The 230686-nt window shown below is 51.4% G+C and carries 198 protein-coding genes, 2 tRNA genes and 1 other RNA gene (2 of these 201 running past the window's edge); 129 read left to right on the top strand and 72 right to left on the bottom strand.

What is annotated here, in order from left to right; translation table 11 throughout:
• The 10 genes from OH144_RS05975 to OH144_RS05930 form a co-directional block, all read right to left on the bottom strand.
• Positions 1-1052, bottom strand: the 5' portion of a protein-coding gene (locus OH144_RS05975) for an iron-containing alcohol dehydrogenase (RefSeq protein ID WP_266205389.1). 106 nt of this gene lie to the left of the window's left edge; only the first 1052 of its 1158 coding nucleotides appear in the window; it begins with the start codon at positions 1050-1052; its stop codon lies off the left edge, out of view.
• Positions 1053-1164: 112 nt separating this feature from the next.
• The gene (locus tag OH144_RS05970) at positions 1165-2178 is read right to left on the bottom strand and encodes an NADP-dependent oxidoreductase (RefSeq protein WP_266205388.1); all 1014 of its coding nucleotides are present in this window, start codon (positions 2176-2178) and stop codon (positions 1165-1167) included.
• 175 nt (positions 2179-2353) lie between these two features.
• A complete protein-coding gene (bshB1, locus tag OH144_RS05965) occupies positions 2354-3073 on the bottom strand; it encodes a bacillithiol biosynthesis deacetylase BshB1 (RefSeq protein ID WP_266205387.1) in 720 nt (239 codons plus the stop codon).
• A 12-nt stretch (positions 3074-3085) separates the two neighbouring features.
• A complete protein-coding gene (locus tag OH144_RS05960) occupies positions 3086-4252 on the bottom strand; it encodes a M23 family metallopeptidase (RefSeq protein ID WP_266205386.1) in 1167 nt (388 codons plus the stop codon).
• Positions 4253-4275: 23 nt separating this feature from the next.
• On the bottom strand, positions 4276-5214 hold the full coding sequence (gene trxB, locus OH144_RS05955; protein WP_266205385.1) for a thioredoxin-disulfide reductase: 939 nt from the start codon (positions 5212-5214) through the stop codon (positions 4276-4278).
• Between the two features lie 149 nt (positions 5215-5363).
• On the bottom strand, positions 5364-6194 hold the full coding sequence (locus OH144_RS05950; protein ID WP_266205384.1) for a sigma-70 family RNA polymerase sigma factor: 831 nt from the start codon (positions 6192-6194) through the stop codon (positions 5364-5366).
• Between the two features lie 191 nt (positions 6195-6385).
• Complete coding sequence (gene pnp, locus OH144_RS05945; RefSeq protein WP_266205383.1) at positions 6386-8524, bottom strand: polyribonucleotide nucleotidyltransferase; 2139 nt, start codon at positions 8522-8524, stop codon at positions 6386-6388.
• 139 nt (positions 8525-8663) lie between these two features.
• Positions 8664-8939, bottom strand: a complete 276-nt coding sequence (rpsO, locus tag OH144_RS05940) for a 30S ribosomal protein S15 (protein WP_266205382.1) — start codon at positions 8937-8939, stop codon at positions 8664-8666.
• A gap of 109 nt (positions 8940-9048) precedes the next feature.
• Positions 9049-10461 carry an LptF/LptG family permease gene (locus OH144_RS05935; RefSeq protein ID WP_266205381.1) on the bottom strand — a complete coding sequence of 471 codons (1413 nt, stop codon included), beginning with the start codon at positions 10459-10461 and terminating at the stop codon, positions 9049-9051.
• A gap of 97 nt (positions 10462-10558) precedes the next feature.
• Complete coding sequence (locus OH144_RS05930) at positions 10559-10963, bottom strand: START-like domain-containing protein (protein WP_266205380.1); 405 nt, start codon at positions 10961-10963, stop codon at positions 10559-10561.
• Positions 10964-11096: 133 nt separating this feature from the next.
• On the opposite strand from OH144_RS05930, the gene OH144_RS05925 reads away from it, so the two are divergent.
• A tRNA-Met gene (locus tag OH144_RS05925) sits at positions 11097-11170 on the top strand.
• A gap of 529 nt (positions 11171-11699) precedes the next feature.
• Here the strand turns inward: OH144_RS05925 and OH144_RS05920 are convergent.
• Entirely contained in the window at positions 11700-11855 is a 156-nt protein-coding gene (locus OH144_RS05920) for a hypothetical protein (RefSeq protein WP_266205379.1), read from the bottom strand.
• Positions 11856-12273: 418 nt separating this feature from the next.
• On the opposite strand from OH144_RS05920, the gene OH144_RS05915 reads away from it, so the two are divergent.
• A complete protein-coding gene (locus tag OH144_RS05915) occupies positions 12274-13875 on the top strand; it encodes an alpha-amylase family glycosyl hydrolase (RefSeq protein WP_266205378.1) in 1602 nt (533 codons plus the stop codon).
• Between the two features lie 37 nt (positions 13876-13912).
• Positions 13913-15751: a malto-oligosyltrehalose trehalohydrolase gene (gene treZ, locus OH144_RS05910; protein ID WP_266205377.1), complete on the top strand. Its 1839-nt coding sequence runs from the start codon at positions 13913-13915 to the stop codon at positions 15749-15751.
• Between the two features lie 167 nt (positions 15752-15918).
• Here treZ and OH144_RS05905 read toward each other — a convergent pair whose 3' ends face one another.
• Both OH144_RS05905 and OH144_RS05900 read right to left on the bottom strand, forming a co-directional pair.
• Entirely contained in the window at positions 15919-16752 is an 834-nt protein-coding gene (locus tag OH144_RS05905) for a hypothetical protein (protein WP_266205376.1), read from the bottom strand.
• 181 nt (positions 16753-16933) lie between these two features.
• Positions 16934-18862, bottom strand: a complete 1929-nt coding sequence (locus tag OH144_RS05900; protein ID WP_266205375.1) for an ABC-F family ATP-binding cassette domain-containing protein — start codon at positions 18860-18862, stop codon at positions 16934-16936.
• A gap of 379 nt (positions 18863-19241) precedes the next feature.
• On the opposite strand from OH144_RS05900, the gene OH144_RS05895 reads away from it, so the two are divergent.
• Positions 19242-19793 carry a 2'-5' RNA ligase family protein gene (locus tag OH144_RS05895; protein WP_266205374.1) on the top strand — a complete coding sequence of 184 codons (552 nt, stop codon included), beginning with the start codon at positions 19242-19244 and terminating at the stop codon, positions 19791-19793.
• A 458-nt stretch (positions 19794-20251) separates the two neighbouring features.
• Positions 20252-22465: a catalase gene (locus OH144_RS05890; RefSeq protein ID WP_266205373.1), complete on the top strand. Its 2214-nt coding sequence runs from the start codon at positions 20252-20254 to the stop codon at positions 22463-22465.
• A 73-nt stretch (positions 22466-22538) separates the two neighbouring features.
• Here OH144_RS05890 and OH144_RS05885 read toward each other — a convergent pair whose 3' ends face one another.
• The 3 genes from OH144_RS05885 to OH144_RS05875 all read right to left on the bottom strand — a co-directional run bounded on the left by OH144_RS05885 (position 22539) and on the right by OH144_RS05875 (position 26293).
• Positions 22539-23510: a deoxyhypusine synthase family protein gene (locus OH144_RS05885; protein ID WP_266205372.1), complete on the bottom strand. Its 972-nt coding sequence runs from the start codon at positions 23508-23510 to the stop codon at positions 22539-22541.
• Between the two features lie 170 nt (positions 23511-23680).
• Positions 23681-24223, bottom strand: coding sequence for an ATP-dependent protease subunit HslV (gene hslV / locus OH144_RS05880; protein ID WP_266205371.1), 543 nt, complete (start codon positions 24221-24223; stop codon positions 23681-23683).
• 231 nt (positions 24224-24454) lie between these two features.
• The gene (locus OH144_RS05875) at positions 24455-26293 is read right to left on the bottom strand and encodes a glycoside hydrolase family 15 protein (RefSeq protein WP_266205370.1); all 1839 of its coding nucleotides are present in this window, start codon (positions 26291-26293) and stop codon (positions 24455-24457) included.
• A gap of 425 nt (positions 26294-26718) precedes the next feature.
• Between OH144_RS05875 and OH144_RS05870 the strand changes: the two genes are divergently transcribed.
• The 14 genes from OH144_RS05870 (at position 26719) to OH144_RS05805 (ending at position 39973) form a co-directional block, all read left to right on the top strand.
• A complete protein-coding gene (locus OH144_RS05870; RefSeq protein ID WP_266205369.1) occupies positions 26719-28332 on the top strand; it encodes a CTP synthase in 1614 nt (537 codons plus the stop codon).
• Positions 28333-28360: 28 nt separating this feature from the next.
• On the top strand, positions 28361-30196 hold the full coding sequence (gene yidC / locus OH144_RS05865) for a membrane protein insertase YidC (RefSeq protein WP_266205368.1): 1836 nt from the start codon (positions 28361-28363) through the stop codon (positions 30194-30196).
• 155 nt (positions 30197-30351) lie between these two features.
• Positions 30352-30948 carry a hypothetical protein gene (locus OH144_RS05860; protein WP_266205367.1) on the top strand — a complete coding sequence of 199 codons (597 nt, stop codon included), beginning with the start codon at positions 30352-30354 and terminating at the stop codon, positions 30946-30948.
• Positions 30949-30962: 14 nt separating this feature from the next.
• The gene (locus OH144_RS05855; protein WP_266205366.1) at positions 30963-31445 is read left to right on the top strand and encodes a DUF6438 domain-containing protein; all 483 of its coding nucleotides are present in this window, start codon (positions 30963-30965) and stop codon (positions 31443-31445) included.
• A 259-nt stretch (positions 31446-31704) separates the two neighbouring features.
• Positions 31705-32208 (top strand): YsnF/AvaK domain-containing protein, encoded by a 504-nt coding sequence (locus OH144_RS05850; RefSeq protein ID WP_266205365.1) that lies wholly within the window; start codon positions 31705-31707, stop codon positions 32206-32208.
• Between the two features lie 48 nt (positions 32209-32256).
• Positions 32257-33114 carry a YsnF/AvaK domain-containing protein gene (locus OH144_RS05845; protein ID WP_266205364.1) on the top strand — a complete coding sequence of 286 codons (858 nt, stop codon included), beginning with the start codon at positions 32257-32259 and terminating at the stop codon, positions 33112-33114.
• Between the two features lie 691 nt (positions 33115-33805).
• Positions 33806-34486, top strand: coding sequence for a metal-dependent hydrolase (locus OH144_RS05840; protein WP_266205363.1), 681 nt, complete (start codon positions 33806-33808; stop codon positions 34484-34486).
• Positions 34487-34493: 7 nt separating this feature from the next.
• Positions 34494-35276, top strand: a complete 783-nt coding sequence (locus OH144_RS05835; protein WP_266205362.1) for a ParA family protein — start codon at positions 34494-34496, stop codon at positions 35274-35276.
• Positions 35277-35291: 15 nt separating this feature from the next.
• Entirely contained in the window at positions 35292-36206 is a 915-nt protein-coding gene (locus tag OH144_RS05830) for a ParB/RepB/Spo0J family partition protein (RefSeq protein WP_266205361.1), read from the top strand.
• A 5-nt stretch (positions 36207-36211) separates the two neighbouring features.
• The gene (locus tag OH144_RS05825; RefSeq protein ID WP_266205360.1) at positions 36212-36874 is read left to right on the top strand and encodes a DUF5683 domain-containing protein; all 663 of its coding nucleotides are present in this window, start codon (positions 36212-36214) and stop codon (positions 36872-36874) included.
• Positions 36871-37587, top strand: a complete 717-nt coding sequence (dapB, locus tag OH144_RS05820; RefSeq protein ID WP_266205359.1) for a 4-hydroxy-tetrahydrodipicolinate reductase — start codon at positions 36871-36873, stop codon at positions 37585-37587. The genes OH144_RS05825 and dapB overlap by 4 nt, the downstream gene beginning before the upstream one ends.
• A 14-nt stretch (positions 37588-37601) precedes the next feature.
• The gene (gene lepB, locus OH144_RS05815; protein ID WP_266205358.1) at positions 37602-38708 is read left to right on the top strand and encodes a signal peptidase I; all 1107 of its coding nucleotides are present in this window, start codon (positions 37602-37604) and stop codon (positions 38706-38708) included.
• A 250-nt stretch (positions 38709-38958) separates the two neighbouring features.
• A complete protein-coding gene (locus OH144_RS05810; protein ID WP_266205357.1) occupies positions 38959-39402 on the top strand; it encodes a hypothetical protein in 444 nt (147 codons plus the stop codon).
• 157 nt (positions 39403-39559) lie between these two features.
• Positions 39560-39973: a hypothetical protein gene (locus OH144_RS05805; RefSeq protein ID WP_266205356.1), complete on the top strand. Its 414-nt coding sequence runs from the start codon at positions 39560-39562 to the stop codon at positions 39971-39973.
• A 167-nt stretch (positions 39974-40140) separates the two neighbouring features.
• Here the strand turns inward: OH144_RS05805 and OH144_RS05800 are convergent, their stop codons facing one another.
• Complete coding sequence (locus tag OH144_RS05800) at positions 40141-40956, bottom strand: alpha/beta fold hydrolase (RefSeq protein WP_266205355.1); 816 nt, start codon at positions 40954-40956, stop codon at positions 40141-40143.
• 97 nt (positions 40957-41053) lie between these two features.
• Positions 41054-43216, bottom strand: coding sequence for a sensor histidine kinase (locus tag OH144_RS05795; RefSeq protein WP_266205354.1), 2163 nt, complete (start codon positions 43214-43216; stop codon positions 41054-41056).
• A gap of 128 nt (positions 43217-43344) precedes the next feature.
• Here OH144_RS05795 and OH144_RS05790 point away from each other — a divergent pair, with 128 nt between their 5' ends.
• From OH144_RS05790 to OH144_RS05770, 5 genes are all read left to right on the top strand, one after another.
• Positions 43345-44106 (top strand): LytR/AlgR family response regulator transcription factor, encoded by a 762-nt coding sequence (locus OH144_RS05790; RefSeq protein WP_266205353.1) that lies wholly within the window; start codon positions 43345-43347, stop codon positions 44104-44106.
• 1173 nt (positions 44107-45279) lie between these two features.
• Complete coding sequence (locus OH144_RS05785) at positions 45280-46818, top strand: sodium:solute symporter family transporter (protein ID WP_266205352.1); 1539 nt, start codon at positions 45280-45282, stop codon at positions 46816-46818.
• Positions 46808-47785 (top strand): alpha/beta fold hydrolase, encoded by a 978-nt coding sequence (locus tag OH144_RS05780; protein WP_266205351.1) that lies wholly within the window; start codon positions 46808-46810, stop codon positions 47783-47785. Before OH144_RS05785 ends, OH144_RS05780 begins: the two co-directional genes overlap by 11 nt.
• A gap of 75 nt (positions 47786-47860) precedes the next feature.
• Positions 47861-50377 (top strand): TonB-dependent receptor, encoded by a 2517-nt coding sequence (locus OH144_RS05775; RefSeq protein WP_266205350.1) that lies wholly within the window; start codon positions 47861-47863, stop codon positions 50375-50377.
• A gap of 102 nt (positions 50378-50479) precedes the next feature.
• Positions 50480-51247, top strand: a complete 768-nt coding sequence (locus OH144_RS05770) for a 3-hydroxybutyrate dehydrogenase (protein WP_266205349.1) — start codon at positions 50480-50482, stop codon at positions 51245-51247.
• Positions 51248-51344: 97 nt separating this feature from the next.
• Here the strand turns inward: OH144_RS05770 and OH144_RS05765 are convergent, their stop codons facing one another.
• Complete coding sequence (locus tag OH144_RS05765; protein ID WP_266205348.1) at positions 51345-53741, bottom strand: endonuclease MutS2; 2397 nt, start codon at positions 53739-53741, stop codon at positions 51345-51347.
• A 177-nt stretch (positions 53742-53918) separates the two neighbouring features.
• On the opposite strand from OH144_RS05765, the gene OH144_RS05760 reads away from it, so the two are divergent.
• From OH144_RS05760 to OH144_RS05735, 6 genes are all read left to right on the top strand, one after another.
• On the top strand, positions 53919-54371 hold the full coding sequence (locus tag OH144_RS05760) for a YhcH/YjgK/YiaL family protein (RefSeq protein ID WP_266205347.1): 453 nt from the start codon (positions 53919-53921) through the stop codon (positions 54369-54371).
• A 159-nt stretch (positions 54372-54530) separates the two neighbouring features.
• Positions 54531-55571, top strand: a complete 1041-nt coding sequence (locus OH144_RS05755) for a hypothetical protein (RefSeq protein WP_266205346.1) — start codon at positions 54531-54533, stop codon at positions 55569-55571.
• Between the two features lie 36 nt (positions 55572-55607).
• Positions 55608-57002 carry an MATE family efflux transporter gene (locus OH144_RS05750; RefSeq protein WP_266205345.1) on the top strand — a complete coding sequence of 465 codons (1395 nt, stop codon included), beginning with the start codon at positions 55608-55610 and terminating at the stop codon, positions 57000-57002.
• Positions 57003-57103: 101 nt separating this feature from the next.
• Entirely contained in the window at positions 57104-57565 is a 462-nt protein-coding gene (locus tag OH144_RS05745) for a GNAT family N-acetyltransferase (protein ID WP_266205344.1), read from the top strand.
• 89 nt (positions 57566-57654) lie between these two features.
• Entirely contained in the window at positions 57655-58455 is an 801-nt protein-coding gene (locus OH144_RS05740) for a HipA family kinase (RefSeq protein WP_266205343.1), read from the top strand.
• A complete protein-coding gene (locus OH144_RS05735; RefSeq protein ID WP_266205342.1) occupies positions 58433-58816 on the top strand; it encodes a DUF3037 domain-containing protein in 384 nt (127 codons plus the stop codon). The genes OH144_RS05740 and OH144_RS05735 overlap by 23 nt, the downstream gene beginning before the upstream one ends.
• 111 nt (positions 58817-58927) lie before the next feature.
• Here OH144_RS05735 and OH144_RS05730 read toward each other — a convergent pair whose 3' ends face one another.
• Positions 58928-59116 (bottom strand): hypothetical protein, encoded by a 189-nt coding sequence (locus OH144_RS05730; protein ID WP_266205341.1) that lies wholly within the window; start codon positions 59114-59116, stop codon positions 58928-58930.
• Between the two features lie 109 nt (positions 59117-59225).
• On the opposite strand from OH144_RS05730, the gene OH144_RS05725 reads away from it, so the two are divergent.
• Together OH144_RS05725 and OH144_RS05720 are read left to right on the top strand one after the other, a co-directional pair.
• Complete coding sequence (locus OH144_RS05725; RefSeq protein WP_266205340.1) at positions 59226-59552, top strand: DinB family protein; 327 nt, start codon at positions 59226-59228, stop codon at positions 59550-59552.
• A 3-nt stretch (positions 59553-59555) separates the two neighbouring features.
• Positions 59556-59732 carry a DinB family protein gene (locus OH144_RS05720; RefSeq protein WP_266206310.1) on the top strand — a complete coding sequence of 59 codons (177 nt, stop codon included), beginning with the start codon at positions 59556-59558 and terminating at the stop codon, positions 59730-59732.
• 22 nt (positions 59733-59754) lie between these two features.
• Here OH144_RS05720 and OH144_RS05715 read toward each other — a convergent pair whose 3' ends face one another.
• Entirely contained in the window at positions 59755-61812 is a 2058-nt protein-coding gene (locus OH144_RS05715; protein ID WP_266205339.1) for a S9 family peptidase, read from the bottom strand.
• A gap of 389 nt (positions 61813-62201) precedes the next feature.
• Here OH144_RS05715 and OH144_RS05710 point away from each other — a divergent pair, with 389 nt between their 5' ends.
• Together OH144_RS05710 and OH144_RS05705 are read left to right on the top strand one after the other, a co-directional pair.
• Positions 62202-65321, top strand: a complete 3120-nt coding sequence (locus OH144_RS05710; protein WP_266205338.1) for a SusC/RagA family TonB-linked outer membrane protein — start codon at positions 62202-62204, stop codon at positions 65319-65321.
• Positions 65322-65332: 11 nt separating this feature from the next.
• On the top strand, positions 65333-66751 hold the full coding sequence (locus tag OH144_RS05705; RefSeq protein ID WP_266205337.1) for a SusD/RagB family nutrient-binding outer membrane lipoprotein: 1419 nt from the start codon (positions 65333-65335) through the stop codon (positions 66749-66751).
• Between the two features lie 78 nt (positions 66752-66829).
• Here OH144_RS05705 and OH144_RS05700 read toward each other — a convergent pair whose 3' ends face one another.
• The 4 genes from OH144_RS05700 to OH144_RS05685 all read right to left on the bottom strand — a co-directional run bounded on the left by OH144_RS05700 (position 66830) and on the right by OH144_RS05685 (position 71409).
• Entirely contained in the window at positions 66830-68077 is a 1248-nt protein-coding gene (locus OH144_RS05700) for a glutamate-5-semialdehyde dehydrogenase (protein ID WP_266205336.1), read from the bottom strand.
• A gap of 4 nt (positions 68078-68081) precedes the next feature.
• On the bottom strand, positions 68082-69173 hold the full coding sequence (proB, locus tag OH144_RS05695; RefSeq protein ID WP_266205335.1) for a glutamate 5-kinase: 1092 nt from the start codon (positions 69171-69173) through the stop codon (positions 68082-68084).
• Positions 69174-69436: 263 nt separating this feature from the next.
• The gene (proC, locus tag OH144_RS05690; RefSeq protein ID WP_266205334.1) at positions 69437-70267 is read right to left on the bottom strand and encodes a pyrroline-5-carboxylate reductase; all 831 of its coding nucleotides are present in this window, start codon (positions 70265-70267) and stop codon (positions 69437-69439) included.
• 362 nt (positions 70268-70629) lie between these two features.
• Positions 70630-71409 carry a TIGR02757 family protein gene (locus tag OH144_RS05685; protein WP_323134779.1) on the bottom strand — a complete coding sequence of 260 codons (780 nt, stop codon included), beginning with the start codon at positions 71407-71409 and terminating at the stop codon, positions 70630-70632.
• Positions 71410-71644: 235 nt separating this feature from the next.
• On the opposite strand from OH144_RS05685, the gene OH144_RS05680 reads away from it, so the two are divergent.
• From OH144_RS05680 to OH144_RS05660, 5 genes are all read left to right on the top strand, one after another.
• Positions 71645-72898 carry a glycosyltransferase family 87 protein gene (locus tag OH144_RS05680; RefSeq protein ID WP_266205333.1) on the top strand — a complete coding sequence of 418 codons (1254 nt, stop codon included), beginning with the start codon at positions 71645-71647 and terminating at the stop codon, positions 72896-72898.
• 139 nt (positions 72899-73037) lie between these two features.
• The gene (gene efp, locus OH144_RS05675) at positions 73038-73601 is read left to right on the top strand and encodes an elongation factor P (protein ID WP_266205332.1); all 564 of its coding nucleotides are present in this window, start codon (positions 73038-73040) and stop codon (positions 73599-73601) included.
• A 3-nt stretch (positions 73602-73604) separates the two neighbouring features.
• A complete protein-coding gene (gene accB, locus OH144_RS05670; RefSeq protein WP_266205331.1) occupies positions 73605-74090 on the top strand; it encodes an acetyl-CoA carboxylase biotin carboxyl carrier protein in 486 nt (161 codons plus the stop codon).
• 124 nt (positions 74091-74214) lie between these two features.
• Entirely contained in the window at positions 74215-75561 is a 1347-nt protein-coding gene (gene accC / locus OH144_RS05665) for an acetyl-CoA carboxylase biotin carboxylase subunit (RefSeq protein WP_266205330.1), read from the top strand.
• A gap of 102 nt (positions 75562-75663) precedes the next feature.
• The gene (locus OH144_RS05660; RefSeq protein WP_266205329.1) at positions 75664-76608 is read left to right on the top strand and encodes a DUF6340 family protein; all 945 of its coding nucleotides are present in this window, start codon (positions 75664-75666) and stop codon (positions 76606-76608) included.
• A 143-nt stretch (positions 76609-76751) separates the two neighbouring features.
• Here the strand turns inward: OH144_RS05660 and OH144_RS05655 are convergent, their stop codons facing one another.
• Positions 76752-77330, bottom strand: a complete 579-nt coding sequence (locus OH144_RS05655; RefSeq protein ID WP_266205328.1) for a DUF3109 family protein — start codon at positions 77328-77330, stop codon at positions 76752-76754.
• Between the two features lie 190 nt (positions 77331-77520).
• The gene (locus OH144_RS05650; protein WP_266205327.1) at positions 77521-79200 is read right to left on the bottom strand and encodes an ankyrin repeat domain-containing protein; all 1680 of its coding nucleotides are present in this window, start codon (positions 79198-79200) and stop codon (positions 77521-77523) included.
• Between the two features lie 264 nt (positions 79201-79464).
• Between OH144_RS05650 and OH144_RS05645 the strand changes: the two genes are divergently transcribed.
• The 3 genes from OH144_RS05645 (at position 79465) to murA (ending at position 83892) form a co-directional block, all read left to right on the top strand.
• Complete coding sequence (locus OH144_RS05645) at positions 79465-81714, top strand: ATP-dependent helicase (protein WP_266205326.1); 2250 nt, start codon at positions 79465-79467, stop codon at positions 81712-81714.
• Positions 81715-81924: 210 nt separating this feature from the next.
• A complete protein-coding gene (locus OH144_RS05640) occupies positions 81925-82584 on the top strand; it encodes a DUF4290 domain-containing protein (protein WP_266205325.1) in 660 nt (219 codons plus the stop codon).
• Positions 82585-82587: 3 nt separating this feature from the next.
• Positions 82588-83892, top strand: a complete 1305-nt coding sequence (gene murA, locus OH144_RS05635) for a UDP-N-acetylglucosamine 1-carboxyvinyltransferase (protein ID WP_266205324.1) — start codon at positions 82588-82590, stop codon at positions 83890-83892.
• 76 nt (positions 83893-83968) lie between these two features.
• Here murA and arsC read toward each other — a convergent pair whose 3' ends face one another.
• A complete protein-coding gene (gene arsC / locus OH144_RS05630) occupies positions 83969-84310 on the bottom strand; it encodes an arsenate reductase (glutaredoxin) (protein WP_266205323.1) in 342 nt (113 codons plus the stop codon).
• 121 nt (positions 84311-84431) lie between these two features.
• Here arsC and OH144_RS05625 point away from each other — a divergent pair, with 121 nt between their 5' ends.
• From OH144_RS05625 to OH144_RS05615, 3 genes are all read left to right on the top strand, one after another.
• A complete protein-coding gene (locus tag OH144_RS05625; RefSeq protein ID WP_266205322.1) occupies positions 84432-85202 on the top strand; it encodes a LolA-like protein in 771 nt (256 codons plus the stop codon).
• A gap of 402 nt (positions 85203-85604) precedes the next feature.
• Positions 85605-87149 carry a hypothetical protein gene (locus OH144_RS05620; protein WP_266205321.1) on the top strand — a complete coding sequence of 515 codons (1545 nt, stop codon included), beginning with the start codon at positions 85605-85607 and terminating at the stop codon, positions 87147-87149.
• Between the two features lie 744 nt (positions 87150-87893).
• Entirely contained in the window at positions 87894-88049 is a 156-nt protein-coding gene (locus tag OH144_RS05615; RefSeq protein WP_266205320.1) for a hypothetical protein, read from the top strand.
• 85 nt (positions 88050-88134) lie between these two features.
• On the opposite strand, the gene ung is transcribed toward OH144_RS05615, so the two are convergent.
• Positions 88135-88797 carry a uracil-DNA glycosylase gene (ung, locus tag OH144_RS05610; RefSeq protein WP_266205319.1) on the bottom strand — a complete coding sequence of 221 codons (663 nt, stop codon included), beginning with the start codon at positions 88795-88797 and terminating at the stop codon, positions 88135-88137.
• A gap of 91 nt (positions 88798-88888) precedes the next feature.
• Between ung and apaG the strand changes: the two genes are divergently transcribed.
• The gene (apaG, locus tag OH144_RS05605) at positions 88889-89275 is read left to right on the top strand and encodes a Co2+/Mg2+ efflux protein ApaG (RefSeq protein ID WP_266205318.1); all 387 of its coding nucleotides are present in this window, start codon (positions 88889-88891) and stop codon (positions 89273-89275) included.
• 83 nt (positions 89276-89358) lie between these two features.
• Entirely contained in the window at positions 89359-90144 is a 786-nt protein-coding gene (locus OH144_RS05600) for an O-methyltransferase (RefSeq protein WP_266205317.1), read from the top strand.
• 111 nt (positions 90145-90255) lie between these two features.
• Here the strand turns inward: OH144_RS05600 and kdsA are convergent, their stop codons facing one another.
• Both kdsA and OH144_RS05590 read right to left on the bottom strand, forming a co-directional pair.
• Complete coding sequence (kdsA, locus tag OH144_RS05595) at positions 90256-91065, bottom strand: 3-deoxy-8-phosphooctulonate synthase (RefSeq protein ID WP_266205316.1); 810 nt, start codon at positions 91063-91065, stop codon at positions 90256-90258.
• Positions 91066-91353: 288 nt separating this feature from the next.
• Positions 91354-91953, bottom strand: coding sequence for a methyltransferase domain-containing protein (locus OH144_RS05590; protein ID WP_266205315.1), 600 nt, complete (start codon positions 91951-91953; stop codon positions 91354-91356).
• 110 nt (positions 91954-92063) lie between these two features.
• Here OH144_RS05590 and OH144_RS05585 point away from each other — a divergent pair, with 110 nt between their 5' ends.
• On the top strand, positions 92064-93005 hold the full coding sequence (locus tag OH144_RS05585; protein ID WP_266205314.1) for a hypothetical protein: 942 nt from the start codon (positions 92064-92066) through the stop codon (positions 93003-93005).
• Between the two features lie 11 nt (positions 93006-93016).
• Here OH144_RS05585 and OH144_RS05580 read toward each other — a convergent pair whose 3' ends face one another.
• The 7 genes from OH144_RS05580 to OH144_RS05550 form a co-directional block, all read right to left on the bottom strand.
• Positions 93017-93169: a hypothetical protein gene (locus OH144_RS05580; RefSeq protein WP_266205313.1), complete on the bottom strand. Its 153-nt coding sequence runs from the start codon at positions 93167-93169 to the stop codon at positions 93017-93019.
• Between the two features lie 98 nt (positions 93170-93267).
• The gene (gene cphA, locus OH144_RS05575) at positions 93268-95895 is read right to left on the bottom strand and encodes a cyanophycin synthetase (RefSeq protein WP_266205312.1); all 2628 of its coding nucleotides are present in this window, start codon (positions 95893-95895) and stop codon (positions 93268-93270) included.
• 382 nt (positions 95896-96277) lie between these two features.
• Positions 96278-96348 (bottom strand) — tRNA-Cys (locus OH144_RS05570).
• 200 nt (positions 96349-96548) lie between these two features.
• The gene (locus tag OH144_RS05565; RefSeq protein ID WP_266205311.1) at positions 96549-97112 is read right to left on the bottom strand and encodes a GNAT family N-acetyltransferase; all 564 of its coding nucleotides are present in this window, start codon (positions 97110-97112) and stop codon (positions 96549-96551) included.
• A 30-nt stretch (positions 97113-97142) separates the two neighbouring features.
• Positions 97143-97811, bottom strand: coding sequence for a hypothetical protein (locus tag OH144_RS05560; RefSeq protein WP_266205310.1), 669 nt, complete (start codon positions 97809-97811; stop codon positions 97143-97145).
• An 81-nt stretch (positions 97812-97892) separates the two neighbouring features.
• Positions 97893-98279: a hypothetical protein gene (locus OH144_RS05555; RefSeq protein ID WP_266205309.1), complete on the bottom strand. Its 387-nt coding sequence runs from the start codon at positions 98277-98279 to the stop codon at positions 97893-97895.
• Positions 98280-98385: 106 nt separating this feature from the next.
• Positions 98386-99084 (bottom strand): hypothetical protein, encoded by a 699-nt coding sequence (locus tag OH144_RS05550; protein ID WP_266205308.1) that lies wholly within the window; start codon positions 99082-99084, stop codon positions 98386-98388.
• 342 nt (positions 99085-99426) lie between these two features.
• On the opposite strand from OH144_RS05550, the gene OH144_RS05540 reads away from it, so the two are divergent.
• The gene (locus tag OH144_RS05540) at positions 99427-99570 is read left to right on the top strand and encodes a hypothetical protein (RefSeq protein ID WP_266205307.1); all 144 of its coding nucleotides are present in this window, start codon (positions 99427-99429) and stop codon (positions 99568-99570) included.
• 77 nt (positions 99571-99647) lie between these two features.
• Here OH144_RS05540 and rpsA read toward each other — a convergent pair whose 3' ends face one another.
• From rpsA to tsaD, 6 genes are all read right to left on the bottom strand, one after another.
• Complete coding sequence (rpsA, locus tag OH144_RS05535) at positions 99648-101540, bottom strand: 30S ribosomal protein S1 (RefSeq protein ID WP_266205306.1); 1893 nt, start codon at positions 101538-101540, stop codon at positions 99648-99650.
• A 508-nt stretch (positions 101541-102048) separates the two neighbouring features.
• Positions 102049-102552 carry an HNH endonuclease gene (locus tag OH144_RS05530; RefSeq protein ID WP_266205305.1) on the bottom strand — a complete coding sequence of 168 codons (504 nt, stop codon included), beginning with the start codon at positions 102550-102552 and terminating at the stop codon, positions 102049-102051.
• A gap of 81 nt (positions 102553-102633) precedes the next feature.
• A complete protein-coding gene (locus OH144_RS05525) occupies positions 102634-103410 on the bottom strand; it encodes a C40 family peptidase (RefSeq protein ID WP_266205304.1) in 777 nt (258 codons plus the stop codon).
• 173 nt (positions 103411-103583) lie between these two features.
• Positions 103584-104051 (bottom strand): SsrA-binding protein SmpB, encoded by a 468-nt coding sequence (gene smpB, locus OH144_RS05520; protein WP_266205303.1) that lies wholly within the window; start codon positions 104049-104051, stop codon positions 103584-103586.
• Positions 104052-104438, bottom strand: coding sequence for a thioesterase family protein (locus OH144_RS05515; protein WP_266205302.1), 387 nt, complete (start codon positions 104436-104438; stop codon positions 104052-104054).
• A gap of 98 nt (positions 104439-104536) precedes the next feature.
• A complete protein-coding gene (tsaD, locus tag OH144_RS05510; protein ID WP_266205301.1) occupies positions 104537-105544 on the bottom strand; it encodes a tRNA (adenosine(37)-N6)-threonylcarbamoyltransferase complex transferase subunit TsaD in 1008 nt (335 codons plus the stop codon).
• 2 nt (positions 105545-105546) lie between these two features.
• Between tsaD and OH144_RS05505 the strand changes: the two genes are divergently transcribed.
• The 9 genes from OH144_RS05505 (at position 105547) to OH144_RS05465 (ending at position 117131) form a co-directional block, all read left to right on the top strand.
• Positions 105547-110088 (top strand): translocation/assembly module TamB domain-containing protein, encoded by a 4542-nt coding sequence (locus OH144_RS05505; protein ID WP_456107242.1) that lies wholly within the window; start codon positions 105547-105549, stop codon positions 110086-110088.
• Positions 110089-110177: 89 nt separating this feature from the next.
• Positions 110178-111074 carry a cell division protein FtsX gene (locus tag OH144_RS05500; RefSeq protein ID WP_266205299.1) on the top strand — a complete coding sequence of 299 codons (897 nt, stop codon included), beginning with the start codon at positions 110178-110180 and terminating at the stop codon, positions 111072-111074.
• Between the two features lie 4 nt (positions 111075-111078).
• On the top strand, positions 111079-111297 hold the full coding sequence (locus OH144_RS05495) for a DUF3098 domain-containing protein (RefSeq protein WP_266205298.1): 219 nt from the start codon (positions 111079-111081) through the stop codon (positions 111295-111297).
• Positions 111298-112131, top strand: coding sequence for an undecaprenyl-diphosphate phosphatase (locus OH144_RS05490; protein WP_266205297.1), 834 nt, complete (start codon positions 111298-111300; stop codon positions 112129-112131).
• A 2-nt stretch (positions 112132-112133) separates the two neighbouring features.
• Positions 112134-112832 carry a tRNA pseudouridine(55) synthase TruB gene (gene truB, locus OH144_RS05485; RefSeq protein WP_266205296.1) on the top strand — a complete coding sequence of 233 codons (699 nt, stop codon included), beginning with the start codon at positions 112134-112136 and terminating at the stop codon, positions 112830-112832.
• Positions 112816-113748 carry a bifunctional riboflavin kinase/FAD synthetase gene (locus OH144_RS05480; protein WP_266205295.1) on the top strand — a complete coding sequence of 311 codons (933 nt, stop codon included), beginning with the start codon at positions 112816-112818 and terminating at the stop codon, positions 113746-113748. Before truB ends, OH144_RS05480 begins: the two co-directional genes overlap by 17 nt.
• 298 nt (positions 113749-114046) lie before the next feature.
• Positions 114047-114745, top strand: a complete 699-nt coding sequence (locus OH144_RS05475; protein ID WP_266205294.1) for a CoA transferase subunit A — start codon at positions 114047-114049, stop codon at positions 114743-114745.
• Between the two features lie 12 nt (positions 114746-114757).
• On the top strand, positions 114758-115414 hold the full coding sequence (locus OH144_RS05470; RefSeq protein WP_266205293.1) for a CoA transferase subunit B: 657 nt from the start codon (positions 114758-114760) through the stop codon (positions 115412-115414).
• Positions 115415-115580: 166 nt separating this feature from the next.
• The gene (locus OH144_RS05465; RefSeq protein WP_266205292.1) at positions 115581-117131 is read left to right on the top strand and encodes a carbon-nitrogen hydrolase family protein; all 1551 of its coding nucleotides are present in this window, start codon (positions 115581-115583) and stop codon (positions 117129-117131) included.
• A gap of 72 nt (positions 117132-117203) precedes the next feature.
• Here the strand turns inward: OH144_RS05465 and OH144_RS05460 are convergent, their stop codons facing one another.
• Positions 117204-118082 carry a chain length determinant protein gene (locus tag OH144_RS05460; RefSeq protein WP_266205291.1) on the bottom strand — a complete coding sequence of 293 codons (879 nt, stop codon included), beginning with the start codon at positions 118080-118082 and terminating at the stop codon, positions 117204-117206.
• 113 nt (positions 118083-118195) lie between these two features.
• Between OH144_RS05460 and OH144_RS05455 the strand changes: the two genes are divergently transcribed.
• From OH144_RS05455 to OH144_RS05365, 19 genes are all read left to right on the top strand, one after another.
• Positions 118196-119374, top strand: coding sequence for a DegT/DnrJ/EryC1/StrS family aminotransferase (locus OH144_RS05455; protein ID WP_266205290.1), 1179 nt, complete (start codon positions 118196-118198; stop codon positions 119372-119374).
• Positions 119374-119946, top strand: coding sequence for an acyltransferase (locus tag OH144_RS05450; protein ID WP_266205289.1), 573 nt, complete (start codon positions 119374-119376; stop codon positions 119944-119946). Before OH144_RS05455 ends, OH144_RS05450 begins: the two co-directional genes overlap by 1 nt.
• Entirely contained in the window at positions 119943-120908 is a 966-nt protein-coding gene (locus OH144_RS05445; RefSeq protein ID WP_266205288.1) for a Gfo/Idh/MocA family protein, read from the top strand. The genes OH144_RS05450 and OH144_RS05445 overlap by 4 nt, the downstream gene beginning before the upstream one ends.
• Before the next feature lie 80 nt (positions 120909-120988).
• A complete protein-coding gene (locus OH144_RS05440; RefSeq protein WP_266205287.1) occupies positions 120989-122290 on the top strand; it encodes an oligosaccharide flippase family protein in 1302 nt (433 codons plus the stop codon).
• An 83-nt stretch (positions 122291-122373) separates the two neighbouring features.
• Entirely contained in the window at positions 122374-123582 is a 1209-nt protein-coding gene (locus OH144_RS05435; RefSeq protein WP_266205286.1) for a glycosyltransferase, read from the top strand.
• 45 nt (positions 123583-123627) lie between these two features.
• Positions 123628-125538 (top strand): asparagine synthase (glutamine-hydrolyzing), encoded by a 1911-nt coding sequence (asnB, locus tag OH144_RS05430; protein WP_266205285.1) that lies wholly within the window; start codon positions 123628-123630, stop codon positions 125536-125538.
• Positions 125539-125540: 2 nt separating this feature from the next.
• Positions 125541-126680, top strand: a complete 1140-nt coding sequence (locus tag OH144_RS05425) for a glycosyltransferase (protein ID WP_266205284.1) — start codon at positions 125541-125543, stop codon at positions 126678-126680.
• Positions 126681-126696: 16 nt separating this feature from the next.
• On the top strand, positions 126697-127344 hold the full coding sequence (gene hisH / locus OH144_RS05420) for an imidazole glycerol phosphate synthase subunit HisH (protein WP_266205283.1): 648 nt from the start codon (positions 126697-126699) through the stop codon (positions 127342-127344).
• The gene (locus tag OH144_RS05415; RefSeq protein ID WP_266205282.1) at positions 127331-128095 is read left to right on the top strand and encodes an AglZ/HisF2 family acetamidino modification protein; all 765 of its coding nucleotides are present in this window, start codon (positions 127331-127333) and stop codon (positions 128093-128095) included. The genes hisH and OH144_RS05415 overlap by 14 nt, the downstream gene beginning before the upstream one ends.
• A gap of 1 nt (position 128096) precedes the next feature.
• On the top strand, positions 128097-129203 hold the full coding sequence (locus OH144_RS05410; RefSeq protein WP_266205281.1) for an N-acetyl sugar amidotransferase: 1107 nt from the start codon (positions 128097-128099) through the stop codon (positions 129201-129203).
• Between the two features lie 100 nt (positions 129204-129303).
• Positions 129304-130422: a GumK N-terminal domain-containing glycosyltransferase gene (locus OH144_RS05405; RefSeq protein ID WP_266205280.1), complete on the top strand. Its 1119-nt coding sequence runs from the start codon at positions 129304-129306 to the stop codon at positions 130420-130422.
• 6 nt (positions 130423-130428) lie between these two features.
• Positions 130429-131631 carry an O-antigen polymerase gene (locus OH144_RS05400; RefSeq protein ID WP_266205279.1) on the top strand — a complete coding sequence of 401 codons (1203 nt, stop codon included), beginning with the start codon at positions 130429-130431 and terminating at the stop codon, positions 131629-131631.
• Positions 131624-132688, top strand: a complete 1065-nt coding sequence (locus OH144_RS05395; protein ID WP_266205278.1) for a glycosyltransferase family 4 protein — start codon at positions 131624-131626, stop codon at positions 132686-132688. Before OH144_RS05400 ends, OH144_RS05395 begins: the two co-directional genes overlap by 8 nt.
• Complete coding sequence (locus OH144_RS05390) at positions 132669-133925, top strand: O-antigen ligase family protein (RefSeq protein ID WP_266205277.1); 1257 nt, start codon at positions 132669-132671, stop codon at positions 133923-133925. The genes OH144_RS05395 and OH144_RS05390 overlap by 20 nt, the downstream gene beginning before the upstream one ends.
• A 106-nt stretch (positions 133926-134031) precedes the next feature.
• A complete protein-coding gene (locus OH144_RS05385) occupies positions 134032-135129 on the top strand; it encodes a glycosyltransferase family 4 protein (protein WP_266205276.1) in 1098 nt (365 codons plus the stop codon).
• A 157-nt stretch (positions 135130-135286) separates the two neighbouring features.
• Positions 135287-136660 (top strand): undecaprenyl-phosphate glucose phosphotransferase, encoded by a 1374-nt coding sequence (locus OH144_RS05380; RefSeq protein ID WP_266205275.1) that lies wholly within the window; start codon positions 135287-135289, stop codon positions 136658-136660.
• Positions 136661-136761: 101 nt separating this feature from the next.
• Positions 136762-138156, top strand: coding sequence for a histidine--tRNA ligase (hisS, locus tag OH144_RS05375; RefSeq protein ID WP_266205274.1), 1395 nt, complete (start codon positions 136762-136764; stop codon positions 138154-138156).
• A gap of 5 nt (positions 138157-138161) precedes the next feature.
• Positions 138162-139652, top strand: a complete 1491-nt coding sequence (hutH, locus tag OH144_RS05370; RefSeq protein ID WP_266205273.1) for a histidine ammonia-lyase — start codon at positions 138162-138164, stop codon at positions 139650-139652.
• Positions 139653-139777: 125 nt separating this feature from the next.
• Positions 139778-141712 carry a gliding motility-associated C-terminal domain-containing protein gene (locus tag OH144_RS05365; protein WP_266205272.1) on the top strand — a complete coding sequence of 645 codons (1935 nt, stop codon included), beginning with the start codon at positions 139778-139780 and terminating at the stop codon, positions 141710-141712.
• 54 nt (positions 141713-141766) lie between these two features.
• On the opposite strand, the gene OH144_RS05360 is transcribed toward OH144_RS05365, so the two are convergent.
• Positions 141767-145531, bottom strand: coding sequence for an SBBP repeat-containing protein (locus tag OH144_RS05360; RefSeq protein WP_266205271.1), 3765 nt, complete (start codon positions 145529-145531; stop codon positions 141767-141769).
• A gap of 399 nt (positions 145532-145930) precedes the next feature.
• Here OH144_RS05360 and OH144_RS05355 point away from each other — a divergent pair, with 399 nt between their 5' ends.
• Both OH144_RS05355 and OH144_RS05350 read left to right on the top strand, forming a co-directional pair.
• Entirely contained in the window at positions 145931-146266 is a 336-nt protein-coding gene (locus OH144_RS05355; protein WP_266205270.1) for a YbaB/EbfC family nucleoid-associated protein, read from the top strand.
• Positions 146256-147278 (top strand): glycosyltransferase family 2 protein, encoded by a 1023-nt coding sequence (locus tag OH144_RS05350; protein ID WP_266205269.1) that lies wholly within the window; start codon positions 146256-146258, stop codon positions 147276-147278. Before OH144_RS05355 ends, OH144_RS05350 begins: the two co-directional genes overlap by 11 nt.
• On the opposite strand, the gene OH144_RS05345 is transcribed toward OH144_RS05350, so the two are convergent.
• On the bottom strand, positions 147273-147491 hold the full coding sequence (locus tag OH144_RS05345) for a PspC domain-containing protein (protein ID WP_266205268.1): 219 nt from the start codon (positions 147489-147491) through the stop codon (positions 147273-147275). The genes OH144_RS05350 and OH144_RS05345 overlap by 6 nt on opposite strands.
• 136 nt (positions 147492-147627) lie before the next feature.
• Between OH144_RS05345 and OH144_RS05340 the strand changes: the two genes are divergently transcribed.
• The 6 genes from OH144_RS05340 to ligA all read left to right on the top strand — a co-directional run bounded on the left by OH144_RS05340 (position 147628) and on the right by ligA (position 156873).
• Positions 147628-149409, top strand: coding sequence for a tetratricopeptide repeat protein (locus OH144_RS05340; protein ID WP_266205267.1), 1782 nt, complete (start codon positions 147628-147630; stop codon positions 149407-149409).
• An 86-nt stretch (positions 149410-149495) separates the two neighbouring features.
• Positions 149496-150479, top strand: coding sequence for a pyruvate dehydrogenase complex E1 component subunit beta (locus OH144_RS05335; RefSeq protein ID WP_073852952.1), 984 nt, complete (start codon positions 149496-149498; stop codon positions 150477-150479).
• 938 nt (positions 150480-151417) lie between these two features.
• A complete protein-coding gene (locus tag OH144_RS05330) occupies positions 151418-152257 on the top strand; it encodes a DUF2279 domain-containing protein (RefSeq protein ID WP_266205266.1) in 840 nt (279 codons plus the stop codon).
• Positions 152258-152356: 99 nt separating this feature from the next.
• Positions 152357-153310 (top strand): Smr/MutS family protein, encoded by a 954-nt coding sequence (locus OH144_RS05325; protein WP_266205265.1) that lies wholly within the window; start codon positions 152357-152359, stop codon positions 153308-153310.
• A gap of 140 nt (positions 153311-153450) precedes the next feature.
• An RNA gene (gene rnpB, locus OH144_RS05320) (RNase P RNA component class A) lies at positions 153451-153842 on the top strand.
• Positions 153843-154863: 1021 nt separating this feature from the next.
• A complete protein-coding gene (ligA, locus tag OH144_RS05315) occupies positions 154864-156873 on the top strand; it encodes an NAD-dependent DNA ligase LigA (RefSeq protein WP_266206308.1) in 2010 nt (669 codons plus the stop codon).
• 270 nt (positions 156874-157143) lie between these two features.
• On the opposite strand, the gene OH144_RS05310 is transcribed toward ligA, so the two are convergent.
• Positions 157144-157923 carry an ABC transporter permease gene (locus OH144_RS05310; protein ID WP_266205264.1) on the bottom strand — a complete coding sequence of 260 codons (780 nt, stop codon included), beginning with the start codon at positions 157921-157923 and terminating at the stop codon, positions 157144-157146.
• Positions 157920-158879: an ABC transporter ATP-binding protein gene (locus tag OH144_RS05305; RefSeq protein ID WP_266205263.1), complete on the bottom strand. Its 960-nt coding sequence runs from the start codon at positions 158877-158879 to the stop codon at positions 157920-157922. The genes OH144_RS05310 and OH144_RS05305 overlap by 4 nt, the downstream gene beginning before the upstream one ends.
• A gap of 283 nt (positions 158880-159162) precedes the next feature.
• On the opposite strand from OH144_RS05305, the gene OH144_RS05300 reads away from it, so the two are divergent.
• From OH144_RS05300 to dapA, 3 genes are all read left to right on the top strand, one after another.
• A complete protein-coding gene (locus tag OH144_RS05300; RefSeq protein WP_266205262.1) occupies positions 159163-160233 on the top strand; it encodes a sensor histidine kinase in 1071 nt (356 codons plus the stop codon).
• Between the two features lie 4 nt (positions 160234-160237).
• Entirely contained in the window at positions 160238-160969 is a 732-nt protein-coding gene (locus OH144_RS05295; protein ID WP_266205261.1) for a LytR/AlgR family response regulator transcription factor, read from the top strand.
• A 371-nt stretch (positions 160970-161340) separates the two neighbouring features.
• Positions 161341-162210 carry a 4-hydroxy-tetrahydrodipicolinate synthase gene (gene dapA, locus OH144_RS05290; RefSeq protein ID WP_266205260.1) on the top strand — a complete coding sequence of 290 codons (870 nt, stop codon included), beginning with the start codon at positions 161341-161343 and terminating at the stop codon, positions 162208-162210.
• A gap of 1057 nt (positions 162211-163267) precedes the next feature.
• Here dapA and OH144_RS05285 read toward each other — a convergent pair.
• On the bottom strand, positions 163268-164122 hold the full coding sequence (locus OH144_RS05285; RefSeq protein ID WP_266205259.1) for a hypothetical protein: 855 nt from the start codon (positions 164120-164122) through the stop codon (positions 163268-163270).
• Between the two features lie 245 nt (positions 164123-164367).
• Here OH144_RS05285 and OH144_RS05280 point away from each other — a divergent pair, with 245 nt between their 5' ends.
• The gene (locus tag OH144_RS05280) at positions 164368-164559 is read left to right on the top strand and encodes a cold-shock protein (RefSeq protein WP_073852945.1); all 192 of its coding nucleotides are present in this window, start codon (positions 164368-164370) and stop codon (positions 164557-164559) included.
• A gap of 79 nt (positions 164560-164638) precedes the next feature.
• Here the strand turns inward: OH144_RS05280 and OH144_RS05275 are convergent, their stop codons facing one another.
• Both OH144_RS05275 and OH144_RS05270 read right to left on the bottom strand, forming a co-directional pair.
• Complete coding sequence (locus tag OH144_RS05275; RefSeq protein ID WP_266205258.1) at positions 164639-165403, bottom strand: creatininase family protein; 765 nt, start codon at positions 165401-165403, stop codon at positions 164639-164641.
• A gap of 37 nt (positions 165404-165440) precedes the next feature.
• Positions 165441-165854, bottom strand: coding sequence for a hypothetical protein (locus OH144_RS05270; RefSeq protein WP_266205257.1), 414 nt, complete (start codon positions 165852-165854; stop codon positions 165441-165443).
• A 267-nt stretch (positions 165855-166121) separates the two neighbouring features.
• Between OH144_RS05270 and OH144_RS05265 the strand changes: the two genes are divergently transcribed.
• From OH144_RS05265 to OH144_RS05250, 4 genes are all read left to right on the top strand, one after another.
• Complete coding sequence (locus OH144_RS05265) at positions 166122-167144, top strand: COX15/CtaA family protein (protein ID WP_266205256.1); 1023 nt, start codon at positions 166122-166124, stop codon at positions 167142-167144.
• A gap of 213 nt (positions 167145-167357) precedes the next feature.
• Entirely contained in the window at positions 167358-167624 is a 267-nt protein-coding gene (locus OH144_RS05260; protein ID WP_266205255.1) for a hypothetical protein, read from the top strand.
• 152 nt (positions 167625-167776) lie between these two features.
• Entirely contained in the window at positions 167777-168253 is a 477-nt protein-coding gene (locus tag OH144_RS05255; protein WP_266205254.1) for a DinB family protein, read from the top strand.
• A gap of 262 nt (positions 168254-168515) precedes the next feature.
• Entirely contained in the window at positions 168516-168755 is a 240-nt protein-coding gene (locus OH144_RS05250; protein ID WP_266205253.1) for a hypothetical protein, read from the top strand.
• A gap of 572 nt (positions 168756-169327) precedes the next feature.
• On the opposite strand, the gene mscL is transcribed toward OH144_RS05250, so the two are convergent.
• Complete coding sequence (gene mscL, locus OH144_RS05245; protein ID WP_266205252.1) at positions 169328-169762, bottom strand: large conductance mechanosensitive channel protein MscL; 435 nt, start codon at positions 169760-169762, stop codon at positions 169328-169330.
• A 1016-nt stretch (positions 169763-170778) separates the two neighbouring features.
• On the opposite strand from mscL, the gene OH144_RS05240 reads away from it, so the two are divergent.
• The gene (locus OH144_RS05240; protein WP_266205251.1) at positions 170779-171033 is read left to right on the top strand and encodes a hypothetical protein; all 255 of its coding nucleotides are present in this window, start codon (positions 170779-170781) and stop codon (positions 171031-171033) included.
• Between the two features lie 91 nt (positions 171034-171124).
• Here the strand turns inward: OH144_RS05240 and OH144_RS05235 are convergent, their stop codons facing one another.
• From OH144_RS05235 to OH144_RS05225, 3 genes are all read right to left on the bottom strand, one after another.
• Positions 171125-171565, bottom strand: a complete 441-nt coding sequence (locus OH144_RS05235) for a hypothetical protein (protein WP_266205250.1) — start codon at positions 171563-171565, stop codon at positions 171125-171127.
• A gap of 444 nt (positions 171566-172009) precedes the next feature.
• Complete coding sequence (locus OH144_RS05230; RefSeq protein ID WP_266205249.1) at positions 172010-172441, bottom strand: hypothetical protein; 432 nt, start codon at positions 172439-172441, stop codon at positions 172010-172012.
• A gap of 93 nt (positions 172442-172534) precedes the next feature.
• Positions 172535-176455, bottom strand: a complete 3921-nt coding sequence (locus OH144_RS05225) for a DUF7149 domain-containing protein (protein ID WP_266205248.1) — start codon at positions 176453-176455, stop codon at positions 172535-172537.
• Positions 176456-176830: 375 nt separating this feature from the next.
• On the opposite strand from OH144_RS05225, the gene OH144_RS05220 reads away from it, so the two are divergent.
• Positions 176831-177214 carry an endonuclease domain-containing protein gene (locus OH144_RS05220; RefSeq protein WP_266205247.1) on the top strand — a complete coding sequence of 128 codons (384 nt, stop codon included), beginning with the start codon at positions 176831-176833 and terminating at the stop codon, positions 177212-177214.
• 206 nt (positions 177215-177420) lie between these two features.
• Here the strand turns inward: OH144_RS05220 and OH144_RS05215 are convergent, their stop codons facing one another.
• Together OH144_RS05215 and OH144_RS05210 are read right to left on the bottom strand one after the other, a co-directional pair.
• Positions 177421-177714 (bottom strand): hypothetical protein, encoded by a 294-nt coding sequence (locus tag OH144_RS05215; protein WP_266205246.1) that lies wholly within the window; start codon positions 177712-177714, stop codon positions 177421-177423.
• 328 nt (positions 177715-178042) lie between these two features.
• Positions 178043-178270 carry a hypothetical protein gene (locus tag OH144_RS05210; protein WP_266205245.1) on the bottom strand — a complete coding sequence of 76 codons (228 nt, stop codon included), beginning with the start codon at positions 178268-178270 and terminating at the stop codon, positions 178043-178045.
• A 951-nt stretch (positions 178271-179221) separates the two neighbouring features.
• On the opposite strand from OH144_RS05210, the gene OH144_RS05205 reads away from it, so the two are divergent.
• On the top strand, positions 179222-179722 hold the full coding sequence (locus OH144_RS05205) for a metallophosphoesterase family protein (RefSeq protein WP_266205244.1): 501 nt from the start codon (positions 179222-179224) through the stop codon (positions 179720-179722).
• A 112-nt stretch (positions 179723-179834) separates the two neighbouring features.
• Here OH144_RS05205 and OH144_RS05200 read toward each other — a convergent pair whose 3' ends face one another.
• Entirely contained in the window at positions 179835-180026 is a 192-nt protein-coding gene (locus tag OH144_RS05200; RefSeq protein ID WP_266205243.1) for a hypothetical protein, read from the bottom strand.
• A 78-nt stretch (positions 180027-180104) separates the two neighbouring features.
• Here OH144_RS05200 and OH144_RS05195 point away from each other — a divergent pair, with 78 nt between their 5' ends.
• The 3 genes from OH144_RS05195 to OH144_RS05185 all read left to right on the top strand — a co-directional run bounded on the left by OH144_RS05195 (position 180105) and on the right by OH144_RS05185 (position 182777).
• Positions 180105-181151: a threonine aldolase family protein gene (locus tag OH144_RS05195; protein WP_266205242.1), complete on the top strand. Its 1047-nt coding sequence runs from the start codon at positions 180105-180107 to the stop codon at positions 181149-181151.
• A gap of 210 nt (positions 181152-181361) precedes the next feature.
• Positions 181362-182009 carry a DNA-3-methyladenine glycosylase family protein gene (locus OH144_RS05190; RefSeq protein WP_266205241.1) on the top strand — a complete coding sequence of 216 codons (648 nt, stop codon included), beginning with the start codon at positions 181362-181364 and terminating at the stop codon, positions 182007-182009.
• Between the two features lie 81 nt (positions 182010-182090).
• Positions 182091-182777 (top strand): hypothetical protein, encoded by a 687-nt coding sequence (locus OH144_RS05185; protein ID WP_266205240.1) that lies wholly within the window; start codon positions 182091-182093, stop codon positions 182775-182777.
• 446 nt (positions 182778-183223) lie between these two features.
• Here OH144_RS05185 and OH144_RS05180 read toward each other — a convergent pair whose 3' ends face one another.
• Positions 183224-184306, bottom strand: coding sequence for a DNA topoisomerase IB (locus tag OH144_RS05180; protein WP_266205239.1), 1083 nt, complete (start codon positions 184304-184306; stop codon positions 183224-183226).
• Between the two features lie 1097 nt (positions 184307-185403).
• On the opposite strand from OH144_RS05180, the gene OH144_RS05175 reads away from it, so the two are divergent.
• The 6 genes from OH144_RS05175 (at position 185404) to OH144_RS05150 (ending at position 193405) form a co-directional block, all read left to right on the top strand.
• The gene (locus tag OH144_RS05175) at positions 185404-185808 is read left to right on the top strand and encodes a hypothetical protein (RefSeq protein WP_266205238.1); all 405 of its coding nucleotides are present in this window, start codon (positions 185404-185406) and stop codon (positions 185806-185808) included.
• A gap of 80 nt (positions 185809-185888) precedes the next feature.
• A complete protein-coding gene (locus OH144_RS05170) occupies positions 185889-188738 on the top strand; it encodes a M16 family metallopeptidase (RefSeq protein WP_266205237.1) in 2850 nt (949 codons plus the stop codon).
• Between the two features lie 218 nt (positions 188739-188956).
• Positions 188957-189790, top strand: a complete 834-nt coding sequence (locus OH144_RS05165; RefSeq protein WP_266205236.1) for a M48 family metalloprotease — start codon at positions 188957-188959, stop codon at positions 189788-189790.
• Positions 189791-189851: 61 nt separating this feature from the next.
• Positions 189852-190997: an App1 family protein gene (locus OH144_RS05160; protein ID WP_266205235.1), complete on the top strand. Its 1146-nt coding sequence runs from the start codon at positions 189852-189854 to the stop codon at positions 190995-190997.
• A 175-nt stretch (positions 190998-191172) separates the two neighbouring features.
• Positions 191173-192822 (top strand): alpha-amylase family protein, encoded by a 1650-nt coding sequence (locus tag OH144_RS05155; RefSeq protein ID WP_266205234.1) that lies wholly within the window; start codon positions 191173-191175, stop codon positions 192820-192822.
• A gap of 67 nt (positions 192823-192889) precedes the next feature.
• Positions 192890-193405 (top strand): GreA/GreB family elongation factor, encoded by a 516-nt coding sequence (locus tag OH144_RS05150; RefSeq protein WP_266205233.1) that lies wholly within the window; start codon positions 192890-192892, stop codon positions 193403-193405.
• A 1107-nt stretch (positions 193406-194512) separates the two neighbouring features.
• On the opposite strand, the gene OH144_RS05145 is transcribed toward OH144_RS05150, so the two are convergent.
• Together OH144_RS05145 and mtgA are read right to left on the bottom strand one after the other, a co-directional pair.
• A complete protein-coding gene (locus tag OH144_RS05145; RefSeq protein WP_266205232.1) occupies positions 194513-194968 on the bottom strand; it encodes a YybH family protein in 456 nt (151 codons plus the stop codon).
• A complete protein-coding gene (mtgA, locus tag OH144_RS05140) occupies positions 194958-195692 on the bottom strand; it encodes a monofunctional biosynthetic peptidoglycan transglycosylase (protein WP_266205231.1) in 735 nt (244 codons plus the stop codon). The genes OH144_RS05145 and mtgA overlap by 11 nt, the downstream gene beginning before the upstream one ends.
• A gap of 160 nt (positions 195693-195852) precedes the next feature.
• Here mtgA and OH144_RS05135 point away from each other — a divergent pair, with 160 nt between their 5' ends.
• Both OH144_RS05135 and OH144_RS05130 read left to right on the top strand, forming a co-directional pair.
• On the top strand, positions 195853-196494 hold the full coding sequence (locus OH144_RS05135) for an LON peptidase substrate-binding domain-containing protein (RefSeq protein WP_266205230.1): 642 nt from the start codon (positions 195853-195855) through the stop codon (positions 196492-196494).
• 21 nt (positions 196495-196515) lie between these two features.
• Positions 196516-197697, top strand: coding sequence for a metallophosphoesterase (locus tag OH144_RS05130; protein ID WP_266205229.1), 1182 nt, complete (start codon positions 196516-196518; stop codon positions 197695-197697).
• Between the two features lie 5 nt (positions 197698-197702).
• On the opposite strand, the gene OH144_RS05125 is transcribed toward OH144_RS05130, so the two are convergent.
• Positions 197703-198599 carry a diacylglycerol/lipid kinase family protein gene (locus tag OH144_RS05125; protein ID WP_266205228.1) on the bottom strand — a complete coding sequence of 299 codons (897 nt, stop codon included), beginning with the start codon at positions 198597-198599 and terminating at the stop codon, positions 197703-197705.
• 89 nt (positions 198600-198688) lie between these two features.
• Positions 198689-199501, bottom strand: coding sequence for a M48 family metalloprotease (locus OH144_RS05120; RefSeq protein ID WP_266205227.1), 813 nt, complete (start codon positions 199499-199501; stop codon positions 198689-198691).
• 255 nt (positions 199502-199756) lie between these two features.
• Between OH144_RS05120 and OH144_RS05115 the strand changes: the two genes are divergently transcribed.
• Entirely contained in the window at positions 199757-199954 is a 198-nt protein-coding gene (locus tag OH144_RS05115) for a hypothetical protein (RefSeq protein ID WP_266205226.1), read from the top strand.
• A 76-nt stretch (positions 199955-200030) separates the two neighbouring features.
• Here OH144_RS05115 and OH144_RS05110 read toward each other — a convergent pair whose 3' ends face one another.
• Positions 200031-200843 (bottom strand): murein L,D-transpeptidase catalytic domain family protein, encoded by an 813-nt coding sequence (locus OH144_RS05110; RefSeq protein ID WP_266205225.1) that lies wholly within the window; start codon positions 200841-200843, stop codon positions 200031-200033.
• A 266-nt stretch (positions 200844-201109) separates the two neighbouring features.
• Here OH144_RS05110 and OH144_RS05105 point away from each other — a divergent pair, with 266 nt between their 5' ends.
• Positions 201110-201526, top strand: a complete 417-nt coding sequence (locus tag OH144_RS05105; protein WP_266205224.1) for a hypothetical protein — start codon at positions 201110-201112, stop codon at positions 201524-201526.
• Between the two features lie 43 nt (positions 201527-201569).
• Here OH144_RS05105 and OH144_RS05100 read toward each other — a convergent pair whose 3' ends face one another.
• Entirely contained in the window at positions 201570-201965 is a 396-nt protein-coding gene (locus OH144_RS05100) for a hypothetical protein (RefSeq protein WP_266205223.1), read from the bottom strand.
• Positions 201966-202276: 311 nt separating this feature from the next.
• Here OH144_RS05100 and OH144_RS05095 point away from each other — a divergent pair, with 311 nt between their 5' ends.
• The gene (locus OH144_RS05095; protein ID WP_266205222.1) at positions 202277-202510 is read left to right on the top strand and encodes a hypothetical protein; all 234 of its coding nucleotides are present in this window, start codon (positions 202277-202279) and stop codon (positions 202508-202510) included.
• A gap of 98 nt (positions 202511-202608) precedes the next feature.
• On the opposite strand, the gene OH144_RS05090 is transcribed toward OH144_RS05095, so the two are convergent.
• Positions 202609-203067, bottom strand: a complete 459-nt coding sequence (locus OH144_RS05090; protein ID WP_266205221.1) for a DUF4199 domain-containing protein — start codon at positions 203065-203067, stop codon at positions 202609-202611.
• Between the two features lie 51 nt (positions 203068-203118).
• Complete coding sequence (locus OH144_RS05085) at positions 203119-203589, bottom strand: DUF4199 domain-containing protein (RefSeq protein WP_266205220.1); 471 nt, start codon at positions 203587-203589, stop codon at positions 203119-203121.
• A gap of 337 nt (positions 203590-203926) precedes the next feature.
• Between OH144_RS05085 and OH144_RS05080 the strand changes: the two genes are divergently transcribed.
• Both OH144_RS05080 and OH144_RS05075 read left to right on the top strand, forming a co-directional pair.
• The gene (locus tag OH144_RS05080) at positions 203927-205552 is read left to right on the top strand and encodes an ABC-F family ATP-binding cassette domain-containing protein (protein WP_266205219.1); all 1626 of its coding nucleotides are present in this window, start codon (positions 203927-203929) and stop codon (positions 205550-205552) included.
• A 33-nt stretch (positions 205553-205585) separates the two neighbouring features.
• Positions 205586-206302 (top strand): hypothetical protein, encoded by a 717-nt coding sequence (locus OH144_RS05075; RefSeq protein WP_266205218.1) that lies wholly within the window; start codon positions 205586-205588, stop codon positions 206300-206302.
• 124 nt (positions 206303-206426) lie between these two features.
• On the opposite strand, the gene OH144_RS05070 is transcribed toward OH144_RS05075, so the two are convergent.
• On the bottom strand, positions 206427-206576 hold the full coding sequence (locus OH144_RS05070) for a lmo0937 family membrane protein (RefSeq protein ID WP_115566706.1): 150 nt from the start codon (positions 206574-206576) through the stop codon (positions 206427-206429).
• 64 nt (positions 206577-206640) lie between these two features.
• Complete coding sequence (locus OH144_RS05065) at positions 206641-206793, bottom strand: lmo0937 family membrane protein (RefSeq protein WP_139237079.1); 153 nt, start codon at positions 206791-206793, stop codon at positions 206641-206643.
• 395 nt (positions 206794-207188) lie between these two features.
• Here OH144_RS05065 and OH144_RS05060 point away from each other — a divergent pair, with 395 nt between their 5' ends.
• From OH144_RS05060 to wecB, 17 genes are all read left to right on the top strand, one after another.
• Positions 207189-208082 (top strand): 3-hydroxyacyl-CoA dehydrogenase family protein, encoded by an 894-nt coding sequence (locus OH144_RS05060; protein WP_266205217.1) that lies wholly within the window; start codon positions 207189-207191, stop codon positions 208080-208082.
• A 65-nt stretch (positions 208083-208147) separates the two neighbouring features.
• A complete protein-coding gene (locus tag OH144_RS05055) occupies positions 208148-208297 on the top strand; it encodes a hypothetical protein (RefSeq protein WP_266205216.1) in 150 nt (49 codons plus the stop codon).
• Between the two features lie 701 nt (positions 208298-208998).
• A complete protein-coding gene (locus OH144_RS05050; protein ID WP_266205215.1) occupies positions 208999-209787 on the top strand; it encodes a polysaccharide biosynthesis/export family protein in 789 nt (262 codons plus the stop codon).
• An 11-nt stretch (positions 209788-209798) separates the two neighbouring features.
• Entirely contained in the window at positions 209799-212120 is a 2322-nt protein-coding gene (locus OH144_RS05045; RefSeq protein ID WP_266205214.1) for a GumC family protein, read from the top strand.
• Positions 212121-212297: 177 nt separating this feature from the next.
• Positions 212298-212807, top strand: coding sequence for a UpxY family transcription antiterminator (locus OH144_RS05040; RefSeq protein WP_266205213.1), 510 nt, complete (start codon positions 212298-212300; stop codon positions 212805-212807).
• A gap of 44 nt (positions 212808-212851) precedes the next feature.
• Positions 212852-213937 (top strand): NAD-dependent epimerase, encoded by a 1086-nt coding sequence (locus OH144_RS05035; RefSeq protein ID WP_266205212.1) that lies wholly within the window; start codon positions 212852-212854, stop codon positions 213935-213937.
• A gap of 75 nt (positions 213938-214012) precedes the next feature.
• Positions 214013-215569, top strand: a complete 1557-nt coding sequence (locus OH144_RS05030) for a lipopolysaccharide biosynthesis protein (protein WP_266205211.1) — start codon at positions 214013-214015, stop codon at positions 215567-215569.
• 6 nt (positions 215570-215575) lie between these two features.
• Positions 215576-216736: a glycosyltransferase family 4 protein gene (locus OH144_RS05025; protein WP_266205210.1), complete on the top strand. Its 1161-nt coding sequence runs from the start codon at positions 215576-215578 to the stop codon at positions 216734-216736.
• A gap of 35 nt (positions 216737-216771) precedes the next feature.
• Positions 216772-218034: a hypothetical protein gene (locus OH144_RS05020; RefSeq protein WP_266205209.1), complete on the top strand. Its 1263-nt coding sequence runs from the start codon at positions 216772-216774 to the stop codon at positions 218032-218034.
• A 57-nt stretch (positions 218035-218091) separates the two neighbouring features.
• The gene (locus OH144_RS05015) at positions 218092-219534 is read left to right on the top strand and encodes a nucleoside/nucleotide kinase family protein (RefSeq protein ID WP_266205208.1); all 1443 of its coding nucleotides are present in this window, start codon (positions 218092-218094) and stop codon (positions 219532-219534) included.
• Between the two features lie 154 nt (positions 219535-219688).
• Complete coding sequence (locus tag OH144_RS05010) at positions 219689-220456, top strand: hypothetical protein (RefSeq protein WP_266205207.1); 768 nt, start codon at positions 219689-219691, stop codon at positions 220454-220456.
• 97 nt (positions 220457-220553) lie between these two features.
• Positions 220554-221510, top strand: coding sequence for a glycosyltransferase family 2 protein (locus tag OH144_RS05005; protein ID WP_266205206.1), 957 nt, complete (start codon positions 220554-220556; stop codon positions 221508-221510).
• Between the two features lie 79 nt (positions 221511-221589).
• On the top strand, positions 221590-222702 hold the full coding sequence (locus OH144_RS05000; protein ID WP_266205205.1) for a glycosyltransferase family 4 protein: 1113 nt from the start codon (positions 221590-221592) through the stop codon (positions 222700-222702).
• Between the two features lie 92 nt (positions 222703-222794).
• Positions 222795-223961: a glycosyltransferase gene (locus OH144_RS04995; protein ID WP_266205204.1), complete on the top strand. Its 1167-nt coding sequence runs from the start codon at positions 222795-222797 to the stop codon at positions 223959-223961.
• 11 nt (positions 223962-223972) lie between these two features.
• Positions 223973-224923 (top strand): glycosyltransferase family 4 protein, encoded by a 951-nt coding sequence (locus OH144_RS04990; protein ID WP_266205203.1) that lies wholly within the window; start codon positions 223973-223975, stop codon positions 224921-224923.
• A 183-nt stretch (positions 224924-225106) separates the two neighbouring features.
• A complete protein-coding gene (locus OH144_RS04985; RefSeq protein WP_266205202.1) occupies positions 225107-225853 on the top strand; it encodes a WecB/TagA/CpsF family glycosyltransferase in 747 nt (248 codons plus the stop codon).
• 63 nt (positions 225854-225916) lie between these two features.
• On the top strand, positions 225917-227011 hold the full coding sequence (gene wecB / locus OH144_RS04980) for a non-hydrolyzing UDP-N-acetylglucosamine 2-epimerase (protein WP_266205201.1): 1095 nt from the start codon (positions 225917-225919) through the stop codon (positions 227009-227011).
• Between the two features lie 302 nt (positions 227012-227313).
• Here the strand turns inward: wecB and OH144_RS04975 are convergent, their stop codons facing one another.
• Together OH144_RS04975 and OH144_RS04970 are read right to left on the bottom strand one after the other, a co-directional pair.
• On the bottom strand, positions 227314-228699 hold the full coding sequence (locus OH144_RS04975) for an exopolysaccharide biosynthesis polyprenyl glycosylphosphotransferase (RefSeq protein ID WP_266205200.1): 1386 nt from the start codon (positions 228697-228699) through the stop codon (positions 227314-227316).
• Between the two features lie 712 nt (positions 228700-229411).
• Positions 229412-230686: the 3' portion of a GNAT family N-acetyltransferase gene (locus OH144_RS04970; RefSeq protein ID WP_266205199.1), read on the bottom strand. 348 nt of this gene lie beyond the right edge of the window; only the last 1275 of its 1623 coding nucleotides appear in the window; the start codon falls outside the window, past its right edge — the gene reads right to left on this strand; its stop codon occupies positions 229412-229414.

The following is a 230686-nucleotide window of genomic DNA, read 5'->3' as shown; positions in this document are numbered from 1 at the left end:
ATCGTGTCCTCCCCTACCTCATAATCAGACAGGCGCGTTTTAACATCCAGCGATTCGAAGAAGGCAATCGTAGCCTGAATGGTTGCTTCCAGGCGCTCGTCATCGGTGCCGCTGTTCACTCCCCAGACACGTTCCCCATACTGCAGCAGCTTCTCCTTTTTGGTTTCACTCTTATACCGTAGCAAAGCCGGGAACACAATGGCCAGGGTGCGGGCGTGGTCGATGCCGTGCAGGGCCGTCAGCTCGTGGGCAATGTAATGGGTCGCCCAGTCGGTCGGTACCCCCACCCTGATCACGCCATTCAGCGCCATGGTAGCGGCCCACATAAAGTTCGCCATGGTTTCGTAATCCTGCGGGTTTTGTAGCGCCTTTGGCCCCTCTTCCTTCAGGGTCAGCAGGATAGCCTCCGCAAAGCGGTCCTGCAGCGGCGCGTTTACCGGGTAAGTCAGGTACTGCTCCAGCACATGCGAGAAGGCATCTACCACCCCGTTGCAGATCTGGCGAACCGGCAGTGTGAAAGTAGTTTCAGGGTCTAGCACCGAGAACTTCGGGAAAGTATGGGGGCTGCCAAACGATAGTTTCTCCTTGAGGGAAACACGGTTGATAACGGCGCCAGAGTTCATCTCAGAGCCTGTGGCCGGCAGGGTGAGCACTGCACCGAACGGAGCAGCCTTGGTAACAGGCTCGCGTTTGGCCATGATATTCCAGGGATCCTCCCCCTCATACTCCATGGCCGCCACAATAAACTTGGTCCCGTCAATCACAGAGCCTCCACCCACTGCCAGGAAGAAGTCAACCTTTTTCTCTTTGGCTAACTCCACGGCCTTCATCAGTGTCTCATAGTGAGGGTTCGGCTCAATACCTCCGAACTCCGTCACCTCGTAGCCTTGGAGCGCCTCCATGACCTGTCCATACACGCCGTTCTTTTTGATGCTTCCTCCGCCATAGGTCACCATCACATGGGCCCCGGCCGGTATCTCCTTGCTAATGGCACTGATCTGCCCCTTGCCGAACAGTATTTTCACAGGGTTATAAAAAGTGAAATTATTCATAGTTGTTATAATTGAATTTTCTGTACTCCGTTCTAAGTTGCCGCCTTACTTCCACATTCTTTAAACGAAAAGGAAGCTGCGGCAACCATACGTAACTGCAGGCCACAGCGGTTTATACTTCCCGCTCAGCTACTTTTACTAATTGCTTGCCCGTGTTTTGCCCGGTAAACAGGCCCAGGAAAGCTTCCGGTATTTTGTCGAAGCCCTCAGTGATGGTCTCCTGGTACTGCAACTTGCCTTCCTGCACCCAGTCCGCCAGCTCCTTTGCAGCTACCGGGAAGTCTTTGGCATAATCCCCCACAATAAAGCCTTTCATCAGGGCACTTTTCTTCAGTAGGATAGGCTCCACGCGCATGCCGCTGGGCAATGTCGTATGGTTATAGTAGGCAATCTGGCCGCAGATGGCGATCCGTGCAAATTTATTCAACGCCAGGTAAACCGCATCCGATATCTCACCGCCCACGTTATCAAAGTACACATCCACCCCATTCGGACAAGCCTTCGTCATGGCCTGGTTCATGTTTTGGGTGGTTTTGTAGTTGATGGCCTCATCAAAACCCAGTTCATCCTTCAGGTAAGCGATTTTCTCATCCGACCCGGCCACGCCTACCACCCGGCAGCCCTTCAGCTTCGCGATCTGGCCTACTACTGTTCCCACAGCGCCTGCCGCACCCGATACGACCACCGTTTCGCCCGGCTTCGGCTCACCGATATGCAGCAGGCCAAAGTAAGCGGTGAGGCCTGGCATCCCTAATATGCCTAAATAATAACTTAAAGGAGCGATGTCCGGGTTGATGTGACTCAGGCCCTTGCCGCTGTGGACAATGTACTGCTGCCAAGGCAGGTTGCCAAGTACCACGGTTCCTTTCGGAAGTTGCTCGTTCAGGCTTTTCACTACTTCAGCCACCACGCCCCCAGAAATCGGCTCGCCAACGGCATACGGTGCCACATAGGATTTTGCATCGCTCATGCGGCCGCGCATGTACGGGTCCACCGACACGTACAGCGACTTGAGCAGCACCTGCCCCTCCTGCAACTCCGGCACTTCGCGCTCCTCAAACTTAAAATTTTCCTGAGCAGGCACACCCGTCGGGCGACTGGCCAGCAGTATAGTCTTATTTCTCATAGTGGAATTGCTATCATTCATTATAATTAAACTCAAACCAGCCACCAACTTAATTGTTCGATGCACGACTGATAAAGTATAAAGGGGGAGGGCCGCAACTATAAACTGCGGCCCTCCCCCTTTATACTTTAAAAATGATAGTTGTTGTTATGTCCAGGACGCAATGCCCATACTTTTAAAGCAGATCAAACATATTTCTCACGCCCAGGTGGCGCTCCTTTGTGAAACCCTCCCCATAAGTCACCCCTATGGCATGGCCCAGTTCCTTCGCTCTTGCGGTGATGAACTCCAGGAACTCCGGGGAAGAGATGTACGTGTTTGGCGAGGTGTCGTCCGGATTATGGAACTGGGATTTAAAAGCGCGGACAGCTTCCATTTTCTTCTCCCAATAAGGCGTTACGTCCACCACAAAATCCGGCGTGATCAGGCGGTCCTGGATGTAGTGGTAAACAGCTTTCGGCCGCCAGGCTTCCTGCTTGGTCCCGTCCGCCTCCTGGGTATCGATCATTTTTAAGCCGGATTTAAAACAGGCTTCCGATACCAGCTCTGCCCCCCTGCCGTGGTCGGGGTGGCGGTCATGGATGGCGTTGGCAATCACGATCTCAGGCCTGTACTTGCGCAGCATTTCGATCACCTTCAGCTGATGCTGGCGGTCGTTCTGGAAAAAGCCGTCGGCAAATCCGAGGTTCTCGCGCACGCTTACCCCCATTATGCTGGCTGCGTCCTCCCCTTCCTTTAACCGTGTTTCCGGCGTGCCGCGTGTGCCCAGTTCCCCCACCGTCAGGTCCACGATCCCCACCTTACGGCCGGCTTCTACGTGCGCTATCAGCGTGCCGGCACACCCTAGCTCAATGTCATCAGGGTGCGAGGCAAAGGCAAGTATATCTAATTTCATGTGTTCCAATATTTATCGTATACGCAGGGATCTCCCTACGCGTAGGGTAGTACGTGTACTAATGCCATTTAGTCGCGTTAGCTGGCTGACAGACACACCGTAGCGCTTGGCAATTCCGGAGAGCGTATCGCCGCTGCGCACTTTATGGTATGCTGCCCGGCGACCGCTGCTACTGCTACTCTTGGCACGGTTCGCATAGTTGAACACGGCCGAGGTGATCTGGTAGCTTTCGCCCTTCAGCAGGTAATCCGGGAAATCGTAGATATTCTCCGGGTCCAGCGGGTTGCCCTGGTAGCGTACTTCGTAGTGCAGGTGCGGCCCTGAGCTGCGGCCGGTGCTTCCGCCCAAACCGATCACCTCGCCAGCCTTCACATAATCGCCGGTTTTGGAGATGGTCCTGCTCATATGGCCGTATAGGGTTTCCAGGCCATTGTAGTGACGCAACACGATGTAATTTCCATAGCCGCCGCCATCCCACTTGTTTATCCGCACCACGCCATCGAAGGCCGCGTAGATAGAGTCGCCGGTATTCAGGTCGATGTCCGTGCCATAGTGCCAGCGGCCGCTGCGAGGCCCGAACCTGCTCGTGATCGGGGTTTTCTCCAGGGGCATTTTATATTCACGGTTATTCTCCGGGTCGTACAGCTTGATGTCCACCGTATCCTTCAGCTGGCGGCTATCCATGCGGTATGGGTTAATGTTGCGGGTATCCCAAATCGCATAGTAGCCGGCAATCCGAATCCAGGTGGAATCGACTAATACCTCTTCCGACATCTCCACAATGTGCTGCTCGCCCAGGTCAAGCTCCGAGGTATCCTCGCTTACAATGGAGAGCTCTTTCTTCGGGTTGAAGTAAATAGACTGATCGGCATCGGAGTCATCATCCGGAAAATCCTCATACTTGATCAGGATCGTTGTATCGGGGCGTACATACTGTATCTTAGGTGTCTTTACCTTAAACAGGTCTTTCACCTTGTTCTGGGCCATGGCGCCTGAGGCGCTGCACAGCAGGCAGAAACAAAACAGTACAAAAGTTAAGAGGGCTTTGTTCTTTGACATTTGCATCAAAAGGTTGGCTGTGCTGCCTTCCCGCAGCACGTCTTTCGCTAAATAAAACTGCAGCACAGCCATTTTATTGTAATACACCTTCAGGCCTGATTTATTCTTTAAATCCGCCATTAGCGTGCTAATGCATTATAAGATTAGTGCAACCCCTTGGAAGCCAGGTAACGCTCCGCATCCAGCGCAGCCATACATCCTGAGCCAGCCGCCGTTACGGCCTGGCGGTACGTGAAGTCCTGCACATCACCGCAGGCAAACACGCCGTCGATGTTGGTTTTGCTTGTTCCTGGAATCGTGCGGATGTAGCCGTTCTCATCCAGGTTGAGGTATTCTGCGAAAATGCCGGAGTTCGGCTGGTGCCCGATCGCCACGAAGAACCCTTTCACAGGGATCTCGCGCAACTCCCCCGTAAGGGCGTTCTTCACGCGAACCGCTTCCACCGTGTTGTCCCCCAGAATCTCATCCGTTACCGTATTCCAGAGCACCTCGATATTTTTCGTGTTCTTCACGCGCTCCTGCATGATGGTGGAGGCGCGCATCTCGTCGCGGCGAATCAGCATGTATACTTTGCTGCACAGGTTGGAAAGGTAAGTAGCCTCCTCTGCCGCGGTGTCTCCTGCCCCCACAATGGCCACATCCTGGCCACGGTAGAAGAAACCGTCGCACACGGCGCAGGCAGAAACACCATTGCCATTCAGCCTCGACTCCGACTCCATGCCCAGCCATTTGGCAGAGGCACCTGTAGAAATGATCACCGCATCTGCCTCTATCGTCTTCTGATCGTCAATGATCACCTTGTGCGGCTGCGAGGAAAAGTCCACGGCAGTGGCAATACCATAACGTACATCGGTGCCAAAACGCTCTGCCTGTTTTTTAAAGTCCTCCATCATCTGCGGCCCGTTCACCCCGTCCGGGTAGCCGGGATAGTTCTCCACGTCGTTGGTGATGGTGAGTTGGCCGCCGGGCTGCAAGCCTTGGTATAGCACAGGGTTAAGACCGGCTCTGGAGGCATAAATTGCCGCTGTGTAACCAGCCGGGCCAGATCCGATGATAAGGCATTTTACTTTTTCTATTTCCATTACTAATTCTGGGTCTGAAAGAAATTTGGTTGCAAGTATACAAAATTTCTATGCCTTTGCCTGCATTTGCGCTGGCAAAAGCCGCGGTATAAAATACAAAAAGCCCGGGCTGCTGGCCCGGGCTTTGTAGCTTTTGCTCTGCGATTAGCCTAAGTATGGCGAAGCCTACGGATGGCTTTCTCCTTGATCTGTCGCACACGCTCGCGCGTCAGGTTAAACTTCTCTCCTATTTCCTCCAGCGTCAGGGAGTGCTCTCCGTTCAGCCCGAAGTATAAAGTGATCACATCGGCCTCCCGCTTGGTAAGCGTAGAAAGGGCGCGCTGTACTTCCTTGCGGAGCGAGTCGTTCATCAGGCCCATGTCCGGAGACTCCTCGTCTTCGTTCTCCAGCACGTCCAGCAAACGGTTCTCCTCCCCCTGTACGAAGGGCGCATCCACAGAAACGTGGCGACCGGAAATCTTTAGGGTGTCTACCACCTCGGCAGTGGTCAGTTCCAATACCTCGGCAATTTCTTCAGGCGATGGCTCCCGCTCGAACTTCTGCTCAAGCTCTGAGAATGATTTAGAGATTTTGTTGAGTGACCCGACACGGTTCAGCGGCAAACGCACAATACGCGACTGCTCTGCCAGTGCCTGCAGAATGGACTGACGGATCCACCAAACGGCATATGAAATAAACTTAAACCCTCTTGTTTCGTCAAATCGCTTGGCCGCTTTAATCAAACCGAGGTTACCCTCGTTAATCAGGTCGCCTAATGAAAGGCCCTGGTTCTGATACTGCTTGGCCACCGATACCACAAAGCGCAGGTTGGCTTTTGTTAATTTCTCAAGTGCAAACTGATCTCCCTCTTTAATTCGCTGCGCCAGCGACACCTCTTCGTCCGGAGTAAGCAAATCAACTTTGCCGATCTCCTGAAGGTATTTATCCAGTGACTGGCTCTCGCGGTTCGTTATCTGTTTGCTTATCTTGAGTTGTCTCATCAGAGTATGTGTTATTCAAAAATTGTGAAAACTATGGTTTTGGCCCGGTGAAGTAACATCAGAAAATCGCGCAAAGTTCTGACATCTTCAGAATAAAATCAAGATGCAGCCCTCTGGCGACCAAAAAATAAAACTCTTGGTGCCCAGTAAGCCACTACAGCCAGGCACCAAGAGTTATACTATGTCAGGTGTTATTGGTTGTCCGCAGCACCCGGCTTCGGCAGAAGCGCCTTGCGGGAAAGCTTGAACTTACCTGTTTTCTTATCAACATCGATCAGCTTCACCTTTACTTCTTCGCCGATCTCCAGCACGCCTTCCATGGCCTCCAGGCGCTCGTGCTTGATCTCAGAGATGTGCAGCAGGCCGTCTTTACCAGCCATGAACTCGACAAAGGCACCGTAAGGCTGGATAGACTTCACCTTACCGATGTATACCTCGCCGATCTCAGGCTGCGCGGTAATGGCACGGATCTTCCCGATGGCAGAGTTCATGGAATCCTGGTCGGTGGCGAAGATGTTCACATGGCCTTTCTCGTTCTTCTCCTCAATGATGATAGTGGCTCCCGTGTCTTTCTGGATCTGCTGGATAACCTTTCCACCTGGTCCGATCACGGCACCGATAAACTCTTTATCGATCACCATGTTGAAAGAACGAGGTGTATGCGGCTTGTAATCCGGGTTTGGTGAAGAAAGCGTCTTCGACATCTCGTTCAGGATGTGCAGACGGCCGGCATTTGCCTGCTGCAGCGCCTGTGTCATCACCTCATGAGAAAGTCCCTGGATCTTAATGTCCATCTGGCAGGCTGTGATGCCAGTTTTCGTTCCGGCTACTTTAAAGTCCATATCACCCAGATGGTCTTCATCACCCAGGATATCAGACAATACAGCGAATTTGCCAGTCTTTGCGTCGGTGATCAGTCCCATCGCAATACCGGAAACTGCAGCCTTAACAGGCACACCGGCATCCATCAGGGCTAAACTGCCGGCACAAACCGTAGCCATAGAAGAAGATCCGTTCGACTCCAGGATATCGGAAACGATACGGATTGTGTAAGGGTTCTCAGCCTCTGCCGGAAGCACTTTCTTCAGGGCACGCAGGGCTAGGTTGCCATGTCCGATCTCGCGGCGGCCCGGACCTCTGTTTGGTCTTACCTCACCGGTAGAAAACGCCGGGAAGTTGTAGTGCAGCAGGAATTTATTTGTGCCTGATACCATAGCGCTGTCGATCATCTGCTCGTCCAGCTTGGTGCCCAGAGTAACTGTGGTCAGGGATTGTGTCTCACCACGTGTAAAGACAGCTGAGCCGTGGGTAGCAGGCAGGTAATTCACCTCCGACCAGATCGGGCGGATCTCATCCAGCTGACGGCCGTCCAGGCGCACGCGCTCGTCCAGGATCATGTTACGAACCGCCTCTTTCTCCACATCGTGGTAGTATACTTTGATCAGGTTCTCGTCGTAGCCATGCTCCTCGCCAAGCGAAGCGATGAACTCATCACGCACCGCTTTGAAGCCCTCTGAACGTTCCTGCTTGTTGGCGCTGCCACGTCTGGCAACGGCGTAGGCCTTATCGTAGGTAGCTTCCCATACTTTTTTGCGAAGGTCCTCGTCGTGCGTCTCGTGCACGTACTCGCGCTTCACCGTTTTGCCTACCATCTCGGCAAGCTCCAGTTGGGCCTGGCAGTGGGTCTTGATCGCTTCGTGGGCGAACTGAATGGCCTCCAGCATCTCTGCCTCAGAAACCTCGTTCATCTCCCCCTCTACCATCACTACGCTGTCGATAGACGCGCCTACCATCATGTCGATGTCGGCACGCTGCAAGTCGCTTACGCTTGGGTTAATTACTAGTTGGCCGTCAATGCGTGCTACGCGCACCTCAGAGATCGGGCCATTGAAAGGTATATCGGATACGGCCAGGGCGGCAGAGGCAGCAAGTGCAGCCAGCGCATCCGGCATGATCTCCGTGTCAGCAGAGATCAGGTGAATCGTCATTTGGGTTTCGGCGTGGTAATCACCGGGGAACAGCGGGCGCAGCACGCGGTCCACCAGGCGCGAAACCAATACTTCATAGTCAGAAAGTCTGGCCTCTCTTCTCAGGAAGCCACCCGGGATCTTGCCTGAAGAGGCGAATTTCTCCTGGTAGTCCACAGAGAGTGGCAGGAAGTCAACCCCTTCACGGGCTTCTTTGTTTGAAACAACAGCCGCCAGCAGCATGGTGTTACCCATTTTCACTACTACAGAACCATCGGCCTGCTTGGCCAGCTTACCAGTTTCAATTGTTATCTCCCGGCCGTCCGGAAGAAAAATGGTTTTACTAATTGCGTTGTAGGACATCTTCAATTATCGTTATCATCAAAAAGACAGCGCCACCCTTTGCGACACTGTCGGTACTGGCAATTCAGAGGAAGGAAGGGGGAAGGATGCTTATAAAAAGATTAGGGAATCCCTGTAGGAATTCCCTAACCCAATAAGCTTATTTACGGATACCCAGCTCGCTAATAATAGCTCTGTATCTTTCAATATCGTTTTTCTGGAGGTAATTCAGAAGTCTTCTTCTTTTACCAACCAGTTTCAAAAGACCCAGACGTGTGCTAAAGTCTTTCTTGTGCGTTTTCAGGTGCCCGGTTAGGTCCGCGATACGTGTCGTGAACAGCGCTATCTGAGCCTCAGGAGAACCTGTATCAGATTTTGACTTGTTGAAACCGTGCTTTTCGAAAATCTCTTGTTTCGCTTCAGTGGTTAATCTCATCGTAAAAATATCAATCTGTTTTTATCTTGCAAAGCTTGCTATACAAGCCACAAAGGTATATAATTTACTTTTACAAAAAAAACTTTTACCGAATCTTTATATAGTGGTTTTACAGTTTATTCCGGCGGAGGCGCGCCATGAGCTTGCGCCAGAAATCCAACTCGAGCAGGCTGGAGTCGTTGCGGGCCTGGTAGAGGAAGAAAAGTCCGACCGGTAAAAGGATGAGGTTAGCGGCCCACATGCCCGCTCCCACCGACACCATCCCCTCGCGCGCCCACTTCTCGCCAAGTATAGACATCACATACATGCTGATGAAGAAGACTATGGAAATCACGACAGGCACACCCAGGCCGCCCTTCTTGATGATGGCCCCCAGCGGGGCGCCGATCAGGAACATGATGATGATAGAGGCCGACTGCGTGTATTTGCGCCAGATCTCCACCTCGTAGTTGTTGGCCTCGCGCAGGGTGTTGCGCACGCGCTCCACGTAGCTGGCCGTAAAGCTCTTGATGTTGCGGGCCTTGTTGGTGGCCATCAGCCGGATCTCGGGCGTTAACTCGGGCAGCTCGCGCGCCACTTTCTTATCCAGTATGCGCAGGCCATTCTTTACCTGCCCCGTATCTGCCTTGAAGTACATGTAAAAAGGGTCCACGTTAGGAGCGTAGAGCTGCTGCTCCCGCCGGCTGTGGCGGCGCAGTGAGTCGGTCACCACGCTCAGCTCGCTGATGTTCTTCATCATTTTGTTGTCCGAGAAGAGCTCCTCACGGGTACGGTCGAAGTTAAAGGAGGCCATGCTCAGCATGAGCTTGCTTTTATCGAACTCCTGCCGCACGAATTGCTCATTGGAGTTGCGGTACGAAGAGGAGCTCTGGTCGACATAGGTGTTGCCACGGAAAAGCTCGAGCACCAGGTACGTGTCGTTGTAGTCCATGTACATCTCGCCCGAGTCGGCAAGTATAATGGTGGTGTTGGTGCCTCCTTTGGTATGGTCGTAGATCATCACGTCGCGCAGCGTCTGCCCGTCGTTCATCTTCTCATTCACCTTGATGCTATAGCCCGGTATCCCGTTATAGAACGCCCCCTCCTTAAAGTTCATGGCCGGTTTCTTCTGGCGGATGTCCCAGAGCAGGCTGTAGGCCTTCAGGTTAGCCTTGGGCACTACAAGGTTATTAAAAAAGAATGCCCCTACCGTGATCAGGCCCACCACGATGAGTACAGGGCGCAGAATACGGGTTAGGGCGATGCCGGATGTTTTGATAGCTGTTAGCTCGTGGTGTTCGCCCAGGGAGCCAAAGGTCATGAGCGAGGACAGCAGCACAGCCAGCGGCAGGGCCACCGGTGCCATGTTGATGCTAAAGTAGAAAAGGAGCTCGCCAAACACCTCCGCGCCCAGGTCCTTGCCTACCAGCTCGTCGAGGTACTTTAGCATGTACTGGGTGAGCAGGATAAACTCCACCACAGCAAAGGTTAACAGAAAAGGGCCGAAAAACTCCCGGAGTATTAGCTTATCAAGTTTCTTCATGCGCAAATTAGGGGCGGCAGCACCTGTGGCAAGCCGCTAAAACCATACTTCAGCTAGCAATTACCGTGCAAAGATACGCTTTACTCCTGCAAACGCGCTACCCTCCCACTAATTCCCGCAGATTTTGCAACAGATGATCCCATAGCTCCTCCAACTCTTCCTCGCTCTCCTCGTTGGAGTAGTCCACGATTTTGAGGAACTGCTCCTGCGTCAGCTCGCTACTCTCGATGTGAAAATCAATGTATGGCCCGTCGGGTCTATGCCTTTTATCGTCAGTCAGGAACAGGAAGCGCACAGACTTGTTAGTGCGGAGGCCGGTCATCTCGGCGTAGTGGTTTTTTCCGTCCCAGATAAAGTTAAACACGTTGTCCTCATCCTCCCTTGCGTCGTCGCAGAACCACTGCGAAAGGCCGCCCGGCGTGCTCAAGTACGGGTACAGCAGTTTGGCAGATGCGTTGATCGGATACTCGCGCACAAATTTCAGCTTCGTGTCTTTCGTCATAAGGATATTGTAAGTGTCTGAGTAAGTATAGTATTAATTCTTCAATTAATATATAGCCCTAAAATAAAATATTTTTTTCCGGAGAGATGCTTGTTTATTTAAAATCGAACCGGTTATATTTGCACCACAATTCGGCGGGGTAGCTCAGATGGTTAGAGCGCAGGATTCATAACCCTGAGGTCGGCAGTTCGATTCTGCTCCCCGCTACTACCTGAAAAGGCTCATAGGTTCATACCTGTGAGCCTTTTTCTTTTCCCCTCCCCCCTGCTCCTGCTCTATTGGTATACTTTTATATACGCATCCATCTTCCAAATCGTATGGTTTCCGGGAAACCTTTGCCTGGCCTCGCCCGGGAAGGCGCATTGGCCTGAGGTGCTCTGGGGCTGACATTGGGCTGTTTCTGCCTGCTGCGCCGTATGCGCAGCCCCGCGCTTGGGAAGTATGACGAGCCGGAAAACGAACTGCTTTGGTGCCAAGCTGTAACTGACGCAGGCACTCAGGAGGCGCCCCTACAGGCCACGGGGGTAACCTTACCAGCCCCCCGCTTCACGCATAGCTCCACCGGGTCTGCCGGGAGACCGCCCAGGGAGACGCTGCCGACTGACAAAGTATAAACAAGCCGGATCTTATGCCTTCCTCCCGGGCCTCTAAAAAGAAAAGCCATACCCGGAAGGTACGGCTTTTATGTGGTAGCTCCCTCTGGCGACTCCCCAAGTCACCGGGTCAAGAGTCCTTGTTATTTGCGTGCCGCCTGGTGGTCCTTCAGGAAGGTGGGCTTGTACAGGGGCTTGTCTTTATGGCTGGCATAGGCCGGGCAGTAAGACTGCTGGCAGGAAGAAAAAAAGGCAACCACAAAGATGAACAGAAGAAGCTTTGGTAAAAGTGTTTTCATAAAAGGTGATTTTGTTGGTTTATGTATTTAGTTGTTTGTTCTAAGCAACGGTATAGCTTCTTCCCTCACTGCTCGCTCCTGACTGCCATATATATTATAGTACAAATATATAGGGTTTTTAATCAATTAAAATAAGTATTATTAAATTTTTATACACCATAATACAAAGTACAATTATTATCACCCTCTTTTGCGGCCTCAGCAGCTTTGGTCTTGGATTTTCAATAGAAAATATTTCAAGCGCTATTATATACTTTTACAATTCAGAGAAAAACTATCCTAATATACACTTTGCCTACTAGTTAAGTATTGACCATACTTTAAGAAGCCAGCAGCTGCCGCCTGCGGCACATATCTTCAAAGGCCGAGCTGCGTAGATACCATACTATATCAGCAAGTGCGCATTAAATACAGAACTATGAAGCAAGATCAAAAGTACCTTTGGTGGCAGTCAGGCATAATTTACCAGATATACCCCCGCTCCTTTCAGGACACGGACAACGATGGCGTAGGAGACCTGCGCGGCATCATCAGCCGGCTGGATTACCTCAAGTGGCTGGGTGTCAACGCCATCTGGGTATCGCCTATCTTCCCCTCGCCCATGGCAGACTTCGGGTACGACATCTCCGATTACCAGGGCGTCCACCCGCTGTTTGGCACCATGAATGATTTTGACAGGCTGCTAGAGGAAGTGCACCAGCGCGACATGAAACTTATACTTGACCTGGTGCCAAACCATACTTCCAATGAGCACCCCTGGTTCCTGGAGTCCCGCTCCTCCCGCGACAACCCGAAACGCGACTGGTACCTCTGGCAGGATGCCAGGGAGGATGGCTCGGAGCCGAACAATTGGCTCAGCGTGTTTGGCGGCAGTGCCTGGGAGTGGGACGAGCACACGCAGCAGTACTATTACCACGCCTTTTTGAAGGAGCAGCCCGACCTGAACTGGCGCAACCCCGAGGTGCAGCAGGCCATGTTCGATGCCATGCGCTTCTGGCTGGATAAAGGTGTGGATGGTTTCCGGGTGGATGTGATGTGGCACATGATCAAAGACAAGAACCTGCGCGACAACCCAACTAACCCGGACTATAAAGCACACCAGGCTACCTACGAGCAGCTGATACCAGCCTTCTCTACCGACCAGCCCGAAGTGCACCACATTGTGGCGAAGATGCGCGAGGTAACCGATGCCTACGATGAGCGCGTGCTGATCGGCGAAATTTACCTGCCTGTGCACCGGCTCGTAACCTATTATGGCCACGAGAACAGCGGCACGCATCTTCCCTTTAACTTCACGCTGATAACCATGGATTGGGATGCCCGCAGCATCAGCTCCCATATAGACGAATATGAAGGTGCCTTGCCGGAGGGAGGTTGGCCCAACTGGGTGATCGGCAACCACGACCAGCCCCGCATTACCAGCCGCATCGGGCAGGCGCAGGCAAAAGTGGCCGCCATGCTGCTGCTCACACTGCGCGGCACTCCTACTTTATATTATGGGGATGAGTTGGGCATGCGCGACGTACCCATCCCCCCGGACAAGATCCAGGACCCGCAGGGCCTAAACATGCCCGACAAGGACCTGAGTCGCGACCCTGCCCGCACGCCCATGCAGTGGGATAACAGCAACAACGCCGGCTTTACGGATGGGGAGCCGTGGCTGCCGCTGGCCGAGAACTACACGCGCATCAACGTGAAGGCACAGCAGGATGATGCGTTCTCCATGCTCTCCTATTACCGTAGACTGATACGGCTGCGCCAGCAAGAGCCCGCACTTTGCGTCGGCGACTATGCCCCGGTGGTAACGAGCGGCCCGCTGGTGGCCTACCTCCGTAAGAGCGAGGGCAAAAAATTCCTGGTGGTGCTAAACCTGAGCCACAAACCCTGCACCCTGCGGCAGCAGCACCAGAACTACCGAGGTAACATCGTGATGTCCACCGACCCGGAGCGCGAAGGCCAGAAAGTGGGGGGCAATATCAGCCTGTATGGCGATGAGGGCATCCTGGTGGAACTGGAGTAGCGGCTACTTCTCATTCATACTTTAAATATGGTATCAGATGGAAACCGTTGGAGCTCAATACCTGGGCAATGGCCGCTGCCGCTTTAGCGTATGGGCGCCCGAAAAGCAGCACATGACGCTGCACGTGGTGCACCCGCAGGAGCGCAAACTGGAAATGCAGCAGGATGCATCGGGCTACTTTTCCGCAACGGTGGACGACGCTGCACCCGGCACCCGCTATTTTTTTAACCCCGACGGCGAAGGCGATTTCCCTGACCCGACCTCCTTTTCCCAACCCGAGGGCGTGCATGGCCCTTCAGAGATAGTAGATAATTCTTCCTTTCCCTGGACAGACGCCAGTTGGAAGAACCTGCCGCTGCAGGAGATGGTCCTCTACGAGCTGCATGTGGGCACCTTCACCCCCGAGGGTACCTTTGAGGCCATTGTCCCTCGGCTGAGGGAACTGCAGGAAACAGGCATCAACACACTGGAGATCATGCCGGTGGCGCAGTTCCCCGGGAGCCGCAACTGGGGGTATGATGGCGTGTTTCCTTATGCGGTGCAACACTCCTACGGCGGGCCCAAGGGCCTGAAGAAGCTGGTGAACGCCTGCCACGAACAGGGTTTGGCCGTGGTGTTGGATGTGGTGTACAACCACCTGGGGCCGGAGGGTAATTACCTGGGCAAGTTCGGGCCATACTTTACCGACAAGTATAAAACGCCCTGGGGCGCGGCCATAAATTACGATGGCGCCTACTCCGACGGCGTGCGATCCTATTTTTCCGGCAATCCGGAATACTGGCTACGGCACTTCCACATCGACGGCCTCCGGCTCGATGCTATCCATACCATCTTCGACCAGAGCGCCACCTCCATCTGGGAGCTGCTGAGCCACAGAATTGCGCAAGCCACGAAGGAAACGGGCCGGCCATTTTACCTGATTGCGGAGAGCGACCTGAATAGCCCGCGCGTGGTGCAACCGGCTGAAACGGGCGGGTACGGGTTTGACGCCCAGTGGCTGGATGACTTCCATCATGCGCTGTACGTGCTGCTCGACCAGAGGGGACAGCAACTTTATGAGGACTTCGGACAGATAGCGCAGCTGATAAAGGCCTATACCGACGGTTTCGTGCACAGCGGCGAGTACGTAAAATTCCGCAAGAAGACCTTTGGAGCCTCCTCTGCGCACCTGTCAGGCGACCGCTTCATCGCCTTTACCCAAAACCACGACCAGGTGGGCAACCGTGTGAACGGCGAGCGCATGAGTGTGCTTGTTGATTTCGAACGGCTCAAGCTCTCGGCTGCCGCCCTACTGCTTGCGCCCTATATTCCGATGCTGTTTATGGGCGAAGAGTACGGCGAGGACAACCCGTTTTTATACTTTGTCAGCCACTCCGACGAAAAGCTGATCAAGGCAGTGCAGCAGGGCCGGAAAGAAGAGTTTGCCGACTATAGATGGGATGGCGAGCCACCCAACCCGCAGGATGCCCAAACGTTTGAGAGGTCGAAACTGCAGTGGCAGAAGCGGGAAAAGGGTTGGCACCAGCTGCTACTCAAGTGGCACCAGCACCTGATAAGGCTAAGGAAGGAAATGCCCGCCCTCCAATGCTTCGACAAGGGCAGCGTGCAGGCAGAGGCACTGGGCCAGCAGGGATTTATACTTTCCCGGCAAAGTACGGAGCAAGGGCAGCAGCTGCTTTGCCTTTTCAACCTCTCGGAGCAGGAGGTGAAGTATGAGTGGCCTAACCCTGAGCGCACGTTTAAACTGGTACTCAACTCGAAGGCTGCGCAGTGGATGCAGCAAAAGAACGAGGCGGTGGCAACACCGGCGCTGACACCTACAGGCAACGGTATACACCTGCCCCCGCTATGCATGATGATGTTTGAGTGCGGGTAGTGCAGACGTTTTATACTTGCAAAAGTATAAAGCATGCTTCAAAACAGCCACTGAAACAATATTCTTTACACCCTACCAGCTGAATTGGCATCGAGGCTAACTCATACTTGCCGCGCGGCCGGTCAAGCTTTGGAACTGCGGGGAGCCGCGGCCGGCTCCCCGCAGGCTTAATTCAGCCTCTCCTCCTGTGGAACAGCTTTTAATTGCGGTAAGATATCCGTCAATTCTACCTCTGCCTCAGCCCGACGGAGGTTGAGGCGCAGGAAAGTAAGCTGTTTCTCCAGGTAGCTGTAGAGCGCGGTCAGCAAGAACAGGATACCAACTATTTCTAGGGTTTCCTCTACTGTCGTGATCATTGCGTAGGCAAGGTTGTCAAGTCCATAAGTGTCTGCATAATAACCGCCAAACAGCTCAACACCTAAAGCGCCGCTTACATAAATCGCTCCGGCAAGCATTAAGCCGTTCCTTAGCTTTGGCTCCAGCGAGAACAGGAAGCGCAGGTAGTAAACGCCAAGGCCAAGCACCAGCAGCCCCCCTACTATCACCCAGGAGAAATAAAAGATGCCGCCCATGTTAAAGTTATCGCGGAGCGGGTAAATGAGCATCTCATGGATACCCGCCGACTCGTCCACACTCATGTACAGAAACACGATTGCCAGCAGGCGCCAGTGCCAAGTATACTTGTCTTTGCGCCGTTGCTTGAGCGCCGCTATGGTAAAGAGCAAAACAGAGGCGAGCAACAGTATAAAAGAAGAGAAGTAGGTGGGGACATTTCGCTCGTTGTCCAACTCAAACTGCGGGATGATACCCCAAGCATTCGGGTGGTCGGTAAGGTACTTGCAGAGAATGGCGACGGTGTTTAGCACTACCAGTATGGCGGCGGCTCTGTAGAGCCAGCGCAGGTGCCTCTTTCCGTTAAACCGGAAGCTCAGGCCCCCTTTCTCCTTTATGTCAATCGCCTCGGTCGGGTTGTAGGATAATACATGTATATCTGGATTCATATGCTGCTAAATTCATTTATAAAACATTATATATAATATGCTTATATCCAGATCCAGCAGAAAGGTTACGATAATTTAATAATTCCTTAATATGTATTTGGCACTATACTTATTTAAAGTAAAACGGCCCCTACAATGAAATACATCGTAGGGGCCGCTGCAACAGGATTTTTTAGCAAAATCAGTTCGCCATTTTTGCCTCGATTTCCTCGGCCTCCAGCATGAGGCGCTCCCAATCATTCTGCTTTTTATCCAATTTGGTTTTGATATCGTCAAATGCCTGCGTAGCCTGCTGCAGCCTGTCCAGATCACCGTAAACCTGCGGGTCAGCTAGGAGCTTCTCCTGCGCGGCCAGCTCCTGCTCCAGCTGCTGCACCTCTTTCTCCACCTCGTTTACCTGCCTATTCACCTGCTTCAGCTGGCTTGAGAGCTGAGAGAAGTCGCTCTTCTCACGGGGCTGCTTCTCTGGCTTCACAGTAGCCGGAGCGTTGGCAGCATCTTTCTTCGCCTCCTTCTCGCGCTTCTCCTGCCAAGCCTCGTACTCATGGTAGGTGCCCGGGTATTCCTTCAGCTGGAAATCATCGATGTACCAGATCTTGGTCGCCACGTTCTCCACGAAATACCGGTCGTGGGAAATCACCACAAACGTGCCCTCATACTGCTCCAGCGCCTGGATCAGGATGTTCACCGACTGCATGTCGAGGTGGTTGGTGGGTTCATCGAGCATCAGGAAGTTAGCCTCCGAGATAAGCGTTTTGGCCAGGGCCACCCGGCTCTTCTCGCCTCCCGACAGCACTTTGATCTTCTTGAAAACCTCATCGCCCGTGAACAGGAAAGAACCCAGGAGCGTACGAAGCTCCATCTCAGTCTTTTTGGAGCCGGCCTGCTGCAGCTCCGTCAGCATGTCGTTCTCCACGTTCAACGACTCCAACTGGTGCTGCGCATAAAAGGATAGGATCACGTTATGTCCCAGCTCCCGCTTACCTTTTACCGGCTCGGTGCCGGCAATAATGCGCAGCAGCGTGGATTTACCTTTACCATTGGCACCAACCAGGGCTATTTTATCACCACGCTCAATGTGTACGTTCGTGTCCCGGAAAATCACCTTATCGCCGTAGGCCTTGCTCATGTGCTCAAGGCGCAGGATGTGGCGGCCCGGCTGGGTATTAAACTTAAAGCTGAAGTTCACTTTGGCCGCATCAGGAGCCACTTCATCAATGCGCTCCATGCGGTCCAGCATCTTCTGGCGGCTCTGCGCCTGCTTGGCTTTGGTGGCCTTGGCCTTAAAGCGCTCGATAAAACGCTCCGCCTGCCTGATCTGCGCCTGCTGGTTCTCAAAAGCCCCTTTCTGTATCTCGTTGCGCAGCTCCTTCTCCTCCACGTAAAAGCTGTAGTTACCGGCGTACACGTTCAGCTTTCCGCCCGACACCTCCACGGTCATGTTGGTGGTGCGGTCCAGGAACTCGCGGTCGTGCGAGACAATCACCACGGCCCCCTCGTAGCGCTCCAGGTAAGACTCCAGCCACTTGATGGAGGGTAAGTCCAGGTGGTTGGTAGGCTCATCGAGCAAGAGCAGCGAGGGCTTCTGGAGCAGGATCTTGGCCAGCATCACGCGCATGCGCCAACCTCCGGAGAAGGAAGCCAGCGGCTGCTGCAGCTCCTCGGTGGTAAAGCCAAGCCCTTCCAGGATAGCTTCGGCCTCGGCCTGCATGGTATAGCCGCCCAGCGCCTCAAAGCGTTCCTGCAGCGTTGCCAGCCGGTCCACCAGGTCATCATGGAAGTTATGTTCGAACTCCACCAGCACCTTGTCTATCTCCGCCTGCAGATGCAGCGCCTCGCCAAATGCCTGCATCGCCACCGAGAGAATGCTCTCGTGCGTTTCGTAGCTCAGCAGGTCCTGGTTCAGGAAACCGATGGTAGTCTCCTTGCTCATCTGTATGCTACCGCTGTCTGGCTTATACTCGCCCACGATCAGGCGCAGCAGCGTGGACTTGCCCGTGCCGTTGAGCCCAATCAGGCCAATCTTGTCTTTGGGCTTTATGTGCAGGCTGGCGTCCTCATACATGATGCGGCTGCCGAAATGGAAGTTCAGGTTGTTTATGGAAATCATGTGCTCCGGTATACTTGAAAGGGCAAAGGTACTTATTTTTACCCGTGAGATGAAAACATCAAACCCGCATAAATAGTGCGGCTGCAGCAGGCAGGAGCGAGACCTGCCATGGCGCGGCAAAACCGCCCTGCTAAATATTAAGCCGCTGTATATTGAAATAAAGTATAACAAACCATACATTTGCTGTTTCCTGCATTTATGTAAGCCGGTCAGGTTGGGTGGCGGCATAGGATGCGCGGTGGAAACAGCGCCATCGTTGCCTCAGGCCGCCCAGTACAAACTTCCGGCAGAACATAAACTAGCGGGGAATCGTTTAGATAATTTATGCAAAACGCTTTGCCTGAACAGGCAGCGGAACAGGGACTGTAAGCTTTACTATATGATTGCGATTGCCTCGCTTTTAGACAAGCAAACCTCGGAGCGCGTGTCGGAGCTGACCGAGCAACTTGAGAAGAAATTCGGGCTGAGCGGTGTTAAGATTACGCCCTACCCGCACCTGACGCTACTCACGGCTGAGATTCCGGATATGGAGGAGCTCAAGCAGTACCTGGAGCTGACCTGCATGGAGGCGCAGAACTTTACCGTGCGCACCACTGGCCTGGGTATATTCCCGGGTGAGAACCCTGTCATCTACATTCCTGTGCTGCGCACGCCCCCGCTCAACCAGTTTCACAGCCGCCTCCACCGCGATATTTCTGAGATGAGCACCGAGATGGGCGTGTACTACAACACCAACCTCTGGCTGCCACACATCACGCTTGCCCTCGGCGACACGACCCCGCAACTTCTCGGGCCCGTGCTCTCGTTCCTGTGTGAGTTTAACTTTAACTGGGAGATCACCCTGGATAACCTTACCATCCTGCAGAAATGCGGCGAATACTTCCTTAAGGACGAGGAATTCCGCTTTGGCAGGCGCGAATTGATCTTCTAATTCCTTTTCTCAAGCACCCGTAGTTAAGTGCTTATTGTGGCTTTTTCGGTTACTCCCCTATTCCTAAGTATACCCAGCGCGTTCTACTTAGAATGCAAACCATCCTCCTGCTTCTCTTGCTCCTTAAAAGTCCCTACTAAAGTATAGGGAACCTTCTTGTCTGTGAAATTATAAAACCAGGCTGATTTATACTTGCCAGCGCCGGCAGCTGCTGGTGCGCCAGGTATAAGCTGCCACTCCTGCCCTCTGTTTATACTTCTATTTTAATCTGATTTTAATGTAAGAGCAGATTAAAAATATCCAACACACTTCATTCTGAAACCGTACTTTCTGAAAGGCAGGCCTGGCACGGCACACCATGCCACAGGTTTTCTGCTCCCATGGATACCTTTTGGCTTCGCCATCTTACCTATTGATTACCCCACAACAGATTCACGTTAAATTTGAAGTAGAACACGATGAAAGGAAAAGACAGCTCCAACGAAAACAAACACCTTCCTAAGCCTACGGTAAAGGTAGACGAGAAAAGCAAAGACCACCAGCTGGAAGAGTTCAGAAGCGACCCTAGGAAAGACTACCTGACAACGGACCAGGGTGTTCCCGTAAACCATACCGACGACTCCCTGAAAGCCGGGTCGAGAGGGCCAACGCTGCTGGAGGACTTCCACTTCCGGGAGAAGATGACGCACTTTGACCATGAGCGCATGCCCGAGCGCGTGGTGCATGCCCGTGGTGCCGGCGCCCACGGCTACTTCCAGCCCTACCAGTCGATGGCGGAGTTTACCAAGGCTAAGTTCCTGAGCGACCCGAACGTGAAGACACCCGTGTTCGTGCGCTTCTCCACAGTGGTGGGCTCCCGCGGCTCTGCCGATACCGTGCGAGACGTAAGGGGCTTTGCCACTAAGTTCTACACCCAGGAAGGCAACTATGACCTGGTGGGCAACAATATGCCCCCGTTCTTCATCCAGGATGCCATTAAATTCCCGGACCTGGTGCACTCCATAAAGCCGGACCCGGACAATGACATGCCGCAGGCCTCCGCCGCACACGACACCTTCTGGGATTTTGCCTCCCTGATGCCCGAGACTACCCATATGCTCATGTGGGTACTGTCAGACAGGGCCATTCCACGCAGCTTCCGGATGATGGAGGGCTTTGGCGTGCATACGTTCCGGTTTATTAACGCAGCCGGCAAATCGCGTTTTGTTAAGTTCCACTGGCGCCCTATGCTGGGCACCCACTCCCTGGTTTGGGATGAGGCCCAGAAATTGGCCGGTAAAGACTCGGATTGGCTGCGCCGCGACCTCTGGGAAGCCATAGAAATGGGCGATTACCCTGAGTTTGAGCTTTCGGTGCAACTGGTGGAGGAAGAGGATGAGCTTAAGTTCGATTTCGACCTGCTGGATGCCACCAAGCTTATACCTGAGGAGCTGGTGCCGCTGAAACCGGTGGGCAAGATGGTGCTGAACCGTAACCCCGATAACTTTTTTGCCGAGACCGAGCAGGCAGCCTTCCATCCGGGCAACCTGGTGCCGGGCATCGATGTCACGAACGACCCGCTGCTGCAGGGCCGCCTGTTCTCGTATGTGGATACTCAATTGAACCGCTTCAACAGCGCTAACTTTACAGAGGTACCGATTAACCGCCCGCTGGCCCCGGTGCATAACTTCCAGCAAGACGGCTTTATGCGCCAGACCATCAACAAAGGCAAGGTAAATTACTGGCCAAACTCCTTAGGCGATGGCAACCCGATGCTGGCACCTGAAGAAGCCGGTGGCTACGTACACTACCAGGAGCGCGTGGATGGCCACAAGATAAGGGCCCGCAGCCAAAGCTTTAACGACCACTACAGCCAGGCCACCTTGTTCTGGAACTCCCTGACTGAGGCGGAGAAGAAGCACCTGGTAGAGGCTGCTCATTTTGAGCTGGGCAAAGTAAAGTCCGTGGAGGTGCGCAAGCGCCAGGTGGCTAATTTTACCCGTGTGGATGCGGATTTCGCCAGGCGTGTGGCGGCGGGCATCGGCATAGAAGTACCGGCAGACATCGACACATCCTCTACTGGCAACTATGAGGACAACGAAGCCTCTAAAAAGATGAAGAAAGGCAAGTCTGTGAAGGAGTCGCCGGCTATAAGTATGGAGCGCAATAAAATTGAGACGGTGAAGACACGCAAAGTAGCCATACTTGTAGAAGACGGCTTTGACTGCAATGAACTGACGCAGGTAAGGGCTGCCTTGAAAGCCGCCGGGGTGCAATCCAAGATTGTATCAAAATTTCTGGGCAAGCGCAAAGCTAGTACAGGTGAAGAGGTGAATGCCGATAAGAGCCATGTGACCACCGGCTCCATCATGTTCGACGCCATTTACATCCCTGACGGCGAGAAAAGTATAGAGGCGCTGCTAAAAGAGGGGGATGCGCTGCACTTTATAAGTGAGGCCTTTAAGCACTGCAAGCCCATTGCCACCTCGGGCCACGGCATAAAGCTGCTGGAGCGCGCCTTTGTGCTGGGGGTTGACTTTGCTGACAAAACCTCTGGGAAAGTAGTGAACCACAAGGGCGTGGTAACCGCCGGAAACGAGGCAGATGCCGATGCGTTTGCAGACCTGTTCCTGGACGCTATGAAAAAGCATCGCCACTGGGACCGTGAGGAAAAAGAGATGGTACCGGCTTAAGGCGCTTGGCTGCCAAACAAAAAGCGGCTGCAGGTCTATACTTGCAGCCGCTTTCATTTATACTTTCAAACAATTACATATCCAGCACCAGCGCAAAGATAAGCGGCGCCACAATGGTAGCATCCGACTCGATCATGTACTTTGGCGTGTCTTTACCCAATTTACCCCAGGTGATTTTCTCGTTTGGCACCGCGCCGGAGTAGGAGCCGTAGCTCGTTGTGGAGTCGGATATCTGCGCAAAGTAGCCCCAAAGCGGAATACCGTCGCGCTGCAGGTCCTGGTGCAGCATCGGTACCACACAGATCGGGAAGTCGCCGGCAATACCGCCGCCAACCTGGAAGAAGCCGATGGTAGACTCCTCCTTGGCAGTGTTTGTATACCAGTCAGCCAGTTCTATCATGTACTGAATGCCGGTTTTAACCGTGTGCACGTTCTTCACGTCGCCGCTGATTACGTGGCTGGCATAGATATTACCCAGCGTGGAATCTTCCCAGCCCGGGCAGATGATCGGCAGGTTCTTCTTGGCAGCCTCCAGCATCCAGCTGTTTTTCGGGTCGATCTGGTAATACTGCTCCAGGTCGCCGCTCAGCAGTATCTGGTAGAAGAACTCGTGCGGGAAGTAGGATTTGCCTTCCTTGTCAGCCTTCTCCCAATATTTTAGTACAGTGTGCTCCAGGCGGCGCATCGCCTCCTCCTCCGGGATGCAGGTATCGGTCACGCGGTTCAGGTGGCGGCTCAACAACTCTTCCTCATCAGCGGCGGAAAGCTCGCGGTAATGTGGCACCCGCTCATAAAAATCGTGGGCCACCAGGTTGAAGATGTCCTCTTCCAGGTTGGCACCCGTACAGGAGATGGCGTGGATCTTGTCCTGGCGGATCATCTCGGCCAGGATAATGCCTAGTTCCGCCGTAGACATGGCGCCTGCCAGCGTCACCAGCATTTTCCCACCGTTGTTCAGGTGCGTCTTGTATCCCTCAGCGGCATCAATCAGCGATGCGGCATTAAAATGCTTGTAGTGTTTCTTTAGGAATTCTGATACGTTCATAGTTTATCACTTAATGCCGGGCATAACCAGTAGTTGCCCAGGCGATGGCAAGTTAACAATTATTCTAATCTCGTTTACCGTTATTCGTTGTTAGCAGCTATAAGGTTAAGTACGAGTACTAAACCGAGCACAGTGACCTGCTCCATACTTCTCCCCGATCTAGCAACGAACTACATGGCCGGCTTCTCGATGATCAGGTTATGGTTGGTATAGATACAGATATCAGCTGCAATGTTGAGCGCCTCCCGTACCATTTCCTCTGCCGACAGGTGCGGCGCATGCTTTTTTAGTGCCAAAGCGGCAGCATGGGCATACATGCTGCCTGAGCCGATGGCAGCAATCTGGTTATCCGGCTCCAGCACATCGCCCGTGCCCGAGATGATCAGCAGTTCGTCTTTGTTAGCCACCACCATCATAGCCTCCAGCTTGCGCAGGTACTGGTCTTTGCGCCAGTCTTTCGCCAGTTCAATGGCCGCACGCTTCATGTTACTCTGGTAGGCATTTAGCTTCTCCTCAAAGCGTTCCAGCAAGGTAAAAGCATCGGCCGTGGAGCCGGCAAAGCCCGTTACAATCTTGCCATCCAGCAGCTTACGAATCTTCTTCACGTTGCTCTTGGCAATGTGCTTGTCCATAGTAGCCTGCCCGTCTGCGCCCAGCGCTACCTCGCCGTTATGGTAAATGCCACACACGGTGGTTGATCTTATTTTAGTCATGCTGTTATACTTGTTTAGGTTGAAATGGGCAACAGCCGGTTAATAGCTAGCCGCTGCACTAGGTAAAGCTACGGCAAAAGCAAACAAAAAGCCAAAGCCGTGCAGTGTGTCAGAATGGCGGAAAGAAAGAATGAATCAAGCTGAAGCCAACGTATACATCATACCTTCATAACGTCCCATACTTATACTTTCTCGCTACCAGACGTCGAATAACGATCAACGAACAACTACCTAGATCTTCCGCTTGTTCTCCTTCCCTTCCAGGATGTCGTTTATACTTAGGGCGGCAGAAATAAGGCCCAGGTGGGTAAACGCCTGCGGGAAGTTTCCGAGGTGATCACCCTTGAGGCCAAGCATTTCGGCATAAAGGCCCAGGTGATTGGCATAGCCGAGCATCTTCTCGAAGTATAGCCTTGCCTTGTCTACCTGCCCCGACTTAGCCAGGCACTCCACGTACCAGAAAGTGCACATGGAGAAAGTGCCCTCCCCCCCTGCCAATCCGTCAAAAGCCTCATTCGTGCGGTAGCGGAAAACCAGGGAATCGGATACCAGCCGCTCCTCTATGCGCTTCAGGGTAGAGAGCCAGCGCGGGTCCTTAGGGCTTATGAACCGGACCAGGGGCATCAGGAGGGTGGCCGCATCCACGGTGTCGGCCCCTTTGTACTGCACAAAGCATTGCAACTCCTCGTTCCAGAACTCGTGGTGTATGGAAAAAAAGATACTGTCCCGCTCCTCCACCCACCTGTTTGGGAGTGGAAAAGAGTGGTTTTGCGCTATTTTGACGGCCCTGTCGATGGCCACCCAGCACATCATCCGGGAGTACAGGAAATGCCTCTTGCCCCCGCGCACTTCCCATATCCCCTCATCCTGCCGATGCCAGTTATCGCAGACCCAATCTACCTGCCGCCGCAGGTCGTTCCAGAAATCAAAGGAAATGGGCGCGCCATACTTGTCGTAGAGGTAAACGGAGTCCAGCAGCTCTCCGTAAATGTCGAGTTGGATCTGGTCGTAGGCGCCGTTGCCAATACGTACGGGGCTGGAGCCCTTGTATCCCTCCAGGTGGTTCAACACGGTTTCCTCCAGCTCCAACTTCCCTTCCAGCGTATACATCAGCCGCAGATATCCGGCATCTTTGATGTCGTCGCACTGCCGGTCCACCCAGTCCACAAAGTTCTTGGCCTCCTGCTTATGGCCCAGCCGGAGCAGGGCGTATACGGTGAAGGAGGCATCCCGAATCCAGGTATAGCGGTAGTCCCAGTTGCGCACTCCACCTACCTCCTCGGGCAGCCCAAAGGTGGGCGCGGCAACCATAGAGCCATACTTGTGGGAGATCATCAGCTTCAGCACCAGCGCCGAGCGGTTCATGATCTCCATCCAGCGGCCCTTGTAACTGCTATTGGCCACCCAGTCTTTCCAGTAGTTAATGGTTTCGTAGAGATGGTGGGTCACAAACTCCTCCAGGTCAACAGCCGACGGCGTGTCGCAGGTTACGTACTCCAGTATAAAATCAGCCTTCTCCCCTGTCTTCAGGCGAAAAGTAGCCACCGCATCCGTATCCCCCTCCGCCAACTGCAGCGGCACGGTGCTTTTAAGCCTTAAACCGATCCCGTCCGGCCCCTCGCTGGTAAACTGCACCTCGTTTGCGTTAACCAGAATCGCCTTATGGGGCGACAGCCCATAATTGAACCGCGGGCTGCACTGCATCCGGAACTCCATGCTTCCGTACACGCAAGCCACTCTCCGGATCAGCTCATGTCCTTCCTTCAGCGCTTCCACAGGCATAAAGTCCGTTACCTCGCCTATACCTGCATCGGATAGAAACCGTGTCAGCAGCACATTGGTGTCAGGCAGGTAGAGCTGGCGGTGCTTCATGCCGTCATGGGTGGGATGGATGGAGAAGCTCCCTCCCTTCTCCGCATCAAGCAAAGAGGCAAAAATGGAGGGGGAGTCGAAATCGGGGAAGCACATAAAGTCGATGGTGCCGTTAAGGCCCACCAGCGCCACGGTGTTCAGGTCCCCGATCACGCCATGGTCTTCTATGGGCAAGTAAGCACTGCTGTCTTTGTTCATAGGTGTTAAGGCCTGCTGGTTGAGGTTCATTCCTACGGGCAGCGGGAATCATGGTTGATAAAGCCCGGTGGCACGGCGCAAGTATAGCAGTTGGCTATATAGGAACTGATAATTGTATTCTCAAACTATACTTTGGGCACTGCGCTTGTAGAAGATGCTCAAACTCCACCTCATTCCTTTCCACCTTGAACCGCTCGCAAAAGAGCAGAAGTACCTGATTCATACTAACCTATGTTATAGCAAATCTTTTAAATTCTTTCCTCCATTACCGTCCGTTCATACCTGCGTATCACGAAAACGCTCCTCCCGATTGCCGTATTATGATGCCGGAATCAAGCAGTTAAATGCAAAGTCTGTTCAGGCTTCTGTTTCGCGTATGGATTAATTTACATAACTTTGCAGCCCATAAGACTTAACCCCAACTTATGGCTACGAAATATATTTTTGTTACAGGTGGCGTAACATCATCATTAGGAAAAGGAATCATCTCCGCATCTCTTGCTAAACTACTGCAGGCCAGAGGCCATTCTGTCACTATTCAGAAATTCGACCCTTACATTAACATCGACCCAGGCACGCTTAACCCTTATGAGCACGGCGAGTGCTTCGTAACCGAGGATGGAGCTGAGACCGACCTGGACCTGGGCCACTACGAGCGTTTCCTGAACGTGCACACCTCGCAGGCAAATAATGTTACCACGGGCCGCATCTACCACCATGTCATCACGCAGGAGCGCGAAGGAGCTTATCTAGGCAAAACCGTGCAGGTGGTACCGCATATCACAGACGAGATCAAGCGCCGGATGCTGCTGCTGGGCCAGACCGGCGAGTTCGATATTGTGATTACCGAAATCGGTGGCTGTGTGGGTGATATTGAGTCGTTACCATTTGTAGAGGCGGTACGCCAGTTGCGTTGGGAGTTAGGTGTGCACGAATCGTGCGTGATTCACCTCACGCTGGTGCCTTACCTGAAAGCTGCCGGCGAACTGAAAACAAAACCGACCCAGCACTCCGTGCGCGATCTGTCTGAGGCAGGCGTACAGCCGGATATTCTGGTGTGCCGTTCTGAGCACCCTATCCCACAGGATGTGCGCAAGAAGATCGCCCTTTTCTGTAACGTAAAGCAGAACTCCGTTATTGAGTCTATCGACGCGGAAACAATCTATGACGTGCCCCTTCTGATGCGCAAGGAGAAGCTGGACGAGCGCGTGATCGCGAAGCTGAAGCTGCCGCACAAGGCGGACCCTAACCTGGATACCTGGAAGGAGTTTCTGGGCCGCCTGAAGAACCCAACCTCAGAGGTAAATATTGCTCTGGTGGGTAAGTATGTGGAGCTTCCGGATGCGTATAAGTCTATTATAGAGTCTTTTGTGCACGCTGGCTCTGCCAACGAGTGCAAAGTCAACATCAAGTGGTTCCAGTCAGAGAACATCACGGATGAGAATGTGGCCGGACTACTGCAAAGCATGGACGGCGTACTGGTGGCACCAGGCTTTGGTGAGCGCGGCTTCAAGGGCAAGCTCGAAGCGATCCGGTTTGTGCGGGAGAATAAAATTCCGTTCATGGGCATCTGCCTGGGCATGCAGTGCGCTGCCGTGGAGTTTGCGCGTAACGTACTGGGGCTGAGTGGAGCTGCCTCTACCGAAATGGACCCTGAGACGCCTCACCCGGTGATCGACATGATGGAGGATCAGAAACAAATTACACAAATGGGCGGCACTATGCGCCTGGGTTCTTATACTTGTGAACTAAAAAAGGGGACGAAGGCTTATTCTATTTATGGAAAGTCCAGGATTTCGGAGCGCCACCGCCACCGTTACGAGTTCAATAACAACTACTTACAGGCGTTTGAGAAGGCTGGCATGCATGCCACCGGCATCAACCCTGATACGGGCCTGGTCGAGGTGATAGAGCTGCAGGACCACCCATGGTTTGTAGCGGCGCAGTACCACCCCGAACTCAAGAGCACGGTGCTGAACCCTCACCCACTTTTCGTGAAGTTTGTGAAGGCAGCCATCAATCAAGCAAAATCTAAATAAGCGCAATACACACAACACAACAAAGTAGATGGATAGAAATCAAGCGATTGGCTTTGGACTGATTGCCGTGCTGCTGCTGGCTTACTCGTTCTTTTTCTCGAGTCCGGAGGAGCCGGCCAGGCAGGCAGTTCAGGAAACAGCCAAAGTAGAGCAGCTGCAAACCCCTGTTGCACCTGCAGCCGATGACTCGCTGGCCCAGGCCAACAGAGCTGCCGCTCTGGGTGCTTTTGGCGCTGCCGCAACCGGCCAGGCCAGTACCACCACCCTGGAGAACGCCAACATCCGTGTTACCTTTAACACAAAGGGCGGCCAGGTGGAGGAAGTGCTGCTGAAAAACTATAAGACGTACCAGGACGAGCCCCTCATACTTTTTGACAGCGAGAGCAGCAACACCGACGTTACCTTCAACACCAACGACGGGAAGGTGGTAAAGCTGTCCGATCTGTACTTTACAGCCTCTGAGGTGAGAGATGTAGCAGCGGAGGATAAGTCGGGCAAGACCATTACGTTCCGCGCCAGCCTGGGCAATGGCCAGCACATCGACCAGGTATACACGCTTTACAACGACAACTTCCTGCTGGGCTATAAACTCGATTTTGAAGGACTGGACCAGCAGGTGTCGGGAAACAACCTTGTCTTTACCTGGGACGACCGCCTGAAGCAGTTGGAGCGCGACCTGAAGCAGAACCGCGCCAAGTCTACCATCAACTTTGCCACGGTAGAAGATGGCTATGACTACCTCTCCATCTCGGAGGAGAAGGAGACCATGACGTTGGAAGAACCTGTGAAGTGGGTGGCCAACAAGCAGAACTTCTTCACGGCCGGTATTATCGCCGGCAGCCAGTTCTCCGGCGCCAGGCTAACCTCTACCGTAGATCCTTCCGACACAACTGTGGTGAAGACACTCTCTTCTGAGGTCCTTATACCGGCGCAGGAGGTGGTGAGCGGCAACGGCGGCGAGTTTGTGTACTACTTCGGCCCGAACGACTATAAGATCCTGAAGAACATCGGCAACGATTTTGATAAGAACCTGGATCTGGGCTGGGGTATATTCTCCTACGTGAACAAGTGGATCATCATCCCTGCGTTCGACTTCCTGGAGAACTATATCGGCAACTATGGCATCATCATTATTCTGCTGGTGCTCTACATCAAGACCATCCTCTTCCCGCTCACCTACAAGTCGTACTTGTCGATGGCGAAGATGAAGGTGCTTAAGCCAGAGATCGACGCGATTAAGGAGCGCAACGACAATGACATGCAGAAGACGCAGATGGAGACGATGAAGCTGTACCAGGAGATGGGCGTGAACCCACTGAGCGGCTGTATCCCGATGCTACTGCAGATTCCGATCCTGTTCGCGATGTTCAACTTCTTCCCGAACTCGATCGAACTGCGCCAGGAGGCTTTCCTGTGGGCGGACGACCTTTCCACTTACGACGTGTTCATGCGGCTGCCGTTCACCATACCGTTTTATGGCGATCACGTAAGTATGTTTACGCTGTTGATGACAGCTTCCACCATCCTGTATACGTGGTCTAACAACCAGATCAACTCCCAGATGCAGGGGCCGATGAAGTTCTACAGCTACCTGATGCCGGTGATCTTCATGTTCGTGCTGAACTCCTTCCCTGCCGGTCTGTCGTTCTATTACTTCGTTTCTAACATCGTCACCTTCGGTCAGCAGGCCGGTATCCGCTACTTTGTAGACGAGACCAAGATCAGAACCAAGCTGGAGGAGAACAAGGACAAGCGTAAAGAAAAGAAATCAAAAGGCGGCCCTTCCTTTACCGAGCGGATGCAGGAGGCCATGCGCCAGGCACAGGAGCGTGAGCAGCAGAAGCGCAACAAGGCGAAGAAATAAGCCTTCATACTTTAAATGTCACAAAAGCCTTTCCGGATTCGGAAAGGCTTTTTTTATGGCGGCACCCAAGTTTGGGCAGCCTTACAGGCTTTTTGCATAGCCAGTCCCAAAAGCATCTAGCCTCTTAGCTGTTAAAGCGCGTATGTATCCTATATATGAAGAAGCACATTATACATCTTTGCAAAACGTTTCTGGTCCTGCTGCCGCTGGCATGCTGGGGGTGTCAGGGCAATACTGAGCAGGACGAAGGACTAGCGGCCACTCATCCCGAACTTGCCAGGGACTTAGCCAAAGACTCGCTAACCGTTCCCTATAGCGACAGCACAAGCGAACAACTCTACAACCGCTACCGCATCACCACGGAAGAGTACAGGAGCAGTGGCAACTACAGCGTTGGCAACATGTACCGTGGCCGCCTGGCCCCTCTGGACGAGACCAGCCACACCGATGCCCGCAGTTTTCGCACCGCCATTCGGAAAGGTATGGAAGAGGGCGTGAACTTTGCCGGCAAGTATACGGTGGTAAGTATTGGCTGCGGCACCGGCTGCCAGCAGCATTACGTGGTGGACCGGGAAACGGGCAAGGTGCTCGACAAGGTGCAAAGCAGCATGGGGGCCAGCTACAGCGCCGACAGCCGCCTGCTGATAGTAAACCCGCCTGACTCAGCCGTGAATTACGAAGGATGTAACCAGTGCACCCCGGAGGCTTATGTCTTTGAGAACGATAAATTCCGTAAACTGCAGCAGCAATAACCCCTATCCGTAGCATGCGTCAATCCTGTGGAACATACTGGCTGCTCCTCCTACTGTGGCTCGGAGGCATACTTTTGGTCGGCTGCGCCAGCAGTACCGTACAGAGCACCCAGGCACAGGAACCGCCGCATAAACTGCTGCTGTTTCAGAAAACGCCCTGCTACGGCACCTGCCCTGCCTACAATGCCACCTTCTACTCCGATGGAAGTATACTGTTTGAGGGCTTCCGCTATGTGCCCGTGCTGGACACAGTACAGCTAGAACTCACGCAGGAGCAGCTGCAAAAGGTACAGGCCTCCCTTAGGGAGTTAGACTATACTTCGCTGGAGAGCAGTTACCTTTCCCCCTACACCGATGTACCCTCCACCTACCTCACCTTCTATGAACATGACAAGGAGGTAAAGCGGGTAAAGCACCAGCAGGGAGGCCCTGAACAGCTGCAGCAGACTATCAGCGAACTGCACGAACTGGTGATGCGCCTGCTGCAGGAGAAGTAAGCCGGTAGCAGGCGCAAGCGGATTTTTCTTCCGGCTCCTATACTTTGTGGTTATTTGGTTTTGCGCAGCCTTGCGGTAGCTACGATAGGATACACCAACTTATATCCCCCATTCGCCATAAATTATAAACAATCTACCCGTCCAAGTATTGCCCGGTCTTTCAGCAATTGCCAACTATAGCTCCGTAGCTCCGTAGAAAATAGAGGGCGTATTTCACATAATGCCTTAGAAAAACTATATTCTAATACGGTTGTGAACTATGAAAAAAACGAACAAAAGTGATAAAATACTAAAAACGGAATTTGAGGATCATTACCAGGCCGCTCACCATGAAAGCGAGGCAGGCTTAGCTCCGGAAGTTTCGCGCAGGTATGAGGAAGAAACCATACCCGTGGTGGAGGAACAAGTGCAGATAGGAAAAAGAGAGGTTGAGACCGCAAAAGTGCACATTTCAAAAAAGGTGCATGAAGAGTTGAAGGATGTTGATATCCCCTCGATGCACGAGGAAGTGGAGGTTGAGCGTGTGGCCATGAACAAATTCGTAGACGAAGCCCCTCCGCCCGTCCGCTATGAAGGAGATAAGATGATCATCTCGGTTCTGAAAGAAGAAGTTGTGTTGCAGAAGCGATTGGTACTGGTGGAAGAACTGCATGTAACCAAAAAGCAGGTAGAAACGCACCAGACGGAAAAAATGCCGCTCCGAAAGGAGGAGGTAACCATTGAACGGGTGAAAGCCCAGCCTCACAACCCTAGGCAAGCCTGAGTATCGGGCCTGCAAATTTTTTACACATAAATTTAATATAAACAGACTATGAAACGACAAACAGTAATTGGTATTTTCGATTATGGAGTAGACGCGCAGATGGCTGCGCAGCAGTTGGAAAAAGCTGGTATCCCAAGCAACAAGATTGATATTGCCGTACACGGAGCCAGGGATAAGTCCGCTGCCTCCAACACACCACAGCAACCACAAAACAGAGATAACGACAGCCGTGTAGGTAACTTTTTTAACTCCCTATTAGGTAATCGCGATGAGTCTGCCAAATACTCGCAGGTGGCCCAGAACGGCTCTATCGTAACCGTTCATACTTCGTCAGAAGAGGAGTCGCGCAAAGTTAGCCAGATACTGGACAAGGCTGGTGCCATTGACGTGAACGAAAGGGCAACCCAGCAGGGCGGCGGCATGGCCTCGTCTACTAAGGGAAACTGGACTGGCTCCAGCGCCTCGATTCCTGTCGTGGAAGAGAACCTGAACGTTGGCAAGCGCGAGGTAGAAACTGGCGGTGTAAGGCTAAGAAGCCGCATCATTGAGCGCCCGGTAGAGGAAAACCTGCGCCTGCGCGAGGAGCACGTGAATGTGGAGCGAAGACCAGTGAACCGCCCCGCCAGCGAGCGCGACCTGGATACGTTTAAGGAAGGTGAAAAAACCATGACAGAGCATGCCGAGATCCCGATGGTGAACAAAGAGGCCCGCGTAGTGGAAGAAGTTCGCCTGAACAAGGAGACAACGGAGCATACAGAGAAGATAAAGGACACAGTTCGCAAGCAGGACGTAGAGGTAGACAAGCTCAATCCAAGGAACGAGCAGAGAGACCCTAACCTGGACAGGGAGGCCGAACGCCGTAACCCGAAGTTAGATCGCGATAATGATAAAAAGAACCGTTCCTAACCCCATAAGGTGAAACACGGAAAGCGCTGACCATAAAGATGGTTAGCGCTTTCTTTTTTAATGCATACTTCAACTATGCTTTTGCTCCTCTCCCTAGACGAAGTATAAGCTAAGGGTAAATGTAGCGTTCTGGTATGTACCCTCTTGCTAAGGCCCAAGGTATAAACTAACCCTGCCAGAGAATATATGAAGCAGGGTTCGCACTTGCAGCATTAAATGGCAACGGCCGGCACAGGGAAACGTTACGGCACTCTCCCCATAAGGCAAAACGCAGCACCCGCCGCCTAAGGATGAGACAGTCTCCTGACACAGGAAGCATCTTGTCCGGCAAGTTACTACCCGGGAAGAATGGACCTGCCAAGAAAGTGTAACAACGGCAGGCGCCACGAGGGCGAGCAACAAGTATAGTTTATACTTTAATTACATAACAACAAAAAACTATAGGCCATGTAGTTATCAAAGCATAAACGGCAATATCAACCCAAAAAATGGCATGAGGAAATAAGGGGTTTTACATCCAGCCATTAACTCCGAAATCCATGCCAGGCAAATACAAGAATAGGGTGCTGAAATGTGGATAAATAACGGGGCTGTGTTCAAAACTGCGAGCGGGTATGTGGCTGAAAAAATGTATCTTTGTGAAAGATAAGTTAACTTGCGTAGGTATAGGTAAGCTAAATCTGATAAAATTATGAAAATAACGTACTACGGCCAGTCTTGCTTTTTATTCGAAATCGGAGGGAATCGGGTTTTGTTCGACCCTTTCATCTCCCCTAACGAGCTAGCGTCCAGCATCAACGTAGACGACATAAAGGCGGACTATATCCTGCTCTCGCACGGTCACCAGGACCACGTGCACGACGCAGAGCAGATCGCTAGAAACAACAACAGCACCATCATCGCTACATTTGAGATCGTGCAGTGGTACGGTGCCAAGGGACTTGAGAACCTGCACCCGATGAATACCGGCGGCAAGGTAACGCTGCCTTTCGGCACGGTGAAGATGGTGAACGCCATTCACTCCAGCTCTCTGCCAGACGGCACCTACGCCGGTAGCGCTGCAGGGTTTGTGGTGGAAACGGAGAGCCAGACGTTCTACTACGCCGGCGACACCGCCCTCACCTACGATATGAAGCTCATACCCGAGCAGTTTGACGTGGATTTTGCCCTGATGCCCATCGGCGACAACTTTACCATGGACATCCACGATGCCATGATAGCCGCCGACTTTGTACAGGTAGACAAGGTGATCGGGATGCACTATGACACGTTCCCTTACATTAAAATTGATAAGGAGGAGGTGATGGAAGTGGCCAAGATGGCTGATAAGGAACTCATATTAATGGAGATAGGTCAAACGATTGAACTATAAGTATAGCATGGGAAAAATTATTGCGGTTGCCAACCAGAAAGGAGGCGTAGGCAAAACTACTACGGCCATAAACCTTGCAGCAAGCCTGGCAGCCCTGGAGTATAAAACGCTTCTGGTGGATGCCGATCCACAGGCAAACGCCACCTCCGGCCTGGGCTTTGACCCGGCCACCATTACCAGCAGCATTTACGAGTGCATGGTGGAGGACGTGAAGGCAGAGGAGATTGTGCTGCAATCGCCCAACATTGAGTTCCTGGACCTGATCCCCTCGCACATCGATTTGGTGGGCGCCGAGGTGGAGATGATCAACATACCCAACCGTGAGGAGAAAATGCGCGTGGCGCTAAGTGAGATGAAGCAAAAGTATGACTACATCATCATCGACTGCTCCCCTTCGCTGGGCCTGATCACGGTAAATTCCCTGACCGCCGCCGACTCGGTGGTGATTCCGGTGCAGTGCGAATACTTTGCGCTGGAGGGGCTGGGCAAGCTCCTGAATACGATCAAGATCATCCAGTCGCGCCTGAATACAGAGCTGGCCATAGAGGGCATTCTGCTCACCATGTATGACGTGCGCCTGCGCTTGAGCAACCAGGTGGTGGAAGAGGTGAAAACGCACTTCCAGCAAATGGTGTTCGATACCATCATCCCCCGAAACGTGAAACTGAGCGAGTCGCCGAGCTTTGGACTGCCTGCCCTGCTGCACGACGCCGACAGTAAGGGGGCCCTGAGCTACCTGAACCTGGCCCGCGAGATTGCGGAGAAAAACAGCGTTGCGCTGGCGAAATAACATTTAGAAGAGTACATGTCTGATAACAAAAATTCTGCAGCGAAACGTAAAGGCGGCCTCGGCCGAGGCCTTGGCTCTCTTCTGGAGGGCAACAAGTATACCGGTAAAACTGAGTCATCCACTTTTAACGACGTTAACACCATCGCAGACATAGCCATTGAATACATACAGACCAACCCTTACCAGCCGCGGACGCACTTCGACCAGGCGGCGCTGGAAGAGTTGGCCGAGTCTATCAAAGTACAGGGCATCATCCAGCCCATCACGGTAAGACAGTTGGGCCCGAACAGCTACCAGCTTATTTCGGGCGAGCGCCGTTACCAAGCCTCCAAAATCGCCGGTCTCACGGTCATTCCGGCCTACATACGCAAGGCTGACGACCAGCAGATGCTGGAGATGGCCCTGATCGAGAACATTCAGCGCGAGAACCTGAATGCCATCGAGATAGCCCTCTCCTACCAGCGCCTGCTCACCGAGTGTAGCCTGAAGCAGGAAGAACTGGGAGACCGTGTGGGCAAGAAACGAACTACCGTTACTAATTACCTGCGCCTGCTCAAGCTTCCGCCGGATATCCAGATCGCCCTGCGCGATAACATCATAAGCATGGGCCACGCCCGCGCCCTGATCAACATCGACACCATTGAGCAGCAGCTGGATGTGTTTAAAGAGGTGGTGGCCAAAGAGCTGTCGGTGCGGAAGGTAGAGGAACTGGTGCGTAACCTGCAAAACGCCAAGAAAAAGCCGGACCCGCAACAAAAACTGCAGTTCAACAAGTATGAGGAAGAGCTGAAGACCGTGGAGAGCAAGCTGGCCTCCCAGTTCGGCACGAAAATACAGGTAAAGGCCAACAACGAAGGCAAAGGCGAGATCAAGATCCCTTTTGTGTCGGTGGATGAGCTGAACCGTATACTAGAGATACTAAACTACTAAGGCGAATGAGGCTGAACGTTGGCGCTGCAGTATGGCTGCTGGGCATGGTGTTATACTTTGCCCCGGCACAAACCCAGGGGCAGGTGATAACCGCCGGCCCCGACTCTGTACGCGTACCCATAGCGCCGGCCGATACCGCCGTTGAGGAGCAGCGGGGCTTTTTCCTGAGCAAGTGGGACAAACCCGCCAAGGCCGCTCTGTTCTCCGCCGTTATACCGGGCGCTGGCCAATTTTACAACAAGGCTTACTGGAAAGTCCCCATCGTATATGCCACCGGCGCTGTGCTGGTCTATTTCTTCATCGACAACAACAACCAATATCAGGACTACCGGGTAGCCTTGCTGCGCCGTAACGATGGGGACACCACCACCGTGGACCAGTTTGCGGATCATCCTTTTTTAGGTGAAGCGAAGGGCACCGACGCAATAAACAACCTGCGCTACCGCCGTGATTTCTGGCGCCGCAACCGCGACCTGACTATTATACTTTCGGTGGCTGCCTATAGTTTGCAGATAGCGGAGGCTTATGTGCACGCGCACCTGCGGGAGTTTGACGTAAGCGACGAGTTGGCGCTGCGCGTACAGCCGAACCTGCTGCCGCTCCGAGCGCAGCCTGGCAACTATACTCCCGGCCTTACCCTTACATTATACACCCGTACCAAAAAATGAGAATCCTTTTGATAGGCTACGGCAAGATGGGCAAAACCATTGAGCAGACAGCCCTGGCCAAAGGCCACCAGATCATCGGTAAGATTTCCCACAGCAACACACAGGAGCTACAGCATTATACTTCTGCCAACACCGACGTAGCCATAGAGTTCACGCATCCCGAATCCGCCTTCACCAACATCAGCTACTGCCTTTCCCACGGCATCCCGGTTGTTTCCGGCTCCACTGGCTGGCTCGACAAGTATGAAGACGCTAAGACCCTTTGTGCAGAAAACAACGGCGCTTTCTTTTACGCTTCCAACTTTAGTGTGGGCGTAAACCTGTTCTTCCATTTTAACGAATACATTGCCGGCAAAATGAAGGACTACAAGGAGTACGAGGTGGCCATACGCGAAGTGCACCACCTGCAGAAGGTAGACAAGCCGAGCGGCACCGGCATTACGACAGCCGAGGGCATACTGGCCAGCTACAAAGATTTAAGCGGATGGGTGAGTGATAATCCGGAAGAAAAAACTAAATTAAACATTGCCTCCGAGCGTGAGCCCGATGTGGTGGGCACGCATATTGTTACCTACAGCTCCGGGGTAGATAAGATCGAGTTAGGACATATCGCCCATACCCGTGCCGGTTTTGCCGAGGGCGCCGTAATGGCAGCCGCCTGGCTGCAGGGCCGCCAAGGCGTTTACGGCATGAAGGACATGCTGAACCTGTAATTATAGCTTAGCTGATGAACGTAAAATTTTGGGATAAGAAACCCGAAACAAAGGAACCCAAGAAAAAGAAAAGCTTTGCCCGCGAGTGGGGCGACGCCATACTTTTTGCCGTCGTTGCTGCCAGCCTTATCCGCTGGGCCACCTTCGAGGCCTACACCATCCCAACGCCCTCTATGGAGAAAACCCTGCTGGTGGGGGATTTCCTGTTTGTGAGCAAGCTGCATTACGGCCCCCGCACCCCCATGACGCCGCTGCAGGTACCGCTCACGCACCAGACCATCTGGGGCACCAACATCCCCTCCTACTCCGACGCCATTCAACTGAAATCGTACCGCCTGCCGGGCTTTTCGGAAGTAAAGCGCAATGATGTGGTCGTATTCAACTATCCGCCGGAGGAGGAGCACCCGGCCGACCTACGCACCAATTACATCAAGCGTGCCATCGGCTTGCCCGGAGACTCGCTGGAGGTCCGGGATATGCAGGTGCTGATAAACGGCGAGGCGATCGAGAACCCGGAAGGGATGCAGTATAAGTATGTGGTTATCCCCACGATGCAGCTATCGGACAAATTCTTCCAGGACCGCGACATCCGGCTTGGCGAAGTACAGATGTTCGATAACGGCTATGTGATTGATGTAACCCCTGAAATGGCTGAGGAGATATCTAAGCTGGACTTCATTAAAGAGGTGATCATATATAAAGGGACTTCCGGCGAGGCGGAAGCAGGCGTTTTCCCGCACGTGCCAAGCAAGTATAAGTGGAACAAGGACTTCTTTGGCCCACTCTACATCCCTGAGGAAGGCGCCACCGTGGCCATTACGCCGGAGTCGCTGCCGTTTTACGAGCGCGTGATCCTGGAATATGAGCACAACGACAATGCCCAGGTGCGCGACGGGAAGCTTTACATTGACGGGCAGGAAGTGACGCAGTATACCTTTAAGCAGGATTACTACTTCATGATGGGCGACAACCGTCACAACTCCCTCGACTCGCGTTACTGGGGCTATGTGCCGGCAGACCATATCGTGGGCAAGGCTGTGATGATCTGGATGTCTACCAATCCGGAAGGCAGCATGTTCAGTAAAATCCGCTGGGACCGTATCTTCAACATCATCGACTAAGTTATAGCAAAATGCAAAGGCAGCCTATAAAGGCTGCCTTTGTTGCTTTTTATACTTTAGCGGTTATTCTGGTAAAAACATATTTTTTTACCGAGTCAAGATGCCTTCTATAAAGTGCAACAGAATCTATACTTACCTGCTTTGCAACACCTATTTAACTATTTCGACAAAAAAATTTGTCCAAATTTACTCTAAAGCATATGTTATCTACTATATTTGAGCTTTATAAACATTTAAACAATTTTTATTTATGAACAAACTTAAGTTATTTACATTTTTCTTTGCCTCCCTGTTGATGCTGACACTTACTGGCTGCGACAAAGACGATGACAGCGACCTATCTAAAACCGAACTGCTGACTGGAGGTGAGTGGACCGGAGATCAGTTTTATGTAGGTGGAATGAACATTACTAAGACACTGGAAGAAGAGTTCGAATATGAGATAGCAAAGTCCAGGTTCAACTTTGGGAAAGATGGTTCTTATACTTTTAAATATGATGGTTCTGTTGTACGATCAGGAAAATGGGAGTTTGGGAGTGGCGAACAAACAATCATACTAGATAAAGGTACGGATGATGAAAATATTCTCAAGGTTAAAAAACTTACCTCTTCGGAGCTCAACCTGGATGGGGAGACCTCTATAGACGAAGAAGGCTTCATGAGCATAGAGGGCGAGATCCGATTGAAGCGCTAACGCTAACATAATATTAACGAATGAATAGCAAAGGCTCCCAAGTGTGGGAGCCTTTTTGCTTTGTACCTGCTCAATATTTCAAGCAACTTCTTCAACCACAAAACTTTTACGCCAAACGTACATATACTACAAAAAGAGAACACTAACCGATACTCCTATGCCAAGACTTAAACTCCTCTATTTTCTCTTCGCTGCTTTGTCTCTGGTGTCTCTTGCGAGCTGCGGCGATGACGACGACGATGATGTGTCTCCGAACGTGGCCCTGCTCACCCAGGGCGAATGGACTGGCAGTGCTGTTTTTGTCAATGGAACAGACCGAACAGGTGAGTTTGAGGCTCAATCCGGAATAGATATTAGCCTTTATACGTCACTCTTTGAAAGAGACGGCACTTATACCGACCGCTACAACGACACGGTGCTGGTAGATGGCACCTGGGAGTATGAGAACGCCGAACGGGTTATTCTCTTCGACAAGGGCACCTCTGATGAATATCGTGTGGTAATCTCGAAGCTGGATGAGGATGAGCTTTTCTATATTCAGGCAGGTATCGAGTTCAGGTTTATGCAGTAGAACTGACGGTCGTACGAAGTATAAAACAGTAAAGGCTCCAGGGTATTGGAGCCTTTACTGTTTTATACTTCGTTTTTACACAGCAAGGCTGGCAGTTGCGGATTGCAGCTTTAAGGCAAACGGCAATCCTTTAATGGCTTAAACCAGGCCACCAGCACAGACTGCAGCTATACTTCCTGCCTTGCTTTCGCAGCAAATTCATCCAGCAGCTGAACCAGCCTGGGGACACACTCCAGGTTAAGGGTGTGGCCAACGTTTGGCAGGGTTTTCAGCGACGCATGCGGCAGTGCCTGTTGCATCGCTTTCCCCATCTCCACCGTGCACAAAGGGTCTTCCTCGCCGTGCACCACCAGCACCGGCACTCCTACTTTTCTCAGCTCCTCCAGGTAATTCCCGCTTTCCTTGGTAGCCTGTGTCAGTTTCAGGATGTTGGCTGGGGCAGGGCTTTGGCTGGATTTACTATTTTTCAGATCTTCAATGCTGATGATCGGATTCAGGAAATAGCTTCGGCCAAGCACCGTAGGCAGCATCACATCCAGCATCAGCGGGTAGCCTCCTGCCTTCAGGGCCGCTTCCCAGCTATAGCCGATAGCATCAAAAAAAGCATCCTTGTACGGGAAAGTGGACAGGAGGGCTCCTGCCTGCGCCAGCTCCGGGTAGTTCACCAGAAAACGTTGCGCCACAGCGCCTCCGTACGAAATGCCCACCAGCACCGTCTCAGGCAGGTGCAACACTTGCAGCAGGTCAGCCAGATCGGCGGCATGTCCCTCAAAGCTTCTGTGCTCCGGCGCCGCATCCGACTGCCCCTGAAACAACAGGTCTACCAGCACCAGCCTGTAATCATGGGCTAGCGCCTGCACCACCCCGGCCCACGCTGCCGTGGATTGGGACAGGCCATTTAGAAAAACCAAAGCCTGAGTGGCATCCGGGTTACCGTGCAACTCATAGTATAGCTGTAGGCCATCGGGTAAAGTATGCTTCATGCGTTTCCTTATTTAGTGGTGATAACTTTTGTGAATCATAATCATTGGATCCGAAACCAGCTTCATTCCGGCTATGGTGCATTTACTTGCTAATTGATCAGAGTATCTTGCTCTCCAGCTCTCGCTTGGGGTCTACCACCGCTTCTTGCCGGTGCAGGGGCACCAGGAACCAGAACCGGCTCCCCTTGCTTGGTTCACTCGCTACATGTATACTACCTCCGCAGCGCTCTACGAACTGCCGGCACAGCAGCAAGCCAAGCCCTACCCCTTTTTCGTTGGCGGTACCTTTTGTAGTCCTGGCAGGGTGCTCCCGATGGAAAAGCGTTTGCATGATACCTGCTTCTATACCTATCCCATCATCTGCTACAGTTACTTCGGCAAAACCATTATGCAGCGCCTTTACCATGATTCTTACTTTCCCTCCCGTCTCGGAGAATTTAATGGCATTATGCAGCAGGTTACGAACCAGGAAGTCCAGCATGTTGGCATCGGCATATACCTTCAGTTCCCCCGGCACCTGCACCTGGCACTCAATCTGTTTGGCTGCGGCAGTATCCTGTAACAGCTCCAGGTTGCGCTGCACCACCTCCCCTATTTGCAAAGGCACTGGCTCAAAGCGCATGCTGTGGTCTGCGCCGGCCTGGGAGGAGGCCCACTGCAAGAGGTTCTCCAGGAGCGACTGCAGGTTGTGCACCGACAGCTGGGTATGGTTGGCCAGCTTCTGCATCTGCTCCGGCTGCATCCTTCCGGAAAAATTTAGCAGGATGTTTAGGAACGAGTCCAGGGTGGCCAACGGCGTTCGCAGGTCGTGCGAGATGATGGAGAAGAAGCGGTCTTTGAGCTGGTTGAGGCGCAGCAGCTTGTGCTTCGACTCCCTGAGCTGGTGCACTGTCTCTTTCAGCTCCTGCGTTTTGTGGCGTAGCGCGGCGGTGCGGTTAGCCACCGTTACCTCCAGCTCCCGCTTCTGCTGCTCCACCAGGCGCTTTCGCTCTGTCTCTTTCTCCCGCTCCAGGCGCTCCTTCTCCAGCACCTCGGCGGCCAGCTCACTAGTAACCGCGTTCAGCCTATAGGCCAAACCCAGCGAGAACAGCACCACCTGCGCTACCATGCCCACCTGCGCCGAGTAGACTGTAAGCGGCGTGTTGGGCAACAGGTGCGTTTCTTTCAGGATAAACAGCAAGGCCCCCACCACGAAAAATACATTGGCTATAAGAAAGTATAAAGCCGGGCGATACCCCTGCCGCAGCGCCGCCACACTTACCAGGAGCATCGCCACCAGCACGGCGCCGCCAATCACACCGATCAGGTCCACGCAGGCCTGCAGCAGGTCCAGCGGGGTGAGGTAAGAGAGCAGCCCCATGGCCACGGGCAACGCATAAAGCAGCGAGAGCAGCGTCAGGAGCTTGTCCCAACGAGGCATGGTTGCGCGGGTGTTCAGATAGCTTTTGGTGAATAGCAGCCGCAAGAGGCCATTGAAAGTTACCAGAAAGGCGAAGCTGTGGGCATTCCAGTAAGGCGCATTGGGCCAGAGCAGTTCCAGGGCAAAGCCGTGGTAAAACATAAAGTACAGGCCTGTGCCCAGCAGCGCCAGTACAAAGTATAAATAGCTGCGGTCGCGGACTGAAAAGAACAGCACCAGGTTGTAAAGCGCCATCACCACAATGATACCCATAAAAAAGCCCTGCACCAGCAGCCTGCGGTTGTTGGCCTGGACCACCTGCTCAGGCGTTTGCAGCTGCAGGCTCAGGCGCTGCGGCTTGTATAGGTTGATATCGCCCTGCAGGCGCAGGTAGAGCAAAGTAAGGCCATGTGGCGGCACCTGCACCCGCACCAGAGGCTTGCTCCGGGGCACATCACGCTCCTGTATGGGTAGCAGCTGCCCCGTCAGCCGCACTTCAGAGCTCCCGTCGGGGTGTAAAGTATAGAGCTGCAGCCGGCTCCAGTCGCCGGCATAGAGATAGCGCGTGGCTTCGTGGCGGGAGTTATTACTTAGCACCACCCGTACCCAGTGCACAGTTTTACCAGCCTGCAGCGAAGCTTGGGTGTCGAGGGGGGAGAAGGGCATTTGCTGTACCTGCTGCAGTTGCAGCTTGCCGCTCTGGTCGTGGTACACCTGCAACGGCACCTGCACCTCCTGCCCTGCTTCCGGCAACAGCAGCACGGTATCGGGCGCCTGCGCATAGGCTATACTCGCTATGGCCAGCAAAAAAAGCAGGCTGAGTGTCAGGGTGATTTTTATATGGCGTAGCGGCAACAGCATTCATCAATTTACAAATTCTTCCCTAAAAAACCATACTGCCCCGAAGCAGCTGTTTCATTATCAGCTTAAAGTATATATATTGATGTGAATTTAGTTGCACCAGCCGGTAAAAGTATAGCTCACAAAGTATGGCAAAGATGAAACTGCTGATAGCAGAGGATGACGTGGTGATTGCGCAGAACCTGGCTTTCTCGCTGGAGGAGCTGGGTTACGAGGTATGCGCCACAGTGAGTTCGGGCGAGGAACTGCTGCTGGAGGTGCACAAACACCTCCCCGATCTGGCCATACTTGATATCACGCTGGAAGGCAAACTCGACGGCATCGACACGGCCGCTATACTCTCCAAGGCAAGCCAGATTCCGTTCATCTTCATGACGGCCCTCTCGGATAAGGGAACGATTGATCGCGCCAAACAGACTAACCCGCACGCCTACCTGGTCAAGCCTTTCGACATCCGCACGCTGCAGAGCAGCATTGAGGTGGCCATACACAACGCCAGTGCGCGCCAGCAGCAGCCGGCAAGTATAGCCAGCGAGTCTACTGCTTCTGCCACTACAGAAAGCGATAATTACCTGCTCCACGATGCCCTGTTTGTGAAGGTGCGCAACCGTTTGGAGAAGGTGGCGCTACGGGATATCGTCTGGGCGGAGGCCCAGGATATCTACTGCAACATCAAAACGCCGCAGCACCTCTACCTCGTCAGCCAGAGCCTGAAGAACCTGGAGCAGCGCCTGCCTGGCAAGGATTTCATGCGCGTGCACCGCTCCTACATCGTCCGCCTCACGGCTATTGAGGCCATAGAAGATAACAACATTCTGATCGGCGGTAAGCAGATACCTATCGGCAACACGCACAAAGAGGCGCTGCTGAAGCGACTGCAAATCCTTTGAGTTGGGGAGGTGGAGAGTTTGGGAGTTAGAGGGTTGGAGAGTTTAGGAGTTAAACAGCTCCGGGTTCAACTGCCTCTCTTGGGGGTGCAGCCCCTCCTTTAGAAGCTAAGAAGGGGATCTCTGTAACTGCTTTAGCCAAAGTATAAGCTTTATAGCCTCTGTCTCTACAAGTATAACCCACCCCTGACCCCTCCGAGGAGGGGAATTGTCACCTCACCCCAACCCTCTCCTAATAACAGGAGAGGGAGTTATACTTACTCCTTTCCCTGTCATCTCGAGCAACGCGAGAGATCTAGGTGAGATTCTAAAGAGATCTCTCCCAAGGGTCGAGATGACAGTTAGGGCAGTGGCTATCGAACTGATCCCAGTCCTTGGGTTGAGCGCCTATGCGAGTTTTTCCGGTGGCGAGCGCAAGCGAGGTATTGCGACGTAGGAGCAAAGGAAAAGCTCCCAGCGCGATGCCCGAGGACGAGGCCTCCCGGCCATGAGGGAGCCAAAGCCAGAAATGAAGCGAGCAGGTAGTAAAGCCATGGAACAGCAGCAGCTAATAAGTATAGCTTGGTTCAAGTTAAGACAAGCAAGGGCTAGAGGAAGGCACAAGCGGACGCTGGCGCCAGAAAAGCATGAAGTATAGCTCAAGTATAAAGTATGGCTCTGCGAGCCAGTCGGGTTACAAACCCGACATCATAGAAGGCACGGGTTGCAAACCCGCGCCAGCAAAGGTTGAGGAGTTATAAAGTTAAAGAGTTAGAATGTCAGCTCTTATAGGCCCATGCCCGCGACCTATGCTAATCGATTGCCCCCTTCTGCCGCAAGTTTGCAACTTGCTTTCTGTGTAGCAGAAAAGTGTGCTTTCAAGAAGTATACTTTATGCTGCTGTAGCCAAAGTACGAAGCTTAGCCAAGGCCATTGCAGCCCTTGCTTCTCCGAAGCAAAGCAATTGAAAACTGCTGCCGTACCTAGCCACAAGTTACACTGCGCTAAACTTGCGGCAGATAATCTCACTCCTTTACCTCAAATAAATAAGCAACCACTCACTCATTACTAAAAACCTCACCTAACCCACTTCCGATTTCACCTTAATATTTTCTGAGTTGGCAAGTATAAGCATGTTGCTATATAAATAATTGCTTAAATTTTTAGGACAAAGCAACACTTATAACACCGACTCCCATGAACGACTTAGCCCCTTCTGAACTGGTAACGGCTGGTTGGATACTTGTCATCGCTTACGCTGCGCTTATACTGTTCTTCGTGGTGCGGGGGGCGCTGCGCATCCGCTCCATTTCTGATTACGCGCTGGGAAGCGTGGCCTTCTCGCCGGTGGCAGTGGGCCTGGCGCTAGCTGCCTCTATGACGAGCGCGGCCACGTTCATCATCAACCCGGGCTTTGTAGCGCTGTACGGCGTGAGTGGCTTTATCTCCATGGCCATTGCCTTGCCGGCTGCCGCACTGCTGTCGCTGGTTGTCCTTACCAAGGGCTTTCGGAGTATGGGCACGGCCGTGAAGGCGCAGACGATGGCGCAGTGGATGGGTTCGGTGTACAAAAGCCGGGGCTACGCGATGTTCTTTGCGTTTCTGTCGCTGCTGCTGATCACCTTTATCGTGCTCATCTGCGTGGGGCTGACGAAGGTACTGGCCAGCGTGCTGAACCTGAACGAGCTGCATGTGTGCGTGGGTATTGTGGTATTCGTGTTCGGTTATATGATGTTTGGCGGCGCCAACTCCATGGTGTATACCAACATGATCCAGGCGCTGCTCATGGTAGTGGTGGCGTTCATCCTGCTGGGCTCCGGCTACGAGCACTTCAGCAACGGCGTGAAAGGTTTCCTGGAAAAACTGGCGACCATAGACCCGCTGCTGGTACAGCCTACCAACCCACAGAGCTTCCTTTTCCGCGACTACTTCGAGATCATCTTCTGCCAGATCATCATTGGCATCGCCATTGTTTGCCAGCCGCATATCATTACCAAATCGCTGCTGCTCAAAAACGAGAAAGACGTGAATGTATACTTGTTGGTAGGCGTGCTCACTGAGGCCTTGTTCTTTTTGGTGGTGATCGCCGGCCTCTACGCCCGCATTACCTTCCCGGATTTAAGTATAAACGGCCAAGCCATTCCGCTGGACGGCATTATGTCGGCTTACGTGGTGAGCGAGTTTCCGGTATACATCGGGCTGCTGGTAGTGCTGGGGCTGATTTCGGCAGGCTTGTCTACCTTAGAGGGGCTGATCCAGTCGCTTTCGATCACGATAACCTCCGATATCCTGACGCCCGTATTCGGCCCCAGAGTAGAGGCCCGCAGCGTGGTGATCAACCGCCTGGTGATTGTGGCGCTGGCTATCGTTACTATTCTGTTAACTTTCGACCAGCTGCTTTACCCGAACCTGAGCGTGGGCATTTTCGCGCAGAACGGTGTGTATGCCTACTTCTCGGCGGCCTTTGTGCCGGTGCTGTTTGGCATGTTCCTGAAGCGCGTGCCGCTGGTGGCGCCGGTGGCGGCTTCGATCACCTCGGTGGCCGTGCACTTTGCGGTATACTACGGCGGCCTCACCTCTTACATGGATGCCCCGGTCCGCAACCCCGGCATTGCCGCCGCCCTGGCTATACTGGCCTCTGTCATCGTCGGATTCTCTTTATACTACACCTTCAGGAAGCCTGCCCCGGTGGAGGCCCCTGCCACACCTGTAACCCAATCCGTGTATGAGAACTAACGCCAAACTATACGTAACGCTCCTGCTGGGAGGCCTGCTGAGCCTGAACGCCCAGTGCCAGGCACCAGCCGCCAAATCTGAGACGATAGCCGCTGCCGATCCTGTTTTCGATGGCCTGAAGTATAACTTCCCGGTGCAGCAGGCAACACTCCCAAGCGGGCAGACCATCGCCTACGTCGACCAGGGCAAAGGGCCACAGACGGTCATCCTTATCCATGGTTTGGGCAGCTACCTGCCCGCCTGGAACAAGAACATACCCGAACTGAGCCAGCACTACCGCACCATTGCCCTGGACTTGCCGGGTTATGGGAAGTCGTCCAAAGATAACGCGCAGGTGGGCATGAAAGCCTACGCCGATGCCGTGCTGGCCCTGATGGACAAGCTGAAAATAGAGCAGGTGGTATTGGTGGGCCACTCCATGGGCGGACAGGTTGCCATAACCGCGGCCCTGCAGGCGCCGGAGCGCGTGCAAAAGCTGATACTGGCCGCCCCCGCCGGGCTGGAGACCTTCACCGAGCAGCAGAAGCAGCTGTTTAAGGCCACTGTTACGCCTGAAAGTATCGCCAAGACAACGCCCGAGCAGATCGCTGCCAACGTGAAGGTAAACTTCCACCAGATGCCTGCTGATGCGCAGTTCATGATTGAGGAACGGGTGGAGATGACGAAGGCGGCGCAGTTCCCGGATTACAGCAAAGCTGTGGCGCAAGGTGTAGCCGCCATGGTGGATGAGCCGGTGTACGACAAGCTGCCGCAGCTGCAAATGCCCACGCTCATCCTTTTTGGCGAGAACGATAACCTTATCCCGAACCGCTACCTGAACCCTAGCCTTACCACGCAGGCGGTGGCTGAAATCGGGAAAGAGCGGATACCGAACAGCCAGGTAGTAATGCTGCCGCAGGCCGGGCACATGCTGCAGTTCGAGCAGCCGGAGGCTTTCAACGAGGCGGTACGCGAGTTTCTGGATTGATTTATACTTATACCTATACTAATCAGAACTACTAATCAGAACACAAAAACATCATTTCATCTAACCTTACTAACCATGAAAAAGATTTACTTACTCCTGCTGTCGGTGTTCTGCGTAGCACAGGCAGCCATGGCCCAGAGCGGCGCTGTAAAGGGTAGCGTGGTGGGCGGAGACACCAAGGAAGCGCTGATCGGCGCCACGGTTCTCCTAAAAGGCACCAGCAGAGGCACCACCACCGACACCAACGGTGATTTCCTGATCCAGAACGTGCCGGCTGGCAATTACAGCCTCCGCATCTCCTATGTAGGCTACTCTTATCCCGATATACCGGTAAATGTGTCTGACGGTGCAACAACCGACATCGGCACCATTACTATGCAGGCCTCCGTCATGGTCGGCGAGGAAGTGGTGGTATCTGCCACGCGCCGCCCCGAAAAACTGACGGAGGCCCCTGCCGCCATCAGTGTCATCTCCTCCCGTGACCTGGAGGCGCTGCCATCCTTTAACGTGGGCGAGCTGCTGAACAAGGTGCAGGGCGTGGAGGTCGTGCGCTCCGGCGTGATTGGCGTGGGTATTAACGCCCGCGGATTTAACAACGCCTTTAACGTGAAGATGTACCAGATGACCGACGGCCGCAACTCCATGCTTCCGGGCGGTACCGGGCTGCCGGCAGGTTTCTACAATACGGTTATCAAGGAAGATATTGAGCGGGTGGAGGTGATTCTGGGTCCTTCGTCGGCCCTTTATGGCCCTAACGCGCACAACGGTGTTATCAACACCATTACCAAAGACCCGCGCCGCCACCCGGGCACAACGGTAACCATAGGGGCCGGTAACCAGGATGTGCTGAGCGCCCGCGCCCGCCACGCCGCCGTTATCAGCGACAAGTTTGCCTATAAGATCACCGGCGAGTATACCGAGGGGCAGGATTTCAAGTTCATCGATACCGTTTACAACGCTACACTGGGTGCCCTACCGGAGTATGACGTGGAATTTGGCTTCAAATCAAAGCGCTTCGGCTCGGCTTTATACTTTAGCCCGACCAGCACCACCGACATCATCCTGGACTATGGCTTTGGCCAGGGCGATAACATTGGGGTGACCAGCAACGGCCGCAACCAGATTAACGGCTGGACCTTCCAGTACCTGCAGGGCCGCTTTGTGTCGCCGCACGTGTTCGCCCAGCTCTACAGCACCTGGAACGATGCCGGTGACACGTACCAGATCAACGCCCGCACCACCAACTACTACACCCTGCGCGCCAGCGGTTACTCCGAGGCACAGGCCGCGCAGTACTCCAAAACAGGTGCCAAGCCAGGTGAGATCGGTGAAGGCTCCCCAGCCATTGCTTTCCCTGGTTTTATAGACAAGAGCCACCGCATCAACGGCGAGGTGCAGTATAACAACAACTTCGGCAAGCTGGACCTGATCACCGGCCTGAGCTACCAGCGCGATGTGGCCTACAGCCGCCAGACCTACCTGGACGACGCAGCTGGCGACATCATCCTGAGCCAGTATGGCGTGGTGGCGCAGCTGGAGTATGCTATCACAGAGAAGTTTAAAGCCCTGGGTGCTGCCCGTTACGACAACCACGAAAACTATGGCTCGCAGTTCAGCCCGAAGGCGGCCCTGACCTATAACGCCCTGAAAGGCACCTTCCGCGCCACCTGGGGCCGCGCCTACTCCGCGCCGTCCATCCAGTTCCAGGAGTTTTACCTGAACAATGGTGCTTTGGCCATACTAGGCAACGGCGCCGGCCTGACCATCCGCAACACCGAAACGGGCGCAGAGCGCATGATAGACAAACTGGAGCCAGAGCAGGTACAGACCTTTGAGTTCGGTTACAAAGGCACCCCTACCGATAAGCTGTTCATCGACCTGAGCACCTGGTACTCCAAGTCAGAGAACTTTATCTCGCCGCTAACCGGTGTTACGCCTATACTTGGTAAGGAGCGCGTGATCCGTAAAGGCGACAAAGATGTGACGGAAACCGCTGCCAACGCGCTGAACTACTACCTCACTTACCTGAACTATGGCAACGTGAACTCGTGGGGCACGGACCTGGGCATCAACTTTTACCTGAACAACTACTTCAGCATAGGGGCCAAGTACTCTTATTTCAACTCTGATATCACCGATAAGGACAACCTGGACAACGATGCGAACGGCGACGGCACGGTGTCTGTATCGGAGAGCAGCCTGAACGCGGCCCAACACCGCTACAACTTCAACTTCACCGCCCGCGACCTGTTCAACAAAAAGTTCTTCGGCTCTGTGAACGTGCGCATCCTACCCGAGTATGACTTCTATTCCGGTGTGCAGATCGCAGCTAGGGAGAACCAGAACCAGCGGGTAGCACCTTACAACTACAATTACGGCCCGCTAGGCGGTTTTACGTCGGTGGACCTGAGCGCCGGCTATAAGCTGAAGGAGTGGATGACGCTGGGTGCTAGCGTGAGCAATCTGTTTGACTCAGCGCAGCGCGAGTACGTGGGCTCGCCGGAGATCGGCCGCCTCTACTCCGTAGAGCTCCGCTTCGACCTGACCGAAAAGCTGCTGCCGAACCTGAGCGTGCTCAACGGCAAATACTAACATGAGAGTGGTAGGTTAGACAGGTTATATGACCGCCGAAGCGCTCTTACGGGGCGCTTCGGCATTTTTACGCTTTTCCCAACATCAACACAAAGTATAAACATGAAGAACGTACTGATAACTGGCGGCACCAGCGGCATCGGGCTCGGCCTGGCGAACGCCTTTGCCGCCCAGGGCTATAACCTGCTGGTAAACGGATTAGAAAAGAACGGAGAGGAGATCGCCCAGCAACTGGCGCAGGAGCACGGGGTACAAGTATACTTCTCGCCGGCCAACCTGCAGCAACCGGAGCAGATACGGCAAATGGTGCAACAGGCAGAGCAAGAGCTGGGGCAGGTGGACGTGCTGGTAAACAACGCGGGCATCCAACACGTGGCGCCGGTGGCGGCGTTTCCGGAAGAGAAGTGGAACGCCATACTTGCCGTGAATCTTTCCTCATCGTTCCATACGTCCAAAGCGGTTTGGAAGGGAATGCAGGAACGCCGCTTTGGCCGCATCATTAACATTGCCTCGGCCCATGCCCTGCGTGCCTCTGAGTTTAAGGCGGCGTACGTGGCCGCCAAGCATGGCATTGCCGGCCTCACCAAGGTGTTGGCGCTGGAAGGGGCTCCGTATAACATCACCTGCAACGCCATTTGCCCCGGCTATGTAAAAACCCCGCTCGTGGAGGCGCAAATCGCGGATCAAGCGCGGGCGCACGGGATGTCGGAGGATGAGGTGGTGGAGCAAGTGATGCTGAAAAAGCAGCCCGTGAAGCAGTTTGTGGATGTGGAGGCCATTGCCCAGCTGGCGCTGTTTCTGGCCTCCGAGGCCTCCTCCCAAATGACGGGTGCCTGCCTGCCCATAGACGGCGGCTGGAGCGCGCAGTAAGTATAAGCTGACAGCTCACCGGAAAAAGCGCAAGTGCTTCCCAAACAGAAAAGGCTCCCAATCGAGGGAGCCTTTTCTGTTGCTGTGATTTTATACTTTACTTCAGCACCGCCAGGGTAGCCCCGTCTCCGCCGCGTTCAGTAGCTTCATTCCCTACGCTTGCTACCTCCGGCACCGAGTGCAGGTAATCGCGCACCACCTGGCGCAGCACACCATTACCCCTGCCGTGGATGATCTTAATCTCCGGGATGCCCAGCATCAGGGCCTCGTCTGTAAAATTCATCACTTTGGTAAGCGCGTCTTCGGCATACTCGCCCCGGATGTCGAGGGTGCTGGCGAAGTCGGCCATGCGCTGCGTCATATTCATGCCGCGGCTATAACCGCTTCCGTCGCTCTCTGCCTTGGCTTTCTTCTGCTTGGCTACCTGCCCCTCTACCCGCTCCAGGTTATCTACCTTTACAATGGTTTTGAGGCCACCAAACAATACCTCCGCGGTTTTTCCTTTTATATTGACCACCTGACCCACAGAGTCCTGCCCGACCAGCGCCACGTTATCGCCCTCCTTTATACTTCCGTTAGCGATACGCTTGTGCGCCGGGCGCGGCTCCTCCTTGCGCACCTCCTGGGCAAAGGTCTCCAGCTCGCGCCGGGCCTCCTTGGTTTTCTCCTTCTCGGCCTGGCTCTGCTTTATCTGCTGAATAGTGGATTCGATCTTCTGGTTGGCGTCTTTCAACAGCAGCTTGGCTTTGCCCTTGGCCTCACGCATAATCTCCTGCTTGCTGTCTTCCAGGAAGTTCTTCAGGTCACTATAGTCCTTTACCTGGCGCTTGAGCTTCTCCTCGAGCTTGGCCGCCTCACGCGTCTTCTTCTCCAGCTCCTGCTTCTCCGTTTCCAGTTCCTCCAGCAGGCGGTCATAGCGTATCTTGTCCTTACCCACCAGCTTGCTGGCCTTGTCTACAATGTGCCTCGGCAGGCCGATCTTCTGCGCGATCTCAATGGCAAACGAAGAGCCCGGCTTCCCGATCTCCAGCTGGTAGAGCGGCTGCAGGTGCTTGTGGTCGTAACGCATGGCGCCGTTCACAATGCCCGGCATGCGCTCGGCATAGTTCTTCAGATTGGTGTAGTGCGTGGTGATGACACCGTATACTTTGCTCTCGTTCAGCGTCTGCAGTACCGCCTCGGCAATGGCGCCGCCCAGTATAGGCTCCGTGCCCGTACCGAACTCGTCGATCAGCACCAGGCTGCGTTTATCGGCCACCGTCACAAATTTCTTCATGTTGGTCAGGTGCGAGCTATAGGTACTCAGGTCATTCTCGATTGACTGCTCATCCCCGATATCGATGAAGATATCATGGAAGATGCCTGCCTCAGACCCATCTTCCGCCGGAATCAGCAGACCGCACTGCAGCATGTACTGCAGCAGGCCCACCGTTTTCAGGCTCACCGACTTACCGCCGGCGTTCGGGCCGGAAATAAGTAGTATGCGCTGCTCCTGGTTCAGCTCCAGGTCCATGGGCACGGTTGGTTTGCCCAGCTGCCGGTGGGCTAAGTATAAAAGCGGGTGAAACGCCTGTTTCCAGTTAATAAGCGGATACTTCTGCAGCGTGGGCTTGCTAGCCTCCACGCGCCGGGCAAAGGCAGCCTTGGCCCGGATAAAATCAAGCAGGCCGAGGTACTGGTACGCTTTGCGTAACTCCGGGATATGGTGGCGCAGGGTATTGGTCAACCCCATCAGGATACGGATCAGCTCGCGGTGGTAGGCGTTCTCCAGGTCCTTGATATCGTTGTTGAGCTCGAAGATTGACTCCGGCTCAATATATACCGTCTGGCCCGTGTTCGACTCATCGTGGATCAGGCCTTTGATGCGGCGTTTGTGCTCGGCAATAACGGGTATCACCAAACGGCCGCCGCGGATGGTGGGCTCCACGTCAGAGGGCGTCCAGCCTTCGTTTTTCGCGTGGCGAAGGATGGAGGAAATGGTCTTTCGCAACACGCCCTGCTGCGCGATCAGATCCCGCTTCAGGCGCTGCAGCTCCGGAGTAGCATCGTCGCGCACGGCACCGGCATCGTCTACCACCTTATCCAAAGCAGCCAGCAGCGAACGCTCCACGCTTACGTTGGCACCCAGGTCCTTCAGGGCTTCATACTTGCCTTCCTCTGCCTCCGAGATAAAGCGCAGCGAGTCGCGGATGGTGCGCAGCGACATTTTGATCTCGAAGAATTGCGACACATCCAGGTAGGTGCCTTCTATGGCGGCCCGGTCCAGGTATGCGGTCGCGTCGTAGTAGTGCTGCAGCGGGATCTCAGCGTCCGACTCCAGCAGTTGTTTAAATTCATCGGTTTGCTGCAACAACCTCTCCACCAGGTCGTGGCGGTTCAGGAAAGCCATGCGGTTCACAAAATGACGGCCCAGCGGACTCAGGCAGAGCTCCAACAGCATTTCGCGCACTTGTGCAAAGCCGATTTTTATTTCAAAGTTTTCTGGATAGATCAATGCTTATCTTTTAATTTACTGCAAAATTAACATTTTATAACAAGTATGATTGGGTGTTTCGTTCGTTTTGATACCCGTATCCTGTAGTAAGTTTTATGACAAATGACAAAAGACAAAGACGTAAAGTAAGTCATTCCAACTTTTTAACTTTCTAACTCTCTAACTCCAAAACTCAACATGGTTCTTGATAAACTTACCAACGCAGCCCGTTACTATACATTACACCCGCTTTTTGAGCAGGCTTTCCGCTACTTAGAAGAAACAGACCTGAAGGCGGCAGCAACCGGGGTACATGAGATCGTGGGGAAACAACTACTTGCCATTATCTCCGACGGACCGGGCGTAACGGAGCAGGCGTATAAGCTGGAGGTGCACCGTAGGTACATCGATATACAATATATCATCTCGGGCACTGACCGGATGGGCTGGAAAGATATGGCGCTATGCCAGGAGCCCAACGATCCTTACCAGGAGGAGCGCGACGCCGCCTTTTTCCCAGACAAGACTGACACCTGGTTTGATGTGCCGGCGGGTTCTTTCACTATTTTCTACCCCGATGACGCCCACGCCGCCATGGTGACCGGAGAGCGCACGGTGCGGAAGGTGGTACTGAAGATCGCGGTGCTGTAGCGTGTTGGCTTCTCAGTAGTTCAGAAGGGTTGGCAAAGATCAACCTAAGCTCTCCAGGCTACAAACCGCGTGTGCATTAAATCAAAAAAACACCTGAAAAATCATAAATTACTGCTTAGCTTCGCGCTCCAAATAAAAGACAAGTATAGTAGTTATTAGATGTTTAAGTCTGCAATCATTGCGCTGGGGCTTTGCTTAGCTGCACTACAAGGTTATGGCCAAACCGAAAGTATAGTTTCTGGTCCTGAGCCGATAGAGGGTATTGGTAAAGTTGCTTTACCATTCTACAAAATCAATTTCTCAAAAGAACAAAAGGAACTGCTTCAGGAGAAGGAAATTGAGCTTATATTTTTAATAAGTGCAGATGGTACTCCTGTACTGGAAGATGTGAATGGCATTGATGATGCTGCCATACTTGACAGTCTGCGGCATGCCGCTACCCAGGTAAGCATGTTCTACCCCCGCACCGTGGATGGCGTAAAGGAAAGTTCCCTATACTTTCTGCAGTTCCAGTTGCCGAAGTATGAAACGAAGGAGGCAAGCATGCAGCGCCAGGGCATCTTTCGCACAAAGTATAAGGAACCGGTCTACGAGGATTTTGAGTACATCCATAAGTCTGGCCAGAGACTTGATGTACTGATGGGAGCTACAGCGAATGCATTTTTAGGCAAGCCTGGAGCATACCTGCACCCTGGCGGCGGTATGAAGGTAGACTTGATGTATACCGGCAAAAAAGGCATTGGCGGCGGTATGGTCATGAGTTTCTATGGTAATGAGCTAAAACAGGACTATCCCATTAGCTCCAGCAGGGAGCAAAACAGCGCGCCTCCAACATTGCTCCTGGGCCTTGCCGCCAACAAGGCTTTTGCTGCCAAAGAGAGGACAGAATTTATGGCGCAGGTAGAGTTAGCCTACGCTGTACAGAACGTTACCCCTAAGCTGGAGCATGGAGATGAGGACTGGGTGCAGCTGGAGGGGTTTAGCCCAGGCATAGTGCTGAGCTACCTTGTTCAGTTAGGCAAAGACAAGCCGGGTATAAATTATGGCACCCCTTCAATCACGAATCATTACCTCAACATACATGCAGCAGTCAGGCCGGTTTTCTTTAACCTGAAAGAAGCCACCGGTTTTATGGTAGAGGTGGGCGTGTCGTACAGGCTCAGCAGCCATTTTGTGGATGAGTATCGCCTCAAACCGTAAAGCTCCGCGTTAGTTTCCTTACCTATAACCGCTCCTATGGCAAACTCCCAGAATTTCCTGCAGCTAGCGTGGTCTGCCATAAAGGGCAAGGAGCAGGATTACACGACCCTCGGCATCAAGCATAGCATCGTGCTACTGGCCATCCCCATGATCCTGGAGATGCTGATGGAGTCGTTGTTTGCCATCGTGGACATCTTCTTTGTGGGCAGGCTGGGCTCCAACGCCCTGGCCACCGTGGGGCTTACAGAGTCTGTGCTGATGATCATCTACGCGGTGGGCATGGGCATCAGTATTGCAGCCACGGCACTGGTATCACGCCGGGTTGGGGAGAAAAATTACCGGGAGGCCGGAAGCATAACGTTCCAGTTGATCGTGACCGGCCTGGGGCTATCGCTGCTAATGGGCGGGCTGGCCACGTTTTTCGCCGCCGAGACGCTGACGCTGATGGGTGCAACGCCTGAGGTCGTCGCCGAAGGCCTGGCCTATGCCCGGATTATTTTTGCGGGTAACGTAGCCATTATCCTGCTGTTCCTCATTAACGGGGCGTTTCGTGGGGCGGGCCAGCCGCACCTGGCCATGCGCGCGCTCTGGCTGGCTAACGGCGCCAACATCGTTCTGGACCCACTCCTGATCTTCGGCATCGGCAGTATCGACGGCTTGGGGCTGGCAGGGGCGGCCTGGGCCACCACCATTGGCAGAAGCCTGGGCGTAGTATATCAACTCTACCACCTGTTCAACGGCAGACACCTGCTAAAAATTACGGGCGACAACCTGGTGATCAGCTTTAAAGTGATGTACCGCATCCTGAGGCTATCCTCTGGCGGCGTGGGTCAGTACCTCATCGACTCTGCCAGCTGGATTCTCCTCACCAGGATCATCGCCGAATTCGGTAGCAATGCATTGGCCGCTTATACCATTGCTTTTCGGGTAATTATTTTTACGCTGCTGCCGGCTTGGGGCCTGTCTTCTGCGGCGGCTACGCTGGTCGGCCAGAACCTGGGTGCCCGCAAGGCCAAACGAGCCGAGCTGGCCGTTTGGCTGACGGCCCGTTACAACATGGTGTTCATGGCGGCCGTCACGCTGGTTTTCATACTTTTCGGGGAGCACCTTTCCAGCTTTTTCACCCATGATGCGGAAGTGGTTACCATTGCGACCGAGGCGCTGCAGATCATCACGCTGGGCTACATCTTTTTCGGGCTGGGCATGGTGATGGTGCAGGCATTTAACGGCGCCGGCGACACCCGTACCCCTGCCCTGATCAACATCGTGGTGCTGTGGCTCATCGAAATTCCGCTTGCCTATACGCTAGCTTTGTATTTAGATATGGCCTATACCGGTGTCTTCATAGCCATTGCCTGCTGCCACTCCCTTCATGCGTTGGTAAGTTGGTGGCTCTTCAGGCGTGGCACCTGGAAGCAGGTAAAAGTATGATTTGCTTGCATGCCTAACAGAAAAATACGGCATCTTATACTTTTCCGACTTATACTTGCTGTTATAAAGTATAACGACGCGCTTACAAAATTTTCCGCCAGATGACCAACATCGTACGAACCAACTCAGAAGATCCGGATTTTCGGGCGCTCGTGACATTACTCGACCAGGACCTGGCTGTGCGCGATGGAGCGGAACACACCTTCTATGCGCAGTATAACAAATTAGACAAGATACAGCAGGTGGTTGTGGCCTATCGGGAGGGCATGGCTGTGGGTTGCGGGGCGATTAAAGCATATGATGAGACAGGCATTGCGGAGGTGAAGCGCATGTATGTGCAGGAAGCGTCTCGTGGACAGGGAATTGCCATGCAGGTACTGCAGGAGCTGGAGAAGTGGGCAGCTGAACTGAAGTATACTTCCTGCATTCTGGAAACTGGTAAAAAACAGCCGGAGGCCATCAGGCTGTATCAGAAGTGCGGCTATACCTTGATTCCTAACTATGGACAGTATAAAGGCATCGAGAACAGCGTGTGCATGCAAAAACAGCTCACCCAGGTATAGCACGTAAACAATGCGTAGCCATTTTGAGTTACAACAGGCCAACCAAAAAGGAAGTATCTGCAGAGAGCTTCGTTACCGGAAACAATTACATGAAGTATACCCCACCTGAAATAAGAACCGTCGATGTGACGCGGTACATCACCCCGCTCCGTGAAGGTGGTTCGCTGCCTGCGATCGTGGAAGCCGACGATGACTTTTTATATGTGCTCAAGTTCCGCGGAGCCGGCCAAGGTATAAAAGTGCTGATCGCCGAACTGATTGTAGGAGAGATTGCCCGCACCCTTGGCTTCCGGGTACCAGAAATTGTGTTTGCCACGCTGGATGAAGCTTTCGGGCGCACAGAGCCGGACGAGGAGATACAGGACCTGCTGCGGGCCAGCGAGGGGCTTAACCTGGCCTTGCACTACCTCTCCGGCGCCATCACCTTCGACCCCGTGGTAACCACTCCCGACGCTGAACTGGCCTCTAAGGTAGTATGGCTGGACAGCCTGGTAACCAACGTGGACCGCACCGCCCGCAACACCAACCTGCTGATGTGGAAGAAGGAACTGTGGCTGATCGACCACGGCGCCGCGCTATACTTCCATCACTCCTGGGGCAACTGGGAGGAGCAGGCCAAACGGCCGTTCGCGCAGATAAAGGACCACGTGCTGCTGCCGCTTGCCACCGAGCTGGAGGCGGTGAACGGGGAGTTTAGCGCCATACTTACGCCGGAGCGAATCAAGGCTATACTTTCGGTGATTCCAGATAGCTGGCTTACGGGGGTGGAATCGCCTTTTGAGTCCGCAGACGAACACCGCCAGGCCTATGCCACCTTCTTAGAGACACGTCTCGCCCATTCCGAAACTTTTGTAAAAGGAGCGCAACATGCAAGAAAAGCACTTATTTGAGTACGCCGTGATACGCGCGGTACCGAGAGTGGAGCGTGAGGAGTTCCTGAATGTGGGCGTTATACTTTTCTGCTCTTCCAAGGGGTTCCTGCAAACGAAGTATGCGTTAAACGAAAACCGGCTCTGCGCCTTCTTCCCGGGCATAGACCTGCAGGAGCTGCGGGAAAGGCTCTGCGCGTTCGAGAAAGTATGCGCCGGACGCAAAGAGGGCGGGCCGATCGGCCAGTTGGGCACTGCCTCGCGTTTCCGCTGGCTTACCGCTAACCGCAGCACCATCGTCCAAACCTCGCAGGTGCACCCAGGCCTGTGCGACAACCCGCAGGAAACACTCGACAGGCTGTTTGAGCAACTGGTATTGTAAGCAAAAGGCAAGTGGGCACGGCAGCGCACGAGAAACCTGCGGCAGAAGTATGGGCCTTGTATAAAGGCCATACTTCTACCCCTTCCACTCGGCTGCCATGACAGCCCCACCTCACTCCACCACCTTATAGTTACAGGTGTTTCCGGCGTAGTATGTGATCTTTTCTTCAGCCATCAGCGCCTCAATAAGCTTGTCGGTATACTCTTTGGTAAAGCCCAGGCTTTTGCCCACATCAATTTCGTCTTCCTTGCCCTCGTTTTGGCGCAACGCCTCCAGGTACTTTTGTTTATCCTTTTCCATTTTCGATCGGAGTTTCTGTTTCGTTATACTTCCTTGTTCGGCAGAAGTTCAAGGTATAACCAAACAATATTTCTGTAGTAAATTGTAAAGACGGATCACCGCTAAGCAAATGGAAATCACAACGGTAAGCTCTTTTCTGGATTATTACACCCGCGTTAGGGAACGCACAAACCGTATCGTGCGGGTTATACCGCCCGAGCACATCAACTGGGCCTACAAACCCGGCAAATTCACCGTGGCAGATATGCTCCGGCACATTGCCGGCATAGAGCGCTATTTATATGCTGAGGTCGCGCAAGGCAGGCCCAGCCGCTACAAGGGCTGCGGCAAAGAGCTGGCAGATGGTTACCAGGAGGTGCTGCGTTATTTCGAGGAGCTGCACCTGCAGTCCATGGAGATTTTCAGCAGCCTGCAGGATCAGGACCTCAACAGGTGATGCATTACTCCTGCCGGCGGCGAGATTGCCCTGTGGAAATGGCTGCGCGCCATGGTGGAGCATGAGATTCACCACAGAGGGCAACTCTACATCTACCTCAACATGCTGGACGTGAAAACACCCCCCATCTTCGGCCTGACCTCAGAAGAAGTACAGGCAAAGTACCGGGAAGCCCCCTAAAGCCAATAGAAGAAGCTGGTAACTAATTTCCCATTTGGGCGCCCACTTCACCGGCGTCCAGCAATTTTCTTTTAAAGAAGTCTGCCGTGGCGGCGTTCACCTTTACGGCGTTGCGGAACAACATCCAATGGTGGGTGTCGTCCACGATGACCATGGTCTCATAGGGCACGCCTTTCTTCTCCAGGCGCCGCACCATGTCCATGCTATCCATAAAATCCACGTTCCTGTCATCATCGGCATGGATCAGGAGCACAGGCGAGGTCCAGGAATCAACGAAAGCGGCCGGCGAAGACTTCCACATGACTTCGGCAGCCTGCCGTGCATCTGGAGCCTGTTCGTAGCGGTTCGGGTAGAGCATCCGCTCCATGCCTCCATAGGTCAGATCACTCATACCGTGGATGTTTACGCCAGCGGCAAACAGCTCTGAATCCCGGCCCAGGGCGAGGCCTGTGAGGTAACCACCATAGGAGCCGCCGTACACGCCGATGCGCGCGGCATCCACCTGCGGCTGCTGGGCCAGCCACTTGCCCGCTGCACGTATATCCTTATACTCCGAGGCACCGGTCTCCCCGCTGCTATCGGGGTGCTGAAAATCGTACCCATACCCTATGCCCAGCCTGTAGTTGACCGAGAGCACCACAAACCCGAGGCTAGTGAGGTACTGGTTCATAGCATATACATTATTATAGTAGTCGGAGTAGTGCCAGCCCAGCAGCATCTGCCGCGAGGGGCCTCCGTGGATGTACACAATGGCAGGTTTCCTGGTGGGGCCGCCCTTGGGTTCGAACAGCTGGGCGTGCACCGTTAGCCCATCCGTTGATTTAAAGGTTACCTGCTTCGGCTTTACCAGTTTGTGCTGCGGATGATTGGAAGGGATAAGCTCTTTTGCCAGCAGCCTCACCTTCGACCTAGGCTTGAAATCCATGACGGCAGGCAGCGGCGGACGTTGCGCGGTGGCGCTCAGCATGGCCAGCGTCTGGCCATCCCCCGTTAGCACCGGCATCGACTCCAGCCCATCCCCCGGTGTCAGTAGTTCCATGGCTGCCCTATCCACAGGCACGCGCGCCACGTGCCTGCGGTCTATATCTTCTTTGTCGGGTCCGGTGTTGGCGCTGAACACCAGCCACTTCCTGTCAGGACTCAGCTTTACATGCTCCACCGCGAACTTACCAGGCGTCAGCAACACAGGCCTCCCCCCGGCTGCCGGCAGTGCGTACAGGTGCGGCCAGCCATCCTCGTACGAAGTATACACAATACGTTCATTTGCCGCCCAGTGCAGGTTAAAGCCACCGTTAGTCCTGGGCACCGATCCCTGCAAGGTTTCGGGTGCTTTCCATAGTTGCGCGGCTTTACCGGTGGCTACCTCGGCTGTCCAGATGGACCAGGGCTGATGCTGCCGCTGCAGGTAGGGCTCCGGCGCTCCGCCGGCACCCTGCGTACGCACGAATGCCAGTCGCTTTCCGTCCGGCGACCAGCGTGGCGAGCGATCACGCGCAAAAGCAGGCGCAACCCAGGTAATGGGGGTTTCAGGGTTGGTATAGACGCCAATAAAGGCATGTCCCTCACGATTAGCCACAAAGGCCAGCTGCGAACCATCCGGCGACCACTCCAGCGAGCCTACCGAGCCGCGCGTAACGAAGAGCGGCCGGGCCGGCGCTGTGCCATCCAACGAAGCGATCCAGACCTGGCCTTTGTAAGTATAAGCTACCTCCCTGTTGTTGGGAGAGATCACCGGCGACCCGCCCTCTCCTATCCGGATAGGTTCTCCACCGGCAAAAGGGACAGCCCATATTTCCACTTTGGGAGGCATGGGAAGCCCTTCGGGGTTTACCGTCTCGTGCTCATCCCATATGGAGCCATGCTCGCCGCCCCGTACATACACCGCCCACTGCCCGTCCGCAGACAAGGATAGGCTGGTGATCTCCTGCCCATCATCCTGTAGGTAGTCCGTGAGCCGCCGCGCCTTGAAATCCGGTCCTTCCGCCACATACACGTTCCTTTTCCCCTGTTCGTTCAGGGTCCAGGCCAGGCGTGCCCCCTGTGCGGCAGCAGTCAGTTCCGCAGGAAAAGGGTGGCTCATGACGGATTCAAGAGAGAACTTCTGGGCAGCAGCGGGCGCTGGCTTTAAGGTGAAGACCAACAGAAGGGACAGGCAAAAAAGCAGGCATCTTTTCATAGGCAGGTGCGCAGCCCCGAATTATTTGAGACTGAGGAGTTAAATATATCAATATCAGTGAAACATTATTCTATACTTCAACTATAATACCTTATAATATTTGAAGTATAAACTATACTTTGATGATTTAGCCTGCCGGAACAGCAGCTATGCCCATGAAATACTCTGCTCTCGCTCCATACGTAGCCTTTTCCTATGGCTAACACGCTTTCACCTGCGCCTGTAGCCGGCAAGGTTCTTTTGCCTTCGCGGCTCCTCAACACTGGATTTCTAAACATGTTAAGTATAAATCTATGAAAAACAGTTTTACCCTACTTGTTTTGCTACTGATGTGCTGCTGGGCACCCGCACTGGCCCAGGATAACATTGTGAGTGGCAGGGTTACAGGGGCTGATGAGGGCATGCCGCTGCCCGGCGTCAGCGTAACCGTAAAAGGCACCACTACCGGCACCTCCACCGATGCGGATGGCAAATTCTCCATACGGGTGCCCGGGAACGATGCCGTGCTGGAGTTCAGGTTTCTCGGCTACAGGATCCAGGAGGTACCTGTGGGGAACCAGCGTCAGCTAAACGTGGCCCTGGCCACCGACACCAAGCAGCTCGAAGAGGTGGTGGTCACGGCCCTTGGTATCACGCGGGAGAAAAAAGCCCTGGGATACGCCGCGCAGGATGTGCAGGCAGAGGAGCTGATACAAAACCGGCAACCCAACGTGCTCAATGCCTTGCAGGGCAAAGTGGCGGGCGTTACCATCACCAGCACCGGCGGTGCTCCGGGGCAGGGCGCCAACATCCAGATACGGGGTATCAACTCCATAGATCCAAACAGGCCTAACCAGCCGCTCTTCGTCATCGACGGGATACAGGTGAACAACTCCACCTCTACCTTTGGCGAGGGTGCCGAATTGCGCGGCATGAGCAACCGCCTCGCCGACCTTAACCCCGATGACATTGAAAGTATAAACATCCTGCGGGGCGGGGCCGCTACCGCGCTCTACGGCTTGCGGGGTGCCAACGGGGTGGTCGTCATCACGACCAAGTCGGGCCAGAAAGGGGAAATGCGCGTCAACTTCACCAGCACAGCAGGCTGGGAGGAGGTAAATAAATTCCCCGAGATACAGGATACCTATACCCAGGGCTACTCCGGCGAGTACGACCCTACCAGCTTCTGGCCATCTTGGGGGCCGACCTGGCAAGAAGCGCGGCAAATAGACCCGACCCACCCGGAAGGCATTTACAATCACTTTGAGGACGCCTACGAAACGGGCAACCAGTTCCGCAACACGCTGACCTTCACCGGAGGCGGCGAGGCCATTACCTTCTCCTCCTCGCTCTCTCATCTGAACCACGAGGGGGTGTTGCCTTTCACCGACTACCAAAACACTTCTGCCCGCCTGAACACAGATGTCAAGCTCAGCGAGAAGTTCAGCACGGGCGGTAACTTCAACTACATCCGCTCCGGGGGCAAGCGCTATAACGCCGACCGCTTTAACGAGATGCTGAGCTACTGGTCGCCGCGCTGGGATGTGCGGGACTATGTGAAGCCGGACGGCACCATGCAGTCCTATGGCAACGACAATCCGATCTATGCCGCCGCCACCAACCAGTTTGAGGACGACGTGAGCCGCTTTATCGGTGGCTTGAACTTTAGCTACAAGCCACTTACCTGGCTCGACCTCAGCTACCGCGTCGGCCTCGACACCTACTCAGACGACCGCACGCGTACCGCCCCAGGGCCCAGAAATGTACCCGACGAAAGAGTGCTGGAAGACAATGGCCAGGGCTTTGTGCATGAGTACACCACGAAGTTCAGGTCCATCAACTCCACCTTCATCGCCTCTGCAAACAAGTCCTTTGGCGACAAGTTTAACGCGACGCTACGCGTGGGGCACGAGCTGTACGACGAGCACATCAAGAGCTTTGGCGTGCAGGGAGAGGAACTGGCCGTATACGATTACTTCAAGCTCTCCAATGCCAGGTTCCTCTCTTCCTCCGAGAATGAGAGCGAGTACAGTCTGATGGGTATATTTGGGGAGGCCTCCGTTGATTATGGCGATTTCCTGTTCCTGACGCTGACAGGCAGGAACGACATTACCTCCTCGCTGGCCGAGTCCAACCGCTCCTTTTTTTACCCGTCGGCAAGTATAAGCTATATCCTCTCGGAGCACCTGGGCCTGCCGGATTTTATCAACCAGTCGAAGCTCAGGCTCTCCTATGCCCAGGTTGGCAAGGATGCCCCCGCCTATTCCACCTCTTCCGGCTTTGCCCCCTACACCGAGTTTCCGACAGGCTATACCGGGGTGAGACGCGCCCCTTTGCTGGGCAATCCGGAGCTGAAGCCAGAGTTCACCAACACCTATGAGGCTGGCCTGGAGATGTCGTTCCTGGATAACCGCATCGGCTTTGATTTTACGTATTATTACTCCCTGAGCAAAGACCAGATCCTGAACATTAACGTGGCCAGCACCACCGGCTTCGTGCGGGCGGCCATCAACGCCGGCGAGATGCGCAACAAAGGGATTGAGGTGATACTGAATGCCACGCCAGTGCTCACCGCCGACTTTAACTGGGACACCAAGCTTGTCTTCTCGGCCAACAGAAACAAGATCCTGAGCCTGCCGGAGGGGCTTGAGGAAGTGACCTACGCCTCGCAGTTTGGCTACGTGGGGTCAACCGTTACCATGAAGCTGATAGAGGGACAGCCTTACGGCAACATCTACGGCTCCCACTGGCTGCGTTACTATGGGCCGGGCGAAGAGGAAGACCCCCTCTTTATCGATGAGTCGCGGCCACTCGTGATCGGGGAGAACGGCTTTCCGGTAAGGGCGCCGCTATCGAGCCAAAAACTCCTGGGCAACTCACAGCCCGACTGGATAGGCGGCTTCACGAACACCTTTACCTACAAGGGGTTGAGCCTGACCGCCTTACTCGACGCCCGCCAAGGCCTGGAGAAGTATAACCAGATGGACAACTTCTTCGCTGCTTTCGGTATAGCCGAGTACACCGAAAACCGCAACCAGACACGCGTGTTCGAGGGGGTACTGGCCGACGGTACGCCAAACACGAAGGAAGTATGGCTGGGCCAGGGTGTAGGACCCGACGGCGTGGACTACGGCAACGGTTACTACAGAAACCATTACCGCGGCGTGTCGGAGAACTTTGTGGAGGATGCCTCCTGGGTGCGCCTGCGCTCCCTGACGCTGCGCTACAGCCTGCCGCAACCTTGGTTTGAGAACATCTTTATCCGAAACGCGGCGGTATCCTTTACCGGTAACAACCTGTGGCTGTCCACCGATTACAATGGCTTTGACCCGGAAACCAGCTTCTCCCCGAGCGGCAGCAACGTGGATGGCTTCTCCGGCTTTACGTACCCTGCCGTGCGCAGCTACCTGTTCACCCTAAATGTTGGATTTTAAATAAGACAGATATGAAAAAGATCTTCCGATACATGCTTGCCTTCACGATAATGGGGGCAGTAGCAGGCCTGCAGGGCTGCGAAGATTATTTTGATAAGGAGGATAACCCAAACCTGGTTCCCGATCCGCCCTTGCCCACGCTGCTTTCCACCACCACCCATAAAACGGGCATCAACAGCTACTTGGTCGGGAACATTACCTCCTACTTTGTGCAGTACCTGGCCAGCCCCTCACAAGGCGGCTCCTCAGATACCTACCAGATTACGGATTATACCGGCACCTGGGATGCGCTTTACTTGACCATGGCCGATATTTACGACATGCGCCAACTGGCCATTGAACAGGGGGCAACGGAGTATGTGGGCGTGGCAAACATCCTGATGGCCTACCACCTGGCCCTGGTAACGGACCTGTGGGGCGACGCTCCTTACTCGGAGGCCTTCGCGAACCTCACGCTCACGCCTGGCTTTGACGATGAGACGAGCCTCTATGACGTGACCACGCAGCTGCTGGACGAGGGCATCGTGGAGTTGCAGAAACCCGAATCCAGTGTGCAGCTAATTGCTACCAGCGACGTGATCCACGAGGGTAGTGTGGAAAATTGGATAAAGACTGCGTACGCCCTGAAGGCCAGACAGCTTAACAAGCTCAGCGGCACCTCTTCCTACAACCCGCAGGCGGTGCTGGAGGCAGTCGACAGCTCGTATACTTCTAATGCCGATAATGCGGAGATGGGTGTTTTCGAGACGCGCAACCCCTGGGCAGCCATCGCGCTGAGTAATGCCAGCCTGCTGTTGGGCGGCTGGCTCTCCGAACAGCTGATAGAGCACCTGAACGGAACCTCTTACGGGGTAGTTGACCCACGTTTGGCGAAAATCACAGACCCGACCATCCATGGAACCTATGTAGGGACCCCTAACGGCACCGGCAATATTGGCCCCGCCAACAACACCGTTCAGGATGAAAGTTATATCTCTCGCAACTCCCCGCTTACGGGGGATGAGTCGCCGCTGATCATCGTGTCCTATCCGGAAGTGAAGCTGATTGAGGCAGAAGCTGCCCTCAGAGCAGGCCAGCTCGACAGGGCCTTCGAGGCGTACCGTGAAGGTATCCGGGCAAGTATGGAGATGCTGGAGGTGGCAGAAGCCGACGAGAATGCGTACCTGAGCAGCACTGCTGTAGCCCAGAGCCCCTCCGAACTCACGCTGGACAGAATTTTTCAGGAGAAGTATGTTGTGACTTATCTGAACCCTGAGGCCTGGAACGACGCCCGCCGCTACGACTACCAGTATGCTAACTTTACCTTACCAGTGGGTGCTGCTTTGCCAACTTTTATCCGCAGGGTGGCCTACCCTTCCGGCGAGGCCTCCAAGAATCCCAATACCCCTGATATAACCGACCTTTCCGTTCCCCTCTGGTGGGACCAGTAACCATACTTTGCTATAGTATAAAAAGAGAAGCCGCTACGTTTGCAGCGGCTTCTCTTTTTATACTGATCAAGTTCTCTCCTACGCCCTCACCTGGCCAGAGCCTTTTACCACCCATTTGTAACTGGTCAGTTCATCCAGCGCCATCGGTCCGCGGGCGTGCAGCTTCTGCGTGCTGATGCCAATCTCTGCGCCCAGGCCAAACTGCGCCCCGTCGGTAAAGGCCGTAGAGGTGTTGGCATATACCGCAGCGGCATCCACGGCTCTTAAGAAATGCTCCACATGCAGCTCATTCTCCGAAATGATCGCCTCGCTGTGCTGCGAACTGTAGGTATTGATGTGCTCAATGGCCTCTTCCAGGCCTTTTACCGTTTTCACGGACATCCTCAGCGATAGGAACTCTGTGCCGAAATGCTCCTCCGTGGCCTGCTGCAGCTTATCAGCCGGGTAGCTGCCTTCCAAAGCGGCAAAGGCAGGGGCATCGGCAAACACCTCCACTCCTTTTGTAGCCAGCTCTTTGCCAATCTCAGCCAGGTCCGGCAGCCGGTCCTCGTGGATCACCAGGCAATCCAGGGCGTTGCACACGCTCACGCGGCGGGTCTTGGCATTCACCACGATAGCTTTCCCGCGCTGCAGGTCGGCAAACGCATCAAAATAAGTATGCACGATGCCTGCGCCCGTCTCGATCACAGGTACTTTGGAGTTCTCCCGCACATAATTGATCAGGCCCTGGCTCCCACGCGGGATGATGATGTCCACATACTCCACAGCGTGCAGCATCTGGTGCGTCGCCTCCCGGTCCGGTGGCAGCAGCTGCACAATGTTCCTGTCCACGCCATGCTGCTCCAGCACCTGATGGATCAGTTTTACAATGGCTGCATTGGAGTCTTTCGCGTCGCTGCCGCCCTTTAGCAACAGCGCATTGCCGGAGCGGAGGCACAGGCTGAACACGTCAAAGGTCACGTTGGGCCGGGCTTCGTAGATAATGCCGATCACGCCCAGCGGCACCGACACTTTCTTCATCTCCAGCCCGTTCTCCAGCGTCCGTTCCGACAGCACCTTACCCAGTGGCGAAGGCAGGCCCGCCACATTTCGAATATCAGCGGCTATACTTTGGATGCGCTCCCCGGTCAGCTTCAGGCGGTCATACTTCGGGTCACTGGGGTTCATGCGCCCGAGGTCCTGCTGGTTAGCGGCAAGTATACTTTCTGTTGCTTCTTCTGCCTTCGCTGCCAGGTCCTCGAGTATGTTCTTTATTTTATTCTCCGGGAGCAGGTTCAGCATACGGCTTGCCTGCTTTACGTTTTTAAATGTCTTTTGCAGTTCCATAGTTTTAGATAGTGTGATATTTGAACAAGTATAAATAGTCGTAGTGGATGATGGGCTTCTGCTTGCTCAGGCCGATCGTGGCCAGCGCTTTCCGGGAGCCATACTCCGCTTTCCCAAGGCCGAGCTTCTCTCCTTGCTCATCCTTTATCCGGATAACGTCGCCCTTCGAAAAATTACCCTGAATCCCCACCACGCCCACCGGAAGCAGGCTAGCAGCTTCGTCGGCATGCAGCGCCTCTCTGGCTCCGGCATTCACGATCACCTCTCCTTTGGTGTAGTTATCGCTGTGCGCCACCCATTTTTTCGGGTTGGCCTTGCACGACTCCGGCTCGAAGTAGGTGGCCTTGAGTTGGCCGTTGTAGAAGTCGTGCAGCACGTTGTCGCGGTTGCCGTTGGCAATGAAAACATGAATGCCCAGGTAGGCCGCTTTTTTGGCCATTTTCATTTTGCTACCCATGCCGCCGCGGCCAAAGCTGGACTTGGAAGAGGCAATGTAGCGGCTCACGCCGGACGTTTTGCTTCCCACCCGCTCAATCAGCTTCGCGTTCGGGTCGTCCGGGTGTCCTTTGTAAATGCCGTCCACGTTGGTGAGCAGGATCAGGGTGTCGGCATCGATCATGGCGGCGGTCATGCTGGCCAGTTCGTCGTTGTCGGTGAACATGAGCTCGGTCACGGCCACGGCATCATTTTCGTTAATGATCGGGATGATGTCGTGGTGGAGCAGGCCCAGCAGGCACTCTTTGATATTCAGGTAGTGGCGGCGCGACAGGAAATCCTGCGGCGTAACCACAATCTGGGCAATCTGGCTTCCCACTTCCTGAAACAGCTCCTTGTACGACTGCACAATGTCGATCTGCCCTACCGAAGCCAGTATCTGCTTCCGCACCACCGACTCGGTTTTCTCTTCTATTTTGATGTTGTTTCTCGCAAAGGCCACCGCCCCCGATGAAACCAGCACCACCTGGATGCCCTGCTTCCTCAGGAAATCGATTTGCTTGACGAGTGAAGCCATGCGTTGCCTGTCGGGTGACCCGTCCTCCTGCGTGAGCACGTTGGAGCCAACTTTTACGACAACTAGCTGTGGCTGATAATTCATAGTTAAATTGGTTTGTTAGACAATGGTTGAACTGCGACAACAGATTGCTCCGTTGCGCATGGGGTAAGCGTAAACTATTTCGATTTATATTTAGGGTGAGCCGTAGGAGAGCAGTCAGAAGGCATCCTGCCAAGTATAAGAGGCTATACTTTTCCTTTCCCAGGCATGAGGTTCACCCCTAAAAAAAAGCTGTTCTGCAGCGGTGTGAACGGAGCCGTCAGCTACCGCACCTGCCACAGAACAGCCTGTTTTCTCTTTAGGTATTAAACAGCAGCTGTCTCTTTCTCGCGCTGCTCCTTCAGGTCCAGAATGCGCTTGTGGGAGCCCACCAGCCCTTTGATCACGGCAGAGCTCAGGCCCTGGTGCTCCATCTCGTTCAGGCCCGTAATGGTGCAGCCCTCCGGTGTGGTCACCTTATCGATTTCCTGCTCCGGGTGTGATTTGTTGATAGTAAGCAGCGTAGAGGCGCCTTTGCTTACCTGAACCGCGATCTTCTGTGCGTCCTCCGCATCCAGGCCAAGCTGGATACCTCCCTGTGTCACCGCACGGATAAAGCGCATGTTAAAGGCAATGCCGCTGGAGCAAAGCACCGTGGCGCCTGCCATCAGCTCTTCCTCAATCACCAGGGTCTCTCCCACACAATTAAAGATCTCTTTTATCTCCTCTTCCACTGTGGCTGCTTTTTCATTAAAGGCCAGGCATGTCATCGACTGCTGCACGGCGATAGCGGTATTGGGCATGCTGCGCACAATGGCAAAATCGCCTACCAGGTCCCGGATGTAATCAATCGTGATGCCGGCAATAACGCTCAGCAGCACATGGCGCTCCGGGTCGAGGTGTGGCCGGATTTCGTTCAGCACGTTTTCCAGGTGCGCCGGCTGCACGCAAAGCAGAATAAAGCGGCTGTTCTTTACGGCAAACGTGTTGTCGCTGGTAACCTGTACGCCTTTGTCTTTTAAGAATTGTAATGATTTCGTGTTTCTCCTGGTTACGTAGATGTTCTCCGGCTGATACTGGCCGTTGCTCAAAAGCCCTTCTGCAATCGATTTACCGAGATTTCCTGTGCCCAGGATGGCTACGTTATCTGTGTGCATTCCGTGTGGTTTAGTTTGTTTATGGCAGGCGCTCAATGGCTTGGTGCTTGCGCTGATAATAAATGTCTCAGATGCAAAAGTACAATAACCATCCCAAAGACCCAAATCCACAAAAAGCCACCAAAACAATTTAAACGAAGCTAAATAGTATTATCCGCACATTTATCACATCGGAAAAATCATAAATAACAAGAGCATTCGCCTTAACTGTTAAAAGTAAAAGTATCGCTGATTTTGTACCCTAACAGCCACTGGAGCCTGATATTGACGAAGTATAAAAACCAAAAAGCTACACCTGATTTCTCTTTTCCGGGCTGTGACCGGACTTGGGATATCTGCAGATGGCACCGCAGGCAAAAAAATCAGAACTTTTCTTCTATCCCCAGGCCAAAAAGGGCATAATCATACTTTACCGGGTCCGCAGGATCGAATGCACGCAGGTGGGCCGTGAGTTCTTCGGCTGTGTCCCAATCCATGCCCTTTCTGGTAATAAGCCCCAGGCGGCGTGCCACGCGCTCCACATGCACATCGCAGGGGCAGATCAGGTCACTCATGGGTATGTTTTGCCAAATACCGAAATCCACGCCCCTATCATCCTGGCGCACCATCCAACGCAGGTACATGTTCAGCCGTTTGCAGGCCGACTTGCGGGCAGGCGTGGCAATATGCTTGCGCGTGCGCTGCGGAGCATCCTCCAGGCTAAACACCAGGTTGTGGAAATATACGAGCCGCTCCTGCTGCGTCTGCAGTTCCTGCTGCGCACCGGCAAAAGCGCTCTCCAGGCTCTCGTGCCGGCTATAGTACCACCTGAAGAAGTGCAGCAAGTATAAAAGGTCGGTGTCGTTGAAGGTGCGGTGCTTGAAGCCCAGGAATCGCTGCAGGTCCTGCTCCTGGTGATGAAGTATAAAATCGTGCGGGGCATTGTCCATCAAATCCATCAGCCTGATGCAGTTATTGATGATGGTCTTGCGCTGGCCCCAGGCAAGTATGGCCGCAAAAAAGCCGCTGATCTCGATGTCCTGCTTCCTGGAAAAGCGGTGCGGAATGGAAACCGGATCGTTCGGTATAAAGCTGGGGCGGTTATACTTTTCCACCCTGTCGTCAAGCAGGGCTTTTACAGAAGAAATTTCGGGGTGCATCATGCGGAACGTATACTTGATTTCTGATGGAAATGATGTATCCGGTTTAAACCTGCGTTAGCAGGAAGGCCTACGCAGCAAATTTACAAGAATCGGCAACAGGCAATATTCTAACAAAACGGGCATTTTCTTTGATTTTAAAGCAAAGCATTTGAACTATACTTTGTAACTTGGCCAACTTTAGATACCCGTATCTGAAGTTAAAGTATAAAACAAACACCCCCTTACAAACTTAATCATGCGATTGACAACGCTGTTCCAACCAAAGTACGCCTGGGCATTTGCTATACTGCTTGCAGGCCTGCTGCTGCTCATAGGTGAAATCATAAATGACCGGTTCTGGATGCATGACCTGGAAGTATACTACAAAACGGCCGAAAGAATGCTCCGCGGAAGCGAAATCTACCGCATTGCCTCGGATGGCCATTACGTGTACAAGTACTCACCTACGGCAGGGTTATACTTTATCCCCTTTACGTTAGTGCCCTTTGCAGCGGCCAAGATCGTTTACTGGCTGCTGCTGGTGCTGCTGGCCATCGTTGTCCTGCACTTCCTGTTTCAACTGGCAGCTCCGTCAGACCAGAAGTTTACCGTACGGCAGAAGAACACGGTACTGCTCCTGTCGTTTTTAGCGGTTGGTGCCCATGTGCACCGGGAGTGGCATTTGGGCCAGGTGAATTTCGTGCTTCTGGCGCTTTACGTAGTTGTGGTGCTGCTATGGAAAAACAACCGCCCTGTTGCTGCCGGCGTAGTGTTGGCGGCCAGCATCTTCATCAAACCCTTCGGCTTTATTCTGCTGCCCTACCTCCTGCTCAAAAAGCGCTTCGACATGCTCGCCTCTACGGCGACAGCCATCGTGCTCCTCGGTCTGCTGCCCTTCCTGTTCTACCCTTCTGCAGAGGCTTTCGCAGCGCTTTATAAAGGCTGGCTCCAGGAGCTTGTCCTCGAAATGAACGCAAAGCAGGAGCTACTAAAAAGCGGCAACCATACCATCTTTTCGGTGCTTGCCCGCTATACGCCGATACAATACCTGCTGCAAAGCGATGCAGCCATCAAAGTATACCAGGTAGTCGTCCTGGCCCTTATCGGTGGCTTTGTTTTATACTTTGTACGGGCCGGGGAAAAGCTAAAAAACAACTTCGTGTCTGATGTGGCGCTCCTGGTGGCACTGATCCCGCTGTTTGCCGTCACCAGCCTGAACGCTTTCCTGTTTGCACTGCCCTGCATGGTCGTGGTGCTGTCTAATTACGCTGAGTTAAACAAAGTTGCAAAAGTGCTTGCAGTGGCTGGCTGTGTCCTTGTCGGCATCAACATAAGGGACCTGATGGGCGGAGACCTGTACCGGTTGCTCGAGAGCCTTTCTATCTATACGTTGGGAACCGTGGCCCTGCTTGGTGCTTTAACCATCTTGCGCCTTCGCCGAAGCAGGCACCCACGTTTAGCAGAAATGCAGCCCCGGCGCAACAAGGATTTAGCAGGGCAGTTTAAATAGGTATTACCCGGCAGTTAAGTGTTCGAACAGACATCTTTTTTAGCGTTTATTTCAGTAGTTTGCGTAATTTTGTTTTGCAAGACAGCAAAAACAAACATAGTTTTACCTCCTTATTGAGAAGACAATAAAGTTAAATTGTATGGCAACCACAGCTGATATCAAAAACGGCATCGTGATTGAATTCAATAATGACCTGTACCAGGTTGTTGATTTTCAGCACGTAAAGCCAGGAAAAGGGCCCGCGTTCGTGAGAACGAAGCTCAGAAACGTTAGAACCGGCAAAATGCTTGACAACACGTTCTCTGCCGGACATAAAATTACGACCGCCCGCGTGGAGCAGCGCCCGCACCAGTTTATCTACAAGGATGACATGGGCTATAATTTTATGGACATGAACACCTTTGAGCAGGTAACCCTGAACGAGGCCATGGTGCCATTTGCCGACCTGATGAAAGAAGGCCAGGAGGTTACGATTCTCTTCCACGCTGAGACGGAAACACCGCTCACCTGCGAGATTCCTCCGTTTGTGGAACTGACCATTACCTACACCGAGCCAGGCTTAAAGGGCGACACCGCTACGAACGCTTCTAAGCCAGCCATCGTAGAAACAGGCGCAACGATCCAGGTGCCGTTGTTCATCGGTCAGGACGAAAAAATCAAAGTAGACACTCGTACGTACTCATACGCTGAAAGAGTTAAATAGAACATGAAAGCTAAAGAAATCCAGGACCTCATCGACTTTATCGCCAAATCCGGCCTGAATAAAGTTAACATTGAAACAGAAGAATTCAAGATCTCGGTAAAGCGCGATCCAGACCAGAAGGTAACATACGTGAAAGGTGCTGAGCCTGCCCCCCAGGCGGCCCCGGCCCCTCAGGCTGCTCCGGCCGCGGCTCCTGCTGCTACTGCCCCGGCACCTGTCGCTGCCCCTGCTGCCTCCGACGACAGCAAGTATGTAGCCATCAAGGCGCCGATGATCGGCACCTTCTACCGCGCCGCCAGCCCGGAGAATCCCGTGTTCGTGAACGTAGGCGATGAGGTGAAAAAAGGGCAGGTAATCTGCATCATCGAGGCCATGAAGCTGTTCAACGAGATCGAGTCTGAGGTATCAGGCAAGATTGTGAAGGTACTGGTAGACAACGCCTCGCCTGTGGAGTACGATCAGCCGCTGTTCCTGGTAGACCCAAGCTAATAATTCCAGTTTGACGATTTGAAAATGAGAGAATTTGAAAATGGAGATGGTGTGAAAAACGTCTCCATTTTCATTGTTTATAATTTTCAAATCGTCAGATCTTCAATTCTCCTAATCAGAACCTATGTTTAAAAAAATACTAATTGCCAACCGAGGCGAGATCGCGCTGCGCATTATTCGTACCTGTAAGGAAATGGGCGTTAAAACGGTGGCTGTATACTCTACGGCCGACAAGGAGAGCCTGCACGTGCGCTTTGCCGATGAGGCTGTCTGCATCGGCCCGCCCCCAAGCGCCCAATCTTACCTCAACATCCCGAACATTATATCAGCGGCAGAGATCACCAATGCCGACGCCATACATCCGGGGTACGGTTTCCTGTCAGAGAATGCCGAGTTCTCGCGCATCTGTGCCGAAAATGGCATCAAGTTTATCGGCGCCTCCCCGGAGATGATCAACCAGATGGGAGACAAGGCTTCGGCGAAGGACACCATGAAAAAGGCGGGCGTGCCGACGATACCGGGCTCCGACGGACTGCTCAAGAACGTAGAGGAAGGCCTGAAAATCGCCAATAAAATAAAGTACCCGATTATCCTGAAGGCCACGGCAGGTGGCGGTGGCCGCGGCATGCGCATCGTCAAAAACGACTCGGAGTTTGAGAAAGCCTGGAATGATGCCCGCACCGAGGCGAAAGCAGCCTTTGGCAACGATGGTATCTACCTGGAAAAATTCGTGGTGGAGCCCCGCCACATCGAGATTCAGCTTATCGGCGACCAACATGGCCAGGTGGCGCACCTCTCGGAGCGTGACTGCTCCATCCAGCGTCGCCATCAGAAACTGGTAGAGGAAACCCCTTCCCCGTTCATCACCGATGAGCTGCGGGATGCTATGGGCAAGGCGGCCATTGCCGGTGCCAAAGCCATTAACTACGAGGGCGTGGGCACGATCGAGTTCCTGGTAGACAAGAACCGCGACTTCTACTTTATGGAGATGAACACGCGCATCCAGGTAGAGCACCCAATCACGGAAGAGGTCATCGACTACGACCTGATCAAAGAGCAGATAAAGGTAGCTGCCGGTGAGCGTATCACGGGCAAGAACTACTACCCGAAGATGCACGCCATCGAGTGCCGCATCAACGCCGAAGATCCCAAGAACGGGTTCCGCCCTAGCCCCGGAAAAATCACGACCCTGCACATGCCGGGCGGCCACGGTGTGCGGGTGGACTCGCACGTATACTCGGGCTATACTATTCCGCCGAACTACGACTCCATGATCGCGAAGCTGATCGTGAGCGCGCAGACGCGCGAGGAGGCCCTGGTGAAGATGAAGCGCGCCCTGAGCGAGTTCGTGATCGAGGGCATCAAAACCACGATTCCTTTCCACCTCAAGCTGATGGACGACAAAGGCTTTAAGGAAGGCAACTTCACGACCAAGTATCTGGAGGACTTCGACTTCGGCGCGATTGAGTAGAAGCAGATGTAACAGCAAATTATTAAGGCCCCAGCTTATCGGTTGGGGCTTTTTTTATACCTTCATGCCCTGTAAAACCACAGCTTATCCCCTGATACAGGCATGTATAAGAAGATCATACTTTTTCTGTTCGGCACTCTGGCCATCACACAATTTAGCTGCACCTCCATACTATTTGTTGATACGACCAGGCCCGCAGCGGTGGCAGTGGCGAATGACCAATGGAAGGTAGCGGTTTTAAACAGGTATAACCCAAAGCTGCTGGACTTTAATCAGGAGAAAAAGGTCGGGGTGTTCGCGGGCGGGGCAAACCATGCCTTCCTGGGGGCCATAGACGCTATTCTTCAGGATGACACGTATGATCTTGTTTTTACTGACTCCATCAGCTACAGAACCCCCACTGTAAACAGCAGGCTGAACCCGGAGCAGGTACAGGATTTATACTTGCAGCAACCGCACCATCTGCTGCTGTCGCTGGAACACTTCGATACCTACTTTAAGCAGGAAACCGTGCGCGAAAAGGAGGAGGATGGCAGCATCTCCAAAACGGCTTATTATGATTTGGCTGTTGCCTCTACCTGGGTGCTTTATGACAGCACGGGGCAGGTGCTGGACAGATGTGTGCTCGCCGAGGAGGCTCCTTACCAGTCGAGGGGGGTGATAAGCGGCCTACTGGCCATAGGGCCCTCAATGGGCAATGCCAGCACCGCAGTAAATGATTTGGCCTGGTATACCGGCAACAGGTACTGGAGCAGACTGTCGCCGCAGCCGTTTTCCTTTGCCCGCCCCTATTACTCCAGCAAGAACTTTCAGGACCCTGCCGTTGCCATGGCAGCCGGAGACTGGCATAACGCCCTTGCCATGCTGGAGCCGCTCATCAAAAGCAGTAACCGGAAAGAAGCTGCGCGGGCTGCTTATAATACAGCCGTGGTGTATGAGGCTATGGGGGATCTGGAGCAGGCAAGGCACTGGGCAAAAGAGGCTATTGGTAGAGGAAATAAACTGGCTGCTGCCCTGTTACCGGAGTTGGAGAAGTACCAAAAGTAAAAACGTATTCTCTACTCAGGCTTGCTTAGCTCGCAACACCTCGTGCTGGTGACTTAAAATGCGGCTTCTAAATAAGAAGTGCCGTTGGCAAAACGGCACTTCTTTATACTTGCAGCAAGAATTCAGCAGCCAGGGAAAGGATACTACTTTTTAGCCGGCTCCTCGCTCTCCATCAGTTGCTCCAGTTCGCTGTACCAGCCTTCGCCATACTTGCGGATAAGCGGCTCCTTCAGGAACTGGTACACGCGCACGCCAAGGTCCTGGCCGAAGCTGCAGGCCGAGCTGCAAATGCCCCAACGGTCGTAGTTCAACGCCTCAAAGCCATCATACTTCGTGATACGGATCGGGTACAGGTGGCACGAAATCGGTTTTTTCCAGCTGATCTTGCCATCGTAGTATGCCTGCTCTATGGCGCATTTCAGCATGTTGTTCTCGTCATAGATGGCATAGGCGCACTCTCGGTTACCGATGGTCGGGGTAGAGTAATCCCCTTCCCAGTCTTTGATGTACAAACCCTGCTCCTCCACCGCTTTCAGTCCGGCGGCGGACATATAGGGCTTAACGTGCTCATAGCTGTCCTTCAGTATCTCCAGCTCGTCTTCCTCCAGCGGCGCGCCTAGGTCACCCTCCACACAGCAGGCGCCTTTGCATTTCTCAAGGTTACACACAAAGAACTGGTCGCGCACGTCGTCGCTGATCACGGTATTCTGAAGAACTATCATAGGAAGTGTAATATCAAAATTGGGTGCGGCACAGAGTATAGCTACAGACCGCCACACAAACTATAGAAAAGACAAAGGTAGGTATAAATTAGTTTAAAAGGTGCTGCTGCAGTTTTCCGGGCTCAGACGAAGCCAATAAAAAAGGCGCAGTTTGCTGCGCCTCTTCTGATTGTTTCACCTTTCCGCTCCCCTACTCCTGCTTTGGAGGAGAGCCGGCAGCCAGCAGAATGTTCTGCACGTTCTCGTGCTTTGTGTAGTCGATGGCGGCCTTGCCGGAATTGTCGGTGATGGTGACGTCGGCATTCGCCTGCAGCAGGGCAAGTATGATCTCAAAGTTGGCGTCTATCTCGCAGGCCAGCATCAGCGGCGTCTTGCCTTCGTTATTGGCTACGTTCGGGTTGGCCCCGGACTGCAGCAGCTTCTCCAGCTCCAGGATGCCAATGTGCTGGCCGATGGTGGCGTTCAGCGCCTGCGCCAGCACCGTATTTCCTTCCTTATCCTTGATGTCTGGGTTGGCGCCGTGCGCCAGCAGCGTGTCGAGCAGCTGCACCTGCTCGTTCTCGTAAAACTCGGTCTTGATGCGCGTGCTGCTCACCACGTAGTGCAGGGCCGTTTTGCCGTTGATGTCCTGTGCGTTTACGTCGGCCCCCTTCCGCAACAGCAGGCTGGCCGCTTTCAGGCGCGCCTCCGGCTCGTACTCTACCCCGTAATCCTCCAGCAGCATCGGCAGGTACAAAGCATGCATCAGCGGCGTGCGCCTCTGCAGGTTCGCTTCGTAGTCCTCCGGCTCGTCCTGGGTGTTTGGGTCCCCGCCAGCGGCCAGGGCGCGGTTCAGCATCTCCGGGTCGCGGTGGATGGCGGCTATCACCACCTTCTGGTTCGGCGTCTGGTTAATGTAAATCAACTGCTCGTACGCGTTTCGGCTGCCTTTCTCCACGGCTTCGCGGTACAGGTCCCTGGCCTCCTCCACCTTCACCTCACCCAACGTTCCTTCCTCCAGCAAAAGCGCCAGCGTATACATGGCCTCGCGCTCGCCGGCCTCCACGCCTTTCTGCAGCCAGTGCACTGCTTTCTGGTAATCCTTGCCCACGCCCTCTCCGTTCAGGTACAGGTTGGCCAGCGAGGTATACGCCACCACATCGCCAGCCTCCGCGGCGCGGCGCAAGTAATTGGCCGCCAGCGCGTGATTCTGCATCTCCCCGTAACCGGTATAGTACATGCTCCCCAGGATGCGGTTGGCGAAGCCATCCCCCTCCACCGCTTTCTCGCGGATGGTGATGGCGGCGGTGCGCATGCGCTGGATAAAGCGCTGCTCGTCATCCTTGCTGCGCAGGGTCATCAGCTCAGCCATACCCAGATTTGCCAGCACGCTGCCACTGTCCAGGGCAGTTTGGTAGTAATACTGGGCGGAGTCGCGGTTGGCGGCGAAGTACGTGCGGGCATCATCTATTTGCTGTACGGTGTCTATCTCCACTGAGTCATACTTGAGCTCGCGGTACTGGTGCATGCGCCCCAGGAAGTACAACGCGTCGTGCTCGCCCGCTGCCGCGGCGGTCCTGAACCTCTCCTGCGCCCGCTGAAAGTCCAGCGAAGTATAGTAGTGCATGGCCTCATCCATGGCAGGCGTGCGCCAGATGCGCCTGATAATCGGAGCCGGTGCTGCAGCGGCAGGCCTGGCACTGGTGGCCGCGGTGGCCTTTTTCGCGGCAGCCACGGCAGAATCCTTCGCCGCTGTGGTGGCCTTGTCTGCCCCGCCCGTACCTGCGCCTGTTTGCGCCACAGCCAGTTGGCTGAAGCCTGCCAGCAGGCCCAGCAACAGGAGTTTCCTGATGCGAAGTGGGCGGTGAGTTATAGTATGAGGATGTTTCAACGTATTCAGGTTTATGTTCCGGCCTTCCTGCAAAAGTAAGCGCTAGCGGGCTCTTATCAAAAATGACACCAAAACAGCTCGTAAACACCGCGTTAATGCAAATGGTATACTTGCCCAAATACTAAACGCTTTACACTCAGCAGGTGTTCATCTTATACCTGCTTTATACTTTATGCCCACGCAGGCATTAGTTATCGGAAGCGGTTCTGAAAAAGGATTAGTATTTGTAACTTGCATTGATTTATAGCACGCGGAAGAGAAGAAATGGATTATATCAGCTTACTGAACGAGTCGCAGCGCGCGGCGGTACTGCACACCGAGGGACCAGCCATGATCATTGCCGGCGCCGGCTCCGGCAAAACAAGGGTACTTACTTACCGGATCGCCCACCTCATCAGCCTGGGGGTGGACCCGTTTAATATACTGGCCCTTACCTTTACCAACAAGGCGGCCAAGGAAATGCGCCACCGTATCGAGAAGGTGATCGGCAACGAGGCCAAAAATATCTGGATGGGCACCTTCCACTCGGTGTTCTCGCGCATCCTGCGGGCGGAGGCCGAAAAGATCGGCTACCCGAAGAGCTTCACCATCTACGATACCGACGACTCCAAAACGCTCATTCGCAACATCGTGAAGGAGATGAACCTGGACGATAAGCTCTACAAGCCGAATGTGGTGCTGGGTCGCATCTCCTCAGCCAAGAACAAACTCATCTCGGTAAAGCAGTACGTTAACGACCCGGTTATTCAGGCCGACGACGAAGCGGCGATGCGCCCGAAGATCGGCAAGATTTACGAGATGTACCAGAGCCGCTGCTTCCGCGCCGGCGCCATGGACTTCGATGACCTGCTGTTCAACACCAACGTGCTGTTCAAAGACCATCCGGATGCGCTCAACAAGTACCAGAACATCTTCAACTTCGTGATGGTGGACGAGTACCAGGATACGAACTACTCCCAGTACCTGATCACACGCAAGCTGGCCGCCCAGAACCGCAACATTGTGGTGGTGGGTGATGATGCGCAGTCGATCTACGCCTTCCGCGGCGCCGATATCCAGAATATCCTCAACTTTGAGCGCGACTACCCGGAGCTGCAGGTATTCAAGCTGGAGCAGAACTACCGCTCTACCAAAAACATCGTGCACGCGGCCAACTCTGTTATCAAGAACAACCAGGCGCAACTGCGCAAAGATGTGTTCACCGATAACGAGGAAGGCCCCCTCATTGAGGTGATCAAGGCCAACTCCGATAACGAGGAAGGCAAACTGGTGGCCACCACCATCTTCGAAGAGAAGATGAGCAACCACCTCTCCTACGACGACTTTGCCATCCTGTACCGTACCAATGCGCAGTCGCGGGCCATGGAGGAAGCGCTGCGCCGCATGAACATCAAGTATAAAATCATCGGCGGCCTGTCGTTCTACCAGCGCAAGGAGATCAAGGACCTGATTGCCTACCTGCGCCTGACGGTGAACCCGAACGACGAGCAGGCGCTGCGCCGCGTCATCAACTACCCTAAGCGCGGCATTGGCGAAACGACGGAGCAGAAGCTCTTTGTGACGGCCAACGACACCAACCACAGCGTATGGGAAGTGGTGCAGAACGCCACCGAGTTCCTGGGCAACCGCGTCGGCACCGCCATCGAGAATTTCTCCATCATGATCCGCGACTTTTCCCGCATTGCCGAGCACAGCGACGCCTTCGAGATAGCCAAGCACATTGCCAAGCACTCCGGAATTGTGGATGAATTGTACCAGGATAAAACCGTAGAGGGCCTGGCACGTTATGAGAACATACAGGAGTTGCTGAACGGTATCAAGGAGTACGTGGATGACCCGGAGAAGGAAGATAAAAGCCTCTCGGCCTTCCTGCAGGACATTGCCCTGGTAACCGATGCCGATACCAAAGCCGATGATGGCGGGGAGTTCGTGACGCTGATGACCATTCACTCGGCCAAGGGCCTGGAGTTTAAGAACGTATTTATTGTGGGGATGGAAGAGAACCTCTTCCCGAGCCAGATGATGCTGAACTCCCGCGCCGACCTGGAGGAGGAACGCCGTTTGTTCTATGTGGCTATTACGCGTGCCGAGAAGAAACTATACTTAACTTATGCCACCAGCCGTTACCAGTGGGGCAACCTGCGGGCCTGCGAGAAGAGCCGCTTCCTCGACGAAATTGATCCGAAGTTCCTTAACTTTAAGTATGGCGAGCCACAGGCAAGCGGTGGCAACGTGTTCGACCGGGTGCTGCAGCGCAAGAGCAGCATCAGCAGCCTGGTACAGCCACCGGCACGCAAGCAGGCGGCAACGGCCTATACCGCCCCCGCCGATTTTAAGCCGAGCGATACCTCTAATTTGGCAGCCGGTATGCGGGTAGAGCACCCAAAATTCGGTTTCGGCGTAGTAGCCAAAATGGATACGCAAGGCAACAGCACCAAAGCTATCATCAACTTCGAGGAGGTAGGCGAGAAAACCCTGCTCCTGAGCTTTGCCAAGCTGCGGATACATGAGTAGTGAGAGTGCGTAGCACGATACACGTATCACGTAGCACGATTTTTTTGAACAAGGACATCCTGACATAAGACTTTCTGCTTACAGATATAAGCAAACTCAAAAAGTCATTTGCCTTTTGTCAGTTTTACTCTGAGTAAGTCGTGATTCTTGATACTTGCTACGAGATACGGAATAATATTACCTATTTTTGAGATTCATATAATGACATACATGGAAGCGAGTACCTCTTTTAAACAAGACCTATTGCTGCGGGAGTACGGCCGTAACGTGCAGGACCTGGTAAATTACATTACCAAGGTAGAAGACCGACAGGAGCGCACGCGCCTGTCGCAGTTGCTCATAAACCTGATGGCCAAGCTGAACCCGCAGTTGCGCGATACCCAGGACTATCAGCAAAAACTGTGGAACCACCTGTTCGTGATGTCCGGCTCTACTCTGGATGTGGATGCCCCCTACCCGCTGAGCGCTATGGAGTATCTCAACGATAAGCCGCAGCCAATGGAGTACCCGCTGAACACCCCGAAGTATAAACACTACGGCCAGAACGTGGAGCTGCTGGTGCAGCGCGCTACCGAACTGACAGACCCGCAGGAGCGGGAGGCGGCCATCGTTTCCATCGGCAAGCTCATGAAGACGCTCTACAAGTCTTATAACAAGGAGAACATCACCGACGATGTGATCCTGGGTGATATCCGGGAGATATCCAAAGGGCAACTGGACATGGACCTTGCTTACATCGAAAGCAACAACCTGTTTGAGTCTAACCCTGGCAACAGGCAGCAGCAGGACAACAGCTACCAGCAGCGCCCGCAGAACCAGAACCCCCGAAACAAGAAAAGTAACCGTTCCTCAAATCAAAGAAATAAGTAATACATGGCTTCTTTTGAAGTAATTGGCGGCAGCAAGCTGAAAGGCGATATATATCCGCAAGGTGCCAAAAACGAGGCGCTGCAGATTCTTTGCGCTGTGCTGCTAACCCCAGAACCCGTAACGATCTCCAATGTACCGGACATTCGGGACGTAAATAAACTTATTGAGCTCCTGCAGGACATGGGCGTGAAGGTGGAGCGCAACGCCCCCGACACCTATACGTTCCAGGCAGACGACATCAACCTGGATTACCTGAACTCCGAGCGGTTTGTGGAGCAGGGACGCGCCATCCGTGGCTCGGTGATGATCGTGGGGCCGCTGCTGGCCCGGTTCGGAGAGGCTAAAATGCCGAAGCCAGGCGGGGACAAGATCGGTCGCCGCAGGCTGGACACGCACTTTATCGGTCTGGAAAAGCTTGGCGCCAAGTTTAACTACGACACCCCGGATGTGTTCTACAGCGCCAAGGCTGGCCGGCTGAAGGGTGCTTACATGCTGTTGGACGAAGCCTCTGTAACCGGTACAGCCAACATCCTGATGGCCGCCGTTCTGGCCGAAGGCACTACTACCATTTACAACGCCGCCTGTGAGCCCTACGTGCAGCAGCTGAGCCGCATGCTCAACCGCATGGGTGCGAAGGTGAGCGGCATCGGCTCCAACCTGCTGGTAATTGAGGGCGTGGAGAAACTGGGTGGTACCGAGCACCGCATGCTGCCGGATATGATCGAGATTGGCTCCTTTATTGGCATGGCCGCCATGACCGGCTCTGAAATCACCATCAAGGACTGCCAGATTCCGGAGCTTGGCCTGATACCGGACACGTTCCAGCGCCTGGGCATTAAAATGGAGTTTCGGGGCGATGATATCTTTATACCGGAGCAGGACCGCTACGAAGTAGATACCTACATCGACGGAAGCATCCTCAACATCTCCGACCATACCTGGCCTGGCCTCACGCCGGACCTGCTGAGCGTGGCGCTGGTAGTGGCCACACAGGCCAAAGGCACCGTGCTGATTCATCAGAAGATGTTCGAGAGCCGTTTGTTCTTCGTGGACAAGCTCATAGACATGGGCGCGCAGATCATACTTTGCGACCCGCATCGCGCCACCGTTATCGGCCAGAACAAGCAGATCCCGCTACGTGGCATCCGCATGACTTCCCCTGACATCCGTGCCGGTGTGGCCCTGCTTATCGCGGCCCTTTCCGCCGAAGGCAAAAGCATCATCGACAACGTGGAGCAGATCGACCGCGGCTACCAGAACATCGACGGCCGCCTGCGCGCGCTGGGTGCGCAGATCAGAAGGCTTTAATCACCTTATAAGGTATAAAACAGGAAGAGCAGCCTTAAGGCTGCTCTTCCTGTTTTATACCTTCTGTAACTATCACTTACAGCAACTCCTGCACCTTCTCCGGCGGACGCCCCAGCACGGCTTTGTCTCCCTTCACCACGATCGGGCGTTCGATGAGCACCGGGTGCGCTACCATCGCTTGTATCCACTCCTCATCCGACAGCTCCTGGCCTTTGTACTTTTCCTTGTAGATGGCTTCGCCTTTGCGCAGCAATTGTTCAGGCTTCATGTGCAGCTTCTGCAGGATGTTGCGCAGTTCTTGGGCGGAGGGCGGTGTTTTGAGGTATTCCACTACCTCTACCTCCTGCCCTGCCTGGTTAATCAGCTCCAGCGTCTGGCGGCTTTTGCTGCAGCGGTTGTTATGGTAAATCTTCAGCATTTTACGATTAGATGATCAGCATGAAGATACGAAAACAAACATATAACGGCCACTAAAAGTATGACGCAGCATCCAGGCATTTTCGTAATTTAGCACCCTAAAATCATACCTCTCTAACACTATGAAAAAACACCTGATTACCGGCGGCGGTATACTGCTGCTTTGCCTGATGCTTTTCCCCAGCCTGGGCTTTGCCTTAGCGCCCAAGCCAAAGTATAAAAACGGCACTGAAGTTATTAAAGCCATGTACAAGCGCTGGCAGGGCAAATGGTACCCCAATTTCCAGTTCGAGCAGCGCGCCATCTTTTACGAGAACGGGCAGGTAAGCAAGGAGGAAGTATGGCAGGAGCTCTACAGCCAGCCGGGTCGCCTGCACATCCGCTTCAATGGCTTTGAGAGCGGCAATGGGGTCGTTTTCAAAAACGACTCTGTGTTCCATTTCAAGGATTTTGAGCTGGCTGCTAAAATGCCACAGGTGCACCCACTCGTGCTGCTCTCCTTTGATGTATACTTCCTGAAACCGGAGGAAAGCATTGCCAAGCTACAGCAGCTCAACATCGACCTGGGCAAAGTATATGAATCCAACTGGCAGGGCCGCAAAACCATCGTGGTGGGCACCACAAACCCGGAAGACGCAAACAGTCCACAGTTTTGGGTAGATAAGGAGCGCCTGTACGTGCTGCGCGTGATCACCAACAGCAAGGGCAGCGTGCGCGATGTGGAGATGAACAACTACCAGCTCCTGGAGGAAAAATGGGTCGCTACGGAGATCATCTTTAAAACCGACGGAGAAACCACACTGCGGGAGGAATATTATAACATGCGTTTCCCCAAAAGTACGGACCGCAGTTGGTTCGACCCGGAGAACTTTAGCAACTCCCGCTGGCAGTAAAAAAAGAAGCCGCTGAAACCCATATCAGCGGCTTTTTTAGTGTAACAGAGGTTACACATTGTCAGAAAACTACACCCCAGCAGCATGCAGCTTAATTAATCTGGAATTAAAAACTAATCAAAACTATTTCCTTTATCTTTCCGGTACAGGCGCTATAGCAACCTGCCCTAAAAACTGCTATTTAAGTGGTTCTGCCTCCCCCGCTCCTGCCAAGGAAGCGAATGGTCTGCATAAGATGCCTTTTAAATGTTTTCGGCTTATCTTTACCTCTGAACCTGTCGCTAAGTAGCACTTTTTACCTCGACCCTGAAAATTAAATATCTGAACCACTACTATTTCTAAATAGGAATAATTTACGCTCATTTATTTGATAGTCAGGACAATACACAAGCCACCATTACAATGTCTAGCATTCCGCAGGAAACTGTATTTCAATTAATAAAATCGCTGGCCCGCTCTGAGAAGCGACATTTCAGGCTGTTTGCCACCCGTCAGGGCTCCAGCGGCGACATCAAGTTCCTGCAGCTTTTCGATGCATTGGATGCCATGTCGGTGTATGATGAGGAGCGGGTGTTGCGGCAGGTGCCAGGTATAAAGAAGGTGCAACTGGCCAACCAGAAGGCCAACCTGTACAAGCAGCTGCTGGCCAGCCTGCGCCTCTACCACGCCAACCAAAACGCCGACATACAATTGCACGAGCAACTGGACTACGCCCGCGTGCTTTATAACAAAGGCTTGTACCAGCAAAGCCTGAGGATGCTGGAGAAGGTGAAGGCGGCAGCGCGGCAGAACGCCCACCTGCACATTGCCTTAACAGCACACACCTTTGAGAAGCAGATAGAACAGCAGTACATTACACATAGCCTGGAAGGGCGCGCTGAGGCCCTGACCGAAGAAACGCACGACCTGCTGGGGCACCTGGGCCGCATCCACCATAACTCCGACCTGGCGTTGCGCCTTTATGGGCTTTATATTAAGATGGGCCATACCCGCACCCCCGAGGAGAGCAGCCAGCTGAAGGCGCTTTTCAAAGCTAACGTGACGGCTTTGAACCCGAAAGTGGCCAGCTTTAACGAAAAGCTCAGCTATTATCAGTCGCATGTGTGGTATCATTACATTCTGCAGGACTTTAGGGCGTGCTACCGCTATGCACAGAAGTGGGTGGACTTGTTTGAAGAGGAGCCGCAGATGAAGCAACAGCAAACCACCAACTACATTAAGGGGCTGCACAACCTGCTGCTGGCGCTCTACAACACGCTTTATTACAGCAAGTTTATGGAGGCACTCCAAAAGCTGGAGGATTTTGCGTCCGACAGCAGCCGGCGCAGCAACCCAAATATCGAGATGCTGCTGTTCCTCTACATTTACACCAACCGCATTAACGCCTACTTTATGGAGGGCCGCTTTACCGAGGGGCTCAGGATCGTGCCGGAGATCAGACGCAACCTCAACGTGTTTCAGCAGCAACTCGACCCGCACCGCCAGCTGGTATTCTACTATAAAATTGCCTCCTTATACTTTGGCAGCGGCGACTACGCCAGCACCATTTTATACTTGCAGAAGATCATAAGGTACAAGGATGTGAGCCTTCGGGAGGATATCCAGTGCTTTGCCCGCATCCTGAACCTGATCGCTCACTACGAAGCCGGCAAGGATGAGCTGCTGGAGTACCAGATCAAATCGGTGTACCACTTCCTGGGGAAGATGAACGACCAGCAGCCGATGCAGGTGGCCATCTGCGAGTTCCTCCGCAGCCTGCCGGACATCAACCCGCTAGAGCTGAAACCTGCCTTTGTGGCCCTGAAGGAGAAGCTGCTGCAGATTTCGGACAATCCTTTGTACCGCCGCCCTTTTTTATACTTAGACATTATCTCCTGGCTCGACAGCAAGATCAAAAGCTTGTCGGTGCAGCAGGTGATGCAGCAGAAGTTCAAGACGTTGAAGTAACAATATCCGGCTCTCTTGAAAGCTGGGTCTGTAGTCCCGGGGCTAACTGCCCCGGCCCCCTCTCCCGAAGCGAGGCCGGGATCTGAAACTTTTCTAAGGGGGCCTGAAATTGCTTTAGCTAAAGTATAAGTTTCATGGTTATGGTATCGCGCGGACAGGTCGCGACCTGACCCTACAGGTATAAACCCACCCCTGGCCCCTCCGAGGAGGGGAATTCACTCTAGCCCAGCCTTCTCCTAAGATCAGGGGGAGTTGTACTTGCTCTATTCCCTGTCATCTCAAGCAGAGCGAGAGATCTATCGGGAATTTCGAACAAAAGACTATGTGACAAAGGACAAAAGAGACAAAGTATAAAATCACTTCCACTTATACTAGCTCTGTCGCTAAAGCCGTGGCTATCGAAATGATATCCAGTCTTCCCGTTGAGCGCCTTGTGAGATTCCGGTGCCGAAGGCATTGCGACCGAAGGGTAGCAAAGGAAGGGAACACAGCGCGATGCGGGAAGACGAGCCCTCCCGGGCTGGAGGGAGCCAAAGCCAGAGATGCAACGATAGGTATGTAAGTCTGGAGGATCAGCAGCGGCTAGCAAGTATAGCTTGATTCCAGTTGCAGCTAGCAGCAGCTATGCAAGTATAATTAGGAACTGTTGTTCTGCAAGCAACCTGAAAGCAGGAAGGATACGCTTGCAGCAGCTTGTCCACAAGATCCTTTCAGAATGACAAAAGAGGGACGGTGTCGCAGTAATTGACAAGTATAGCAGCAAGTATAAACAAAGTAGAAAGTATAGCTCCAGTAAAGAAGTATAGCCAAAGTATAAAGCACGGCTCTCCAAGCCAGTTGGGTTGCAAACCCGACACCATAGCAGGACACGAGTTGCAAACCCGCGCCAACAGAGACTAGGTTACAGAAGGCCATGGCAACTCTCTGGCACGGGCTACAAGCCCGGGCCAGAGAAATAACAGGTATTATCTCACAAGTATAACCTTTACCAATCAATAGGCTTTTTACCGTGCTGCTCCAGGTAAGCGTTGGCTTTGCTGAAGTGGCGGCTACCGAAGAAACCACGGTCGGCAGCGAAGGGCGACGGGTGCGCTGCCTTTAACACCAGGTGCTTGCGCTCGTCAATAAAAGCCCCCTTCTTTTGCGCATAGGCTCCCCAAAGCATAAATACCACATTCTCCTTCAGCTCATTCACCTTCTGCACCACCGCATTCGTAAACTCCTCCCAGCCCTTCTTCTGATGAGAGCCCGCATCTCCGGCGCGCACGGTAAGGGTAGCATTCAGCAGCAGTACCCCCTGCTCCGCCCAGCGCTCCAGGTTGCCGTTAGGTGGTAGATCTTTACCCAGGTCGCTCTTTATCTCCTTAAAAATATTGAGCAGCGAGGGTGGCGTGCGCACCTTATCACTTACAGAGAAAGCAAGGCCATTGGCCTGATTCGGCCCGTGGTACGGGTCTTGACCCAGGATCACAACCTCCACCTTATCAAAAGGACACATCTCGAAGGCATTAAATATCTGGTTGCCTGGCGGATAAACTTTTTGGCTCGTGTATTCGTCTTTTACAAATGAAACCAGTTCCTTAAAGTATGGTTTTTCAAATTCATCTTGTAATACATTTTGCCAGCTTTCTTCTATCTTTACATGCATGGGTTAGTTTGGCTTGTAGGGTTAGATTAACAGAAGCTACAGCATGCGCAGCAGCCGCAATGGTTTCTAAGTATACAAAAAACTCTGGAACATGGATACAAAAACAACGGAAGGTGTAAAAATCACGGTTACCACCAACTACTTGCCGGACTACTCGAGCCCGGTACAGCAGCACTTTGTTTTTGCCTATAGGATAAAGATAGAGAACAACAGCGAGTTTACCGTAAAACTGCTGCGCCGCCACTGGTACATCCACGATGCCACCGGCCAGATGCGCGAGGTGGAGGGCGAAGGCGTGGTAGGCCAGCAGCCTACCTTGGAGCCGGGCGAGACGCATGAATATGTATCAGGCTGCAACCTGAAGACCGGCATCGGCAAAATGCGCGGTACCTACCTGATGGAACGCATGGTAGACGGCCGGAAGTTCGACGTCACCATTCCTGAATTCACGCTTGTGGTACCTTACAAACTCAATTAAAAGCCACTGGCACTGATTTATACTTATTAAAAGTATAAGTTCACTAAAATTTACATTTCTGCCCTGCTCCCAAATTAGCCCTTGTGTCTTACCTAAGATTAGCTGCTGATTACCTGCTGTACCGGATGCGTGCCTACAAACTGCATGGCGTCCACTCTCCTTTCGTATTCGATCTGTACCACAACGTGCTGCACCACACCGGCCACTTCCTGGCTTACGACCATGTGGAGGCGCTGCGCGATGAGCTGCTGCACGACGAGCGCCAACTGCAGGTGACCGATTTCGGCGCAGGCTCCAGAAGTATAAACCAGAAGACCCGGAAAGTGAAGGACATTGCCCGCACCTCGGCCAAGCCAGCCAAGTATGGGCAGCTGCTGTTCCGGCTGGTCAACCACTTCCAACCCGCGACGATAGTAGAATTAGGCACCTCCCTCGGACTGACCACATCCTACCTGGCAGAGGCACGCAATAAAGGTAAGGTCTATACTTTTGAGGGATGCCCCAACATTGCCCGCACAGCCCGCGAGAACTTCAAGAAGCAAGGCTATGACAACATCAGCCTGGTGGAAGGAAACCTGGACGAGACGCTGGACAAACAGCTACAGGAGATGGAGCGCCTCGATTTTGCCTTCCTGGACGGTAACCACCGTTACGAGCCCACCCTGCGCTACTTTGAGAGCTGCCTGGAGAAAAGCCACGAAAACACCGTGCTGGTGCTGGATGATATTTACTGGTCTTTGGAGATGAAGCGGGCCTGGCAGGAGGTAAAACGCCACCCGCAGGTGCGCCAGACCGTGGATTTATACTTTGTAGGACTGGTATTCTTCCGGCCGCAGCAGCCGAAGGAGGATTTTACACTATATTTTTAGCGTATACACTATATTTTTAGCGTATCCCGTAGCACGTATCAAGTAGCAAGATTTTAGCTTTAAGTCAGCGTCGGAAATCGTGATACCTGATACGTGTTACGTGATACCTCCCTACCTCACCGCCTGGCGGATACGCACCAACTTTTGCAGCAGCGCCTCCAGTTGATCGAGCGGTAGCATGTTGGCTCCGTCGGATTTGGCTATACTTGGCTGCGGATGCGTTTCGATGAACAGGCCGTCGGCACCTACGGCAATGGCCGCCTTGGCGATGGTCTCTATCAGGGCCGGCTTGCCGCCCGTAACGCCGGAGCTTTGGTTGGGCTGCTGCAGCGAGTGCGTAATGTCCATTACCACTGGGGCACCGGTGGCCTGCATGGCCGGAATATTTCTGAAGTCCACCACCAGGTCGGAGTAGCCGAAGCTGTTGCCGCGGTCCGTCAGGATAACTTTGTCGTTGCCTGACTCGCGTACTTTATCCACGGCAAAGCGCATCGCCTCACCCGACAGGAACTGGCCCTTCTTGATGTTTACGACTTTGCCCGTATTAGCGGCGGCTACCAGCAGGTCGGTTTGGCGGCACAGGAAAGCCGGTATCTGCAGCACGTCCACATACTCGGCGGCCATGGCAGCCTCCCCACTCTCGTGGATATCGGTTACGGTGGGCACGTCAAACTCCTTCCCTACCTTCTCCAGGATGCGCAGCGCCTTCTCGTCGCCGATGCCACAGAAAGAGTCGAGGCGGGAGCGGTTGGCTTTGCGATAGGAACCTTTAAAGATCCACGGAATCTGCAGCTTGTCGGTAATGGTTTTCACGCGCTCGGCAATCTCCATTGCCATTTCCTCGCCCTCAATAGCGCAGGGGCCGGCCATCAGGAAGAAATTGCCGCTGTCTGTATACTTCAGTTTTGGTATCTCGAACATAAGAGTTATACTTTTATACTTGCCACAAAGGTAGCTAGAAAGTTAGAGAGTTTAGGAGTTAGAGAGTTGGGGAGTTTTGGAATTAGAAAGTTAGAGAGTTAGAAAGTTTTAGAATTGAGGAGTTTGTGTACTGATGGCGGAGGCGTCTGCTTGAGCCTCTGGTAGCAGCATCGAAGCTTTGCGTGAAGGCTGGCTATTAACTGGCACAAGTATAAATCGGCTCAAGAAAGCTGAAAGCTTGCCTCAAAGCCTACCATGAGCTGAAAGCCCGCAGTAGCACCTCCCCCCCTAACTCTCTAGCTTCCTAGCTTTCAACTCCACAAACAGCTCCTTTCCCTGCCGGGGCGGGATGGAATTAGTTGCCGTGTCGAACTGCAGGAAATCAAAGTATGGCGCAAAGTATGCCCTGTACTCCTCGCGGCTCCCGCCGAACGGCGGCCCTTCTTTCTCAAAGGTCGTATCGAACAAAAGGCCCATCAGTTTGCCTACTGGCTGCAGCAGCTCAGCGCATTTCCGAGCATAACCGGCACGCAGGCGCGGGTTCAGGGCACAAAAAAACGTTTGCTCCACGATCAGGTCAAAAGGCCCCTGCAACGAGAAGAAATCCTGGTGCAGCAGGTGGTGATGCGGGAAATCCGGGACGCGCGCCTGAAATTGCTGGAGCGGCGCCTCGGCCACATCAGCCACATACACATTCGTAAACCCGTTTTGGTGCAGGTACTCGGCCTCGTAGGCGTTTCCGCAACCCGGAATTAAAATTCGCAGCGCTTTGTTTTCTAACTGATCAAAATATTCTTTCAGCGGTGGCGTTATAGCCCCAACGTCCCAGCCCGTCTGGTTCTGCTGATAGCGCTGTTGCCAGTACGCTGCATTAAAATCTTGGTTCATCTTGCTTCACTTCTAGAATCAAATTTATATATTTGACTTTTGCACTAAGTATGGTTTTAGTGCCTGTTATAAAAATAATGTTTAACATCGGGTAATCAAACATTTAAAATATGTCGACAAACACTCCTGAGAATCGCAGTAACCGCAAACTTTTGATAGGAGGCCTTTTGGTGGTGCTCATCAGCATCAACGGCATTCTGATATACATGAACTATCAGAAAAAGGAGAAAACGGAGGAGCAGGCCGAGATCATTAAGGTGAAAGACAGCGAACTGGAGAACCAGATCAAGGTATACGAGGCACTCAAGGCCGACTTTGAGCGCCAGAGCCAGGAGCTAAGCACCATGGGCCTGGAAAATGACTCGCTGGAGGCACAGATAGCTACCATTACCGCTGACCTGGATGAACTGCGCGGTTTCAGGAAGAGAAGCTACAGCCTGGCCGACCAGCGCCGTTTCCGTGACAGAGCGAATGCCTTCGGGGAGCTGCTGCAGGAGAAAGACGAGGAGATCTCCCGCCTGAAGCAGGACAATGAGGTGCTGTTCACCGAGAACACTGACCTGAAGACGACACAGACGCGCATGACAGACAGCCTCACGACCATGCGCTCTACCAATGAGGAACTGAACCAGAAGGTACGCCTTGCTTCCAAGCTTGAGGCGCAGGCACTTAACGTGAACATCATCAACCAGCGGGGCAAGGAGAAAGAAGATTCCGACAACGAATACAGAGCCAAGCGCGTGGATAAGCTTCGCATCGACTTTAAGCTGGCCAAGAATGATGTAGCCAAGAAAGAGCCGAAAACGGTTTACATGCGCATGATCGAGCCAGACGGCGCCGCGCTCTACAACCTGTCTACCGGCTCCGGCACGTTCCAGATCGATGGCGAGGACATGTACTTCACAGCCAAGCGCGACTTCGTGTTCGACAACACGCAGCAGGCCCTAAGCTTTACCTATGATAAAAACGCCGAGTACAAGAAAGGCGAGCACACCGTGGAGCTTTATGCCGATGGCTTCCTGATCGGGAAAACCACTTTTGTGTTGAAATAAGCATTTATACTTTAGCCAAAGTATACAGCCCCTGCCGCTTCTGCGGCAGGGGCTTTTCTTTTACCTTCTATCAAAAGAGCGGAGGCGCAAAGTATAAAACTGCTATACGTATACCGTTGCCGCGACACTTCCTTACCTTCCTCGAAGTATACTTCCTTTCCCATCGGACAATAAAAAAAGCCCTTACCTGGGGCAGGGCTTTAGTCCATCGTTCACATTTATATCTATCTTTTAATAATTACTTAACGAAGGTGTTTAGACTTTATTCTACAAACTCCTTCCGGTCCTGAATTACCTTAAAACTCTCTACCATTTTCACCGATTCGTGCACATCCTCGGTAAAAATCGCTATCAGAGCCCCTGGCTCGGCTCTTTCCAGGGCAAAGGCAATGGCGCGCATCTCCTGCGGGATCTGGTGCACCTGCTTCTCCGGGGCAACATCTTCTATCCCTTTCAGCACCGGCCCTAGAATCTCGTCCGCTGTTCTGCCCCGCAGGTCAGCATCCAGGCGCACGATGATCTCGTCAAAGATCTCCCCGGATACACGTCCTATTTCATAGAAATCCTCCTGACGGCGGTCTCCTACCGCTGCTACGATGCCCACTTTCTTCGTGACATCCAGTGCATTCATATAATCGCCGATGGCTTTCAGGCCGCCCACGTTGTGTGCATAGTCCACCAACACGTCAAACGTAGGAAATTTAAAGAGGTTCATTCGGCCCGGTGTTTTGCTCGGGGAAGGTATAAAGGTGCGCAGCGAGGTCTTGATATCATGAATCTCGAAGTGCGAAATATACCCGGCCAAGGCTGCGGCCAGTATGTTCTCAATGTTAAACCGGGCTTTACCGCCAAAGGTCAGCGGCACGTCGGCCACGCGGTCTATCCGGATCTTATAGCTGTTCTTGAAAATGGAGATGTAGCCGTTCTCGAACACTGCCGCCAGCCCGCCTTTGGCAATGTGCTTCAGGATGCGCGGATTATTCTCATCCATACTAAAGAAGGCCACTTTACAGCTTACTTCCTCGGCCATGGCATACACCAGGTCATCATCGGCGTTCAGCACCGCATAGCCATCTTTGCTCACGCTCTTCGGCACAACCGCTTTCAGGCGCGCCAGCTCTTCCAGGGTATGAATATCACCCAGCCCCAGGTGGTCGGAACTTACGTTGGTTACGATGCCTATATCGCATTGCTCAAAGCCAAGGCCCGAGCGTAGCAGTCCGCCCCTGGCACACTCCAGCACGGCGAAATTTACGGTTGGGTCCTTTAGAACGAATTGGGCGCTGTAAGAACCGGTTGTGTCACCTTTCTCCAGTAGCTTGTCCTGTATGTAGATTCCTTCTGTGGTAGTATAGCCGACCTGGAAGCCCTTGTGCTTCACCATATGGGCGATAAGGCGCGTGGTGGTGGTTTTGCCATTGGTACCCGTTACCGCGATGATCGGAATACGGGCCGGCTTATCTCTCGGGAACAGCATGTCCACCACGGGCTCAGCCACGTTGCGTGGCAGGCCATACGTCGGGGAGATGTGCATCCTGAAGCCAGGGGCGGCGTTCACTTCCAGTACGGCGCCACGTGCCTCGTTTAAAGGTATGGCAATGTCGGTGGTCATCACGTCGATGCCACAGATGTCCAGCCCGATGAGACCGGCAATTCGCTCCGCCATCAGCACATTGTAGGGGTCCACCAGGTCGGATACATCGGTAGCCGTGCCACCCGTGCTGATGTTGGCCGTGCTTTTCAGGTAAAGCACCTCCCCTTCCGCCAGCACCGATTTGGTCGTCAGGTTCCGCTGCTTCAGGATATTCTGCGTGTGCTTGTCGATGGTAATCCGCGTGAGCACCTTCTCGTGTCCGATTCCTCGACGCGGATCCCGGTTTTCCTTATCAATAAGTTGCTTGATGGTGGAAATGCCATCGCCGGTAACCATGGCCGGCGTACGCATGGCGGCCGCCACAAACTTGCCGTTAATCACCAGCAGTCTGAAATCGAAGCCCTGTATATACTGCTCCACCATCACTCCCTGCGAATATTTCCTGGCTTCCGTAAAGCCTTTCTGCGCATCTTTCAGGTTGGTGATATTGATAGAGGCCCCTTTGCCGTGGTTGCTGTCCAGCGGCTTCAGCACAAGCGGGTATCCCAGCCAGTCAATCGCCTTCTTCAGCTCTTCGGGGGCATAGATGGTCCGGCCCTTTGGCACGGGGATGCCCGCCTCTTCCAAAATGTCTTTGGTGGCTTTTTTATCACCGGCAATCTCTACCGAGAAGCAGGCGGTGCCCGACGTCATGGTGGCTTGTATGCGCTGCTGGTTGACCCCGTAGCCCAGTTGTATGAGCGAGTGGCGGTTCAGGCGGATATAAGGTATCCCGCGGCTCACAGCCTCAGAGACTATGGAATAGGTGCTTGGCCCGAAGTACTCGTCCTCCCGGATGTCGTGGAGGCGTAGGATGTCTTCATCCAAGTTATATTTCTCGCCGTTTACCAGTGCCTTCGTAATGCGTACGGCGGCATAAGCGGCATATTCTCCGGCGCGCTCCTCCTGGTAAGAATATACTACCGTCATGTATTCTTCTTCAGGGGCCGGGTAGCAACGGCCGTAGCCGCTCTCCATTCCGGCCATCGTTTGCAACTCGAGCGCCACATGCTGCACCACATGCCCGAAGGTAGTGCCCTCCTCTACCGATTTAAAGAAGCCGCCCTCCACTCCCTCCGCAGCCCGGTGGCTATGCATACCGGGAAACATTTTTGTAAGGCGGGATATGAAATTGGGGATGTCGCTGGTTGTCTTCTGGCCGAGTTCTTCCAGCGCCAGCTTTACAACAATAAGCTTAGGGTGCTTTACTGACCAGTAATTTGGCCCGCGCATGATGCGCAAATCTATGATTTTCATTCGTTCTTTCGCTGAATAAGCTATGCTTTTACGCTTTCTGGGGATGCTGATCCCACATCATACCTGTTGCCTCGCACCTCTGGGGGAAGCGTTCCGGAACTACCTCTAAAAATCTGTGCAATTTCTTAATTTTCAGAATATGAATAAGTTGCTTGTTTCTATATTGAATAAAGCTAATTGATGGCTCACATGAGCGCCTGTCGGCCCCATTCTTAGTTAAGGACATTACGGATTTAGATGCTAAAAGATTAAGCCAACGGCTAGAAAATGCGGAGCTTGGTAGCACCGTTTGATATAAAGGTATAAGCTACAGGAGCGGCTATGTATAAACATGGGGAGGCAGAAAACAAAAATCCCGCTAAGTATACTTAGCGGGATTCAGAGGTAACGAGCGGATTCGAACCGCTGTAGCAGCTTTTGCAGAGCTGAGCCTAGCCACTCGGCCACGTTACCGTGTTGTTCGATTGGAGTGCAAATATACGCACAGAAGTATACTTGTCAAACTTTAGTGCCTTAATTTTTGCAAGGAAGCGGCACTATCCCCCGTTATACTTTGATCGTCAATTTGTTGGTAGGTTAAATTTACAGCAGCTTGTTGTGAGGTTGAGTGTTTTTTAAAGCAACGGGTTATGCTATGAGGTAGCGCAGCTGCCTTATAGGTGGTGTTGTAGCCTGGTTATTTTTTGATATTGCTCTTTAGTCAATTTCCACAGGTTAACTGCCTGCTCAAAGTTAGAGGCCCCAGGAATGGTTGTATGCTGCTTGACAAATGTAAATCCAAGTTTTTCTACCGTCTTGTTCGGAGCTGGATTCAAAGCATAAGGCTCGCAAAAGAGCTGCTTTAATTTCAAATTCTCGAAAAAGAACGAAAGCGATTGTTTCACAAGTTCACACCCCATTCCTTTCTGCCTGTTTTTTGAGTTCCAGAGGTGTAAGTGCATAAAAGCTTGCTCCCCCCATGCAATTTGATTTACATGAGCACTTCCGACAGGGTAGCCATTTTTTACCCAAGCCAGAAAGTATGCTTTCTTCTCCTCCATGGGCAAACAGATTTGAGATTTGACCAGCTGCTCAACCTGTTCTCTTGTCGGTCTCTTGCTTACATCCACGCCCATGCCTTCTAAATGTTCTGGTGATGCATCCACCCAGTAACGGATGAAATGTTCTATATCATCTTCCACCATTTCTCTAACAATTAATGAATTTGGTTCTTTCATCTGTATTGAACGTGCTTGGCTATGGTGCGTTCATGCACTATAGCTTTTGTTGGCATTCGTATTTCTTATTTTGTCTGTTCTTTCGAAAACGAAGCCTTGTATGTCATTATCAACAAAAGCATTTACAAGCCGCTGAGTTATGTACACGTTGTCATCAAAAGGCAGAAAAGTAAACAAGTCCAAGCTTTGGTCAAATTTATCAGAGAGAACAATCTCGTCAAGTTCTACACCAAATGCTGCAGTTTTGTCCTGGCTCTTTAGCTCCTGATAATGGTCAAATGAATCTAGCTTTATTTGCTCCTCCCTAAAAGTAAATTCGGTACGGAAGAAGACAGACTCTGCAAAGTTAATCTGGTGCGTCAGTTCCAGGTCACACAGGTGTAGCCAACTGTAATTGTGTGAGCCATCCTTTGTCTTAACCGGAGCAGAGAAGTATTGGTGTCTCATTAAACGAAAGTTATTCAATACCTTTTTTACTTTTGGACTAATGAGGAACCCTCGTGAGTTTATAGTAAAGTCTTGAAGCACATCTGTTAGGTTAGCACCATGCCTGAGCATAAAGCTAAGGTTTGGCGCAGGGTTGAACAGGTACCATGAGTTAATCGAGTGCGCTTCAAACATAGTTAAGCAGTCAACCTGTGGGCAGGCTTTACTTATTACCTCTTCATCAAGATTTTGCTTAAGTATGTAATAGCTCATTTAAGTTTAATTATGATTGCCAACGTACTTAGCCATAAGGCGGCGTAGCTGGCTTATGGGTTTTGTTGACTTCAGTTATGTTTATTTCTCAAGCTTTACTGGAATTTCTTGCCAGCCTTCTGATGGGGCTGCTATTATGCTGTCTGGTACAGGTATATCTTGAAGTATTTCACTTATACTTGGTCTTTCCGCACTAAATTTCACAAAGTACCTACCAGGGACTCGGCTTCTATCATTGTAGCGGTTTGAACGAAAGTAACTCTCTCCATTAACAACATATTCAAAACGAAGCTTCTTGCCCGATGCTACAGTCCAATATATTTCAGTAGCAACTCCTATTGTATATCGATGGTACTCATTCAAAAGGTTTTGCTCCCATTGGATATAAACTACAATTGCTGATAAGCTGCCGAAGAAAAGGATACCTGGTATAAGCTTATGTATTATCCAGTTCTTTTTCTTACTCATAGAGAAGTTCTATACTTTTAATTAAAGTCAACGGCTTGTATAGAAGGCGAACGAGGCGTAGCCGAAGTGTGACTTGTATACCTTGTTACCTGCTGGTTATTCTTATTTAGAAGACAGAATCTTCCAAGTGTATGTTCGTTTTCACTTCATCTTCTGTGACCGAATAATAAGCAAATACATTTGTGGACTTGGATTCATAACCGAAACTATCCTGGTCAATCCATTTACACTTTGCTGCAATTGCGTACGAGCTGTCTCCCCACCACCAATTCTTTTTATCGAACAAGACCGCTTCCCTAGTGGAGTCTCCTGTTGCTACACTTACTTTTAGGGTAGCGCTGCTTTCTGTCTTTGCCAGTATAGCTATACCTATGCTTTTCCTATCTCTCGACTTCTTTTCTTTATAGCGCTTCTCAAACACAAAGTCAGAGCCAAGAACAGTTTGGTAAGCTGATTCAAAAACTGATTTGTCCCAGCCTAACTTATCTGCAGCCTCCATTACAGTATTATGGATCAGGTCAAGAAGGTATCGGTACTGCTCTACTTTACAGAGTCGAAGATAAAGCTCTTCATCCATTGTAGTGTAGAGTGTGCAAATAGCTCCAAAGTAGGAAGGCTCCTGCGAAACGCTTTCTTTGTTTATCTGGATGCAGATTCTTCCTGTTTTTGGAGGCTTATACCCATCCAAAGAATTGTGGTAGTAGTCTGAGACAAAGTTTACCGCTTTTCGGAATTCCCAATCAAAAGGAGTGTCCTTTATTTTCGTACCGTTGTAGTAAACTGTGATGTCGTCTAAAGGCCACATTATTTATTGTTTTAAATGACAGGTAACTATAGTGTATAAGGTGTTGTTCCGGTTATTGGCCCTTTAGCTGGAGTGTCCGAAGCTTGCTTTTCATAATCTTCTGGCTTCAGGCAGGGTGGATTCAGCCTCATCCTCTATACATTATAAAGCTAATATAGTACATTCTTGCAGATTGTCAAGCGTGCTGACGATGCTTTCCAGCCCGTGGCTGGTGAAGTGCATGTAGATCTCAGAGGTTTTGCTGCTCCGGTGGCCGCAGGGTCTGGATGTAGCGCAGGTCAGTGCCCAGCTCGAGTAAATGCGTGGCATAGGAGTGCCTGAGCCTGTGGGCAGTTGCTCGAAATGGCCAGCTTCGATTTCCGCCACTTCACCTACCTCTACCGTACCGGCAACACCTACCACTTCTGCTACGACTATGGCTATCTGCTGCTGGAGGACGGAAAGCTACTCATTATGAATTGGCAGCCATACATGGGCAGCCAGTAAGTAACAGAAAGGGCATACAACAAAAAAGCCCCGGATTGCTCCGGGGCTTTCTGTTGTATAACAAGCTTAAGGATTGATTAAGCGTTGTTCTCTTCTTCAGAAGCTTCGTCTTCGTTAGAGTCTTTTGCCTTTTTAGCAGCAGCAGCCTCTAATTTCTTCACGCCAGCCTCTTTCTCATTCTCCAGCATCTGCTCTTTCAGGGCTGAAAGGGCATCCAGGTCGCCAAGTGTAGACTTGTTCTCTACTTCTTTCTGAACCTTTGGAGCTTTCTCCTTCTTCTCACCACCGCCAGCAGCAGGGGCAGCCTTCTTCGTAGCTCTTGCAGCTCTCGAAGACTCTACCTCAGAGTGAGTAGCAGTGTGCGAAAGGATGATCTTACGATCGTCTTTCGAGAATTCAGTTACTTTGAAGTCAAGCGTTTCGCCAGCCTCTACCTGAGAACCGTCTTCTTTTGTCAGACCTTTCGGGAAAGAGAAACCTTCGATGCCGTAAGGCAGCTCCAGCGTAGCGCCTCTGTCTGATTTCTCAAGTACAGTAGCCTTGTGTACTGAACCGATGTTGAATACAGACTCAAACGTATCCCAAGGGTTTTCCTCCAGTTGCTTGTGGCCCAGAGCAAGTCTTCTGTTCGGAACGTCCAGTTCCAGAACAACTACGTCCAGGTTCTCACCAACTTTCACAAACTCAGATGGGTGCTTGATCTTCTTCGTCCAGCTCAGGTCAGATACGTGTACTAGGCCGTCAACACCTTCTTCCAGCTCCAGGAACAGGCCGAAGTTTGTCAGGTTGCGAACGATACCGGTGTGCTTTGTACCGATAGCGTATTTCGTCAACACATCCTCCTTCGTCCATGGATCTTCGGTAAGCTGCTTAATGCCCAGAGACATCTTACGCTCTTCACGATCCAGTGTCAGCACTACTGCTTCCACCTCGTCGCCTTGCTTGATGAAGTCTTGCGGGTTACGCAGGTGCTGAGACCAGCTCATTTCTGAAACGTGGATAAGACCCTCTACGCCTGGCATCAGTTCCAGGAACGCGCCGTAATCAGCCACGTTAACGATTCTGCCTTTAACTTTTGAGCCAACCTCAATCTCAGCAGGAAGTGCGTCCCATGGGTGCGGCGTAAGCTGCTTCATGCCAAGAGAGATACGCTTCTTGTCGTCGTCGAAGTCGAGCACTACCACGTTCACCTTCTGGTCCAGGTTCAGAACTTCCTCTGGGTGGTTGATACGGCCCCATGAAATATCTGTAATGTGAAGCAGACCGTCTACGCCACCAAGGTCGATGAACACACCGAAGTTTGTCATGTTCTTGATAACGCCTTCCAGTACCTGACCACGCTCCAGGTTGTTCAGGATAGCGGCACGCTGCTGCTCCAGGTCTTTCTCGATAAGTACTTTGTGAGATACCACCACGTTGTCGAAAGCGGCGTTGATTTTCACAACTTTCACTTCCATTTTCTTGCCTACGAACACGTCGAAGTCGCGGATCGGCTTCACGTCGATCTGAGATCCTGGCAAGAAGGCCTCCACACCATGGATATCCATGATAAGACCACCTTTGGTTCTTCTCTTCACCACACCCTCCAGAACGTTGTCGTTCTCAAGCGCGTCGTAAATCTTAGCCCAGGCAGAAACGATTTTCGCCTTCTTGCGGGACAAGATAAGCTGACCGTTCGGGTCTTCCTGGTCTTCGATAAACACTTCTACCTGATCGCCTGGCTTCAGGTCCGGCATATCCCTGAACTCAGAGATAGACACAAGGCCATCAGATTTGAAACCGATGTTCAGGATTACGTCACGATCTGTAACGCCAACCACGGTTCCTGTAACAACCTCCTGCTCCTGTACGGTAGTCAGGGTGTCGTCATACATTTTTTCCATTTCGGCTTTCTCAGCTTTGCTGTAACCGCCACCGAAACCCTGGGACTCAAACTTGTCCCAGTCGAAATTTTCTGGAGAATTACTCATATTGTTTTACTGCTCTTGCGTAGCCACCGGCTTAGAGCAATGTAGCCGGTTTGGTTTAGTTATACATACCCAGGCACCTGCCCGGGCTCATCCAGTCGAATGAACCGCAAAAGTAAAGAAATAATTCATGAAATACTAGTTCCGGCAGATATTATAAAGAGCTTTTGGTGAGGGTATTAGGATAATGAGTTTAACCCCGAAAGAAGTTAGTGAGGCAACGGAAGAGCTGCATTTATACTTTGGCAGACAAATTTATACTTAAAGAGAAGCCAGGTGGCGGGGTTTTTAACAACTACACGTCTAAGTATAAATACCAGACGGTATCCTCCCTGCTTTCCAAAGTATGGCTGGTTTATGCTTTTAAGCAAAGGAAACAGGTACAGCCTGGGCCGAGCAGATGTTTCAATTTTATACTTTAATCCAACAGTTTACCCCAAACACCTATACTTGCTGATCAACAAGCATATACATAAAGTCAACTAAATATATTAGCAGCCCTATAATCCAGCTATTTCTCTACTCCGAGGTATACTTTCCAATCGGTGTTGCGGTGGTTCAGGTGCAGTTGCAGGAAGGTTTGGAGGGTTGGGCGCGTGGGCTTGCGAAGCAGTTTCAGGCCTGCCTCCTCAGGGGTGCGGTCGCCTTTGCGGGTATTGCAGCGGGAGCAGGCGGTCACCAGATTTTGCCACTTGGTCTCCCCGCCCCGGCAGCGCGGCAGGAGGTGATCCAGGGTGAGCTGCTTTATGGAACCGCAGTACTGGCAGCTGTAATTGTCGCGGCGCATCACGTTATGGCGGCTCAGGGCAATGCCATAGTATGGCACATGTACGTAACGCTGCAAACGGATGATGGAGGGCACAGGATAGGTGGTGCTGACGGTATGCAGCACTTCGCCATTAGACTTGGAGACCATCTCCGCCTTATCGAGGTATACCAATCGAAAAGCCCTGTGAACAGAGCAGACGGCGATGGCGCTGAAGTCTTGGTTCAGGATGAGTACTTTATCTTTCATGGCTGATTTCAGGTCTTTCGCCTACTCTTTTACGGAATACACCGAAAAGCTGTAGCGCCGGACAACAGAAATCAGCAGCCTTTAGAAGTGGATTCGCTTGATGATGCGCAGGTTATGCGAGTAGCGCTTGCGGGCGGCGTTGTAAATGCCGTTATGGTCGAGGGTGTCGATGCGCACCTCGCCGTGGGCGTGCATGATCTGCTGCCCCTCCAGCACCAGCCCCACATGGGTGATGCGCCCTTCGGGGTTAGAGAAGTAGGCCAGGTCGCCGGGCTGGGCCTGCGCCACAAAGTGCACTTCCTCGCCATGGTTTACTTGCTGGTAGGCATCGCGGGGCAACTGGTAACCGCAAATGCCGAAGACAAGCTGCGTAAAGCCGGAACAGTCTATACCAAAGATTGATTTGCCGCCCCACAGGTATGGCGCCTTCAGAAAGCTGTTCGCCACCTTCAGCAGCTGTGCCGGCGTGGCGATGTCAGCAGGATTAGAGGCACTGCCGGTGTACTGGTAGCGCTCCTCACCTACCCGGATGCTCGTACCGTCGAAGAAAGGCAGGTAAGAGCCTATCCCAACAGGGATACGCACTTCCGCATTGCTCACCACTTGCACCAGGTCAAGGGCGCGCGGGTGCTGCGTATTGCCCCACTCTTTATAGTAATCAGCTGAAACAGGCGTATGTTGCTTCACATCGATCCAGCCCCGGTAGTCGTCAGCGGCCAGCTGCAGTTGCAGCCAGTTGCCGTCGCGCGCCACCACCTCGTAGCACTCGCCGAAGGTTAGCTGCGTTACGATCTCAGCCTTGTCAGATGTCTCGGCGCGCATCGGCGCCACGCTCAGCATCCCTATTCCGTAATCCACTTTTTTTAATTTTGAATGAGTGAATGAGTGATTGAATGAATTTTAAATAAGCAAATGAGTGATTTGGTAAGTAGGTTTCAAAGTATGATCGAATTATAAAATTACTCTTTGCTCCAAAGAGTAAGAACTTAGACAATCATACTTCAATTCTCTCATTCACTCATTCAACATTCCTAGTAACCGCTGCGCTGCATTTCGCGCTTCACGTCTTTTTCTTTTATATCTTGTCGCTTGTCGTACAGCTTCTTACCGCGAGCCAGTGCAATCTCTACTTTAGCAAACCCGCGGTCGTTCACAAAAATGCGGGTGGGGATAATCGTTACCCCCTGCTCCTCGGCACCTCGCTCCAGCTTGCGCAATTCACTCTTGTTTAGCAACAGCTTTCGGGCGCGCATGGGTTCGTGGTTGTAGTGCGTGCCTTCGGTATAGGTGGAGATGTGCACGTTGTGCAGCCACAGCTCATTGCGGGTAAACACGCAGTAGCCGTCCTGCATGTTCACCTTTCCCTCTCGGATAGATTTAATCTCCGTTCCCATCAGCATCACGCCAGCCGTATACTTGTCGAGGAACTGGTACTCGAAGGAGGCCTTGCGGTTAACGATGTTAACGTGCTTCTTTATTCTGTCTTTGTCTTTCGCCATTTATACTTTCTTCGGCGCTAAAATTTTCGCCAGTTTTTCTTTTTTCAAAATTTTCTGACCGGTTTCTCCGTCGGCCACCAAACGCTCCCCTACTTTTGCCGTGTAGCTACAGATCACTTCGTTGCCCTTATACTTCTCCAGCCTTGCCACTATCACGACATCCTCCCCCTCGAAGGCAGGTGCTTTGTGGTTGATGGTTAAGAAAGTACCTATTCCCTCTTCATCTTCTCCTTTCATCTCCAGCACAAACAGACGCCCCGCCCACTCCGCCGCCTGCGCCAGCGAAAAGGTAGAGCAAACGGCATGCACCAGTCCATCCTCGAAACGGGCAAAGTCTGCTGCCGTTACGTGCTTGGTGTAAGTACGGGTGTCGCCGGGATAAATCATGGTTATTAGTTAGTAGTTATTAGTGTTTAGTTGTTAGCCGTTGGTTATTGCTGTTTCTGATCCTTACTTCCCCCTTCACAACTTTCTAACTCTCTAACTCAAAACTTAAGTCTCGGCTCGGGGCTCACGTACTGCGTGGCAAAATCTCCTTTAAGGTACTGGTAATGAGCAGCCATGGCAATCATACCTGCATTATCAGTGCAGTACTGAAAGGCAGGGATATACACATTCCAGTTATACTTGGCGGCGTACTCCTGCAGCGTTTTACGCAAGCCTGAGTTAGCCGACACACCGCCCGCAATGGCAATCTCACGGATGCCCAGGTCTTTGGAAGCCTGCTTCAGCTTCTTGAGCAGGGTCTTGATCAGCGTGTGCTGCACACTGGCGCAAATATCGGCCAGGTTCTCCTGCACGAAGTCCGGGTTCTCCTTCGTTTTATCCCTGAGGAAGTATAAAACAGAGGTCTTGATACCGCTGAACGAAAAGTCATACGCCGGCATGTTGCCCACTGGAAACGCGAAGGCATCCGGGTTACCCTGTGCCGCCACCTTGTCCAGCATCGGTCCGCCCGGGTAAGGCAGGCCCAGCATCTTGGCTGTTTTGTCGAAGGCCTCGCCCACGGCATCATCGGTTGTTTGCCCAATGATCTCCATCTCCAGATGATCTTTTACGAGCACAACCTGGGTATGGCCGCCGCTCACGGTTAGACAAAGGAACGGGAATTGCGGTTTGGGATCATCAATAAAGTGCGCCAGAATGTGCGCCTGCATGTGATTTACCTCTATCAAAGGGATGCCCAGGCCTAGCGCAAAGGACTTGGCAAAGGAGCAGCCCACGAGCAGCGCTCCCAAAAGGCCGGGGCCGCGTGTGAAGGCAACTGCATTTAGCTCACTTTTTGCTACATTTGCCGTAAGCAGGGCCTGCGTGACCACCGGTATGATATTCTGCTGGTGGGCTCTGGAAGCCAGCTCGGGTACCACACCGCCATACTGCTCGTGCACGGCCTGTGTGTTTACGATGTTAGACAAAACCTTGCCCCCACGGATTACCGCGGCGGAGGTCTCGTCGCAAGAAGATTCTATCGCTAAGATTGTAGGTTCGGTCATCTTTGGAAAAAGAACAGTCATCAAATTACCTCAAAGTTATAGGAAAAGCTATTCTAAAAATAGTTTTGGGGCTGTTCCTGTTCCTTTTACTGCTGTTTGCAGCTGTTTTTGTCGCTATCCGGCTCCCGGGCGTGCAAACAAGGGTGGCGCAGGAGGTGGCCCAATACCTTTCTGAGGCCACCAAGCACGAGGTTAGTGTGGGCCGTGTGGATATCGAGTTTTTCAGCAAGGTAGTGCTGGAGCAGTTACAGGTAAAGGATAACCACCAGCAGGAGCTTTTCTATGTGGGCCGCGCCGAGGCGGATATTGATGCCTTTTCCATCTTCTCACCAAACAACCTAAGTATAAGCACCCTGGAGCTGCAGGAGCCGCGGGCAAACCTGGTAAAGTATGAAGGAGCCGATTCACTCAACCTTACCTCCTTCATCAGCGCCATGCAGGAGCTGTTTGTTAAAGACACAACGAAGGTATCCAAGCCTTTTAATTTTGAGTTGGGCGAGCTGATCATCGAGAATGGCAGCTTTACCTACGACGATTTCAACTTTCCGCGTACCGAGCATGGCATGGACTACCGCCACCTGGCCTTTACTAACCTGAGCGGCCGCTTTGATGAAATACAGCTGGAGGATACCCTGAAAGTGCGGGTAACGGACCTGAAGGCCCTGGAGAAAAACTCCGACACGCACCTGCACAACCTGGATACCCGCATGACCTACACCTCCACCTTCTGGGACTGGGAGGAACTGGACCTGCAGCTCAACAACAGCAACCTCCAAAACCACGTCCGCTTCGACTACAGCACCTTCGGCGATTTTTCGGAATTCATGGATAGCGTGACGGTGACGGCAAACTTGGAGAACAGCAAAGTATTCTCGCAGGATATTGCCGTTTTTGCGCCGCAGCTACGGGAGTATGATGAGAACCTGCAGGTGAACTCGCTCAAGCTGAAAGGGCTGGTACGGAATTTCTCTGCCACGGATGTCGACCTGAAGTATGGCCGCAATACGCATATTGTGGGTACTATCAATGCCGATGGCCTGCCCAACTTCAAAGAGACCTTCGCCAACCTGCGCCTGCAGCCTTCCACCATCAGCGCCGAGGACCTCCGGAAATTTCTGCCCCAGGAAGCTTACCGGATGGCAGCCAGGCTGGGCACCGTTCGCCTGGAGGGGCGTTTCCTGGGCTTCTACAACGACTTCGTGGCCAACGGGGAATTCGGCACCGCGCTGGGTAACCTGCGCTCTGACATCAACCTGAAAATAGACGACGATACCCGCACCTCCTCCTATAGCGGGTTTGTAACCACCAACGGTTTTAACCTGGGCCGTCTGCTCGATGCTGAGGAACAAATCAGCACTATCTCTATGAGCGGCCGCCTGCAGGGCACTGGCTTTAGCCTGAAAACCGCCGACGTAAAAGCAAACGTGGATATCCGGCAGGTGCAGTTGCTAGGATATAATTACCAGAACCTGAAAGCCGACGGTGTCCTGCGCCGCCAGGTATTCACGGGTGATGTCTCCATCAACGACCCTAACCTGATCTTTACCGCCAGCGGCGAGGTGAACCTGACGGAGCAGCGCAAAGCTTTTAACATGGTGGCCGACCTGGAGCGCATCGATTTCCAGGCGCTGAACCTGACACAGGAGCCTCTCCTGCTCAGTGCCCATGCTAATCTGAATTTTAAGGGCCTGCGGCTCGATGAGTTCGAAGGGACCGCCCGCTTTGACAGTGCCTACGTGGGGTACAAGGGCAACAGCCTCTCGCTAGACTCGGTTATGGTGGCATCAGAAATTGCCGCCGGGCAGCGATCGCTCGACCTCTTTTCGAGCCTGCTGGACCTGCACGTGGACGGCAACTTCAACTATACCACGCTAATAGCTGACCTAAAGGCGCTGGTTCAGGAGTACCAGCTCAACTTTGAAAGTGACCCGGTTGCCACGGCGGAGTACTACAACCGCAAGCCCAAAGAAAGGGCCAGCGAGTATGCCGTGAACTATGCCATGAACCTGAAGCAGGCTACCCCTATCCTGGAGCTGTTTGTGCCGGAGCTCACCATATCCGACAGCTCGCAGGTAGAGGGCTCGTTCCGACACGATGCCACTGCTATACTGGAGTTATATGCCACCATCGACACTATCCTGTACGACGGGTATACATTATATGGAAACAATATTGAACTGAATACCTCCAAAATGCTGGACAACCCGGATGTACTGGCGGCCGCTCTCTTCACCTCGCGGCAGCAGGAGTTGCCGGGTGTCGGTTCCACCCAGGATTTTTTCCTGGAAGGCATCTGGAGTGAGCGCACCATTCAGTTCGCCACCAGCCTGCGACAGCCGCTGCAGAACAACCGCGCCCTCATCACCGGCGACCTGAACTTTCTGCAGAACCAGATACAGATCGTCTTCGACGAGTCGGACATCACGCTGCAGAAAAACGTATGGGCCTTTCTCCCCGGCAACACCATTTATATAAGCGAGGCAGGCAAACGGCTCGTGTTCGAGAACTTTGCCCTTACGAACCAGAACCAGGTGATACGTGCCGACGGCGAAGTATCCCGGGACCCGAACAGCCGCCTGGTGCTGAACGTGGAGAACTTTAAGCTCAACAACCTGAACCCGATCCTGCCCATGAAGATCGCTGGCGAGGTAACGGCAAAACTGACTGCGCAGGACCTCTACAATCAGGCCATGCTCAACGCTGCCATGCAGGTGGATTCCTTTTACCTGGATGATGTATTTATCGGCGACGTAATAGGCAGCACCGACTGGACCAAGGCTAACCAGCGCGCGACGGTGGATGTGGGCATTCAGCGAAACGCCAAGAAGGTACTCTCGCTCACGGGGTTTTATAACCCGCAAGTGGAGGAAGACCAACTGGACCTGCTCGCCGTGCTGGACCAGGCAAACCTGAAGCTGGTAGAGCCGGTGTTGCGCGGCCTGTTCTCTGACCTGGGCGGCAACATGGAAGGGCGCATCCGGGTGCTGGGCAACCTGAATGCCCCGGTACTGAAAGGCTCCGTTCTAGTCACCGGTGGCCAATTCACGTTCGACTACCTGAACACCACCTACCGCTTCTCCGACCGCATCTACTTTGGCCCTAACAGCATCAGCTTCCGTAATGCGCAGCTGCAGGACTTGTTCGGCAACAGGGCCACGGTGACGGGAGGTATCGCCCACGACGGTTTCCGGAATATGGTAATCGATATGGAGGCGCGTTTCCGCAACTTTATGGTGCTCAACACCACCGAGGCGCAGAACGAGCTCTTCTACGGAACGGCCTTCGCCACGGGCTCTGCCAGCGTGCTGGGACCAACAGAGAACCTGCAGGTAAAGGTGGATGCCCGCAGCGACGCCAACACCCGCATCGTGCTGCCGCTCGATTACCAGACCGATGTGTCCAGGAAAGACTTTATCCGCTTCGTGAACAACAACCCTGAAAAAGGTACAGACATAGCGGTGGAGGCTGAGAGCCGCGCCGTTGACCTCTCGGGCATCAACCTGGACTTTAACCTGGACGTGACCGACGACGCCTACTTTGAAATCATCATCGACCGCACCACCGGCGACGTGATCCGGGGCTCCGGCAATGGCGACATCCAGATGACCATCGATACCCGCGGTGACTTTAACATGTATGGCACCTTCGAGATCTTGCAGGGGGCCTACAACCTGAACCTGCTGGAGGGCCTGGTTACCCGCGAGTTTAAAGTAGTGCCAGGCGGCACCATCACCTGGAACGGCGACCCTACCGCTGGTGTGATGGACATTCAGGCAAACTATACCCAGATGGCCTCTTTTGACAACCTGATAACTGGCGATAACATTTCAGGCCGCTATCCTGTGACAGCCATTATCGACCTTAAAGGTCCGCTGCTTACGCCGAATATTCAGCTTGGTCTTAGCTTCGATCAGCTCCCGCAGGAAATTCAAACCTCTCAATACTCGGTTATCAACTCCATCAAGAACGATGAGAGTGAGCTCAACCGCCAGGTGTTCAGCTTGCTCGTGTTGCAGCGCCTTTCGCCCCAGGGCACGCTGGCCTTCGACAGCGGTATAGGAGCTAGCGCGGTAGGCGGCAGTTTGGGAAGCCTGCTCTCAGGCCAGCTCAACAACTTCTTCAACAGCATCGACAGCAACCTGGAAGTAGACATAGGCCTGGGTAGCATCGGGCAGGATGCCCTCAATGCACTGCAGGTGCGCCTGAGCTATACGTTCTTTCAGGGCCGCCTGCGCGTGACCAGCGAGACCGGACTGGGCGGTAGCCGCGACAATGCGAGCGGAGATGGCTATGTGGGCAACTGGCTGCTCGACTACTATATCTCCCCATCCGGGGAGCTCCGCGCGCGGCTGGAGTATAACTCAATCCCTAACATTTACACGCAGCGCATCACCCAGAGCCAAAGTATAAGCTTGCTGCACACCAAGCGCTTCGACAACCTGCGCGAGCTTTTCGGCAGTGAGAAGCGCGCCCGCCGCCAACAGCGCCTGGAGCAGGAGCGCGACCGCATCATACTTGATTCCGACCCAAGACTGGAGTTATAAAGACCGAACAGGCCTTTTTTAGCGGCTTTGGCCCTTACGCCTGCGCTTTTGTAAAATATATTTCTAATTTTGCGCGGAAGGCTACAGCTATGGCGACGAAAGTAAAACACATCAAGAAGAAAAAATTAGGCAACTACCCGCACCTGATGGTGGTGTTCAGTATTACGCTGGCGCTGTTTGTGATCGGGGTGTTCGGGCTGCTGCTGATCCACGCCGAGAAGCTATCTGAGAAGGTGAAGGAAAGTATAGAAATGCAGGTTTACCTGGACCGCAACCTGACCGAGGTGCAGCTGGTGAGACTGCAGAAGACCTTTGCCGCCAAAGAATATGTCGCCTTCCAAAACGACTCCGCCCAAGTCCGCTATATTTCCAAGGAGGAGGGCGCCAAGGCATTTTTAGACGAGACCGGCGAAGATTTCATGACATTTTTGGGGGATAACCCGCTACGCGACGCCTATGTGCTCCGCATCGATGCCGACCACTCCAGCTCTGCCATGCTCAAAAGTATAAAACTGGACCTGGAGGAAGTTGACGGGGTGTATGAGGTACAGTACGTGGAGAGCCTTATTGAGTCCATCAACCAGAACATCCAGAAGATCAGCATTATTCTAATAGGCTTTGCCGCCATCCTGGTGCTGGTGGTGATCATTCTGATAAACAACACGATTAAGCTGGCCCTGTACTCGCAGCGTTTTTTAATACGCAGCATGCAATTAGTGGGAGCTACTTCGTTCTTTATCCAGCGCCCGTTCCTGAACCGTGCCGCCTGGCAGGGCGTCGTGAGCGGGGTGCTGGCCTCTGCCCTGCTTTTTGGCCTGATGCAGTATACCTATAACGAGATTACGGAGCTGCAGCTGCTGCGCAACGACGAGCAGACTTATATCCTGATGGGTGCGCTGGTTATGCTGGGCCTTATCATCGGGTTTATGAGCTCTTACCGCGCCGTGCGCAAATACCTGGGCATGTCTTTAGATGAACTATACTAACACCATGGAGGATAACAAAAACAACCTTGCCTTTGGCAAGAAGAACTACGTCCTGATGCTGGCTGGCATTGCCGTACTGGCACTCGGCTTCTTTATCATGACGCTGGACACCGAGCCATATGGCCTCGGATTCCTGGGCATCACGCTGGGGCCGCTGGTAGTGCTGGCGGGCTTCGCCATTGAATTTTTCGCCATCATGGCAAAGGACAAAACAAAAAAATAAATGAGTATTTGGCAGGCTATTATTTTAGCCATTGTTGAAGGGCTTACCGAGTTCTTACCAGTTTCCTCTACGGGGCACATGATTATCGCCTCCAGCCTGATGGGCATTAACGAGTTACCGATCACCAAGATCTTTACAGTGAACATACAGTTTGGGGCCATCCTTTCGGTGGTGGTGCTCTACTGGCGGCGGTTTGCGCAGGGGCTTGATTTTTACTTTAAGCTGTTTATCGCCTTCATACCTGCGGCCTTGCTGGGCTTTGCCTTAAACGACCTGATCGACAGCATGCTGGAAAGTGTGCTGATAACAGCTTTTATGCTGGTTTTTGGGGGCATTGTGCTCCTGTTTGTTGATAAGTGGTTCCGCCACTCCACCAATACCAAGATCAACTACAAGAACGCGTTCCTGATCGGCCTGGCGCAGTGCTTGGCCATGATACCAGGCGTTTCCAGGTCTGCTGCCTCCATTATAGGTGGCCTGGCCCAGGGCATCGACCGGAAAACGGCCGCGGAATTCTCTTTCTTCCTGGCCGTACCTACGATGCTGGCCGCCGGCACTTACAAGCTCTTGACGGACTTGCTAGGCCTGGAAATTTCGGACCTTTTAAGGTTCGACCTCGTAAAAATCCAGAACAGTTTTGATGTCATTCACCCCGAGGACCTGCAGCTGCTGCTGATCGGTAACGTGGTGGCCTTTTTCGTGGCGATGGCTGCGATCAAGTTCTTCATCAGCTTCCTGACCAAGTATGGCTTCAAGATGTTTGGCTACTACAGAATTGCCGTAGGCGTGGTATTATTGGCACTGCTTGCCATGGGCGTAGATTTAAAAGTATAACGATGCAATACGATTTTGCCGCCGGCGAAATACTACTTATAAACAAGCCGCTCGACTGGACCTCCTTCGATGTGGTAAAGAAAGTACGCAATACTATCCGCGTTAAGAAAGTAGGCCATGCCGGCACACTGGACCCGCTGGCTACTGGTCTGCTCATACTTTGCACAGGCAAGTTCACCAAGCGTATCGACGAGATTCAGGGGCAGGAGAAGGAGTACACCGGCATCATCCGCCTGGGAGAAACCACCCCCTCCTACGACCGCGAAACCGAGGTAACCGAAACCCGCGACATCAGTCATCTGACCGAGGAAAGTATAAAACAAGCCGCCCAAAGCTTTGTTGGTGCCATTGAGCAGGTGCCGCCCATCTACTCTGCCGTGCAGGTAGACGGCAAGCGCGCCTACGACCTGGCCCGCAAAGGCAAGGAGGTAGAGCTAAAGCCACGCAGCGTTACCATCAATGCATTCGATATTACAAGTATAAACGGGCCGGAGGTGGAGTTCAGGGTGGTGTGCAGCAAAGGCACCTACATCCGCAGCCTGGCCCACGACCTGGGGCAGAAACTGGGCGTGGGGGGCCACCTCTCCAAGCTGGAGCGCACGCGCATCGGCGAGTATAAGCTGGAGGACGCCCTTACCATTGACGATATCATCGCGATTAGAAAAAAACAGCTGGAGGAAGCGGATGGAAGTAATTCGTGACATAGCTGACTTTCCCGAGCTGAGCCATGCCGTGGTGACAAGCGGCACTTTCGACGGGGTGCACGTGGGCCACCAGAAGATCCTGCGCCGCGTCATTGAGCGCGCCCGCCAGAGCGACGGCCAAAGTGTGGTGATCACCTACTGGCCGCACCCGCGCCTGGTGCTGTTCCCAGATGACAACGAGCTGAAGTTACTTTCTACCATAGATGAGCGCATTGAACAGCTCCGCAGCTTCGGCATCGATTACCTGCTCATTGTCCCTTTTACCAAGGAGTTTTCCCGCACCTCCTCCCGCTGTTTTATATCCGATATACTGGTTCGGGCTATCAACACCAAAGTATTGGTCATCGGCTACGACCACCGGTTTGGCAAGAACCGCGAGGGCAGCTTTGAGCACCTGAAGGCCCGCTCGGCACAGTACGGCTTTGAGGTCGAGGAAATTCCGCGCCAGGATGTGGATGATGTGGGCGTGAGCTCCACCAAAATCAGAAGGGCACTCGAAAGCGGCGACATTGACACAGCCAACAGTTACCTCGGCCGCCCCTATAGTATCACTTCTGTGGTGGAGGAGGGCGATAAGATTGGCCGCACGATCGGCTTTCCGACAGCCAACCTGGCGCTTCCGCCGGCGCATAAGCTCATACCTGGCAACGGCGTGTACGCGGTTTGGGCAAGTATAGGGAACGAGCGCCACCCGGCCATGATGAACATCGGGTTTCGCCCAACAGTTGCTGGCAAAAAGCTAACGATGGAGGTGCACCTGCTTGAGTTCAGCGGCGACCTCTATGGCAAAACCATGACGGTGCAGTTTATGGAGCAGCTCCGCAAGGAGCGCAAGTTTGAGAGCCTGGATGCCCTGAAAGGGCAGCTGGAGAAAGACAAGCAGGCGACGAAGGAATTTCTGGCGCTACAATAACGCCGATCCCATACTTGAAAGTATAAACCGAAAGCCAGCATGAGCCTATATGCTGGCTTTCGGCATTCCAGCCACTACTACACTCGAAAAGCATAGTCTGCGGTTCAGCTACTTGTATCCTAAAAATTACCTCCCCTGGCTTTTCACCTAACCTTTCCCCCATTTCACCCGAAAAAGGGATATCCATACTTTTATATGCCTATTTTTATATCTAAATTACCTACAGACAGAAACAGCTGGTGAGGCAGAAGCACAGCCGCTGCGCACCGGCAGCTAAACATTCCCAATTACACCCACTATGATCAATAAAACTGTAAAAAACGCACAGGAAGCACTACAGGGCATTCAGGACGGCATGACGCTGATGCTGGGGGGCTTTGGCCTTTGCGGTATCCCGGAAAACGCGATTCAGGAGCTGCTGCGCCTGGGCGTGAAAGACCTGACCTGTATCTCTAACAATGCTGGCGTGGACGACTTCGGTATCGGACTGCTGCTGCAGAAGCGCCAGGTAAAGAAAATGATTGCCAGCTATGTAGGCGAAAACGCGGAGTTTGAGCGCCAGTTGCTGAGCGGCGAGCTGGAGGTAGAGTTGATTCCGCAGGGCACGCTGGCAGAGCGTATCCGGGCCGGTGGCGCGGGCATTCCGGCTTTCTTCACCCCTGCCGGCTACGGCACCGAGGTAGGCGAGGGCAAAGAGAACCGTGAGTTTAACGGCAAAATGTACCTGATGGAAGAGTGGCTGAAAGCTGATTTCGCTTTTGTAAAGGCCTGGAAGGGCGACACTGCCGGAAACCTGATCTACAAAGGCACCGCCCGCAACTTTAACCCGATGATGGCCACTGCCGGCAAAATCACCGTGGCTGAAGTAGAGGAACTAGTGCCTGCCGGTGAGCTGGACCCGAACTTGATCCATACACCCGGCATCTTTGTGCAGCGCATCTTCCAGGGCGACAAGTATGAGAAGCGCATTGAACAGCGAACGGTTAGACAGGCTTAAACTCAGATAAATATGGCTTTAGATAAAAATCAAATAGCAAGACGCATCGCCCAGGAAGTAAAGAACGGCATGTACGTGAACCTGGGCATCGGGATACCGACGCTGGTGGCCAACTACATTCCGGAAGGTATAGAAGTAGTGCTGCAATCGGAGAACGGCTTACTGGGCATGGGCCCCTTCCCTACTGAGGACAAGGTAGACGCCGACCTGATCAACGCCGGCAAGCAAACCATTACCACGCTCCCGGGTTCTTCTATCTTTAGCTCCGCTGAGAGCTTTGGCATGATTCGCGGCGAGCACGTGGACCTGACCATACTCGGTGCCATGGAAGTGTCGGAGAACGGCGATATTGCCAACTGGAAGATTCCGGGCAAAATGGTAAAAGGCATGGGGGGCGCCATGGACCTGGTGGCCTCTGCCAAAAACATCATCGTAGCCATGCAGCATACCGCCCGCGACGGCTCCTCTAAGCTCCTGAAAGAGTGCTCCCTTCCCCTGACGGGCCTGAACTGCGTGAAAAAAATCGTGACCGACCTGGCCGTACTCGAGGTAGTGGAAGGTGGCTTTAAGTTACTGGAACGCGCTCCGGGTGTAACGGTAGAAGACATTAAGGCCGCTACTGAAGGCAACCTGATCGTGGAGGGCGAGGTGCCCGAGATACAGGTATAAAATACACTTTACGAGAAACTATACTTAGAAGCGCAGCCCCAAACTGCGCTTCTTTTATTTATTTTTGCACCGCAGCACTTGCATTATCCGGTGCTACAGGTATACTATACCAAAAGTATGGTAAGCATACGTATATAGCTACAAGTATTAATATTTCCAACACATAATGAGTGAACGAGAAGAAACCAGTTTTGAACATAGATTGCTGCTGCGCCAGCTGGAACTAAGGGATTACAAAGAGGTAAAGGAGATTATGGAGACCGTGTACTCCAGCATTGACGGCGCCTGGACCCGAAAGGAGTTCTCCAACCTGCTAAAGAAGTTTCCGGAAGGCCAGATCTGTATTGAGGACAATGGCAAAGTAGTGGCTGCCGCCCTGAGCCTAATTATTGATTACGACGAGTATGGCGACAAGCACACCTACGATCAGATCATAGACAAAGGCTCCTTTAAAACACACGACCCGGAAGGTGACACGCTGTACGGCATCGATGTATTCGTGCACCCGGAGTACCGCAACCTCCGCCTGGGCCGCCGCCTCTACGACGCCCGCAAGGAGATCTGCGAGAAGCTGAACCTGCGCGGCATTATTGCCGGCGGCCGCATACCCGGGTATAAGGACTACGCCAACAAGCTCACACCTGCCAAGTATATCGAGATGGTGCGCAACAAGGAGCTCTCCGACCCGGTGCTTTCTTTCCAACTAAGCAACGGCTTCCACGTCCGCCGCATCCTCAAGGGCTACCTCCCCGACGACACCGACTCAAAGGCCTACGCCACGCTGCTAGAGTGGATTAACGTGTACTACGAGGATAAGGAAAAGCTCATAGGGGGCAAGAAAACCGTGGTGCGTATAGGCATCGTGCAGTGGCAGATGCGGGCCATTAAAGACATCGACGATTTTATGCAGCAGGTAGAGTTCTTCGTGGACACCGTGAGCTCATACAAATCCGATATCGTGATGTTCCCGGAGTTCTTCAACGCACCGCTGATGGCCCTGTCAAACGAGGACACCCCGTCGGAGGCGATCAGAAGTATGGCAGAGTATACAGAGGAGATCCGTGAGCGGATGATTCACCTGGCCTTGTCGTACAACATCAACATCATTGCCGGAAGTATGCCGGAGTACTACGATAACAAGCTCTACAACGTGAGCTACCTCTGCCGCCGCGACGGCACCTACGACTCGCAGTACAAGCTACACGTCACCCCGGACGAGTCGCACTACTGGGGGATGCGCGGGGGCCATAAACTGAAGATATTCGATACCGACATCGGTAAAGTAGGCATTCTCATCTGCTACGACGTGGAGTTCCCGGAACTGGCCCGCATGCTCTCCGATATGGACATGAAGATCCTGTTCGTGCCTTACTGGACCGACACCAAGAACGCCTACCTGCGCGTGCGCCTTTGCTCCCAGGCCCGGGCCATCGAGAACGAGTGCTATGTAGCCATCACCGGTAGCGTGGGCAACCTGCCGAAGGTGGAAAACATGGACATCCAGTACTCTCAGTCCGCCGTCTTCTCCCCTTCCGATTTCGCTTTCCCGCATGACGCCGTCATTGCCGAGGCTACGCCCAACACCGAGATGACGCTCATCGCCGACCTGGACCTGGACCTGCTCAAGGATCTGAACACGGCAGGCAGCGTACGTAACCTGAAAGATCGCAGGAGAGATCTGTATAACCTGAGCTGGGTGATGCGGAAGGATGAGTAGGGTATAAAAACAGAACAGCCGCTGCTATGGATATAGCAGCGGCTGTTCTGTTACATGGAGCATGGAAATAACCTAACTCAAGAGTTTCCTCCTCTTTTTCGCCAAATTGAGGGCAACAATAACTCCAACTATAAATCCTAGACCAACACCAATAGCAAGGTGACGCTTAAGGCTGGGACCTGTAGGCAAAAGCTTAGGAACAAATCCCGTAACTATTTCAACATTATCCAGATTCTCAAGGTCAGCTTCCAATTCTACCTGCTCCTTATACATTAGAATACTCTCCTTATACAAGTTGGTAGGGTCTATTGGCTGACCATATACAAAGCCATTCACAGGTCCCCTTGGAGAGCCTACATTTGTTTTCATGCTATCAATTGACGAGATTTCTCCCTTTAGTTTGGAGATCATACTTTCCACTTGCCGCTGCTTTATCCTTTTCTGCTTTGCAAAGTATCTATTGTTCTCTAAATAATTGGTTAATGCTGGCTCCATACTTTCAAATAATTCCCTGTTATATAGGGACAGCTCTATCCTGAACGGCGATCCTGTTAGCACACTATCTTCCTCAATCCTATCTTGGTCAAGGTTTGAGAACTTCATTTCCTTGATCTGTTGCGCCGAGGCTTGGCTAATATCTAACCTGTCTGCTACTACCTCGTAATTACCTTCACCGATCATAGTGGAGAGCTTGTTCAGCTGATCCTCGATAAATTCATTACGGATGTTTGCAAGCATTAAGGTCATAGATGAGGTATAGTAAGGCTTGGTAAGGGAGTAGGTAAGATACCCTACTCCTAAACCTAGGGCAGTTATACCTATTATCATTAGCTTGTGCGAAAGAACAACATCAAAAACATATTGAATTCTTTTCTTTATGCTATTAAAGAACAGACCTATATTTCGAAAGACTTCGGCCACATCAATCTCATCTTTATCAACTTGTTGCATGAATTTATTTACTTGAGGTTAAAGTTAAAGACTCTGGAACAGGTGACAAATATAGTGGATCCCAAAAGAAAGCATGCTGATTTTCCTAAATGGAGGAATAATTTACTACTTTTATGCCATTAAAGGCAAACTTAATGAAGATCACTCGTCAATACACCATACAAATGGTCGATCTGTATGGGCAATATCTGCGTCTTAAAGATGAAATAGATGCTGCAATTGCGGATGTTATAGAAACATCCTCCTATATCAATGGGCCTGCTGTTGGCCAGTTCGCGTCTGAACTAGCGGAGTACAACAATATTAAGCACGCCGTGCCCTGCGCCAACGGGACTGACGCCCTCCAACTCGCTATGATGGGTCTGGAATTAAGGCATGGCGATGAGGTGATTGTGCCAAGCTTTACCTATGTTGCAACAGCAGAGGTAATTGCACTTTTAGGTTTAACACCGGTGTTCGTAGATGTAGATCCAGACACCTTCTTGATTGCACCTCAATCAATAAAAGATAGTATAACTTCCCGTACAAAAGCCATTGTGCCGGTACACCTGTATGGCCAGTGTGCTGACATGGAAGCTATTTTGGATATAGCCAAAGCACATAGCCTTTTCGTTATAGAAGACACCGCTCAGGCTATTGGTGCAGAATTTACATTTAGCGACGGTACGAAAAAGAAGGCAGGCACAATAGGCACAGTTGGCACAACGTCCTTCTTTCCTTCCAAGAACCTAGGCTGCTACGGCGATGGCGGAGCCCTCTTCGTTCAGGATGAGAACTTGGCCCGAAAGATACAGGTGATTGCCAACCATGGGCAGCGGGTGAAATACTATCATGATCTGGTTGGTGTTAACTCCAGGTTGGACACTATGCAAGCAGCTATTCTGAGGGTGAAACTCAGAGAATTGAATAATTACTGCAGTAAGAGAAACAGAACTGCAGATTTCTATGACAAGCAGCTCGGCAACCTGGCTGCTTTGACCCTCCCACAGCGTATGGCAAACTCTTCCCATGTGTTTCATCAATACACGCTTAAGTGCAATACATTCAATAGGGATGATCTAAAGCAATTCCTGGCCGATAGGGGCATTCCTTCTATGGTATACTACCCAGTTCCGCTGCATTTGCAGAAGGCATACCGGTCTTACGGCTACACAGAGGGAGACCTGCCTGTATCTGAGGATTTGGCTGCAAGAGTTCTCTCACTGCCTATTCATACTGAGCAGCAGGAGGAAGAACTCCGATTTATCACAGATTCAGTCAAAGAATTCCTTGCAACTAATAACCTAGCCTAATGAATTATTACAGCCATGAGACAGCCATTATAGATGAAGGCTGCAGCATAGGGGAAGGCACTAAAATTTGGCACTTTTCTCACATCATGCCTAACTGCACGATTGGTGAAAATTGTAATATCGGTCAAAACGTAGTGATTTCTCCGGATGTTATCCTTGGTAAGAATGTGAAGGTTCAGAACAACGTTTCTATCTATACGGGAGTTACCTGCGATGATGATGTCTTTTTAGGCCCATCGATGGTATTCACTAACATTTCCAACCCCCGAAGTGCCATCAACCGTCGAGGACAATATGCCAAAACACATGTAGGCAAAGGTGCATCCATTGGAGCGAATGCCACTATTGTGTGTGGCCATAATATAGGCCCCTATGCCTTTATCGGTGCCGGTGCCGTGGTAACTAAAACTGTCCCAGCTTATGCTTTGGTCGTAGGAAACCCGGCCCGACAAGTGGGGTGGATGAGCGAATATGGCCATAAGCTTGAGTTTGACGAAAATGGCTTTGCCGCCTGCCCAGAGAGCAATGAGCGTTATCAATTAGAGAACAAGGAAGTAAAGAAGTACAAATGAAAAATTTCGCCCTTATTGGAGCTGCAGGCTATATAGCCCCTCGCCATCTGAAAGCAATCAAAGACACGAACAATAATTTAGTAGCAGCGCTAGATAACTTCGACAGCGTGGGTATTATGGACAGTTATTTCCCCAATGCCGATTTTTTTGTGGAGTTTGAGCGCTTTGACAGACATCTGGAGAAGTTAAAATATGAGAAAGAGCTTACACTGGATTACGTGAGTATTTGTACTCCAAACTATCTCCACGACGCTCATATCCGTTTGGCGCTCCGTCGTGGGGCTGATGCCATATGTGAAAAGCCACTTGTGCTTAACCCCTGGAACATTGATGCACTGGCACATATTGAAAAAGAAACAGGCAAGAAAATCAATAACATTCTGCAGTTGCGCGTTCACCCTAGCATCATAGCACTGAAGGAGAAAATTCAAAACGGGCCGAAAGATAAGAAGTATGAGGTAGACCTGACCTACCTGACCTCCAGAGGCCATTGGTACTTTACATCCTGGAAGGGAGATGTGTCTAAGTCGGGCGGCATTGCGACAAATATAGGGGTACATTTCTATGACATGCTGAGCTGGATTTTTGGGAAAGTGCAGCAGAATGTGGTGCACTTGCACACCCACGACCGCGCCGCAGGGTATTTAGAATTTGAAAATGCACGCGTGCGATGGTTCCTTAGTATCAATTTTGATCTTCTGCCAGCTGCGGCGAAAGAAAAAGGAAAGAGTACCTTCCGCTCCATTACGGTGGAGGGTGAAGAACTTGAGTTTAGTGAAGGCTTTACCGATTTGCATACCATAAGTTATCAAGAAATCCTGAATGGGAATGGCTATGGGCTAGAGGAAGCGAGACAATCTATCGAGATTGTACATGATATCAGGAACCAGCAATCAGTCGGTCTAAAGGGTGAATATCATCCGTTGGCAAAGGAGAAGCTGTCAAAACATCCTTTCCATTAGGTCACATGCTTTTTATAAAGGCCTGATGGAGGTACGGGTTGAATACCTGAGCAGCTTAGGCTCAAGAGTATAATTTAAAAATGGAGTCTTATTTGAAAGCCTTCAAGAATAAAGAGATCAAAAGTCTGGTCAAGGGCGCCGCTCAATCCGAGTATCTGCAGAATGCAGCAAAGTTGTTTACAGGAACTGCCCTTGCTCAGATTATATCTGTTGCCGCATCCCCTGTTCTGTCTAGAATTTATACCCCGGAAGATTTTGGAACTTTTGCACTCTACAACAGCACCTTATCTATACTCCTAATTTTCTCTACTGGCAGATACGATATAGCCATCGTATCTGCAAAATTGCGTTCAGGTGCAATTAACTTAGTATCGTTGTCTTTCATCATACTTGGGTCGCTAACGTTTCTTATCTCGCTTCTGTTAGTTCTTCTGCATAAGTGGGTTATTGGGCTTGTAGACAAACCCGCCCTGAGCCATGTTATTTACTTGATACCAGTTTCTTTTCTATTCATGGGAGCCTATCAAATTCTCTCCTATTGGGCAAACAGGGAAAAAAACTATAATTTTCTAGCCTCCTCTAAGATCGCCCAAAACGCATCTAATATAACTGCTGCGATACTAGTGGGAATCTTTTTAAGCTTAGGCGTAGGTTTAGTATGGGGCCAGCTTGTAGGTGCAATCATGGCTTTGGTAGTGATAGCCTATAAGGGAGGGCCGTTATTTAGAGAGATAAGAAAAGTTACTACAAAAAGGGGGATAAAGCATTCCGCTATTGAACATGCAGATTTCCCTAAATATTCCTTACCTACTTCCTTTCTAGATACCTTTACAACGCAGTTGCCGGTTTACCTAATATCTTTTCTCTTTACTGAAGCCTTAGCAGGGCATTTCTCTTTTGCATTCAGAATTCTGAATTTACCGATCAGCCTGATTGGCGTAAGCATTGGTCAGGTGTTTTATCAGAAATTAACTGAAGTACACCATCATAAACAAGACTCAATAAAACTCATACTTAAAATGTGGGGCTTGTTATTTGCCATAGGATTAGTTCCCTTTACAATACTATTACTTTTCGGCAGTGAACTCTTCGTCCTATTGTTTGGTGCTGAATGGGAAGAGGCTGGTAAGATTGCCTCCATCCTCTCTATTCCCTTACTTTTTGTTTTCTGTAGTTCCCCTACAAGCACAGCCTTCATCGTCTATGGCATTCAGAAATACTCTCTCCTGTTCGGAATTCTATTTATTTTCTTAAGACCCCTGGCATTTTACATAGGCTACTTACAAAATGATGTCTTCCTAGGCCTGATTCTTTGGGGGATACTGGATATCATCCTTATCATACTTTTCAATTTCATCTTATTAAAGAAAGTTTCAGGTTAGCCATTCATACTTGTAGTGCAAACTTGATACTTCATTCTGACAATACGTCATAGAACTCCTACAGACTTAATCACACAACAAGCATGAATGTTTTTATCATCCCATCTTGGTATCCTTCGGCCAATAGCCCTATAGCAGGTATCTTCTTTAAAGAACAGGCTTCCTATATTGCAGAAATGTACGAAAGGCTAAACATAGGTGTTAGTCTGTGGGGGCAGAACAACGCCCAATACGCTCTTAATAAGAATCCCTTCTCTACCTTAAAGGCGTTTTATAACTTCGGGAAAAACAGAAAGTTAACACAAGTTACGCCATTAAGGGACAATCTTATCGAACTATTCACTCCTTCTCTAACCTTTGAGTGGCCATTTAACGTGAAAGGTGACAACATTGCGGGAATGATAAATGCTAATTTTGCTAACTTCGAATCCTACCAAGCACGGTATGGTAAAGTAGATGTTATACATGCCCATGTTAGTTATCCTGCAGGTTATATTGCTATGGCCCTAGCCCAACAATACAAAGTACCCTATGTTATCACAGAACATATGGGGCCTTTCCCGTTCGAGAAGTTTCTTTTGAGAGATGGTGGTATTCACCCAAAACTGGCTTTGCCCTTAGAAAACTCCAGTAAGGTTGTAGCGGTTAGTCCCAAACTCGCGAATGATATCACGGATTTTGGCTTTCAACAGCCCGTCTTCATCCCTAATGTAATCAACGAAGACTTTTTCACACCCACCTACACTCCGGTAGATGCGCCTTTCCATTTCTTCACTCTTGCAATGCTATACCCGGAGAAAGGAATCGATGATTTACTCGAAGCAATTCGAATTGTGATAAAAAACAAACAGAAGGTGGTATTCAGCATTGGTGGAGGTGGCCAACTCCTACAGCACTATAAAGCAAAAGCAAAAGAATTAGGCCTGGAACAGCATGTAGATTGGCTTGGAGAGATAAGTAGAAGCAAAGCAAGAGAAATGTATCGAAAATGTCACGCATTTGTTTTACCAAGTCATGGAGAGACATTTGGCGTGGTGTATGCAGAAGCTATCGCTTGTGGCAAACCGGTTATAGCCACAAGATGCGGAGGACCGGAGTGTATAGTGGATGAATACAATGGATTGCTTGCCGAAGTACAAGACCCTCAAGACTTGGCTCAGAAGATATTTTACTTAATGGAGAACTACTCAGCTTTTGATTCAGACCGAATCAGAAAAGGGTTTGAAGATAAATTTTCAAAGCGAGCAGTAATACCACAAATAATAGAGGTCTATAAATCACTAATTAAGTAGCATAAAAACAATGCTGCTTTCAATCATAAATGCTGAAATAATACCATGTGCGGAATAGGTGGAGCAATAAATTTTAAACGGTCCGAAATTTCACTAGAGACCATACAAAACATCGGAAGTGCCATTGAGCATAGAGGTCCTGATGACTTTGGCTTCTACTTTGCTGCTGGAGGAGAAAAAGTGTTGACAAGAGAGATCAAAGATGGATTTGATTTCAACGTGGCCTTCCTTCACCGCAGACTATCAATCCTAGACTTATCTGAAAGAGGTTGGCAACCTATGCAGACGCTTAATAAAAGATACACTATTACATATAATGGTGAGGTCTACAATTACATTGAGTTGAGGGATCTTTTAATGGCGAAAGGCTATCAGTTTCAGACTGAAACTGACACAGAAGTAATTTTATATGCCTATGAAACGTGGGGCGTGAAATGTCTCGAATACTTTAATGGCATGTTTGCCTTTGCAATACATGATACAGTTAAGAACGAAGTCTTCCTGGCAAGAGACCCTTTCGGAATTAAGCCGCTTTATTACGCAGTAAACAATAACTTTTTCCTCTTTTGCTCCGAAATAAAAGGACTTGTTGCAGAGACTAAAGTAAATAAAAAGATCAACGCGGCCAAGTTGCAGGAATACTTGGCGTATGGGTGGACCAATCATTCTTCAGAAACTATATACAGCGATATTTGTGAGTTCCCAGCTGCACACTACGCCATTATACCAGCAGCTAAAAGTGAAGCTATAAAGCCAAAGCCCTACTGGTCCCTTGAAAATATTGAAGTACGCAATATTTCCTTCCAGGATGCTGCCAGTCGCGTTGAGGAGATTTTTTATAATAATATAAAAATACATCTGAGAAGCGATGTAGAAGTGGGCTATACTCTCTCAGGTGGTCTAGACTCCTCCTCAGTTATCTGTATTGCCGATAAGATTCTGCCAGAGCGAAAAAAACACGCCTTTAGCTATATTCCTAACTATGAGGAAAAAAGCGAAAAGAAGTGGATTGATATAGTAAACGCAAAAGTCGGAAGTGTACCCTACTTCACAGAACCATCAGAAGCAACCTTTATTTCGGAAATTGAAAAAATAATAGCGCTTCAGGATGAGCCTTTTGGAGGTACAAGCATCTACGCACAATACAAGGTATTCGAATTGGTGAAGGAGAATAACATCAAAGTAGTGCTTGACGGACAGGGGGCTGATGAAATTTTTGCAGGCTATATTCATTATTTCTCCGATAGAGCGATGTCTATACTTCAGAAGGATGGAATTAATGCATACATAGCATTTATCAGGAAAATTGACCCGCTTCTTAATGTATCAAAATTAAGGCTTATCCTGAAAGGCGTTGCTAAAATCCTCCCTTGGGATATGCAGAAACGTTTAGAGAAGCGCTACCTCTCTCATACTGAACGATTTTTTGAGACTAAGGCCATAGATGCAAATGATATAACCTTTACCGCCCCGAATTTCGGAGACAACTATCTAAAAGCCTCACTCTATAAACGACTCAAACATGTAGGTCTTCCTTGGCTGCTCCGGTATCAGGACAGGAACTCTATGGCGTTTTCCATAGAGGGACGTGTTCCTTTCCTGACAAAGGACCTAACTGAGTTTGTTTTCTCCTTGCCAGAGGATTATATCTTAACCAATGATGGTTATACAAAACAACTGATGCGTGAAGGCCTGAAGAGCTATTTACCTCAAGAAATCTTAAAAAGAAAAGACAAAATAGGCTTTGAGACTCCAGAACGAAAATGGATAAAGAACTCCTCCTCTTGGGTTTCGGAAATTTTAAACTCGCGTAATAACAGTCATTTCGGGCTCAAAATAAATGAGTTGAAGGCTGAGTTTACCAAGGTTTTTACTAATAAAGCTAACTACACTGAGGAGCATTGGAGATACTTAAACTTCCTAAGGTGGGCTGAGATTAATAAAGCTACACTTTGATCATGAAAAAGCTTAACATACATATTTACCCTTCACAGTTTAAGTTCGAAAGCCGAATCTTAAAAATAACAGAATCGCTCATCAACCATAACATTATTGATGAAGTTGTTATTCTTGCGCTTCCAGGGGACTCTTTGCCTGAGTGGGAAATCATTGATGAAAAAAGAAAGGTTTGGAGACCAGCCTTTTTCAACTTTGGTTTACAGAAAGGTATAATATTAAAACTTTTGTTTCTGACCCAATATATACTAAAGGCCTCATACTTCGTTCTTCGACACCCAGTAAAGGTCGTTAATTCCCATAGTGTTAACGATTTACCCCTATCCTACTGGCTTAGTTTCCTATCTGGATCAAAGCTTATTTATGATCCGCATGAACTGGAGACTGAAAAGAAGGGTCTGAAACGATTAGCTCAGAAAATTTACAGAGTGGTAGAACGGATCTTTATACATAAAACACATCATGTATTTGTAGTTTCAGATAACATCAAACTTTGGTATCTAAAACGGTATGCCCTATCTGATGAAAAGGTTTCGGTTGTGAAGAATATCCCAAAAGCCTTCGAAGCTCCTCCGGCTAGTAACAAATTCTCTGTTCTGCTTGGCTTAGATAGTAATGCCATAAAGTTCATCTATCAAGGTGGGCTTTTCTCAGGAAGGGGGATTCCCATACTTTTAGAGGCCTTTAGTGGCGTTGACCCAAACAAACACTTGATTATTATGGGCTATGGGGAGCTTGAGAACGAAGTAAGAGATTTCTCTAAAAAATTTCAAAATATACATTATGTGCCGGCTGTTCCTCCTAATGAGGTATTATCTTACTCCTGTAGTGCTGATGTTGGAATAGCATTGATCGAAAACATTTGCCTTAGTTATTATTACTGTATGCCCAACAAATTGTATGAGTACTATTTAGCGGGCATCCCCTCCATTGTGAGCAACTTTCCAGACATGGCACAGTTTATAGAAGAAGCCAAGTGTGGTTGGACTGTTGATGTTAAAGCCTGTGAATTTAAGGACTTAATCAACCGTATCTCCAAGGAGGATATAGACGGGGTGAAATCTCTCATAACGCAACACAACAATAAGTTGTCCTGGGCAAACGAAGAGAACAAATTAATTACGCCCTATTTAAGTATCTAATATAGCTACCTGACACATGAAGCATTCAACAATCTGTATCATAGACTATGGTTTAGGTAATTCCGGTTCGATTCAAAACATGCTTAAGCGGGTTGGTTATAACTGTACTATCACCAATCGCCCTGAAGAATTAAATGCAGCCGACTTGCTCTTCCTGCCAGGTGTAGGTTCTTTCGATGATGGCATGAGCAATCTTGAGAAGCTGAACCTGATTCCTATTCTTGAAAAGAAGGTGCTGGTGGAGAAAACACCTCTCGTGGGAATTTGCTTAGGGATGCAGTTGCTTTTAAATGGCAGCGAAGAAGGAGAAAAGGCAGGCCTTGGGTGGGTATCGGGGGAATGTAAGAAGTTTAATTTTGATGCCAACGCCTCTCGCCTCCGTGTCCCGCATATGGGTTGGAACCTAATCCATGCCTCACAGACGGATAATTCACTTCTTGACATAGGGGCTCCGGAACTACGCTACTACTTCGTACATAGCTATTACGCTAAACTTGAAGATTCATCACATGAGCTATGCTCCACCAACTACGGCATTAACTTTAGTTCAGGCATCAGAAAAGAAAATATAGTTGGGTTCCAGTTTCATCCTGAGAAAAGCCATAAATTTGGGATGTTGCTTTTCAAGAACCTCGTAAAACAATTAACTTGTGTTAAAAGCTAGAGTAATCCCCTGTTTACTCCTCAAAGGTGGAGGGGGGTTAGTTAAAACAAAAAAGTTTGGGTCACCAACCTATATCGGAGATCCTATCAATGCAGTTAAGATATACAATGAAAAAGAGGTTGATGAACTTATGTTTCTCGACATCACTGCAAGTAAGGAGCAAAGAGGCCCTAACTTTAGTTTTCTTAAGGATATTGCCACAGAATGCTTTATCCCCTTGTGCTATGGTGGAGGCATCACAAAAACAGATGAAATCAGGAAACTATTGCGCATAGGCATTGAGAAAGTCTCCCTTAACTCTGTGAACTTTACAAATCCAGGCTTGATTTCTGAAGCCGTAAAATTATTTGGGAGCTCTACAATCGTTGGCTCTATGGATGTAAAGATGAACCTGTTTAGAAAGCTGCGAGTTTTTAATTCTAAAACAAGAGACACTACCAAGCTGGATCCGATTGAGTACGCTCTCTCCCTAGAAAGCCGGGGCGCGGGAGAAATCCTGCTTAACGCTGTCGATAGGGATGGAATGCTAGCTGGGTATGACTATGAATTGATAAAAAAGATAACCGATGCAGTAAAAGTACCTGTAATAGCATGCGGAGGTGCCTCAAAGCTAGAGGACATAGAACGCGTTGTTAAATATTCCGGTGCTTCTGCAGCCGCTGCCGGAAGCCTTTTCGTTTACCAGGGTGGCAACAAAGGCGTACTTATCAACTACCCGAATTATCAACAACTCGAGGAAATTCTTAATTAACATGAAGAGAGAAGTAGTCACTTGTGTAAAATGCCTGATGGATTCCACGGATCCGGATATACATTTTAACTCTGGAGGTATTTGCAATTATTGCCTTGAGGCAGAAGAAACTCTCCCTAAATACAGGTACACAGATGAGCAAATAGGAGCGAACATCGGGCGCCTGCTACAACACATCAAAGCAAACAGAAAAGGAAAGTACGATTGCCTTATTGGCATCAGTGGAGGAGTAGACAGTTCTTATGTCGCCCACTTGGCTTACAAATGGAAGCTAACCCCCCTTGTTGTGCACTTTGATAATGGATGGAACTCAGAACTAGCTGTTTCCAACATTAACAAAATTCTGGACAAGACCGGCTTTGACTTGCAAACATATGTTATTGACTGGGAGGAATTTAAAGATTTACAAAGATCTTTCATCAAGGCTTCTGTTGTAGATATTGAGATGTTAACAGATCATGCTATTGTAGCATCAATGTACAGGTTAGCGAAGGAGAATAATATTAAGTGTATACTTTCCGGAACAAATTATGCTACCGAACATGGCTTGCCTTCCGCCTGGGTATGGCAGAAAGTTGACCTTAAAAATATTCAACACATCCATAAATTGTTTGGAAGACAACCGCTCAAAACCTTTCCTACGATAGGTATTTACAAATCATTCCTGTACAAGATACTGCACAAGCTGGATTTCCTGGAGCCTCTGAATATAATAAACTATAAAAAGCTGGAGGCGATGGAGGTTCTGGAGAAGGAATATGGATGGAGGTATTATGGTGGAAAGCACTATGAATCATGGTTTACAAAATTTTACCAGGCTTATATTCTGCCCCAGAAATTCAATATTGATAAGCGAAAGTCGCACCTATCCGCTCTTATACGGAACGAAGAGATTACCTTAGAGCAGGCTAGAGAGGAACTTGCTAAGCCGCTGTACACTGTTGAGGACCTGACACAAGAGAAGGAGTTCATTTTGAAAAAGCTAGAATTTACCCCTGAAGAGTTCGAAGAAATTATGCAAGCAGCTCCGAAGAGGCATGATGAATACGAAACTAGCATACATCTGCGCAAAAAGCTTTCTTCGTTGAAAGAGAAATTTAATTTCTAGACACTCACTTCTGAAGCAGAGGTTTAGTATAATGCAGCGAAGGTCTTCGATGCCGCAGTAGACTCTCTCTGCCATCGAAGACTTTTATACTTGAACATCTATGAAATCAGAGCTTACTAAGACAACCATGCCTAGAATTACATTAATAACAGGACATTATGTAAGTTCGAAAAGGAAAGCGGGTTTTCATCATCTGGCAAAAGCATATGAGGAGTTGGGATATGAAGTACTTTTCTTTACTGCCCCAGTTAGCAAATTACATCAGCTTAAGGGAGATCATATCACGCAGTATGCTATCAAGGAAGAGGCAAACCAAATGATAGCAAAGGGAGGCTTGCATAGCTACGTCCATTATACACCATGGCATGTTGCAAACACGCGCTTCAGGTTGACCAATGCTCTTACCGCTGCTATAGTACCTTATTATGCTAATTTCCCAATAGCCAAAGAGGCTCTTTCCTTTATTAAGAGCAGCTCTTATATCGTGTTTGAAAGCACTCCAGGCCTATTGCTCTTCGATAAGGTTAAAAAGCTGAATCCAGGTGCAAAGTACATATATAGGGTCTCAGATGACCTTCGCTTTCTACAGGTCCATCCAGCGCTGATTAAATATGAAGCAAAAGTGCTTCCCTCCTTTGACGTGGTAAGTATAGTCAGCGCTCATTTTTTTAATCTTTTTAAACAAAAGAATGTCCGGCTGCATTATCATGGGATAGATAAGCAAACTTATGATCAGCCACATGTAAACCCCTATCCAGCAGGATCAACCAACTTAGTCTTTATTGGAAATGCATACTTCGATAGAGACTTCCTCGAAACCGCCTCCACTTTGTTTCCAGATGCAAAGTTTCATATTATCGGTCCTATACAAGGTTTGCCCAAACATCCGAACATTATAGCCTATGGAGAGATGCCCTTCTATGAAACAGTAGGCTACATCAAATACGCCGATGTAGGCCTTCATACATTACACAGGGCAAGAGGAGCAGAAGCGTTTACTGATACCCTCAAAGTGCATCAGTATACTTACTGCCAGTTACCGATTGTTGCACCAAGCTTCTTAAAGACAAACAGGAAACATGCTTTCTATTACACGCCTGGAAATGCAGCTACGATACAAACTTCTCTTGAGAATGCCCTTGGTTTCCTGCATGATGAGGTAGACAACTCAAACGTACTGGACTGGAAGGAGCTGGCACAAAAATTAATTAAGGAGTAAGCTGGAATGAGAGTACCTATAAAAATAAACTTTTCACATCCTGTATTGTATGCAGTAGGGTTTGTTTTCCTGTTTACTGTTCCATATCTGTATCCTTCCATTCACTTCAGGTATACCAAGGTGTTCTCCCCTTCCGTTCACCTGCTGATCAGTTCTTTCGTTGCTCTTCTGGTTATACTCTCCTATTATCTATCAAAAATTAGTTTTGCACCCAATAAGCTCAGCTCCAAACCTTATATACCTTACCAGTTTATTTGGTTATGTAAAGCTGGGCTCTTAGTCGCATTACTAATGAACATCTTGATAGTTCTACATGCTTTTGCTGCTTATAACGGGAATATCCTCAGTGCTAAAGAATCCATAGAAGCCTTTGGCGGGATTAATATACTGTCTCAAACTTATATGTTTTTCCTACCCCCTTATATATACTACTCTTACCGTCAAAAGAAAAAGCACAAGCTTGTACTGCTCGTCTTAGGGTTCGTTTTATTGATAAGATCCGTTTTGATGGCTGAAAGAGTGGCGTTCCTGGAATTTCTGGTGCCGGTTTTCGTCACTTACTTTCTGGCTTCAGAGAGGAAGCTTTATGTAACTAAAATTTTAAAGTATTTTTCTCTACTCCTCTTGTTCTTCATGGTACTAGAGCTTAGCAGACAGTTCTACAACCAATACATATTAAGCGGAGGAGAGGTAAACCCCTGGTTTGCCCTATCATGGACCTTAGAGCGCTTTTTTGCTTATTATGCTGACACTGCTAATAAGTTTTACTATTCCATCACGCATGACTTAGCCTTCACCACACACCATTACCTCTACCCATTCGAGCGAATAATAAGCAGGATCGCACCCATTGATATGGAGCAGCCAGAGGTAGATTACGGAGAGTTCAGATGGGTAGATTTCACAAATGCGGGGGGCTTAAATATGTTTTATACTGATTTTGGTTTCTTTAGTATATTCGCATTTGTGCTTTTGTTTGTTGCTTTCTTCAAGTCCTTTAGGTCCATACAAAAAGGTAGCCTAATAGCGCTTTGCCTTTACCCCAATCTGGTAACCGTAATATTAGAGTTAGCGAGGTTTGTGAATTTGTATAACACTCGTTTTTTTGTCCCACTAGTCATATTTATAATTATTTATACCTTATATAAATACTTAGTTTTACGCTTCCCCAAAGGAGGTCATGAGATACAATTAAACACAATTGAATAAGCTTATCATTAACGCTAGATTTCTAACACAGAACATAACTGGTGTTCAGCGTTTTGCCATTGAGGTTTCGAAACAACTGAAGCAGCTTGTTCCAGCTTCAGAGATTTGCTTTGTATCTCCACCAAACATGCTGCACAAAGATTTAGCTTCTGAGCTAGGGGTTATTGTTATCGGGAAACACACAGGACACTTATGGGAGCAGCTCGATCTGATGCAATTCCTCCGCTCTCAGGGGAATCCGATCCTGGTCAATCTGGCGAACTCGGCTCCGCTGTTCTACAGCAACAATGTCGTTACTATTCATGATTTAGCTGTGTTTCACAACCCGAAGTGGTTCTCTCTTCTATACCGTACTTATTACCGTTTTCTAACTCCAATTATAGTAAAGGCTGCCAGGCTGGTTTTTACGGTTAGCGACGCAGTTAAGGAAGAGCTAATAAAAAAATTTAAATTAGCCCCCGGAAACGTTGAGGTTATATATAATGCCGTTTCCGATAGGTTTCAGCCTGTACAAACAAAGAGTGCAAAGGCAGAAGACAAATATATCTTGACGGTGAGTTCACTAGATCCCAGAAAAAATCTGCGGAACCTGATCTTAGGTTTTACAAATTCAGGTGTTACGGATCACAGCCTCTACATTATTGGCGGCCAAAGTACCGCTTTTGCCAAAACCGACCTACAAGACATCATTCAACAAGATAGCCGCATTAAGCTATTAGGAAGGGTATCCGATAATGAATTACCTGACTTATATGCTCATGCAAAGCTTTTTGCTTACCTGTCGCTTTATGAGGGCTTTGGCTTACCTAACATAGAGGCAATGGCTATGGGAACACCTGTGCTCACGTCCGATATTGCTGCCACTAAAGAGGTGTGTGGAGAAGCTGCTTGTTATGTAGATCCAAACGATGTCAATAAAATATCTTTAAGCATATCAAACCTCCTGAACGATCCCGAACTATTGAGTAACCTGTCTGAGAGGGGACTGGGAAAGTGTAAGGAGTATAGCTGGACAACCTCTGCAACGAAATTATATCATGCCATTACTAAATTTTAGTTTGGGGAGCAAACACGCTGGGCTACAGCAATACAACCTAAAGGTAGTCCTGTTGGGTTTGTTTATCGGGTCAGTTCTCTTTAGTCGTACCATAAGTATTGGTATACTTGGTGCTTACACCATTTTATTATTTTTTTCTACCTCGTTGAAGGAAAAAAAGGAACGTTTGTTAGAACATAAAGCAGTTCTCTTACTTTCTCTTTTATTCTTGTTGCTGGCATTAAGCCTACTCTACTCTCAGCACAATGGCCTGCCTTACCTTGAGAAAGAGCTTCTGCTTCTCATACTTCCTTTGGTCATTGGAAGTACCAATTTAAACACCAGCGATGTCAGTGGAATTCTTAGGTTGTATGTTATCAGTTGTCTGTTATTTACTTTGGTGAGCATCGTTGAAGCTTATCAATTCTACACGTTACCAACAGAGCACTTTTCAACTCAACATTTGCCACACCAGCTCTCAGACCGGATTCATGCGCCTTACCTATCCTTGCTGCTTGTACTGGCAAACCTCAGCATCCTGCTCATAAACAATAGCAGAGTACGTTTCTTCAAGGCTGATTTAGTGCTGTGTTTATACTTTAGTATGTTTATACTTGTACTATCATCCAGAACCGCCCTGTTCTGCAACCTGTTTCTTTTGGTCGCCTACCTTTATTTTAGATTAGCTAAACAGAAGAAGGTAGGGATGTACATAACCTTTCTTGCGATGCTGGTCATAGTTATTGGTTTAACATTTAAAAATTATGCTCATTTCCAGGAGAGATTTGCGGCTATTACTTCGGCGGGCTACGGAGTCTCCGAGAGGGTAACGATCTACAGGGCCAGTTTATCGATCATTCAGGAACATCCACTTACAGGGGTCGGTATTGGAGACATTCAGGCAGAGTTAGACAAGGTGTACGAGAATTGGGCACTTCCGGAGCACTTCTTTGAGTTTAACCCGCACAATCAGTATCTGCATGTAACAATGGCTGTGGGAGTAATAGGTCTGCTGTTATTTCTGTACTTGTTGCTCTTTCCCGTATACTTGGCTGTAAAGGCTAAGAAGCCTTTATTCGCCGCCTTTTATTTCATATTTATACTTGCTTTTCTAACAGAAGTGGTCCTGTCCAGGTATTGGGGAGTTGCAACTTTTGCTTTCTTCTATTCTGCTTTTACCACTTATTTAATAGACCAGAAAAACCTTGCTAAACCTCTAAACAGAAGTTATACGCAGCTTGTGCCCTCCGATAAATAGTCGTGCATTTTATTAAATTAGCTAATATTGTACAAAGTTATCCTAACTCTGGTGTCACCCATCTTTATACCTGACGTTATGGAGGTAATAATTAAAACTGTATTCAGTGAAAGTAGCCATAGTACATGAGTGGTTTGTAGACTATGCCGGCTCTGAAAGAGTGGTAGAACAGTTGCTGTACCTTTATCCTGAAGCAGATCTTTTCTCCGTGATTGATTTCATGCCTCAGGATCTCAGAAAGCATATACTACATAAGAAAGCCACCACCACTTTTATCCAGAAACTGCCATTCGCCCGCAAGCACTACAGAAATTACCTGGCTTTGATGCCCTTAGCCATAGAACAGCTGGATGTATCGGCTTATGATGTGGTAATCTCCAGTAGTCATGCAGTGGCCAAGGGTGTGATTACCAACGCAGGCCAGTTGCACATTTGCTACTGCCATTCCCCTATCCGCTATGCTTGGGACCTGTACCATCAATACCAGAGAGAGGCTGGCCTGAACAGGGGCTTGAAGGGCTTTGTTGCTAAGATCATGCTACATTACATCAGGTTGTGGGATTACACCACAGCAAACCGCCCTGATTATTTTATTGCCAACTCTGCCTATATCGCCCACCGGCTCAAGAAGGTGTACAACAGAGAGGCTAGCGTTATTTATCCGCCTGTTGATGTGGGGAGCTTTAGTGTACTCTCGGAGAAACATGATTTCTACCTGACGGCCTCCAGACTGGTGCCCTACAAGAAAGTAGACCTCATTGTTGAGACTTTTGCCCATTTACCAGACAAGAAGTTAATTGTAATTGGCGATGGACCGGATTTTAATAAAATCAAGGCAAAAGCAACCAGCAACGTTATCTTGATGGGTTTTCAGCCCTTCGAAGTACTAAAGGACCACATGCAGCGCGCTAAGGCATTTATTTTCGCGGCAGAGGAAGATTTTGGCATTATACCTGTAGAGGCTCAAGCCTGCGGTACGCCTGTTATTGCTTTTGGTAAAGGCGGCGCCTGTGAAACAGTAGTGAACGGGCGCACCGGTATCTTATATCAAGAGCAAAGTATAAACTCGCTGACCGAGGCGCTTGCAGCATTTGAAGGTAATTCTTCCGGGTACAATTCATCTGAGATCAGGCAAAACGCGGAGAGATTTAGCACAGAGGCTTTTAAAGAAAAGATAAAGCGCTTTGTTGAGGATCACCATTAACTTCACTGCTTCTATTGTTCTCCGCTGACCAGCATTCGGTGAATGAAAAATGAAATAGTTTATACTATACATCTATTATTGAATATAGCAGGCTCAAAGAATTAGAGTCCTCCGATAGAACTTACTATATTCGCACCTGTCTACAAGGACACACAAAATGGCCAGTTATTACTCAAAATATATTAAGCTAGTACATACAATAGGTGATATTGGTGCAATCACGGCATCACTGGCTATTGCCTATAGCTTTGGTGACTCAGATAGAGCTCAACCTCCTTTTTTGTATGCTGTAGCATTTGCCTTAGGAAGCTGGTTTATATGTACTAGCTTACTTGGCACATACAAGATTTACCGCGTTACTACACGGTTTAAAGTCGCTGTTACTGCACTAAAGGCTGTCCTTCTTTACATATTACTTATAGAGGCTGGTCTGAATATTTCTGGTTTCGAGGCTATAACAAGGTCATTCCTCCTCTCCCATTATGCTACCTTAGCAGGCTTTGTGATTTTATGGCGGATTTCCGTTACCACAGCCCTGCGGATTTACAGAAGAAAAGGCTATAATCTGCGCAAAGTGGTTGTAGCTGGCCATAATGAGATGGCGCTAGAACTAGAGTCGTTCATTAAGGCTAACCCCGACTTTGGCTACAAGTTCCTAGGGTTCTTCAGTAACAAAGAAGTCCCATCTAACAACGTAATAGGTAAAATCTCTGACATAAAGGAATTTGCTACCTTCAATGAGATAGACGAGATTTACTGCTGCCCCTTTGAGTTAGAGAAGAAAGAGATAACGCAGCTGCTTAATTTTGCGGATGACAACCTTGTACGCATAAAGTTTCTTCCTGAGCTGAACAGCAACGCTAACCAGAAGCTGAAAGTGGACTTTTACGACGTACTTCCCGTGCTGATGGTACGTAACATCCCTCTGGATGATGCCATCAACAAGTTCATAAAGAGAGCTTTTGATATATTCTTCTCCCTTTTTGTTATCATATTCGTCTTATCCTGGCTCCTGCCGATCATCGCGATAGCCATTAAATTAGACTCGAAGGGCCCTGTCTTTTTCAAGCAGATCAGATCCGGCATTGACAATAAGAATTTTGAGTGCTATAAGCTACGAAGCATGTATATCAACAAAGATGCGAACAAGCTTCTGGCCAAAAGGGGCGACTCCCGAATCACCAGGGTAGGTGCTTTCATTAGGAAGACGAGTATAGATGAGCTGCCGCAATTCTTCAATGTCTTTCTTGGTCACATGTCCATTGTAGGTCCGCGGCCACACATGTTGAAGTTGGGCGAAGAATACGCGCAGGTGGCAGACAAGTACATGGTTCGCCACTTTATAAAGCCAGGCATTACGGGCCTTTCTCAGGTGCGCGGGTATCGGGGAGATACGACTTATTCCTATCAGATCAGGGGCCGTGTAAAACTCGACATCTTCTACCTGGAGAACTGGTCTTTCTGGCTGGACCTCAAGATTATCTTCTACACTGTTTACAATGTTATGCGAGGCGATAAGGCTGCTTTTTAGAAGTACAGATTAGCTGATTTAATTCTTCTGCAACCTTAGACACAGGTTCCCTCCCACCTTTGCTCCACTTTTAGTAACTTCGCCGGCAAACCTGCATGAGCATGAGCAAAGAGAAACCATCCATACCGAAAGGAACACGAGATTTTGGCCCGGCTGTCGTGGCCAAGCGAAACTATATTTTTGGCGTCATCAAGCGCACCTTCGAAAAGTTTGGCTACCTGCCACTCGAGACGCCTGCCATGGAGCAGCTGTCGGTGCTGACGGGCAAGTATGGCGATGAGGGCGACCAGCTGATCTTCAAGATCCTTAATTCCGGGGATTTCCTGGCCAAGACAAAACAGGAGGACATAGAGCAGGGCTCTAAGCACCTGACGCGCAAGATCTCTGAGAAAGCCCTCCGTTACGACCTGACCGTGCCGTTCGCACGGTTTGTGGTGATGAACCGCAACGAAATCACCTTTCCCTTTAAACGCTACCAAATTCAGCCGGTGTGGCGGGCCGACCGTCCGCAGAAAGGGCGCTACCGCGAGTTCTACCAGTGCGATGCCGATGTGGTGGGTACAAACTCACTGCTATGCGAGGCCGAGATCGTGCAGATGATCAACGGCGTGCTGACAGACCTGGGGCTGACGGATTTCACCATCAAGATGAACCACCGCGGTGTGCTGGCCGGTATAGCCGAGGCCATTGGAGAGAAAGGACGCGAGGGCGACATTTGCGTCGCCATTGACAAGCTGGACAAGATTGGCCGCGAGGGCGTGCGCAAGGAGCTGTTGGAGCGTGGCATTGCCGAAGGAGCTGTTGGCAAACTGGAGCCACTCTACGACCTGACCGGCAACAACGAGGAGAAGCTGGAGCAACTACAAAGTATACTTGGCACTACAGCCGAAGGCGAGCGCGGCCTAAACGACCTGCGCCAAGTATGGCAATACCTGCAGGGGCTGCAGAGCAAGGCACTTTCAGCCAATAACCCATCCGGAGAACCGCGCCTGATGCTGGACGTAACCCTGGCCCGTGGCCTCTCCTACTACACCGGCTGCATTTTTGAGGTGAAGGTAAACAACGTCAGTATGGGCAGCATCAGCGGCGGCGGCCGTTATGATAACCTGACGGGCATGTTCGGCTTGCCGGGCGTATCGGGTGTGGGCTTCTCGTTTGGCGTAGACCGTATATATGATGTGCTAGAAGAGTTGCAGCTGTTCCCGGAGAGCAGCCAGCAAAGCACCACGGCCCTGATCGTACAGTTTGATAAGGAATCCGAAATGTATGCACTACCGGTGCTGCAGCAACTGCGCGATGCCGGCATCAGCGCAGAGTTGTACCCCGAGGCGGCCAAGCTGAAAAAGCAGCTGAGTTATGCAGACCAGAAGAGCATTCCGTACGTGATCCTGATCGGCTCCGAGGAGATGGAAACGGGCAAACTGAAGCTCCGCGACATGCGCCAAGGCGAGCAACATGACCTGACAGTTGAGGAAATCATCACCCATCTTACATAAAAGACATGTCCCAGGTACACCTCATCTCCAGCCAACACCTGACGCTGGAGCTAATTGGCAAGATCCTAAAAGAGAATCATACGCTGGCACTGTCGGAGGAGGCGGAGGAGCGCATTATCCGCTGCCACGAGTACCTGCAGCAGAAGATCACGGGAACAAACCGCAGCATCTACGGCATCAACACCGGCTTCGGATCGCTCTACGACAAGAAGATCTCTCCTGCCGACCTGGAGCAGCTGCAGCGAAACCTTATGATGTCGCACGCCTGCGGTACGGGCGAGGAGGTACCGCAGGAAATTGTAAAATTGATGCTGCTGCTCAAGGTACAGTCGCTGGCCTACGGGCACAGCGGCGTGCAGCTGCAGACGGTTAAGCGCCTGATCGACTTCTATAACCGTGAAGTATACCCGGTGGTATACCAGCAGGGCTCCCTGGGCGCCAGTGGTGACCTGGCTCCGCTGGCGCACCTGTGCCTGCCCCTGCTGGGCCTAGGCGAGGTATACTTCCAGGGAATGAAGCTGGAGAGCCGCCATGTGCTGGAGATGTTTAGCTGGGAGCCTATCGCCCTGAAGGCCAAAGAAGGCCTTGCCCTGCTGAACGGGACGCAGTTTATGAGCGCCTACGGGGCGTATAACCTGCTTATGGCCAAACGCCTTGTGCAGCAGGCAGACCTGGTAAGTGCCTTGTCGCTGGATGCCTATGACGGGCGCATAGAACCATTCAACCAACTCATACACCAGGTACGGCCGCACCAGGGGCAACTGCAGACGGCGGAGGTGATGCGAGACCTGTTATCCGGAAGCCAGCTCATCGTGCAGGAGAAGCAGCACGTGCAGGACCCCTACTCTTTCCGCTGCATTCCGCAGGTACACGGGGCCAGTAAAGATGCTCTCAGCTACGTGGAGCAGGTGTTTCTGACGGAAATCAACTCCGTAACCGATAACCCGAATATTTTTCCGGAGGAAGATGAAATTATCTCTGGCGGAAACTTCCATGGCCAACCTTTGGCGCTGGCGCTCGACTTTATGGCGATTGCCGTGGCCGAGCTGGGTAGCATCTCCGAGCGTAGAACCTACCAACTCATCTCCGGGCAGCGTGGCCTGCCAGCATTTCTGGTGGCGGAGCCGGGGCTTAATTCCGGTTTCATGATCAGCCAGTACACGGCCGCCTCTATCGTAAGCCAGAGCAAGCAACTTTGCACGCCGGCTTCAGTGGATACCATCCCCTCCTCGCATAACCAGGAGGATCATGTCAGTATGGGCGCCAATGCCGCCACTAAGGCATACCAGGTGGTGCACAACACGGAGCGCGTGCTGGCCATTGAGCTGATGAATGCAGCCCAGGCGCTGGACTTCCGCAGGCCGCTTCAATCCTCGGAGCCGCTGGAGCAGTTGGTGAAAGCCTACCGCGAGCAGGTGCCGTTCGTTTCCACAGACCGCGTGCTGCACCACGACATTAGGCAGAGCATCAGCTTCCTGAGGGGTTATTCGTTGTAAATCATACTTTTAAAGTATAAAAAGCCTTTGCCATGGCCGTGGCAAAGGCTTTTCTTTTAGCGGCTGCCAAACTTTTATGCTGTACTTTTATTAATTTGATCGTAAAGGCATTAGAAAAGATCAGCTTGAGATACCTGCTTTCCATATGGTTTATACTTTTAGCCACTGCTGCCTGGGCACAGCAAGGAGATAGGTGCATTACAGCGCTTGATGCAGCGGGGAAGGAGCTGCAGGTGCTTTGTGTGGGGCAGGAAGTAACCTTCAAGGATTGCTACGACAAGGCTGATGACGACAAGGAGTACTATATCTTTGATTACAAAGGAGAGTCCCCCATCCCCACGCCTTCTTCTCCAAACAAGAAGCATACCTATACAGCGCCCGGCAGGTATAAAGTCCTTCAGATCGCCAACTATGGCAGCAACACCTCAACCGACACTATATCAAAGGTATTTGAGGTAAAAGCCGCTCCCGAGCCGGTCTTTACCTCCCAGAGCTGCGCCAGCGGGGTCGTTTCCTTTACTATTTCCGATCCTGCATATGATGTCTATGCGTTCGACTTTGGCGATGGCACGATAGAGGAGACGGACGGCAGCACCACCATCACCCACATCTACTCTACGCAGGGAAATTTCACCGTCACGCTTACGGGCAGCTACCAAGGCATCGCCTGCAGCAATTCCAGCACCCAAACGGTCGCCACCCTACCCGTGCTGGACGAGGACAACCCGACCCAGATAGATAAGGTGACGGTGCTGGAGCAGGGAGAAAACGGAAGTATACAGCTGGAACTGTCGAGGCTGGAGCCGGGATACGCGTACGTGGTGGAGCAGTTCACCGGCGATTTCAGGGAGCTTTACAGAGAGATATACTTCATACAGAATATAAACAACAGCACCCTCACCCAAACCATCAGCGGCGTAAATACCTCCGAAGGCACTTGGTACCTGGTGCGTCCTGTAGATGCCTGTGGTACCGTTTTCAGGAATACCAACGTGGTCAGCGGCATCTCGCTTAATGTACAGACAAACGAGCAACAGGTAGACCTGAACTGGGAGTTCTCACCCGATTTCACCGCCTTTGAAGTATACCGCAACGGCACTTTATTGCAAACCCTATCCGGCTCCGCCACCTCCTATACCGACACCGAAGTTACCTGCAGCCAGACCTATAGCTACTATGTGGTGGGCACGGGCACAGACCCCCAGGGCGATCGCTATACTTCCGTGTCCGCCACCCTGGCTGCGGAGGTTACCTCCACCCTTATACCAGCTGCCCCCTACCTGCTCTCCAGCTTTAACCTAAACAACCAGGTAGAGCTGACGCTGCAGCTGCCGGAGGGCGAACAGCTGCGCGTGGCAAGCATTGAGCGTAGCATAAACGGTGCTGCTTACCAGCAACTGACCCAGGCACAACAGACAAGTATACTAGATGAAAGTATAACTCGACAGCCTGTTTGCTACCGCAGCACCTTCACTAACCTATGCGGCAACACCTCGCCTGTCAGCAATGTTACCTGTCCGGTTATACTTGCGGCCGAGCAGCAAACAGACGGAAGTATAGAGCTTACGTGGTCTGCCTTCAGCGGCTTCCCGGATGGTGTGGGCCAGTATACGGTGGAACTGCTGGACGAGAGCGGCAATGTGGTGACAAGTTACCCTGCCACCGGCCGTAGCTACACCGATGTAACCCTGAGCAACGACTTGCCTGTGCTGCGCTACCGCATCCGCGCCACTTCTCAAAATGGCACAAACGTTTCCTACTCTAACCTGGTAGAGGTAGAGCAGCAGGCGCTGGTATATATCCCGAGCGCCTTCACGCCCAACGGGGATGGCCTGAACGATGTGTTCGAGATCAAAGGGAAGTTCTTCAGCGGCTATACCTTGCGGGTCTACAACCGCTCCGGCAACGTAGTGTACGAGGGCTCAGAGGCAGATGCAGCCTGGGACGGCACCCAAAGCGGCCGCGAACTGCCTGCCGGCGCCTATGCCTACCTCCTGACGCTGAAGACCAGCTTCGGCACCACCAAGCAACGAACCGGCACGATAACGTTGCTGCGTTAGAAACAAGGAAGGAGCCCTTCTGAGACTCCTTCCTTGTTCAAATCAATCCTATGGTTAGCGCCGCAGTATGACTTTTATACTTTGCGCACCCGTGTCGGTGACCAACCTGACGACATAAATCCCTGCTTTCAGTCCGGCCCCCTTCAACTCATACCTTACTTCCTTTCCTGCCTCCGCCTTGCCTGCTCCTATTCGCCCCACCGGGACCCCGTTCAGGTCATATACTTCTAGCACATACTCCTGCTCATAGTCGAGTGTAAACGAGATCGTTGTTTTATCGGAAAAGGTATTCGGATAAGCAAGTAGCTTACCAGCCTCCGTTGCAGCCTTATTTGCGTGTGTTACTCGATTGTTGATGAGAACCTGCCCTCTAGAGATGGGAGGCACTACAGAAGCCATATCCAGCATCTCGCCGCCTTCTTGATAGTTATCAAAAACAATGGCGTTGCCACGGCTCAAGTCCCAGATCCTGATGCGCAGCCCATCGCCCTGATCATTTACACCCCGACCACCAGCATCTGCGGCTGAGGCGATAAACCCATAGTGTCCCTTTCCGTTCAGGGTGCCTTCCCCTTTCCATATGGCTTGGTCACCGCTGATAACCAGCCACTCCATTCTGCTGCTGCTGAACCGCTCCCGATTGTTTAGGACGAGTGACGTATGGCCCTGCGGAGTAGAGGCAGACTTTCCGCTGTAACGGAGGTTGAAGTTATAGTGAAGCTCTCCTCCTGCCTGTGCCAGCGCGTAAGGCGCCGAGGCGAAAGCAAGTGATCCTGCCCCGGTCACAAAGCCGGCCTCCGGGTCATATACCGGTAGCCATTGCTCATAATCGGCGTTTTCTGGCTTTAAACAGCTTTCGGAGAAATCGAGCCCGATACGATAGACGCCGGGCTGATGGTACGTATGCTGACCGGTGATGCGCTGCGTGCCGAAGGCGGTATAGGAAATGCTTGGCGTGCTGCCGTCTCCCCAGGTCCAGCGAATGCCGGTATCCTCGGTTAGTATAAACGGACCGAAGTCGGCGGTGGTGCGCACCTGGTGCCCCACCCGGCTGGCTGTAGGCGGCAGGTACAGCTGCACCTGCACGGGTGTGTTGCAAGGGCTCAGGTCTTCCTGGCTGTACTTAACGGTCAGGATGTCGTTGCCGGTGTAGTTGGAGAAGCTCCTGCCCGTTACGATGACACTTCCCTGCGCATCCAATGCCATGGCGGTAAACTCCTCATCGTACCCGTTGCTTGCCATCTGCCAGAGTGTAGCACCATCCTTACCGCTATACTTCAAAAGGACTCCTGTACTTCCCCGGCCCGGCCCGCCGGCACCTGCCAGACTACCAGCCACATAAACGTTCCCGGACCTGTCCAGCTCCAGTGCCTGTGCACGCCCATCCTTGTACTGCGCGCCATAAGAGGACGACCATACCAGGGTGCCATCCTCCGCATTCATCTTCACTGTTGCGTAGGTGAAGGCCTGGTTGGTATAGTCCGCGGCGCTGAAACCCGTTACATAAACCCCGCCCGCCTTATCTGCTGCCACGGCGCGGGGATAGTCTTGTCCGCCATTGCCTTCATATAGCGCTACCCAACGCTGTGTTCCGTCTGCTGCATCATACTTTACCGTCGCGTAATCCCGCGTTCCGTCACCTCCTACACTTTCTCCGGTCACATACACGTTCCCTGCTGCGTCAATCGTAATATCCCTACCAATATCTTCTCCCTGCGATGTACCATCGTAGCGGCTGGTCCATAGCTGTGCCCCGGTGGCAACATCGTACTTAATGGTGGCAAAATCGATGCTCTGGCCATGACTCAGACCGGTTACATACAGGCCACCCCGTCCGTCCAGTGCCATGTCGACTGCCTCGTCGTCGCCGTGCTGCCCGTCGTAGCGCGCCACCCACACCTGCGCTCCATCCGAGGCGTTATACTTGATGGTGGCGTAGTCTCTTGCCGTGCCCTGGCTGTAGCTAGTACCTGTCACATAAACACCGCCTGCCGCGTCCACAACGACTGACTTGGCAATGTCGAATTCATTTGCCCCACCGTCATAAGTAGCCATCCAGACTACTGCCCCATCTTCCGCCTTCAGTTTCATGGTCAGGTAATCGTACTGGCCTGCCGTTCCAGCCACATACACGCCACCGGCGTTGTCCAGGGCAATGGCATCAAACCGTTCTATTTTCTCCTCATCGTATTGCCTTACCCAGAGCCGTTCCCCAGAAGGAGCATACTTTACCACCACACCCCCTGTCAGTTTGCCAAGCGAGTGGGTAATACCCGTCACATACGTATTCCCCTCCGCATCTACAGCCACTGCCAGACCTGCATCGTCTGTACTTGACAGGCCTTCGAAACGGGTGGTCCACAACTGGGCACCCTCCGAGGCGCTGTACTGCGAGAGGATGAAATCATTATCCCGCGTCGCTGTTTTATATGCCGACCCTACCGCGTATACTTTGCCGTTGGCCCCAACCAATACAAAGCTTCTGTCACCCGGACTGCTCAGGTCACTTTGTTCGGCCCTCCACTTTTCAGCTCCATCGGCACTATGGTAGGCAAGCGTTACCAGGCTGGCAATACTGTTATGCCCGTAACTTTGCCCGGTCACGTACACCTCACCGCGCTCACCCACAGCTATGGACCGGGCAATACTTGTCCGGCCCTGGCTGTCGGCGTAATGTTTCACCCATGCCTGCTGCCCGTCCTGCGCCTGGTAGCTCACGGTAGTGAAATCCGTCAAGGTGGAGGTGCCGGCACTCCTGCCCGTCACGTATACCCCACCGGCACCGTCAACAGCCAGATCGCTCACCTCATCATCCCCCATGCTTCTACTGTACCGAGCGGCCCAAAGCTCTGTACCGGTAGCTTCAGCATACTTCACGGTGGCAAAGTCTTTTCCGTCTCCCTGGCTGGTACCCGCTACGTATACGCCCCCCATGCCGTCCAACACTATCGCTTTGGGATCATTCAGGACTCCCACTCCTTCGGCATACTGTGCCCTCCATACCTGGGTGCCATCCGCTCCATTATACTTCAACGTAACATAGGCATACCTCGACCCCCACATGTCGATGTCTACCAGGCTGGTTCCGGTTACATACACACCTCCCTTGCCGTCTACGGCAATAGCGCGGGCTTCATCATTGTGGTTACGCGCACCGTTGTAAGTTTGCACCCACGCTTGTTCTCCACTTGCCGTGCTATATTTCAATGTGATGTAATCGAAGCCGTACGCCCCGGCGCTGTTGTCAGTTACCCCCGTCACGTAAAGGCCGCCCTGTTTATCAACGGCGAGAGCAGCAGGCTCCATAAGAGACGAGGTTCCGTAATTACCCTGTCCGTGTACTGCATGCCACGTCTGGGCGCCGTCTTCTGCATTAAGCCTGAAGGTGAGGATACTGCCATTGCGGGTGGAGCTTGTGTTACGCAATACACCGGCTACGTAAACACCTCCCGCCTCATCCAGCGCAATGGCACGGGCTTCTTCGCTGAAGACGACGGCGTTGGTGTCATAGGGCATCACGAATCGGTTCGTCCAGAGCAGCTCCCCCGACGGGGCATACTTGGCTGTTACGATCTCGCTGTTGTGCTGGGTATCAGTAGTGTAGCTGGTGCCCGTCAGGTAGAGGTTTCCCGCTTCGTCCAGCACCGAGGCCTGTAAAGTCTCATTGCCGGGCCCCTGGGCATCAAAACGCTGTGACCATACTTCCGCCACCTCCTGGGCCGAAGCATCAAACCATACTACTCCGCCCAGGAAAATCTGCAGGAAGAGATAAACAGAGAAAGAACTTGGTACTGTGAAAGAGTGTAATTTTTTAATCATAACAATCTGTACTTTAAGGTAACATGTATTAATAGCATAGAGTATCTCTTTGCCAACAGGCAAAGCAGTGGGGCGCTATAAGGGTGAAGGGAGAGACTGATTGGGCTGTAGGCCAGGTATACTTGCCTCAGGTAGAAAGAATTGCACAAAATAAAAGTACAAACCTATACGTAAAACATCGGCTTATAGGTTTATATATATCTTTAGAATATCACTATTTACAACGTATAAGGAAACTATCATACTAGACGGGCACAGGAGCAATCCTTCCGGGCCAAAAACACCTGCAAGAGCCGGACTGGAAAGCATATCTGCATGTATGATTTAAGAATGATCGTATATTTGTAAGTATAAAGGCTAACGCAACGTTATCTAATACTACCCTATAAAAAATAAACTATGTTTGATATGATGGGCATGATGGGCAAGATTAAAGAAGCCCAGGCCAAAATGAAGGAAGCGCAGGAGAAACTGAAGGACGTAAGCGTAACCGCAGAGTCGGGTGCAGGCCTGGTGAAGGCTACTGTGAACGGACAGCGCCAGCTCCTGAAAATAGAGATCGATGAGTCGATCCTGAACGCGGATGACCGCGAAATGGTGAACGATCTAGTCGTTGCCGCTGTAAATAACGCCATGCTGACCGCCGGTGAGCGCGCCCAGGAGGAGTTGCGTAAATCTACTGAAGGCCTTATCCCGAACATTCCCGGACTAGACCTCGGCAGCTTTGGACTATAAACACCCGCACACGGCCGTTGTCATACTTAACTGGAACGGCCTGAAGCATTTACAACAGTTCCTGCCATCGGTGGTGGCCAATAGCGGCCATGCAGAGATCATTGTGGCTGATAACGCCTCCACCGATGGCTCCATTCCTTTTCTGCAGGAGCACTTCCCGCAGGTGCGCCTCATCCTGCTGTCCGAAAACTTCGGCTTTTGCGAGGGTTATAACAAGGCGCTGGCGCAGATAGACGCCACGTACTGCGTGCTGCTAAACTCTGACGTGGAGGTGCCTCCGGGCTGGACTGAGCCAATCATCGGACTAATGGAGCAGGACCAACGTATAGCCGTGTGCCAGCCCAAGATCCTGGCGCAGCAGCACCCGGGCTTCTTTGAGTATGCCGGAGCGGGCGGCGGCATGCTGGATGTGCTGGCCTACCCCTACTGCCGTGGCCGCCTGTTCGAGACGCTGGAAGAGGACAAGGGGCAGTATGACGATGTGCAGGAAGTGTTCTGGGCCACCGGGGCCTGTATGTTTGTTAGAACCGATATCTACAAGCAGCTGGGGGGACTGGAGCCAGCGTTTTTCGCCCACATGGAGGAAATCGACTTCTGCTGGCGTGCCAAGAATGCGGGCTTTAGAGTGATGTACAATGGCCACAGCCGCGTATACCATGTAGGGGGTGGCACTCTGCACAAGTCTAACCCGCGTAAAACGTACCTGAACTTCCGCAACGGGCTGGCGCTGCTCTTCAAGAACATCCCCTCCAGAGAGTTGGGAATGGCCCTGCTGCTGCGTGTGCTCCTCGATTGGGTGGCTGCTTTCCGTATGTTAGTGGCTGGCCAGTCCAAAGATGCGCGGGCGGTGCTGGATGCTCATGCTGACCTGGTCCGTCACCACGCCTACTGGCGCCGCCGCAGGAAGGAGCAGCAGCCCAAGGGCAATTTCCCGTACATCAGCGGCGTTTACAAGGGCAGTATCGTGTGGCAATATTTTATCCGGCAAAAGCGGACGGTGCAGGAGCTATAGGTCCCAAACCGTGCTGCGCTCGCGGCGGAGGTGCTTGCTCACATTCATCCAGAAGGCCAGCATTAGGTAAAGAATAACCGGTGAGCCCATGGTAAGGAAAGACACATAGATGAACGTGAGGCGGATGCTACTGGAGGCAAAGCCCAGCTTCTCTCCAAGCATCGCGCATACGCCAAACGCCTGTGATTCGATAAAGTACTGAAGCCGTTTCATGATCATCTGATTAAAGTTCTAAATTATACTTCGTTCCCGAAAAATCAAAATAAAGCGATGCCCGGAAGTATAACCATAAACGTGAAAACATAATTTGTGGTGTACCCTAATTTACGGCAAGCGAAAAAAACAGGACATGCAAGAGTACAAAAAAAACCGCAACCTCTTCCTTCTTCTCACCCTCAGCGTTGGCGTAGGCGCCTCCGGCTGCACCCTGCAGCGTATGGTAAAAACCGCTGAAAAACACCAGCAGGTAACAGTTGAGCCTTCGCCGCTGGCAACTAACGGCGAGCAGGTAAACTTCGAACTAAAGGCCCAAGTTCCCGAAAAGCTGATCCGGGAAAAAGAAGTGTACAAGCTGGACGTGTTCTATGAATACGGAAACCAGAAGCGGGAGAATATCGGCACCTACAACTTTGAGTTCGGCGAATTTGTGTATGAGGATAAGAAGCCGACCATCACCAGGCAACTCTCCTTCCCTTACGCACCCGAGAAATCAACCGGCCGCCTGATAGTACAGGGCCGCGCCATCGACAAGAAAGACAACGATATTGCCTATACCGACCCAAAACAGGTAGCTACCGGCCTCAACACCACTCCCCTGCTGCTGGTGCGCAACAACGACTTCACGTTTACAGCTGATCAGTATGCGGAAAAAGCCGACAGCTCTGGCAAACTCATCTTTTACTTCGAGAAGAACCAGTCGAAGCTGGACGACCTGTCGGACGAAAAGCTAAAGGTGCTCGACAAGTATGCACTGGATAACGTGCCATCCCAACATATCACGATAACAGGCATGCGCGCGCCGGGTGAGAAAAGCAACAACCTGGCCCGCAAGCGCGCTCAAACGCTGGAGCAGTACTACCGCCAGAAAACCAAAGCCCTGGACTACAGTGGTAAGAAAGTAAATATTACCACCGAGGTGCAGGAAGACCTTGTACCGGTGCTGGTGCAGAAGCTGGAGACCACTGCCCTGCCGAAGGCGCAGAAACAGGAGGTGCTGGCTATACTTCAAGGGGAGCAGAGCGAGCAGGAGAAGCTGCAGGCGCTGGAGCAAACGGAGGCCTATTCATACTTGCAAAAGTATGTGTACCCAAGCCTGCAGACCGCTCAGGTAGCCTTCAACTACAATCGCAGTCGCCGCCCCGACTATGAGCTATACCTGCTGGCCCAGCGCATCGCCAACGAGGAGGTAGACGCCGACGTGCTATCGGAAGAAGAATTACAACATGCCGCCACCCTCACGCCTATCCTGGCCGAGAAACGAAAGCTGTATGAGGCCGCTGTTAAAACCACGGATAAATGGCCGGCCTACTATAACCTGGGTGTGGTGTATAACGAAATGGCCCGTAAGGATTACCGCCCGGCAGCCAAGAAGGCCTTACTCGAGAAAGCCATCCATAACCTGACCTTCGCCGGCTACCGCAACCCCACCGCCGAAGTATACTACAGCCTGGCCAGCGCCTACCACCAGTTGGGCAAGTATGAGCAGGCCCTGGAGTACTATAACTACGCCGTCACCTTAGGCGGTGAGGAAGCAATGCTGCAGCCCATTTTCGCGGATAAGGCGGCCCTGGAGATCGAAACGGGCAGGTACGACGACGCCATCGCGAGCCTGCGCTACGCCGGCGACAGCTACCAGACCAACATGAACCTGGGCCTGAGCTACCTGCTGAAGGAGAACTACGAAGGAGCCGAGGAGTTTTACCTGAAGGCGCTGGAGCAAAAGCCGGACGATGCACTGGCCTACTATAGCCTTGCCATCATCGGAGCCCGCACCCAGAATGAGGCAATGCTGGAGCAGGGACTGCGCCGCGCCGTGAACGCCGACAATACCTACATGCAAAAAGCCATCAGCGACATGGAGTTTGAAAGCTACCGTGACAAGCCGGCCTACAAAGAAGCACTGATTCGGTAGCACAAGCGGCAAAAAGGCCGGTATGCCTTGTAAATTGATAGAGTTATCTTAATTTTACCGACTGAACCGAGATTATAACATCTGAAATGCGAAGTATACAGTTTAGAGAAGCCCTCCGCGAAGCGATGTCGGAGGAAATGCGCCGCGACGAGCGCGTGTTTCTGATGGGCGAAGAAGTAGCCGAGTACAACGGAGCCTATAAAGTAAGCCAGGGCATGCTGGACGAGTTCGGCCCGGAGCGTGTGATCGATACCCCGATCGCCGAGCTTGGCTTTGCCGGTATCGGCGTGGGTGCTGCCATGAACGGCCTGCGCCCTATCATTGAGTTCATGACCTTCAACTTCTCGTTGGTGGCCATCGACCAGGTGATCAACTCTGCTGCCAAGGTGATGTCTATGTCGGGCGGCCAGTACGGCGCCCCGATGGTATTCCGTGGCCCAACCGGTAGCGCCGGCATGCTGTCTTCCCAGCACTCGCAGAACTTCGAGAACTGGTATGCCAACACACCCGGTCTTAAAGTTATCGTGCCCTCTAATCCCTACGATGCCAAAGGCTTGCTGAAGTCCGCGATCCGCGACAACGATCCTGTCATCTTTATGGAATCTGAGCAGATGTACGGCGACAAGGGCGAGGTTCCGGAGGAAGAGTACCTGATTCCGATCGGTGTGGCTGACATTAAGCGCGAAGGCTCTGATGTGACCATCGTTTCTTTCGGTAAGATGATGAAAGTAGCCCTGGCTGCCGCCGAGGAACTAGCCAAAGACGGCATCAACGCCGAGGTGATCGACCTGCGCACCGTGCGCCCGATCGACTACAAAACGCTGGTGGAGTCTGTGAAGAAGACAAACCGCATGGTAGTAGTAGAAGAGGCGTGGCCATTGGCTTCTATCTCAGCAGAACTTGCTTACCACATCCAGAGCAACGCTTTTGACTACATGGATGCACCGGTAAAGCGCGTAACCTGCCGCGATGTGCCGCTTCCTTACGCCCCAACCCTGATCGAGGCATCGCTGCCAAACGTAGCCCGCACCATCGAGGCAGTTAAATCAGTGATGTATAAGAAAGCATAAGTATAAATTGCTTTAGAACATACCCGCAGCGGCGGAGCCATCTGGCTCCGCCGCTGTTGTTTATAGGCCTTTGCCATCACAGATTCAACCACCAAGGCCCTTGAGAGCTACGCTCGCTAGCTTTGAGATCGCGTTCTCGGTAGTCTAAGACGGGGAGCCTGTCATTGCTGCTGCTAAAGTATTAGTTTCATAGCCACTTGTATAGCGCGGACAGGTCGCGACCTGTCCCTACAAAGTATAAACCCACCCCTGCCCCTCCGAGGAGGGGAATTTCACCTCTCCCCAACCCTTTCCTAAAAACAGGAGAGGGAGTTTGTACTTGCTCCCTTCCCTGTCCTCTCGAGTTCTCTTGAGGCGGGAGCCGAAGAGAGCCAGCGTAGCTGTGAGAGATCTTTCCGGAATTTTAAAGAGATTTCTCCCATAGGTTGAGATGACAGCAGTAGCAGCGGCTATCGATATGATACCCAGTCCTTGGGTGGAGCGCCTTCTAGATTTCTGGTGCCCGTCAAGGGCATTGCGACGTTAGGAGCAAAGGAAATGTAGACAGCGCGATGCCAAAGGACGAGCCCTCTCGGGCTTGAGAGCAGAAAGTATGAGGTGTAACGGGCAGCTTGTAAAACCGTGGATGAACGGAAGCTAGCAAGTATAGCTTGGCTCGAGTTACAGAAAGCAGGAGCTAACAGAGGCACAAGTGGACGCTTGCGCCAGCAAAGTATAAAGTATAGCCAAAGTAAAAGTATAAGTATGGCTTTTCAAGCCAGTCGAGTTACAAACTCGACATTATAAAAAGTACACAAGTCTGAAGACTTGTGCCAGAAACAGGAAGTATAAAAGCATGGCAACTGAATCAGACCTGAAAACCCCTATCTTTGTCCCTGATGCGCCAGCGATTCCTACTTTACTTCCTGCTCCTGCTGCTAAGCCTTCCCCGGCTAAGTATGGCACAAATACCTGCTGATACGGCTGCCGTAGATAACAAGCGGCTTGCGGTGCTGGGCTCTTCCTTTGCAGTAGGTTATACCTCCTTGCTGATCTCCCTCAACAAGGCCTGGTACTCCGAAGAAGACAAGACTAACTTCCACTGGTTTAACGACAACAAACAGTGGAAGCAGATGGACAAGGCAGGGCATTTCTGGGGCGCGTTCCACCAGAGCCGCGCCGGGATTGACATGCTGCGTTGGGCAGGTGTACCGGAAAAGAAAGCCATACTTTACGGAGGTTTATTGGGCGTGGCGCTGCAAACACCCATCGAAGTTTTCGATGGGTACCAGGCGGATTACGGGGCCTCTGTGGGCGATATAGTGGCAAACACGGTAGGCTCAGCGGCCGTGGTGGCGCAGGAGCTGGCCTGGCAGGAGGTCCGTATCATGCCGAAGTACTCCTTTCATACTACCCGCTATGCCGGTATGCGCCCCAACGTGCTGGGAGGCAGCCTCGGCGAGCAGGCCCTGAAAGACTACAACGGGCAAACGCATTGGCTGTCAGTAGATGTGAGCGCCTTTCTAAAAGAAGGAAGCGGGTATCCCGGGTGGCTGAACATTGCTGTTGGCTACGGTGCGCAGGAAATGGTCTTTAACGACCCGGAGGCCAACGCCGCCGCAGGCCTGGATGCGCACCGGCAATACTACCTGAGCCCCGACCTCAACCTGATGCACTTCAAAGGCCGCAGCAAAGTATGGAACACCGCCCTCTACATGCTTAGCATCATCAAGATACCAGCGCCAGCTTTAGAGTACAACCGCAAGGATGGCCTGAAGCTGCACCCGCTGTACTTCTAAAACTCATCATCACAGCCCGAAAACCCGTATCTTTGCAAAGTATGATCGCCCCGTTATACTTCGGAGACGATCAACGAACACCCCATAACGAACAACTATATGAATGTAGGAGACCGTGTGCGCCTGATGTCTGGCCGTGAGGAAGGCATCATTACGCGCCTTTTAGATAATAACCTGGTGGAGGTAGCCATCGACAACGACTTTACCATACCTGTTGCCAGACGCGAGGTGGTGGTGATCGCCGCCGAAGAGCAAAAATATATGCGCCAGGATGAGACAGCCATTCAGCCATCCAAGCGCAGGGAGCCTGTGGCCCCGGTGCTGGCCGCGCAGGGGGTTTACCTGGCGCTGGTGCATCAGTCGGATGAGCTGCTGGCAGTAACGGTAGTGAACAACTCGGACTATGACGTGCTATTTACAAGCGGCGAGGAGCGCGAGAAAAACTACCGCGGCCTGCAGAACGACAAGCTGGCTCCTAAAGCTACCCGCGTGATCACGCACTACCACCTGAAGGAGTTTGAGAAGTGGCCGAACCTTTTGATTCAGTTCATCCAGCACCGTAACGGCAGCCCTACCCTCTTTGAGCCGGTGGTGAAGCGCGTACAGTTTAAGGCGAGCTCCTTCTATAAGAGCAAGCGCACCGCGCCCGTGCTCAACAAGGAAGCTTACCTGTTCCAGCTCGACCAGAAGCCGGTATCAGTTAACCCCGATAAGATAAAGGAGCAATTGGCAGAAGCTGTAGAGAAAAGCGAGAACTATAAACTCATAGCACCTGAACATGAAGTAGATCTTCACATCGAGAAGCTAACGGACGATTACAGCGGTATGAGCAACAGTGCCATCCTGAAGATCCAGCTGGAGCGCTTCCAGGATGCGCTGGACCGGGCCATGGCCACCAACATGCACGAAATCGTGTTCATACATGGTGCCGGAAATGGGGTGCTTCGCAAAGAGCTTCAGAAGATCCTGAGCCGCGTTCCCGGCATCAAGTACTTCGAAGACGCCCGCAAGGAGAAATTCGGTTACGGCGCTACGCTCGTAAGACTGAAGTAAGTTAGAAAGTTTGGGAGTTGAGGAGTTAGAGAGTTCAGAAGATTTCCTTTAACTCCTAAACTCTCTAATTCTTCAACTCTCTAACTCCATAGAACCTCCGGTTCAGGATTTGTGTTATCTTTGCGCAGAACAAAGTATCAACGGTGAGCCGTCTTATCGCTGCCCCTTTTTAGGGGGAGAGGAAAGTCCGGGCAACACAGAGCATCCTACTTCCTAACGGGAAGGGTCTGTTTTGGAGACGAAACAGATACAGCCAGTGCCACAGAAAATAACCGCCAGCCTTGTGCTGGTAAGGGTGAAAAGGTGCGGTAAGAGCGCACCAGCGGCTGGGTGACCAGTCCGGCTGGGTAAACCTTAGGAGTTGAAAGACCAAATAGGCTGACAGCGCCTCGCTTCGGCGGGGCTAAGGGCTGCTCGTCCGATGTCAGTGGGTAGGTCGATGGAGCCTGTGCGTGAGTGCAGGCCTAGATAAATGATAAGACGTTGGGTGCAAACTCAGCGACAGAACCCGGCTTACAGGCTTGCCGTTGATGTTTTGTTTTCCTTTTCTGGCGCAAGCGTCCGCTTGTGCCTTTACTTGCAATGCATCATCCGCTGGCGCGAGTTTGCAACTCGTGTCCTGCTATGGTGTCGGGTTTGCAACCCGACTGGCTCGGAGAGCCATGCTTCATACTTCGGCTATACTTCATACTTTCTCTGGTGCAAGTGTCCGCTTGTGCCTCTCTTAGCCACCGCTTCCTTCAGCTTTACACAAGCTATACTTGCCAATGACAGCGACAACACCGCCCCTCTTTTTGTCATCCTGAAAGGATCTTGTAGGCAAGCTGCTGCAAGCGTATCCTTCCTGCTTTCAGGTTGCTTGCAGAACAATACTTCCTAGTTATACTTCCATAGCCGCCGCTTCCTGCAACTGGACACAAGCTATCCTTGCTAGCTACTGTTCATCCTCTGCCTTACTACCAGCTCGTTTCATTTCATACTTTGGCTCCCTCCAGCCCGGGAGGGCTCGTCTTCGGGCATCGCGCTGGGAGCTTTTCCTGCCCTCGTGCCTCGGGCTGGCTCACTAGCGCTCGCCACCGGAAAAACTCGCATAGGCGCTCAACCCAAAGACTGGGTATAATTTCGATAGCCACGGCTGACAGAGCCAGAACCGAGCTCCCCTCCTTAGACTACCGAGAACGGGAGTTCGAAGGTAGCGAGCGTAGCTCTGAGGGGCAGGGGTTGGACTAGGTGCTGCAGAAACTCCCTCCCCTGTTTTTAGGGGAGGGTTGGGGAGGGGTTATCCCCCTTCGAAGGGGGCAGGGGATGACAATCGCCTGCCGGACAATTCTCCTCCTCGGAAGGGCTGGGGTACTCTTTACCACACCTATAGTACACGTACTTTAGAAGCGGCTATTACCGAATTCCTCTTCTTAGCCAGAGGGGCTAGGGGTTAGTCTCCCTACTGCAGATAGCCTGCTTATTCTCACTGATCCAGTAAGCCCTGATTCAGACATTTGCTGTGTGCTTTAGAATCTGTTTCCTATTTTTACAGGAAGTATAAATCACGAATGATGGCAAATACACAAGACCCGGCCCTGGAGATACAGGAGCTGACGCAGAAAATAAATCACCTGAATTACCAGTATTACCAAAACAGTGTCTCAGAGGTATCAGACTTTGAGTTCGACCAGTTGCTGAAGCGGCTGGAGGAACTGGAGGCCCAATACCCGGAGCTGCGCCAGCCGCACTCCCCTTCCCAGCGTGTGGGCGGCACCATTACCAAAAGCTTCGGAACCGTATACCACCGCTGGCCCATGCTCTCGCTCAGCAATACCTATTCCGAGGAAGAGCTACGTGAGTTCGATAAACGCGTGCGCAAAACCGTGGGCGATGAGGTAGAGTATGTCTGCGAGCAGAAGTTCGACGGCGTGGCTATCAGCCTGACCTACGAGAATGGAAAGTTTGTGCAAGGTGCTACCCGCGGAGATGGCACCCGTGGCGATAACATCACAGCCAACGTACGCACTATCCGCGATGTGCCCTTGCAGGCGCATGGCAAAGATTATCCGGTCCTGTTCGAGGTACGGGGCGAAGTATTCATGCCGCTGCAGGCTTTTGAGCGACTTAATGCCGAGCGCGATGAAGCCGGCGAACAGCTTTTGGCTAACCCGCGCAACGCTACGTCCGGCACCCTGAAACAGCAGGATTCCTCTGTTGTTGCCAGCCGCAAGCTGGGCTGTTTTTCCTACAGCTTTCATACCGACAAAAGCCCTTTCGATACGCATTCGGAAAGCCTGCAGGCCATTCAGAAATGGGGTTTTAAGGTGTCTGACACCTGGCGCAAGTGCGGCAGCATTGAGGAGGTGCTGGCCTACATAAACGAGTGGGAGAAACGCCGGCACGAGCTGCCCATTGCTACCGATGGCGTGGTAGTGAAGGTGAACAGCTACGCCCTGCAGGAGGAACTGGGTTTTACAGCCAAAAGCCCGCGCTGGGCCATTGCCTACAAGTATGCCGCCGAAAATGCCGCCACCCAACTGCACGGCATACAGTACCAGGTGGGACGCACCGGAGCCGTTACACCGGTAGCCTTGCTGGAACCCGTTCAATTGGCGGGAACGGTGGTAAAACGCGCCTCGGTGCACAATGCCAACGAGATGCAGCGGCTGGACCTGCGCCTGGGTGATACCGTGTTTGTAGAAAAGGGCGGCGAGATCATCCCTAAGATAACAGGTGTGGACTTTGAAAAACGCCCAGCCGACAGCCAGCCTATCCTCTACCCTACCCACTGCCCAGCCTGCGACACAGAACTGGTGCGCTCCGAGGGTGAAGCCCAGTTTTACTGTCCGAACGAAAAGGGATGCGAGCCACAGATACTGGCCAAGCTGGAGCACTTTATTGCCCGCAAGGCGATGAACGTGGACGAACTGGGCCCCAAAACGCTGGAGCAGCTCTACAAGGCAGGGTATGTGCGCAACGTAGCCGACCTCTACGATATTACCTTCGAGCAGTTGGTGCCGCTGGAGCGCATGGGCGAAAAATCAGCCAACAACATCCTCAAGAGCCTGGAGAAATCGAAGGAGAGGCCGTTCGACCGGGTATTGTTTGCCCTGGGCATCCGCTTTGTGGGCAGCACGGTGGCAAAGAAACTGGCCGAAGAGTTGCCGGACCTGGAGGCCCTGCGCGGTGCTACGTACGAGGAGCTTATTGCCATCAACGAGATCGGCGAGCGCATTGCCCAGTCCATTTTATCCTACTTCCAGGACCCCGACCATGTGCAGCTGGTGGAGCGCCTGAAAGCGGCCGGGCTTCAGTTTAAGGCAGAGAGAACCACCCCGGATATACAAAGCGATAAACTGGAGGGCCAAACCTTCGTGATCTCCGGCGTGTTCCAGAGCGTGAGCCGGGAGGAGCTGCAGCAGCTGATCATCAGCCACGGCGGCAAAGTGGTTAGCTCTATCTCTAAAAAGCTCTCCTACCTAGTGGCCGGCGACAAGATGGGCCCATCCAAGCTGGAGAAGGCCGAGAAGATGGGCGTGAAAATGCTCTCGGAGGAGGAGTTTCTGGCGATGATCAGGTAGCCACTTCCCTGCCGCAAGCTTAGCGCAAGCGCAACTTGTGGTAATACTTTGCAGCTGTCGTCTTGGCAGCCGTACGTTCGCAAGTTGAAAACCTGCAACTCAACCGAACCACCTGTTTCCGCTGCGCCCAAACCAGGGAAGGCAAAGAAGATATGGAGTAAGGTTTAAGTTTGACGCTTGCTTTAGGCTTTATACTTATGGCAATCACAAAAAAGGCGGCACTGGAATCCCGGTGCCGCCTTTTACTCATACAACAAACAAACACTAATCTTAAGAAATCCGCTTCCGGGAAATATCGATGTAGCCAAGTATAAACACCAGCACGCCTCCGCCAAGGCTTAACAGCACCTCCTGGCTAAACAGGTTATATATCTCCGCCTCTGCAGGAAAGCTTTTGATGGACATGAAGGGGTAAGCGAATGGATATAAGTGAATGTACTCCCAGCGCATGGCTACCATTACGGTGATGATAGCCACAATGCCCACGCCCATACTTAAGGCAAAGCTGCTCCACCTGATGCTCAGCCAGAACTGCACGGCAATGATCACAAAAGTAGACAGGAATAGCTTTACCACAGCCACTAATACCACTGTCAGGCCAACCATACTTTCAAAGCCCAGATCAGGGCGCACCAGCATCAGGAACAGTCCCCCCGCCAGGTACCCCAGTACAAACACCGCATTGCTCAGCAGCACCAAGCCCACCACCGTGGTTGCCTTGGCCGTGTAGATCGTACTTTTGGGCAGCGGCAGGCTGTAGAGGTGCTTCCAGCCATTGGACTTGTGCTCAATGCCATTCGTAAGGCTGGTGAGCAGCGCAATAAAAATGGGCATGAGCAGAATGGTATACAGGCTAAAATTCTGCATCGCAAACCTGTGCCAGGGGTTAACCCCTTCTGTTATAAAATGCTGCCCTTTCGACCAGAAGGCAAGCACGTTCATACTTAGGAGCGCGCAAGGCGCAAGTACGGAGAGCCAGAGCGCAAAGGTATTCTTCAGTTTCAGCGTCTCGGCGCTAAGGCTGCTGCGGTAGTAGGTAATGGCGTTCATACTTTCCCGGCAAGTATAGGTTTTTGTATGGCGGCGGGCTCGGCCTCCCCTTTGGTGATGTTCAGGAAAAGCTCCTCCAGGTTCCGGGTGTGCGTGCTGAGGCGGTATACTTCGAGGCCATTCACGATCAGGAAGCGGTTGAGCCGGGCTGCCTGCTGCCTGCCCTGCACCTGCACCGCCAGCACGTCGCCATCCTGCGGCAGCAACTGGTACTGGTGATCGGTCAGTAGCTTATGGGCAATGGCATTGTTGCTCGTCTCCAGCTGCAGCACGCTGCTTTGGAGAGCGCCCTGGTAGAGTTGCGGCAAACTGCCCTGGTAGAGGGTGGCTCCCTTGTCAATAATGGCCAGTTCGGTAGCGCATTTCTCTATCTCGGAGAGCAGGTGGCTGGAGAGGAAAATGGTCTTTCCAAACTCCCGGTTCAGCCGGATGATCAGCTCCCGGACCTCCCTTATCCCACTGGGGTCTAAGCCATTGGTAGGCTCATCCAGAATCAACAGTTCAGGGTCAGAGAGCAGGGCTAACGCAATGCCGAGCCGCTGGCTCATGCCCAGCGAGTACTCCTTCGTTTTGCGATGTGCATCCTGCGTAAGCCCCACGATCTGCAGTACTTCTTCAATACGGCTTTTGGGTGCCTGCACCATGCGACGGTGCATCTCCAGGTTGTCGTGGCCCGAGAGGTGGCGGTACAACGTGGGCATCTCGATGAGTGAACCGGTGCGGCGCAGGATGTCGATGCGGTGATCGTTCAGGTCCTGTCCGTGCACCCGCACCTGCCCTTTGGGCACGGGCAGCAGGCCCAGCAGAATACGGATGGTGGTGGATTTACCGGCGCCGTTTGGCCCGAGAAATCCGAAGATGGCCCCCTGTGGCACGCGCAGCTCCAGGTTTTGCAGCACCTGCCGCTTCCCGAAGCTGTAGCTCAGGCCATGGGTTTCGATGATACATGGTTTCATAGTTTTGTGGTAAGTAGCGTATGGGCACAAAAAAGATGATAAATTCAACAGCATAAAAATAGATTATACCAACCCCCTAAAACCCTAGACTAAGTATAAACAGGTACTTCTGAGCGAATTAGTCCGTTAAAATGCTGCTTTGGTAGCCATTATAGGCAGCTTTGTATATAGAAGAGAGGCGGCAGCACAATAATGCTATACTTTACTTATCTTTATACTATAAAAAGCCAGCTGCAAGTAGAATGCGGATGCATACTTACCGTACTGGCTGCTATACCGTTACATGAGCCTGAAATCCTTGCCAAAGCCAATCATAGTGCTGCCAGAGATGGCGGAGAAGAAAAGGTACACCGTTGCGATGCACGTGGCCGCGTGGGTGCTTTTTGGCGCCTGGGTATTTTACTTCCTCTACGGCAACAGCGCCCTCTCTTTCGGAAAGGTGATGGATGTGTTGGTGGGCCTGCTCATTAACATCTTCATCTTTTATTTTAACTGGTATGTGCTCATCTCCCGGTACCTGGCGCGCAACCGCATCTTCCTCTACATTGCCGCCGTACTTACCACTTTAGTGGCCATTGCCGTGCTGCGGGCCCCGCTGGACTTCTACTTCTTCCGGGAGTATAACCGCGAGATGACGCAGCTCTACAGCAGCGAGCGCATTTTACAGTACATCATGGGCGGGCTGGTGCTCATCTTTATCTCCTCGGGCCTGAAAGTGACGGGCAACTATATCCGCAACGAGCGCCGCAACAAAGAGCTGGAGACGCAGAAACTGACGGCAGAGCTGGCTTTCCTGAAGTCGCAGGTGAACCCGCACTTTTTGTTTAACACCCTGAACAACATTTACTCGCTGGCCTACAAGCAGCACCCCGAGACACCCGACGCCATCATGAAGCTCTCGCTGCTGATGCGCTACATGCTCTACGAGAGCAACGATGCCCTGGTAAGCCTGGAGAAAGAGGTGGACCACATCAAGAATTTTATAGATTTGCAGAAGCTGCGCCTGCGCGAGCAGACAAGTATAAAGTTTAACATAGCCGGCAGCCTGGAGGGCAAACAGATTGCGCCGATGTTGCTGATGACGCTGGTGGAGAACGCCTTTAAGCACGGCCTGGTGAGCAAAAATGAGATCGGGATTATCCTTAACCTGGTAGTGCATGACGATTCGCTGCTCTTCAGTACCATTAACAACACCAGCCAGCACAAGAAGCGCGACTTCGGGGGCATCGGTCTGGAAAACCTGAAGCGCCGCCTGAACCTGCTCTACGACAAGCGTTATGAGTTAACGTTTGAAGAAAAAGAGGGCACTTTCTACGCCACACTGAAACTGTACTTTAAGCCTACTAACAGATAAAACTATGACCATCCGCTGCCTTGCCGTTGACGATGAACCCCTGGCCCTCGACATCATTGAGAGCTACGTAAGCAAATTGCCCTACCTGAACCTGGTGAAAACCTGCTCCAGCGCCACCGAGGCCATGCAGGTGCTGCAGGAGGAGCAGATAGACCTGATGTTCCTCGACATTGAGATGCCCGAGCTGACAGGCATCCAGTTCCTCAACATCCTCAGGCACCAGCCGCTCATCATTTTCACCACCGCCTACCCCGACTACGCGCTGGAGGGCTTTAACCAGGATGCGGTGGATTACCTGCTCAAGCCCATCCCTTTCGATCGTTTTCTGAAGGCGGTAACCAAGGCGCAGGAAAGGCTGCAGCGCAAAAACGGGAAAGGCACCGAGGCCCCTGTTGCACAGCCAGCCGCGGCGGAGCACGACTTCATGTTCGTCAAGGCCGACTATAAAACCATCCGTGTCGATTTCAGGGACATCCTTTGGATTGAGGGCCTGAAAGACTACATCATCATCCAGACAAAGGACCAGAAGATCATCACGCTGCTCTCGATGAACAAGATGATGGAGAAACTGCCGGACTCCAAATTCCTACGCGTGCATCGCTCCTTTATCGTGTCCCTGCAAAAGATCGACAGCATCGAGAAAAGCCGCATCCGCATCGGCAACAAGGAAATTCCGATCGGCGAGGTATACAAGGATGCCTTCCTGAAGTGGGTGGAGGAGAATAATATACAGTAGATTTGGAGTTAAAGAGTTAGAGAGTTTAGGAGTTAGAGGGTTTGTAGGGTTCCTTTGAGTGGGTGTCTATACTTTATAGATCGAGTTACGACTAACTGCCCCTGCCCCTCAGAGGAGGGGAATTTCATAAAAGAGTAGGTGATTCCCCTCCTTGGAGGGGTTAGGGGTGGGTTTACACCTGCACTGCATTAGTAAATCGCAACTTGGGTTTTATACTTTACCTCATCGAACTCTAACCTTTGTCAGGCTGCCCGTGGAGCACATTCGCTGCTTTTGGCGTTTACTTGGCACCCCATCAAAAACAGATATCTGACACGATATTTGCAGAATCGGTAACATAATCAGAACTTCGTATTTTATAAGGCGACAAGATGATTCAGGATAAATTAAGAGGAACAGGTGTGGCGTTGGTAACGCCTTTTACGAAGGAGTATGCGGTTGATTACGAGGCGCTGCGCAAGCTGCTGGACTTTGTGCTGAACGGCGGCGTGGACTATCTTGTGATCAATGGTACTACGGCTGAGTCTGCCACCACCACAGCCGAGGAGAAGGCCCAGGTGTTGCAGCAGGTGAAGGAGCACGTAAACGGGCGGGTGCCGCTGGTGTATGGCCTGGGGGGCAACAACACACAAAAGCTACTCAACAGCATCGCTGAAACTGACCTGGAGGGTATCACGGCCATACTTTCGGTGAGCCCCTACTATAACAAGCCGTCGCAGCAGGGTATTTACCAGCACTTTGTGCAGGTGGCCAACGCCTCGCCGGTGCCGGTTATACTTTACAACGTGCCAGGGCGCACGGGCAGCAACATGAGCGGCGAAACCACGGTGAAGCTCGCCTCGCATGATAACATCATCGGTATAAAGGAAGCCTCCGGCAACCTGGAGCAGTGTATGTACATTGCCAAGCACAAGCCAAAGGATTTCATGCTCATCAGCGGCGATGACCTGCTGACCTTGCCGATGACAACCTTTGGGGCCCAGGGTGTGATCTCGGTGCTGGCCAATGCCTTCCCCGGCAAGTTTAGCAACATGGTGCGCCACGCACTGAATAACAATTACCAGGAAGCCTCTGCCCTGCTGCTGAGCTTCGTGGATGTGAACCCGCTGATGTATGAGGAAAGCAACCCGGTGGGCGTAAAGGCAGTGCTGGAGCGCTTCGGGGTATGCACGGCGCAGGTGAGGCTACCGCTGGTAGAGGCTTCATCAGGACTTAAGGACAGGTTGTATAAGCTCTTGTAAATCAGGAAGTATAAATTTAAGTTGGGATTTATAGAGAAGTGTAAACTTATATCCCCATCTTCTAAATCTGGCGCAATTCTTCAGACTTGTGTTCTACTATGGCGGCGAGTCTGTGCCTCGGCTGGTTTGCAAAAAGCCACATTTAGGCTTCAGCTATACTTTAACTTTATACTTTCTCTGGCGCAAGCGTCCGCTTGCGCCTTCTCTCGCTGGCGCGGGCTTGCAGCCCGTGTCTTTTAATTCGTTGGGTTTTCAACCCGACTGGCTCACAGAGCCATACTTTATACTTTCATAGCAACTGCTAACCCTAACTTGAAGTAAGCTATCCTTGCTAGCTACCGTTCAACCACGGCTTTACAACCTACTCGCTCCATTTCTGGCTTTGGCTCCCTCATGGCCGAGGGGCCTCGTCCTCGGGCATCGCGCTGTGTACATTTCCTTTGCTGTCGCAATTTCGCTAAAGCGAAACCGGAAATCTACAAGGCGCTCAACCCAAGGACTGGGTTCAATTCGATAGCTGCTGCCATTGCTATGGAACAAGTATAAGTACCCTTGGAAGGGGGCAGGGGGATGATAATCAACTGCGGAGAATTCCCCTCTCGGGAGGGGCTAGGGGTGGGTTTACACGTGTAGGGACAGGTCGCGACCTGACCGCGCGAGAACAGCAGCTATGCAATCTATACTTCAGCAGCAGTAGTTATAGGCTCCCCTCCTGGGGGTAGGGGCCCTCGAAAAAGCTAAGGAGGGGCAGGGGTGGTTGGATCTGGTATTGCAGCCAGAAGCCCCGAAAGTGTTCAGGATCTTCTACTCGTAGCAGCTGCGCACGCTACGAAGTATTTAGAACGCGAGCTCGAAGGTAGCGAGCGCAGCTCTGAGGGGCAGGGGTGGTTGGACCAGTACTGCAGAACGCGGCTCAGTACGTTTGCAGCAGCATAAGCAAATACAATTCCCCTCCTCGGGAGGGGCTAAGGGTGGGTTAGTCGCATTGATAGATATAAAAAGGCAGCTCCTAAAGTAACGGGAGCTGCCTTTTTTGTGCCTGAAGTGTGATGCTGCCTTAATCAGGGCAGTTGTAGGTATAGGATATATTCTCTGTACGTCCGTCTGTCAGGCCGCCCTCACCTGCATAGGTAATGGTGGCAGTAAGAGGATAGCCTTGGTTATTATAAGTATACGCGGCCGTGTAGGCTACATCTTTTACCAAAGCTAAAGTCTCTCCGGAGCCGGTAGTAGCTCTGAAATTCGTTATGTTTTGCATATTAGGATAGCCCACGCCCGGTTTGCGGTGCATAAACACCGGAACAGCCGAGAGTGGCGTGCGACGGGCAGAGTCCAGCACAAAAGAGGCCGCATAAAGCGTCTCTCCTCCCAGCCCTTTTACAGTAGCCACGACAGGTTTATCACGCGGGTACGATTGTGTCACCGAGCTGACAGCTACTTCTTTGTTGTCCTGGTACCGGTAATCGGTGGCAGAGGTGAGGCGGTTCTGCAGGTCGTAGGCTGCTTTAAAGGAAGCGATGCGATGCACTGCCCCCAGCTCCGGCACGCGCTGCTTTACCTCATACTTAGAGAGGCGCCCCTTCGGGTTATAACTGTAATCCGTAAACGAGATCTCCTCCTGCTCATCGGGTGTAAGCAGGCGCTCCTGGGCCAGTTTGCCGTCTGAGGTATAGGTGTAGGTGCGTACCTCCGTCAGTTCCTCCTGCTCGTAATGCTCGGTGCGGATTACCTGATTCAGGTCGTTATAAGTATACCGGATAGTGGTATTGGTTGTCCCGGAAAGGATGGTCTGCTCCTGCAGGTAGCACAGGTTCTGTGGCGCCGGGGCTGGTTTAGCCTCCGGCTCTTCATCCGGGCTGCAAGCGGCGAGCAATAACAGGCCCAGCAAAGGAGCAAGAAATTTTGTCTTCATAAACATCTGCAATAAGTATACGAAGATACGGTTTCGGACCCTTCGATGCTATCGAATTTTGTGAAGCTACAGGAATACTGCGTCTTCCGCTACGCACTATCCGACAATAGATGCGATGTTTTTGATAAAAAAAGCGCCTTTAATGCGGTTTTAAGATAAATAATAAAAATTAATTAGCTTTTTGTAAATTTTTTTGAACACTTTTACGGTTGTAAACGTCTTAGTTTTACAATCACAAAAAAATCATGAATAGAGGAAAAGTAAAATTCTTTAATGGAGAGAAGGGATTCGGCTTCATTAAAGACGAGAACACAGATCAAGAGTACTTCGTGCACGTTACTGGATTGATCGACGAAATCAGAGAAAATGACGACGTAACATTCGAGTTGAAAGAGGGAAGAAAAGGACTGAACGCGGTTAACGTTAAACGCGCTTAGTTTTAACGATACAAAGTCATTGAAGCAAAAAAAAGCCTTACACGCGGTGTAAGGCTTTTTTTTCGTTTTGTAACGAGCGCTACTCGCCGTAGCGCTCGTTCACATCCACCTGGGCAAGCTCGGTTAGCAGTCCGGCAATGTTGCGGGCGGCGGCCTCCAGGAAAGCTTTTCCCTTTTCTGCGGTGGCAGCCTTTGGATTGCCGACGCCGGTATCCTCCGTCACCATGGACCATTGCCGCTCGGCCCAAGCCCATCCCTCTCGTATCCCCTTTACCTTCGATTTGCGCTCTTTGCCCTCTCCTGCTTCTTCCAGGGGCAGCACCAGGTCAGGGCGCAGGTGCAGCAGCAGGCTGGTCTCCATCTCATCGGCGTGGTCGCCGGGTACTTCGAAGAATTGCTTTCTGTCGGCTGCCTGTATCCAGAAACAGCTCACCAAAAACATGTCCGGGTAGCGCAGGCCCAACTCACGTAGCATCGGCTTAAAATCATTGCCGCCGTGGCTGTTCAGCACCAGCAGCTTCTTGATGCCCTGCCGGCTCAACACGGCCACAATGTCATCCAGAATGGCCAGCTGCGTGCTGGGGTTCAGGTTAATGTCCAGCTTAATGTCGGCCTGCCCGGTGTTTACGCCAAACGGTATGGTGGGCAGCACCATCACCTTCGTGCCATTTTCCCAGGCAATTTTGGCAGAGGCGGCGGCAATGGCATCGGCCTCTATTACATCAGTGGCGTAGGGCAGGTGGTAATTATGTGCCTCGGTTGCGCCCCAGGGCAGCACCGCCAGTTGCACCTCCTGCTCTTTCAGGGCTTTCCAGTTTGTCTCGGCAAGTATGTAGGGTCTCATTCGCTATTGCTTTTAATAAGTGAATAAAGTATAGAATTCAGGATGTGAGCCAAGCCATGGCTACGGCGGCATCATCAAAGCTCTGGTACTGTATGGAGTCTTTAACGAGGGCGGCGGCCTGGCTGGCGATCGTCTCGCGGTTTAGCTCTGTTGTAGTCAGGCGGGCGAACTTCTGCAGGCGGGTGGTCTGCAGCATCAGCGCCATGTTGCTGATCAGCTGGCCGTATGTCGCATGATCCAGGGTGATGTGCGATCGCCGCGAGTCTGCCAGTATCCGTTTAATGTCGTAGTGCTTCACAGAGGCTATGATCTCTTCCATGAGGAACTTCATCTCGGGCAAGGAGTAATCGTGCATGTTGGGCCACTCAATGAACAGCACGTCCGTGGTCGGGTTGTAGTCCAGCTTAATTAATTTATTGGGTATGATCATGCGCGCGGCTAAGTAAACCATTGAATTTCCAATCTAACAAAAACTGCGGAAGTTTAATATACCCGTCCCCATATCTTTTAAACTCGCAAGAGTAGCTTCGTAAGCTCGTACACCCAGCCCCGCCGGATTCTAGATCGCATGGCCGGCTACGGATCAGTGAGGCTACAGCCACTGCAGGAAGCAGGCAGGTAGAACCTGCGCCTACTGTAGCCACCCCGCCAGTAAATCATACTTCCAATGACGAAGGTCAGTCTTCAAAAACTATTTTCCGCTGATCTTTGCCGGGTTATGCAGACATCATCCTATAACAAGGCTATTGTATACTGGCTCCTGGGTGGGGCGTTGCTGATCCTGGCCATGGTCGTTATTGGCGGCATTACGCGGCTTACTGGCTCGGGGCTTTCGATCGTGGAGTGGAACCTGATCTCGGGCACCTTGCCACCGCTGAGCGAGGAGGCCTGGGCCACGGCCTTCGAGCAGTACAAGCAGTTTCCGGAGTATCAGAAGCTGAACAAGGGCATGGCGCTGGAGGGTTTCAAGCAGATTTTCTGGTGGGAGTACCTGCACCGGCTGCTCGGCCGTGTGATGGGGGTAGTGTTTATACTTCCGTTCCTGTACTTTCTGTTTACCAGGCAGCTGACCCAATGGCTGTTCCGCCGGCTGCTGGTCATACTTGCACTGGGCATGGCCCAGGGGCTGATGGGCTGGCTGATGGTGAAGAGCGGCCTGGTGGACAACCCGCACGTGAGCCACTTCCGGCTGGCAGCGCACCTGAGCCTAGCGCTGGCCCTGATCGGCGCCATTCTCTGGACGGTGGCCGACCTGACCGCTGGCAAGCGGCTGCACAGGCAACACCCAAGTGCAGGATATAAAAGGCTCTCACTACTTGTGCTGGCGGTAATACTGGTGCAGATCATACTTGGGGCCTTTGTGGCCGGTCTAAAGGCTGGCTTCTCCTATAACACCTACCCGCTGATGGAGGGCAAGTTCTTGCCAACACACCTGCAGGGCCTGAGCTGGCTGGAGGCGATGGAGAATGGCGCGGCGATGCAGTTTACGCACCGCTGGGTGGCCATGCTGGTGCTGCTGGCAGTGGGGCTGCTGTGGCAGCGCTCCCGATCCGTTGAACTGCCCCGGGTTGCCCGTACGCTTACCCGCACGCTGCTGCTTACCTGCCTGGTGCAGGTGGCGCTGGGCATTGCCACGCTGCTGCTGGCCGTGCCGGTGAGCCTGGGGGTACTGCACCAGGTGGTGGCGGTGGTGCTGTTTGCGCTGGCTGTGTTGCTGGTGCACCGGCTGCGGTATGCTTAAGTTAAACTGTGTGTGGCAAATACACCACGGCTTTAGTTTAGCGCCTGAGGTATAGCCCCCTGGCTATCAGTACTTTTTTTCCAAAAAGGTAACCAGCGTCATTTTTTAGGATACTCTGTTCCTGTAACTTACCACCTCTAACATACATTTTAACTTCTGTTTTGCAGCGCAAAGCAGGAATGTAAACCACACCTGGGCTACGGGAGGTAACATATGGGAAAGAAGAGAGCTGTGATGGAAGTTGTGGGCCTGGACCTTAGCAGAAAGGCTGCGCAAAAGTATTTCATCAATGTGTATGAGTACATGCTCTACAACGACTACGAAAGCTTTATGCTGACGCTCGACTTCCGTGCGAAGCTGGAAGACGAGCAGCGGCAAGAGGAAGCTTACCATTTGTTTAAGTTTATGCTGAAGCGCCTGCTCAGCAGCAAGCCGCAAAAACTGCTCGCACTGTGCCCCCCGGAGCGGGATCCGTTTTAACCCTTTAGCTGCCCAGGCTACAGGTTTACAACCTGCACAAGCCGCGCTCCCTCAGCAAGTATAAACAGGCAGTAGAACCGCACCTGGCTCGCCCCTCCTGGCAACCTACCCTTGCTGCAGCAAGTATCTTATACTTTTACCTGACCATCACCATGACACAGGACGAACAACTGCGGGAACAGCTGGTAAAGCTGATGCGCGGCGGACAGGCCTTCCGAACGCGGGAGGAGCTGCTGGAGGGAATCACGCGGCAGGAGGCCGGACGCAAGGCGGAAGGCCTGCCCTATACGATCTGGCAGTTGCTCGAGCACCTGCGCTTTGCCCAGCACGACATACTCGACTTTAGCCGCAACGCCAGCTACCAGGAGCCCGCGTGGCCCGATGACTACTGGCCCGCCCAGGCTGCCCCCGAAAGCCAGGAGGCGCTGGAGCAAACCATGAGAACCCTTACTCAGGATCTGGAGGAGCTGGTACAGCTGGTGCAGAATCCCAAAACCGACCTGTACGCTCCTTTTCCCCACGGACAGGGGCAAACACTGCTGCGGGAGGCTATGCTGGTTGCCGAGCACAACGCTTACCACCTCGGCCAGATCGTGCTGCTGCGCAAGTTGTTCGGATATTTGGAGTAGGGATAAACTGGCACGCTTTCCCCCCTCTCTCCAGGATGCGGAAACATACCTGTTAGATAAGTCCCTGCTGAGCACTCCCCTTACCTCTGCTGCCGATTAGCCACCCGGCGAAAGCGTTTTTGTACATTTCCTGATCTGCATAGCCCGTACTTTTAACGCAAAGCACACCTTTTCTTAGCAAGAACCCGTAAAAGGATATATAGAATACAGCTGGCTTTTGCCTGGTTTTGTATTAATCTATGTTGAACTAATGATTAAAACTATGAAAAGGATATTTTTAGCAGGTGTGGTAGCTGTGGCTTCGCTAAGTTTGACCGCCTGCGAAAGAACCGATAGAACAACCAGCCTGGAGGCAGAAGAAGATAACAAAGTGGTGGTAGACCGTGATTCCGTGGCAACAGAGTACGAAGTAACTGAAACGGTTGTGGAATACGACACCACCACCAGAACCAAGACGGTGGATGCTGATGTCAACGATCGTGAGAAAGACAGAGATAAGTAAGGCTTCAGCAACTATACTTTAGCAAACATGCCTGCTCCGGTAAAGAGCAGGCATGTTTGTTTTGCGCCGCACCGGGCCGCTGCCATAGTATGATAGGCTGCGCCCTAGGTAAGCATTACCCACCCCTAGCCCCTCCGGGGAGGGGAATTCTTCGCAGGCGATCATCATCCCCTGCCCCCTTCTAAGGGGGACACCCCCTCCCCAACCCTCCCCTAAAAACAGGGGATGGAGCCCGGTACATGTAGGAGTAGCTGTAGCTATCGAATTAGAACCCAGTCTTTGGGTGGGGGTAGGAAAAGCTCCCAGCGCGATGCCCTTATCGAGGGCCCCTACCCCCAAGACGAGCCCTCGCGGGCTTGAGCGCACCAAAGCCGGAAATGAAACGAGCAGGTTGTAAAGCCGTGGATCAGCGGCAGCAAATAAGAGTAGCTTGGTTCAAATGGAAGGAAGCAGTGGCCGGGAAAGTACAAGCGGAGGCTTGCGCCAGCAGGCTAAAAAGTATAGCAGAAGTATAGAAAAGCGCTGGTCTTTAGGGAACCGGCGCTTTTTATACTTCTGTCTGCTATAACCGCTTACTTCGCCGCAATCTGGCGGAGGGCATCACGCATTTCGGTTAGTAGCACCTCTTCTTTAGTTGCGGCCGGCGGCACAGCAGGAGATTCGGCTTTCTTGCGCTTCAGCTTGTTCATAGCTTTCACGATCATAAAGATGATGAACGCCAGGATCAGGAAATTGAGCAGCACGGTGATAAAGTTACCCCAAGCTAACACAGCCCCAAGCGTTCGGGCTTCCTCCAGGGCAAGGCCGGTGGGCACTTCAGAGGAGAGTGGCAGGTAAAGGTTCGAAAAGTCCATGTCGCCGACAGCCTTGCCGACCAGCGGCATGATCAGGTCTTTTACCACGGAGTTAACCAACCCGTTGAAGGCAGCGCCAATGATAATACCGATAGCCAGGTCCATAACGTTGCCACGCATGGCGAACTCCTTAAATTCTTTCATCATTCCCATAAGTGATGCTGTTTCTTGTTCTTAATTCTTTCGTTGATGTTTATACTTCCGCCTGAGGCCGCAGGGTATAGCAATACGCTATATAAACAAAGTAATCCTCTTTCCGCCAAAAAAAGCAGCGGGGGTACGATTTATACTTGCTTTGGGGCTTGTCGGGAGATTGGGTACAGTGTTCAACCACTCCTACCCTACCCCTCAGAGCTGCGCTCGCTAGCTTCTAACCTGCGTTCTAAATACTTCGTTGCGTGCGCAGCTGCTGCGAGTAGAAGATCCTGAACACTTTCGGGGCTTCTGGCTGCAGCACTGGTTCCAACCACCCCTGCCCCTCCTTAGCTTTTTCGAGGGCCCCTACCCCCAGGAGGGGAGCCTATAACTACTGCTGCTGAAGTATAGATTGTATAGCTGCTGTTCTCGCGCGGACAGGTCGCAACCTGTCCCTACAAAGTATAAACCCACCCTTTCATGCTCTTTCGGATTTGCAATCCGGAACAGCAGAACTACAAAGTATAAACCCACCCCTAACCCCTCCGAGGAGGAGAATCACACTTGCCCTACTCCCTGTCATCTCGAGTACTCTTGAGGCGGGAGCCGAAGAGAGCCAGCGTAGCTGTGAGAGATCTATGGGGAATTCTAAAGAGATCTCTCCCAAAGGTCGAGATGACAGCAAGGGCAGCGGCTATCGAACCTGATCCCAGTCCTTGGGTTGAGCGCCTTGTGAGATCCGGTGCCGCGCATGCGGCAGCGCCCTGGCGCAGGAGGGAACACCGCGCGATGCCCGAGGACGAGGCCTCCCGGCCATGAGGGAGCCAAAGCCAGAAATGAAGCGAGTAGGTTGTAAAGCCGTGGAGGAACAGCAGCTAGCAAGGATAGCTTGGTTCCAGTTACCTCCTGTTTATACTTGTAAGCATTTATATTAACATATGATAATCAATTTGATATAGAGAGGATTATTGTTGGTTTAGTGCCCGAAAAAAGGTACCTTGTAATTAACTGGTTTTATAAAATTTTAAAGAAGTATGGACAACAAGAAAAGAGCTGTGGAAGAGGTCTTAGGCTTGAAGATGAGCTCTGTAAAGGCTAATAAATACTTTATGAACATGTACAGGTACCTGCTCCTGACCGACACGCAGAGCCTGATGGAAACACTGGACTACAGGCGAACGCTGAAATCGCCCAACAAATCGGTAGAGGGGTATAATGTGTTTAAGTTTATGCTGCGGCTGTTCCAGAACAAAAAGCCGGGCAAGCTGCGAACCCTTTTTCCGGCGTAGGCCCGACAGCAGCAACGCATGGGGTTTGTTGCGGCCTGCCCCTACACAGCTGCCCCTACTCTGGCCAGCCGTTAAAGCATAGCCAAGCCACTTAGCAAAAGCCTTCCGGGAAAAGCCAGCTCAGCGCATCTTCCTCCAGCATAAAATCGCGAGTAACACAGGGAGGCAGGCCATCGGAGGATGACCCGTTCAGGGTATCAATAGAAAGTTGCTGCAGTAGCTCGGGGGCCATAATGTTGGCTATACGCGTTAGCTTGCTGCACTTAAGCTGCTCCTTGGCATGGTTGGCTATCCATAGCTGGTCTGCCAGCAGGGGGATGCTAAGGCGGCTGAAATCGGCAACGGCAACCTCCACCCCATGCTCAATTACGAGAGCGCAGTTTTTTATAAAAACGGAACGCAGCTCCTCGCTCGATATGACGCCCTGCCACTCCACATACAGAAATTTCATCTCCGGGTAAAGGCGCACTGTAACGTGCGGCTCCTTTTGTACAACCGTGAACAAGTGTTTCTGCAGCTTAGCGAGTGGCATATGTCAGCATTATATATACTTTTATTGTACGAATTTCACATTATTTATGACTTACCCAATGACACAATTGCACAACTTTAGCGTAAATTTTACGCAAACAGCTGTTTTTCTGCTCTTTATGCGCAATAATTACAAGTATGCATTCTAATGATCCTACTGCTTTGCCTGTCTGCCGGATTTTTTAGCAGGCTGGAAGTATAAAGACGGGTGGCGAAGTATAAAGTCGGATTACAAATCCTTGTAGTAAGTGCTTCCGGATTGCAGATCCGGAAGCGCGAGTGCGGGCGAGTGTTGTGGCTGGGTCCGGGGGCAAGGCCGTTTAAATTAGAACTTACCGGCCCTGCCTTCCCCGAGGGCGATTTTTATACTTGCCTGGCCCGTTGCTTACGTGGCGGCAGTACCGCAGCACCGGCTTATTTATACTTCTTCAGCGTCAGCTCGCTCCTACAGGTCTGCTGCAGGTGTGTCGTCGGAGGCTAGAAACGCCCTGGTGCTGTGGTTAAGCTCATGCACCATGAAGTAATAGTACAGGACGGCCTGCTGATGCGGTGCAGGAGGTTCGGCGCCGGACATAATCCTGCTCAGAACTTCCTTGCCTAAACCGGATTGCTTGATGAGGTCGTTACGGGAAAGCCTGAACTCAGCCAGCCTCTCTTTTAGCCAGTCTGTGGTAACGGCTGCGAAATCGGGCTTAAAGGTTAAGGTGGTATAGTGAATCCTGTGCTGTCCGCCCATGAGTGGCGCTAACACCTTTGCTGCTCTGCTTACCAACTGCCGCTGGTTATGCAGAAAGCCATTCTTTAGCTCCTTCTGCCCTACCCTCACGTTAATGATCTCCGGGCCTACCTCCTGTATATCCACCTTTACGCCGGCCACGGCCAGCAGCTAATCGCGGTGTAGCCTGACCTGCTGTTTTACGCCCTCTTCCAGGGGAAGCTTTTCCAGGTTTTGCATGGTTACAGGTTGCGTTTATACCTTGGCTACCATGCCGGGCGCAAGCTCATAGGCCTCGCGGGGCATGCTAAAGCCGGGCTCCACCAGCAGCACTTCCTCGTAGGTAAGGTTATAGAGGCGGTACACCAGCACATCCACCTCCGCCTCCAGCTCCAACGTATCGGCGGCCGGATCGGCTTGTTTTATACTTAAAATCTGCTCGACCAGCTGCGTTATACTTGCTTTCGTTTCTTCGTCAGGTGTGGCGATGGGGAGCTGAGAAACATACTGTGAGAAAAACCTCAAATATCCTCCTCTTACAGATGCTGAGGTTTCTTTATAATAATAAAGTATAAGTTTACTGGCTAAAAGGGCAAGTATAAATTTATCATTGCAATTGAAGAAATAGCAGGTGTTAGCCATATACCAGCCTCCACTCCTATCTATAGTAAAATCACCTTTCAGAGAAATATCAGGATATAAAATTTTAGGCTTCTCAAACTCATCATAGTAAGCACAAGCTCTGAGCTCCCACCAGAATTCTCCTTTATCCCAACGCGCAGCAGCTTTTTCAGCAAAAGGAGCCATAAATTCCGCCACAGAAGTATAACTCTCTTGCAACCACTCCCACGCCTGTTGCTCGTTTATACTTTTTCCGGCTCGCTCTTTCGTGAATCCGGCAGGGAAAAGTATAAGATACTTATCCGACTTCGGCGGCTGGTAGCGCTTCACATCGCGGCCCGCCAGAAACGGTTTGATGATTTCCGCACTTCGCGGATCTTCCAGTATAAGTCGTTCTTTGGTGGCCTCATCAATTACAAAAGCCTCGTTTAAACCAGTAAGAACGCCACGGTAAATTTTTCCATTTACATACTCGCCCAGCGGTGTGCCGGTGTTTTTCAGCTTCTCCAGCAGTTGCTGCGCGGTGCTGTCGGAGAGCGTCCAGCCGGAGTCAGGCAGCAGGTCGGCCTGCACCTCATACTTGTGTTGCAGCACGTATGCCTCCAGCCCCTGCTCATACTTTAGCGTTTTTATATTAGCGGCCTCAAAGGTATAGCCAGCCTCAGGTTCATACTTGGCCACGGCAAGTATAAGCGGGTAGGTAGTGGCTTCCTCAAACACGGGCAAATCACCGAAGTCCAGCAGCTGCTCCAGTCTGTAGTTTTGCAGCCAGTTTCGCAGCGCCTGTCCGTAACCGGCGCGCATCCACTTGTTCGGCAGAATGTAGCTGAACTGCCCGCCCTGGCGCAGCAGCTCTATCCCGCGCTCCACAAAGTATACATACAGGTCGGCGGTGCCTGCGTAGGTGCTGTAGGCCTTCTGCAAGTATAGTTTAAAGCTGCCCAGTTCCTCCTGGCGTATGTACGGCGGGTTGCCCAGCACTACATCGAAGCCTTTATACTTTCCTTCCTCGTCCAGCACCTCCGGAAACTCGAAGCGCCACTCAAAAGCCCCCTCGTATACTTTGTTCGTCTCGATGGCCTGGCGCTCGTCATCCAGCTTTTGCAGTTGCTTCTGCTTTTGCTGCAGCTGCTTCTTGTCTACCTTTTTGGCCCCGAACAGGTCGGGGTTCTGCATCACCGAGATCTGCCCGCGTAGGTCGGCCATTTTCTTGCGCAGCGGGTCGTTGTTGGCCAGCGTGGTCTTAAAGCCCTGCTTAATCTCCTCCAGGAACGCCTCCAGTTGCTTTTTATCGGCCTTGGAGTTGGTGTGTTTATACTTTAAAACGGCCTCGCGGTAAGCCTGCAAACTATGGCCCTTCTTGCCAAAGGCCTCTTTCAGGTCGGCCGTGAGCGGGTAGCGGCTCAGCAGCGAGTTGCCTTGCTTTATGTTGATGTCGATGTTGGGCAGTGTCTGCAGCTGGGTATACTTGCCCGAGCCTGGCTCTCCGTTTATACTTTCGGGGGCGGTGTAGTAGGCGTTCTTGAGCAGCTCTATCCAGAGGCGCAGGCGGCAGATCTTGACCGAGTTCGGGTTAATATCCACCCCGAAAAGGCAGTTTTCAATAATCGTCTGCTTCTCATGGAAAAGAGCCTCCTGCAGCTCCTGCACCTGCGGGTTTATACTTCGGTGGCCGTCGGGGTGCTCGGTTACGGTATAGCTGAAGGGTTCGCCATGGAGGTCGGTCACGATCAGCTCATCGTTCTGTACTTCTATACTTCCGTAGTGCAGCGGCTTGCCCTGGCGGTTCGTCAAAATCCGGAGGTCATGCTTTAGCACGATCAGCTCGTTTAGCGCACTCACCAGGTAATGCCCCGAGCCCACCGCCGGGTCGCAGATGCGCATGCTGTTGAGGAGCTGGTTATACTCCTTTATACTTTCTAAAGTATAGTTCTGGTGGATGCGGAGCTGCAGGGATTCGAATCCTGGTCCGGCCGAGCTGGTGTCGATGTTCCAGCCATACTTCTCCGAAAAGCGCTGCACCACCGCACGGCGTATGGCTTCGCGGCTCATGTACATGGTAATAAAGCCGGGCGTGTAGAAGGAGCCGTCGCGGTAGCCGTTTATCTTCTCAAAGATCAGCCCCAGCACCGAAGCCGTGATCAGCGTCTTGTTTTCCTCCTGTATCTCCTCCTTGCCCTCGGCCCCGAAGTCGTAGCTGCCCAAAAAGCGCAGCAGGTACTCCAGCGTGTGCAGTTCCGGGTGCTTGTTTATAAAGTCTTTGCCCTGTGTGCGGCGGAAAACGGTTTGCGGGTAGAGCGGCAGCAGGCTGCGGTCTTTCAGGTTAGAGATGCGCAGCGTGCGTTTCTCCAGCGCCGTGGTCTCGAACAGCGAAGAGTTGAGGTACGGGATGTGGTTATACTTGCTCTTCACGCTGGCGCTGCGCTTTTCGGGTCGCTCGGCCAGCACATCGAAGAACAGCTCGTTCAGGTCGTCGAACTCGCGCAGGTTCACGGTGCTCATAAAGCCATACTTCTTGTCGCCGTGGTGGTAGCTGATGAGCTGCGCCTCCAGCAGTTTGAGGAACAGGATGCGGTTCATCCAGGTGATGCACAGCTCCAGGGCCACGTTAAACAGCTGCTCCTCGCGGGTGCTGCCGTAGCTGTAGGGGTTATCGAGGCCCGATATCAGGTCTTCGGAGCGCAGTTTCTGGTAAGCGGCCTCCAGCAGCGAGCCGGGGTTAGGTTTAGCTTTCCGCTGGATCAGTTTGCGACCTCCCTCCTTCACTTCCTCCAGCCCGATGATGTGCAGCAGCTCCAGGTAAAAATCGCGATCCAGGGAGTTGGCGTCGTTAGCGAAGGGCTCTTTAAGCAAATGCGCCGGCGAGAGCAGCTTGTAGAGCTGTACCAGCTTCACATCGTCTTTCGGGTTCTGGTTGCGCAGCGGCTTCTCGTATTCCTTCAGGTTAAAATAAGTATAACTGATATTTTCCTGCAGGCTGGCAATGTAGGGCGCGGCAATCTCTTTATAGAAAAAATCGGTGCTGCCGCTGGCCTTGCGCCCGGCGCTCCAGTCGGCAAAGTCTTTCTTCAGCTGCGTGTTCCGAAAGAACAGCCTATCAAACTCAAAAGCATCAAACACAAACCACTCGTGCACGCTGGTTACGATGAGGTGGCGCATGTCGTGGTTGTGGTGCTCCAGGCGCTCGCGCAGGTAGTAGAGCAGCAGCTCGTGGGTGGCTTTGTAGTTGAGGTTGTCGGTGGTGGGCATGTCGGCCTTGTTGGTGGGCCGCTTCACCTCCAGCAGCACCCCGGCATTGCTCTTGGTATTGTTTCCGGTATGGATCACCAGGTCGGTCTTGCCCTTGGTGTTCACCCCATACTTATCATAAAAAGTCAACCGCAGAAAATCACGCAGGTGGTTCTTGGCGTGTTCCTCCGTCTCGTGCAGGTTTATGTTATCCAGCAACGCCGTCAGCGCCAGCTTAAATTGCTCTATCTCGGTTCTGCTTGTTTTCAGTCGCAGGTAAGCCTTGTTCAGCGCCTGCTTCGGGCGTAGGGTGTTGTGCTGCAGCATGTGTCGGGGGGCCTTTGTTTTCTACAGCAAGATAGGGAAAGTTTGGGAGTTAGAGAGTTGGAGAGTTTAGGAGTTAGAGAGTTTAGGAGTTGGGGAGTTAGAAAGGTGTTGCAGTGCGGGGTCCAACCACCCCTGCCCCTCCCCCGAAACAAGTCCGGGATCTAAGACTTGTCTAAGGAGGGGAATTACTTTATCCGGTGGGCGAAGTTGATCACACGGCTGGAATTCCTTCAGCCAGTCTGCTTTCAGCTGTATTTTGGAGATGCCTGCATTTTATAATACTGTAGCACGTTACAGCACGAAATCTCACTATGTCCGGAACAATTCCCCTCCTCGGAGGGGTTAGGGGTGGGTCAATCGTTCCCCGATAACAGCATGAAGCGCAAAGTCATACCGTATAAGCCTTACCTAAAGGAGCTGGCAAGGCAGCTGCGGCAGAACAGTACCCTTTCAGAAGTGCTTCTCTGGGATGAGCTAAAAAACAAACAGTTGCTCGGCCTCGACTTCGACAGGCAAAAACCTCTGGGAAACTACATCGTCGATTTTTACTGCAAAGACTTGATGCTGGCCATAGAGATAGATGGCGACAGCCATGACTATAGTCTGGAAGAGGATGCTGCCCGGCAGCGGGAATTGGAACAGCTCGGGGTAAGGTTTCTGCGGTTTGATGATGCAGAGGTGAAAAGGGCCATACCCAACGTGCTTCGGGAGATTAAGTCATGGGTGGAAAAGTATGGGAGGTGTAATACCCACCCCTAACCCCTCCAGGGAGGGGAACTATACCTGCAGATATGCTTCCCTCCTTAGATTAGCGAGAACGCGGGTTCGAAGCTTACGAGCGTAGCTCTGAGGGGCAGGGGTGGTTGGAACCGGTTATATTGGAAACACTTGCACTACAACCAGAAATAAAGGAGCGATTCAGGCTTTTACCTGAATAGCTCCTTATCTGAACGGTGGGCAGAAGCCTAGTACTCGCTTCTTCTCTTGGCACGTTCCTCCAGCGCCTTTAGTTCGTGTTCAGCGGCTTTCAGCCTGTTTTTGGCTGCTTTTTCGCGCTGCTCCGCTTCCTCTGAAAGACGCTCTGCCTCTTTCACTTCCCGCTCCAATCGCTCTACTTCCCGTTCCTGATGGGCTACTTCGGGATCGTTGGACACGCTGCCACTGCCGGAAAAGGTAGAGCAACCTATCATAAGCGGGAAGAGCAGAACCAGGGTAGCAGAAATGATTGCCTTGTATGGTGTATGGGTATTAATGCGCATGTTGAAGTTAAATTAGTCCTGTTTACACTTACGGCACTGTTACTCAGGCGGTTTTGCTACGGACTTATGTTACCTTCAAGCATGCTTCCTGTTCCGGAACCCTTTTACCATAAACTGCACCCTGCCGTGTCGGTACCAAGCCCTTCCCTCCTCGTGACTATAGGATGGCTTGAGCAGGACTCCTACAGCACTACAGCCTAAACAAGGCATGGGCATGAATCCAGGACCACTAAATCACTTCCATTCTATTAAAATTACGAACTCTGCCGGACGAAGAATTGGGAATGGTGTTGTGTATTGTTGCCGGTAACACCAGCAACGACTGGCTTTACATCGCGTCTAGCTCTTCCTGGAGCCTATCTTTAGCTGCGCGCTTTAACTCACCTTCTACGTTCAGGGTATCTATTTTTGATTTAGTTGAATCAAAATCAAATCCTGTTTGATTTTTGAATTCTTCTTTTGCGATGTCTTTGGCCACATCCGTCAATCTTCCCTGGGCTTGTTCGCAAGATGTAAAAAATGCAAGTCCGATCAATGCTAGAAATAGCTTCTTCATATTTATAGTAAGATTCTAAGTTGTACTAGATTTAAATCCGTTCATTAAGTTGATCTATTCTCCAAAGGGCTGAAAACCTTCTTTTTCAAGAAATTAGCTCTTGTACAAAGATAGCCTTTTTTGCCACCCTTCAAGTTGCGATAAGGTAGTTTATACTTTGGCTATACTTTCCTACCGATGTTTCCTTCCACTGGAACCAGGCTATTGTTGTTAGCTGCTGCTGATCCATGGCTTTACAACCTGCTCGTTTCATTTCTGGCTTTGGCTCCCTCAAGCCCGAGAGGGCTCGTCCTGGGGGTAGGGGCCCTCGATAAGGGCATCGCGCTGGGAGCTTTTCCTGCCCTCGTGCCTCGGGCTGCCTCGCTCTCGCTCTGCACCGGAAAAACTCGCATAGGCGCTCAACGGAAAGACTGGGATCAGAATCGATAGTCGCTGCTTTAGCGATGCCGCAAGTTCAAGTGATATTATACTTTACCTCTTTTGTCCTTTGTCACATAGTCTTTCGTCTAAAGCTCCCACTAGATCCCTCCTCTCGTCGGAATGACCGGAAAAGGAGCAAGTATAATTCCCCTCCTCGGAGGGGCTAGGGGTGGGCTTATACTTTGTAGGGACAGGTCGCGACCTGTCCGCGCTATACCAGCGACTACGAAATTTATACTTCAGCAGGAGTAATTATAAGCTCCCCTCCTGGGGGTAGGGGCCTTCGAAAAAGCTTAGGAGGGGCAGGGGTGGTTAGACCAGGTATCGCAAATGTCACTCCCTTTAATCGCAAGGAGCAGGAATAGCGCGGAAGTCACTCCCGTGGCAAAGTATAAGCGCAAATCTCCGGATTCGCCTTACTGGAGCAACCATCGCCGCCCGTCCGGAGAAAAATCAGTAACTTGTGGCACCTAAGAAAGGTAAAACTCTCTAATTCTCTAACTCCCAAACCCTCTAACTCCCGAAACTCCCATGCTCAAAATCGGCCTCCTCTCCGACACCCACTCCTACCTCGACGACCAAATCCTACGCCTGCTCTCTGACTGCGACGAGATCTGGCATGCCGGCGATTTTGGAAGTATAGAGGTATCAGACAGGCTGCAAGAGCTGGCGCCGCTGCGGGGTGTGTACGGCAACATCGATGATGCAAGTATCCGGCAGGTGCACCCCAAAGTGAACCGTTTTGTGGCCGAAGGGCTGGACGTGATGATGACACACATCGGCGGTTACCCCGGCAAGTATCACCCCGACGTGCGCCAAAGTATAAAACAGGACCCGCCACAGCTCTACATCACCGGCCACTCGCATATCCTTAAAATAATGACGGATAAAAGCCTGCACAACCTGCTGCACATTAACCCGGGCGCGGCGGGCAGGCATGGCTTCCACAAAGTCCGGACGATGGTAAAGTTCAGTATAAACGAGGGCAAGGTGCAGGACCTGCAGGTGGTGGAACTGGGCAAGCGGGCATAAAAAAAGTGTGCCTGCACGAGCAAACACACTTGAAATCTTGTTTCGTAAGCCGCCGCCATTCGCTTACAACAGCAGCGGCAGCAGATGGACTTACTTTCGCGGAAAATAAGGATTACTCAGCGGCAGCTTCTTCTTTCTGCTCAGCAGGCTTGTTTTTAGGAGCCTCTCCAAATTGTGCTCTCAGCTCGTCCATGTCAACATTCTTGATAACAGGCGTCAGCAGAAGCTGCTTAATCTTAGCTACTTTGTTGTTTGCTCTAGCCTTATTTTTGCGATCTTTTCTTTTTAATCTAGTAACTCCCATCGTTGCAATGATTTTAATTTGAAGGGCAAAAGTAAGTTATTATTTTTACAAAGTAAAATTTTTTCCCAAAGCATATTCATGACACAGAAGATAGATCTCCGCTCCGATACCGTAACCAAACCAACGCCTGACATGCTGCAGGCCATGTTTGCCGCCTCCGTTGGCGACGATGTGTACGGCGAGGACCCCACGGTGAACGCCCTGGAGGAAAAAGCTGCCGCTATGTTTGGTATGGAGGCCGGCCTCTTCTGCCCTTCAGGCACCATGACGAACCAGATCGCCATTAAGGTGCACACGGCCCCCCTTACTGAGGTTATCTGCGACATCACCGCCCACATTCACCAATACGAGGGCGGCGGCATTGCCTTTAACTCGGCCGCCTCCACAGCGCTGGTGCACGGCGAGCGCGGTAAGATGACGCCCCAGCAAGTAGAGGCCCATATCCGTCCGCTGGAGAACATCCACTTCCCCGAGTCAAGGCTGGTGGCCCTGGAAAACAGCTGCAACAAGGGTGGTGGCTCGTTTTATACGTTAGAGGAGATCGCTGCCATCTCGGAAGTATGCAAGCGCCACCACCTGGCCCTGCACCTGGACGGCGCCCGCGTGTTCAACGCCCTGGCTGCCTCCGGCGATGCCGCCCAGGACTACGGTCTATACTTCGACAGCATCTCGGTATGCCTCTCCAAGGGCTTGGGCGCCCCGGTTGGCTCGGTGTTGCTCGGCTCCAAAGAATTCATCAGGAGAGCCAGGAGAGTGCGCAAAGTGCTAGGTGGTGGCATGCGGCAGGCCGGTTACCTGGCGGCCGCCTGTATCTACGCCCTGGATAACCACGTGGCGCGCCTGCAGGAAGACCACCGCAGAGCAAAGGAACTGGAGCAGGCGCTGCTGCAGGCCAGCTATGTGGAGAGCGTGATGCCGGTAGAAACAAACATCGTGATCTTTAAGCTGAACGAAAGTATAACTGACGCTGCCTTCGTACAGGCGCTGGCCTCCCAGAACATACTGGCCTCCAGCTTCGGCCCGCAAATGATCCGCTTCGTTACCCACCTGGATATTACAGAGCAGATGCACCAGCACCTGTTGCAGGTACTGCAGGCGCTAAGCCAGGAGCAGGTGCGGGTGTAGGCTTCAGAAACTGCACACTGTAGGGACAGGTCGTGACCTGTCCGAGCGACCAGCTTTTCGACGCAACATGTATAGACCACAGCCCTTGCTCGTTGCTATTCCCGTTCATCCTAAAATTCTGTAGCTCCTGATTCAGAATATTTGGTTGGGGGAACGATTCGGCCAGGTCGCGACCTGTCCCTACAAAATGATTTTTAACTCCTTTATCCTTTGTCAAACAGCCTTTTATCTATAAAAATGGCCTCCTACCCCACTCCCGAGATAATGGCAGCCTTCGCCTCAGACCCTATCATCTGTGGTATCATCCAACGCGGGCAACCGCTCAAGTCTTCCCGTTCAGAAGATGTATACTTTAAGCTGCTCAGCTCCATCGTGTCGCAGCAGCTGAGTACGAAAGTGGCGGCGGTTATTTTCAGGCGTTTCAGGGAGCTGTTCCCGGAGGAGTACCCGTACCCGGAGCTGGTGCTGGCCGCCCCGGACGAACAGCTGCGTGGGGCGGGGCTATCGTTTCAGAAGATCGGGTATGTGCGCAATGTGGCCGCCTTTGCCGCGGCCGGTAACCTGCAACATGCCACCATCGATGCCATGGAAGACGAGGAACTGATCAAGCACCTGACACAGATAAAAGGCGTAGGCCGCTGGACGGTGGAGATGCTGCTGATGTTTGCCTTGGAGCGCCCCAACATTTTCCCCGTGGACGACCTCGGGATACAGAACGCCATGAAGCGCCATTACGGCCTGGATGCTTCTGGCAAGGCACTGCGCCTGCAGATGCAGCAGATCGCTGAGAACTGGCGCCCCTACCGCACCATCGCCAGCAAATACCTCTGGCAGTCGCTGGACAATATGCCGAAGTAAGAGGTAGTTATAAGCTGACAGGCTACTGGTTACGTGTAGATATTTCTTCTATCTTGTAGCAACTATATACCTGCTGATCCTATGCTGCATCGCGCACGACAACTGACTACACTTGCTGGAAGCTTCCTGCTGCTCGCCTTTTTCACCAGCTGCGAGAACGAAGACAGCGACACGAAATTTACCGGTAGAGTGATCGACCCAGACACCAACCAGGCTTTTGCAGACACCAGGGTAGACCTCTTCTTAAGCGATGGACTGCCTGATACTTATACTTTTTTTACCCCAGTAGTTTCCTCCTCCACCACAAACAGCCAGGGAGAATACGAGTTTATCCGTACGCCACAAGCCAGGCAAATAGTATACTGGGTGGTTCCGGAGAAAAAAGGCTATGTGGAGGTTAAAAATGGTTTTGGCAAAGAGATAAAGCGCAACCAAACAAACCATATGGATGTGTTCCTGGCCAAAGGCTCCTATCTGGAAGTAAGCGTAACCAACGCGGCCCCCTCCCCTGACAAAAGCCTGACGGTTTCCCTCACCTACGCATTGAATGCAACGACTTCACCTGTCAATGGACAAATGTATGGTAGGGATAGTATGATTTATAACGCTGCCACCACAGCTGATAAATTCGTTCGAGGATTTTATTTCAAGCGCACCTCCAACGTGAAAGTGGAGTGGGAAGTGACAGCAGCCGGAGCCATAGAAACTAAAAGTATAAACGTTCCTCTGGTGGAGTATGACACAGCCCGCTTCGAGATCAGCTACTGATTTATACTTTAAGATCTAGACTGTAAAGGAAAGTAAGTCAAAAACTTACATCTCGGGCTACAGCCAAGCCAGACAAGTATAAAACCTAGACAAGTATAAAATTCAGGTTGTGATTCATGAATGCAGTGGAAGTGTAACCCCTCTCCCTCCCCCTCCCCGGAGCAGGGTCGTTTCATTCTTTCGTTTGCCCTCGCTCGCCTCCGGCGAGTGTGCGAATTGATATGGCCTTTGGCCACTTTAACTATGCCTGTGGCACAAGTGGCGGGACGCCACCAGATAGCTCACACTCGCCGGAGGCGAGCAAGGGCATTTAGGAGCGTAAAAAACACAAATTAATTAGAACTTAACGGCTCCCTACACGGAGGGAAATCATCTACTCTTTTGCGAAATTCCCCTCCGTGGAGGGGCAGGGGTGGGTCAATGGCAACTTAGGTTATAAAGTATAATCAAGCTGCCACCTTCTTTTCCTTCGCCACCCGCTGCAGCATCTTCAGCACCAACTCCTCTGTACCCGACAGGTACTTCGATTTCGGTTTGGTGGCATCATGGCGCCTCAGGTAACTCATCAGCCTGTCTTCCCGGAACAGATTGACCACTTCCGGATGGATGTAGTACTTGCTGCACACGCTGGGGGTATTACCCAGTCCTTTGGCCACATCCTTCACCGCCGCTTTGATGGCTTTTTCCTTGTCCAGGTCGGGCTGCTCGTCCAGCACGTTCTCCAGGCACTCCACCATGCGCACAGTGCCTCCCCAGGTGCGGAAATCCTTGGCCGAAAAGTTGTGGGCAGTGGCCTCCCGCAGGTACTCGTTCACGTCGCCCGACTCCAGCGTCTGCCGCTCTCCGTTCTCATCGAAGTATTGGAACAGGTCGTACCCGGGAATATCCTTGCACCTCTTCACCAGCCGGGCCAGGCGGCCGTCTTTCAGGTCCACCTCCTGCGCCACGCCTTTTTTACCCACAAAAGAGAATTTGATACTGCTGCCGTTAATTTTCACATGCTTGTCGCGAAGGGTGGTAAGGCCATAGGAGGAGTTAGACTTGGCGTAATGCCGGTTCCCGATCCGGATCAGGGCGTTGTCCAGAATGGTAAGCACCAGCGCCGTGACCTTGCGGCGGTCCAACTTACGGGAGTTGATGTCTTCCTGCATGCGCTCGCGCAGCTTAGGCAAGGCATGTCCAAACTCTATCATGCGCCCAAACTTGGTGAGGCTGCGGGCCTGCTGCCACTGCGGGTGGTAAATATACTGCTTGCGCCCCCTTGTGTCGCGGCCCGTAGCCTGCAGGTGCCCTTTGGCAAACTTGCAGATCCATACTTCGGTCCAGGCGGGCGGTATCACCAGCGCCTGCAGCCTTTCCAGCACCTTTTCATCGGTTACCTTCTCCCCCTTCTCGTCCAGAAAATAAAAGCCTTTCCCTGCTTTCTTGCGGGTGTAGCCCGGTTTCTCGTCCGTAGTATAACGCAAGCCAGCCCAGGCAGCAGACTTCCCCGCGTCGGCATATAATTCGTGTATTTCTTTCTTCGTCATCGTAGGAGGCTTCCTCTTCATCCCTGCCTCAGAGGATAATACTTGAGATCAGGGCAAAAGTTGTACGCCAATGTTCTTCTCCTTAGCTCTTCGTCGGGAATAAGCGAGGGAATTTATATGATACCGGTCTCAACTGCCCCTGCCCCGTAACAAGTCCGGGATCTGAGGCTTGGCTAAGGGAGTCTGAAACTGCTTTAGCCAAAGTATAAGTTTTATAGCCGCTGGTGTAGCGCGGACAGGTCGCGACCTGTCCCTACAGGTGTAAACCCACCCCTGCCCCCTCCGAGGAGGGGAATTCTGTAGCACCTGGTCCAACCACCCCTACCCCTCAGAGCTACGCTCGCTACCTTCGAACTCTCGTTCTCGGTAGTCTAAGGAGGGGAGCTCTGTTCCTACTCCGTCAGCTGTGGCTATCGAATCTGACCCCAGTCCTTGGGTGGAGCGCCTTGTGAGATCCGGTGCCCGCTAAGGGCAGCGCCTTGGCGCAGGAGGGAACACAGCGCGATGCCAAAGGACGAGCCCTCTCGGGCTTGAGAGCAACAAAGGTAGAAATGAAACAGTAGGTTTGTAGGGCTGGAGGATTAGCAGTGGTTAGCAAGCAAAGCTTGTATCAAGATGCGGGAGGCAGTGCAAGTAAAGACAGAAGCGGACGCCTGCGCCAGAGAGGCTATAGGAGCAGCAAGTATAAACAGAAGTATAAAAGTATAGCCAAAGATAAAACAACGACTGTTCCGGATTTGTAATCCGCTTTCCTCTCCGTAGCCACTTCGTTTGCTTTTGCGGATTACAAATCCGCTACTATTTAACTTTCGGATTGCAAATCCGAAAGAGCGGAAATGAAGGAAGCAGCGGCTATGGAAGTATAGCCAAAGTTGAAGTATGGCTCTGCAAGCCAGTCGGGTTGCAAACCCGACACCATAAAAGGACACAAGTCTGGACGCTTGCGCCAGGCAGAGCTCTGAAAAATTGCCCATAAGTATAAAGTATAACCAGCGCACGTCCGAAATACTGAAGCAAGACAGGCCAGCAACTACACCTCCCCTTTCCTACTTCCATTTTCTCCTTTATCTTTACACCATACTTATACCTGAGCATCCATGCACAAAAACATATCCTACCTTTACGCCTTCTTCGGGTTCTTTTTGCTGGGCTGCGGCGTGGTAGCCGTAGATTTGGCCGGCGAGCAGGCCAACACGGCGCTGTTTACCGGGGCCGCCGGCGGATTGATAGGACTGACAGCCGGGCATTTCCTGAACCGGGGCAAGCGCTGGGGTTTTATGCTCGGCACAATAGAAGCGGGTCTGCTTACGCTGCTGCTGGGATGGCGGGCTGCTACCTATTTCACCCGCTTGCTGGGCATGGTACAGCAGCCGCAGGGGCCGGATGCTACCGAGACAGCAGGTATGGCTTTTCTGCTCACCACCGCCATGCTGGTAATCTCCCTGCTCACCCTCACGGTTTCAGTAATGTTCGCCAGGCAGGTGTTGAGCGAGACAAAATAGGGGTTCGTCTATATTATTTTAATACCTTCCTTGCTTTTTACTATATTGTTAGGGAAAACATTCACCAAACAATAAAGCACATGATGAACAAAACCGTGCTGAGCATCCTGCTTACCGCTAGTGTGGTAAGCGTAGCCGAGGCGCAGACGAAACTCGAAGAAAAGGTGACCCGGCAAGGCGACGAGCTGGTGATTCCTTATACCAAGTATAAACTCCCTAACGGCCTAACCCTGATCGTGCATGAAGACCACTCCGACCCGGTCGTGCACGTTGATGTAACCTATCACGTGGGCTCAGGCCGAGAAGAAGTTGGCAAGTCCGGCTTTGCGCACTTTTTTGAGCACATGATGTTCCAGGGCTCCGATAACGTGGCCGACGAAGAGCACTTCAAGATCGTTTCTGAGTCGGGGGGCACCCTGAACGGCACCACCAACCGCGACCGCACCAATTACTTCGAGACCGTGCCCCGCAACCAGTTGGAAACGGCCCTGTGGCTGGAGGCCGACCGCATGGGCTTCCTGCTCGATGCCGTGACGCAGCCTAAGTTCGAGGTACAGCGCGAGACGGTGAAGAATGAGCGCGGCCAGAACTATGACAACCGCCCCTATGGATTGGTGTACGAGATGACCTCCAAGAACCTCTACCCCTACGGCCACCCCTACTCCTGGACCACCATTGGTTACATCGAAGACCTGAACCGGGTGGACGTAAACGACCTGAAGAACTTCTTCCTGCGCTGGTACGGCCCCAACAACGCCACCCTTACCGTAGGCGGCGACGTGAAGCCGGAGGAAGTAGTGAAGCTGGTAGAGAAATACTTCGGCTCCATACCTGCCGGCCCGGCCGTGCAGGACATGAAACCACAGCCTGCCAAGCTCGACAGGGACCGCTACGTGAGCTACGAGGACAACATTCGCTTCCCGATGCTGCGCATGACCTTCCCGGCACCGGAATCAGGGCACAAGGACGAACCGGCGCTGGACGTGCTGGCCGAGATACTTGGCCAGGGCAAGACCTCCATCTTCTACAAGAACTTTGTAAAGGAGCAGAAAGCAATGCAGGCTTCTGTCTTTAACTCTGCATCAGAATTGGCCGGCGAGTTTGGCATAACAGTGATGGCTTACCCGAACACGCCGCTGGCGCAGACCGAGGAGCTGGCCCGCAAGTCCATCGCCGAGTTCGAAACACGCGGCATTAACGAGGAGGACCTGCAGCGCTTTAAGGCGCAGGCCGAGTCGAGCCTGATCAACCGCATGGCCAGCGTGAGTGGCAAAGTATCGCAACTGGCTTACTACGAGACCTTCCGCAACAACCCAAACTACATTCAGGAGGAGATCAAGCGCATCCAGGCCGTAACGAAGGAGGACGTGCAGCGTGTGTACAATCAGTACATTAAAGGCAAGCCAGCCGTTATACTTAGCGTGGTGCCAAAAGGGAAGCCTGAGCTGCTGGCCAAAGCTGATAACTACACGATCTCTACAGATGGCTACACCGCCGGAGCAGACGAGTACAGCGGCCTGAAGTATACCAAGGCGGTAGATACTTTTGACCGCAGCAAGCGCCCCGGAGCCGGCGAGAACCCGGTAGTGGCGGTGCCAAACTACTATACTGGCAAGTTCAAGAACGGCCTGAAGATGATCGGCACCAACACCAACGAGATTCCAACGGTTACCATGCAACTGACCATTAAAGGAGGTCACCGGCTGGCAGCAGCCACCCCTGGCAAGGCAGGTATCGCCTCGCTCACAGCTGATATGCTGAACGAAGACACCCAGAATTATACTTCAGAGCAGTTCAGCAACGAGCTGGATAAATTGGGCAGTTCCATCCGCATCAGCGCCGGCCAGAACGACACCTACATCACGGTGCAGTCGCTCAAGAGGAATCTGGACAAGACGCTGGCCCTGCTGGAGGAGCGCCTGTTCAGGCCCAAGTTTGCGCAGGATGATTTTGAGCGCCTGAAAAAGCAGCAACTGGAAGCCATAGCCAACCAGGCCACCCAGCCAACGGCCATTGCCAACAACGTATACAGCAAGCTGCTTTATGGCGATGGCCACATCATGGCGATTCCGACCTCCGGTACTGCCGAAACGGTGGAGAACATTAGCCTGGAGGATGTGAAGCAATTCTACAACGCCAACTACTCCCCTTCTGTGGCGCAACTGGTTGTGGTAGGCGACATCTCGGAGAAAGAGTTGATGGGTAAGCTCAACTTCCTGAAGAAATGGAAGAAGAAGAACGTGCAACTGCCTGCTGACGTGAAGACTCCAGCCATTGAGAAGACCCGCATTTACCTGGTGGACAAGCCGGATGCGGCGCAGTCGGAGATCAGGATCGGTTACATGGCCATGCCATACGATGCCACCGGGGAGTATTACAAGCTGGGGCTGATGAACTACAACCTTGGCGGTGCCTTTAACAGCCGCATCAACCTGAACCTGCGCGAGGATAAAGGCTATACTTACGGGGCTCGCTCCTACTTCAGCGGCAGCAAGTATGCCGGCCCGTTTACGGCCTCTGCCGGTGTGCGTGCCGATGCCACAGCTGAGTCGGTAACAGAGTTTATGAAGGAGCTGACCGACTTCCACCAGAACGGTATCAAGGAGGATGAACTGCAGTTCATGAAGAGCTCTATTGGACAGGCCGATGCACGCCAGTATGAAACGCCTTTCCAGAAAGCCGGCTTCCTGGGCCGCATCCTGGAGTATGACCTGAACAAGGACTTCGTGAAGAAACAGACGGAGATCCTGAACAGCATCACCAGTCAGGAGATTAATGCGCTGGCGGCCAAAAACCTGCCGGTAAACAACATGCACATTGTGGTGGTGGGTGATAAGAAAACAGTGCTTCCGAAGCTGGAGGCCCTGAACTACGAGATCGTGGAACTGGACACAGACGGCAACCCGATTGTCAGCTCATCCGTAAAATAAACCACATACTACACTAAGAGAGCCCTTGGTTTTACCGAGGGCTTTTTTATTTCCCTTTTGCACTGGTTTTACGGAACTCCCCTTGCAACCAGGGACGCACCTGCCAACGTAAAGCAGGTTGCAATGCCCGTTCCTACAGCATTTGGCCATATATTTGCCGCAGGCTGTACAAAAATGCAGAAGTACTGCGTTGCACCCTTATACGCTTTTATCAAAACATGAAAAAACTAATTTACACTCCAGTGTGGCTTCTGGCCATGGCAGGTATGCTCTCCTTCAGCAGCTGCGACAACAACGACGGCGTGATCTTCTCGATTCAGGATGACGTGAACCTGGGGCAGCAGGTCGCCCACGAGGTGGACTCCACCTACCGGGCACAAGGCAAGCTGCTGGAGCGAAACAGCTCCAACGCCAATACCCAGAAAGCCTACCAGCACCTGGACCGCATCGTGAACCGCGTGCTCACCTCCGGCGAGGTAAAGTATCAGCAGGAATTCCCCTGGACGGTTAAGATCATTAAGGACGATGAGACGCTTAACGCCTTTGCCTCCCCCGGGGGCCAGATTTACGTGTTCACCGGCCTAATTAAGTTTCTGGAGGACGAGGACCACTTTGCCGGTGTACTGGCCCATGAGATTGCCCACGCCGATAAGCGCCACAGCGTAAAGCAGCTACAGCGCGACTACGGTATTGCCCTGTTACTGTCGGTGGCGTTGGGGAACAACCCCAGCACGCTAAAGCAGATTGCGGCGCAGCTCTCCGGTACCCTGGCCGGGCTAAAGTTTAGCCGCGATGCCGAAACAGAAGCAGACGAGGCCTCTGTGGCCTACCTGGGCGGCACCCGCCATTACGCCTGCGACGGCGCCGCCGGCTTCTTCGTGAAGCTGGAGCAGCAGGAAGAGCAAGGGGCGCCGCCCGAGTTCCTGAGCACGCACCCCAGCCCCGACAACCGTATCCAGCACATACAGCAACTGGCACAGGAGCGCGGCTGCAGCACGGCCTCCGCCCCGGACTCGGATTTTCAGGGTTTGAAAACCTCACTCGGAATTTAACGAATAACCAAAGTGCCTGCCCCAACCCGGCAGGCACTTTGTACTTACGCACTACAGAACTATGAAGAAAATAAAGAACTCTGTTACCAAGGCTATTCTGCGGGGAGAGGAGAAACTGGACCTGCTTACTTTCCAGCTGAAGAACAAACTCAAGCTGAACCGCCCGCTGCAGATCGTGACTTACCGGAGCTACGGAACACCCGAGCGCCTCTATGTGAAAGGCCGCGTGCTGGTGGATAAGGGTATTCGCCAATCCGAGGAGAACGACACCACCTGGGAGAACCTGCTGAACATGTACCGTCGCTTTGAGAGCGATGAAATACCTAATGCGCGTGTGCAACTCTGCCTGCAGCACCAGAAGCACGAGATAACCACCGATATTGAGGGGTATTTTGTGCTGAACCTACACCCCGAAATGCCGCTGCACCTGGAGGACATCTGGCACCCGATAGAGTTGGAGCTAATTGATGCCCCAGTGAACGGCTTTGAGCCGGGCATAAAGGAGACCGCCTACGTACTGGTGCCGCCACCCGATGCAGAGTACGGCATCATCTCCGACATAGACGACACCATTGTGCGCACCGGCGCCACCAGCCTGCTGCAGACGGGGCGCAACGTGCTGCTGAACAATGCCCACTCCCGAATCCCTTTCCACGGTGTTTCACAGTTCTACAAGTCGCTGCAGCTGGGTCGCAATGGCAAGCGTAACAACCCTTTCTTCTACGTAAGCAGCAGCCCCTGGAACAACTATGACTTGCTATACCATTTCCTGGAGCTGAACGAGATTCCCGAGGGCCCGCTCCTGCTCCGCGACTTTGGCATAGATGAGAACAAGCTGGGCCACTCCGACCACATGAGCCATAAGTATAAGGAGATCGAGAACATCCTGATCACCTATCCGCACCTCAATTTTATACTTATCGGGGACAGTGGGCAGCAGGATGCGCCCATCTACCACGAGGTGGTGAAAAACCACCCGGGCCGTATCATGGCCATCTACATTCGTGATGTGAACATTGAGAAACGGACGCAGGCCGTAACCAAGCTGGCCGATGAGCTGAAAGCCGGCGGTGAGGTGGAGATGGTGCTGGTGAAGAACACTGCAGCCGCAGCAGCCCACGCCGCCGAGCACGGGTTCATACTTACAGAAGAGGTAAAAGAAGTAGAGAAAGAGGCTGAACTGGACGAGGAAAACGATCCGGAGTAAGTATGAGTAAGCTATAAAAGCAAGGGCAGGCGCTGGGAGATTTTCCTGTACCTGCCCTTGCTTTTATCCCCCTGCACAACGTATAAACTCGAAGCCAGGCCAACAATACGTATGCCTGCCACCGTACAAGGCATAAATCATACATAGCCTATACTTTGTAAAAAGCACCCGAACTATGACAGAAGAACTCTGGTACAAGAATGCCATTATCTACAGCCTGGACCTGGAAACATTTATGGACTACAACGGCGATGGCGTCGGGGACTTTCAGGGGCTGGCACGCCGGCTGGATTACCTGCATGCTATGGGCATAGACACGCTCTGGCTCGCTCCTTTTCAGCCCACTCCTAATAAGGACAACGGCTATGACGTAAAGGATTACTATGGTGTAGACCAGCGCCACGGGTCCAGCGGCAATTTTGTCGAGTTCATGCACCAGACCAAAAAACGCGGCATCAAAGTCATCATCGACCTGGTAGTGAACCATACTTCTGACGAACACCCCTGGTTTCAGGACGCGCGCAGCAGCAAGGACGCCAAGCACCGCGACTGGTATGTGTGGTCAGAGAAAAAGCCTTCGGACTGGGATGAGGGCATGGTCTTCCCGGGGGTGCAGAATTCTACCTGGACTTATGATAAGAAGGCAAAGGCCTACTACTTCCACCGCTTTTATGACTTTCAGCCCGACCTCAACCTTGGCAACCCCGAGGTGCGGGAGGAGATCATCCGGATAATGGGCTTCTGGCTGGAGCTGGGGGTAGCCGGCTTCCGGGTAGACGCGGTGCCCTTCCTGATAGAGACACCCGCTCCGGGGGCCGCCAAACCTGAACTGAAGTTCGACTACCTGCGCCAGATGCGCCGCTTTATGCAGTGGCGAAAGGGCGACGCCATTTTTCTGGGCGAGGCGAACGTGCTGCCCAAGGAGACCAAGAAGTATTTTGGAGAGGAAGGCGAGGGCATCCACATGATGTTTAATTTTTACGTGAACCAGTACCTGTTCTATGCTTTGGCCACCGGCGAAATAGAGCCGCTGAAGGAGGCCCTGGAGTCTACCCGGCTGACGCACCCCACCTCGCAGTGGGCCCATTTCCTGCGCAACCACGACGAGCTGGATCTGGGTCGTCTGACGGAAGAGCAGCGGCAGAAGGTCTTCGCCCGCTTCGGCCCTGAAAAGCACATGCAGCTCTATAACAGGGGGATCCGGCGCAGGCTTTCGCCCATGCTGGGCAACCGCCAGCAAACCGAGTTGGCCTACAGCCTTATGTTCTCGCTGCCGGGGGCGCCTGTTATCCGCTATGGCGACGAGATTGGCATGGGTGAGGACCTGAGCCTGAACGAGCGTGAGGCAGTGCGTACCCCAATGCAGTGGTCAGCTGATAAGCAGGCCGGTTTCTCCGAGGCCGATAAGCTCATTCACCCGGTCATAGACAAAGGCCCCTATGCTTACAAGCACGTAAACGTGGAGACCCAGCGCCGCACACCTGATTCGCTCCTGAACTGGATGACCACCATGATACGCCTGCGTCAGGAATGCACTGAAATAGGCTGGGGTGACTGGCAGATACTCGATAGCGGAAATCCGTGTGTGCTAGGCATGCATTATAGCTGGCAGGGCAGCTCGCTGCTTATTTTCCATAACTTTGATGAAAGAGCCCACGAGATTGTACTGAACCTGAAGGAGAAAGAGGAACAAAGGCTGATTGACCTGATGAAGGACGAGGAAAGCACGGCAGATGAAAAAGGGAGGCATTACATTACGCTGGAGGCCTACGGCTACCGCTGGTTCCGCGCCGATGAACTGAGCCATCTTCTGCAAAAAGGCTGAACCGAAGTATAAGCTCAGGAAAAACAGTAACTTCAAAGTATAAAAACACCTACCCCAACCCGAAACTATGAGCAGAGCATTTGTAAAGGAAGACGACGCAGGAGAACCGCCTATCATACCGCCACGCGCAGCGCTTCCGCCAGGCACGACTAATTACGTTACGCCGAATGGCCTGGAGCAACTGCGCGCGGAGCTAACACTGCTCGAAGCAGAAAGATCCAAAGCGGAGGCTAACCGCGAGGACGAGGCCAACCGCACCCGCCAGCTCACCATTCTGAACGCCCGCCTGAGCGCCCTAAACGAGCGGCTGGCAAGCGCCCGCGTGATTGACCCGGCAACCCAACAGCCGGATGAAGTGCGCTTCGGGGCAACCGTTACACTGAAAACCGTGAAGGGCCCCAAGCCTGGTATGAAGCGTACTTTTACGATCGTAGGCGTGGATGAAGCTGATGTGTCCGCGGGGAAGGTGGCTTTTGTGGCGCCCATTGCAAGAGCTGTGGTAGGGGCCAAAGCAGGCGAAACGGTAAGTTTGAAGCTGGGGAGGAATGAGGAATTGGTGGAGGTAGTGCGTGTTGTTTATTAGCAGGTGTGGTGTTTCAGCACGCTCACATAAATAATACTTTTATACTTGAACTATACTTCATACTTGCCTCCCTCACCTGGTGTGAGCATGCGCTTGGCCTTTATCAGCCACGACTTCCCGAAACCTGAGCCAAGCTATCCTTGCTAGCTGCCCCTCCGCTGGCGCGAGTTTGCAACTCGTGCCTTCTATGGTGTCGGGTTTGTAACCCGACTGACTCGGAGAGTCATACTTTATACTTGGGCTATACTTGCATAGCTTTCGCTTCCCGCAACTGGAACTTAGCTATACTTGTTAGCTACTGCTGATCCTCAGTTTTACTAATCTATCGTTTCATTTCATACTTTGGCCCCCTCCAGGCCGGGAGGCCTCGTCCTCGGGCATCGCGCTGGGAGCTTTTCCTTTGCTCCTGCGTCGCAACGTCTCGCTCGCGCTCATCACCGGAAAAACTCGCATAGGCGCTCAACCCAAGGACTGGGTTTCATTCGATAGCCACCGCTATTTGTCATCTCGACCTTTGGGAGAGATCTCTTTAGAATTCCGGTAGATCTCTCGCCCTGCTCGAGATGACAGGGAAATGGGCAAGTATGATTCCCCTCTCGGGAGGGGTTGGGGTGGGTTTATACTTTTGCTGATAATAACAGCAACTATAAAACTTATACTTCAGCATCAGTAATGCCAGGCTCCCCTCCTTGGCTAAGGAGGGGTAGGGGTGGTTGGACCCGGTGCTACAGAATTCTCAGTTGCTCTTCGGGATTTATAATCCCGAAGCACCTAATAAGAGGATTTTCAATCCGGCTTTTAGTTTTTAGCCGCAGCTCTACAGCTGGCAAAGTGTTAAAACGGATTACAAATCCTGATAATACTATGCTTTCGGATTGCAAGTCCGAAAGAGCGGACGCCTAGGGGTGGGTTTATACTTGCAGGGACAGGTCGCGACCTGTCCCTGCGAGAACAGCGGCTATAAAACTTATACTTTAGCAGCAGCAATGACAGGCTTCCCTCTTGGGGATAAGGGTGGTTAGATCCGGTACTGCACTCTTGCGTTTCCTATCTTTTCGGGGGGAAGTAATTTGAAAAGAATAAGAGCTGTCACAAAAGTATGGCAACTTAGCTCGAATGATCCGCAATGATCTTCCAGCCTTCCGGAAACTTCCGGAAAATAACAGAAAAATGCCCTTCCAGATCGCCTTTGTCAGCATCGCGCTGCAGGTGCCATTTGCCTACCACCAGCATGGTTTCCGGGGATAATGGACGTAGTTCTTTCAGATCGAAGTGGAGCTTGCCCATGGCAGACACATCCGGGTAGCCGCGCTTGTAGTTGTCGAGGGTTTGCTGCCAGCCGTAGGTAAGGCCACGGGAGCCAACGAAAAGGAGCGAATCAGATTTCCAGTAGCCCTGCATGTAGCATGTCAGGTCGCCCTGGCTCCAGCACTGCGCCTGCTCCTCCAGCACCTGCCCCACCTCTGCAGCGGCGTCAATGGCGGTAACTTGTGGTTTACTGCCTGTGCAGGCATTCATACTTAACAGCCCGAGGGCCAGCAGGAAGTATAGCTTATTTTTCATCTTTCACCGGTAAGATCTCTTTGATGTAGACAGTACCGCCCAGGCGCCCCATTGCGCGGGCTATGCGCACGCGGCGGCTAAGGATGTAGCCTGACGGCCTGTTGGCGGAGTACCTGATCGGGTTTGGCAGCACGGCCGCCAATAGCGAGGCCTGCCACCGGCCCACCTCGCTGGCCGGTTTTTTAAAGTACGCCTGCGAGGCCGCCTCCACCCCGAACACACCATCTCCGAACTCCGCAATGTTCAGGTATACTTCCAGGATCCGCTGCTTGCCCCACAGCACCTCGATCAGCACGGTAAAGTATGCCTCCACGGCCTTCCGGAGGTAGCTGCGCCCGTGCCACAGGAAAACATTTTTGGCAACCTGCTGGCTGATGGTGCTTCCTCCCCGGATGTTGCCGCCCTTCTGGTTGCGTTCAAAGGCATCCGAGATAGCATCAAAGTCGAAGCCGTTGTGCTGCAGGAACTTCTGGTCCTCAGAGGCCACGACAGCCAAGGGCAGTTGGTCTGACATCTCCTCCAGCGTCACGAATTTATACTTTATTCCCGGGTTTTCTTTGTTGGCGGCACCTGCCTCGGCCCGGCGCTTGAGCATGTGCAATGTTGCCGGAGGGGCCACCCACCGGTAGACCAGCACCCACGCCACACTTATCAGGAAAAGGCTGATTAACAACTTCACGAAAAGCAGTTTCAGCTGCCTTAGCCCCAGTCTTTTTTTAGCCATTCCAGTGTATTCTCATTCGGGCGCAAAGGTAAGCAGTTTAGCGTATTTTCCTAACGCCTCCGCACTTGCCCGCCAACGCTTGCCCCTCCGGAAGCGTAGGTTAAAACAGAGGCTAAAATAAAGTATAAACCCTTATATTGAAGCATAAAAACGAAGACCTATGCCCGATACCAAATACCTGCCGCTGTTTCCGCTGAGCATCGTGGTGTTCCCGGAGGAAAAGCTGAACCTGCATATTTTTGAACCGCGCTACAAACAGCTGGTGCTGGACTGTGTGGAGAACGGCAAAAACTTCGGCATACCTACCCATATTCAGAATGGCGTAGGGCTCTTCGGCACTGAGGTAGAGATCCTGAACATCGAGAAGAAGTATGATAACGGTGAGATGGACATCCGCACCAAAGGGCTGAAGATCTTTAAGATACAACAATTCGACAAAATGGCCCCCGGAAGGTTGTACGCCGGAGGTGAGGTGGAGATGGTGGAGAATGATTACGAAGAGGACATCATCACCAAAATCAAGATAAAAGAGCTCCTGGAGCAGCTGTACGAAACCCTTGGCCTGGGCAATTTATACCTGGAGTTGCCGGAGGACTTTAAAAGCTACGACATTGCCCACCAATTAGGACTGAACACGGAGCAGGAGTATGCGCTGCTGCAGTTGCTGAGCGAGAAAGAGCGTCAGGAGGTTATCTTACTGCACCTGCAGCAGCTCCTGCCCATGCTGCTGGAAACCGAAAAGCTGAAGGAGCGGGTGAAACTGAACGGACATTTTAAAAACCTTACGCCCCCGAACTTTTAAGCCCCGCGCTGTTTATACTTTATGCTGGTATACTTCCTCATTATCATTCCGGTACTGCTGTCTGCTTTTTTCTTCTTCAGCTATTGGCAGGAGCGCAAGTACAGGCGCAAGCCTTTCTACAGGCTATCGGATGTGGGCTGGCAGCGGCATGCACCGCCCCCGGAGGCAGAACTGGTGCACTCTGTGGCCCTGCTGGGCGATGTGGGTGCCATCGCCACCGATGGCGCTGACCCCGTGATGAAGCTAGCGCAGGTGTGGCAGCAGGAAGCCGGCGAGAAGGGTACCTTGGTTTTTCTGGGGGATAACCTCTACCCTATCGGCTTGCCCGAAGTAGGCAACCGCCACCGCGACATGGCCGAGGCGAGGCTCAACACCCTCATCCAAAGTATAAAAAGTTACCCCGGGCAGGGCATTTTCCTGGGGGGCAACCACGACTGGCTGAAAGGCCGTGAGGGAGGATATGAGCAACTGCTGCGGCAGGAAGCTTATGTGCAGGAGCACCTGCAGCAGCCAAACAGCTACCTCCCCCCGCAAGGCTGCCCCGGCCCCTCCTGCCTGCAACTGGCCGAGGGGCTTCTGTTGGTCGTGATAAACACGCAGTGGTTTGTGCAGCGTGGCCTAAAACCCCTCGGCGGCAAGTATGGCTGCCCCTACACCGACATTGAGGAGTTTTTCGTTAACCTCAACAAGCTGCTGAAACGCAACAGCCACCAACGTATCCTTATCGCCGCGCACCACCCACTCTACAGCAATGCCATGCACGGCGGCAAATTCACCATCAAACAGCACATCTTTCCGCTCACGGCCCTGCACAAGCGCTTCCTGATCCCGCTGCCCATTTTCGGCTCGCTCTACCCCTTCTACCGCAAGATGTTCGGGGCCTATGAGGACATGTCGCACCGCAAGTATAAAAAGATGCGCAAGCGGCTGCTCCGCATCTTCCACCGTTACAACAACCTTGTCTTTGTGGGTGGCCACGACCATAACCTGCAGCATTTTGAGGTGCAGGGCAACCACTACATCGTGAGCGGCTCGGGCAGCAAACTGGCTTTTGTGAAGAAAGGCGGCAGGGCCACGTTCGCCCTGGAAGAACGGGGCTTCTTCGTGCTCAACTATTACAGCAATGGGCAGGTATGGCTGGAGTGCCGCACCGTTTCCGCCGCGTCCGAACAAGGGCAACTCGTATTCCGGAAGCTGGTATAGCCGGTCTAATCACCAACGGGAAGTATAACTTTCAGGCTCTTGGCGTGCATCACCACCTCTATTTTCTCCGCTGTCTCCATAGGTTCCCCATCTATGTGCATCACCTCCAGGTCGGGGTTGTAGATGGTGGCGCGACTGCACTTGAGGATGCGGGTATACACGCTGGTATCGATGCTGTCGGTGTAGAGTTTATACAATATGCCGACACTCGCCGCCCTTGGGAAAGGTTCTATGAGGCAGATCTCGAACTTGCCATCGTTTAATATACCATCGGGGTTGATGCTGGCATTCGAGCCCCAAGCGTTGGCGTTGGCCACCGTCACCATAAAAGCCTTTCCCTCAAAGGTATCGGCATCGGTCTCTATCCTATATGTTTTTGGCTCGTAGCTCAGGTACTCCTGCAGGGCTATCCAGGTATAAGAACCGGGGCCGCGCGTGTCGCCCTCGCAAAAGCGCTTCACCACCAGGGCGTTAAAGCCAAGGTCGCTAAGGTGGATGGAGGACGTACCGTTGAGCGTGATCGTGTCGATGTTGCGCACCACGTGCCTATGGATGAGCTGCAGCGCCTCTTCCGTGTCCTGAGGAATGTCGAGGTCTTTGGAGAGCCCGTTGCCGGAGCCCAACGGGATGATACCCAGCGGCGTGCTGGTACCTATCAGCAAAGAGCCGACCAGGCTAACCGTACCATCGCCGCCTATGGCGTACACTGCGTCATAGTTGCCTTCTTCGAGCTTCTGCTTCAGCTTATCCTTATCGTCCTCGCCGGTGGTAGTGTATAGTTCATAGGCTATCTCATGCTCCCGGCAGATCATATCAATATCTTCCTTCAGATCCTCTTTCTCGATATCGCCGGCAATTGGGTTGAGCACGAATAATAGGTTTCTGTGCTTCTGTTCATCCATCCTGTTTTCCCTTATTCTGTAGTACCTCATACGAAACTTTACGCAGCAGGTAGCTTTCTTCGTAGGGCCGGTAAGTATAAAAAATATACTTACTGAATCAGCCCCTCCGGCAAACCATTGGGGTACTCCTGTTGAATGGCCGCCTCAATTTTAGCCACGCGGTTACCAGGGTTCGGGTGCGTCTGCATAAACTCGGGGCCACTGCTGGCGCCTCCGCTAGCCTCCGCCAGAATCTCCATCACGCGCTTCATCGACCGGGGGTCATACCCGGCGGCACCTGTCAGCTGCACAGCCAGCGCGTCCGACTCCAGTTCATCCTCACGGCCATAGCTCATGTTCACCACCTGCCCGATCATGGCAGCCACTGCGGCCCCGGAGCGACTGGCAGGGTTATCTGGATCATACATGGCAATGGCGGCTGCGCCGGTCAGGCCCTGCGTAAGCTTGGCTTTTGCCAGCTGCTGCGCCGAATGGCGCGCCACCACGTGCCCGATCTCATGGCCCAGCACACCGGCTAACTGCCCCTCCGACTCCAGCCTGCGCAGCAAGCCGGCCGTAATAAAGATCTGGCCACCCGGCAAGGCAAAGGCATTCACCGTCTGCTCATCAGCCAGCAAGTGGAAGTCGAACTGGTAAGGCGTATCTCGCGCTCTGGTGTTCTGTACCAGCTTTTGGCCAATGGCCTTCACCTGGCGGGCCGCCTCCTGGTCCGGGTGCAACCCTCCGTACTGCTCCGCCATCTGGGGAGCTGCTTGCAGCCCGAGGGCTATCTCCTGCTCCACAGTCATATCCACGCGCTGCTCCTCGCCGGTAAACTTGTTCGTCTCCGAGCTGCACCAGTACGTAACCACCGACACAGCCGCTATCAGCAGGGCTATGATAAATTTTATTATCCCTCTCATATTTAATAGTTTAGTTGTACCTGGCCTTTTGAGCGGCGGTACAAAGAAAACGTGCGGGCGCAGGCGCTGGTTGTGGACTTTGCCCATGCAGTACCAAAATTACGAAAGGGCCAGCTACTGGGCACGTTTTAAAGGCTTAAGAAGAGGTGGCAAGGTAGGTATATTAGCAGGACTGTATACTTTATGGGCTGCTATTCGTACAAGAACTTGCTTGCGGCACGAAGCTACAGGCAAGTGAAACTAATCATTAGAACCATGAACCAGAAACGAACATTCGGCACCATTCTTACAGTACTCGGTATTGCCGGTATTATATGGGGCGCCTATGCCTTCCTGATGGGGGGTGATGGAGTGGCGGTAGGCAAGTATACTTCCGCCGTTCCGTTTGTGGTGGGTCTGATATTCTTCTTTGCAGGAATCAACCTGATTAAAACCACGAAAGACGAAGCTTAACCAGTAGAAGTATACGTATAAAAAAAGCCACCTGCTAAACAATTAGCAGGTGGCTTTTTTAGTTGGAAGTTTTTGCTCAGATGCTCACTACATCCGTACCGGCCACTGCGGCGTAGTGTTCTACAGCCTGCGTATTGTCCAGAAACTGCGACGTATACGTCTTATCATTGCCGTGGATGTAGAGTACGGATTGGTCCTTGATCGTTTCGATCACGTCTTTTGACACCTCTCGCGGCACGGCCGGGCATCCTAGGCTGCGGCCAAGGCGGCCATACTGCTTCACAAATTTCTCGGTGGCGTAGTCAGCGCCGTGCACCACAATGGCGCGCTCCATGGCGTTAGAGTTATAGCCCTCATCCATGCCCTGCAGGCGCAACGATAGGCCGTGTTTGCCATGGTAGGTGGCGTCTGTAATATAGAACCCGAGGCTGCTCATGAAGGAGCCATTCTCGTTGGAGAACTGCGTGGCCTTATCCTGGCCGGTGTTACGGCCGTGGGCTACTAATGTGTTAAATAAGACTTTCTTTGATTTAAGATCAATGATCCAGAGTCGCTTCTGCGCGCTTGACTTGGTGAAATCCACCACCGAAAGGATAGACTTCTCTGGCGCCACCATTTGCAGGCGCTTGAAGTTATGGAATCCTACAAGGGCCTTCTCGAACACTTCGTAGGAAAGGCCCTTCTCCTTCAAGCCTGCCGCCTTGTAAAGCTCCTGTACATGCTGATCGAATGCCGCCTCTTTTGCAGCCGCAGCGCCCCCGGCCCTGGTCTCAAGTACCTCACTTGCCTCGGCCACAATGGCAGCCGGCGTAGCAACAGCACGCTCAGGTGCAGGAGAAGTAAATGAAAGGAGTCCGAGGGTGATAGCAGTTAGAAACACTCTTATCATAAGTTTTGATTAAGCTTCTGTTAAACGGGTTCGGTTAAAGTAACATGCTTATGAGTGCAAATTGTTCCGTGTCTGCACAAGCCCAATTGCATTCATCTACAAAATTTAAATACTTTTCACCTTATCTGCAACAGTTACAGCACCATAAAACACAGCTCATCAAACATATCTAATTATATATAGAATATATGCTATTGACCTATTTTTTCATCTTTGCCTTGTGTGGCAAAGGAACTTGCTGCAACTTTAAGCCAACAAGCAAGATCATGGCAAAACGATTCATAGCAACACATTTTTTAGGCTTCCTGCTGCTGGGTGCCTGCACCACACCGGACTCTCTGAAGGACTTCGACAGCGACACCTGGAAAGCTGACCGCTTCGGCTGCGAGAACAAGCGCGCCGGGCTGGTGGACGATTTCGAGCGGATCAGGAAAGAGATGTATGGCAAAAAGGAGTATGTGGTGCGCAACGTATTGGGCAGGCCCGACAGCGAGGAGCTGATGGAGCGGAGCCAGCGTATATATTTCTATTACATCGAGCCGGGGGAGCAGTGCCAGGACCAGGAACGCCGCACGCAGCTGTCGGAGGCAAACCGGGTACAGGTGCGCCTCAACTCGCTGGGCAAGGTTTCCGAGATAACCTACTACAGGCCAGTATCCGAAGAAACAGCAAAGCCCGAGTAAAAACCCGGGCTTTGCCATATTTTTTAGGAACCTATAAAAATTCTTATTCCTCGTTCTCGGTTATCAGCTGCATATCCAGGCGGCCCTCCAGGCGCTGGTAGTCGCGCAGCTGCTTTGGAGTGAGCATGCTTTTCAGGCTAAGGTCGTTTTTAAGCTGTATATTTCTGAACTCTCTGGAGCGGGAAAGCGGGTCGTTTGAGAAACTGGCCTCAGCCTGCTGCAGCTGCTGGTAACGGCTGTTGTTCAGCTGCGCCACCTGGTCAAATTGCTCCTCTGTCAGGCTCAGCTCCTGCTTCATCTCCATACTTGCCATGGCTGCCCCATCCAGCTCCATCGACAGCACCACCAAATCCAGTCCATCGTCTGTCGTATGCAAACGCTGGGCATAGCTAGCCGACCCAATCAGCACCATTACTAGTATAAGTAAAGATTTTTTCATTTCGAATTTGTAAAACGTGTTAGTAGTTAAGTTCTCCTTTAGCTGTCTTTAACGTACAATTCTTGCGCAAGTTAGGAAAAATATTTAAATATTAGATTTTTTTATTATTTTTTATGATTTTAATACACAACCATTCAAATTATTATTTATTTAAGCTAGACTACTTCATCCTTTACTAAATAACCCCGATACCGCGTAACCATACGCCTTTATAGAGGTATACCTTATATACAGATTCCTTAATAGGATTTTTCTAAAGTATAACCTCGAAACTTTAACATAAAAGGAGGTTTCGATTTAACTAAAGCAACATGAGGACAAGGTTTTACAATCCCAGTAAACTGGAGATAAGTTTCGCAAGAGCCGTGAAGGACCTGACCCAACAGCTGGAAACGAAATTGGACGAAGGCGAGCGGGTAATAAATACAGAATCAATTCACGACGCCGATAACCCCATGGTTATCTTTAAGTTGGAAGACAAGGAAGGTGATCTGCACGAGGTTGTGGTACAGATCATACAACGGCCGGACAGTGTAGTAAAGTAAAAATTCATCATAATAACGCCAGGGGGCCAGCTATACTTGTATAGCTGGCCCCCTGGCATATTGCCGATAACATCTAACATAGTAGTGGAACGATACTATCAAGGGGCTCCGGGTACCTTGTGTTGCCGCTGCTTAAACCACTGCATGGCAATGAAGGCAAACATAAAGCCTGAGATAACTCCCTCCAGCAGCAGCACCGAGAAGATAACCACACCCGGGGTGGACTCCACCCTTTCGCCGAAGTAGCGCTCCGCCGACAGCATTTCAATCATTGAGTGCCCTGCCGTCTTCACATACACCACCATAAAAGCGGCAAAAACCACTGTGCCCACCACAGCCGTTATCAAGCCCGTGCCCAGGCCTTTAAAATAAGGGATGTTGCCTTCCATCACTTTTTTATAAGCCCTAATTGCCAGCACAACGCCCGCTGCCATAATCAGGCCGTTGAGGAAGCGCAGCTCGATGATATGAACCAATCCCAGCAGCTGCATCAGAAAGAAGTAGACGATTAGTGCCGCAGCCGTGAGCAGCCCGTATTTCAGGCCAATTTTTTCCATAGCAGGTTCGGTTTATGAGGTAAATCGCTTCGTTTACAGAGCCCAGGCATGCTATACCCGGTTAGGCATGGTATGCTCTGGGTTCTTAAACCATTGCATGGCAATAAAGCCAACCAGGAACCCTGGCCAGGTGCCATGCCCAATCGTAATCCAGAACATCGACAGCACGGAAAGCCCTTCCGGGAAAAGCGCACTGGCCTGCATCTGCTCTAAGTAAGATGCGTCGAAGACTGTAACGTAGAGCACCAGGAACAGCGCCAGTATCAGCGACGACACAAAGGCCGTGATCAGGCCGATGCCAAGCCCGTCAAAGTACCTTACCCCCACCCCACTCAGGCGCTTGTACCTGGAGAGGGCCACCACAATCCCTATGATTAGAAAGATGCCGCTCAGGTAGGAGAGTTCTACGATTTCGGTGAGGCTTAGCATCCGCATCACCAGGAAAAACACGATGTGCGCTATGCCTACTATTAAGCCGTACTTGATAGCAATATTCTGAAAAGATACTTTAGCAGAAGCCATTTTATAATTAGTATGTGTTTATAATCAATCCTTTTAAAATGAACAGATTAACCTTTCGTTTGGTTAAGCTATAAGCCCCCTGCGGCACTGTTTCTGCAACTATGGGCAGGGTGCTTTGGAATATTATTGAAATTATATACTATAGATTGTACGGCTACGTTGTGGTTTGAGCATGATTTTTTAGCCAACCGCGACAAAAGCAACTGGTTTCTAAATACATGCACCTTAGTCCGGGTTTATACTTTATACCCCTCTCCTACGTAAGAGGCAGCAAAAACCAGCATTTATTTCGTAGCTTTGCAGCCAAATCTAACATCATACTTATACTTAAGCTTTTATGATTAGTACGAACAATGTCAGCCTGTCTTACGGCAAGCGCACATTATTTGAAGATGTAACCATCAAGTTTATACCCGGAAACTGCTATGGCCTGATCGGGGCCAACGGGGCCGGTAAGTCAACTTTCCTAAAAATATTGTCCGGTGATATCGACCCGAATACCGGCACCGTGGATATTCCGGCCAACGCCCGCCTGGCGGTGCTGAAGCAGAACCACTTTGAGTACGACGAGTACCCTGCCCTGCAGACCGTGATCATGGGCCACAAGCGCCTCTGGAGCATTATGGAGGAGAAGGACGCCATCTACGCCAAGCCTGATTTTAACGAGGAAGACGGCCTGCGTGCCGCCGAGCTGGAGGGCGAGTTTGCCGACCTGGAGGGCTGGAACGCCGAATACGAGGCGGCCGAGCTCCTGAGCGGCCTGGGCATAACCGAAGACCTGCACCACTCCCTGATGAAGGATCTGAGCGGTAGCGAAAAGGTGCGCGTGCTTTTGGCGCAGGCCCTGTTCGGCAACCCGGACATCCTGCTGCTCGACGAGCCTACCAACCACCTGGACGCCGAGTCGATCATGTGGCTGGAGAACTTCCTGGATAACTTCCAGAACACGGTGATCGTCGTATCGCACGACCGCCACTTCCTGGATGCCGTGTGTACGCACGTGGCCGACATCGACTTCGGCAAGATCAAGATGTACGCCGGTAACTATAGTTTCTGGTACCAGTCGAGCCAGTTGGCCCTGAAGCAGCGCTCCGATGCCAACAAGAAAACCGAGGACAAGCGCAAGGAACTGGAGGAGTTCATCCGTCGCTTTAGCGCCAACGCCTCTAAATCGAAGCAGGCCACCTCGCGTGCCAAGCTGCTGGAGAAGCTTACCGTGGAGGACATTCAGCCTTCGTCGCGTAAGTACCCCTACATCGCCTTTAAACCAGAACGCGAGGCGGGCAACCAAATCCTGAACGTGGAGAACCTGAGCAAGTCGGTGGACGGCCAGCCCATCTTTACCGACATCAGCTTTATGGTGGATAAAGGCGATAAGATTGCCGTGATCGGCCGCAACGACATCGCCGCCTCTACGTTCTTCAAGATCCTTTTTGAGGAGGAGAAGGCAGACAGCGGCGAATTTAAATGGGGCACCACCATCACCTCCTCCTTCTTTCCGAAGGATAACCAGGAGTTCTTCGACACGGACCTGAACCTGGTGGATTGGCTGCGCCAGTACTCAGTAGAGAAGGACGAAAGCTTTATCCGTGGCTTCCTGGGCCGCATGCTATTCTCGGGCGAGGAGTCGCTGAAGAAGGCCAACGTGCTGTCGGGTGGCGAGAAAGTGCGCTGCATGTTCTCCCGCATGATGCTACAGTCCGGCAACGTGCTGGTGTTCGACGAGCCAACCAACCACCTGGACCTGGAGTCGATTCAGGCGCTGAACAACTCGCTGCGTGACTTTGACGGCACCATCCTGTTCTCATCGCATGACCTGCAGTTTGTGGATACCATTGCCAACCGTATTATTGAGTTAACGCCAAACGGCATTATTGATAAGCGCATGACCTATGAGGAGTACCTGTCGGATGAGGCGATAAAGGAACTGCGCAAGAAAATGTATGCCACGGCCGTAGTATAAGTATAACGTATAAATGCTATACCTCTAAAACCCATGCTGACGCCTTCGCGCCTCCTCACGCCTCTTTTACTGCCGCTTTTGCTTGTGCTGCTAACCAGCCCAGACGCCGCGGCCCAGGTGCCCGACACCACCTACCGCAAACCGGAGCTGCCTACCGGGCCACCCGTGCCCGTACAGCAGCCAAGGCCGCAGCCCCAACCGCGGGTGCGGGAACAACAGCAGCCGGCGCCGGAGGTTGTGCGGCAACAGCAGCAACAGAAGCAAGACGAGCAACAGGAGGAGCAGCTCCGGTTTATAGACAGGCTGTACTTTGGGGGCAGCTTTGGGCTGCAGTTCGGTACCTATACCAGCATCTCTCTCCTTCCTACTATTAGCTACGCCATGAGGCCGAGGCTCTTTGTGGGTGTGGGCGGTGTATACCGCTATGAGAGCGGCCACGGGCTGAACCTGCATCATTACGGGGCCCGCGGGTTTACGCAGTTTGAAATGTTCAACGTTGGGGATGGCGCAGTGGTGGCACACGCAGAGGTGGAAAACCTGAGCATTCAGTTACCACCGGGCTATAATGGGCCTACCTCGGATCGTAGTACTCTGGCGATGCCGATGTTCGGTCTGGGTTACCGCCAACGCATCTCCGACAAAGGCTTTTTAGACCTGCTGGTACTATACAACAGCAATGACGATCCGATCAACCCGTACAGCAACCCGGTGATACGTGTAGGTTTTAATGTACCCTTCACCAGTCGCTAAGTATAAAACCCACCCCTGCCCCTCCGAGGAGGGGCAGGGGTGGGTTAATCGCAACTTGAGTTATAAAGTATAAAAAAGGGGCTGTCGGTTAACGGCAGCCCCTTTTATTTTAGGTAGTGCTGTATCAGCCCCGTATCAGGCGAAGCAGCACCACAATAATGGCGATTACTAATAGAATGTGTATCAGACCACCAACGGCATCCGGGAATCCGAGGAAACCGATGAGCCAGATGATCACGAGTACGACAGCTATAATATACAATAAATTTCCCATAGTTTTGTCTATTTATAGTGTTTGAGTTGATTTTTTCTCTTTTAACGTAAATCCATGCTGAGGGTTAAGCGCTCCTGATAAGGCGCAAAAGCACCGCAATCACGGCAATAACCAGCAGCACATGTATAATTCCGCCAACGGCATCCGGGAATCCCAGAAACCCGATCAGCCAGAAGATCACCAGCACTACGGCGATGATGTAAAGTAAATTTCCCATAGTTTTTGTTTTGTCTTTAGCTACGCCGGGCAAGTAAGGGTATCACTAAATCAGCCTCCGCCCATGCGTTTTGTGTTTTTAATTTTTAGCTTTTACGGTGCTTCAAACCAAAAGATGTATAATATGCAATAATTTTCTATTACAATAGGTATTTGTTTCTATATACCATAACGATATTCATTACATAAACCGCGACAATCCAACATCTTACCCCAATCAGGCATCGTATACCTGCTTTTCCCACAGCTCACATCCTCTCCTATCCGTACAGTCTTCAACCTCCTGCTTTAAGCCATCTTAATTGTAAGTATTTAAAGATTGCCTACCCTTAAACCAAAGTATAAGTATAAACTTATTAGCTTTGTGAGGATTAAAAACTGACATACTATATACCTATGAAGAAAGTAGCAGTAATAGGTTCTGGCACCATGGGCAACGGAATAGCCCACGTTTTTGCGCAGAACGGCTTCCCTGTTTCGCTGGTGGACATTTCGGAAGAAGCTTTGCAGAAGGCGATGGACACCATTTCCAGGAACCTGGACCGCATCGTGACCAAGGGCAACCTGACCGAAGAGCAGAAGCAGCAGACGATTGCCAACATTACCACCTATACCGATACGCGGGAGGGCGTGAAAGACGCAGACCTGGTGGTAGAGGCCGCCACGGAGAACGTGGACCTGAAACTGAAGATTTTCCGGGACCTGGATAGTTTTACCAAGCCGGGGGCTATCCTTGCCTCCAACACCTCCTCTATCTCCATTACCAAGATCGCTTCGGTTACCAACCGGCCTGATAAGGTGATAGGCATGCACTTCATGAACCCGGTGCCGGTCATGAAACTGGTAGAGGTGATCCGCGGCTACTCCACCTCTGACGAGGTAACGCAGCAGATCATGGAGCTGTCGAAACAGCTGGCCAAGGTACCTGCCGAGGCCAACGACTACCCGGGCTTCGTGGCCAACCGCATCCTGATGCCCATGATCAACGAGGCGATCTACAGCCTTTACGAAGGCGTAGCCGGCGTGGAGGAGATCGATACGATTATGAAACTGGGTATGGCGCACCCGATGGGGCCGCTGCAACTGGCCGATTTCATCGGGCTGGATGTGTGCCTTTCCATCCTCAACGTGCTGCACGATGGCTTTGGCAACCCGAAGTATGCCCCATGCCCGCTTCTGGTAAACATGGTGCAGGCCGGACACAAAGGCATAAAGTCGGGCCAGGGCTTCTATTCCTGGACTCACGGCACCAAGGAACTGGTGGTGGCGGATAGGTTTAGGAAAAGCTAATATTAGAGTATAAAGTAGATGCAGGCTATAAGCGATGTAGTTGGTTTGAGTTAGCTGCTGCCGATATGCCTCGAGCCATTAATTTTATAAAGGCTTTATTGGGCTTTAAAATGGAAGCCCAGCAGCCTGGCGACGAAGAAACGGCCTTGCTCCACTGGCGGGAAAGCGGCACGGGTTCTTCTGACTTGCTGGTAAAACACGAGCGGCATAATTAACCCCCTGCAGTTGGCATAGATGTCTATCTCTCCTTCCCATTTAGTAGCCTGGTCAATGATCCAACTGAAGTTGAAGTGGCAGGAGGCAAGGCTCGGACAGGGAGAACCCTAATTCCTGAAAGTATGGGCAAAGTGTGCCTGCTTATTGATACAGAAGGCAATCGTATCGCCATGCATTCCAGAAAGTAATTGTGTGTACCTTCCATCATTGGCAAAGCCGCTGCGATATCGCAGCGGCTTTGCCAATGATGGAAGGTATTGCTCTCCTATTTCCTCCGCCTTATACTACAAAAGCACTCATCTGAGCCGGAACCTACCTGGCGTATAGAAAGTCCTTGAATTATTGCCTTACACTTTATCTCAGTATACCAGGTTTCAGCCTGTTATATTTCCTGACAAACACTCCACCAGCAAGTAGCTCCACCAGCACATTTACCTTCCTACAAACGAGGCAGTTATAGCACATCAAACACCCCATTCCACAGACCAGAGCACGAAGCCCCCATATATTCATTATATTTCAACACAATTTATATAAAAAAAACTATCTAATTAGAATAAACATATAACAACTTGTTATACTTCAGAACGTATTGAAATAATCGAAAATCATCTGTAACAATACCGATACACAAGAAAGAGTACGAATAAACCCTGAGCTGTATAATCTGAATATATCCATACACCCTAATCTTTTTGCAATGAAACTTTGTAATGCCTTTGCCTACCTATTAGCAGCAATACTTATAAGCCAACTTGCATCCTGCACAAACACAAAAAGCGCTATTTATTTCAGTGAAACCACCAGAGCTGAGTTTAGCGCACCAACTGAAAACCTGGAGCCAGTAATACAGAAAAATGACCTGCTGAGCATTTCGGTCAGCAGCCTTAATCCAGAGGCTTCGCAGATGTTTAATGTAAATAGCTCAACTGACTTTAGGGGTGCTACTGCCTCAAGTACCGTGGCTCCCGCAGCAGGTTATCTGGTAGACCAGGACGGTTTTATACAATTTCCTCTGATAGGAAATATAAAGGCTGCCGGCATGACAAAAAAGGTCCTCAAGGAGAACATTGAAAAAGAACTGCTTAGCCGCAGATTATTGCTGGAGCCGATTGTGGATATCCGGTATTTAAATTATAAAGTATCTATACTAGGGGAAGTAGCGCGTCCATCGGTACTTACGGTTGCAAACGAAAAGATCACCCTTCTGGAGGCTCTGGGACTGGCAGGCGACCTGACGATCTTCGCGAACCGCCATAATGTACTCTTAATACGGGAGGAAGAAGGCAAGAAGAAACTTATCAGGTTGGATTTAACCTCTGATGACCTGTTTACCTCGCCTTATTACCATCTCAAGTCCAATGACATCATTTATGTGGAGCCGAATAAAAACAAGATAGCGGCGTCCGGTGCTGCCAGGCAGTGGCTGCCGCTCGTACTCAGCTCTCTTACGTTGGTTGTAGTCAGCATAGATCGTTTAGCAAGATAATCAAGACGGGTATGGATAAAAACAAAACAAACTCAGAAGAAAACCTGGCAGTAGCACTGCTTTATAAATTTTTACCATTCTGGCCCCTGTTCCTCGTTTTACTGGCCATAGGAACGGCCGGCGCCTGGGCTTACCTTAAATACTATACGATACCGTCCTATGCCGTATCGGCCGCACTACTTATAAAGGATGAGGAAAAAGGCATGAACGCCTCCAAAATAATGGAGTCGATAGACGCATTTAACACAAATAAAACGGTTGAGAATGAGCTGAACGTTTTACGATCCAGCGCCCTGATGAGCCAGGTGGTGCATAAGCTCAGGCTCTATGCGCCTATCTATGAGGAAAACAGGTTCAAATCCATACCCGCTTATACAACTTCACCCATTGTCATCACGCTTAAGTCGCCTGATACTGCCACAGAACAGCCAGCTGTGTACTTCTCTTTTGACGAGCAAACCAGCAAGGTAACTATTGACGGAAAGGGATACCCACTTAACACATGGGTGATGACCCCTTATGGAGAGATGCTGTTTGAGAAAAACCCACGGCAGAACGGGACGGCGCAAAACCCGCTGTTCTTCTCCATCAGTAACCCAAGAGGCGTGGCCAAGCAGTTAATCAGCAATATCTATGTCGAATCGCCCGGCAAAGCTTCGAGTGTGGTGAATCTATACCTGGAGGATAAGGTGCCCGAGCGAGGGGAAGATATCCTGAACGCCCTTATCGACGCATATTTACAGGCAGCGCTTGAAGACAGGAACGCCTTGGTAACGCAAACGCTGGCATTTGTGGAGGACCGTATCCAGCTAATTGAGAAAGAGCTGAAAGAATTAGAGCAGCAGATTGTACAGTATAGATCTTCTCAAGGCGCCGTTAATTTAAACGAACAAGGCAAGTTATACTTACAAAGCGTCGACTTTAACGACCGCAGGCTTAATGAGATAAACCTTCAGATCGCTGTTTTGGATAACGTAGAAAAATATGTGCTGGACAAAGAGCAAAACATAGGGATTGTTCCGTCTACCATGGGGGTCAGTGATCCGGTGCTTTCCCAGCTGCTGCAGAAGCTTTACAATGCGGAGATACAATACCAGCAATTAAAGAAAACCACGGCAGAAAACAACCCGTTGCTCCTCTCTTTGCGGGAAGAGATCGAGAACATGCGGCCAGGTGTGTTAGAAAACATCCGAAACCAGCGCAGCAACTTAATTGCCAGCCGCAACAAAGTAACCTCTACCAATACGCAATACAGCTCCGTGCTACAGAGTATACCGCAGAAGGAAAGGGAGTTGCTAGAGATCAGCAGACAGCAGGCCATAAAGAATAATGCCTATAGCTTCCTGCTGCAAAAACGGGAGGAAACGGTGCTCTCTTACGCTCCCACGGCTGAAGATGTAAAGGTAGTAGACCGCGCAGAGGCTTCTAGGGGGCCTGTAAGTCCGAAGCCCCTGTACGTATACCTGACATCTGTTGTGTTAGCGCTTGGGGCAGGAATTGCTTTGGTAACCGGCAAAGAGTTGCTTAACAGCAAAGTGCTCTTTAGATCCGAAATCGAAAGCTGTACAAACGCTCCTATTGTAGCAGAGCTGTCTATCTCGAAAAACAAAGGGAAAGATACCCTTTTGAGTCCAGCTAATGTAGCACAGGTGGAGCAGTTCCGGCAAATGAGGGTTACGATGGGGCTGTATGGACGAACTTTTACCAGGAAGAAGATACTGGTGACATCCAGTATCCCGAGGGAGGGCAAGAGCTTTGTCAGCAGCAACTTAGCTATCAGCCTTGCCTCTTCTTCTAAAAAAGTAGTTCTGGTAGACTTTGACCTGCGCAACCCCAACACATCCGTACTGTTCGAAAAAGCGAATGAATCCGGCTTGATCGAGTATTTAACAGGCAAGGTGCAAGCCACTGAAACCGTAAAGAAGACGCCTTTTGAGAATTTAAATATCATACCGGCAGGTATAAATATCGGGGATCACACGGAACTGCTGCTCAGCAGCAGAATGGAGGAGCTGTTTAAGTTCCTGGAGGATAATTACGATTACGTCATCATTGACACACCTCCGCTTGACCTTGTATCGGATGCTTACCTGCTCTCTGAGTATAGTGACGTAACGCTACTCGTAATCAGGCATGCCTATACCCCTAAAAGCCTGCTACAGCGCCTCCAGGACAATAAGCTGAAGCAATTAAACAATGTAGCCGTTGTTTTTAATGGCGTGAAACCGAGGGGGTTTGTAAAAGGCCAGTATGGCTATGGCTATGGCTATGGCTATGAAAATAAATATGGTGATAAATCGTATAAATCGAGGAGCATAGCATTAAACTCTTAGTTCTGCCAAGCAGTCTAGCCTCCAAAGTTTCCTTCACATCAGACAATTCTAAGGCAGCTTCTGAATATTTCAACCAGGTGCCTTCATCGCTCAACTCGTTTGTACCCGGCCACAAGACGTGACTGAGGATAGCGAAGCTTTTGCCAACCAACTCTAGAAACACTTAATAATACCAAGATGATGACTCAAAACTGGTACGCCGTCTATACAAAGCCCCGCTGGGAGAAGAAGGTTGCGCAGACGTTAACACAGCACGGCATCCACGCCTACTGTCCTATAAACCGGACAGTGAGACAATGGAGTGATAGAAAAAAAATCGTCCATGCTCCTCTTTTCACCTCCTATGTTTTTGTCCGGATTACAGAAAAACAGATATCTGATATAAAAAAGGCGGAAGGAGTTATCAACCTGGTGCACTGGCTTGGCAAGCCTGCTGTTATCAGGGACGAGGAAATCAACATTATCAGGCAATTCCTGGCTGAGCACCAAAATGTACAGTTAGAGAAAGTACAGTTCAGGGTAAACGATAAAGTGAAAATGACTTCGGGACTCCTGATGGACAAGGAAGGGGTAGTAGTTGCCGTAAAGAACAATACTGTTAAAGTCGCCCTGCCATCGCTTAACTACATCATGTTTGCCGAAATAGATAAGTCCGGTGTTGCCAGGGTTAGTGGCATCGAAGCTTGAACGCATAGTAAAGTATAATTCCCTCACCTAAAGCAAATGTTGGTATGAAGATACTTGTTACGGGTACGGCAGGTTTTGTAGGTTTCCATTTGGCTGAGTTCCTGCTTTGCCGGGGAGACGAAGTAGTTGGCGTAGATAATATCAACGACTACTACGATCCCCGCCTTAAATACGCCAGGCTCTATGAAAGCGGCATCAATGATGAACTTATTGAATGGAATAAGGAGCAAACAAGCTTTAAGTACCCTGCCTACAGGTTTATCAGGATGAATCTGGAGGAGAAGGCGGCTCTATTGGCGCTGTGTGAAAGGGAATGCTTCGATGTGATTGTACACCTTGCCGCTCAGGCAGGCGTACGGTATTCTATCACGAACCCGGATGCCTATGCCCAGGCTAATCTGATTAGCTTCCTCAACGTATTAGAGGTCGCACGCCATATTAAGGTAAAACACCTGGTGTACGCCAGTTCATCCAGCGTGTATGGGCTCAACGGAACGATGCCTTTCTCGGTAAAGCATTGCGTTGACCATCCCGTATCGTTGTATGCGGCCAGCAAGAAAGCTAACGAGCTGATGGCGCACACGTACAGCCATCTTTACAGAATCCCTACCTCTGGCCTGCGCTTCTTCACCGTCTATGGCCCCTGGGGTCGCCCGGATATGGCTTACTTCCTCTTTACCGAAGCCATTTGTAACGGCAAACCTATTCAGGTGTTCAATAACGGCAAGATGAAGCGGGACTTCACCTACATTGATGACATTGTGGAGGGAATCGTAAATGTGATGGACAAACCGGCGGAACCAGATAAGAACTGGAACCCGAAGGACCCCGACCCCTCCCATTCAACGGCTCCTTACTGTATCTATAACATAGGAAACAACAAGCCGGTGGAGCTGATGCAGTTCATCCATGAGATAGAGGCTTGCTTCGGAAAAGAAGCAGTTCTGGAGATGAAGGAGATGCAGGCAGGCGACGTCACGGCCACCTGGGCAAATATTGACGAACTGGAGCAAAAATTTAACTACAGGCCTGTTACTAGCCTCGAAACAGGGCTGAAGAAGTTTACAGACTGGTATAAAACCTTTTACTCCGTAAAGGCCTCAACCGCCACGGCAGCCAGCCAGATCTAGCCTGTAGGTCAATGTGTATCCCCTTCGTCCAAATCATACCTGAATAAGATTTACCACAAGCCTTCCCTTCATACTTTGGAAAAAGACGTCTTACCGTCCCCTACTCTTAAAAAGAAAGAGAACCTTAAGCAGCGGGCATACTTAAACTCTATAACGAGCATACTTGACTTTGCCGTTACGCAGCTAACCGGCTTTATTGTAAGTCCTTTTATAGTGAGTAGCCTGGGCAGCTCCATGTACGGTATCTGGCAGATGCTCGGCCAGATGACCGGCTATGCGAAGATTGCTGATACAAGAGCCACCCAAGTGCTGAAGTGGACCATTGCCAAGAAAAAAGATGTGGCAGACGAGGAGGAGCTGCGTAGCGATGTGACAAGCGCGTTTCTCATTACGCTTTTTATCATTCCGCTTGTTCTTATTGCTGGAGGGATTGTCTCCTGGTATGCCCCTTTGATAACCAAGGCTGAGCCTCAGTACTATAACCTGATCAGGATAACCTGTTCCCTGCTCATGCTCTCACTGGTTATCACAAAGCTCTTTGACCTTTATGAGTCAGTATTGAGGGGCATGAACCTTTCTTTTAAACGCATGGGGCTCCGGGCTGCAATCGTAGCACTTGGAGGAGGCTTGAAAGTGATGGTGCTCACCTTAGGGTATGGCTTAATCGGATTGTCTGCCGTTCAGGTGCTGCTGACGCTGGTGATCGGGATTACGTACTACCTGGTGGTACGAAAGCATATCAGCTGGTTTGGGTTTGGCCGAACAAACCTATCTAAAATAAGAAGCTTCAGCAAAGTGAGCGGCTGGTACCTGGCCGATACCGGAGCCAACCTCTTGCTCAGTAACAGCGATAAAATCTTGCTCGGCATCGTTGCCGGCCCTGTTGTAGTAACCTACTACACGCTCACCCAATTTCTTCCTTTTGCTTTTCAAGGTTTGATGAACCGGGTGGTGATGGGCATTATACCTGGTGTAGGGAAGCTTCTGGGCCTGGAGGAGTTTGCCAAGGTACGGAAGGTAACAAATAATATTAACAGCCTGACGTCTCTGTTAATCACAGCCGCTGGCGTTGCTATCATCATGCTCAATCAATCTTTTTTAAAAATCTGGGTAGGCGAAGGCTTGTTTGCAGGCACTACAGCCAATCTGTTGATCATGGTCATGATCGTGCAGGACACCTTCATAAAAAATGACTCATACATCATCAGTGCCACCCTGGATTTAAAGCATAAAGTTATGCTGACACTCTTTTCCGGGTTGTCGTTTCTTCTGATCGGCTACTTTATGACCGACAAGTTTGGGATATCAGGTCTCTGCCTGAGCATGATAGCCGGCAAGCTTATACTTTATGTGGGCCAACAGAAGATACTATACCAAAAGCTGCGCTATGGCTCTGAGGCAGGCACTAGCTTTATAAAGCTGCGCCCGCTAATAGTTGCTCTTACGCTGCTGGCAGGAGCGGCTTATCTATCTACACTTCTAAATTCCCTGAGTTTGGTGCAGATAGCCGGGATGGCACCCGTCGTTTTCTTTGTTCCTCTGTACATTTTCTACTGGGCAGGCATGCAACGGGAGGAAAGAAATGAGCTGTTGGAGTTGGTATCTTCCATTAAGTTTCTAAAAGCTGAATGATTAAGTATGAAAATCCTATTTGTTGCCCCTCGCTTTCACACTAACCAGTACCAACTTGTAAAAACACTTCAGGAGCACCATCACCAAGTATACTTTCATGTCAGCTATTTGGGGCCTACCGAGGATTACAGCCTGCTTATACCAAAAAACTTCCGCCAAAGCAGGGTATCCGTATTCATAGAGAAAATCATGGCAAAGCGGGTGGTCAGGCGCCCCTGCTACTACTACTATCCGAAAATACTTGATTACTGGGAAGGGTTTAAGGCTTTAAAACCTGACTTGGTTATTATTCGGGATCCGTATACTTTGTTCTCTCTGATTGCCGCCTTTTGCGCTTACTTTCTAAAGGTGAAGGTGATCTTCTATACTCAGGAGGATTTGTATAGGCCCCGCTCCAGATTCACTTATCTGAAGCAACTCCTCACGATTCGTTTCTTCAAGGCAGCCTGGATCACTCCCATAAAAGAAAGCAACGACAACGGGAAAGGCGTAAAGCACATGTATTATTTCCCGCTTCCGATACCAACCCAACCTTTAGAAAAGGCCCACAAAAAAGGGCCTATTGCGGAGCCTGCGCTGTTAATGATAGGCAAGTATCACCAGGATAGAAAAAAGCACCTCTTGCTATTAGAGGCTGTCAATCAGCTAAAGCATAAGTATAGGTTCAAGTTAACTATTGTGGGGGAGTGCATGACCAAAGGGCAAAAGCAAAAGTATAAAACTCTTGAAGACAGGATTCGACAGTTGGGACTTTCAGACATCGTACGGCTTAAAGCTAACGTGCCCTTCCACGATATGGATGAGCTTTACGATAGTCACCATGTATTTGTATTGCCTTCTGTTAACGAGCCTTATAGTATCTCTGTATTAGAGGCATTAGCCCACGGCCTGCCGGTAATTTGCACCGATTCCTGTGGTTCTAAGGTCCATGTGAGGGATGGCTGGAACGGCTATATCACAGCGTCATCCTCCCTGGAAGCACTCAACGGCGCAATTTCTAATTTTCTCTCGGATCATACGAAAATTTATGAAATGAGCGGCAACGCACTCTTTTATGTGCAAGAGCATTTATCCAACACAGTTTGCTACAGAAGGCTTGAGGAGATAGTAGCGGAGCGTTTTTCCTCAGACTTAGAGGCCTCCGTATTAACGCCACACCTGAAGTGATTAGAAAGTAAAGCTGCCACTACAAAGCATAAAACATGGGTCCTTTTTTCCTGTTGCTCGAGCTTTTAAGCTACGCCTTTATTGTTTACCTGCCCCTGAAGAAGAAAGAACTGGCTATTGTGTATCTGCCGGTAATATTCTTTTCGCGTAGTGTGATAGATCCAGTGCTCCCCGCTGCCGCCTTCTACTTCTCCATGACGTTTCTGATATTTTACCTTGTCTTCCGAAACCCCTATTATATAAAGCAGAATGTACCGGCGTTTCTCCTGTTTTTATACTTTCTGGCGTTGTTGCCGAGGTCTACAGACCTTGTTTTTATCCGACCTTACGTATTCTCGGTACTGTGGCTTTTCACGCTTGTTCCACTCATTAGCACCATCTACCAAAAGTACCCTAGAGAAGTCCTTTTTAAGGAGTTGACTAATACGGCACTCATCATGCTGCTCATGTTTATAGCAAACGTGGCGGTGTCAACAGCCAAGGGATTTGCGCCCTCCGAGATGTATGGCATCACGACCGGTATACTTTATGGCAACGTCTATGCCGCCGGCTTTAATATTCTAACCTTTTCCGTATTTACAATCGCCCTGAGTTCTATTCATCATCGAAGCATCGTAAACCTGATGGTGTTAGTGGCTGCAGTATCGTTCTTGGTGCTTAGTCTTAGAAGGTCGGTTATTGGCATGAGTTTTTTGGGGGTGGGTATCGCTTACCTAACCCTTCTGACACGTGAAAAAGCGAAAATGTTTGTCCTGTCAGGCATTCTTCTTTGTACGCTCGGGTTTGTGGTATACTCCGCCACTGACCTGGCAGACAGCTTCAAAGAGCGCTACGAGCTCCGGAATCTAGACGAGCGGGCATTAGAGGAAGAGTCCCGCTTTCTCGAGTACGAGCTTCTGTACAAAGACATGTTCGTGTATTATGATTACAGCCCGTTAATCGGCTATGAGCCTTTTAACAGCTGGGGCAATTACGGAAGAGGTGCCTTGGAAGACCGAAGCCTGCATGGCGATTTGACCAGCATCACGCACTCCAGCGGCTTAATTGGCCTCTTATTATACCTCTTAATGGTGTTCACTGCCTTCAGGAGTTCCTGGAGAGCCGCCGAGACGCGCACCGACCTTTGTATCGTCTTATTCTGCGCCATCTCTTTTGCCGCTTATACTTTAACGGGCCGCTATACAGAAGTAGGCTCCATGATGATGCTCTACCTTGTGCTCTTATTACCCCTTGCTAAAAACGAGCAGCAAGCAGATGAGGAACTAACAGAGCAGGAAGCTGCACTGGCTGCCACTTGAGCAAGAGCAGGCAGTATAGAGCAGAATTTTATATAAACCCTTAAAGCCTGAGAATATATGCTGGCTCCGCACCTAACCCAAGGGTTACAGCTATGTACGGATCTACTGGAGGAACTCCAGCTGAAGAAGATCAAGTTTGCCCATTGGAAAGGAAACATGCACCTGCTTGATTCTCTGAAGGGTGAAACGGATATTGAGCTCCTATTAAAACCCGGGGATCGCGCTGCCTTTGAGGAGATAATGGAGAACCTGGATTTTAAGCAGGCCGTGAGTCCCCCTTGGAGTGTGTACCCGTACGTAGAGGATTGGATTGGCTTTGACGAGGAGACAGGCTCGCTACTGCACCTGCACACGCACTATGCCCTGGTGATCTCCACCTCGTACGGAGGATATGCCCTCCTCCCCTGGCTGGAACAGTTTTTTAACCACCTCACCACCGATGAGGTAACAGGCTGGCCGATTCCTGAGCCAGAAATGGAGCTCCTCATACTTCTGGTCCGGCTCCAGGTAAAGGGGAACAGCCCCGAGTATCAAATAAGCGAGGTGCATGCGGAAAAAAAGGCCGAGCTTCTGGCTCTTTTGAAGAAAGCCGACCCATACAGGCTAGGGCATTGTTGCACTAAGCTAGGGCTACAGGTACCCGATGATCTTATAGGAAGAATTCATACCATATTGCTGAAAGAGCGCCTAAGCGATGCCATTGCGCTCTCCGTGTTCTTTTACAGGCAGCTACCGGCAAGTATAAAAGGTGCTGCTTCCCGGCACTCTCTAACATCTCTTTGTTACAAATACTACCTCAAAACCCTGAAGTACACTAGGTCCTATACAGAACCGGTCAGGCTAAAGAAGCGCCTTGTGTCAGGGGGCAAGGTGGTGGCTTTTATCGGGAGTGATGGTTCGGGCAAGAGCACCCTTTGCCGGGACATCACCAATTGGCTAACCTACAAGCTCGACACGCACTATTTCTATCTGGGCAAGCAGCCCTTTATCAAAAGCTACAACACGCGCCTGGTGTCTTCGGCAGACCTACTGGCTAGCCAAAATACCATCTCCAAGCTAATTCGCAGCGTTATCGGCGGCTTTTACCACATCATAATCATCCGACGCAAAGCCAGGATGCTGAAGCTTGCCAGAAAAATCTGCAAGCAGGGCAGCATTGCCATCTGCGACCGGTTTCCTCAGAAAGAGGTGTTCGGTTTCAACGATGGCCCTAGGCTGCAAAACTCCAGACAGCGCCGCTTAGCGCTGATAGAAATGGCTTACTTCGAACAGGTGATGCAGACAGGTGCTGACTTGATTTTCAAGCTTCAGGTTTCTCCCCAGGTTGCTCACCAGCGGAAGCCGGAGCATAACCTGCAGGATATTGAGCGGAAATGTGAAAGTATAAAAACCATCAGCTTCTCCTCCCCCCATCCCGCTATCGTGATTAACATAGATGCTAATGCTCCCTATCACGAGGTGTTGCTCGAGGTGAAACGAAACCTATGGCAATGGCTTTAGCCGTTCAATATTGAAACTTTTTTATACAAATACTTTTTATACAAAAACAAGAACACAAAACATCCGTATAAAGTCCTATATTTTAAGTACTGAATATAAAATATACGCGCCTGTTTATACTTGTCTCACAGTAAAAAAGTATTTAGACCACACAATGCACCCGAAAATAATTGAAATCATAGGTCCTCCTGGCATAGGCAAAACGTCTATTTATGAATCATTGTGTGATAATTGGGAACCGAGCAGTAACTGGATTTATCCGGAGGCGCTTTTAGCGCCAGAGAAGCCCTCCATCATAGAGTTTAATGACTTCATCCTGCATTACGGACGAAAATTCCTTCGGAAGAAGCCAAGTAAAAGGTTGCCGCCAGACTTTGGCCTCAGGTTCGCTGCGAACCATCCTGAGCTAGCCAGCTTCTTCTGGAACCTACTTTCTGATACCAGGGTATACAACCACCAGGAAATAGACAAGCGCTTTAGGGCTGCCTACTTTCTTTTCTGTGATTTCTGCAGGTACCAGGCTATTTTGGAAAGTGATTGCCCCAAACCTTGTCTTGTTAACGAAGGCTTGTTGCAGAAGTCCTTTTTCATCCATGACGATGATGTGTATGTGTCCGAGGTGATATCGACTTACTTGACACTGCTGCCTCTTCCGCGCGCCATACTTTTTATAGATACAGAAAACCGGAATACCATTTACAACCGGCTCAGAGGCAGGAAAAAAGTGATCGCCTCACATCTGGGGAAAGACGACGGAGAGTTACTCGTCGACATTGGGAGATGGCAAAGCCTACTGCACATCCTCGTGGAGCAAGCTCGAACTTACAATGTGTTTGTAGCTAAAATTGATGGGGAAAAGCCCATCAATGAAAACATGCATTTTATCAATCACCTCCTGAACAGCCTAAAGCCATCGCCGTAGTTATAGGATTGCAGCTGATCGCTTAGGCCCTGTGAAGAGACGGTAACGTCTGGTGTAGTCTTTTTAGGTAATAACAACGTCAGCAAAAAACACCCGATTGTTCAGCGTTATAATTCCACTTTATAATAAAGAGTTAACGGTAGCAACCACGATAGCCTCTGTTTTAAACCAATCGTTCAAGGATTTTGAAGTTATTATCATGAATGACGGGTCCACAGACAAGAGCCTTGCTATTGCTTCCTCTTTTAAGGATAACCGGATACAGGTTTACTCCCAGCAAAATCTTGGTGTATCTCAGGCCAGAAACAATGCGGTAAGGAAAGCGAGCCGCAGTTACCTCGCCTTCCTTGATGCAGATGATATCTGGGATCCGGGCTACCTATGGCAAATGCGTAAGCTGATCAGGAAGTATAAAGAGTACGCTGTGTTTACCTGCGCTTACAGGGCTATAACCCAGAACAGAACCTCCATTAAATGCGATGGGCTACCGGAAGGGATCATAGGTGACTTCTTCGAGGAGAGAACAAGAAATCCTATCATGCGAACTTCCGCTATTGTGCTTCACAGGTCCGTTTTAGATAAGGTAGGAGGATTTCCCATTGGCATGGTTGGCGGCGAGGATGACTACACCTGGGCGAAGATTGCCATAAACTATAAGATCGTGTTCACGCCCAAAGTGATGGTTACCTATGATAACCGAAACAGCACCTTTAACCAGCGCAGGGGAAAGCCTGACTCCTGCCGTGAGTCATGGCTGGACCTGTATGAAGGTGGCAACTACTACCGAAATGAATTTATTGCGCTAAAGGCTTTAAGTGCGGGAATACGGTATGCCTACGGGTCCCCGCAGCGGCAAAGCCATAAGATAGAAAAAGACACAAAGTATACCACCCTGTACAGACAGAAGTGGCGACAGTTGTATATCCTAAACAGGCTGCCAAACTTTATGATCCCGCTACTCCGCCAAATGCTCCCGATCTACAAGAACACTAAATCAAGACTTGCCAGAGCCGGCAAAACCATTGCGCAAAAGACCATTCTGCAGCTTGCCTAGTAGAGGAGCCAAAAGTATAATCCCTTTCCGTTAAACAGCCTTTGCTTAACGGGTATAAATAAGCTTACCGTGCGTTACTATGGCTAGATTCCTTTTTTACGATGATCAGTTGATCAATATTTTACAGCAACAAGAGAAACCCTCAGGAGGAGCAGCTGTGCAAACCTTCAGCTGGATACGGGGATTAACTAAAGTTGGGCAGGAGGTATATATTCTTACAGGTAATGATACAGGCGCTGTTCTAAAAGAGGAGTACAGAGAATTTAAGATTGTACCCTTATACGATAACCAGAAAGGCATACGATGGATAAGATGGGGATACTACCGCCTCCCCTACCTTTATAACACCGTAAAGCAGGTAAAGCCAGACTATTTATACCAGAGCGTGCCGGGTTGGGCTTCCTTTTTCATCGCCTCCTTCTGCCACCTGCTCCACATTAAGTACCTGCTCCGCATTTCCAACGACAACCTGTTAGACGAGCGCATAAACAAGCATCACTCAAAACTCAAGCGCCTCTTTCTGGAAATGGGCATCAAGATGGCGCACTGTATTTTGTGCCAAAATGGGTATCAGCTTGATCAGATCAGGAAGAAATACCCCACTAAACAAGCTATTAAGATTCCAAACCCTATTTTTCTGACTCATCCGCAAAGCGCCGGCTCCTTCCAAGAAAGGAAATACATCGCCTGGGTCGGCCTGTTCCAGTACCAGAAAAACCTGGGGCTGCTTTATAAGATAGCCAGCAGCCTTACAGGCGAGCAATTCAGGATTGCTGGAAAAGAGCTGCCTGGTGCCGATGCAGACACCCAATTATACGTAAGCAAGCTGCGTGAGCTTCCCAATGTAGAATTTTCAGGCTTTCTGAGCAGAAAGGAAATACCCACCTTTCTGGCTAAGGCCAAGTATTTGCTGAACACCTCCCATTATGAAGGTTTCAGCAACACCTTTCTAGAGGCGATGACAGTAGGGACACCGATTATCAGCAGCGCCAAGGTAAACCCCGATGGGTTTATACAAGCGAACAGGTTAGGCATAGTTTACCATGATGTAGAGGACCTGTTAAACCAGCTAAGGACTGTCTCCCCTACCGACTACGTGCAAATGTCCGCCAATGCGCTTACCTACGTGCTACAGCATCATGACCATGAGGTGCTTGCAAAGAGGCTATTGTGTTTTCTCAATAATAACTAGCGCGGATGAACATGTTCAGGCCTTAACATGAGCAAGTGCTGACACGCTTTTTTAGGCCTACTCATACCTTCTTTGACATGCAACACTTATATATGAACGATACCTCAACTCAAGTTAGGATCAGGATTTTATTTTTTATAGGAAACCTGCAAACTGGTGGAAAAGAAAGAAGGCTTCTTGAGCTTTTAAGGTACCTTAAGAACCAGAACATGTATAACATGCTTTTGGTAATGACGAAAGAGGACATCTTTTATCCTGAATTCCACAGCCTAAACATACCTTACAGGGTTATCGGACAACCAAAATTCAGCATCGTTACCAACTTCTACAAAGTTTGCCGTGAATTTAAACCACACCTGATCCATACTTGGGGCCGCATGCAAACCTTCTATTCGCTTCCATCTGCCATCTTGCAGAAACTCCCCATCGTGAACAATCAAATTACCTCTGCCCCTCCCAACTTTAACCAATGGTCATTGCCCGGGTTGGTGGACAAGCTGAATTTCCATTTTTCCCATGTCATTCTGTCTAATTCTGCCGCGGGAATTTGCTCCTTCAAGCCGCCTCTTTCCAAGAGCCAGGTAATTTATAACGGGGTCGATATGAACCGTTTCGAAAAACTGCCGGAGGCTTACCAGGTAAAACAAAAGTACGGCATAAGCACGCCTTACACTGTGATTATGTGTGCATCCTTCTCTCCCAACAAGGATTATGATCTCTTTTATCGTGTGGCTGACTATATAACCCAGATACGCGACGATATAACCTTCATCGGGGTGGGCGAAAGTCATGATGACCTGAGTTTTAGCAGGTACCAGGAAATAATTAAGCAGAAACCACTCATAAAACTCCCAGGTAGAATAAACGATGTAGAAGCCTTAGTGAATGCCTGTGATATCGGGGTTTTATTTTCGCCCAATGGAGAAGGAATTTCAAACGCCATCATCGAATACATGGCTTTATCTAAACCTGTCATCGCCAGTGCAGCAGGCGGCACAAAAGAGCTTGTTGACCACACCGTGAATGGTTTTTTGGTTGAGAACATGCCGGATGTGGAAATCGCCGGCATGATCCTGGAGCTTATAGATAATCATGAAAAGCGAAAGAGAATGGGCTCCAGAAGCAGGGAAATCATACTTCAAAACTTTTCTATCAACAGAATGGGGAAGTCTTTTGAGCAGGTTTACAGCGAGGTATTGGAGAGTACTTATACTTTCAGTGCTGTAGCAGCCAAGACAGAGTCTAAGACTATAGTATAATATTTACAAGTATGAACATACTTTTCATTAGTCGCTCTAAAACAGGCAGGCCGCATCCCTTTGTAGAAGAGCAGGCAACCGCACTAGAAAACGGTGCCGGAGTAAAAATTCAACATTTTCTTGTGCGCAGCAACGGCTTAAAAGGGTACACCAAAGCCGCATACCGTTTATACGGCTATCTGAAGCGCCATCCGGTTGACCTCATTCATGCGCATTATGGTTTATCGGGCCTTTTGGCTGTTCTCAGTAGGTTCTTATTCCGCCACAATAGCAAGGTAGTCATTACGTACCACGGGAGTGACATCAATAAATCCTCAGAGCGCAGGCTCTCCTTACTGGCCTCCCGGCTTGCAGACCACAACATTTTGGTGTCCAGCAAGATGCTCCCATACGTTGATTCTAAGAGCACGGTAATACCTTGTGGCATCAATGCCGAGGTTGACCTAATTTACAGAGATACAACCAGAGCTTCTTACGGATGGGGCGAAAAAGATTTTGTGATACTCTTTGCCTCCCGGTTCGACCTCAAGGTGAAAGACCCTGAGTTTGCCTTTGAGGTGGTAAAGGCCTTTTCTGAAGCCACCACCAGGTCCGTTAAATTCCTGGAGTTAAAGGGCTATAACAGAGACCAGGTTACAAGGCTGATGCAGGCCGCAGATGCCTTGATTATGTGCAGCAAAACAGAAGGTAGCCCACAGGTTATAAAAGAAGCGATCGTTAATTCGCTGCCTGTTATTTCCAATGATGTCGGCGACGTAAGGTTAATCTGTGAGCAAGTGGACCATTGCTACATAGTACCCAAAAGAGTGGAAGCTTATATTGAATGCCTTCATACACTCTGCAAGACGTTCCCAAGAATACAAAACAGGGAGCCAGTTATCGCCCAATATAGCAATAAGCAAATTTCAGAAAAGCTTTTCAGTGTTTATCAAAGTGTGCTGCTACAGCCGGTGTCTTGCTAACACTGGGACCTTCTCCTTTTACTTCCTCCTTAAACCCATTACAGGACTCCAGTTTCTCATTTGAATGTATTTCTGTACTTCAGAAAGGGCTTAAGCCAGTAAATCCAACACCTTATTACTCCGACAATTTAGCAGTTAAAAGCTGCTCCCAATACATAAGATCCACAATTAATTGGTAGCCATATGAGTAAGCTGTTTGGGTACAACCTCTACCGGCAGGACAGGAATACCCTTATAAAAGAACTAAAGGATAAAATAGCGCTTGGGCAGACGTCAACCGTCATTTCCCTGAATACGCTAAAGCTATATCAAGGCTCTAGGAGTAAATACCTGGAAACTCTATTCCAATCCGGTACTCATATAATTCCTGATGGCCAGTCTATTGCCTTTGCAGAGTACTTGGTACACGGTAATAAAATTTCATCCATCTCGGGCGCTGAACTCATGGTGGAGTTAATTAAAGAGGCAAGCCAGTGCGGTTATAAAATCTTCTTTCTCGGATCACCCCATGAGCTGCTCGGTAGGGTAAAAATTAAAATAGAGGAAGAGTACCCACAGCTTATGGGGAAAGTGGCCTTTCAGCATGGTTACTACGATGTAAAGCATGAGGAAGAGGTGGTCCATAAAATCGCCGCTTTCGAACCGGACTTCCTCTTTGTCGCCTTTGGATCGCCTAGGAAAGAGGAGTTTATAATGAAGTACCACGGGAACCTCAAAGCCAAGGTGATTATGGGCGTGGGAGGAAGCTATGAGTATTTTGTAGGGGACGTAAAGTTAGACCCCCTTACAAAGAAATTAGGGCTTAGGTGGCTTGTAAGGACACTGCAGGACCCTAAAAGACTTGCAAAACGCTACGCCATGTGTAACACCTACTTTTTGTACGCCCTGCTCAGGGAGATGGTTTATAACCGGAAAAGAACCGCTGTTTAAGATTAATAACTTAGAACCTTCCCTAAATATGACTGCACATTACTCATCCTCTACAGTACTACTATGAAGATCACGATTGTTGCCGGCGCAAGGCCTAACTTTATGAAAATAGCCCCCATCATAAAGGCGATAGAACAAGCACAGCAAGCCGGAAAAGAGATAACCTACAGGTTAGTACATACCGGCCAGCACTACGACAAAAAAATGTCGGAGAACTTCTTTGAGGAGCTTAATATTCCAGCCCCTGAAGTTAACCTGGAGGCCGGCGGAGGAACACAGGCAGAGCAGACCGCTGCGATCATGGTTCGTTTCGAAAAGGAGATCCTGGAAAACAGGCCCGATGTGGTTGTAGTTGTTGGTGATGTTACCTCAACAATGGCCTGTTCCATTACGGCTAAAAAGCTTAGGGTGGATGTAGCCCATGTGGAAGGCGGTATTCGCTCAGGAGACATGTCAATGCCCGAGGAAATTAACCGTATCGTAACGGACAGTATAACTGATCATTTCTTTACAACTTCTCAGACAGCAAATGAGAACCTTCTGAGGAGTGGGGTTCAGCCTGATAGGATCCACTTTGTCGGGAACACGATGATAGATACCTTACTCTCCAATATTGGCAGGCTAAAGGACCCTGAGATAACTGTGCGGGGAGTTAAACTACAGGAACGTGCCTACTTTACCCTAACCTTACACAGACCTGCCAATGTAGATGAACAAAGTAAGTTAAAAGCTATGATGAATGCCATCATTGAGGGAACTGGCGAATACCCGATAATTTTCCCGGTACATCCTCGTACTGCCAGGCATTTGGAGGAACTTAGCATATCAGATGAGCGCCTTTATTTTGTTGAACCCTTATCGTACCTTCAATTCAATTACCTTGTAAAGCACTCTAAAGGGGTTATTACTGATTCGGGAGGAATTACTGAGGAAACCACAGTGATGGGGGTACCCTGCCTAACACTCAGAGATAATACAGAACGTCCGGAGACAATTACAATCGGCACGAATGAGCTGATAGGAACGAACCCGTCGCATCTTAAGCCCTATCTAGATAAGCTTCTAAAGGGAGATTGGAAAAGAGGCGGGGTGCCCCCTCTTTGGGATGGCAAGGCATCAGAAAGGATTGTTCAGAAATTAATAGAGCTCTACAGCTAAACCACCTTTCACAAGTTTATAGGTAAGCTGTTTTCAGATAACTTACACTCACTCACGATCAGAATAACGGAGAGGCCCCTACCAACAGAAAAGCTCGCAACATCAGTTGCGAGCTTTTCTGTTGGTAGGGGCCTATTGACCTTAGCACTAAGCCTGCGATACCAAAAGTATACTAAAGCTTATTTCTACTGAGGTACCAAAAAGTAGCGATGTATCAGATGTTATGTCTGGTTACGTGCAAGTATAAGTCCCTTGTCTTATGCGTAAAATAGTATCCAGGCTGATATAAGAGGTACGTAAGACTAAAAAGCACTCTTATGTGTATTACTTCCAAATATTGTCATGTATACTATTTTCAGATCGAGCATGAAAGACCAATTCTCCATATACCAGATATCATGCAATGTGCGTTGGCTTTTTTGCTCTTTTGTGTCTGTTGGTCCTCTCCAGCCATTTACCTGAGCCCATCCGGTTATACCTGGCTTATAATAGTGTCGGATCATATACTTATCCTCACTTTCCTGCAGCTGCCTGTTTAGGAAACTTCTGTGGGGCCTTGGTCCTACCACACTCATTTCGCCCAGTAGCACGTTCATGAATTGGGGTAGTTCATCCAGGCTATACTTTCTCATGAAATGTCCAAGCCTTGTTATTCTCGGATCATTTTTCTGAGTGGACATAATTCCGCCGAACACATCGTCACAAACAGCCATTGTCCTGAATTTATAAACTCTGAACGGTTTACCCCCCTTCCCTATCCTTATAGGGCAGTAAAAAATAGGACCAGGCGAATCCAATTTAATCAGCACGGCAAGTACGAGGAACAATGGGAGCAGAGCAAGCAGTGCTAAAGTCGAGAACATAATATCAAAAGCGCTCTTGGCAAAAGAAGCATACGTGTTATCCAGCGGTAGTTGCCTTACATGTACTGCTTCCAGGTGGCCGTATCGTTTAGTGCGGTAGTGATCCCCAAACACACTCTGATAATCTGGAACATACTTTACCCTTACGCCATAATGGTCCGCGACAGAAAGTAAGTTGCGTATCTTTTTGGATGGTTTAACAGGTATGGCAATTACGATCTCATCCACAATATTATTCTGTAGATACTCATGTATCTTGTCAATTCCACCCACTACTCTATCCTGGTTTACCTGGCACTCTTCTTCCTCCTTGAGTTTTAAGAAACCCTTCACCTTCTGCCCACAAACTTCCTCTTCAACATCCTTGGCTAGACTGCCAACTCCGGCTATCAAGGTATGCCTGCCTGGTACTGTACTTGATTTTATGTGATTAATAACTCCTCCCACGATAAAGTTGAGCGGTATACCTAAGATAGGGAATCCTAAGGCAAAAGCAGCAAACACCTTCTTATTAGAAAAGACCCTGTTTAAAATTTCAGGGTTTAAATAATAGAGCATACTTGCCAGGCACAACAGCACCAGGTAGGACTTGATGAAATTAGTTAACCGGGGGATATGGCGAGACTCTGGCATGCCAATGTTCGACTTTGTTCTGGTATATCCAGTTATTATCCATAATAGGAATACATTGATGATGATGAGCCAGTGAGTTTCTACAAAGGAAACGATATCTGCTATACTGAAGAGAATTATAAAAGTAAGTACAATAGTTAGAATATCTTTTTCCCAAGAAGATGACGAAGAATTTTGTCTAGCTCTTATCATAGTATTGCACTTAATTGGTAACCATTACATTCATTTCATAATCCCTGCACAAGTGGATTGCAGCAAGTCCAGCACTTAGGTAGGAATGGGGAAGCACAACAATCTTTGTCTTATAGCTGATAAAATCGTGTAAATTTATCTGATTGTCACGGAATTGGTATCTTTTAATCTTGCACAGGAAATAGCAGCTATTGCTTTAAATTAAACATAAGCTATATATTGAATTTTCCTAAGAAACACACCTACCCTTATTGCCTCGAATATCCGAAAACTATTTAATAAAGATTTTACATTTCACTTTCCTAAATTAAAATAACCCAATTTATTGTTTACACATTCCTTCTACGTTACAATAATAGAGAAGGATAATATTGGATACTTATAAATTTCACTAAAAATCTTAGAATACACTTCCAATAATTGGCAACTACCACCTCTGTTATTGCTTGAGGTTGGCCAGCTTAACTCAAAACCTGGTGAATGGTACAATTACAATAGCTAAAACAAAACAAACCGTACATAATGCTATAAAATCAGTAGAACAACAGACTCAAAATTGACTAAAATTCTAAATAAATATTTTTATTATAATACTAAAATTTCTACCGAACAAAAATACACCTTGTGTTATAAATTTGTTTATGGAATAGATTTCGTACTACAGGGCAAAATATTAATGTTAGGCTATTTAATGGGGTCGTTCAGCAGATGATTAAGCCGAGCATGCAGGAAAATCCTTAGTACTAACCAAAGCATAAACAGGACCTGGTTTCTCATGCTGTACCTGCGCAGCTACTGCCCTCAAGAACATTGGAAGCTTTACCCTAGCTGATGTGTGGCAGTAGGAAAGCTCAATTATGACTCCGCCCTCCGTATGCACTTCACTCAAAGCAGGCGCCGGCACACCAACCCACGCGCAGCCAAGCAAAACGCTGTTCTCACTCCAGGTATAACACCTTTCTCCGGTTTCTAAGCGCCGCATGGCAACCTCTAAAAACTCCCAACGTGTAGGTCCTGATTTGGAGGGAACATAATTCATCAGCTCTTTTAAACTGCAGTATTGCAAAGACACCGCTGCCGTTATATTTCGGAAATTTATATCAGAAACAAGAACCGTATGCACTCTAGATACTTTGTCTGGGAACATGAATAAAATACCACTGCCTGCTCGGATCTGGAGTTGCTTTACCTTCTTTTGGAGCATTCTCAGGGTTTCCTGCCTAATGCCAACAGCCATTGCCCCTGATTTTACCCGCCTCTTCATGTGCATGGTGAAGCCCCTGATAAACTTGGAGTAGCCCCCTACAATATCAAGTTGGTAGGCGACTCCGTACTCTGTGGCAAGGATGCTTTTATAAGGGTCTGTGCCTGGGGTAAGATCAAATACAGTTATACCTTCTTCTGCCAGTTGTTTTCCTAGAAACAAGAAGTGAAGGATACCCGGAGAGTATTTGGCAAAGGTCGGGCAATGGGTATTTAGTCCCTGCAAATGAAGCCACCCTTTTCCTGTCACCCCTGCATTAGAGGCGATTATTTTCTCATCCACTGTTAACAATGTAGTATGCAGGAGACCTCTTTCAAATAGTAGCGTGAGAAACTGCCTCCTACGAGGGTCTTCCTGGAATAAGGTCCTGTTGAACATGGCCCCCTTTCTGAAATCTGATTGAATCGTTAATTCATCAATGACTTCATTAAAACGCTTCGCATTGTCTACCCGCTCGAAGTTCAGGCGACCTAGCCGCTTTAAGCGGTTAATTTTCTCGCGCCGGTTCTTTTTCCGAAGCTCATCATTCAAATTATCTGCGTTTATGACCATCAGTGGCTGATTGACAGTGCGCACGAGGCAATGTCTCCTCCAGAAGGAGCTTTTAGTAGCCCAGCTCATACTTACCCCTCCGGGCACATACTTCAGGCGTATGGCAGTTCCTGGGAATTGCTTTACTACTTCCTGAAAGGCGGCACTCACAAATTCCTCCTCATCTTCGGG

This window comes from Pontibacter kalidii (genome assembly GCF_026278245.1).
In the GTDB taxonomy this organism is placed as follows: domain Bacteria; phylum Bacteroidota; class Bacteroidia; order Cytophagales; family Hymenobacteraceae; genus Pontibacter; species Pontibacter kalidii.
Note: the sequence above shows the minus strand (reverse complement) of the source record. Positions and strands in the feature narration are given on the sequence as shown.

Bases quoted from the DNA above. Each gene is read 5' to 3' on its own strand.
- OH144_RS05970 (WP_266205388.1), bottom strand. From the start codon at position 2,178: ATGAGAAATAAGACTATACTGCTGGCCAGTCGCCCGACGGGTGTGCCT.
- bshB1 (WP_266205387.1), bottom strand. From the start codon at position 3,073: ATGAAATTAGATATACTTGCCTTTGCCTCGCACCCTGATGACATTGAG.
- OH144_RS05960 (WP_266205386.1), bottom strand. From the start codon at position 4,252: ATGGCGGATTTAAAGAATAAATCAGGCCTGAAGGTGTATTACAATAAA.
- trxB (WP_266205385.1), bottom strand. From the start codon at position 5,214: ATGGAAATAGAAAAAGTAAAATGCCTTATCATCGGATCTGGCCCGGCT.
- OH144_RS05950 (WP_266205384.1), bottom strand. From the start codon at position 6,194: ATGAGACAACTCAAGATAAGCAAACAGATAACGAACCGCGAGAGCCAG.
- pnp (WP_266205383.1), bottom strand. From the start codon at position 8,524: ATGTCCTACAACGCAATTAGTAAAACCATTTTTCTTCCGGACGGCCGG.
- rpsO (WP_266205382.1), bottom strand. From the start codon at position 8,939: ATGAGATTAACCACTGAAGCGAAACAAGAGATTTTCGAAAAGCACGGT.
- OH144_RS05935 (WP_266205381.1), bottom strand. From the start codon at position 10,461: ATGAAGAAACTTGATAAGCTAATACTCCGGGAGTTTTTCGGCCCTTTT.
- OH144_RS05930 (WP_266205380.1), bottom strand. From the start codon at position 10,963: ATGACGAAAGACACGAAGCTGAAATTTGTGCGCGAGTATCCGATCAAC.
- OH144_RS05920 (WP_266205379.1), bottom strand. From the start codon at position 11,855: ATGAAAACACTTTTACCAAAGCTTCTTCTGTTCATCTTTGTGGTTGCC.
- OH144_RS05915 (WP_266205378.1), top strand. From the start codon at position 12,274: ATGAAGCAAGATCAAAAGTACCTTTGGTGGCAGTCAGGCATAATTTAC.
- treZ (WP_266205377.1), top strand. From the start codon at position 13,913: ATGGAAACCGTTGGAGCTCAATACCTGGGCAATGGCCGCTGCCGCTTT.
- OH144_RS05905 (WP_266205376.1), bottom strand. From the start codon at position 16,752: ATGAATCCAGATATACATGTATTATCCTACAACCCGACCGAGGCGATT.
- OH144_RS05900 (WP_266205375.1), bottom strand. From the start codon at position 18,862: ATGATTTCCATAAACAACCTGAACTTCCATTTCGGCAGCCGCATCATG.
- OH144_RS05895 (WP_266205374.1), top strand. From the start codon at position 19,242: ATGATTGCGATTGCCTCGCTTTTAGACAAGCAAACCTCGGAGCGCGTG.
- OH144_RS05890 (WP_266205373.1), top strand. From the start codon at position 20,252: ATGAAAGGAAAAGACAGCTCCAACGAAAACAAACACCTTCCTAAGCCT.
- OH144_RS05885 (WP_266205372.1), bottom strand. From the start codon at position 23,510: ATGAACGTATCAGAATTCCTAAAGAAACACTACAAGCATTTTAATGCC.
- hslV (WP_266205371.1), bottom strand. From the start codon at position 24,223: ATGACTAAAATAAGATCAACCACCGTGTGTGGCATTTACCATAACGGC.
- OH144_RS05875 (WP_266205370.1), bottom strand. From the start codon at position 26,293: ATGAACAAAGACAGCAGTGCTTACTTGCCCATAGAAGACCATGGCGTG.
- OH144_RS05870 (WP_266205369.1), top strand. From the start codon at position 26,719: ATGGCTACGAAATATATTTTTGTTACAGGTGGCGTAACATCATCATTA.
- yidC (WP_266205368.1), top strand. From the start codon at position 28,361: ATGGATAGAAATCAAGCGATTGGCTTTGGACTGATTGCCGTGCTGCTG.
- OH144_RS05860 (WP_266205367.1), top strand. From the start codon at position 30,352: ATGAAGAAGCACATTATACATCTTTGCAAAACGTTTCTGGTCCTGCTG.
- OH144_RS05855 (WP_266205366.1), top strand. From the start codon at position 30,963: ATGCGTCAATCCTGTGGAACATACTGGCTGCTCCTCCTACTGTGGCTC.
- OH144_RS05850 (WP_266205365.1), top strand. From the start codon at position 31,705: ATGAAAAAAACGAACAAAAGTGATAAAATACTAAAAACGGAATTTGAG.
- OH144_RS05845 (WP_266205364.1), top strand. From the start codon at position 32,257: ATGAAACGACAAACAGTAATTGGTATTTTCGATTATGGAGTAGACGCG.
- OH144_RS05840 (WP_266205363.1), top strand. From the start codon at position 33,806: ATGAAAATAACGTACTACGGCCAGTCTTGCTTTTTATTCGAAATCGGA.
- OH144_RS05835 (WP_266205362.1), top strand. From the start codon at position 34,494: ATGGGAAAAATTATTGCGGTTGCCAACCAGAAAGGAGGCGTAGGCAAA.
- OH144_RS05830 (WP_266205361.1), top strand. From the start codon at position 35,292: ATGTCTGATAACAAAAATTCTGCAGCGAAACGTAAAGGCGGCCTCGGC.
- OH144_RS05825 (WP_266205360.1), top strand. From the start codon at position 36,212: ATGAGGCTGAACGTTGGCGCTGCAGTATGGCTGCTGGGCATGGTGTTA.
- dapB (WP_266205359.1), top strand. From the start codon at position 36,871: ATGAGAATCCTTTTGATAGGCTACGGCAAGATGGGCAAAACCATTGAG.
- lepB (WP_266205358.1), top strand. From the start codon at position 37,602: ATGAACGTAAAATTTTGGGATAAGAAACCCGAAACAAAGGAACCCAAG.
- OH144_RS05810 (WP_266205357.1), top strand. From the start codon at position 38,959: ATGAACAAACTTAAGTTATTTACATTTTTCTTTGCCTCCCTGTTGATG.
- OH144_RS05805 (WP_266205356.1), top strand. From the start codon at position 39,560: ATGCCAAGACTTAAACTCCTCTATTTTCTCTTCGCTGCTTTGTCTCTG.
- OH144_RS05800 (WP_266205355.1), bottom strand. From the start codon at position 40,956: ATGAAGCATACTTTACCCGATGGCCTACAGCTATACTATGAGTTGCAC.
- OH144_RS05795 (WP_266205354.1), bottom strand. From the start codon at position 43,216: ATGCTGTTGCCGCTACGCCATATAAAAATCACCCTGACACTCAGCCTG.
- OH144_RS05790 (WP_266205353.1), top strand. From the start codon at position 43,345: ATGGCAAAGATGAAACTGCTGATAGCAGAGGATGACGTGGTGATTGCG.
- OH144_RS05785 (WP_266205352.1), top strand. From the start codon at position 45,280: ATGAACGACTTAGCCCCTTCTGAACTGGTAACGGCTGGTTGGATACTT.
- OH144_RS05780 (WP_266205351.1), top strand. From the start codon at position 46,808: ATGAGAACTAACGCCAAACTATACGTAACGCTCCTGCTGGGAGGCCTG.
- OH144_RS05775 (WP_266205350.1), top strand. From the start codon at position 47,861: ATGAAAAAGATTTACTTACTCCTGCTGTCGGTGTTCTGCGTAGCACAG.
- OH144_RS05770 (WP_266205349.1), top strand. From the start codon at position 50,480: ATGAAGAACGTACTGATAACTGGCGGCACCAGCGGCATCGGGCTCGGC.
- OH144_RS05760 (WP_266205347.1), top strand. From the start codon at position 53,919: ATGGTTCTTGATAAACTTACCAACGCAGCCCGTTACTATACATTACAC.
- OH144_RS05755 (WP_266205346.1), top strand. From the start codon at position 54,531: ATGTTTAAGTCTGCAATCATTGCGCTGGGGCTTTGCTTAGCTGCACTA.
- OH144_RS05750 (WP_266205345.1), top strand. From the start codon at position 55,608: ATGGCAAACTCCCAGAATTTCCTGCAGCTAGCGTGGTCTGCCATAAAG.
- OH144_RS05745 (WP_266205344.1), top strand. From the start codon at position 57,104: ATGACCAACATCGTACGAACCAACTCAGAAGATCCGGATTTTCGGGCG.
- OH144_RS05740 (WP_266205343.1), top strand. From the start codon at position 57,655: ATGAAGTATACCCCACCTGAAATAAGAACCGTCGATGTGACGCGGTAC.
- OH144_RS05735 (WP_266205342.1), top strand. From the start codon at position 58,433: ATGCAAGAAAAGCACTTATTTGAGTACGCCGTGATACGCGCGGTACCG.
- OH144_RS05730 (WP_266205341.1), bottom strand. From the start codon at position 59,116: ATGGAAAAGGATAAACAAAAGTACCTGGAGGCGTTGCGCCAAAACGAG.
- OH144_RS05725 (WP_266205340.1), top strand. From the start codon at position 59,226: ATGGAAATCACAACGGTAAGCTCTTTTCTGGATTATTACACCCGCGTT.
- OH144_RS05715 (WP_266205339.1), bottom strand. From the start codon at position 61,812: ATGAGCCACCCTTTTCCTGCGGAACTGACTGCTGCCGCACAGGGGGCA.
- OH144_RS05710 (WP_266205338.1), top strand. From the start codon at position 62,202: ATGAAAAACAGTTTTACCCTACTTGTTTTGCTACTGATGTGCTGCTGG.
- OH144_RS05705 (WP_266205337.1), top strand. From the start codon at position 65,333: ATGAAAAAGATCTTCCGATACATGCTTGCCTTCACGATAATGGGGGCA.
- OH144_RS05700 (WP_266205336.1), bottom strand. From the start codon at position 68,077: ATGGAACTGCAAAAGACATTTAAAAACGTAAAGCAGGCAAGCCGTATG.
- proB (WP_266205335.1), bottom strand. From the start codon at position 69,173: ATGAATTATCAGCCACAGCTAGTTGTCGTAAAAGTTGGCTCCAACGTG.
- proC (WP_266205334.1), bottom strand. From the start codon at position 70,267: ATGCACACAGATAACGTAGCCATCCTGGGCACAGGAAATCTCGGTAAA.
- OH144_RS05685 (WP_323134779.1), bottom strand. From the start codon at position 71,409: ATGATGCACCCCGAAATTTCTTCTGTAAAAGCCCTGCTTGACGACAGG.
- OH144_RS05680 (WP_266205333.1), top strand. From the start codon at position 71,645: ATGCGATTGACAACGCTGTTCCAACCAAAGTACGCCTGGGCATTTGCT.
- efp (WP_266205332.1), top strand. From the start codon at position 73,038: ATGGCAACCACAGCTGATATCAAAAACGGCATCGTGATTGAATTCAAT.
- accB (WP_266205331.1), top strand. From the start codon at position 73,605: ATGAAAGCTAAAGAAATCCAGGACCTCATCGACTTTATCGCCAAATCC.
- accC (WP_266205330.1), top strand. From the start codon at position 74,215: ATGTTTAAAAAAATACTAATTGCCAACCGAGGCGAGATCGCGCTGCGC.
- OH144_RS05660 (WP_266205329.1), top strand. From the start codon at position 75,664: ATGTATAAGAAGATCATACTTTTTCTGTTCGGCACTCTGGCCATCACA.
- OH144_RS05655 (WP_266205328.1), bottom strand. From the start codon at position 77,330: ATGATAGTTCTTCAGAATACCGTGATCAGCGACGACGTGCGCGACCAG.
- OH144_RS05645 (WP_266205326.1), top strand. From the start codon at position 79,465: ATGGATTATATCAGCTTACTGAACGAGTCGCAGCGCGCGGCGGTACTG.
- OH144_RS05640 (WP_266205325.1), top strand. From the start codon at position 81,925: ATGGAAGCGAGTACCTCTTTTAAACAAGACCTATTGCTGCGGGAGTAC.
- murA (WP_266205324.1), top strand. From the start codon at position 82,588: ATGGCTTCTTTTGAAGTAATTGGCGGCAGCAAGCTGAAAGGCGATATA.
- arsC (WP_266205323.1), bottom strand. From the start codon at position 84,310: ATGCTGAAGATTTACCATAACAACCGCTGCAGCAAAAGCCGCCAGACG.
- OH144_RS05625 (WP_266205322.1), top strand. From the start codon at position 84,432: ATGAAAAAACACCTGATTACCGGCGGCGGTATACTGCTGCTTTGCCTG.
- OH144_RS05620 (WP_266205321.1), top strand. From the start codon at position 85,605: ATGTCTAGCATTCCGCAGGAAACTGTATTTCAATTAATAAAATCGCTG.
- ung (WP_266205319.1), bottom strand. From the start codon at position 88,797: ATGCATGTAAAGATAGAAGAAAGCTGGCAAAATGTATTACAAGATGAA.
- apaG (WP_266205318.1), top strand. From the start codon at position 88,889: ATGGATACAAAAACAACGGAAGGTGTAAAAATCACGGTTACCACCAAC.
- kdsA (WP_266205316.1), bottom strand. From the start codon at position 91,065: ATGTTCGAGATACCAAAACTGAAGTATACAGACAGCGGCAATTTCTTC.
- OH144_RS05590 (WP_266205315.1), bottom strand. From the start codon at position 91,953: ATGAACCAAGATTTTAATGCAGCGTACTGGCAACAGCGCTATCAGCAG.
- OH144_RS05585 (WP_266205314.1), top strand. From the start codon at position 92,064: ATGTCGACAAACACTCCTGAGAATCGCAGTAACCGCAAACTTTTGATA.
- OH144_RS05580 (WP_266205313.1), bottom strand. From the start codon at position 93,169: ATGGGAAAGGAAGTATACTTCGAGGAAGGTAAGGAAGTGTCGCGGCAA.
- cphA (WP_266205312.1), bottom strand. From the start codon at position 95,895: ATGAAAATCATAGATTTGCGCATCATGCGCGGGCCAAATTACTGGTCA.
- OH144_RS05565 (WP_266205311.1), bottom strand. From the start codon at position 97,112: ATGAAAGAACCAAATTCATTAATTGTTAGAGAAATGGTGGAAGATGAT.
- OH144_RS05560 (WP_266205310.1), bottom strand. From the start codon at position 97,811: ATGAGCTATTACATACTTAAGCAAAATCTTGATGAAGAGGTAATAAGT.
- OH144_RS05555 (WP_266205309.1), bottom strand. From the start codon at position 98,279: ATGAGTAAGAAAAAGAACTGGATAATACATAAGCTTATACCAGGTATC.
- OH144_RS05550 (WP_266205308.1), bottom strand. From the start codon at position 99,084: ATGTGGCCTTTAGACGACATCACAGTTTACTACAACGGTACGAAAATA.
- OH144_RS05540 (WP_266205307.1), top strand. From the start codon at position 99,427: ATGGCCAGCTTCGATTTCCGCCACTTCACCTACCTCTACCGTACCGGC.
- rpsA (WP_266205306.1), bottom strand. From the start codon at position 101,540: ATGAGTAATTCTCCAGAAAATTTCGACTGGGACAAGTTTGAGTCCCAG.
- OH144_RS05530 (WP_266205305.1), bottom strand. From the start codon at position 102,552: ATGAAAGATAAAGTACTCATCCTGAACCAAGACTTCAGCGCCATCGCC.
- smpB (WP_266205303.1), bottom strand. From the start codon at position 104,051: ATGGCGAAAGACAAAGACAGAATAAAGAAGCACGTTAACATCGTTAAC.
- OH144_RS05515 (WP_266205302.1), bottom strand. From the start codon at position 104,438: ATGATTTATCCCGGCGACACCCGTACTTACACCAAGCACGTAACGGCA.
- tsaD (WP_266205301.1), bottom strand. From the start codon at position 105,544: ATGACCGAACCTACAATCTTAGCGATAGAATCTTCTTGCGACGAGACC.
- OH144_RS05500 (WP_266205299.1), top strand. From the start codon at position 110,178: ATGGCGACGAAAGTAAAACACATCAAGAAGAAAAAATTAGGCAACTAC.
- OH144_RS05495 (WP_266205298.1), top strand. From the start codon at position 111,079: ATGGAGGATAACAAAAACAACCTTGCCTTTGGCAAGAAGAACTACGTC.
- OH144_RS05490 (WP_266205297.1), top strand. From the start codon at position 111,298: ATGAGTATTTGGCAGGCTATTATTTTAGCCATTGTTGAAGGGCTTACC.
- truB (WP_266205296.1), top strand. From the start codon at position 112,134: ATGCAATACGATTTTGCCGCCGGCGAAATACTACTTATAAACAAGCCG.
- OH144_RS05480 (WP_266205295.1), top strand. From the start codon at position 112,816: ATGGAAGTAATTCGTGACATAGCTGACTTTCCCGAGCTGAGCCATGCC.
- OH144_RS05475 (WP_266205294.1), top strand. From the start codon at position 114,047: ATGATCAATAAAACTGTAAAAAACGCACAGGAAGCACTACAGGGCATT.
- OH144_RS05470 (WP_266205293.1), top strand. From the start codon at position 114,758: ATGGCTTTAGATAAAAATCAAATAGCAAGACGCATCGCCCAGGAAGTA.
- OH144_RS05465 (WP_266205292.1), top strand. From the start codon at position 115,581: ATGAGTGAACGAGAAGAAACCAGTTTTGAACATAGATTGCTGCTGCGC.
- OH144_RS05460 (WP_266205291.1), bottom strand. From the start codon at position 118,082: ATGCAACAAGTTGATAAAGATGAGATTGATGTGGCCGAAGTCTTTCGA.
- OH144_RS05455 (WP_266205290.1), top strand. From the start codon at position 118,196: ATGCCATTAAAGGCAAACTTAATGAAGATCACTCGTCAATACACCATA.
- OH144_RS05450 (WP_266205289.1), top strand. From the start codon at position 119,374: ATGAATTATTACAGCCATGAGACAGCCATTATAGATGAAGGCTGCAGC.
- OH144_RS05445 (WP_266205288.1), top strand. From the start codon at position 119,943: ATGAAAAATTTCGCCCTTATTGGAGCTGCAGGCTATATAGCCCCTCGC.
- OH144_RS05440 (WP_266205287.1), top strand. From the start codon at position 120,989: ATGGAGTCTTATTTGAAAGCCTTCAAGAATAAAGAGATCAAAAGTCTG.
- OH144_RS05435 (WP_266205286.1), top strand. From the start codon at position 122,374: ATGAATGTTTTTATCATCCCATCTTGGTATCCTTCGGCCAATAGCCCT.
- asnB (WP_266205285.1), top strand. From the start codon at position 123,628: ATGTGCGGAATAGGTGGAGCAATAAATTTTAAACGGTCCGAAATTTCA.
- OH144_RS05425 (WP_266205284.1), top strand. From the start codon at position 125,541: ATGAAAAAGCTTAACATACATATTTACCCTTCACAGTTTAAGTTCGAA.
- hisH (WP_266205283.1), top strand. From the start codon at position 126,697: ATGAAGCATTCAACAATCTGTATCATAGACTATGGTTTAGGTAATTCC.
- OH144_RS05410 (WP_266205281.1), top strand. From the start codon at position 128,097: ATGAAGAGAGAAGTAGTCACTTGTGTAAAATGCCTGATGGATTCCACG.
- OH144_RS05405 (WP_266205280.1), top strand. From the start codon at position 129,304: ATGAAATCAGAGCTTACTAAGACAACCATGCCTAGAATTACATTAATA.
- OH144_RS05400 (WP_266205279.1), top strand. From the start codon at position 130,429: ATGAGAGTACCTATAAAAATAAACTTTTCACATCCTGTATTGTATGCA.
- OH144_RS05390 (WP_266205277.1), top strand. From the start codon at position 132,669: ATGCCATTACTAAATTTTAGTTTGGGGAGCAAACACGCTGGGCTACAG.
- OH144_RS05380 (WP_266205275.1), top strand. From the start codon at position 135,287: ATGGCCAGTTATTACTCAAAATATATTAAGCTAGTACATACAATAGGT.
- hisS (WP_266205274.1), top strand. From the start codon at position 136,762: ATGAGCAAAGAGAAACCATCCATACCGAAAGGAACACGAGATTTTGGC.
- hutH (WP_266205273.1), top strand. From the start codon at position 138,162: ATGTCCCAGGTACACCTCATCTCCAGCCAACACCTGACGCTGGAGCTA.
- OH144_RS05360 (WP_266205271.1), bottom strand. From the start codon at position 145,531: ATGATTAAAAAATTACACTCTTTCACAGTACCAAGTTCTTTCTCTGTT.
- OH144_RS05355 (WP_266205270.1), top strand. From the start codon at position 145,931: ATGTTTGATATGATGGGCATGATGGGCAAGATTAAAGAAGCCCAGGCC.
- OH144_RS05345 (WP_266205268.1), bottom strand. From the start codon at position 147,491: ATGAAACGGCTTCAGTACTTTATCGAATCACAGGCGTTTGGCGTATGC.
- OH144_RS05340 (WP_266205267.1), top strand. From the start codon at position 147,628: ATGCAAGAGTACAAAAAAAACCGCAACCTCTTCCTTCTTCTCACCCTC.
- OH144_RS05335 (WP_073852952.1), top strand. From the start codon at position 149,496: ATGCGAAGTATACAGTTTAGAGAAGCCCTCCGCGAAGCGATGTCGGAG.
- OH144_RS05330 (WP_266205266.1), top strand. From the start codon at position 151,418: ATGGCACAAATACCTGCTGATACGGCTGCCGTAGATAACAAGCGGCTT.
- OH144_RS05325 (WP_266205265.1), top strand. From the start codon at position 152,357: ATGAATGTAGGAGACCGTGTGCGCCTGATGTCTGGCCGTGAGGAAGGC.
- ligA (WP_266206308.1), top strand. From the start codon at position 154,864: ATGGCAAATACACAAGACCCGGCCCTGGAGATACAGGAGCTGACGCAG.
- OH144_RS05310 (WP_266205264.1), bottom strand. From the start codon at position 157,923: ATGAACGCCATTACCTACTACCGCAGCAGCCTTAGCGCCGAGACGCTG.
- OH144_RS05305 (WP_266205263.1), bottom strand. From the start codon at position 158,879: ATGAAACCATGTATCATCGAAACCCATGGCCTGAGCTACAGCTTCGGG.
- OH144_RS05300 (WP_266205262.1), top strand. From the start codon at position 159,163: ATGAGCCTGAAATCCTTGCCAAAGCCAATCATAGTGCTGCCAGAGATG.
- OH144_RS05295 (WP_266205261.1), top strand. From the start codon at position 160,238: ATGACCATCCGCTGCCTTGCCGTTGACGATGAACCCCTGGCCCTCGAC.
- dapA (WP_266205260.1), top strand. From the start codon at position 161,341: ATGATTCAGGATAAATTAAGAGGAACAGGTGTGGCGTTGGTAACGCCT.
- OH144_RS05285 (WP_266205259.1), bottom strand. From the start codon at position 164,122: ATGAAGACAAAATTTCTTGCTCCTTTGCTGGGCCTGTTATTGCTCGCC.
- OH144_RS05280 (WP_073852945.1), top strand. From the start codon at position 164,368: ATGAATAGAGGAAAAGTAAAATTCTTTAATGGAGAGAAGGGATTCGGC.
- OH144_RS05275 (WP_266205258.1), bottom strand. From the start codon at position 165,403: ATGAGACCCTACATACTTGCCGAGACAAACTGGAAAGCCCTGAAAGAG.
- OH144_RS05270 (WP_266205257.1), bottom strand. From the start codon at position 165,854: ATGGTTTACTTAGCCGCGCGCATGATCATACCCAATAAATTAATTAAG.
- OH144_RS05265 (WP_266205256.1), top strand. From the start codon at position 166,122: ATGCAGACATCATCCTATAACAAGGCTATTGTATACTGGCTCCTGGGT.
- OH144_RS05260 (WP_266205255.1), top strand. From the start codon at position 167,358: ATGGGAAAGAAGAGAGCTGTGATGGAAGTTGTGGGCCTGGACCTTAGC.
- OH144_RS05255 (WP_266205254.1), top strand. From the start codon at position 167,777: ATGACACAGGACGAACAACTGCGGGAACAGCTGGTAAAGCTGATGCGC.
- OH144_RS05250 (WP_266205253.1), top strand. From the start codon at position 168,516: ATGAAAAGGATATTTTTAGCAGGTGTGGTAGCTGTGGCTTCGCTAAGT.
- mscL (WP_266205252.1), bottom strand. From the start codon at position 169,762: ATGGGAATGATGAAAGAATTTAAGGAGTTCGCCATGCGTGGCAACGTT.
- OH144_RS05240 (WP_266205251.1), top strand. From the start codon at position 170,779: ATGGACAACAAGAAAAGAGCTGTGGAAGAGGTCTTAGGCTTGAAGATG.
- OH144_RS05235 (WP_266205250.1), bottom strand. From the start codon at position 171,565: ATGCCACTCGCTAAGCTGCAGAAACACTTGTTCACGGTTGTACAAAAG.
- OH144_RS05225 (WP_266205248.1), bottom strand. From the start codon at position 176,455: ATGCTGCAGCACAACACCCTACGCCCGAAGCAGGCGCTGAACAAGGCT.
- OH144_RS05220 (WP_266205247.1), top strand. From the start codon at position 176,831: ATGAAGCGCAAAGTCATACCGTATAAGCCTTACCTAAAGGAGCTGGCA.
- OH144_RS05215 (WP_266205246.1), bottom strand. From the start codon at position 177,714: ATGCGCATTAATACCCATACACCATACAAGGCAATCATTTCTGCTACC.
- OH144_RS05210 (WP_266205245.1), bottom strand. From the start codon at position 178,270: ATGAAGAAGCTATTTCTAGCATTGATCGGACTTGCATTTTTTACATCT.
- OH144_RS05205 (WP_266205244.1), top strand. From the start codon at position 179,222: ATGCTCAAAATCGGCCTCCTCTCCGACACCCACTCCTACCTCGACGAC.
- OH144_RS05200 (WP_266205243.1), bottom strand. From the start codon at position 180,026: ATGGGAGTTACTAGATTAAAAAGAAAAGATCGCAAAAATAAGGCTAGA.
- OH144_RS05195 (WP_266205242.1), top strand. From the start codon at position 180,105: ATGACACAGAAGATAGATCTCCGCTCCGATACCGTAACCAAACCAACG.
- OH144_RS05185 (WP_266205240.1), top strand. From the start codon at position 182,091: ATGCTGCATCGCGCACGACAACTGACTACACTTGCTGGAAGCTTCCTG.
- OH144_RS05180 (WP_266205239.1), bottom strand. From the start codon at position 184,306: ATGACGAAGAAAGAAATACACGAATTATATGCCGACGCGGGGAAGTCT.
- OH144_RS05175 (WP_266205238.1), top strand. From the start codon at position 185,404: ATGCACAAAAACATATCCTACCTTTACGCCTTCTTCGGGTTCTTTTTG.
- OH144_RS05170 (WP_266205237.1), top strand. From the start codon at position 185,889: ATGATGAACAAAACCGTGCTGAGCATCCTGCTTACCGCTAGTGTGGTA.
- OH144_RS05165 (WP_266205236.1), top strand. From the start codon at position 188,957: ATGAAAAAACTAATTTACACTCCAGTGTGGCTTCTGGCCATGGCAGGT.
- OH144_RS05160 (WP_266205235.1), top strand. From the start codon at position 189,852: ATGAAGAAAATAAAGAACTCTGTTACCAAGGCTATTCTGCGGGGAGAG.
- OH144_RS05155 (WP_266205234.1), top strand. From the start codon at position 191,173: ATGACAGAAGAACTCTGGTACAAGAATGCCATTATCTACAGCCTGGAC.
- OH144_RS05150 (WP_266205233.1), top strand. From the start codon at position 192,890: ATGAGCAGAGCATTTGTAAAGGAAGACGACGCAGGAGAACCGCCTATC.
- OH144_RS05145 (WP_266205232.1), bottom strand. From the start codon at position 194,968: ATGAAAAATAAGCTATACTTCCTGCTGGCCCTCGGGCTGTTAAGTATG.
- mtgA (WP_266205231.1), bottom strand. From the start codon at position 195,692: ATGGCTAAAAAAAGACTGGGGCTAAGGCAGCTGAAACTGCTTTTCGTG.
- OH144_RS05135 (WP_266205230.1), top strand. From the start codon at position 195,853: ATGCCCGATACCAAATACCTGCCGCTGTTTCCGCTGAGCATCGTGGTG.
- OH144_RS05130 (WP_266205229.1), top strand. From the start codon at position 196,516: ATGCTGGTATACTTCCTCATTATCATTCCGGTACTGCTGTCTGCTTTT.
- OH144_RS05125 (WP_266205228.1), bottom strand. From the start codon at position 198,599: ATGGATGAACAGAAGCACAGAAACCTATTATTCGTGCTCAACCCAATT.
- OH144_RS05120 (WP_266205227.1), bottom strand. From the start codon at position 199,501: ATGAGAGGGATAATAAAATTTATCATAGCCCTGCTGATAGCGGCTGTG.
- OH144_RS05115 (WP_266205226.1), top strand. From the start codon at position 199,757: ATGAACCAGAAACGAACATTCGGCACCATTCTTACAGTACTCGGTATT.
- OH144_RS05110 (WP_266205225.1), bottom strand. From the start codon at position 200,843: ATGATAAGAGTGTTTCTAACTGCTATCACCCTCGGACTCCTTTCATTT.
- OH144_RS05105 (WP_266205224.1), top strand. From the start codon at position 201,110: ATGGCAAAACGATTCATAGCAACACATTTTTTAGGCTTCCTGCTGCTG.
- OH144_RS05100 (WP_266205223.1), bottom strand. From the start codon at position 201,965: ATGAAAAAATCTTTACTTATACTAGTAATGGTGCTGATTGGGTCGGCT.
- OH144_RS05095 (WP_266205222.1), top strand. From the start codon at position 202,277: ATGAGGACAAGGTTTTACAATCCCAGTAAACTGGAGATAAGTTTCGCA.
- OH144_RS05090 (WP_266205221.1), bottom strand. From the start codon at position 203,067: ATGGAAAAAATTGGCCTGAAATACGGGCTGCTCACGGCTGCGGCACTA.
- OH144_RS05085 (WP_266205220.1), bottom strand. From the start codon at position 203,589: ATGGCTTCTGCTAAAGTATCTTTTCAGAATATTGCTATCAAGTACGGC.
- OH144_RS05080 (WP_266205219.1), top strand. From the start codon at position 203,927: ATGATTAGTACGAACAATGTCAGCCTGTCTTACGGCAAGCGCACATTA.
- OH144_RS05075 (WP_266205218.1), top strand. From the start codon at position 205,586: ATGCTGACGCCTTCGCGCCTCCTCACGCCTCTTTTACTGCCGCTTTTG.
- OH144_RS05070 (WP_115566706.1), bottom strand. From the start codon at position 206,576: ATGGGAAATTTATTGTATATTATAGCTGTCGTACTCGTGATCATCTGG.
- OH144_RS05065 (WP_139237079.1), bottom strand. From the start codon at position 206,793: ATGGGAAATTTACTTTACATCATCGCCGTAGTGCTGGTGATCTTCTGG.
- OH144_RS05060 (WP_266205217.1), top strand. From the start codon at position 207,189: ATGAAGAAAGTAGCAGTAATAGGTTCTGGCACCATGGGCAACGGAATA.
- OH144_RS05055 (WP_266205216.1), top strand. From the start codon at position 208,148: ATGCCTCGAGCCATTAATTTTATAAAGGCTTTATTGGGCTTTAAAATG.
- OH144_RS05050 (WP_266205215.1), top strand. From the start codon at position 208,999: ATGAAACTTTGTAATGCCTTTGCCTACCTATTAGCAGCAATACTTATA.
- OH144_RS05045 (WP_266205214.1), top strand. From the start codon at position 209,799: ATGGATAAAAACAAAACAAACTCAGAAGAAAACCTGGCAGTAGCACTG.
- OH144_RS05040 (WP_266205213.1), top strand. From the start codon at position 212,298: ATGATGACTCAAAACTGGTACGCCGTCTATACAAAGCCCCGCTGGGAG.
- OH144_RS05035 (WP_266205212.1), top strand. From the start codon at position 212,852: ATGAAGATACTTGTTACGGGTACGGCAGGTTTTGTAGGTTTCCATTTG.
- OH144_RS05025 (WP_266205210.1), top strand. From the start codon at position 215,576: ATGAAAATCCTATTTGTTGCCCCTCGCTTTCACACTAACCAGTACCAA.
- OH144_RS05020 (WP_266205209.1), top strand. From the start codon at position 216,772: ATGGGTCCTTTTTTCCTGTTGCTCGAGCTTTTAAGCTACGCCTTTATT.
- OH144_RS05015 (WP_266205208.1), top strand. From the start codon at position 218,092: ATGCTGGCTCCGCACCTAACCCAAGGGTTACAGCTATGTACGGATCTA.
- OH144_RS05010 (WP_266205207.1), top strand. From the start codon at position 219,689: ATGCACCCGAAAATAATTGAAATCATAGGTCCTCCTGGCATAGGCAAA.
- OH144_RS05000 (WP_266205205.1), top strand. From the start codon at position 221,590: ATGGCTAGATTCCTTTTTTACGATGATCAGTTGATCAATATTTTACAG.
- OH144_RS04995 (WP_266205204.1), top strand. From the start codon at position 222,795: ATGAACGATACCTCAACTCAAGTTAGGATCAGGATTTTATTTTTTATA.
- OH144_RS04990 (WP_266205203.1), top strand. From the start codon at position 223,973: ATGAACATACTTTTCATTAGTCGCTCTAAAACAGGCAGGCCGCATCCC.
- OH144_RS04985 (WP_266205202.1), top strand. From the start codon at position 225,107: ATGAGTAAGCTGTTTGGGTACAACCTCTACCGGCAGGACAGGAATACC.
- wecB (WP_266205201.1), top strand. From the start codon at position 225,917: ATGAAGATCACGATTGTTGCCGGCGCAAGGCCTAACTTTATGAAAATA.
- OH144_RS04975 (WP_266205200.1), bottom strand. From the start codon at position 228,699: ATGATAAGAGCTAGACAAAATTCTTCGTCATCTTCTTGGGAAAAAGAT.